This is a genomic window from Pseudomonas nitroreducens (genome assembly GCF_024170165.1).
Classification (GTDB): domain Bacteria; phylum Pseudomonadota; class Gammaproteobacteria; order Pseudomonadales; family Pseudomonadaceae; genus Pseudomonas; species Pseudomonas nitroreducens_C.
The window spans coordinates 168,516-397,184 of sequence record NZ_JALJXP010000004.1; the positions used below are offsets into that span (position 1 = coordinate 168,516).

Annotated in this window: 200 protein-coding genes, 2 tRNA genes, 1 pseudogene and 1 riboswitch (2 of these 204 running past the window's edge); of the genes and pseudogenes, 94 read left to right on the forward strand and 109 right to left on the reverse strand. The window is 66.0% G+C overall.

Annotation, left to right across the window (positions count from 1 at the left end; translation table 11 throughout):
• From J2T47_RS10165 to J2T47_RS10175, 3 genes are all read left to right on the forward strand, one after another.
• On the forward strand, positions 1-3,316 hold the 3' portion of the coding sequence (locus tag J2T47_RS10165) for an alpha/beta hydrolase (RefSeq protein WP_253445528.1). 575 nt of this gene lie to the left of the window's left edge; the window shows 3,316 of its 3,891 coding nt (coding positions 576-3,891); its start codon lies beyond the left edge, outside the window; it ends in the stop codon at positions 3,314-3,316.
• A 1,141-nt stretch (positions 3,317-4,457) separates the two neighbouring features.
• Complete coding sequence (locus J2T47_RS10170) at positions 4,458-4,928, forward strand: hypothetical protein (RefSeq protein ID WP_253445531.1); 471 nt, start codon at positions 4,458-4,460, stop codon at positions 4,926-4,928.
• 65 nt (positions 4,929-4,993) lie between these two features.
• Positions 4,994-6,448 carry an alpha/beta hydrolase gene (locus tag J2T47_RS10175; RefSeq protein ID WP_253445534.1) on the forward strand — a complete coding sequence of 485 codons (1,455 nt, stop codon included), beginning with the start codon at positions 4,994-4,996 and terminating at the stop codon, positions 6,446-6,448.
• 126 nt (positions 6,449-6,574) lie between these two features.
• Here J2T47_RS10175 and selB read toward each other — a convergent pair whose 3' ends face one another.
• From selB to J2T47_RS10210, 7 genes are all read right to left on the reverse strand, one after another.
• Entirely contained in the window at positions 6,575-8,497 is a 1,923-nt protein-coding gene (selB, locus tag J2T47_RS10180; RefSeq protein ID WP_253445537.1) for a selenocysteine-specific translation elongation factor, read from the reverse strand.
• Entirely contained in the window at positions 8,494-9,900 is a 1,407-nt protein-coding gene (gene selA, locus J2T47_RS10185) for an L-seryl-tRNA(Sec) selenium transferase (protein ID WP_253445541.1), read from the reverse strand. The genes selB and selA overlap by 4 nt, the downstream gene beginning before the upstream one ends.
• Before the next feature lie 218 nt (positions 9,901-10,118).
• Positions 10,119-11,051 (reverse strand): formate dehydrogenase accessory protein FdhE, encoded by a 933-nt coding sequence (gene fdhE / locus J2T47_RS10190; RefSeq protein ID WP_253445544.1) that lies wholly within the window; start codon positions 11,049-11,051, stop codon positions 10,119-10,121.
• 134 nt (positions 11,052-11,185) lie between these two features.
• Positions 11,186-11,812: a formate dehydrogenase subunit gamma gene (locus tag J2T47_RS10195; protein WP_253445548.1), complete on the reverse strand. Its 627-nt coding sequence runs from the start codon at positions 11,810-11,812 to the stop codon at positions 11,186-11,188.
• A 57-nt stretch (positions 11,813-11,869) separates the two neighbouring features.
• Positions 11,870-12,802, reverse strand: coding sequence for a formate dehydrogenase subunit beta (fdxH, locus tag J2T47_RS10200; RefSeq protein WP_253445551.1), 933 nt, complete (start codon positions 12,800-12,802; stop codon positions 11,870-11,872).
• Positions 12,803-12,810: 8 nt separating this feature from the next.
• The gene (gene fdnG / locus J2T47_RS10205) at positions 12,811-15,888 is read right to left on the reverse strand and encodes a formate dehydrogenase-N subunit alpha (RefSeq protein WP_253445555.1); all 3,078 of its coding nucleotides are present in this window, start codon (positions 15,886-15,888) and stop codon (positions 12,811-12,813) included.
• 153 nt (positions 15,889-16,041) lie between these two features.
• Positions 16,042-16,230, reverse strand: coding sequence for a hypothetical protein (locus tag J2T47_RS10210; protein WP_253445559.1), 189 nt, complete (start codon positions 16,228-16,230; stop codon positions 16,042-16,044).
• Between the two features lie 192 nt (positions 16,231-16,422).
• On the opposite strand from J2T47_RS10210, the gene J2T47_RS10215 reads away from it, so the two are divergent.
• The 3 genes from J2T47_RS10215 to J2T47_RS10225 all read left to right on the forward strand — a co-directional run bounded on the left by J2T47_RS10215 (position 16,423) and on the right by J2T47_RS10225 (position 19,205).
• Positions 16,423-18,447, forward strand: a complete 2,025-nt coding sequence (locus J2T47_RS10215) for an NADPH-dependent 2,4-dienoyl-CoA reductase (RefSeq protein ID WP_253445562.1) — start codon at positions 16,423-16,425, stop codon at positions 18,445-18,447.
• Between the two features lie 177 nt (positions 18,448-18,624).
• Positions 18,625-18,903: a type II toxin-antitoxin system RelE/ParE family toxin gene (locus J2T47_RS10220; protein WP_081515650.1), complete on the forward strand. Its 279-nt coding sequence runs from the start codon at positions 18,625-18,627 to the stop codon at positions 18,901-18,903.
• Between the two features lie 14 nt (positions 18,904-18,917).
• Complete coding sequence (locus tag J2T47_RS10225) at positions 18,918-19,205, forward strand: HigA family addiction module antitoxin (protein ID WP_253445565.1); 288 nt, start codon at positions 18,918-18,920, stop codon at positions 19,203-19,205.
• Between the two features lie 10 nt (positions 19,206-19,215).
• Here J2T47_RS10225 and J2T47_RS10230 read toward each other — a convergent pair whose 3' ends face one another.
• A complete protein-coding gene (locus J2T47_RS10230; protein WP_253445568.1) occupies positions 19,216-19,617 on the reverse strand; it encodes an SRPBCC family protein in 402 nt (133 codons plus the stop codon).
• Between the two features lie 126 nt (positions 19,618-19,743).
• Here J2T47_RS10230 and J2T47_RS10235 point away from each other — a divergent pair, with 126 nt between their 5' ends.
• From J2T47_RS10235 to J2T47_RS10265, 7 genes are all read left to right on the forward strand, one after another.
• Entirely contained in the window at positions 19,744-20,193 is a 450-nt protein-coding gene (locus J2T47_RS10235) for a DMT family transporter (RefSeq protein WP_253445571.1), read from the forward strand.
• Between the two features lie 46 nt (positions 20,194-20,239).
• On the forward strand, positions 20,240-20,779 hold the full coding sequence (gene idi / locus J2T47_RS10240) for an isopentenyl-diphosphate Delta-isomerase (RefSeq protein WP_253445574.1): 540 nt from the start codon (positions 20,240-20,242) through the stop codon (positions 20,777-20,779).
• A 104-nt stretch (positions 20,780-20,883) separates the two neighbouring features.
• Entirely contained in the window at positions 20,884-21,285 is a 402-nt protein-coding gene (locus J2T47_RS10245) for a YkgJ family cysteine cluster protein (protein ID WP_169936289.1), read from the forward strand.
• A 65-nt stretch (positions 21,286-21,350) separates the two neighbouring features.
• Positions 21,351-22,700, forward strand: coding sequence for an MATE family efflux transporter (locus J2T47_RS10250; protein ID WP_253445577.1), 1,350 nt, complete (start codon positions 21,351-21,353; stop codon positions 22,698-22,700).
• A gap of 17 nt (positions 22,701-22,717) precedes the next feature.
• A complete protein-coding gene (locus J2T47_RS10255) occupies positions 22,718-23,761 on the forward strand; it encodes a sensor domain-containing diguanylate cyclase (RefSeq protein ID WP_253445580.1) in 1,044 nt (347 codons plus the stop codon).
• A 47-nt stretch (positions 23,762-23,808) separates the two neighbouring features.
• A complete protein-coding gene (locus J2T47_RS10260; RefSeq protein WP_253445582.1) occupies positions 23,809-24,264 on the forward strand; it encodes a DUF2214 family protein in 456 nt (151 codons plus the stop codon).
• Positions 24,265-24,359: 95 nt separating this feature from the next.
• The gene (locus J2T47_RS10265) at positions 24,360-24,986 is read left to right on the forward strand and encodes a hypothetical protein (protein ID WP_253445586.1); all 627 of its coding nucleotides are present in this window, start codon (positions 24,360-24,362) and stop codon (positions 24,984-24,986) included.
• A gap of 2 nt (positions 24,987-24,988) precedes the next feature.
• Here the strand turns inward: J2T47_RS10265 and J2T47_RS10270 are convergent, their stop codons facing one another.
• Genes J2T47_RS10270 through J2T47_RS10280 form a run of 3 tightly spaced genes read right to left on the reverse strand, consistent with a single transcriptional unit; the run spans position 24,989 to position 27,076 of the window.
• Entirely contained in the window at positions 24,989-25,828 is an 840-nt protein-coding gene (locus J2T47_RS10270; RefSeq protein WP_253445589.1) for an arylamine N-acetyltransferase family protein, read from the reverse strand.
• A 22-nt stretch (positions 25,829-25,850) separates the two neighbouring features.
• Positions 25,851-26,339, reverse strand: coding sequence for a cupin domain-containing protein (locus J2T47_RS10275; RefSeq protein ID WP_253445592.1), 489 nt, complete (start codon positions 26,337-26,339; stop codon positions 25,851-25,853).
• Complete coding sequence (locus J2T47_RS10280) at positions 26,336-27,076, reverse strand: NAD-dependent epimerase/dehydratase family protein (RefSeq protein WP_253445595.1); 741 nt, start codon at positions 27,074-27,076, stop codon at positions 26,336-26,338. Before J2T47_RS10280 ends, J2T47_RS10275 begins: the two co-directional genes overlap by 4 nt.
• Before the next feature lie 183 nt (positions 27,077-27,259).
• Here J2T47_RS10280 and J2T47_RS10285 point away from each other — a divergent pair, with 183 nt between their 5' ends.
• Both J2T47_RS10285 and J2T47_RS10290 read left to right on the forward strand, forming a co-directional pair.
• A complete protein-coding gene (locus tag J2T47_RS10285; protein WP_253445598.1) occupies positions 27,260-27,820 on the forward strand; it encodes an NADPH-dependent FMN reductase in 561 nt (186 codons plus the stop codon).
• Positions 27,821-27,976: 156 nt separating this feature from the next.
• Entirely contained in the window at positions 27,977-28,732 is a 756-nt protein-coding gene (locus tag J2T47_RS10290; protein WP_253445601.1) for a hypothetical protein, read from the forward strand.
• A 1-nt stretch (position 28,733) separates the two neighbouring features.
• On the opposite strand, the gene J2T47_RS10295 is transcribed toward J2T47_RS10290, so the two are convergent.
• Complete coding sequence (locus tag J2T47_RS10295) at positions 28,734-29,036, reverse strand: chaperone modulator CbpM (protein WP_225594885.1); 303 nt, start codon at positions 29,034-29,036, stop codon at positions 28,734-28,736.
• Positions 29,033-30,001 carry a curved DNA-binding protein gene (gene cbpA / locus J2T47_RS10300; RefSeq protein ID WP_253445604.1) on the reverse strand — a complete coding sequence of 323 codons (969 nt, stop codon included), beginning with the start codon at positions 29,999-30,001 and terminating at the stop codon, positions 29,033-29,035. Before cbpA ends, J2T47_RS10295 begins: the two co-directional genes overlap by 4 nt.
• Before the next feature lie 263 nt (positions 30,002-30,264).
• On the opposite strand from cbpA, the gene J2T47_RS10305 reads away from it, so the two are divergent.
• The 4 genes from J2T47_RS10305 (at position 30,265) to J2T47_RS10320 (ending at position 34,753) form a co-directional block, all read left to right on the forward strand.
• Positions 30,265-31,695, forward strand: coding sequence for a PLP-dependent aminotransferase family protein (locus tag J2T47_RS10305; RefSeq protein WP_253445608.1), 1,431 nt, complete (start codon positions 30,265-30,267; stop codon positions 31,693-31,695).
• A gap of 157 nt (positions 31,696-31,852) precedes the next feature.
• Complete coding sequence (locus tag J2T47_RS10310) at positions 31,853-33,871, forward strand: ribonucleoside triphosphate reductase (RefSeq protein WP_253445613.1); 2,019 nt, start codon at positions 31,853-31,855, stop codon at positions 33,869-33,871.
• Entirely contained in the window at positions 33,819-34,058 is a 240-nt protein-coding gene (gene nrdD, locus J2T47_RS29445; protein ID WP_437180968.1) for an anaerobic ribonucleoside-triphosphate reductase, read from the forward strand. Before J2T47_RS10310 ends, nrdD begins: the two co-directional genes overlap by 53 nt.
• Complete coding sequence (locus J2T47_RS10320; RefSeq protein ID WP_253445620.1) at positions 34,055-34,753, forward strand: anaerobic ribonucleoside-triphosphate reductase activating protein; 699 nt, start codon at positions 34,055-34,057, stop codon at positions 34,751-34,753. Before nrdD ends, J2T47_RS10320 begins: the two co-directional genes overlap by 4 nt.
• 213 nt (positions 34,754-34,966) lie before the next feature.
• Here the strand turns inward: J2T47_RS10320 and speA are convergent, their stop codons facing one another.
• From speA to J2T47_RS10340, 4 genes are all read right to left on the reverse strand, one after another.
• A complete protein-coding gene (speA, locus tag J2T47_RS10325) occupies positions 34,967-36,880 on the reverse strand; it encodes an arginine decarboxylase (RefSeq protein WP_253445623.1) in 1,914 nt (637 codons plus the stop codon).
• A 289-nt stretch (positions 36,881-37,169) separates the two neighbouring features.
• Complete coding sequence (locus tag J2T47_RS10330; protein ID WP_253445626.1) at positions 37,170-37,541, reverse strand: translation initiation factor Sui1; 372 nt, start codon at positions 37,539-37,541, stop codon at positions 37,170-37,172.
• Between the two features lie 309 nt (positions 37,542-37,850).
• On the reverse strand, positions 37,851-38,390 hold the full coding sequence (locus J2T47_RS10335) for an NUDIX hydrolase (protein WP_253445629.1): 540 nt from the start codon (positions 38,388-38,390) through the stop codon (positions 37,851-37,853).
• A 3-nt stretch (positions 38,391-38,393) separates the two neighbouring features.
• Positions 38,394-39,458: a DUF2333 family protein gene (locus J2T47_RS10340; protein WP_253445632.1), complete on the reverse strand. Its 1,065-nt coding sequence runs from the start codon at positions 39,456-39,458 to the stop codon at positions 38,394-38,396.
• Positions 39,459-39,755: 297 nt separating this feature from the next.
• Between J2T47_RS10340 and J2T47_RS10345 the strand changes: the two genes are divergently transcribed.
• Together J2T47_RS10345 and J2T47_RS29450 are read left to right on the forward strand one after the other, a co-directional pair.
• Entirely contained in the window at positions 39,756-41,366 is a 1,611-nt protein-coding gene (locus tag J2T47_RS10345; protein WP_253445635.1) for a GGDEF domain-containing response regulator, read from the forward strand.
• Positions 41,367-42,880: 1,514 nt separating this feature from the next.
• Positions 42,881-43,468: a methyl-accepting chemotaxis protein gene (locus J2T47_RS29450; protein ID WP_437180973.1), complete on the forward strand. Its 588-nt coding sequence runs from the start codon at positions 42,881-42,883 to the stop codon at positions 43,466-43,468.
• Positions 43,469-43,554: 86 nt separating this feature from the next.
• Here the strand turns inward: J2T47_RS29450 and speB are convergent, their stop codons facing one another.
• Together speB and J2T47_RS10360 are read right to left on the reverse strand one after the other, a co-directional pair.
• A complete protein-coding gene (gene speB / locus J2T47_RS10355) occupies positions 43,555-44,517 on the reverse strand; it encodes an agmatinase (protein WP_253445641.1) in 963 nt (320 codons plus the stop codon).
• A gap of 102 nt (positions 44,518-44,619) precedes the next feature.
• The gene (locus tag J2T47_RS10360) at positions 44,620-45,711 is read right to left on the reverse strand and encodes a polyamine ABC transporter substrate-binding protein (protein WP_437180969.1); all 1,092 of its coding nucleotides are present in this window, start codon (positions 45,709-45,711) and stop codon (positions 44,620-44,622) included.
• 114 nt (positions 45,712-45,825) lie between these two features.
• Here J2T47_RS10360 and J2T47_RS10365 point away from each other — a divergent pair, with 114 nt between their 5' ends.
• From J2T47_RS10365 to J2T47_RS10500, 28 genes are all read left to right on the forward strand, one after another.
• Entirely contained in the window at positions 45,826-46,734 is a 909-nt protein-coding gene (locus J2T47_RS10365) for a LysR family transcriptional regulator (RefSeq protein WP_253445647.1), read from the forward strand.
• A gap of 145 nt (positions 46,735-46,879) precedes the next feature.
• Positions 46,880-48,730, forward strand: coding sequence for a protein-disulfide reductase DsbD (locus tag J2T47_RS10370; protein WP_253445650.1), 1,851 nt, complete (start codon positions 46,880-46,882; stop codon positions 48,728-48,730).
• Positions 48,731-48,879: 149 nt separating this feature from the next.
• Positions 48,880-49,323, forward strand: a complete 444-nt coding sequence (gene aroQ / locus J2T47_RS10375; RefSeq protein ID WP_138214110.1) for a type II 3-dehydroquinate dehydratase — start codon at positions 48,880-48,882, stop codon at positions 49,321-49,323.
• A gap of 24 nt (positions 49,324-49,347) precedes the next feature.
• Entirely contained in the window at positions 49,348-49,812 is a 465-nt protein-coding gene (gene accB, locus J2T47_RS10380; RefSeq protein ID WP_253445652.1) for an acetyl-CoA carboxylase biotin carboxyl carrier protein, read from the forward strand.
• 17 nt (positions 49,813-49,829) lie between these two features.
• Complete coding sequence (gene accC, locus J2T47_RS10385; protein WP_253445654.1) at positions 49,830-51,179, forward strand: acetyl-CoA carboxylase biotin carboxylase subunit; 1,350 nt, start codon at positions 49,830-49,832, stop codon at positions 51,177-51,179.
• 183 nt (positions 51,180-51,362) lie between these two features.
• Positions 51,363-52,241, forward strand: coding sequence for a 50S ribosomal protein L11 methyltransferase (gene prmA / locus J2T47_RS10390; protein ID WP_253445656.1), 879 nt, complete (start codon positions 51,363-51,365; stop codon positions 52,239-52,241).
• A 59-nt stretch (positions 52,242-52,300) separates the two neighbouring features.
• Positions 52,301-53,911: a DUF3426 domain-containing protein gene (locus tag J2T47_RS10395; RefSeq protein WP_253445658.1), complete on the forward strand. Its 1,611-nt coding sequence runs from the start codon at positions 52,301-52,303 to the stop codon at positions 53,909-53,911.
• Between the two features lie 221 nt (positions 53,912-54,132).
• The gene (gene dusB / locus J2T47_RS10400; RefSeq protein ID WP_253445660.1) at positions 54,133-55,140 is read left to right on the forward strand and encodes a tRNA dihydrouridine synthase DusB; all 1,008 of its coding nucleotides are present in this window, start codon (positions 54,133-54,135) and stop codon (positions 55,138-55,140) included.
• Positions 55,137-55,457, forward strand: a complete 321-nt coding sequence (gene fis / locus J2T47_RS10405) for a DNA-binding transcriptional regulator Fis (protein WP_024766365.1) — start codon at positions 55,137-55,139, stop codon at positions 55,455-55,457. The genes dusB and fis overlap by 4 nt, the downstream gene beginning before the upstream one ends.
• Positions 55,458-55,544: 87 nt before the next feature.
• The gene (gene purH, locus J2T47_RS10410) at positions 55,545-57,152 is read left to right on the forward strand and encodes a bifunctional phosphoribosylaminoimidazolecarboxamide formyltransferase/IMP cyclohydrolase (RefSeq protein WP_253445662.1); all 1,608 of its coding nucleotides are present in this window, start codon (positions 55,545-55,547) and stop codon (positions 57,150-57,152) included.
• Between the two features lie 253 nt (positions 57,153-57,405).
• The gene (purD, locus tag J2T47_RS10415) at positions 57,406-58,695 is read left to right on the forward strand and encodes a phosphoribosylamine--glycine ligase (protein ID WP_253445665.1); all 1,290 of its coding nucleotides are present in this window, start codon (positions 57,406-57,408) and stop codon (positions 58,693-58,695) included.
• Between the two features lie 164 nt (positions 58,696-58,859).
• Positions 58,860-61,616, forward strand: coding sequence for a hybrid sensor histidine kinase/response regulator (locus J2T47_RS10420; protein ID WP_301295464.1), 2,757 nt, complete (start codon positions 58,860-58,862; stop codon positions 61,614-61,616).
• Positions 61,617-61,820: 204 nt separating this feature from the next.
• Entirely contained in the window at positions 61,821-62,414 is a 594-nt protein-coding gene (locus J2T47_RS10425) for a MarC family protein (protein WP_253445669.1), read from the forward strand.
• Positions 62,415-62,650: 236 nt separating this feature from the next.
• Complete coding sequence (gene urtA, locus J2T47_RS10430) at positions 62,651-63,919, forward strand: urea ABC transporter substrate-binding protein (RefSeq protein WP_253445671.1); 1,269 nt, start codon at positions 62,651-62,653, stop codon at positions 63,917-63,919.
• A 242-nt stretch (positions 63,920-64,161) separates the two neighbouring features.
• On the forward strand, positions 64,162-65,748 hold the full coding sequence (gene urtB / locus J2T47_RS10435; protein ID WP_253445673.1) for an urea ABC transporter permease subunit UrtB: 1,587 nt from the start codon (positions 64,162-64,164) through the stop codon (positions 65,746-65,748).
• Positions 65,745-66,824 (forward strand): urea ABC transporter permease subunit UrtC, encoded by a 1,080-nt coding sequence (urtC, locus tag J2T47_RS10440; protein WP_253445676.1) that lies wholly within the window; start codon positions 65,745-65,747, stop codon positions 66,822-66,824. The genes urtB and urtC overlap by 4 nt, the downstream gene beginning before the upstream one ends.
• Complete coding sequence (gene urtD / locus J2T47_RS10445) at positions 66,821-67,675, forward strand: urea ABC transporter ATP-binding protein UrtD (RefSeq protein ID WP_253445678.1); 855 nt, start codon at positions 66,821-66,823, stop codon at positions 67,673-67,675. Before urtC ends, urtD begins: the two co-directional genes overlap by 4 nt.
• A gap of 108 nt (positions 67,676-67,783) precedes the next feature.
• Complete coding sequence (urtE, locus tag J2T47_RS10450) at positions 67,784-68,482, forward strand: urea ABC transporter ATP-binding subunit UrtE (protein ID WP_253445681.1); 699 nt, start codon at positions 67,784-67,786, stop codon at positions 68,480-68,482.
• A gap of 76 nt (positions 68,483-68,558) precedes the next feature.
• Entirely contained in the window at positions 68,559-69,011 is a 453-nt protein-coding gene (locus J2T47_RS10455; protein WP_253445683.1) for a GNAT family N-acetyltransferase, read from the forward strand.
• A gap of 211 nt (positions 69,012-69,222) precedes the next feature.
• Positions 69,223-70,056: an urease accessory protein UreD gene (locus J2T47_RS10460; RefSeq protein WP_253445685.1), complete on the forward strand. Its 834-nt coding sequence runs from the start codon at positions 69,223-69,225 to the stop codon at positions 70,054-70,056.
• A 1-nt stretch (position 70,057) separates the two neighbouring features.
• Positions 70,058-70,360, forward strand: coding sequence for an urease subunit gamma (locus J2T47_RS10465; RefSeq protein WP_253445687.1), 303 nt, complete (start codon positions 70,058-70,060; stop codon positions 70,358-70,360).
• A gap of 83 nt (positions 70,361-70,443) precedes the next feature.
• Entirely contained in the window at positions 70,444-70,950 is a 507-nt protein-coding gene (locus J2T47_RS10470) for a GNAT family N-acetyltransferase (RefSeq protein WP_253445689.1), read from the forward strand.
• Positions 70,947-71,252: an urease subunit beta gene (locus J2T47_RS10475; RefSeq protein WP_253445691.1), complete on the forward strand. Its 306-nt coding sequence runs from the start codon at positions 70,947-70,949 to the stop codon at positions 71,250-71,252. Before J2T47_RS10470 ends, J2T47_RS10475 begins: the two co-directional genes overlap by 4 nt.
• Before the next feature lie 32 nt (positions 71,253-71,284).
• Positions 71,285-72,985, forward strand: a complete 1,701-nt coding sequence (gene ureC / locus J2T47_RS10480; RefSeq protein ID WP_253445693.1) for an urease subunit alpha — start codon at positions 71,285-71,287, stop codon at positions 72,983-72,985.
• 157 nt (positions 72,986-73,142) lie between these two features.
• Positions 73,143-73,469 (forward strand): hypothetical protein, encoded by a 327-nt coding sequence (locus J2T47_RS10485; protein WP_253445695.1) that lies wholly within the window; start codon positions 73,143-73,145, stop codon positions 73,467-73,469.
• Positions 73,470-73,817: 348 nt separating this feature from the next.
• Positions 73,818-76,568, forward strand: coding sequence for an autotransporter outer membrane beta-barrel domain-containing protein (locus tag J2T47_RS10490; protein WP_253445697.1), 2,751 nt, complete (start codon positions 73,818-73,820; stop codon positions 76,566-76,568).
• A 1,029-nt stretch (positions 76,569-77,597) separates the two neighbouring features.
• Positions 77,598-78,200, forward strand: a complete 603-nt coding sequence (locus J2T47_RS10495; protein WP_253445699.1) for a biliverdin-producing heme oxygenase — start codon at positions 77,598-77,600, stop codon at positions 78,198-78,200.
• Positions 78,197-80,356: a GAF domain-containing protein gene (locus tag J2T47_RS10500; protein WP_253445701.1), complete on the forward strand. Its 2,160-nt coding sequence runs from the start codon at positions 78,197-78,199 to the stop codon at positions 80,354-80,356. Before J2T47_RS10495 ends, J2T47_RS10500 begins: the two co-directional genes overlap by 4 nt.
• A 153-nt stretch (positions 80,357-80,509) precedes the next feature.
• On the opposite strand, the gene J2T47_RS10505 is transcribed toward J2T47_RS10500, so the two are convergent.
• Positions 80,510-80,776, reverse strand: coding sequence for a DksA/TraR family C4-type zinc finger protein (locus tag J2T47_RS10505; protein ID WP_253445703.1), 267 nt, complete (start codon positions 80,774-80,776; stop codon positions 80,510-80,512).
• A gap of 178 nt (positions 80,777-80,954) precedes the next feature.
• Between J2T47_RS10505 and J2T47_RS10510 the strand changes: the two genes are divergently transcribed.
• Entirely contained in the window at positions 80,955-81,599 is a 645-nt protein-coding gene (locus J2T47_RS10510) for a hypothetical protein (protein ID WP_253445705.1), read from the forward strand.
• A gap of 25 nt (positions 81,600-81,624) precedes the next feature.
• Here J2T47_RS10510 and J2T47_RS10515 read toward each other — a convergent pair whose 3' ends face one another.
• On the reverse strand, positions 81,625-82,488 hold the full coding sequence (locus tag J2T47_RS10515; RefSeq protein WP_017518216.1) for an isocitrate lyase/PEP mutase family protein: 864 nt from the start codon (positions 82,486-82,488) through the stop codon (positions 81,625-81,627).
• A gap of 209 nt (positions 82,489-82,697) precedes the next feature.
• Here J2T47_RS10515 and J2T47_RS10520 point away from each other — a divergent pair, with 209 nt between their 5' ends.
• From J2T47_RS10520 to J2T47_RS10535, 4 genes are all read left to right on the forward strand, one after another.
• Complete coding sequence (locus J2T47_RS10520; RefSeq protein ID WP_253445709.1) at positions 82,698-83,963, forward strand: Hsp70 family protein; 1,266 nt, start codon at positions 82,698-82,700, stop codon at positions 83,961-83,963.
• Between the two features lie 71 nt (positions 83,964-84,034).
• Complete coding sequence (locus tag J2T47_RS10525) at positions 84,035-84,253, forward strand: hypothetical protein (RefSeq protein ID WP_253445712.1); 219 nt, start codon at positions 84,035-84,037, stop codon at positions 84,251-84,253.
• A gap of 87 nt (positions 84,254-84,340) precedes the next feature.
• On the forward strand, positions 84,341-84,685 hold the full coding sequence (gene osmE, locus J2T47_RS10530) for an osmotically-inducible lipoprotein OsmE (protein WP_253445715.1): 345 nt from the start codon (positions 84,341-84,343) through the stop codon (positions 84,683-84,685).
• A 144-nt stretch (positions 84,686-84,829) separates the two neighbouring features.
• Complete coding sequence (locus J2T47_RS10535; protein WP_301295466.1) at positions 84,830-85,285, forward strand: GyrI-like domain-containing protein; 456 nt, start codon at positions 84,830-84,832, stop codon at positions 85,283-85,285.
• A 160-nt stretch (positions 85,286-85,445) separates the two neighbouring features.
• Here J2T47_RS10535 and J2T47_RS10540 read toward each other — a convergent pair whose 3' ends face one another.
• Positions 85,446-87,524 (reverse strand): AsmA family protein, encoded by a 2,079-nt coding sequence (locus J2T47_RS10540; RefSeq protein ID WP_253445718.1) that lies wholly within the window; start codon positions 87,522-87,524, stop codon positions 85,446-85,448.
• 296 nt (positions 87,525-87,820) lie between these two features.
• Between J2T47_RS10540 and J2T47_RS10545 the strand changes: the two genes are divergently transcribed.
• The 3 genes from J2T47_RS10545 to J2T47_RS10555 all read left to right on the forward strand — a co-directional run bounded on the left by J2T47_RS10545 (position 87,821) and on the right by J2T47_RS10555 (position 90,351).
• A complete protein-coding gene (locus J2T47_RS10545) occupies positions 87,821-88,354 on the forward strand; it encodes a ferritin-like domain-containing protein (protein WP_253445721.1) in 534 nt (177 codons plus the stop codon).
• Positions 88,355-88,808: 454 nt separating this feature from the next.
• Entirely contained in the window at positions 88,809-89,576 is a 768-nt protein-coding gene (locus J2T47_RS10550; RefSeq protein WP_253445724.1) for a hypothetical protein, read from the forward strand.
• A gap of 331 nt (positions 89,577-89,907) precedes the next feature.
• On the forward strand, positions 89,908-90,351 hold the full coding sequence (locus tag J2T47_RS10555; protein ID WP_253445727.1) for a phage infection protein: 444 nt from the start codon (positions 89,908-89,910) through the stop codon (positions 90,349-90,351).
• Between the two features lie 82 nt (positions 90,352-90,433).
• Here the strand turns inward: J2T47_RS10555 and J2T47_RS10560 are convergent, their stop codons facing one another.
• Entirely contained in the window at positions 90,434-91,744 is a 1,311-nt protein-coding gene (locus tag J2T47_RS10560; protein ID WP_253445730.1) for an MFS transporter, read from the reverse strand.
• 218 nt (positions 91,745-91,962) lie between these two features.
• On the opposite strand from J2T47_RS10560, the gene J2T47_RS10565 reads away from it, so the two are divergent.
• Both J2T47_RS10565 and J2T47_RS10570 read left to right on the forward strand, forming a co-directional pair.
• Positions 91,963-92,220, forward strand: a complete 258-nt coding sequence (locus J2T47_RS10565; RefSeq protein ID WP_253445733.1) for a DUF6868 family protein — start codon at positions 91,963-91,965, stop codon at positions 92,218-92,220.
• Between the two features lie 349 nt (positions 92,221-92,569).
• Positions 92,570-92,785 (forward strand): hypothetical protein, encoded by a 216-nt coding sequence (locus J2T47_RS10570; RefSeq protein WP_253445736.1) that lies wholly within the window; start codon positions 92,570-92,572, stop codon positions 92,783-92,785.
• A gap of 6 nt (positions 92,786-92,791) precedes the next feature.
• Here the strand turns inward: J2T47_RS10570 and J2T47_RS10575 are convergent, their stop codons facing one another.
• Positions 92,792-93,877, reverse strand: a complete 1,086-nt coding sequence (locus tag J2T47_RS10575; RefSeq protein WP_253445740.1) for a fatty acid desaturase family protein — start codon at positions 93,875-93,877, stop codon at positions 92,792-92,794.
• Positions 93,878-93,894: 17 nt separating this feature from the next.
• Positions 93,895-94,995, reverse strand: a complete 1,101-nt coding sequence (locus J2T47_RS10580; protein WP_253445744.1) for a ferredoxin reductase — start codon at positions 94,993-94,995, stop codon at positions 93,895-93,897.
• A 154-nt stretch (positions 94,996-95,149) separates the two neighbouring features.
• Here J2T47_RS10580 and J2T47_RS10585 point away from each other — a divergent pair, with 154 nt between their 5' ends.
• From J2T47_RS10585 to J2T47_RS10605, 5 genes are all read left to right on the forward strand, one after another.
• Complete coding sequence (locus J2T47_RS10585) at positions 95,150-95,785, forward strand: TetR family transcriptional regulator (RefSeq protein ID WP_253445748.1); 636 nt, start codon at positions 95,150-95,152, stop codon at positions 95,783-95,785.
• Positions 95,786-96,068: 283 nt separating this feature from the next.
• On the forward strand, positions 96,069-96,569 hold the full coding sequence (ureE, locus tag J2T47_RS10590) for an urease accessory protein UreE (RefSeq protein ID WP_253445750.1): 501 nt from the start codon (positions 96,069-96,071) through the stop codon (positions 96,567-96,569).
• Positions 96,566-97,234: an urease accessory protein UreF gene (locus J2T47_RS10595; protein ID WP_253445753.1), complete on the forward strand. Its 669-nt coding sequence runs from the start codon at positions 96,566-96,568 to the stop codon at positions 97,232-97,234. The genes ureE and J2T47_RS10595 overlap by 4 nt, the downstream gene beginning before the upstream one ends.
• Positions 97,235-97,244: 10 nt before the next feature.
• On the forward strand, positions 97,245-97,859 hold the full coding sequence (gene ureG / locus J2T47_RS10600) for an urease accessory protein UreG (protein ID WP_037012004.1): 615 nt from the start codon (positions 97,245-97,247) through the stop codon (positions 97,857-97,859).
• 58 nt (positions 97,860-97,917) lie between these two features.
• Positions 97,918-98,490, forward strand: a complete 573-nt coding sequence (locus J2T47_RS10605) for a HupE/UreJ family protein (protein ID WP_253445756.1) — start codon at positions 97,918-97,920, stop codon at positions 98,488-98,490.
• A 178-nt stretch (positions 98,491-98,668) separates the two neighbouring features.
• Here J2T47_RS10605 and J2T47_RS10610 read toward each other — a convergent pair whose 3' ends face one another.
• The 9 genes from J2T47_RS10610 to amaB form a co-directional block, all read right to left on the reverse strand.
• On the reverse strand, positions 98,669-99,433 hold the full coding sequence (locus tag J2T47_RS10610; RefSeq protein ID WP_253445759.1) for an SDR family oxidoreductase: 765 nt from the start codon (positions 99,431-99,433) through the stop codon (positions 98,669-98,671).
• Between the two features lie 514 nt (positions 99,434-99,947).
• On the reverse strand, positions 99,948-100,871 hold the full coding sequence (locus J2T47_RS10615; RefSeq protein WP_253445762.1) for an ornithine cyclodeaminase family protein: 924 nt from the start codon (positions 100,869-100,871) through the stop codon (positions 99,948-99,950).
• 219 nt (positions 100,872-101,090) lie between these two features.
• Entirely contained in the window at positions 101,091-101,807 is a 717-nt protein-coding gene (locus J2T47_RS10620) for an ABC transporter ATP-binding protein (protein WP_253445766.1), read from the reverse strand.
• Positions 101,804-102,679, reverse strand: a complete 876-nt coding sequence (locus J2T47_RS10625) for an ABC transporter ATP-binding protein (RefSeq protein ID WP_253445769.1) — start codon at positions 102,677-102,679, stop codon at positions 101,804-101,806. Before J2T47_RS10625 ends, J2T47_RS10620 begins: the two co-directional genes overlap by 4 nt.
• Positions 102,676-103,977, reverse strand: coding sequence for a high-affinity branched-chain amino acid ABC transporter permease LivM (livM, locus tag J2T47_RS10630; protein ID WP_253446167.1), 1,302 nt, complete (start codon positions 103,975-103,977; stop codon positions 102,676-102,678). Before livM ends, J2T47_RS10625 begins: the two co-directional genes overlap by 4 nt.
• 5 nt (positions 103,978-103,982) lie before the next feature.
• Positions 103,983-104,897 (reverse strand): ABC transporter permease subunit, encoded by a 915-nt coding sequence (locus tag J2T47_RS10635; RefSeq protein ID WP_192434177.1) that lies wholly within the window; start codon positions 104,895-104,897, stop codon positions 103,983-103,985.
• A gap of 134 nt (positions 104,898-105,031) precedes the next feature.
• A complete protein-coding gene (locus J2T47_RS10640) occupies positions 105,032-106,168 on the reverse strand; it encodes a branched-chain amino acid ABC transporter substrate-binding protein (protein WP_192434176.1) in 1,137 nt (378 codons plus the stop codon).
• Between the two features lie 412 nt (positions 106,169-106,580).
• On the reverse strand, positions 106,581-107,864 hold the full coding sequence (gene amaA / locus J2T47_RS10645; RefSeq protein WP_253445772.1) for an L-pipecolate oxidase: 1,284 nt from the start codon (positions 107,862-107,864) through the stop codon (positions 106,581-106,583).
• Between the two features lie 274 nt (positions 107,865-108,138).
• The gene (gene amaB / locus J2T47_RS10650) at positions 108,139-109,629 is read right to left on the reverse strand and encodes an L-piperidine-6-carboxylate dehydrogenase (protein WP_301295467.1); all 1,491 of its coding nucleotides are present in this window, start codon (positions 109,627-109,629) and stop codon (positions 108,139-108,141) included.
• A 120-nt stretch (positions 109,630-109,749) separates the two neighbouring features.
• Here amaB and J2T47_RS10655 point away from each other — a divergent pair, with 120 nt between their 5' ends.
• Positions 109,750-110,643, forward strand: a complete 894-nt coding sequence (locus tag J2T47_RS10655; RefSeq protein ID WP_253445779.1) for a LysR family transcriptional regulator — start codon at positions 109,750-109,752, stop codon at positions 110,641-110,643.
• Between the two features lie 193 nt (positions 110,644-110,836).
• Here J2T47_RS10655 and J2T47_RS10660 read toward each other — a convergent pair whose 3' ends face one another.
• On the reverse strand, positions 110,837-111,529 hold the full coding sequence (locus J2T47_RS10660; RefSeq protein WP_253445782.1) for an NrtR DNA-binding winged helix domain-containing protein: 693 nt from the start codon (positions 111,527-111,529) through the stop codon (positions 110,837-110,839).
• Between the two features lie 168 nt (positions 111,530-111,697).
• On the opposite strand from J2T47_RS10660, the gene J2T47_RS10665 reads away from it, so the two are divergent.
• The 3 genes from J2T47_RS10665 to nadE are packed head-to-tail and all read left to right on the forward strand — an operon-like array spanning position 111,698 to position 114,406.
• Complete coding sequence (locus J2T47_RS10665) at positions 111,698-112,345, forward strand: nicotinamidase (protein ID WP_253445785.1); 648 nt, start codon at positions 111,698-111,700, stop codon at positions 112,343-112,345.
• A gap of 2 nt (positions 112,346-112,347) precedes the next feature.
• Positions 112,348-113,547, forward strand: a complete 1,200-nt coding sequence (gene pncB / locus J2T47_RS10670) for a nicotinate phosphoribosyltransferase (protein WP_253445789.1) — start codon at positions 112,348-112,350, stop codon at positions 113,545-113,547.
• Positions 113,548-113,578: 31 nt separating this feature from the next.
• The gene (nadE, locus tag J2T47_RS10675; RefSeq protein WP_192383745.1) at positions 113,579-114,406 is read left to right on the forward strand and encodes an ammonia-dependent NAD(+) synthetase; all 828 of its coding nucleotides are present in this window, start codon (positions 113,579-113,581) and stop codon (positions 114,404-114,406) included.
• A 53-nt stretch (positions 114,407-114,459) separates the two neighbouring features.
• Here nadE and trhA read toward each other — a convergent pair whose 3' ends face one another.
• Both trhA and azu read right to left on the reverse strand, forming a co-directional pair.
• The gene (gene trhA, locus J2T47_RS10680; RefSeq protein ID WP_253445792.1) at positions 114,460-115,086 is read right to left on the reverse strand and encodes a PAQR family membrane homeostasis protein TrhA; all 627 of its coding nucleotides are present in this window, start codon (positions 115,084-115,086) and stop codon (positions 114,460-114,462) included.
• A gap of 113 nt (positions 115,087-115,199) precedes the next feature.
• Positions 115,200-115,646, reverse strand: a complete 447-nt coding sequence (gene azu / locus J2T47_RS10685; protein ID WP_253445796.1) for an azurin — start codon at positions 115,644-115,646, stop codon at positions 115,200-115,202.
• 367 nt (positions 115,647-116,013) lie between these two features.
• Here azu and J2T47_RS10690 point away from each other — a divergent pair, with 367 nt between their 5' ends.
• Positions 116,014-116,601, forward strand: coding sequence for a TIGR00730 family Rossman fold protein (locus J2T47_RS10690; protein WP_253445801.1), 588 nt, complete (start codon positions 116,014-116,016; stop codon positions 116,599-116,601).
• Positions 116,602-116,608: 7 nt separating this feature from the next.
• Here J2T47_RS10690 and J2T47_RS10695 read toward each other — a convergent pair whose 3' ends face one another.
• From J2T47_RS10695 to J2T47_RS10730, 8 genes are all read right to left on the reverse strand, one after another.
• Positions 116,609-117,001: a type IV pilin protein gene (locus J2T47_RS10695; protein WP_253445804.1), complete on the reverse strand. Its 393-nt coding sequence runs from the start codon at positions 116,999-117,001 to the stop codon at positions 116,609-116,611.
• A 10-nt stretch (positions 117,002-117,011) separates the two neighbouring features.
• Positions 117,012-120,212 carry a pilus assembly protein gene (locus tag J2T47_RS10700; RefSeq protein ID WP_253445807.1) on the reverse strand — a complete coding sequence of 1,067 codons (3,201 nt, stop codon included), beginning with the start codon at positions 120,210-120,212 and terminating at the stop codon, positions 117,012-117,014.
• 47 nt (positions 120,213-120,259) lie between these two features.
• On the reverse strand, positions 120,260-120,715 hold the full coding sequence (locus J2T47_RS10705; protein ID WP_253445810.1) for a pilus assembly PilX family protein: 456 nt from the start codon (positions 120,713-120,715) through the stop codon (positions 120,260-120,262).
• Positions 120,716-120,729: 14 nt separating this feature from the next.
• On the reverse strand, positions 120,730-121,668 hold the full coding sequence (locus J2T47_RS10710; protein ID WP_253445813.1) for a PilW family protein: 939 nt from the start codon (positions 121,666-121,668) through the stop codon (positions 120,730-120,732).
• Between the two features lies 1 nt (position 121,669).
• A complete protein-coding gene (gene pilV / locus J2T47_RS10715; RefSeq protein ID WP_253445815.1) occupies positions 121,670-122,143 on the reverse strand; it encodes a type IV pilus modification protein PilV in 474 nt (157 codons plus the stop codon).
• Positions 122,144-122,409: 266 nt separating this feature from the next.
• Positions 122,410-123,261, reverse strand: a complete 852-nt coding sequence (locus tag J2T47_RS10720; RefSeq protein ID WP_253445818.1) for a mechanosensitive ion channel family protein — start codon at positions 123,259-123,261, stop codon at positions 122,410-122,412.
• Between the two features lie 110 nt (positions 123,262-123,371).
• Positions 123,372-124,496 (reverse strand): SO2930 family diheme c-type cytochrome, encoded by a 1,125-nt coding sequence (locus J2T47_RS10725; protein WP_437180970.1) that lies wholly within the window; start codon positions 124,494-124,496, stop codon positions 123,372-123,374.
• On the reverse strand, positions 124,493-125,737 hold the full coding sequence (locus J2T47_RS10730; RefSeq protein ID WP_253445821.1) for a parallel beta-helix domain-containing protein: 1,245 nt from the start codon (positions 125,735-125,737) through the stop codon (positions 124,493-124,495). Before J2T47_RS10730 ends, J2T47_RS10725 begins: the two co-directional genes overlap by 4 nt.
• 177 nt (positions 125,738-125,914) lie before the next feature.
• Here J2T47_RS10730 and J2T47_RS10735 point away from each other — a divergent pair, with 177 nt between their 5' ends.
• Positions 125,915-126,325, forward strand: coding sequence for a bacteriohemerythrin (locus J2T47_RS10735; RefSeq protein ID WP_253445824.1), 411 nt, complete (start codon positions 125,915-125,917; stop codon positions 126,323-126,325).
• Between the two features lie 36 nt (positions 126,326-126,361).
• On the opposite strand, the gene J2T47_RS10740 is transcribed toward J2T47_RS10735, so the two are convergent.
• Positions 126,362-128,611, reverse strand: a complete 2,250-nt coding sequence (locus J2T47_RS10740) for a YgiQ family radical SAM protein (RefSeq protein WP_253445827.1) — start codon at positions 128,609-128,611, stop codon at positions 126,362-126,364.
• Positions 128,612-128,807: 196 nt separating this feature from the next.
• Between J2T47_RS10740 and J2T47_RS10745 the strand changes: the two genes are divergently transcribed.
• A complete protein-coding gene (locus J2T47_RS10745) occupies positions 128,808-130,700 on the forward strand; it encodes a diguanylate cyclase domain-containing protein (RefSeq protein ID WP_253445830.1) in 1,893 nt (630 codons plus the stop codon).
• Here J2T47_RS10745 and alr read toward each other — a convergent pair whose 3' ends face one another.
• The 8 genes from alr to rnr all read right to left on the reverse strand — a co-directional run bounded on the left by alr (position 130,701) and on the right by rnr (position 139,111).
• Positions 130,701-131,777 (reverse strand): alanine racemase, encoded by a 1,077-nt coding sequence (gene alr / locus J2T47_RS10750; protein ID WP_253445833.1) that lies wholly within the window; start codon positions 131,775-131,777, stop codon positions 130,701-130,703.
• Between the two features lie 68 nt (positions 131,778-131,845).
• Positions 131,846-133,240 carry a replicative DNA helicase gene (gene dnaB / locus J2T47_RS10755; RefSeq protein WP_045216252.1) on the reverse strand — a complete coding sequence of 465 codons (1,395 nt, stop codon included), beginning with the start codon at positions 133,238-133,240 and terminating at the stop codon, positions 131,846-131,848.
• Between the two features lie 140 nt (positions 133,241-133,380).
• Positions 133,381-133,827 carry a 50S ribosomal protein L9 gene (gene rplI / locus J2T47_RS10760; RefSeq protein WP_015479134.1) on the reverse strand — a complete coding sequence of 149 codons (447 nt, stop codon included), beginning with the start codon at positions 133,825-133,827 and terminating at the stop codon, positions 133,381-133,383.
• Between the two features lie 21 nt (positions 133,828-133,848).
• Positions 133,849-134,718 (reverse strand): hypothetical protein, encoded by an 870-nt coding sequence (locus J2T47_RS10765; RefSeq protein ID WP_253445836.1) that lies wholly within the window; start codon positions 134,716-134,718, stop codon positions 133,849-133,851.
• Between the two features lie 34 nt (positions 134,719-134,752).
• Complete coding sequence (rpsR, locus tag J2T47_RS10770; protein ID WP_003095634.1) at positions 134,753-134,983, reverse strand: 30S ribosomal protein S18; 231 nt, start codon at positions 134,981-134,983, stop codon at positions 134,753-134,755.
• 29 nt (positions 134,984-135,012) lie between these two features.
• Entirely contained in the window at positions 135,013-135,429 is a 417-nt protein-coding gene (gene rpsF, locus J2T47_RS10775; RefSeq protein ID WP_015479136.1) for a 30S ribosomal protein S6, read from the reverse strand.
• A gap of 203 nt (positions 135,430-135,632) precedes the next feature.
• Positions 135,633-136,385, reverse strand: coding sequence for a 23S rRNA (guanosine(2251)-2'-O)-methyltransferase RlmB (gene rlmB, locus J2T47_RS10780; protein WP_253445839.1), 753 nt, complete (start codon positions 136,383-136,385; stop codon positions 135,633-135,635).
• Entirely contained in the window at positions 136,382-139,111 is a 2,730-nt protein-coding gene (gene rnr, locus J2T47_RS10785) for a ribonuclease R (RefSeq protein ID WP_253445842.1), read from the reverse strand. Before rnr ends, rlmB begins: the two co-directional genes overlap by 4 nt.
• 205 nt (positions 139,112-139,316) lie before the next feature.
• Between rnr and J2T47_RS10790 the strand changes: the two genes are divergently transcribed.
• Positions 139,317-139,403 (forward strand) — tRNA-Leu (locus J2T47_RS10790).
• 146 nt (positions 139,404-139,549) lie between these two features.
• A tRNA-Leu gene (locus J2T47_RS10795) sits at positions 139,550-139,636 on the forward strand.
• 98 nt (positions 139,637-139,734) lie between these two features.
• Here the strand turns inward: J2T47_RS10795 and J2T47_RS29455 are convergent.
• From J2T47_RS29455 to J2T47_RS10860, 14 genes and pseudogenes are all read right to left on the reverse strand, one after another.
• Positions 139,735-140,619 (reverse strand): methyl-accepting chemotaxis protein, encoded by an 885-nt coding sequence (locus tag J2T47_RS29455; RefSeq protein ID WP_437180974.1) that lies wholly within the window; start codon positions 140,617-140,619, stop codon positions 139,735-139,737.
• Positions 140,593-141,669, reverse strand: a pseudogene (locus J2T47_RS29460) (HAMP domain-containing protein); the annotation flags it as partial. The gene J2T47_RS29455 and the pseudogene J2T47_RS29460, both read right to left, overlap by 27 nt.
• 144 nt (positions 141,670-141,813) lie before the next feature.
• Positions 141,814-143,109 (reverse strand): adenylosuccinate synthase, encoded by a 1,296-nt coding sequence (locus tag J2T47_RS10805; protein ID WP_253445848.1) that lies wholly within the window; start codon positions 143,107-143,109, stop codon positions 141,814-141,816.
• A 66-nt stretch (positions 143,110-143,175) separates the two neighbouring features.
• Complete coding sequence (locus tag J2T47_RS10810) at positions 143,176-144,354, reverse strand: ATP phosphoribosyltransferase regulatory subunit (protein WP_138214041.1); 1,179 nt, start codon at positions 144,352-144,354, stop codon at positions 143,176-143,178.
• 34 nt (positions 144,355-144,388) lie between these two features.
• Complete coding sequence (locus J2T47_RS10815) at positions 144,389-144,574, reverse strand: DUF2065 domain-containing protein (RefSeq protein WP_037012084.1); 186 nt, start codon at positions 144,572-144,574, stop codon at positions 144,389-144,391.
• 341 nt (positions 144,575-144,915) lie between these two features.
• Entirely contained in the window at positions 144,916-145,785 is an 870-nt protein-coding gene (hflC, locus tag J2T47_RS10820; RefSeq protein ID WP_253445851.1) for a protease modulator HflC, read from the reverse strand.
• Entirely contained in the window at positions 145,785-146,957 is a 1,173-nt protein-coding gene (hflK, locus tag J2T47_RS10825) for an FtsH protease activity modulator HflK (RefSeq protein ID WP_253445854.1), read from the reverse strand. The genes hflC and hflK overlap by 1 nt, the downstream gene beginning before the upstream one ends.
• Positions 146,958-147,052: 95 nt before the next feature.
• Positions 147,053-148,354 (reverse strand): ribosome rescue GTPase HflX, encoded by a 1,302-nt coding sequence (gene hflX, locus J2T47_RS10830; protein WP_253445857.1) that lies wholly within the window; start codon positions 148,352-148,354, stop codon positions 147,053-147,055.
• A 12-nt stretch (positions 148,355-148,366) separates the two neighbouring features.
• Positions 148,367-148,615, reverse strand: a complete 249-nt coding sequence (gene hfq / locus J2T47_RS10835) for an RNA chaperone Hfq (RefSeq protein ID WP_017520393.1) — start codon at positions 148,613-148,615, stop codon at positions 148,367-148,369.
• 106 nt (positions 148,616-148,721) lie between these two features.
• Positions 148,722-149,684 (reverse strand): tRNA (adenosine(37)-N6)-dimethylallyltransferase MiaA, encoded by a 963-nt coding sequence (gene miaA / locus J2T47_RS10840; RefSeq protein WP_253445860.1) that lies wholly within the window; start codon positions 149,682-149,684, stop codon positions 148,722-148,724.
• A gap of 78 nt (positions 149,685-149,762) precedes the next feature.
• Positions 149,763-151,670 (reverse strand): DNA mismatch repair endonuclease MutL, encoded by a 1,908-nt coding sequence (gene mutL, locus J2T47_RS10845; RefSeq protein WP_253445863.1) that lies wholly within the window; start codon positions 151,668-151,670, stop codon positions 149,763-149,765.
• A complete protein-coding gene (gene amiB / locus J2T47_RS10850) occupies positions 151,667-153,097 on the reverse strand; it encodes an N-acetylmuramoyl-L-alanine amidase AmiB (protein WP_081515529.1) in 1,431 nt (476 codons plus the stop codon). Before amiB ends, mutL begins: the two co-directional genes overlap by 4 nt.
• 7 nt (positions 153,098-153,104) lie before the next feature.
• Positions 153,105-153,572, reverse strand: coding sequence for a tRNA (adenosine(37)-N6)-threonylcarbamoyltransferase complex ATPase subunit type 1 TsaE (gene tsaE / locus J2T47_RS10855; protein ID WP_253445866.1), 468 nt, complete (start codon positions 153,570-153,572; stop codon positions 153,105-153,107).
• On the reverse strand, positions 153,560-155,056 hold the full coding sequence (locus J2T47_RS10860) for an NAD(P)H-hydrate dehydratase (RefSeq protein WP_253445870.1): 1,497 nt from the start codon (positions 155,054-155,056) through the stop codon (positions 153,560-153,562). Before J2T47_RS10860 ends, tsaE begins: the two co-directional genes overlap by 13 nt.
• A 104-nt stretch (positions 155,057-155,160) precedes the next feature.
• Here J2T47_RS10860 and queG point away from each other — a divergent pair, with 104 nt between their 5' ends.
• On the forward strand, positions 155,161-156,228 hold the full coding sequence (gene queG, locus J2T47_RS10865) for a tRNA epoxyqueuosine(34) reductase QueG (protein ID WP_253445873.1): 1,068 nt from the start codon (positions 155,161-155,163) through the stop codon (positions 156,226-156,228).
• A 93-nt stretch (positions 156,229-156,321) separates the two neighbouring features.
• Here queG and orn read toward each other — a convergent pair whose 3' ends face one another.
• On the reverse strand, positions 156,322-156,864 hold the full coding sequence (gene orn, locus J2T47_RS10870) for an oligoribonuclease (RefSeq protein ID WP_024764319.1): 543 nt from the start codon (positions 156,862-156,864) through the stop codon (positions 156,322-156,324).
• Positions 156,865-156,953: 89 nt separating this feature from the next.
• Here orn and rsgA point away from each other — a divergent pair, with 89 nt between their 5' ends.
• Complete coding sequence (gene rsgA / locus J2T47_RS10875; RefSeq protein ID WP_253445876.1) at positions 156,954-157,985, forward strand: small ribosomal subunit biogenesis GTPase RsgA; 1,032 nt, start codon at positions 156,954-156,956, stop codon at positions 157,983-157,985.
• Positions 157,986-158,191: 206 nt separating this feature from the next.
• On the opposite strand, the gene motB is transcribed toward rsgA, so the two are convergent.
• Together motB and motA are read right to left on the reverse strand one after the other, a co-directional pair.
• The gene (gene motB, locus J2T47_RS10880) at positions 158,192-159,259 is read right to left on the reverse strand and encodes a flagellar motor protein MotB (RefSeq protein ID WP_253445879.1); all 1,068 of its coding nucleotides are present in this window, start codon (positions 159,257-159,259) and stop codon (positions 158,192-158,194) included.
• A 15-nt stretch (positions 159,260-159,274) separates the two neighbouring features.
• Positions 159,275-160,126, reverse strand: coding sequence for a flagellar motor stator protein MotA (gene motA, locus J2T47_RS10885; protein WP_253445882.1), 852 nt, complete (start codon positions 160,124-160,126; stop codon positions 159,275-159,277).
• 121 nt (positions 160,127-160,247) lie between these two features.
• Between motA and J2T47_RS10890 the strand changes: the two genes are divergently transcribed.
• From J2T47_RS10890 to J2T47_RS10915, 6 genes are all read left to right on the forward strand, one after another.
• On the forward strand, positions 160,248-161,771 hold the full coding sequence (locus J2T47_RS10890; RefSeq protein WP_253445885.1) for an HDOD domain-containing protein: 1,524 nt from the start codon (positions 160,248-160,250) through the stop codon (positions 161,769-161,771).
• Between the two features lie 115 nt (positions 161,772-161,886).
• On the forward strand, positions 161,887-162,702 hold the full coding sequence (gene rhdA / locus J2T47_RS10895; protein WP_253445888.1) for a thiosulfate sulfurtransferase: 816 nt from the start codon (positions 161,887-161,889) through the stop codon (positions 162,700-162,702).
• Positions 162,703-162,705: 3 nt separating this feature from the next.
• The gene (gene asd / locus J2T47_RS10900; protein WP_253445891.1) at positions 162,706-163,575 is read left to right on the forward strand and encodes an archaetidylserine decarboxylase; all 870 of its coding nucleotides are present in this window, start codon (positions 162,706-162,708) and stop codon (positions 163,573-163,575) included.
• Positions 163,576-163,650: 75 nt separating this feature from the next.
• Positions 163,651-164,628, forward strand: a complete 978-nt coding sequence (locus tag J2T47_RS10905; protein WP_253445894.1) for an HPP family protein — start codon at positions 163,651-163,653, stop codon at positions 164,626-164,628.
• A gap of 128 nt (positions 164,629-164,756) precedes the next feature.
• On the forward strand, positions 164,757-166,565 hold the full coding sequence (locus J2T47_RS10910) for a molecular chaperone (RefSeq protein ID WP_253445897.1): 1,809 nt from the start codon (positions 164,757-164,759) through the stop codon (positions 166,563-166,565).
• Positions 166,566-166,630: 65 nt separating this feature from the next.
• Positions 166,631-168,715 (forward strand): EAL domain-containing response regulator, encoded by a 2,085-nt coding sequence (locus J2T47_RS10915; protein WP_253445901.1) that lies wholly within the window; start codon positions 166,631-166,633, stop codon positions 168,713-168,715.
• A gap of 178 nt (positions 168,716-168,893) precedes the next feature.
• Here J2T47_RS10915 and serB read toward each other — a convergent pair whose 3' ends face one another.
• The gene (gene serB / locus J2T47_RS10920) at positions 168,894-170,105 is read right to left on the reverse strand and encodes a phosphoserine phosphatase SerB (RefSeq protein ID WP_138524114.1); all 1,212 of its coding nucleotides are present in this window, start codon (positions 170,103-170,105) and stop codon (positions 168,894-168,896) included.
• A 234-nt stretch (positions 170,106-170,339) separates the two neighbouring features.
• On the opposite strand from serB, the gene J2T47_RS10925 reads away from it, so the two are divergent.
• The gene (locus J2T47_RS10925) at positions 170,340-171,908 is read left to right on the forward strand and encodes an AhpA/YtjB family protein (protein ID WP_253445904.1); all 1,569 of its coding nucleotides are present in this window, start codon (positions 170,340-170,342) and stop codon (positions 171,906-171,908) included.
• 49 nt (positions 171,909-171,957) lie between these two features.
• Positions 171,958-172,494: a metal-dependent hydrolase gene (locus tag J2T47_RS10930; RefSeq protein ID WP_253445907.1), complete on the forward strand. Its 537-nt coding sequence runs from the start codon at positions 171,958-171,960 to the stop codon at positions 172,492-172,494.
• A 1-nt stretch (position 172,495) separates the two neighbouring features.
• Here J2T47_RS10930 and J2T47_RS10935 read toward each other — a convergent pair whose 3' ends face one another.
• From J2T47_RS10935 to J2T47_RS10985, 11 genes are all read right to left on the reverse strand, one after another.
• Entirely contained in the window at positions 172,496-173,734 is a 1,239-nt protein-coding gene (locus J2T47_RS10935; protein ID WP_253446173.1) for a calcineurin, read from the reverse strand.
• On the reverse strand, positions 173,734-175,290 hold the full coding sequence (locus J2T47_RS10940) for an ArnT family glycosyltransferase (protein ID WP_253446176.1): 1,557 nt from the start codon (positions 175,288-175,290) through the stop codon (positions 173,734-173,736). The genes J2T47_RS10935 and J2T47_RS10940 overlap by 1 nt, the downstream gene beginning before the upstream one ends.
• A gap of 245 nt (positions 175,291-175,535) precedes the next feature.
• Complete coding sequence (locus J2T47_RS10945; RefSeq protein ID WP_253445910.1) at positions 175,536-176,258, reverse strand: PqiC family protein; 723 nt, start codon at positions 176,256-176,258, stop codon at positions 175,536-175,538.
• A gap of 151 nt (positions 176,259-176,409) precedes the next feature.
• Positions 176,410-178,674, reverse strand: coding sequence for a DNA topoisomerase IV subunit A (gene parC / locus J2T47_RS10950; protein WP_253445913.1), 2,265 nt, complete (start codon positions 178,672-178,674; stop codon positions 176,410-176,412).
• A 7-nt stretch (positions 178,675-178,681) separates the two neighbouring features.
• Entirely contained in the window at positions 178,682-179,206 is a 525-nt protein-coding gene (locus J2T47_RS10955; protein ID WP_253445916.1) for a retropepsin-like aspartic protease family protein, read from the reverse strand.
• Positions 179,203-180,255 carry an esterase-like activity of phytase family protein gene (locus J2T47_RS10960; RefSeq protein ID WP_253445919.1) on the reverse strand — a complete coding sequence of 351 codons (1,053 nt, stop codon included), beginning with the start codon at positions 180,253-180,255 and terminating at the stop codon, positions 179,203-179,205. The genes J2T47_RS10955 and J2T47_RS10960 overlap by 4 nt, the downstream gene beginning before the upstream one ends.
• On the reverse strand, positions 180,255-182,150 hold the full coding sequence (gene parE, locus J2T47_RS10965) for a DNA topoisomerase IV subunit B (protein ID WP_253445921.1): 1,896 nt from the start codon (positions 182,148-182,150) through the stop codon (positions 180,255-180,257). The genes J2T47_RS10960 and parE overlap by 1 nt, the downstream gene beginning before the upstream one ends.
• A gap of 11 nt (positions 182,151-182,161) precedes the next feature.
• Positions 182,162-182,791: a YqiA/YcfP family alpha/beta fold hydrolase gene (locus tag J2T47_RS10970; protein ID WP_253445924.1), complete on the reverse strand. Its 630-nt coding sequence runs from the start codon at positions 182,789-182,791 to the stop codon at positions 182,162-182,164.
• A gap of 75 nt (positions 182,792-182,866) precedes the next feature.
• Positions 182,867-183,676 (reverse strand): 3',5'-cyclic-AMP phosphodiesterase, encoded by an 810-nt coding sequence (gene cpdA / locus J2T47_RS10975; protein WP_253445927.1) that lies wholly within the window; start codon positions 183,674-183,676, stop codon positions 182,867-182,869.
• 172 nt (positions 183,677-183,848) lie between these two features.
• Positions 183,849-184,307 carry a DUF1249 domain-containing protein gene (locus J2T47_RS10980; protein ID WP_017520422.1) on the reverse strand — a complete coding sequence of 153 codons (459 nt, stop codon included), beginning with the start codon at positions 184,305-184,307 and terminating at the stop codon, positions 183,849-183,851.
• A complete protein-coding gene (locus J2T47_RS10985; RefSeq protein WP_253445930.1) occupies positions 184,298-184,915 on the reverse strand; it encodes an NUDIX domain-containing protein in 618 nt (205 codons plus the stop codon). The genes J2T47_RS10980 and J2T47_RS10985 overlap by 10 nt, the downstream gene beginning before the upstream one ends.
• A 227-nt stretch (positions 184,916-185,142) precedes the next feature.
• Here J2T47_RS10985 and J2T47_RS10990 point away from each other — a divergent pair, with 227 nt between their 5' ends.
• Entirely contained in the window at positions 185,143-185,895 is a 753-nt protein-coding gene (locus J2T47_RS10990) for an RsiV family protein (protein ID WP_253445933.1), read from the forward strand.
• Positions 185,896-186,050: 155 nt separating this feature from the next.
• On the opposite strand, the gene cytX is transcribed toward J2T47_RS10990, so the two are convergent.
• The gene (gene cytX / locus J2T47_RS10995; protein ID WP_253445936.1) at positions 186,051-187,337 is read right to left on the reverse strand and encodes a putative hydroxymethylpyrimidine transporter CytX; all 1,287 of its coding nucleotides are present in this window, start codon (positions 187,335-187,337) and stop codon (positions 186,051-186,053) included.
• Between the two features lie 119 nt (positions 187,338-187,456).
• A complete protein-coding gene (gene thiC, locus J2T47_RS11000; RefSeq protein WP_253445939.1) occupies positions 187,457-189,337 on the reverse strand; it encodes a phosphomethylpyrimidine synthase ThiC in 1,881 nt (626 codons plus the stop codon).
• Between the two features lie 112 nt (positions 189,338-189,449).
• A riboswitch (TPP riboswitch) is annotated at positions 189,450-189,557 on the reverse strand.
• Between the two features lie 172 nt (positions 189,558-189,729).
• Here thiC and J2T47_RS11005 point away from each other — a divergent pair.
• A complete protein-coding gene (locus J2T47_RS11005) occupies positions 189,730-191,184 on the forward strand; it encodes a TolC family outer membrane protein (protein ID WP_253445941.1) in 1,455 nt (484 codons plus the stop codon).
• Positions 191,185-191,838: 654 nt separating this feature from the next.
• Here J2T47_RS11005 and J2T47_RS11010 read toward each other — a convergent pair.
• Both J2T47_RS11010 and J2T47_RS11015 read right to left on the reverse strand, forming a co-directional pair.
• A complete protein-coding gene (locus tag J2T47_RS11010) occupies positions 191,839-192,633 on the reverse strand; it encodes a class II aldolase/adducin family protein (protein ID WP_253445944.1) in 795 nt (264 codons plus the stop codon).
• A 65-nt stretch (positions 192,634-192,698) separates the two neighbouring features.
• Positions 192,699-193,772 carry an ABC transporter substrate-binding protein gene (locus J2T47_RS11015; RefSeq protein WP_253445947.1) on the reverse strand — a complete coding sequence of 358 codons (1,074 nt, stop codon included), beginning with the start codon at positions 193,770-193,772 and terminating at the stop codon, positions 192,699-192,701.
• Positions 193,773-194,106: 334 nt separating this feature from the next.
• On the opposite strand from J2T47_RS11015, the gene J2T47_RS29330 reads away from it, so the two are divergent.
• From J2T47_RS29330 to J2T47_RS11030, 3 genes are all read left to right on the forward strand, one after another.
• On the forward strand, positions 194,107-194,457 hold the full coding sequence (locus J2T47_RS29330) for an AraC family ligand binding domain-containing protein (RefSeq protein ID WP_253445950.1): 351 nt from the start codon (positions 194,107-194,109) through the stop codon (positions 194,455-194,457).
• A gap of 83 nt (positions 194,458-194,540) precedes the next feature.
• Positions 194,541-196,490, forward strand: coding sequence for an FAD-dependent oxidoreductase (locus J2T47_RS11025; protein WP_253445953.1), 1,950 nt, complete (start codon positions 194,541-194,543; stop codon positions 196,488-196,490).
• Positions 196,491-196,722: 232 nt separating this feature from the next.
• The gene (locus J2T47_RS11030; RefSeq protein ID WP_253445956.1) at positions 196,723-197,316 is read left to right on the forward strand and encodes a helix-turn-helix domain-containing protein; all 594 of its coding nucleotides are present in this window, start codon (positions 196,723-196,725) and stop codon (positions 197,314-197,316) included.
• A gap of 247 nt (positions 197,317-197,563) precedes the next feature.
• Here J2T47_RS11030 and waaA read toward each other — a convergent pair whose 3' ends face one another.
• Positions 197,564-198,835: a lipid IV(A) 3-deoxy-D-manno-octulosonic acid transferase gene (gene waaA / locus J2T47_RS11035; RefSeq protein ID WP_253445959.1), complete on the reverse strand. Its 1,272-nt coding sequence runs from the start codon at positions 198,833-198,835 to the stop codon at positions 197,564-197,566.
• 163 nt (positions 198,836-198,998) lie between these two features.
• Complete coding sequence (locus tag J2T47_RS11040) at positions 198,999-199,883, reverse strand: LysR family transcriptional regulator (RefSeq protein WP_081515494.1); 885 nt, start codon at positions 199,881-199,883, stop codon at positions 198,999-199,001.
• Between the two features lie 135 nt (positions 199,884-200,018).
• On the opposite strand from J2T47_RS11040, the gene J2T47_RS11045 reads away from it, so the two are divergent.
• The 4 genes from J2T47_RS11045 (at position 200,019) to J2T47_RS11060 (ending at position 203,758) form a co-directional block, all read left to right on the forward strand.
• Entirely contained in the window at positions 200,019-200,351 is a 333-nt protein-coding gene (locus J2T47_RS11045; RefSeq protein ID WP_081515493.1) for a DMT family transporter, read from the forward strand.
• Between the two features lie 185 nt (positions 200,352-200,536).
• The gene (locus J2T47_RS11050; protein WP_253445962.1) at positions 200,537-201,712 is read left to right on the forward strand and encodes an NAD(P)/FAD-dependent oxidoreductase; all 1,176 of its coding nucleotides are present in this window, start codon (positions 200,537-200,539) and stop codon (positions 201,710-201,712) included.
• Positions 201,709-202,512: an aldo/keto reductase gene (locus tag J2T47_RS11055; RefSeq protein WP_253445965.1), complete on the forward strand. Its 804-nt coding sequence runs from the start codon at positions 201,709-201,711 to the stop codon at positions 202,510-202,512. Before J2T47_RS11050 ends, J2T47_RS11055 begins: the two co-directional genes overlap by 4 nt.
• A gap of 334 nt (positions 202,513-202,846) precedes the next feature.
• The gene (locus tag J2T47_RS11060) at positions 202,847-203,758 is read left to right on the forward strand and encodes a metal ABC transporter ATPase (RefSeq protein ID WP_253445968.1); all 912 of its coding nucleotides are present in this window, start codon (positions 202,847-202,849) and stop codon (positions 203,756-203,758) included.
• A 116-nt stretch (positions 203,759-203,874) separates the two neighbouring features.
• Here J2T47_RS11060 and J2T47_RS11065 read toward each other — a convergent pair whose 3' ends face one another.
• From J2T47_RS11065 to msbA, 6 genes are all read right to left on the reverse strand, one after another.
• Entirely contained in the window at positions 203,875-205,092 is a 1,218-nt protein-coding gene (locus tag J2T47_RS11065; protein WP_253445971.1) for an acyl-CoA dehydrogenase family protein, read from the reverse strand.
• A 10-nt stretch (positions 205,093-205,102) separates the two neighbouring features.
• On the reverse strand, positions 205,103-206,386 hold the full coding sequence (locus tag J2T47_RS11070) for an acyl-CoA dehydrogenase family protein (RefSeq protein ID WP_253445975.1): 1,284 nt from the start codon (positions 206,384-206,386) through the stop codon (positions 205,103-205,105).
• A gap of 198 nt (positions 206,387-206,584) precedes the next feature.
• Positions 206,585-208,009 (reverse strand): bifunctional D-glycero-beta-D-manno-heptose-7-phosphate kinase/D-glycero-beta-D-manno-heptose 1-phosphate adenylyltransferase HldE, encoded by a 1,425-nt coding sequence (gene hldE, locus J2T47_RS11075; protein WP_253445978.1) that lies wholly within the window; start codon positions 208,007-208,009, stop codon positions 206,585-206,587.
• Between the two features lie 87 nt (positions 208,010-208,096).
• A complete protein-coding gene (locus J2T47_RS11080; protein WP_253445981.1) occupies positions 208,097-209,509 on the reverse strand; it encodes a PIG-L deacetylase family protein in 1,413 nt (470 codons plus the stop codon).
• Between the two features lie 86 nt (positions 209,510-209,595).
• Positions 209,596-210,492 (reverse strand): GNAT family N-acetyltransferase, encoded by an 897-nt coding sequence (locus tag J2T47_RS11085; RefSeq protein WP_253445984.1) that lies wholly within the window; start codon positions 210,490-210,492, stop codon positions 209,596-209,598.
• 22 nt (positions 210,493-210,514) lie between these two features.
• Positions 210,515-212,353: a lipid A export permease/ATP-binding protein MsbA gene (gene msbA, locus J2T47_RS11090; protein ID WP_253445987.1), complete on the reverse strand. Its 1,839-nt coding sequence runs from the start codon at positions 212,351-212,353 to the stop codon at positions 210,515-210,517.
• 90 nt (positions 212,354-212,443) lie between these two features.
• Here msbA and J2T47_RS11095 point away from each other — a divergent pair, with 90 nt between their 5' ends.
• Positions 212,444-213,103: a phosphotransferase gene (locus tag J2T47_RS11095; RefSeq protein WP_253445989.1), complete on the forward strand. Its 660-nt coding sequence runs from the start codon at positions 212,444-212,446 to the stop codon at positions 213,101-213,103.
• 46 nt (positions 213,104-213,149) lie between these two features.
• Positions 213,150-214,013, forward strand: coding sequence for a glycosyltransferase (locus J2T47_RS11100; RefSeq protein ID WP_253445991.1), 864 nt, complete (start codon positions 213,150-213,152; stop codon positions 214,011-214,013).
• A 41-nt stretch (positions 214,014-214,054) separates the two neighbouring features.
• Here the strand turns inward: J2T47_RS11100 and J2T47_RS11105 are convergent, their stop codons facing one another.
• The 14 genes from J2T47_RS11105 to glnE all read right to left on the reverse strand — a co-directional run.
• A complete protein-coding gene (locus tag J2T47_RS11105) occupies positions 214,055-215,263 on the reverse strand; it encodes an O-antigen ligase family protein (RefSeq protein ID WP_253445994.1) in 1,209 nt (402 codons plus the stop codon).
• A gap of 53 nt (positions 215,264-215,316) precedes the next feature.
• Entirely contained in the window at positions 215,317-215,931 is a 615-nt protein-coding gene (locus J2T47_RS11110; RefSeq protein ID WP_253445996.1) for a hypothetical protein, read from the reverse strand.
• Between the two features lie 6 nt (positions 215,932-215,937).
• Positions 215,938-216,807 (reverse strand): hypothetical protein, encoded by an 870-nt coding sequence (locus tag J2T47_RS11115; protein ID WP_253445999.1) that lies wholly within the window; start codon positions 216,805-216,807, stop codon positions 215,938-215,940.
• Entirely contained in the window at positions 216,807-218,150 is a 1,344-nt protein-coding gene (locus J2T47_RS11120) for a UDP-glucose dehydrogenase family protein (protein WP_253446002.1), read from the reverse strand. The genes J2T47_RS11115 and J2T47_RS11120 overlap by 1 nt, the downstream gene beginning before the upstream one ends.
• 37 nt (positions 218,151-218,187) lie before the next feature.
• Positions 218,188-219,156, reverse strand: a complete 969-nt coding sequence (locus J2T47_RS11125; protein ID WP_253446005.1) for a glycosyltransferase — start codon at positions 219,154-219,156, stop codon at positions 218,188-218,190.
• 16 nt (positions 219,157-219,172) lie between these two features.
• Positions 219,173-220,912 (reverse strand): carbamoyltransferase family protein, encoded by a 1,740-nt coding sequence (locus tag J2T47_RS11130; protein ID WP_253446008.1) that lies wholly within the window; start codon positions 220,910-220,912, stop codon positions 219,173-219,175.
• A gap of 15 nt (positions 220,913-220,927) precedes the next feature.
• Complete coding sequence (locus J2T47_RS11135; RefSeq protein ID WP_253446011.1) at positions 220,928-222,406, reverse strand: lipopolysaccharide kinase InaA family protein; 1,479 nt, start codon at positions 222,404-222,406, stop codon at positions 220,928-220,930.
• The gene (locus J2T47_RS11140; RefSeq protein ID WP_253446014.1) at positions 222,403-223,158 is read right to left on the reverse strand and encodes a lipopolysaccharide kinase InaA family protein; all 756 of its coding nucleotides are present in this window, start codon (positions 223,156-223,158) and stop codon (positions 222,403-222,405) included. The genes J2T47_RS11135 and J2T47_RS11140 overlap by 4 nt, the downstream gene beginning before the upstream one ends.
• Positions 223,155-223,889: a lipopolysaccharide kinase InaA family protein gene (locus J2T47_RS11145; RefSeq protein WP_253446017.1), complete on the reverse strand. Its 735-nt coding sequence runs from the start codon at positions 223,887-223,889 to the stop codon at positions 223,155-223,157. The genes J2T47_RS11140 and J2T47_RS11145 overlap by 4 nt, the downstream gene beginning before the upstream one ends.
• Positions 223,889-224,695: a lipopolysaccharide core heptose(I) kinase RfaP gene (rfaP, locus tag J2T47_RS11150; RefSeq protein WP_138213981.1), complete on the reverse strand. Its 807-nt coding sequence runs from the start codon at positions 224,693-224,695 to the stop codon at positions 223,889-223,891. Before rfaP ends, J2T47_RS11145 begins: the two co-directional genes overlap by 1 nt.
• Complete coding sequence (locus J2T47_RS11155) at positions 224,692-225,813, reverse strand: glycosyltransferase family 4 protein (RefSeq protein ID WP_253446020.1); 1,122 nt, start codon at positions 225,811-225,813, stop codon at positions 224,692-224,694. Before J2T47_RS11155 ends, rfaP begins: the two co-directional genes overlap by 4 nt.
• On the reverse strand, positions 225,810-226,883 hold the full coding sequence (gene waaC / locus J2T47_RS11160; RefSeq protein ID WP_253446023.1) for a lipopolysaccharide heptosyltransferase I: 1,074 nt from the start codon (positions 226,881-226,883) through the stop codon (positions 225,810-225,812). Before waaC ends, J2T47_RS11155 begins: the two co-directional genes overlap by 4 nt.
• Positions 226,880-227,923 (reverse strand): lipopolysaccharide heptosyltransferase II, encoded by a 1,044-nt coding sequence (gene waaF / locus J2T47_RS11165; RefSeq protein ID WP_253446026.1) that lies wholly within the window; start codon positions 227,921-227,923, stop codon positions 226,880-226,882. The genes waaC and waaF overlap by 4 nt, the downstream gene beginning before the upstream one ends.
• A gap of 275 nt (positions 227,924-228,198) precedes the next feature.
• Positions 228,199-228,669, reverse strand: the end of a protein-coding gene (gene glnE, locus J2T47_RS11170; RefSeq protein ID WP_253446029.1) for a bifunctional [glutamate--ammonia ligase]-adenylyl-L-tyrosine phosphorylase/[glutamate--ammonia-ligase] adenylyltransferase. Its footprint extends 2,475 nt past the window's final position; only the last 471 of its 2,946 coding nucleotides appear in the window; its start codon lies off the right edge, out of view; its stop codon occupies positions 228,199-228,201.

Here is a 228,669-nt window from a genome sequence, read left to right on the forward strand (position 1 = left end):
GAATACCGACCATATCAGCATCGTCAAGCCAAGCTCACCAGATGACATCTCATATTTAGTTTTCAAGAGATTTGCATTAAAAAAAAAGTCCGTCCTGAAATATAAAAATGCAGCATCAAGGACCTTGGATGAATGGCAAAAAATTGAGAGGCCTCACTCATATAAATTTGTTGCAGACCCAAAGAGAACCTTACAACTTGAAAGTCTAATCGACGCGATTTCACAAAAGAAAATGATTATTCGCCTTACAGGCGCCTCCGGGCTAGGCAAAAGTCGACTAATCATAGAGGCAATATCTAGAACAGGGATTAGTAGTGATGAAATTCTTATTTACGACGCACCTGAGTATGAAAAAGAGATAAAAGCCAGCCTAAGGATGTCTATATCAGATCTAGCAGGAGGAATTGCTATAGTCGATAACTGCAGCGCAGAACTGCACGAGGCTCTACAACGAGAAAAGAAAAACAGCGACTCACCGCTATCCATCATAACAGTCGGATATAGCCAAGAAATATTAGAAGACACAATACAAATAAACTTAGACCCACTGAGTGATGGGCCAATAATAGAACTACTAACACCCATCCTAACAAACATGGACACTCAAAACATCGAGCGAGTAGCCAAATTCTCCCAAGGCTATCCACTATTAGCAGTGCTTCTCGCCGAGCAATATAAAAGCGAAGGCAGACTTTCCACTGCAGTTACAACTTCGAGCATCAGTAGAAAGCTAATTGATGGTGACCAAGGCGCGACAGACGACGAGAAAAACATACTATCCGCTTGCGCCTTATTTGATATATTCGGCGTTGAAGGGCAAAACGCGCGAGAAGAAGCAAACTACATTGCAACAAAGATCGCAAACTCGAATCTGACGTCCTTCGACAGAACAATTAGCAGATTCACTCAAAGACAAATCATTCACAGAGCAGGAAGATATGCGCGCCTCATCCCTAAGCCATTAGCTTTAACGCTTGCAGAGAAATGGTGGAATGAAACAACTTTCGACACTCAACGCGAATTAATTGAAAGCCTCCCGGAATCATTAAACGCCAGCTTCTGCCAGCAAGTTTCATACTTAGACTCCATTCCAAACGTCCAAAGCTTCATAGAGAAAATGTGCGGTCCAGAAGGCCCTTTTGGACAAGCGGAACTGTTGCTTACAGAGAAGGGTTCGAGACTATTCCGCGAATTAGTTGAAGTGAACCCATCCCCTTTAAATAATGCACTTTACAGAACACTTTCATCCCTACCCAATGAGAAAATATTAGACATCAAAGGCGACATTAGAAGAAATATCGTTTGGGGTTTGGAGAAAGTCACATTCCATGATGCCCTGTTCCAAAAGGCCGCCACGTCTTTATTGCTTTTAGCATCGGCGGAAAATGAGACATGGAGCAACAACGCAACTGGAGTATTTTCTCAGCTTTTCCAATTACACTTATCTGGCACCTCTGCGCCGCCCTCAACTAGGTTCAGCTTAATTCGAGAAGCGCTACACTCAGAAAATGAGAGTTTTTACCCTCCCATTCTCGCCGCACTGGAGAAATCCGTTAACACTTATGGAGGGTCCAGAGTCGTAGGGGCAGAATTCCAAGGAACCAAGGCACCCCTAAAAGAATGGACTCCGAATACCGTAGAAGACATAATAAATTTCTGGGACTCATCTTACAATATTATACTTGAAATAGCGTTAAACAAAGATCAGCACCGCCAAGCTGCCATCGACATTATTGGCCATTCAATCAGAGGCATGATAAGAAGCGGCTACATTTGCCCTTTAGATGAAATCATCAAAAAAATTATAACCCTCCAAGGCCGTTACTGGCCATCCGCACTGAGCGGAATAAAAGACGCAATAGAATACGACAAGGAAGCTTTATCTGAAGATCAATATTCTAAGCTAGAAGAATGGTTAACCTTATTATCTCCGGACGAATCGAATCTCCCAGAAAAACTCAAAATCCTTGTAATAAACCCCCCATGGGAACATAGAAAAGACAACGACAGCCACTACGTAGACGTGGCAGCAATTAAGGCTGAAGAGTTGGGGAAATCCTTAGCTCAAGAACCAGATGAACTATGCCTTTATCTCCCTCAATTATTAGAAGGAGAGCAAAAGCAAACTTATTCCTTTGCACGCGCCCTTGCACTTAACACCCCCCATATAGACGACATATTATCGCTAGCAGTCAAGGCGCTACCAGAGAACAACCCAAACATTTCCTTCATCTTGGGAGTATTTAGAGCAGAGAATGAGAAATCAGAAGCTCACTGGGAACACCTGCTAGAACGATATATGCATCATCCAAAGCTTCAAAATAACTATATACGACTAGTATCAACCGGCACACTTAGAAGCCACCACCTCTTGAGTTTACTTAAGCTTATCAAAAGTGGCTCAGCGACCGTTGATAGCGCAGATTCACTTAGCTATGGAAGCATCACCGACAATATCGCCTCAAAAGAATTAGCAAAGTTCTGCATCGAAATATCGAACTTAAGCCAAGAAGGGGCTTGGGTCGCTCTTAACATTCTGTTTATGCATCAATTCTCAAACAAAGAGAGACTCAGCGAAATCCGAGACGAAGCAGCACAAATTGCAACAAGCGTAAAACTAGGGAAAGATGAAACGATTAGAAATAGCGACCTGTATCACTGGAAGTCATTGCTCGAAGCTCTAAACGTATACTCAGACCCTAAACTAGCAGACATAGTTACTCGTCAAGTGTTATCGGGAGTACCACACGGATTCAATCATGGATATATTTGGCACGACATCAAGCCAGTACTGAGAAAAATTGCAGAAGCACTCCCTGAAATTATATGGCCACCATTCAGCGAAGCGATACTTTCCTCGCGAGGACTAGAGAGATATTGGCTGCAACAACTGCTAGATCGCGAAACAGGATTAGCCTCAAGTCAACCCAGTGTATTTAGTGCATTACCTGTAGAACTGACAATCGGCTGGTGTAGCAATCATCCAGATTTAGCCCCTGCATTCACAGGATCATGCATAGAAATATTTATTAACTCCGATGAAAAAATAGCCATAAGCAAACTTGCCATCGAACTCATCAAGAACTTCGGCGACATTCCTGAAGTAACTAGAGCAATTTCAGCAAATATGTTTTCGCGCGGTTGGTCTGGTTCCCTCGTACCTTATTTAAAGGAAGAAAAGAGGGCATTTGAAGAATTAATTGAACACCCAAACGCCAAGGTCAGAGCATGGGCAAAAGAGTGTATCAGCAACATAGAACAAAGAATCTCTCAAGAATCCACAAGAGATAGCGAGTGGGAGATCGGAAAGTTCTAAAAACCGGGATGATCCAGCCTGAGCCGGGCTATATCATCCCGAAATATCAAGTCTGGACCTGTCGAAAAAGTGTCCAAATCAACGGAGCGAAAAGGCACGAATCCTCTCTGGAAGCAGCCGGATAATCACAGTTTCGTACACAATGAAATTATCTGGAACGCTGGCTTCAAGGGTTCGATTCCCTATGCTTGGAAGCACCCAGCCCGCTGCTGCCCGTGCGAAAGGCGCGCACCAGCCAGACACTGCTATCCACCGAAGGCGAGTGTCTTCCAAATGCGCTCAAGAGAACTGACTAAGCGCGCATAGGCTCCTAAAAGCGCTGCCCCTTCCTAGGCTTAGCGATGATTTGCCAATCATCTTCATAGACCACGGCGCCCGGGTCCGCTGTCCGAAGTACTTCGACGTAAAAACCATGGGGTTCCAGAATGCCCTTTAGCTGCCACATATGCTGAATAGCTTCACTGGCAGCCGGCTTGAACCATGAGATGGCGCGACGATGTTCTTCCGCCTTAAGGACACCCGGTACAAACAAGTGCTCGTTGAACCAAGCCAAGCAGTTTCGTAGCTCGGAGTGTTCGCCACTAGTGAGGTCGCCGTTATCGCGAAGCTCATGGGCACAAACCAGGATTCCGGTTGTTTGGCCCGAGTCAGGGTCCATTGCCAGCGTGGTAAACCGGACGAGCATACCTACTTGATCCTCGCTGAAACGGCTGCAATTGGCCGCTAGCAGACATCAGACACCTGTCGAAAATGTGTCGAAATCAATGGCACGAAAAGCTACGGAATGGGACATCAAACCGGCAAAAACAGTGGCATTGGAACGTATAGCAACGCATCAAAGCACGGTTTTAGAGGGTTTGAAGCCCGGCCACTCCACCGGGCGTGATTGCCTTCCCTGGTCAGAAGCCGGCTGCACGAAGGCAGCGGCGAAAGCGGGAGCCCGGATGTTGCCATCATTGCCATGACCGATGCCAGCGCAGCGATACCGCAGCGGGCACCGCGTCGCTCGACAAGCCCCGCGCAGCCCGGCCATGACATTCTGGCCAAATAACATCAAAACGCTATTTATTAGCCAGAAAAAGGCAGCGAACTAGCTGCCCCTGCTCTACCCTCGCTAGCACTACCCAGGGAGCTCCACGGCATGAAGCCCACTCTACCCATCCTCGATATTTCCCCACACTTGGGCATCGGTCCGGTCTGTCTCGGCGATACGCGGGCCATGGCGCGGGACGCGCTGGCCGCCGTGGGTTTCCCGCTGGAGTCGTCCAACGGGCCGACGGATTACTTCTGTCAGGCGGCGATCCAGACCGAGTGCGACGAGCAGGGACACATCTGGTTCATCGGCCTGTCGCAGAGCGAGCAGTACCTCGCGCGCTACCAGGGCGTGGATGTGTTTGCGCTGGCGGCCGGTGAGCTGTTCTCGCTGATCGCCTCGGCGGACGACTCCGGCGCGCACGAATTCAACGACGGCGAGTACCTGTTTCCGGGGCAGATCATCACGCTGTGGGACGCGGACGAGCAGTACGACCGCCAGGGCAACGAGACGCGCCCGGTCTGGGCTCAGGTGGGCATCGGCAATACTGCGTACGTCGAGGCGGTCTCGGCCCTTTGACCCGTGAGCGGACTTTGCAGCGCCTCGGGCTCTATGCTTGTCCTGCACGCTGACAAGGGAACTCCATGCTGAACGCGAAACTCACCAGGGCGCTGCTCTGGCTGGTCATCCTCATCCTCGCCATCGCCGTGCTGGCGCTGGGGCTGCGGGTCGCCGCGCTGCGCAACATCCCGCCGCTGGAGCCCTGGCACACCTGGGTGCCGGAGGACCTGCACAGCGACGCCATTGACCGCACCGACTGGGCCGGCTACCTGGCCGCCGAGGACAAGCTGATGCAGGCCATGCGCAAGGAAATGGCGGCCAGCCTGCAACCCTTCGAGCGCGTGGCTTACAACCGCTACTTCGACCAGAGCCAGGTCTACCCCGGCCACTTCGCCACCGACTGGAATCGCTCCTACGAGATGCGCCCCGCCGGTGAAGTGCGCGGCGCGGCGGTGCTGCTGCACGGGCTGACCGATTCGCCCTACAGCCTGCGCCACCTGGGCGAGCACCTGCGGCAGCAGGGTTTCGTGGTGATCGCGATCCGCATGCCGGGCCACGGCACCGTGCCGGCCGGGCTCACCGATGCGGACTGGGAGGACTGGATGGCTGCCACCCGGCTGGCTGTGCGCGAGGCCTCTGCGCAAATGCCCAAGGGTGCGCCGCTGCTGATGGTGGGCTTTTCCAACGGCGGCGCGCTGGCGATGAAGTACAGCCTGGATGCGCTGGGCGACCCGAGCCTGACGATGCCGAAACAGGTGGTGCTGATCTCGCCGATGATCGGCGTGACCCGCTATGCGCAGTTCGCCGGATTGGCGGGCTTGCCGGCGTTGCTGCCGGCCTTCGCCAAGGCGGCGTGGTTGAGCGTGCTGCCGGAGTTCAACCCGTTCAAGTACAACTCCTTCCCCATCGCGGCGGCACGCCAGACGGTGGAGCTGACCGATGCCGTGCAGGGCAGCCTGGAGAGCGCCAGCCGCATCGGCAACCTCGCGCGCCTGCCGCCGATCCTCACCTTCCAGTCGCTTGCCGACAGCACCGTCAGCACCCCGGCGGTGATCAGCAACCTCTACGACCGCTTGCCGGACAACGGCAGCGAACTGGTGCTGTTCGACCTCAATCGCTCGCTGAACTACGGCCCGCTGCTGCGCCCGGAAATGGCCACGCTCGGCGACCGCCTGCTGCCCGAGCGCCAGCGCAACTATGACCTGACGGTGATTTCCAACAGCCCGCAGAGCAGCCAGACCAGCGCCCTGCACACCCCGGCCCACAGCCAGCAGCAGGAGAGCCAGCCGCTGGCGGCCAGCTACCCACCGGACCTGTTCTCCCTCTCCCACGTGGCACTGCCCTTCCCGCCCGACGACACGCTCTACGGCCAGCATCCACAGGCCGGCGAAGACTTCGGCATCCACCTGGGCACCCTCACGCCGCGCGGTGAACGCGGCGTACTGATCGTCGGGCTGGACCTGTTCCAGCGGGTGACCTCAAACCCGTTCTATGACTACCTCGTGCAACGGGTCGATCGGGTGTTGCCGTCGCGCTAGCGCTTGCCCACGTCCAGCACGACGGCAATCAGGGTGACGGCGATGAACAGCAGAATCAGCCAGGAACTCATTGGACCCACTCCCCGGTAGTGAACAGGGCTATCGAGGGGCGTGGGGAGGGGGAGTTCAGAAAGTTTCTTCAGCGGTCGACTGCGCCAGCGCCGAATCCTCCCTGACCCTCCGCTCATTACCGATGCGGCGGGTGAAGCCGATGCGGTCGAAGTACTCCAGCAGCTGGATGCAGCGCTTGCGGCCGATGCCGATGCGGTCGCGGAAGGCGGCGGCGCGGATGATGCCGGCTTCGTCACGCAGGTGCAGGGCGTGACCGGCGAGTTGGCGCACGGCCTGGTCTGGGTAGAACAGGTCCTTCACCACCTGGTGCAGTTGGCCCAGGCGCGCGAGCTTGCGCAGCAACAGGCGCACGTCGCCCTCCTCCGCCTTCAGTTCGCGGGCGAGGTCGCGCACCCAGGGCGGATCGAAGACGCCGGCCAGCAGCAACGGCCATAGACGCTCACGCAGCTTTTCGTCGGCTTCGCCCAGCTGCACGCGATGGTCCGGCAGGTGCAGCCAGGGCCCGCTGCTGTCGATGCGACGGTCTGCCAGCAGGCTTTCCAGCAGGGCGATGAAGATCGGCCGCTCCAATTGCGGCAAGGCGTAGCGGCGCAGGCGGTCGCGGTCGGGGCCGAGTTCGTCGGGAGCGTCTTCGTGGAAGGCCTGCAGCTCGGCCAGCAACTGTTCCTGCAACGTCGTCCAGCGCTCTGTCGCGAACAGCCGAGGCCCGAGGCGCGTGCCAATTTCGGCCAGTTCGGCAGGCAGACTCCAGCCCTCGCGGGGACGGTTGAACTGGCGCGCCAGCAGGGCCGGATCAAGACCGTTGCTGGCATGTGCGAGCAGGGTCGGCAGGGCACTTTCCAGGCTGTCGCCTTGCAGAGCACGCAACTGCTCCAGGCGCTCCGGGCTGCGGCGATTGCGGGCGGGAGCGAAAGGGTCGAGCACGCGCCCGCCACCGAGAGTGCGTTGCGCGGACTGGTCGCGCAACACCAGGTGGTCGCCATGCACGGCGTGGCTGGGCACATTCAGCACCAGCTGCGCGAAGGCTCGCTCACCGGGCTGCAGGCGCTCGCCTTCGAGCAGCGCAACGCGGCCGGTGACGTCCTGCGCGCCGAGGTGCACATGCACCGGCGTCCAGTGGGCGAAGGCGCGGGTTTCGCTGGGCAGCAGGTACAGGTCGATATCGACGCGCGTGGTCGGCGCATGGAGTTCAGGGGCGATCAGCCAGTCGCCCCGGCGAATCTGTTCGAGGTTCAGGCGCTCGCCAGCGATGTTCACCGCTACGCGCTGGCCGGCATGGGCCTGCTGCGCTTCGCGGTTCTGTGCGTGCAGGCCGCGCACGCGAACTCGGCGGCCAGCGTTGCCGAGCAGCAATTCATCACCGACGTTCACGCTGCCAGCGAAGGCCGTTCCGGTGACGACGACACCCGCACCGCTGACGCTGAAGGCGCGGTCCACGGCCAGGCGGAAGCCACCATTGGCAGCTCGTTCGCGGATTTCGCCAGCTGCGACGGTGAGCGCTTCACGCAACGCCTCGACTCCCGCGCCGCTGACGCTGGACAGCGGGAAGATCGGAGCATCGGCGAACGGTCCGTCGGCCAGCAGTTCACGCACTTCAGCGCTGGCCTGCTCCAACCGCTCGCTCGATACGCGATCGGCCTTGGTCAGCGCGACCATGGCGCGACGGATGCCGAGCAACTGCACGATGGCGAGGTGTTCGCGGGTCTGCGGCATCACACCATCATCGGCGGCCACCACCAGCACTACCAGGTCGATGCCGCTCGCGCCGGCGAGCATGTTGTGGACGAAGCGCTCGTGGCCCGGCACGTCGATGAAGCCAGTGAGTGAGCCATCACCAAGGTCGGCATAGACGTAACCGAGATCGATGGTGATGCCGCGCTCGCGCTCTGCCGGGCGGCGGTCGCCCTCTATGCCGGTGAGCGCGCGCAGCAGTGAGGTCTTGCCGTGGTCGATGTGGCCGGCGGTTCCGACTATCACGCCTCGTCCTCGGCCAGCAGCGGCAGTTGCGCGACGAAGCCGGGCTCGTCGTCGAGCTGGCGCAGGTCGAGCCACAGCGCGTCGTCGTCGATGCGCCCGAGCACCGGGATCGGCAGGCAGCGCAGGCGCTCTTCCAGGTCCAGCAGCGCGCGGCCGCGCTGGCGCTTGGGCTGGTTCGGGCGCAGGCACAGCGCAGCGCTGGGCAGGCGCGCGACCGGCTGGGCGCCGCTGCCGATCATGCCCAGGGCGTCCACGGCGCTGACATTCCAGCCTTCGCCCAGCAGCGTTGCGAGGGCGGGAGCGAGGCGCTGGGCCTGGAGGCGAATATCGGCCTGCGGGCGGCTGAGCAGGCGCAGGCTGGTGAGGCGTTCGGCGAGGCGGTCGGGGTCGCGGTAGAGGTTGAGCACTGCCTCCAGCGCGGCGAGGGTGAGCTTGTCCACGCGCAGGGCGCGCTTGAGCGGGTTCTTCTTGATCCGCCCGATCAGCTCCCTGCTGCCGAGGATCAGCCCGGCCTGCGGGCCACCGAGCAGCTTGTCGCCGCTGAAGGTGACGATGTCGGCGCCGTCGCGCAGGGCTTCCTGCACCGTCGGTTCCTTGGGCAGGCCCCAGCGGGTGAGGTCGACCAGGGTGCCACTGCCCAGGTCTTCCAGCAGCGGCAGGCCGTGGGCGTGGGCGATCTGCGCCAGCTGCGGGGTGGCGACGCTGGCGGTGAAGCCCTGCACGCTGTAGTTGCTGGTGTGTACGCGCATCAGCAGGCCGGAGCGCGGGCCGATCACGGCTTCGTAGTCCTTGGCGTGGGTACGGTTGGTGGTGCCGACCTCGACCAGCTTCACGCCGGCACGGGACATGATGTCGGGGATGCGGAAGGCGCCGCCGATCTCGATCAGCTCGCCGCGGGAGATGATGCCTTCCTTGCGCGCGCCCAGGCTATTGAGCGCCAGCAGTACGGCGGCGGCGTTGTTGTTGACCACGGTGACGGCTTCGGCGCCGGTCAGCTCGCGGATCAGCCCGGTGATCAGGTCGTCGCGATCGCCGCGCTTGCCGGTGGCCAAGTCGAATTCCAGGTTGAGCGGGTAGCGCGCGGCCAGCGTGATCGCTTCGATGGCTTCCTCGGGCAGCAAGGCGCGGCCGAGGTTGGTGTGCAGCACGGTGCCGGTGAGGTTGAACACCCGGCGTACGCGGCTGGCGTGGTGCGCGGCGAGACGCTCGCCAGCGCGGCCGGCGAGCACGGACTCTTCCAGCTCGATGGCGGCCAGCTGGCCGTGGCGTGCGGGATCACGCAGTTCATCGAGCAGGTCGCGCAGGGTCTTGAGCAGGGCCTCACGGCCATAGCGGTGCTGTAGCGGCTGGCAGGCCGGGCTGCGCAGCAGGCGGTCGATGGAGGGCAGACGTACCGAGGACATGGACGAACCTTCTGCTGGGAGCGATGGCTGGAATCAGTGTAGGGCGTATAACCGCTGGCGGTCATACGCCGGCTGCATCGGCGCGAAGCCAATGGCGGATAACGCGTGCCGCGTTATCCGCCCTACGACGCGATGCCTTTGTCGGATGCGGTGGAGCGCAGCGATAGCCATCAAGCCCCGTGCTGCGACAGCATGGGTATCGCTGCGCCCCACCCATCCTACGAAGAGCCGCCGGGTGCCAGCAGCAGGTTTGGCGCGGTACGCAGGTAGCCGTCTTCGGCGAGGCGGATGTCCAGCGCGAGGCTGGCCAGGTCGTCCGCCTGGGCCTCGGCGTGCTTGTCGTGCTGCAGGTAGAACTGCTTGAGGTAGGACTGGCAGCCGGGGCAGGTTTCTGCCTTGAGCGGCGCCTGGTCGCTGGCCACACCTTCGCGCTGCAGCGAGTAGTAGGCCAGGCCCTTGCTCTCGGCGCAGTGGCTGCACTTCACCCGCACGTAGTGCCATTCGCAGGAACACAGCGAGCAGGACAGGTAACGCAGCCCGGCGTGCTTGCCCTGGCTGCGGATCATCCCTGCCACCGGCGGCGCGCCGCAGGCCGGGCAGAGGGTCTGGCTGCCGGTTTCGGCCAGGGTGTCGTCGGGCAATTGCAGCAACCACTGACTGAAAGCGACCTGAAGGACGGCGCCGAGGAAGGGCACCAGCGCCGGCGGCAGCAGGTCGAACTGGCCGTTGAGCAGGCCGAGCGCCCAGGCCTTGCGCTGGCCAGAGTCGGCGTTGCGCAGGACTTTCAGCGCCTCGACCACCGCCGGATTGGCGGTGAGTTCGTAGGCGTCGAGGAAGGCGTCCAGCAGCGGCAGCCAGGCGCCCTCGCGCACCAGCATTTCGTAGGCCAGCGGCGGCATGCGGTGCTCGCGGCTGCGGGCCAGCGCGGCGGCGTCCGGCGATTGCAGGAACAGCTTGCGGTCGAGCAGCGCCTGCTGAGTTTCGCAGACGCCAGCGATCAGTTCGAGGTAGCCCTGCAGGGGATTGCCCGGTGCCAGCTCACGCAGGCGCGCGGCGCGGCGGGAGAACAGATCGGGAGACGGCAGGTTGAACAACGGGGGGATGTTGGCGGCAGCTTCGATCTGCCCGGGTTCGAGAATTCGGCCTGACACGCAGGACTCCTTGTTGATGGGGGTTCGGGGCCTTGAGAGCCCCTCACCCTAGCCCTCTCCCAGAGGGAGAGGGGACTGTCCGTGCCGGCTGGCAATCCAGTGTCAGCCGGCATTCATTTCAGCAGCGTTGCAGGTCAGTGCCCCTTGCCCTTGTCCACGTCCTTCAGCCAGGCGGCGTGGTGCTTGCGCGCCCAGCCGCGGCTGACCCAGCCGTAGAGCATGGCGCCCATCGAGCCCTTCACCCAGATACCGGCGTAGATGTGCACCAGGATGCTGCAGATGAGCACGAAGGCGGCAAAGGCATGCAGCAGCGAGGCGATGCGGATGAGGTCGATGCCGAAGAAGTGGCTGAAGTAGGCACGCCACATCACGAAACCGGTCACCAGCAGCACCAGCATGCACAGCAGCAGGGTCCAGAACAGCAGCTTCTGCCCGGCGTTGTAGCGGCCGACTTCCGGGAGGTTTTCCTCGCGGTTGGTGACCACGTCGCGCCATTGCTTCAACCACTGCACGTCGCGCTTCTCCACCAGGTTGTGGTGGGCGAAACGGATCACCAGGCCGAGGAAGAACAGGAACATCGCCACCCCGAGGAAGGGGTGCAGGACTCGCGTCCACGGCCCGCCGCCGAACAGGTTGGTCAGCCAGAACATGGCCGGGTGGAACAGCGCCAGCCCCGAGAGGCCGGCGAGGAAGAACAGGATGGCCACCATCCAGTGGTTGCTCCGTTCGTTGGCGTTGTAACGCTGGATATCTTTTTTCATGTCGTCGGGCTCCTTGCTGCCCTTTTCCGCCCTCCCCATGGGGAGGGCGGAAGTCAGTCAGCGGGGATCACGCGGATCGTAGCCATGCACCGAAGGGTCGACCTTGTGCACCGGCGCCTGCGGGTCGGGTCCGTCTTCCTCGTCCTCCTCGACCCGGTTGGGGCCGATGCGGGTGTAGTGGAAGAACCCGGCCAGCACCACGCCCGCCATGGCCAGCAGGCCCAGCGGTTTGGTGAGGCCTTTCCACAGGCTGACCATCGGGCTGATGGCCGGTTTGTCGGGCAGGCCGGCATACAGCGAGGGCTGGTCGTTGTGGTGCAGCACATACATGACGTGGGTGCCGCCCACGCCTTGCGGGTCGTACAGGCCGGCGTTCTCGAAGCCACGGGACTTCAGGTCCTGGATGCGCTCGGCGGCGTGTTCCTTCATGTCCTCCTTGGTACCGAAGACGATGGCGCCGGTCGGACAGGTCTTCACGCAGGCCGGTTCCATGCCCACCGCCACGCGGTCGGAACACAGGGTGCACTTGTACGCCTTGTGGTCCTTCTGCGAGATGCGCGGAATGTTGAACGGGCAGCCGGTGATGCAGTAGCCGCAGCCGATGCAGTGGTCCTGGTTGAAGTCGACGATGCCGTTGGCGTACTTCACGATGGCGCCAGGGCTCGGGCAGGCCTTCAGGCAACCCGGTTCCTCGCAGTGCATGCAGCCGTCCTTGCGGATCAGCCACTCCAGGTTGCCGGCCGGGTTCTCATGCTCGGTGAAGCGCATGACCGTCCAGGACTGGTCCGTGAGGTCGATGGGGTTGTCGTAGGTGCCGTGGTTGTGGCCCACCTCGTCGCGCAACTCGTTCCACTCCGAGCAGGCGACCTGGCAGGCCTTGCAGCCGATGCACTTGGACACATCGATCAGCTTGGCCACTTCCTCCTCGTGCCGCACCGAGGGTGACGGCAGGGTCGTGGCGGAGCGGGCGTAGATGTCTTGACTACTCATGCTTCACCTCACGCCTTTTCCACGTTGACGAGGAAGGACTTGAACTCCGGCGTCTGCGTGTTCCCGTCGCCCACGAAGGGGGTCAGGGTGTTGGTCAGGTAGCCGTTGCGCGCGACCCCGGAGAAGCCCCAGTGCAGGGGGATGCCCACGTGGTGCACGGTCTTGCCGTTGACCTGCAGCGGACGGATGCGCTTGGTCACCACCGCCACCGCCTTGATGAAGCCGCGGTTGGAGGAGACCTTCACGCGGTCGCCGGCCTTGATGCCGAGTTCCTTGGCCAGCGCCTCGCCGATCTCGACGAACTGTTCCGGCTGGACGATGGCATTCAGACGGCAATGCTTGGTCCAGAAGTGGAAGTGCTCGGTGAGCCGGTAGGTGGTCGCGGCGTAGGGGAACTCGTCGGCCTTGCCGAACAGCTCCATGTCGTTCTTGAACACCCGCGCCGCCGGGCTGCTGATCGCCTGCGGGTTCTTGTGCAGCGGGTTGACGCCGATCGGCGTCTCGAACGGCTCGTAGTGCTCGGGGAACGGCCCCTCGGCCATCTTGTCGACGGCGAAGAAACGCGCCACGCCTTCGGGGTTCATGATGAACGGGTTCATCCCCGCTTCCGGCGGTACGTCGGCCTTGTAGTCGGGCACGTCGGTGCCGCCCCAGGCCTTGCCGTTCCACCACACCAGACGCTTCTTCACCGGGTCCCACGGCTTGCCGCTGACGTCCGCCGAGGCGCGGTTGTAGAGGATGCGCCGGTTGGCCGGCCAGGCCCAGGCCCAGCCCAGGGTCTGGCCCATGGCGTAGGGGTCGCTGTTATCGCGGCGGGCCATCTGGTTGCCCAGTTGCGTCCAGGAGCCAGCGAAGATCCAGCAGCCGCTGGCGGTGCTGCCGTCGTCGCGCAGCAGCGCGAAGGCCGGGAGCTGCTCGCCGGCTTTCGCCAGGACCATGCCATTGTTCGGGTCGACGATGTCGGCCAGGGCCTTGCCGTTGTACTCCTTGGCCACCTCTTCCGGGCTCGGCTCATCCGGCCGCAGGTACGGCCAGTCCAGGCCCAGGATCGGGTCGGGGAAGGCGCCGCCATCCTTGCGGTAGGCCGCCTGCAGGCGATGCAGCAGGCCGCTCATGATGGCGATGTCGGTACGCGCCTCACCCGGCGGTTCGGCACCCTTCCAGTGCCACTGCAGCCAGCGACCGGAGTTGACGATGGAGCCGTCTTCCTCGGCGAAGCAGCTGGTCGGCAGGCGGAACACCGTGGTCTGGATGGCCTTGCTGTCCACCTCGTTGAACTCGCCGGCGTTGCGCCAGAACTCCGAGGTCTCGGTGGCCAGCGGGTCCATCACCACCATCCACTTCAGCTTGGCCAGCGCGGCGCTGACCTTGGCCTTGTTGGGGAAGGAGGCGATGGGGTTGAAGCCCTGGCAGAAGTAACCGTTGACCTTGCCCTGGTACATCATGTCGAAGTAGCGCAGCACGTCGTAGCCGGCGCCGGGCATGTCCAGCTTGGGCAGCCAGTCGTAGCACCAGTTGTTGTCCTTGGTGGCGGCCTTGCCGAACCAGGACTTCATCAGGCTGACGTGGAACTTGGGATAGTTCTGCCAGTAGGACAACTGCCCCGGGCGCAACGGTTTGCTGGTGCGCTTGGTGATGTAGGCGTTGTAGTCCTGCTCCGCATCCATGCCCAGGGTCAGGTAGCCGGGCAGCGAGTTGGACAGCAGACCCAGGTCGGTCAGGCCCTGGATGTTGGAGTGGCCGCGCAGGGCGTTCATGCCGCCGCCGGGCATGCCGATGTTGCCCAGCAGCAGCTGGACCATCGCGCCGGTGCGGATCATCTGTGCGCCCACCGAGTGCTGGGTCCAGCCCAGGGCGTACATGATGGTCATGACCTTGGTCGGCGCCGCGGTGGTGGAAATCACTTCCCACACCTTGAGCATCATGTCCTTGGGCGTGCCGCAGATGTTGCTCACCACGTCCGGCGTATAGCGGCTGTAGTGCTGCTTCATCAGGTTGAACACGCAGCGCGGGTGCGTCAGGGTCGGGTCGACCTTGGCGAAGCCGTCCTCGCCCAGCTCGTATTGCCAGGAGGACTTGTCCGGGTAGGTGCGCTTCTCCGCGTCGTAGCCGTTGAACAGCCCGTCGTCGAAGCCGAAGCCTTCCTTCACGATGAAGGAGACGTCGGTGTAGTTGTGCACGTATTCCTTCTGGTACTTGTCGTTTTCCAGCAGGTAGTTGATCAGACCGCCAAGGAAGGCGATGTCGGTGCCGGTACGGATGGGCGCGTAGTAGTCGGCCACCGAAGCGGAACGGGTGAATCTGGGGTCGACCACCAGCAGGCGCGCCTTGTTGTGCGCCTTGGCCTCGGTCACCCACTTGAAGCCGCACGGGTGCGCTTCAGCGGCGTTTCCGCCCATGATCAGAATCAGATCGGCATTCTTGATGTCGGTCCAATGGTTGGTCATGGCTCCACGGCCAAACGTCGGGGCAAGACTTGCCACCGTCGGGCCGTGTCAGACACGCGCTTGGTTGTCGAACGCCAGTACGCCTAAGGAACGCACCACCTTGTGGGTGATGTAGCCCGCTTCGTTGGAAGACGCCGACGCGGCCAGGAAGCCGGTGGTCAGCCAGCGGTTCACCGTCTGGCCCTGGGCGTTCTTCTCGATGAAGTTGGCGTCGCGGTCTTCCTTCACCAGCTTGGCGATGCGGTCGAGCGCCTCGTCCCAGCCGACGCGCTTCCACTCCGAGGAGCCGGCTTCGCGAACCTGCGGGTACTTCAGGCGGTTCGGGCTGTGGACGAAGTCCAGCAGGCCGGCGCCCTTGGGGCAGAGCGTGCCGCGGTTGACCGGGTGATCGGAGTCACCCTCGATGTGGATGATGTTCTGCGCCACGTTCTTCGCCGCGTCACCCTGGCTGTACAGCAGGATGCCGCAGCCTACCGAGCAGTACGGGCAGGTGTTGCGGGTCTCGACGGTGCGCGCAAGCTTGAAGTGGCGGATCTGGTCGGCGAATGCATCCGGGGGTGCCATCCCGAGTGCCGCCAGGCTCGATCCTCCAAGGCCCACAGCGCAGACCTTGAAAAATTGCCGACGGTTCATATCCATCGTGCGTCTCCTGATCAGGCAGCGTACGTCCGGTGCATGGCCGGACCCTTGCTGCTTAAAAGATAGCCAAGCGGGCGCGATGCGCCAGCTTTGAGCGGGGCAGACCATGCATGGCCGGGATCAGCGGCGCATTGACGCGCGTCAGTGCGTCACTCAGAACGCACTGCCGAGTACCCCCAAATGGGCAACGGGCGGGTAGGCGCAGGAGATACTTGCGCCGTCGGGGCGACAGGCGGATTGCGCGCGATCCGGCTGGAGGGTTTCGTGCAGCCCGAGCAGGGCCACGCCGATGAGGGCAGCGAGCAGGTAATGGCGCGCGTGTCTTGTTCTTATCGCTTTCATGACGACCTCCGTCACTTCAGCCTGCAATCGGGGCCTTGCAGCCCTGCCATGGGGTTGAGTCTGGAACCTGTGGCGCTCCTGTCAACCTCAAGCGCTTGACCGAAATGCCCGAACGGCACGGCAGCCGGGCCGTTAACCGGCACATGTCCGGCCCAGTAGGGTGGCAGGATCCGATTACCCAAGAGCGCTTCCATGTCGTCCGCCGCCTCGCCCTACCCTCACCTGCTCGCCCCACTCGACCTGGGCCCGATTCAACTGCGCAACCGTGTGGTGATGGGCTCGATGCACACCGGCCTGGAAGACCGCCTGTGGGACTTCGGCAAACTCGCCGCCTACTACCGCGAGCGGGCGCGCGGCGGCGTCGGGCTGATCATCACCGGCGGCTTTGCGCCCAACCGCGAAGGCTGGCTGCTGCCGCTGGGCAGCAGCCTGACCAGCGGTCTGCAGGTGCCCGCGCACCGCCGTCTGACCCAGGCGGTGCACCGCGAGGGCGGGCGCATCCTGCTGCAGATCCTCCACGCCGGGCGCTACGGCTATCACCCGCTGGTGGTCTCGGCCTCGCCAGTGAAATCACCGATCAGCTGGTTCGCCCCGCGCGAGCTGTCCGAGCGCGGCATCCTGCGCACCCTCGCCGCCTTCGTGCGCTGCGCGAAGCTCGCCCACGCCGCCGGCTACGACGGCGTGGAGATCATGGGCAGCGAAGGCTACCTGCTGAACCAGTTCCTCTGCCCGCGCACCAATCAGCGCGCTGACCGCTGGGGCGGCGACCTGGGCAACCGCATGCGCCTGCCGCTGGAGATCGTCCGCCGCACGCGTCGCGCGCTGGGGGAACGCTTCGTCATCAGCTACCGCCTGTCGCTGCTCGACCTGGTGGAAGGCGGCAACAGCTGGGACGAGGTGCGTACCGTTGCCCGAGCCCTCGAAGGCGCCGGCATCGACCTGCTCAACACCGGCGTCGGCTGGCACGAATCCAGGGTGCCGACCATCGTTACCTCGGTGCCGCGTGCGGCCTTCGCCGAAGTCACCGCGCGCCTGCGTCGCGAACTGCGCGTGCCGGTGATCGCCAGCAACCGCATCAACACGCCGGAAGTCGCCGAGCAGTTGCTCGCCGAAGGCCACGCCGATCTGGTGTCCATGGCCCGGCCCCTGCTGGCCGACCCACAGTTCGTGGAGAAGGCCGCCGCCGGCCGCGCCGCCTCGATCAACACCTGCATCGCCTGCAACCAGGCCTGCCTGGACCACGCCTTCGCCAATCGCCGCGCCAGCTGCCTGGTCAACCCGCGTGCGGCGTTCGAGACCGAACTGCGCTACCGCAAGGCACGCGTGCACAAGCGCATCGCCGTGATCGGCGCGGGGCCGGCCGGGCTTTCTGCCGCCTGTGTCGCCGCCGAGCGCGGCCACCGGGTGACGCTGTTCGAGGCCGCCGCGGAGATCGGCGGGCAGTTCAACCTGGCCCGGCGTGTGCCGGGCAAGGAAGAGTTCAGCGAGACGCTGCGCTACTTCGCCGTGCGTCTGGGCGAACTGGGCGTCGAAGTTCAGCTGGGACGGCGCATCCGCCGCGGTGAACTGAGCGGCGAGTACGACGAGGTGATAGTCGCCACCGGCATCCAGCCGCGCACGCCGTCGATTCCGGGCATCGGCCACGCCAGGGTGCTCAGCTACCTCGATGTGCTGCGTGGCGCAGCGGTGGGCGAGCAGGTCGCGCTGATCGGCGCCGGCGGCATCGGCTTCGACGTCGCCAGCTTTCTGCTGGCCGAGCGCGAAGGCCCGCAACCGCTGGGCGAGTGGCTCGGCCAGTGGGGCATCGACCTGGACAACGCCACGGGAGGCGGACTGATCCCGCCAGTCGCCGCCGCCCCACGCCGGCAACTCTGGCTGCTGCAGCGCAAGGCCGGCCAACCCGGCGCCGGGCTGGGCAAGACCAGCGGCTGGGTGCACCGCGCGCACCTCAAGCATCACGGCGTGCGCATGCTGGGCGGCGTGGAGTACCTGCGCATCGACGATGACGGGCTGCATGTGCGCATCGACGGCCAGGAGCAATGCCTGGCGGTGGACAACGTGGTGATCTGCGCCGGTCAGGAACCGCTGCTGGAACTGCAACCGACGCTCGCCGCGCAGAACCTGCGCTACCACGTCATCGGCGGGGCCAGCGTGGCGCGGGAGCTGGACGCCAAGCGGGCGATCCGCGAAGGCGCGGAGCTGGCCGCACGCCTTTGACGGTTTCTGTAGGGACGAGGGGGACGCCTAGTTCTTGCTCGCGAACCGCCCAGCGCCGCAACTGCCTGGAAACTGTTCGCGAGCCAGCTCGCTCCTACAAGCTGAACACTGTGCGGAGAACCTTCTGACAAGCGTCTCGGCTAGGGCGACTGTAATCTGTTAGATTACAGTCCGGCGATGATCAGAAGCTTCCGTCACAAGGGGCTGCGCGCCCTTTACCAGCAAGGTGATCCTCGTGGAGTGAGGGCCGATCACGTGCCCCGGCTCAAACGCATCCTTGCCGCGCTGGAAAGCGCCAACGGCCCGCGAGACATGGACCTGCCCGGTTACCGCCTGCACGGCCTGAAAGGTTCGCTGTCCGGCTGCTGGGCCGTCAGCGTCTCGGGCAACTGGCGCGTTACCTTCCGTTTCGTCGACAGCGACGTGGAGCTGCTGGACTATCTCGACTACCACTGACTGGAGCACCCAGCATGGCGATGCACAACCCGCCCCACCCCGGCGAAATCCTCCTTGAGGATGTACTACCGGAGCTTCGCCTTTCCGTGACTGCTCTGGCGACCCATCTCGGCGTAAGCCGCCCGCACCTGTCCAAAGTGTTCCACGGCCGAGCGCCCATCAGCGCGGACCTAGCCTGGCGCCTGGAGCAGGCCGGCCTGGGCACGGCCCGCCACTGGTTGGCGATGCAGGCGGCTTACGATCTGTGGCAGGTCAGTCAGCAGGCGCACCCGCCCATTGCCCGGCTGCAAGCGGTGGCATAAGTCCCACGAATCACCCCTCCAGCAACACCTTGATCGCCTGCAGGTCACGCTCCACCCACTGGGCGTCGCGCTCGAAGGTGGCGTCGTCCATCTGCGGCTGGCGCAGCAGGGTGAGTTGCAGCTCGCAGCCATCGGCATTGGCGATCAGCCGCAGCGGGATGTGCACGGCCGGCGCCTGCTCGGGCAGTACCTCGTGGTCGAGCACGCCATACACATTGCGCGGCGAGAAGCGCACGCGCAGGGGGCCCTGGGGCGTCTGCGCCAGCCAGAGTTCACCGTCCAGCGGTTCGATGGAGCTGCACAAGCCTGAAGCCCAGTAGGGAAAGTTCGTCGGGGCGGCGAGGAACTCGTAGGCAGTGTCGCGCGGCCGCTCGATGCGGACGCTCAGTACGCGGGAAGCGCGGGTGGCCATGGTCGGGACCTCCATCGGGGCGGGAGCGACGCTCCAGTCTGGTGCATACTACGCGGCTGACTATTCTCGATCGACCGCAGGCCAGCCTTTCGCTGTCCTGCTTTGCGACCCTTTCCGGAGTTTCCCATGCCTACGCCACCCTGGTGGTTGTTCGTCCTTCCGCTGATCGCCGGCGCCTGCCTGCCACTCCAGGCCGGCATCAACGGCCAGCTGGCCAAGCAAGTGTCCAGCGTGCTGGCCGCCGCGCTGATTTCCTTCTTCGTCGGCATGCTCGGCCTGCTCGCACTGACCCTGGCCAATCGCGAGTTCCCCAGCATCGCGGCGATGCGCGGGATGCCCTGGTGGCAGTGGTGCGGCGGCTTCCTGGGGATGTTCTTCATCTTCATCGCCGCCTTTGCCGCGCCGCGCGTCGGTGCGCTGATGTTCATGGTGCTGGTGCTCGCCGGCCAGCTGGGCATGGCGCTGGCGCTCGACCACTTCGGCTGGGCCGGCTTCAAGGAAGCACCGGTGAGCACCCTGAAGATCGCCGGCATGGCCGCCATCGCGGTGGGTATCTGGATGATCCGCAAGGGCTGAACACCGCGGTTTACATTAAAGCAGTGGCGAACGGCAGGAGACGTCCATGACCGATATCCAGGTGATCCTGGTCGATGAACATGACAACCCGACCGGCACGATGGAAAAACACCAGGCCCATCATCTCGGGCTGCGCCACCGCGCCATCTCGGTCTATGTCTTCAATCGCGCCGGCGAACTGCTGCTGCAGCGCCGGGCGGCGGGCAAGTACCATTGCGGCGGGCTGTGGAGCAACACCTGCTGCGGCCACCCCTATCCCGACGAATCCGCGAAGCACGCCGCCGAACGCCGGCTGCGCGAGGAGATGGGCATCCAGGTCGGGTTGCGCAAACTGTTCGAGTTCAGCTACTGCCTGGAGCTGGCCAACGGCATGACCGAGCACGAGTACGGCCACCTGTTCGGTGCGGTCGACGATCAACCGCCGCGCCCTGATCCGCAGGAGGCCGACGACTTCCGCTACGTCGCCCTGCCCGAGCTGGAAACCGAGATGGCTGCGCACCCGGAGCGTTTCACGCCCTGGTTCCTCATCTGTTTCCCGACCTTCAGGGACTATCTGCGCGATAACGGCGGAATCGCCGCTCTGTAGAACGCCGCTCTATCGATGGCCGCTCTGTTCGTCGAAAGGCCAAGCAAATCTGCGCGCCGCTCACTATGATGCGCGCCTTCGCGCCACCGCACCGACTTGCCGCCATGAGAAAACCACCACTGATCGCCAACGCCGAACTGGACCGCCTGGAAACCTGGGCGAAGTACACCTCGGGCCTGTGCAAGGACTGCAACGCCACCTGCTGCACCATGCCGGCGGAAGTGAACGTCAACGACCTGATCCGTATCGGCGTCGTCGACGAATTCGAGCGCGACGAACCGGCGAAGAACATCGCCAAGCGCCTGCTCAAGGAAGGCGTCGTCGAGCGCTTCAACCAGAAGAGCGGCATCTTCACCCTGACCCGCACCAGCAACGGCGACTGCTACTTCCTCGACCGCAAGACGCGGCTGTGCAGCGTCTACGCCAAGCGCCCGGACACCTGCCGCAACCACCCGCAGGTCGGCCCACGCCCCGGCTACTGCGCCTACCGCAAGAAGACCGGCTGATCACGGCCGGCTGAAAGCACGGGGCTCCCGGCTCGCTATACTGCGCGCCAGCTCAGGAGCCCCTCATGAATTCCCTGCTCGAAGCCTGGCGGCATTCGCCAACCCACCGTCGTGTCTGGGCGCTTGCCGCGCCGATGATCCTCTCCAACGTCTCCGTACCGCTGGTCACCCTGGTGGACAGCGCGGTGATCGGCCACCTGCCGCACGCCCACCAGCTGGGCGCCGTGGCGGTCGGAGGCGGGCTCTACACCCTGCTGGTCGGCGTGCTGGGCTTCCTGCGCATGGGTACCACCGGGTTCGCCGCCCAGGCGGCCGGGCGTGAGGATGGCGGAGCGCTGCGGCGGATTCTCGGCCAGGGCCTGCTGCTGGCGCTGGGCCTGGCGCTGCTGCTCAGCCTGCTGGCGGTGCCGCTGACCGGGCCTGCGCTGGCACTGATGCGCCCGTCCCCCGAGCTGGACGTGCTGGCCCGCGAGTTCTTCCACATCCGCCTGTTCGGCCTGCCGGCAGCGCTGGCCACCTATGCACTGGTCGGCTGGTTCCTCGGCACGCAGAACGCCCGCGCGCCGCTGGCGATCCTGCTGACCACCAACCTCATCAACATCGTGCTCAGCCTGTGGTTCGTGCTGGGTCTGGGCTGGGGCGTGGCCGGTGCAGCGAAGGCCGCGGTGACCGCCGAATGGGGCGGCGCGCTGCTGGGCCTGGCACTGACCCGTGGTGCGCTGTTGCGTTTCCCCGGCCTGCCGGACTGGTCGCGCCTGCGCGCCTGGGCCAGCTGGCGACCGTTGCTGATGGTCAACCGCGACATCTTCATCCGCAGCCTGGCGCTGCAGGGCGTGTTCTTCCTGCTCACGGTTCAGGGCACGCGCCTGGGCGACGCGACGGTGGCGGCCAACGCACTGCTGCTCAACGGCCTGATGGTCACCGCCTACGCCCTCGACGGCCTGGCCCACGCCGTCGAGGCGCTGTGCGGCCACGCCATCGGCGGGCGTGACCGCACCGCGCTGCGCCGCTCCCTGGTAGTCGCCTGCGGCTGGTCGCTGATCGCCAGCCTGCTGTTCGTCGCCTTCTTCGCCTGCTTCGGGCACCTGTTCATCGCCCTGCAGAGCGACATCCCGGAAGTGCGCGCCACCGCGGACCAGTACCTGCCCTACCTCGCCTGCCTGCCGCTGATCGGCATGTGGAGCTACCTGCTCGACGGCCTGTTCATCGGCGCCACCCGCGCCCGCGAGATGCGCAACGCCATGCTGCTGGCCTGCGCCGCCAGCCTGCCGCTGGGTTTCGCACTGCAGGGCTGGGGAAATCACGGATTGTGGCTAACCTTCCTATGCTTCATGTTGCTGCGCGCGCTGGTCCTCGCCGGCTACGCCTGGCAGCTGACACGCCAAGATGCCTGGCAGGCGCCTGCCAGCCCCTGACCTGTTGAGGAGACGCCATGCCGGCTTGTCCCATTCCCGTTGACGAATCCCTGCGTCAGCAGACCCTGGATGAGATGAACCTGCTCGACACCCCGGCCGAGCATTACCTGGACACCCTGGTCCAGCTGACCCAGGACCTGGTGAAGGTCGATACCGTGCTGATCAGCCTGATCGACCAGGAGCGCCAGTGGTTCAAGGCCCGCGTCGGCCTGGATGCCAGCGAGACCACCCGCGACGTGTCCTTCTGCGGCTACGCGATCCTCGGCGAGGACACCCTGCTGGTGCCCGATGCCACCCTCGACGAGCGCTTCGCCGACAACCCGCTGGTGCTCGGCCCGCCCTACATTCGTTTCTACGCCGGGCGCCCGCTGCGCGCGGGCAATGGCCAGGCCATCGGCACCCTGTGCATGGTCGACCCGCGACCGCGCAACATGACCGAGGCGCAGCAGACCAACTTCCGCGACCTCGCCACCCTCGCCGAGGGCTACCTGCAATTGCGCAGCCTGATCCAGAGCAACCGCGACCTGCGCGTGGAGATGGACCGCGAGCAGCGCAAGGCCCTGCTCGACCCGTTGACCCAGCTGTGGAACCGTGGCGGCCTGCACACTTTCCAGGAGCGCGAATGTCGCCTGGCGCGGGAGAGCCACGTGCAGCTGGGCGTGCTCTACGCCGACCTCGACCACTTCAAGGCGATCAACGACCAGCACGGCCACGCCGCTGGCGACCTGGTGCTCTGCGAGTGCGCCCGGCGCCTGCGCGCCGCGCTGCGGCCGGACGACCTGCTGGTGCGCCAGGGCGGCGAGGAATTCGTCGCCCTGCTCAAGGTGAAGGACGGTGAAGAACTGCAACGCGTCGCCGAACGCGTGCGCGAGCTGATCGGCCACGAGCCGGTGCAGCTGCCCTGCGGACCGTTGCCGGTCAGCCTGAGCATCGGCTGCACCCTGCTGGGCACCTCGGAACTTGTCGACCAGGCGCTGGAACGCGCCGATGGCGCGCTCTACAGTGCCAAGCAGGCCGGGCGCAACCGGGTGAGTTTCAGTGCGCCGCCGGCCTCAGCCTGACCGCCGCCCGAACAAAAAAAGTAAGGCCCCAGCAGAGGACCCCACCCATGGCCCAAGCCATTGCCGCGTACCTGCACTACCTGTCGATCTTCATCCTGTTCGCCCTGCTGGTGCTGGAGCACCAGTTGTTCCGCCTGCCGCTGGACCTGGCGCGGGCGCGCAGCCTGGTGATAGTCGACCTGGCCTATGGCGCCTGCGCCGGCGTGGTGCTGCTGACCGGCGCGGCGCGCGTGGTCTGGTTCGCCAAGGGCACGGATTACTACCTGCACAACAGCCTGTTCCACGCCAAGATCGGCCTCTTCGTGCTGGTGGCGCTGCTGTCGATCCTGCCGACCATGACCTTCCTCAACTGGCGCAACGAGCTCAAGGCCGGCCGCGTGCCGGTGCCCAGCGAGCGCCAGGCCCGGCTGGTGATCATGACCATCCGCGTGGAGCTGCTGGCGCTGATGATCCTGCCGCTGCTGGCGACCCTGATGGCGCGTGGCTTCGGAATGATTGGCTGAGCGCATTCCTACAGACAGATAAGCGCCCTCCGATTCAGCCGCTGCGGTAATCGACGGATGCTCCTGCGCAGCCCCGACTGCCGCAGGACCTCACCATGTTTCGCCGCTCCCCCGACCGCCTCCCCTGGCCGTTGCTCTCCATCATGGCGGCCCTCGTCCTGAGCGGCTGCGCGAGCAACGAGTTCACTTTCGAAGCCGACCTGCCTGGCGACTTTCAGCTCACCGGCGATGCGCAGTACAGCGGTGCCACCTGCGAGCAGCCGGTGACCCACCGCATCTTCGAGACTCCGGGCCACAGCGAGCGGCCGCAGCGGGTCAGTTTCCAGGTGCCATTGAGCACCCGCGAGGGCGGCTGCACGCGGGACCTGAGTCGTATCGAGATCCAACTCGACGGCGATTCCGCCGATCTCGCCGGCACCCCCACAGCGCCGGACCAGGCCTTCGCCATTCTCCGATTCCAGGACCGTCTCGCCGATGCCGCCCTGCGCATGCCGCGCAAGGGCGTACGCATCTTCGACGGCCAGTGCCGTTGGCTGCAGCCGGCGCCGGGCGAGTTGCCGATGCAGCAGCGCACCCTGCAATGCCAGGCCTCCGACTTCATGGGCAACTGGCTGGAAGGCGCCCCCGGCGGCTCGCTGCAGCGCAATGAGTTGCCCGGGCGCATCGTGCGACTGGCCATCGGCATGGCGCCGGATCTACCCGCCACCGCCACCGGCCAGTAGCGCTAAGCCTGCAGCAGCTGCCCGAGCCGGCGATGCAGGGCATCGCTATCCGCCGCATCCGGCTGCAGATGGAAGCGCTCGCGCAGCACAGCCTGCAAGTCATCGGCACTCTCGATGCTGCGCTGCTCGACTTCGCCGTCCGCACCACGCCGGGTGAATTGCCCGTTGAACAGTGACAGCCGCGCGCCCTCCTCGCTGAGCGCCACGCGCAGGGAGTTGCGGAACACGCTCTGCGGGTAGGTCGAGGTGTACCAGTTGCGCATGCCGTAATCGGCCCAGTGCTGCGCTGCCAGGGTGAAGCGGTACAGCGTCTGCCAGCCGGACGCCGAGCGTGTCGCCATCTCCAGTTCTCCTTCGGCCGAACCGCTGATGCGCCAACCGCCGGGCAGCTCTTCGTTCACCCGCAGCGACAGGGCGTTCGGCGAGGCCGGGCCGCCGAAACCGATATCCACCAGGTGCGGTCCTTCGGGCAGATCGATACGCAGCAGCAGGTGCGTCTGCGGCGTCAGCGGTGCCTCCGCCGGCAGGCCCCAGCGCACCCGCGCCACCAGCAGGGTCACGCGGTAATCCAGGCTGGCCAGCAGGCGGGCGAACAGGCTGTTCAGTTCGAAGCAGTAACCACCGCGCCGGCGTTCGACGACCTTGGCGAACACCGCCTCCGGATCGATCAGGATGGGCTTGTCCAGCAGCACGTCGAGGTTCTCGAAAGGCAGGTGATGCAGCGCCGCGACGATCAGCCGGTCGAGGTTTTCCAGCGTCGGCGCGGGGCGCTCCGGTGGCAGACCGAGGCGCGCCAGGGTCGCGTCGAGCTGGGGGGCGCTGAAGGGGGTGAGCGGGGTCATGCGAGTCTCCTTTCGCGAAGCATCAATGGCGGTGGTCGGCGCTCGGTTCGGGGATCACCAGCGGGCCGCAGTTCTCATCACTGACGATGACTGCCAGCAGGCGCGCGGGCTCGCTGGCGCTGGGGTTCTCGGCGAACAGGTGCAGCTCGCGGCTGGGCTCGAACCAGGTCTGGCCCGCGCTGTAAGTCTGCGCTGGCAGGCCCTGCATCTGCGAGCGCACCTGACCACTGAGCACGATGGCGGTCACCGCGCCGGGGTGGCGGTGCGCCGGGGTATAGCCGTTGGGCGGGAAGTCCACCTGCAGTGTGGTCACGACCTTGCCGGGCAGGTCGGCCAGCGGCTCGCAGGAAAGGCGCTCCACCTGGGTGCTCGGCCGCGCTCCGGCCGAAGGCCCGGCATGACTTTGCGCCAGGCTGACCAGCGGCCAGGGTTGCCAGAGCAACGCGCCAGCGCTGACGGCAAAGGCCAGCAGCAGACCGACCCGGGCCTCATGCCCCAACGCGAGGCTCACGCGGGCACTCCTGCCAGGCGGAAGCCCGGCTGCCAGCCCAGGCGATGGCGCGCCCTGGCCGAGCTGACCTCGATGTCCTGTTCAGCGATGTTGTAGGCGCCGTGCGCGCCCCACTCCAGCGCCAGCAACGCGGCGCGGGCGGCATCATCCACATGCACCGCCAGCCTCGGGTCCGCCGCATCGGCTCCCGTGCCGGGCCCGTAGAGCCGGCCGTAACGCAACACGATGCCCTCCATCGGCAGGGCGCCGAGCACCGCCTCTTCCAGCGCGGCGACACCGCCGACACTGATGGCGCGCGGACCTTCGGCGCCCAGGTCCAGCGGTTGTTCCTCGTGCAGCGGCAGCTCCCCCGACGCGTAGGCCCAGGCGATGCTCTGCGCCACCATGCGCTGGACACCCGCGGCCCGGGCCGCCGCCACCAGGTTGGCAGTGCCTTCGCGGCGAACGCGCGCGTTACGCGGTTGGGCTGCGGGCATCAGGGCAGGATCGAGGCCGGCCGGCAGGTCGGTGAGCTGATGGATCACCCAGCGCGGCTGGAACTCCAGCATGGCGGCACCCAGGGCTTGCGCATCATAGACATCCAGCACCATCGCCTGCGCCCCGGCGGCCTCCAGCGCGGCGGCCCGCTGCTCGGAGCGGCTGATCGCCAGCACCTGGTAACCACGCTCCAGCAGCATCGGCAGCAGGCGCTGGCCAATGGCGCCAGTGGCACCAGCGAAGAAAACTTTCATGCACATGGGGAACCTCGAATCGGGCGGCGGGGACATGTCGCCACTCTAGTAACGCAATGCCCCACCCCACAGAGCCAAGATCACGCCCAACGACTGGGACATGATGGCCGGACCTTGATCCCTGTCCGCGCAATGTCACGCTCATCGTCTATAACAAACGGCTCAATACCCCGATCCCGAGGAGTCGCCATGAGCCAAGTCTTCGATGTTGCCGTTGTCGTCGGCAGCCTGCGCAAGGAATCCCTGAACCGCAAGATCGCCAAGGCATTCGCCGCATTGGCGCCGGCCAACCTGAAGCTGGAAATCGTGGAGATCGGCGAACTGCCGCTGTACAACGAAGAGCTCGACGCGGGCACCCCGCCCGCCAGCTACAGCGCTTTCCGCGAGCGCATCGCCCGCGCCGACGCGGTGCTCTTCGTCACCCCCGAATACAACCGCTCGGTGCCCGGCGTGCTGAAGAACGCCATCGACGTCGGCTCGCGCCCCTACGGCAAGAGCGCCTGGAACGCCAAGCCCTGCGCCGTGGTCAGCGCCTCTCCGGGCGCCATCGGCGGCTTCGGCGCCAACCACCATCTGCGCCAGTCGCTGGTGTTCCTCAACATGCCGGTGCTGCAACAGCCCGAGGCCTATCTCGGTGGCGCCGGCGGTTTCTTCGACGAAGCCGGCAAGCTGTCGGAGAAGACCGAGCCCTTCCTGAAGAGCATCATCGACGCCTTCTCCGGCTGGATCGTGCAGAACCAGCCACGCTGATCTGCCCGGGCGCCGGCACCCGCCGGCGCTTTCCCCCGCCATTCTGAGCAGCCCGTCGCAGGCCGCTGCACTACCCGGCATTGGTCATCGTTGCGGCTGGCTCCACGCCCCTGTCCAGGCCAAGGTTCAGGCCCGTTTCCCGCGCCCGTACCGTCGATGCTGCGCCACCTCCTGTTTTGCTTCCTTGCCTATGCCCTGCTCGCCGGTTGCACTTCGCCGCCGGTGAAGAAGGACGTCGACGGGATGGACTTCAGCTCCGGGCAGATACTGCAGAACGACGCCAACCGCGCCGCCAACCTGGCCATGCGCGACAACCTCGACAGCCTGGCGCTGCTGCTCGACAAGCTCTACAAGCGCAATCCCCGGGAATGGAAGAAAACCGGCGCCGCCTCACGCGAAGCAGCCCACCGGCAGGTGATGGACGCCATCCGCAAGCAACAGCCGCTGCCCGGCCTGGGCGGCAGGACATCGGTGGCCGCCCTGCCCCTGGCCTTCGACGCGGACTTCCAGGGCGACCGCGCCGGCACGCTGATCTACGGGCTCGGCAGCATGCTCTACGAACTGTATGGCGGCACCGACACCCAGCACCTGCTCAGCGGGCTGAACGCGCAGATGACCGCCAACGCAGCCTGGAACATCGAGGTGGCGGCCTGGTTGCTGGCCAGCCGCACCGACGAGCAGGGGCAGCCGCTGCTGCTGTCCAACGAGCTCAGCGCCAACGGACGCAACCTGTCCTTCGAGCGCGAGTTCGGCCGCATGATCGGCCGGCTGGAGTTGCTGGCGCAGATGACCCACGAGAGCCTGCGGCGCAGCGGGATCAACTACGTGCAGGGCCTGCTTGCCGCGCCGCTGCTCGGGCTGTTCCAGTTCGTCCCTCTGGATGCCACCAGCGCGGCCGCCACTGCCCAGTAAGTCAGTCCTCCAGCAGGCGCGCCAGGCGCTGGCGCAGATAGCGGTTCTCCGCGCGCAGCTCGTCCACTTCGTCCAGCAGGCGCAACGCCAGGGCGATGCCCGGCCAGTCCAGCTCGAACTCGCGGCGCAGGCGCACGGCGCGGCGCACCACGCTGACCGCCTGGTAATCGAAGACCCAATGCCCGGCGCGCTGTTCGCGGGGCTCCACGATACCCACCTCGACGATCTCGACGAGCACGTCGCGGGGGAGGTTCACCGACTGGCAGAGCTCGTCGAGGTCCACCACCATCACAGTCGTCGTCATGCGCTTTTACCCCAATCGGCACGGGGGTCGAAGGCCGCCTTGGCAGCCAGTTCTTCCCAGAGTTTGCGGGTCGCTTCGTCCGCCGTCTTCGGCATCACCACCTTGAGCACCGCATAAAGATCGCCGGCGGCGGCCCCGCCCTTGTTCGGCAGGCCCTTGCCCTTGATGCGCAGGCGCTGGCCGGCCTGGCTGCTGGCCGGGATGCCGAGGTTGATCCGCCCGCCCAGGGTGGGCACTTCCACCTTGGCGCCAAGCGCCGCTTCCCACGGCGCCACCGGCACGGTGACGATGAGGTCGCGGCCGTCGACGTCGAACACCGGGTGCGGCACCAGGCGGATCGCCAGGTACAGGTCGCCTGCCGGCCCGCCGTTGATTCCCGGGGCGCCCTGCCCCTTGAGGCGGATGCGTTCGCCATCGGCGGTACCCACCGGGATCTTCACGTTCAGCGTCTTGTTCTGCGGCGGCAGCTTGCGGCCGTACTCATCAAAGCTGGGCAGGCTGAAGCTGATCGGTCGGCTGTCGCCGGAAAGGGTTTCCTCGAGGAACAGCGGGACTTCCATCTCCACGTCCTGGCCACGGTGGGCCTGCGGCTGGCGCGCACCGCCGAAGCCGCCGTGGGAGCCGCCGGTGCGTGCGCCGAAGATCTGTTCGAAGAAGTCGCTGAAGTCCTGCTCGTGCCCCGGCGATGGGCCGTCGAAACCACCGCGCGGCTGCCAGCCGGGTGGCGCCTCGAACTGCGGCCCCTGCGCGCCGTACTTGCGCAGCTCATCGTACTCGGCGCGCTTCTCCGGGCTCTTCAGCACTTCGTAGGCCTCGGAGACTTCCTTGAAGTGCGTCTCGGCGTCCGGTTCCTTGCTGACGTCCGGGTGGTACTTGCGCGCGAGCTTGCGGTAGGCGGTCTTGATCGCCTTCTCGTCGGCCTCGGGTTCGACCCCGAGCGCGGCGTAATAATCCTTGAATTCCATCGGTAGCGGTCACTCCTCACATGCGTTGGACCTGTCGGTGCCTGGGACACGGGGGATTTACGCGGGCAGCCGGAGCCGCTGCGCGCACGGCGAGGCGAACAGGTGGAAAAACGGGCTTCTGCGACAACAGATGGAGCCGCGGCGCCGGCTTTTCAACACTGCCTGCAAGCCTAGACGCTGATCCTGCATCGCGGTCGCCGGGACGCCTTGATACCGGTCATGGCATAGTCGACTTCCGGATCATTCACCGCCCCGGATAGGCCATGACCGTGCCCTTCGATTCGCTCCGCCAACCGCTGGATCCGAGCCATGAGCTGCCGATCTACCGCCAGCTCTACGAGCGCATCCGCGATGCCATCACCCGCGGTGCGCTGCGCCCCGGCGAGCGCGTGCCGCCGGTGCGCGGCCTGGCCGGCGAACTGGGCGTGGCGCGCGGCACGGTGGAGCTGGCCTACCAGTTGCTGACCAGCGAGGGCTACCTGTTGGCGCGCGGGCCGGCGGGCACCGTGGTCTCACCGCAACTGGCCGGACGCACCCGCCCCGCACCGGCGGTGCGGGTCGACCCGGCGACGGTGGAGCGCGCCTTGCCCGGCCTGATCGCCCACGGACCGACCCTGCGGCCATTCCAGCTCGGCGTGCCGGCGCTGGACGCCTTCCCCCGCGCACTCTGGGCGCGCCTGTGCGCGCGTCGGCTGCGCCAGCAGAGCGCATCCATGCTGGCCTACCCGGAGCCCTGCGGCTACGGGCCGCTGCGCGAGGCCGTCGCCGGCTACCTGGGGGTTTCCCGCGGCATCGTCTGTGCCCCGGAGCAGGTGTTCATCTGCGCGGGTTACCAGGGCGCACTGGACCTGATCAGCCGCACCCTGCTCGAACCCGGCCAGCGCTTCTGGCATGAAGACCCCGGCTACCCGCGCGGCCGCGAACTGCTGCGTCGGGCCGGCGGTGTGCCGGTGCCGGTCGCGGTGGACACCGATGGCCTGCGCGTGGAGGACGGCATCGCCCGCGCGCCGGACGCGCGCTTCGCGCTGGTCACGCCGTCGCAGCAAAGCCCCACCGGCGTCGCCCTCAGCCTGCCGCGCCGCCTGGCCCTGCTGGACTGGGCGGCCAGCAGCGGCGCCTGGATAGTCGAGGACGATTATGACAGCGAGTACCGCTACGCCGGCTTCCCGCTGCCGGCGCTGAAAAGCCTCGACCGCGCTGGCCACGTGCTCTACACCGGCACCTTCAGCAAGGTGCTCTACCCTGCCCTGCGCCTGGGCTATCTGGTCGTGCCGGCGCAGTGGGTGGAGGACTTCGTGCGCGCCCAGCAGGTGTTCTCCTCCGGCTGCGCGGAATTGCTGCAGGCCACCCTGTGCGACTTCATGCAGGAGGGCCACTTCGCCCGCCACCTCAAACGTACCCGCACGCTCTATGCCCAGCGCCGCCAGTGGCTGCGCTGCGCGCTGGAAGAGCGCCTCGGCGAGCGCCTGCGTTTTGCCGACACGCCCGGCGGCCTGCACCTGATCGGCGCGCTGGACCGGGACGACCTTGCCGTCGCCCGCCGCGCCCATGCCGAGGGCCTCGGCCTGCAGGCGCTGAATGCCTGGTGCGTGGCGGCCCGACGCGAGCCGGCGCTGATCATGAGCTTCACCAACGTCACCGACCAGCAGCTCGCCGGGCGCCTGGCAGAGCGGCTGGAGCCCCTGCTCGGCTGATTCCGGGGCGTGTGCCGGTCAATACCTCCGATGGCAAAAATTGACTGACGCTCGACGTTGACCGAGGTCAATTTTCCTACGGGCAATGCCGTTAGATTCCCACAACATCTTGTTGTCTTGAATAAATCGAGACACAGCATGTTGTGGAATCCAGCCAATGCCCCTGACACGGACCGCCCCCCTGCCCGCCAGCCTGCGCAAGCGCAATGGCACCGCCGCTCCCTTCGACCCGAGCAAGATCGAACGTGCCATCGCCGCCGCCGGCGAGGCCAGCGGCGAGTTCACCGCTCCCCATGCGCAGGAGCTGACCCGTCGCGTGCTGGCGCGCCTGCCGGCGCAGAACGACCTCGACGTGGAGCAGGTGCAGGACGTGGTCGAGCGTGCCCTGATGGAGGCCGGCCACTACCCCACCGCACGCGCCTACATCGTCTACCGCGAACGCCACGGCCGCCTGCGCCGCGAGCGCAAGACCCTGGTGGACGTTGCCGCCTCGATGAACGAATACCTGTCGCGGGAAGACTGGCGGGTGCGCGCCAACGCCAACCAGGGCTACTCCCTGGGCGGGCTGATCCTCAACGTGTCCGGCAAGGTCACCGCCAACTACTGGCTGGACGAGGTGTACAGCGAAGGCATCGCCGTCGCCCACCGCGCGGCCGACCTGCACATCCACGACCTCGACATGCTCGCCGGCTACTGCGCCGGCTGGTCGCTGCGCACCCTGCTCAGCGAAGGGCTGAACGGCGTGCCGGGGCGGGTCGAGGCCGGGCCGCCCAAGCACCTCTCCAGCGCGCTGGGGCAGATGGTCAACTTCCTCGGCACCCTGCAGAACGAGTGGGCCGGCGCCCAGGCCTTCAGCTCCTTCGACACCTACCTCGCACCTTACGTGCGCAACGACGGGCTGAGTTATCAACAGGTGCGCCAGGCGCTGCAGGAGTTCATCTACAACCTCAACGTGCCCTCGCGCTGGGGCACCCAGACGCCCTTCACCAACCTGACCTTCGACTGGGTCTGCCCGGAAGACCTGCGCGAGCAGATTCCCTACGTCGGCGGCGTGGAGATGCCCTTCGCCTATGGCGAGCTGCAGGCCGAGATGGACCTGATCAACCGTGCCTACATCGAGGTGATGCAGGCCGGCGACGCCCACGGCCGGGTATTCACCTTCCCGATCCCGACCTACAACATCACCCATGATTTTCCCTGGGACAGCGACAACGCCACGCGCCTCTTCGAGATGACCGCGCGCTACGGACTGCCGTACTTCCAGAACTTCCTCAACTCGGACATGCAGCCCAACCAGGTGCGCTCCATGTGCTGCCGCCTGCAACTGGACGTGCGCGAATTGCTCAAGCGCGGCAACGGCCTGTTCGGCTCGGCGGAGCAGACCGGTTCGCTGGGCGTGGTGACGATCAACTGCGCGCGCCTGGGCTACCGCCATCGCGGCGACGCCGCCGCCCTCTACGCCCAGCTCGACTACCTGCTGGAGCTGGCCTTCGACAGCCTGGAGGTCAAGCGCAAGGTCATCCAGCAGCACATGGACGCCGGGCTCTACCCCTACACCAAGCGCTATCTGGGCACCCTGCGCAACCACTTCTCCACCATCGGCGTGAACGGCCTGCACGAGATGCTGCGCAACTTCACCGACGACCGCGAAGGCCTGCACACCGAGGTCGGCCGGCAGATGGCGCTGGAGCTGCTCGACCACGTGCGGGCACGGCTGGTGCGCTTCCAGGAAGACAGCGGGCACCTCTACAACCTCGAAGCCACGCCGGCCGAAGGCACCACCTACCGCTTCGCCCGCGAGGACCGGAAGCGCCACCCGGACATTCTCCAGGCCGGTACCGCGGACGCGCCGTACTACACCAACTCCTCGCAACTGCCGGTGGGCCTTACCGACGATCCGTTCGAGGCGCTGGAACTGCAGGACGCCCTGCAGTGCAAATACACCGGCGGCACCGTGCTGCACCTGTACATGGCCGAGCGCATCTCCAGCGCCGAAGCCTGCAAGACCCTGGTGCGCACTGCCCTCGGGCGCTTCCGCCTGCCCTACCTGACAGTGACGCCGACCTTCTCCATCTGCCCGGTGCACGGCTACCTCGCCGGCGAACACGAGTTCTGCCCGAAGTGTGACGAAGCCGCGCTGCAGAAAGCAGCAACCAGCAGCTGCTGCGGCAACTGAGCGCATTCACTTTCATCCCCGCAAAAAAAGGAGCACCACGATGACCGCCAACCAACTGCCCGAAAACCAGCGCCAGCGCTGCGAGGTATGGACCCGCGTGATGGGCTATCACCGCCCGGTGACGGCGTTCAACGCCGGCAAGCAATCCGAGCACCGCGAGCGCCGCCACTTCCGCGAGACGCGATGAGCCGTACGCTCAGGGTCGGGGGCCTGGTGCCCCTGACCACCCTCGACTATCCCGGGCTGCTCGCCTGCGTGCTGTTCTGCCAGGGCTGCGCGTGGCGCTGCCGCTACTGCCACAATCCGGAGCTGATTTCGGCGCGTGGCGAAGCGGAGATCCACTGGGACGACATTCTCGGTTTCCTCCGACGCCGCCAGGGTCTGCTGCAGGCCGTGGTGTTCAGCGGCGGCGAGGCAACGCTGCAGAACGCCTTGCCCGAGGCCATGGCCTGCGTGCGCGAGATGGGATTCCGCGCCGGACTGCACAGCGCCGGCATCCGCCCGGAGGCCTTCGCCCGCGCGCTGGCCCAGGCCGACTGGGTCGGCTTCGACGTCAAGGGACTGGCCGAGGACATGGACGCCATCACCGGCCGGAAGCGCAGCGGCCTGGCCAACTGGCGCAGCCTGGAGCTGTTGCTGGAAAGCGCCGTGGACCACGAGTGCCGCACCACCGTGCACTGGCAGTTGTTCGACCTGGAACGCCTGCGTCGATTGGCCTTGCGCCTGCGCGCAATGGGTGTGGACAACTTCGTCGTGCAGCTGGCACGCAGCGGGCGGCAGCTCGACCCTGAGCTGATTGCCACACCCGCGCCCCATGGCGCGCCCGATCTGTGGCAGGAGCTGCACACGCTGTTCCCGTCCTTCGAACTACGCGACGTCTGAGCTCCCGTGTTCCCCTGCGGGAGCGGGCCATGCCCGCGATCGCGCGCATGGCGCGCTCCTGCAATTCAACTCCGCCTCAAGCGCTTTTGTAGGAGCGAGCTTGCTCGCGAACCAGACTCCGCTGCGGAAGCTGTTCGCGAGCAAGCTCGCTCCTACGAAGAGCAAAAAGCCCCGCCGAAGCGGGGCTTTTCAGTTGCGCGAGCTACCAGCCAATCAGGACGACAGGTACGCCGAACGGGTCAGCCCCAGGCGCAGCGCGTCGAGGAACTGGGTACGCTCGCGCGCGGTGAGCTTGGCCCCGGCGACCTTGTCGCGGTAGTGGGTCATCAGCTCCTCGGGCGACAGGTGCACGTAGCGCAGCATGTCCTCGATGGTGTCGTGGGTCTCGATGCCGGCGTGGTAGTAGCTGCCGTCGGCGTTCTGGTAGACGTTCACCGAGTCGGTGTCGCCGAACAGGTTGTGCATGTCACCGAGGATTTCCTGGTAGGCGCCGACCAGGAAGGTGCCGATCAGGTAGTCCTCGCCTTCCTTCACGTCATGCACCGGCATGCTGGTCTCGATGCTCTGCTCGTCGACGTACTGGGTGATCTTGCCGTCGGAGTCGCAGGTCAGGTCCTGCAGCACCGCGCGGCGGGTCGGTTCCTCGCCCAGGCGGTGAATCGGCAGGATCGGCAGCACCTGGCCGATGGCCCAGGTGTCGGGCAGGCTCTGGAACACCGAGAAGTTGCAGATGTACTTGTCGGCCAGCTTGTCGTTCAACTCGTCGAGCACCTGGCGGTGCGAACGCTGGTGCGCCTTGAGCTGGTTGTGCAGGCGACGGCAGATAGCGAAGTAGCACTGCTCGGCCAGGGCCTTCTGCGCCAGGCTGATCTTGCCCTCGGCGTACTGCGCGGCGGCGTCGCTCATGTAGTGAGTGGCGCGCCAGTAGGTCTCGGTGACCATTTCGGCATCGGTCGGGCCGAGCAGGTCGGCCAGCCACTGGACGATCTCCGGCTGTTCGGCCAGGTCGGTGATCTTCGGCACTTCGTCGTTGTGGCGCTCGACGTCGGTGACCTGGGTGATCAGCACCGCGTGGTGCGCGGTCAGCGCGCGGCCGCTCTCGGAGAAGATGTGCGGATGCGGCAGGCCCTGCGCGTCGCAGAACTCCTTGAGCATGCCGACCACCACACCGGCGTAGTCGTCGATGTCGTAGTTGATCGAGCTGGCGTTGCGCGAGTGGGTACCGTCGTAGTCCACGCCCAGGCCGCCGCCGACGTCCACGTGGTCCACCGGCAGGCCGAGGGCGCGCAGTTCGCCGTAGTAGCGGATGGCTTCCTTGAAGCCGTGCTGGTAGTCGGCAAGGTTCGCGATCTGCGAGCCCATGTGGAAGTGCAGCAGGCGCACGCCCTGGTCCAGGCCGGCGTCGCGGAAGCGCTCGACCACCGACAGCAGCTGCGCGGCGGACAGGCCGAACTTGGCCTTCTCGCCACCGGTGTCCGCCCACTTGGAGGACGCCAGCGAGGACAGGCGCACGCGCAGGCCGACCTGGGGCAGCACGCCGACGTTGGCGGCCTCCTCGATCACCAGCTGCACCTCGGATTCCTTCTCGATCACGATGAACACGTTGTGCCCGAGCTTCTGCCCCATCAGCGCCAGCTTGATGAACTCGCGGTCCTTGTAGCCGTTGCAGACGATGGTGCCGCCCTTGGGCGCCAGCGCCAGTACGGCCATCAGCTCGGGCTTGGAGCCGGCTTCCAGGCCGATGGAGACGTTCTGGGTGGCGATGATGCTTTCCACCACCGCTTCCTGCTGGTTCACCTTGATCGGGTACAGCGCGGTGTAGCGGCTGGTGTACTCCAGTCGCGCAATGTTCGCGTCGAAGGCGCCGGTGAGCTTGCGTACGCGGTCCTGCAGGATGTCCGGGAAGCGCACCAGCAGCGGCAGCGACAGGCCCGCCTCGCGCAGCTGCTCGACCAGCGCATGCAGATCGATCGGCTGGGCATCGGCGCCCTGCGGGCGAACTTCCACGTTACCGGCGTCGTTGATGGCGTAGTAGCCAGCACCCCAGTGGCGAATTCCGTAGATGCTGCGGCTGTCTGCCACGGTCCAGTTGCTGCCGTCGTCTTTGCGGGTCCGTCTAGCGGCCATGCGGGGTGGTCTCCTCAGATTGCGCGAATGTGTGCAGGCGCCCGCCCGGCGTGCGGGTGAGTCGTCAGGGCCTGGTGCAGTAAACCTAGCCGGGCCGCGTGACGTTGCCGTGTTGACCGCCGGGCTTGGCGGTAAGTTTAGGAAAATCCGACGACACGCCCAGGGCGCGCCGATAAATCTCCCATCTAGGGAAAGGGCTTGCCGGCCATGCACGGGGCGCGCATGGCCTGGAACCCGTTCTCGACAGGGGAGAGTCGCCTGTCCGTTGAGACAGACGGCAGAAGACGGCTCAGCCGCCGGATTTCTTCGCCTTGAGGCCGCGTTTGGTCAGCTCTTCGAGCAGCAGGTCGACGTGGTCGCCCTGGATCTCGATGATGCCGTCCTTCAACGCGCCACCCGTGCCGCAGCGCTTCTTCAGCGCGGTGGCCAGGTCCTTCAGCGCTTCAGCCGCCAGCGGCACACCGGTCACCGTGGTCACGGTCTTGCCACCGCGGCCCTTGGTTTCCCGACGCACGCGAGCGATGCCATCGCCGGCCGGAATCTCGGCCTGCTTGCAGATGCACGCGCCAATGGGCTGATTGCAGTCCGGGCAATGCCGGCCGGAATCAGTGGAATAGACGAGCCCGCCGAGGGCGGACAGGGAGGATGCTTTCTTGACCACCGGGCGTTTCCCCAGGATTGGCCTCTTCGGGCCAGGTCAACGAATGGCCGGCTGGCGCCGACCGCGACGCCCCACTCAGGCAGGGGCTGCGCAATTCCCGGCGGAGGACCCTGCCGGAAAGGTCGCGCAATTTAGCAGCATTGAAGGCAAATGCTAAGAGCGAAAATGCGTCATTGATCGGCGGTTTGGCGACATGCCAGCGCAGCAGGGTTGTTGTAGGAGCGAGCTTGCTCGCGAACCAGCCCCGCTGCGAAGCCTTTCGCGAGCAAGCTCGCCCCTACGAAGAGCAACCCGCAGCGGGCTGGAGCGTCAGAAGCTGACCAGGTACTTGCGCAGCGCCGCCAGCGAGTCCGGGCAGTAAGGCGTGCCTGCCCTGGCCTCGGCCAGCGCCTGGTGCGGATCGATGAACTTCGCTTCCAGCACCTCTTCGGGCTGCAAGGTCAGCGGCGCATCGGACACGGCAGAGAACACCGCGCACCACAGCCGGTTGTCCGGCTGGTCGAAGAAGAAGGTGCCATGGGCGCGCAGTTCGACGCCGGCGATGCCCAGTTCTTCTTCCAGCTCGCGGGCGGCGGACTCGGCGTAGCTCTCGTCGGCCTGCACCATGCCGCCGGCGGCCGGGTCCCAGTAGCCGGGATAGACCGCCTTGCTCAAGGTGCGGCGGTGCACGCACAACTCACCGGCGGAGTTGAACAGCAGGATGAAGGTGCCGCGGCCGATCAGCCCGCGCGCGCGCAGTTCGGCGCGCGGCAGGCTGCCCAGCAACTGGTCGTCTTCGTCGACCCAGGCGATCTTCTCGGCGTCCGAAGCCGCCCGGTGGGCGGCTTCCTTGTCGCTGATGCCAGCCATGGATCAGCCCTGGGCCAGCAGCTGGCGCAGGTCGATGATCGCGGCGTTGGCGCGGGAAATGTAGTTGGCCATCACCAGCGAGTGGTTGGCCAGCACGCCGAAGCCGCTGCCGTTGAGGACCATCGGGCTCCACAGCGGCGCCTCGGCGGCTTCCAGCTCGCGGATGATCTGGCGCACGCTGACGGTGGCGTTCTTCTTCGCCAGCACGTCGGCGAAGTCCACCTCGATGGCGCGCAGGATGTGCGACAGCGCCCAGGCCTGGCCGCGGGCTTCGTAGAACACGTTGTCGATCTGCATCCAGGGGGTTTCCTGGATCACTTCCTCGACTTCCGGCGCCTGGCCGGGGGTGACCGGCTGCATCGGCGTGATGTTAGTGTTCAGCTTGACCCGGCCGACGCTGGCCGAGAGGCGCTGGGACAGCGAGCCCAGGCGGGTGGAGACGTCACCCAGCCAGTTGTTCAGGCTGTCGGCGCGGGCATAGAACTGCGCGCCGGCCGGATCGGCGGAGAGGCGGCCCAGGTAGCGGTCCAGGGACTTGATGCCCTCGGCGTACTCCGATTCGGAGGACGGCAGCGCCCAGCTCTTGTTGTCGAAGTTGAAGCGCGGCTCGGCGCGTGCCAGGTCAGCGTCCTCGGTGGACTGCGACTGGGAGCGGGCGAAGTCCTTGCGCAGCGCGCGGGACAGGTCGCGCACCTGGACCAGGGCGCCGTATTCCCAGCTGGGCATGTTGTCCAGCCAGACGCCCGGCGGGAAGATGTCGTTGGACAGGTAGCCGCCGGGCTTGTCGAGCAGCGTGGCGACCACTTCCTTGAGGGTTTCCACCGTGGTGTAGCCCACCACCATCTGCCGGCCGGCGCGCTCGGCGGCGGCCTGGGCGTTCTGCTGTACGGGGAAGAGGTCCGGCTCCTGGCTCCAGTACCAGCCGATCGCGCCGCAGATCACCAGATAGACGCCCAGCAGACCACCGAGCACGCGGCCCAGCCAGGGGCCGCCGAAGTAGGCGCGCGCGTCGTCCACCGAGTCGTTCACGCGATCTCGTACGGAGCCGCGTTTCTTCCAGTTCCACATGGCAAGTTCCTTGATGTCCCGAATTCGAAGAGTGCTTGGACCCGCAACCGGCCCCAGGGTGCCGGAATTTTAGGCCCATCGGTGCAAGCATGCCGCACGGCGGCAGGGCAGCGCAGCCTACCCTGCGCATGGTGCGCGGTAATGCGGTGAATTACAAAGCGACACAAACACAGGATGTTTGACCGAAGGCACTGTTATTGCCATCAAGGATTGGTAGCATAGGGCCATCAGTGTGTATCACGGCGGAAACATGTTCGCCCCGCTGGCCGACGGTACGGCCCTATGAAGAAGCGCGCGATGACCGAGCTCGACGATCCATCCCTCGACCGCCTCAAGCACCACTTCGCCCAGCGGGTGATCCACCAGGCCCGTCACCTGCTGGAAGTCTGGCAGCGCCTGTCACGCTCGGAGTGGAACAGCGCCGGCACGGCCGAGCTGGCCGAGGCCTGCCTGCGCCTGCAACGTTATGCCGAGCGCTTCGAACAGGCCGAACACGCCGACCTGGCCAAGGCCATCGACCAGTGCCTGCGCGCCGTGCAGGACAATCGCGGGCGCCTCTCCAGCGAGCTGATCACCGAGCTGAACCGCCTGATGCAGCGCCTGTCGCGTACCGGCCTGCGCCACGGCGACCAGTTCGAGCAGACCAACCTGCCGCCGCTGCGCAAGCCGGTCTACCTGGCCCTGCAGGACCAGGAACGCGCCGAGCGCCTGGCCCAGCAGCTGGAATTCTTCGGCATGGCCGCGCAGCCCTGCGAGCATGCCAACGCCTTCCGCGCCGCCATGGCCGACCGCCACCCGGCGGCCATCGTGATGGAAATCGACTTCGCCAACGGCCAGGGCCTGGCGCTGGCCGATGAAGCCCAGGCCGGCCTCAAGCAGAAGCTGCCGGTGCTGTTCTTCAGCCATGAAGAGACCGACACCCCGACCCGCCTGGCCGCTGCCCGCGCCGGTGGCCAGGACTTCTTCAGCGGCGCGCTGGACGCCTCCGGCCTGCTGGAGAAGATCGAGACGCTGACCCGCGTGGCGCATTACGAGCCGTTCCGCGTACTGATCGTCGACGACTCCCGCGCCCAGGCCGCGCACACCGAGATGGTCCTCAACAGCGCCGGCATCGTCACCCGCGCGCTCACCGCGCCGCTGTCGGTGATGGCCGAGCTGGCCGAGTTCCAGCCGGACCTGATCATCCTCGACATGTACATGCCCGAGTGCCTGGGCACCGAGCTGGCCAAGGTGATCCGCCAGCATGAGCGCTACGTCAGCGTGCCGATCATCTACCTGTCCGCCGAGGACGACCTGGACAAGCAGCTCGACGCGATGAGCGAAGGCGGCGACGACTTCCTCACCAAGCCGATCAAGCCGCGCCATCTGATCGCCACCGTACGCAACCGCGCCGCCCGCGCGCGCAGCCTGAAGGCGCGAATGGTGCGCGACAGCCTCACCGGCCTGTACAACCACACCCACACCCTGCAACTGCTCGACGACGCCCGCTTCCGCGCGCGCCGCGAGGAGCGCCCGCTGACCTTCGCGATGCTCGACATCGACCACTTCAAGCGGGTCAATGACACCTACGGGCACCCCATGGGCGACCGGGTGATCAAGAGCCTGGCGCTGTTTCTCAAGCAGCGCCTGCGCAAGACCGATCACATCGGCCGTTACGGTGGCGAGGAGTTCGCCGTGGTGCTGCCGGACACCGATGCCGCCTCGGCGCACAAGGTGCTGGAGGAAATCCGCCAGCGCTTCGCCGAAATTCATTACCCGGCGCAGCCCCATGACCTGTCCTGCACCTTCAGCTGCGGCATCGCCGAGCTGGGCGAGGAGATGGACATCAAGACCCTCGCCAAACAGGCCGACGAGGCGCTGTACACCGCCAAGCACGGCGGCCGCAACCGCGTCGAGGTCTACAAGTAACACCCGCCACTGGTCTGGCGCGGCGCTCTGCCGCGCCATTTTCCGACACAATGCTGGCACCGTGTCATCAGCCAGTAACGAAACTGCAATAGGTTCAGGGCTCGCCGTTTTTTCGCTGTCGGTCGAGACCTGCCATGCGCCTCAAGCTGCTCACCAACCTCAACACCTTCCTGCTCCTGCTCGTCTGCCTCGCGCTGGGCGCCACCCTGTGGTGGTCGCAACGCGCCCTGGAGCGCCCGTTCACGCTGATGGACCGTTACCTGGAACTCTCCCAGGGCTTCGAGCGCAAGGTCGCGCAGAACATCCAGGCGTACCTCGCCAGTGGCGACGCACTCAAGCAGAAGGCCGCCCAGCAGGGCCTGGACGAACTCGCCCAGGAGCTGCCGCAACTGCCGGACAGCCTCAGCCAGCTGCTCGGCCAGAGCCTCGACGAACTGCGCCAGTTCAGCGGCAACCAGCTGCTCGCCGCCGGCAAGCTGGCCGGCGACCCGCAGGGACTGCTGCTGCAGGCCGAGCGTGACCTGCTGGCCGCGCTGGACCAGCTCGGCACCTACGCCGATGCCAGCCAGAACTCCGCCGCCGCCGAATACCGCACGCCGCTGCTGCAGGCCGGCCTGCACCTGACGCGCCTGGCCCACGCCCGCGCCAAGCTGGTGGAGAGCGGCAACCCGGCGCTGGCCGAGGACATCCAGCGCGAACTGGAAACCCTGCGCCAGCTGGCCGAGCGCATCGACGCCCTGCCGCTGCTCGGCGTGCTGGAGCAACAGGCCTCCGCCTCCGACGACTTCGCCGCCATGATGGGCCTGGACTCCCAGCCGGCCGCCGAGGCGCAGAGCGAGGACCGTGGCGTGACGCTCAAGCGCGACCTCGCCAGCGTGCTGCGCCGTTACCCGGACGAACTCAACCGCACCCGCCAGTTGATCACCCAGCGCCAGGAACTGGCCAACGCCACCGCCCAGCGCCTCGGCGCCGTGCAGCAGGCCCTGGCGACCCTGGAGCCGCAGGTGCGCGAGGAGCGCTCGAAGATCCAGACCCAGGTGCGCGTCATCCAGGGCGCGCTGATCGCCCTGATTCTCGCCACCGCGCTGCTCATCGATACGCTGCAACGCCGGCTGGCGCGCGTGCTCGGCCAACTGGTCCCGGCGCTGTCCACCTGGGCCCGTGGCGATTTCAACAAACCCATTGCCCTGGCCACCCGCACCCGCGATCTGGTGGAACTGCAGGAATCACTGAACCGCCTGCGCGACTTCCTCGGCACCCTGGTCGGCACCATTCACCAGCGCGCCGAGGAAGTGGCCGGCAGCAGCCGCGCCCTGGCCGAACTCAGCGGCGGCCTGCACGCCGGCGCCGAACGCCAGGCCAGCGACACCGGGGAAATCCGCGATGCGCTGGGCGACATGGAAGCGGCGATCCAGCAGGTGGCCGGCGACGCCAGCCAGGCTGCCTCGGCCAGCCACGCGGCCGGCATGGCCGTCGAGCAGGGCCAGCAGGTGATCGGCAACAGCCTGAACGGCATGCGCGCGCTGGTCGACGAAGTGCAGAGCAACGCCCAGGCCATCGAGAACCTCGCCGAGGAGTCGGCCACCATCGGCAACGTGCTGGGGGTGATCCGCTCCATCGCTGACCAGACCAACCTGCTGGCGCTCAACGCCGCCATCGAGGCCGCACGGGCCGGCGAGCAGGGCCGCGGGTTTGCCGTGGTCGCCGAGGAAGTCCGCTCGCTGGCCCTGCGCACCACCGGCGCCACCGAGGAAATCCAGCAGCTCACCGCGCGCCTGCAGCAGGCTGCACGGCAGTCGGTGGAAGCAATGCGCAGCCAGGTCGAGCATGCGGAAGTCACCGCCAACCAGGCCGGCGCCGCCGAGGGCGCGCTGGACGAGGTAGTCGGCGCCATCCGCACCATCGCCAGCATGGCCGAGCGCATCGCCGAGAGCTCCGCCCAGCAGAGCGGCGCGGTCAGCGAGATCCGCTCGCACAGTGAGCGCATCCACGAGCTGGGCGGCGAGAACCTGCGCCTGATCGGCCAGGGTCGCAGCCAGGGCGAGCAACTGCAGGAACTGGGCGGTGCGTTGCACACTGCCGTCAGAGCCTTCCGCGTATAACGGAGCAAACCTGTAGGAGCGCGCCATGCGCGCGATCGCGGGCATGGCCCACTCCTACAGGGTAACGTCGGCTTTAAACCCCAGGCTCAGCGCTCGCCCAGCTTGTGCCGCGCGGCGTACAGGCAAACCATCTCCATCGCCAAAGTCGCACCGGCCAGGGCGGTGATCTCGGCGCTGTCATAAGGCGGCGCGACTTCCACCACGTCCATCCCCACCAGGTTGATGCCGCGCAGGGCACGGAGGATTTCCAGCGCCTGATGCGAACTCAGCCCGCCGCAGACCGGCGTACCGGTGCCCGGTGCGAAAGCCGGGTCGAGGCAGTCGATGTCGAAGGTCAGGTACACCGGGTTGTCGCCCACCCGTGCGCGGATGCGTTCGGCAATCGCCTGCGGTGTATGGCGGTGCACCTCGCGGGCATCCAGTACCTGGAAGCCCATCACGTCATCGTTGGTGGTACGCAGGCCGACCTGCACCGAGCGCGCCGGGTCGACCAGCCCCTCGCGGGCAGCGTGGTAGAACATGGTGCCGTGGTCGATACGCTGGCAGTCTTCGTCCGGCCAGGTGTCGCTGTGGGCGTCGAAGTGGATCAGCGACAGCGGGCCATGCTTCTTCGCATGGGCCTTGAGCAGCGGGTAGCTGATGAAGTGGTCACCGCCCAGGGTCAGCAACGCGCAGCCGGCATCGAGGATACGAGCGGCGTGGGCTTCGATGACTTCCGGGGTTTCCTGCGGCACGCCGTGGTCGAAGGAGCAGTCGCCGTAGTCGATCACCGCCAGGTGGTCGAAGGGGTCGAATTCCCAGGGGAAGTGCCGGGCCCAGGCCATCTGCACCGAGGCGGCGCGGATCGCCCGCGGTCCGAAGCGGCTGCCCGGGCGGTTGGTGGTGGCGGTGTCGAAGGGCACACCGCTGACCACCAGGTCGACGCCGCGCAGGTCGCGGCTGTAGCGGCGGCGCATGAAGCTGGTGATGCCGGCGTAGGTGGATTCGGCAGCGGTACCGTAAAGGCTGTCGCGGGTGATGGCCTGGTCGTTGTCTTGGGCGAGATCCATGGCTTCCTCGTTGTCGTTATCGGTAGATCACGGTGATGGACTGCAGGAGCGCCCCATGCGCGCGATCGCCGGCATGGCCCGCTCCTGCAGGGAGTTTCGGGCTCAGCTTCGGGTACGGAACGCTGACCACAGCCGAGTGCGCTCGCGCTGCTGCTTGAGCGTCAGCAACTGCTCGCCAAACAGCTTCTGGCGCATGGCCGGGGCCGGGTAGATGTCCGGATCGCTGGCCACGTCGGCATGCAGCAGCGGTGCCGCCTTGAGGTTGGCGTTGGCGAAGTACAGGGTGTTGGTCAGCTCGGCGATGGCGTCCGGGCGCAGCATGAAGTCGATGAAGGCTCGCGCTTCCTGCGGGTGCGGGGCATCCACCGGGATGGCCATGGTGTCGAACCAGATCAGCGTGCCTTCCTTCGGAATCCGGTAGATCACCTCGAACGGCTTGTTCGCCTGCTTGGCCTGGGCGGCGCCCATCAGCGCATCCCCGGTGTAGGTCAGGGCGAGGCACAGCGTGCCGTTGGCCAGGTCGTTGATGTGCTTGCCGGTGGCGACGTAGCGCACGTTGGGCTGCAGCGTCTTCAGCAGATCGCGGACCTGGGCGAGATCGGCCGCCTCGGTGCTGTAAGGCGACTTGCCCAGGTAGTTGAGCGCGACGCTGATGACCTCCTGGGGCGAGTCGATCAGCGAGATGCCGCAGTCGGCCAGGCGACTGGCGTACTCGGGTTTGAACAGCAGGTCGAGGCTGTCCAGCGGGGCGTCGGGGATACGCTTGAGCACCTCGCTCCTGTTGATCGCCAGGCCCACGGTGCCCCAGGTGTAGGGCACGCCGAAGCGGTTGCCGGGGTCGATGGCGGCCAGCTTGGCCAGCAGCTCCGGGTCGAGGTTGGCGAAGTTCTTCAATTGCGTGTCGTCCACCGGTTGCACGGCCTTGGCCTGGATGGCGCGGGCCAGCCCGCTGCTGGCGGGGAAGACGACGTCGTAGCCGCTGCGGCCGGTCAACAGCTTGCTGTCGAGCACCTCGGCGCTGTCGAAGGTGTCGTATTTGACGCGGATGCCGGTTTCCTTCTGGAAGCGTTGCAGGGCATCGGCGCCGACGTAATCCGCCCAGTTGTAGAGGTTGAGCACCCGCTCCTGCGCCTGCAGGGGCATGGCCAGGGCCACGGCCAGCACCGTGAGAGAAGCCCGGAAGAACGCACGCATGATCATCGCCTCAGGTTGTTGTGGTTATGGGGCGAGCATGGCGCGGGCTTTACTTTGTAAAAATACAAAGTTAATTACTTTGGCATTTCGCCATGACAATGTTTGGAGACGGCCATGCTCAGCCAATTGCGCGACCTCGACCTGCAACTGCTGCGGCTGTTCGTCACCGTGGTGGAGTGCGGCGGTTTCAGCGCCGCGCAGGGCGAGCTGGGGCTGAGCCAGCCGAGCATCAGCATCCAGATGGCCAAACTGGAGACGCGCCTGGGCTACCGCCTGTGCGAACGCGGCAAGGGCGGCTTCCGCCTGACGCCCAAGGGCGAACACCTGCTGCAGTCGACGCGACGGCTGTTCGTCGCCATCGAGGGTTTCCGCGACGAGGCGCGCGGTGTCGCCGACAAGCTGCTGGGCGAAGTGCGCATCGGGCTTTCCGAGGGGCTAGATGTGGAGGTGCTGGCGCAACTGTCCGGAGCGATCCGCCGCTTCCGCCAGCGCAACGAGGCGGTCTATCTGGAATTGATCACCGCCACACCCGCCGAGCTCGAGCGCTTGCTGCTCCAGGACCGCCTGCACCTGGCGGTCGGCTACTTCGCCGGCACCCAGGCGGCGCTGGAGCATCACACCCTCTTCGTCGAACCCCAGGGTCTCTACTGCGGCGCCGGGCACCCGGTCTTCAGCGAAAAGAAACCGACCCGCGACTCCCTGGCCGACGCCGACCAGGTGCTGCATCCCTACCGCTTCATCGCCGCCGACGAGCCGTTGCAGACCAGCCGCAGCAGCGCGCGCTGCGAGCAGGTGGACGGCAGCCTGGCATTCATCCTTTCCGGTGCGCACATCGGTTACTTGCCCAAACATGTCGCCCAGCCGTGGATCGAGCGCGGCCAGTTGCGCGAACTGTTGCCCGGAGAGCTGGGCTTCGACGTCGCCTTCAGCCTGACCCGCCACCGCGGGCGCCATCCCGGCGATGCCGAGCAGGCCTTTGTGAGCGACCTGCTGGCGGCCTTCGGCCAGCACGCGACCGATTGACGCAGCGGCGCAGCGGGAACCAGGACTCGTAGGCACAGTCCCACAGCGACTATCACTTCTTGTGACAGCTGATCCGGCAACGCCTCGGGCCGCGCCGGAAGCTTTCCGCTATGATGCCCGCCACCCTGTAGTCCGCGAGATGTCCATGCGCCGCCTGCTCACCCTGCTCCTGCTCCTGGTCGCCCTGCCCGCCTCCGCCGGCCTGTTCGACAAACCCGCCGACAAGGGCGGCTTCGCCGTCGGGCAACCGGCCAAGGGCGATTTCCTGCCGGTGGCCGAGGCCTTCCGCGTCAGCGTCGAGGACAGCGACAGCCAGCAGGTGAAGCTGCGCTTCATCAATGCCGATGGCTACTACCTCTACCAGCACCGTTTCAGCTTCAAGGTCGAACCCGCCGACAGCGGCGTGAGCGTCGGCGAAGTGAAGCTGCCGCCAGGCAAACAGCATCACGACGACTACTTCGGCGACACGGTGGTCTACTACGCCATCACCGACATCGACGTACCGCTGGTGAACCCGCAGCACAAGCCCTTCACCCTGGTCGTCAGCTACCAGGGCTGCGCCGACAAGGGCCTGTGCTACGCGCCGGAAACCACCCGCCTGCAGATCGCCGACGGCCAGGCCGCCAGCGTGGTGACCGGCCCCGTGCCCTCCGCCGCCGCCAAGTCCGCCGCCTCGAGCAACTCGCTGGCCAGCCTGCTGGGCGATCACGAGCCGGGCAAGATCAAGAAACTCGGCCGCGCACTGGTGATCTTCTTCCTGCTGGGCCTGGCGCTGACCTTCACCCCCTGCGTGCTGCCGATGCTGCCGATCCTCTCCGGGGTCGTGCTGCGCGGTCGTCCGGGCGGCATGCGCGGCCTGGCGCTGTCGCTGGCCTACGTGCTGCCGATGGCCGCCTGCTACGCGGTGCTCGGCACCCTGATGGGCCTGTTCGGCGCCAGGCTCAACCTGCAGGCGATGCTGCAGTCACCCTGGGTACTGATCCCCTTCGCGGCCTTCTTCGTGATCTTCGCCATCGCCATGTTCGGCGCCTTCGAACTGCGTCTGCCGCGCTTCGTGCGCGAGCGCCTGGACAAGATGGCGAACAACACCCGTGGCGGCTCCATCGCCGGCGCGGCGACCCTGGGCGTGCTCTCCAGCCTGCTGGTGTCGCCCTGCGTCACCGCCCCGCTGGCCGGCCTGCTGCTCTACATCAGCAGCACCGGCGACGCAGTGGGCGGCGGCCTGCTGCTGTTCTCCCTGGGCCTGGGCATGGGCACGCCGCTGGTGATCTTCGCCGTCGGCGGCGGCGCGCTGCTGCCCAAGAGCGGCGCCTGGATGAACGGCGTGCGCAACGTCTTCGGCGTGATGCTGCTGGCCGTGGCCATCTGGATGCTCGATCGCATCGTCTCCGGCCCGGTCTCGCTGACCCTCTGGGGCACCCTGGCCGGCGGCGTCGCGCTGGCCATCGGCACCCTCGAACTGGGACCGAAGAAACCCCTGCAGCGACTCGGCCAATTGCTCGGCCTGATGCTGCTGGTGTACGCGGTGGCCGCCTGGACCGGCGCCCTGCGCGGCGAGTCCGACCCGCTGCACCCGCTGGGCCGCAACACCCCCGGCCTGCATGCCGGCCCGCCGACCTCCACCCCCGGCGACTGGCAGAACATCACCAGCCCGGCGCAACTCGCCGCCGCCCTGGCCAGCGCCCAGGCCGCCGGGCGGCCGGTGCTGCTGGACTGGTACGCCGACTGGTGCATCAGCTGCAAGATCATCGAGCGTCAGGTGCTGCCGGCGCCGGAAGTGCAGTCGCAACTGCCGGGCTTCGTCCTGCTGCGTTTCGACATGACCGCCAGCACCGAGGAGCAGCGCGCCCTGCTCGACCGCTACAACCTGTTCGGCCCGCCCGCACTGCTGTTCTTCTCGGCAAAAGGCGACGAATGGAGCGACCTGCGCATCATCGGCGAGACCGACGCTGCCACCCTCGCCGACCGCCTGAAACAGGCTGGAACGCGCTCCTGAGCACAGTTTGATTGCAATGGTTTTGCCGTAATCGGCTGGCAACATGCTGACATCTACGGCAAAACCGGCATGACTGGACAGTCACGCCAGCTTTCCGGCATAGTCCCGCCCTATCTTTTCCCGCCAAGAACAAGGACTACAGCATCCAGATGGCGACCTTACTGGTACTGCACGGGCCCAACCTCAACCTGCTGGGCACCCGCGAGCCCGACAAGTACGGCTCCGTCACCCTCGAGCAGATCAACCAGGACCTGGAGCGCCGCGCCCGCGAAGCCGGCCACCACCTGATGCACCTGCAGAGCAACGCCGAGTACGAACTGATCGACCGGATCCACGCCGCGCGCCACGAAGGCGTCGACTTCATCCTGATCAATCCGGCCGCTTTCACGCATACAAGTGTCGCTCTACGTGACGCATTGCTCGCAGTGAGCATCCCATTCATCGAAGTGCACCTCTCCAACGTGCACAAACGTGAACCTTTCCGGCATCACTCCTACTTCTCCGACGTGGCGGTAGGGGTGATCTGCGGTCTGGGCGCCACAGGCTATCGCCTGGCCCTGGAATCCGCCCTCGAACAACTTGAACGCCCGTGACCTCACCTGGGAGAGCGAACACTGATGGACATCCGTAAAGTCAAGAAACTGATCGAACTGCTCGAAGAATCCGGTATCGACGAACTGGAGATCAAAGAGGGCGAAGAGTCCGTACGCATCAGCCGTCACAGCAAATCCGCCGCCCAGCCGATCTACGCTGCCGCCCCGGCCTACGCTCCGGCTCCGGCCCCCGCCGCCGCTCCGGTCGCTGCCGCCGCCCCTGCCGCTGAAGCCGCCCCGGCTGCCCAGAACCTCGCCGGCGCCGTGCGCTCGCCGATGGTCGGCACCTTCTACCGCGCTGCCTCGCCAACCTCGGCCAACTTCGTCGAAGTCGGCCAGAGCGTGAAGAAAGGCGACATCCTCTGCATCGTCGAAGCGATGAAGATGATGAACCACATCGAGGCCGAGACCAGCGGTGTGATCGGTCAGATCCTCGTGGAGAACGGCCAGCCGGTCGAATTCGACCAGCCCCTGTTCACCATCGTTTAAACCGCGGGGAACCTGCGATGTTGGAAAAAGTACTGATCGCCAACCGCGGCGAAATTGCACTGCGCATCCTGCGCGCGTGCAAGGAACTGGGCATCAAGACGGTGGCCGTGCACTCGACCGCCGACCGTGAGCTGATGCACCTGTCGCTGGCCGACGAAGCGGTCTGCATTGGTCCGGCACCCGCTGCGAAGTCCTACCTGCACATTCCGGCGATCATCGCCGCCGCCGAGGTCACCGGCGCCGTGGGTATCCACCCCGGCTACGGCTTCCTCGCCGAGAACGCCGACTTCGCCGAGCAGGTCGAGCGCTCGGGCTTCACCTTCATCGGCCCGAGTGCCGACGTCATCCGCCTGATGGGTGACAAGGTGTCCGCCAAGGACGCCATGAAGAAGTCCGGCGTACCGACCGTACCGGGCTCCGACGGCCCGCTGCCCGAAGACGAAGAAACCGCGCTGGCGATTGCCCGCGAGGTGGGCTACCCGGTGATCATCAAGGCCGCCGGTGGCGGTGGTGGTCGCGGCATGCGCGTCGTGCACCACGAGGAAGACCTGATCAAGTCCGCCAAGCTGACGCGCACCGAAGCGGGCGCGGCCTTCGGCAACTCGATGGTCTACCTGGAGAAGTTCCTGACCAACCCGCGTCACGTGGAGGTCCAGGTGCTCTCCGACGGTCAGGGCAACGCCATCCACCTGGGCGACCGCGACTGCTCCCTGCAGCGTCGTCACCAGAAGGTGCTGGAAGAAGCCCCAGCCCCGGGCATCGACGAGAAGGCCCGCGCCGAAGTGCTGGCCCGCTGCGTCCAGGCCTGCGTGGAAATCGGCTACCGTGGCGCCGGCACCTTCGAGTTCCTCTACGAGAACGGCCGCTTCTACTTCATCGAGATGAACACCCGCGTCCAGGTGGAGCATCCGGTGTCGGAGATGGTCACCGGTATCGATATCGTCAAGGAGATGCTCAGCATCGCCGCGGGCAACAAGCTGTCGATCAAGCAGGAAGACGTGGTCATCCGTGGCCATGCGCTGGAATGCCGGATCAACGCCGAAGACCCGAAGACCTTCATGCCCAGCCCCGGCAAGGTGAAGCACTTCCACGCACCGGGCGGCAACGGCGTGCGCGTGGATTCGCACCTGTACAGCGGCTACGCCGTACCGCCGAACTACGACTCGCTGGTGGGCAAGATCATCACCTACGGCAAGGACCGCGATGAAGCCATGGCGCGCATGCGTAATGCGCTGGACGAGCTGATCGTCGATGGCATCAAGACCAACACCGAGCTGCACAAGGAGCTGGTCCGCGATAAAGAGTTCTGCAAGGGTGGCGTGAACATCCACTACCTGGAGAAGAAGCTGGGCATGGACAAGCACTAAGCTTGCCGCGCTGCGCCTCGCTCCACCACAAGGGCTGCCTCCGGGCGGCCCTTGTGCTTTGCGGCCCCTGCACGCTGGCATGGCAAGGTGCCGTGCAGTAAGCTTGCCGCCTTTATCGACGGGCCGCCCAGGCGGTCCGTTGTCTTTTCCAGCACCATCCCGGCACGATCGAGGTACCGCCCCATGCCCTGGCTTCAAGTCCGACTCGCCATCACCCCGGATCAGGCGGAAACCTATGAAGATGCGCTGCTGGAAGTCGGCGCCGTCTCCGTGACCTTCATGGACGCCGAAGACCAGCCGATCTTCGAGCCGGACCTGGGCACCACCCCGCTGTGGAGCCACACCCACCTGCTCGCGCTGTTCGAAGCGGACACCGACGAAGCCTCGCTGCTCGCCCACCTGACCCTACTCACCGGCGGCGAGCTGCCGGAGCACCAGATCGAGCGCATCGAGGACCAGGACTGGGAACGCAGCTGGATGGACAACTTCAAGCCGATGCGTTTCGGCCGCCGCCTGTGGATCGTCCCCAGCTGGCACGACGCCCCGGAGCCGGAAGCGGTGAACCTGCTGCTCGACCCGGGCCTGGCCTTCGGCACCGGCACCCATCCGACCACCGCGCTGTGCCTGGAATGGCTCGACGGCCAGGAACTGGCCGGCCAGAACGTGCTGGATTTCGGCTGCGGCTCGGGCATCCTCGCCATCGCCGCGCTGCTGCTGGGCGCCGAACAGGCAGTCGGCACCGACATCGACCCGCAGGCGCTGGAAGCCTCGCGCGACAACGCCTCGCGCAACGGCATCGACCCGGCAAAATTCCCCGTCTACCTGCCCACTGATCTGCCCAAGGCGCAGGCGGACGTCCTGGTGGCGAACATTCTGGCCGGCCCGCTGGTCACATTGGCAGAGCAGCTCACCGGGCTGGTGAAATCCGGTGGCCTGCTGGCTCTCTCGGGCATCCTCGCCGAACAGGCCGAGGAAGTCCGCGCTGCCTACGCCGACGCCTTCGACCTCGACCCGACCGCCGAGCGTGATGGCTGGATCCGCATCAGCGGCCGCCGTCGCTGAGTGCCGCCGTACAGGGCTTGAGTTAGACTAACCGCCAGATTTTTCCGCCGGACCGCCGCATGAGCGAAAGCTTCATCACCCAGTGCCCCCATTGCCAGACCCGTTTCCGCGTCAACTCAGCGCAACTGGGCGCGGCCAGCGGTGCTGTGCGCTGCGGTACCTGCCTGAAGGTCTTCAGTGCGCCGCAGAACATGGTCGGCGAGCCGACCCAGGCTCCGGTCCCGGTTGTCACGGCGGCGCCGCCCGTCGAAACCGCGAAACCCGTTCCGGCTCCGGAGCCGGTAGCGCCCTCCGCGCCGCCGCCCCCGCCGGAGCCCATCGCCGCAGCGCCAGCTGCCGCGCCTGCCTTCAACACCTTCGCCCCTGAAAAGCCCGCCGCCCCGGGCGCCACCGGCACCGCCACCCTCGGCTGGCCGCTGGCCCCCCATGCCGCGAGGCACTCCAGCGATGTCGCGGAAAAGCCCGCCGTCGCCGAGCCGAAGGCGGCAGCGAAACCGGCAGCGGTTGCCGAACCCGCTCCGGCCGTCGCCGCGACCGCAGTGATCGCCCCGGCGGCGACCGTGACCAGCGAGCCGCCCAAACCCGCGCCTGCGCCGGCTGCCGGAAAAAAAGACGAAACGCTGTGGATCCACGACGATCTCGATCTGGACAGCCTCAACCTCGACGAGGAACTGGCCAAGCTCGACGAGTTCGAACTGTCCCAGGAGTTTCTCAGCATCGACCGCGCGCCGCGCCCCAGCGAGGCCTTGCAGACCCGCCAGGAAGACAAGCGCGACCCGCATGACGAGCGCTGGGCCGAAGCCCTGATCGAAGAGGAACAGAACGGCGCAAGCCGCACTTCCCGCCAGGAGCCCAGCTTCGGCCGGCTGCCCGTCGAGGAACCGGAAGAGCCGCCCGCCCAAGCACGCCTGGTGGCCGACAAGGAACCCGAGCCGGATGAACCCGAGGAAGAGCCGGAGCACGAACCGCGCATCGACCCGGCCCCCCTTCGCGTCGAGAGCGACGACGAGAAACTTCCAGCCTTCAGCGCCCGCCGTGATGACGACGAGCCCGACGATGAAGACGAGGAGCCGCCGCTGGCCGACCAGCGCGGCGACAATCGGCGCGCCGATCCGGGCCTTGGCAATGACGGCCTGAACGACCTCAGCGACGAACCCCTGCAGCTCGACTGGCAGAAGCCGAAGAGCCGCTGGGGCCGCCGCCTGCTCTGGCTGCTGCTGGTACTGCTGGCCCTGGCCGGTCTCGCCGGCCAGTACATCGCCTATCACTTCGACGAACTGGCCCGCCAGGACCAGTACCGCCCCTGGTTCGCCCAGGCCTGCCCGGAGCTGGGTTGCACCCTGCCCTCCAAGGTCGACGTGGAGCAGATCCGCAGCAGCAACCTGGTGGTGCGCAGCCACCCGGACTTCAGCGGCGCGCTGGTGGTGGACGCGATCATCTACAACCGCGCCAACTTCTCGCAGCCCTTCCCGCTGCTGGAGATGCGCTTCGCCGACCTCAACGGCCAGCTGATCGCCAGCCGCCGCTTCAAGCCCAGCGAGTACCTCTCGGGCGAACTGGCCGGGCAGAGCGAGATGCCGCCGCAGACGCCGATCCACATCTCCCTGGACATTCTCGATCCGGGCCCCAAAGCGGTGAACTACAGCCTGAGCTTCCACTCGCCGGAATGACCCTGCGACTAGCTCAAAGCGCCTGAACGCGCCAGTTCCGCTCGTCTTCCTACCTGGGGTACTAAGCCCGGGATTGCTCAGAATTTATCCAAAATCGCCTTTATCCGGTCATCGAGAGCGGGTATCATGCCCTCCCTTTTTTGCTAGCACCGGTGGCAGGCCCCGAAAGCACCCGCGAGTCTCGTAACGCGCGGCGCCTCGGTGTTCCCGCCCCATTGACCATGGAAATCCAGTCGGTGGTACGCATCGGCTCCTACACACTGCCCAACAGACTGATCCTGGCCCCGATGGCCGGCGTCACCGATCGTCCGTTCCGCCAGCTTTGTCGCCGCCTTGGCGCCGGCATGGTGGTATCGGAGATGGTCACCAGTGACGTCCGCCTGTGGAACAGCCGCAAGTCGCGCCTGCGCCTGCAGCACGACCACGAGGATCAACCGCGTTCGGTGCAGATCGCCGGCGGCGACCCGCAGATGCTCGCGGAAGCCGCCCGCTGCAACGTGGAGCTGGGTGCCCAGATCATCGACATCAACATGGGTTGTCCGGCAAAGAAGGTTTGCAACAAGGCCGCGGGTTCCGCGCTGATGAAGGATGAACGGCTGGTGGCCGACATCCTCGAGGCGGTGGTCGCGGCGGTAGAGGTTCCCGTCACCCTGAAGATTCGCACCGGTTGGGACCGGTCGAACAAGAACGGCGTGACGGTGGCGCGGATCGCCGAGCAGTCGGGCATCCAGGCGCTGGCGGTACACGGCAGGACCCGTGCCGACCTCTACACCGGCGAGGCGGAGTACGAAACCATCGCGGCGATCAAGCAGGCGGTTTCGATTCCGGTCTTCGCCAACGGTGATATCGATTCACCGCGCAAGGCACGGCAGGTTTTCGAGCAGACGGGCGTGGATGCCCTGCTGATCGGCCGCGCCGCCCAGGGCAACCCCTGGATCTTCCGCGAGATCGATCATTACCTGAGCACCGGTGAACTTCTGCCGGCGCCGAGTCTGCAGGAGGTGCAGAGCATCCTGCTCGAACACCTGGCTGCATTGCATGCGTTTTATGGGGAGGAAATGGGTGTGCGAATTGCCCGCAAGCATGTGGGCTGGTACCTCGCAACCCTACCGGGAGCGGCGGAGTTCCGTTCCCAGTTCAATCGTTTGCAGGACACGGATGCACAGAGCGCCAGCGTCAGGCAGTTCTTCGCCGAGCGCCACAATAACGGAGAAGGGGTGGCCGCATGACAACGATGACCGAGACATTAGTGAGTGGAATGACACCCGTGAGCGACAACGCCAACCTTAAACAGCACCTGACCACTCCGACGCAGGAGGGCCAGACCCTCCGCGACAGCGTGGAAAAGGCACTGCATAACTATTTCGCCCATCTCGAAGGGCAGCCGGTCACGGACGTGTACAACATGGTGCTTTGCGAAGTCGAAGCGCCGCTGCTGGAAACCGTCATGAACCACGTGAAGGGTAACCAGACCAAAGCCTCCGAACTGCTGGGGCTGAACCGCGGGACCCTGCGCAAGAAACTCAAGCAGTACGATCTTCTCTGACAGGTGGCAGGCGCGGGCCCGCGACCACAAGGTCAGCCGGGCCCACGCCTGACACGCGAAAAGCCCGAAGCCTTTGTGGAAGCCGTTATGACCGACCAAACCACCCGCCTGCCCGTCCGCCGTGCGCTGATCAGCGTTTCCGACAAGACCGGCGTCGTCGATTTCGCCCGTGAGCTGGCTGCCCTCGGCGTGGAGATTCTCTCCACCGGCGGCACCTACAAGCTGCTCAAGGACAACGCCATCGCCGCCGTGGAAGTGGCCGACTACACCGGCTTCCCGGAGATGATGGATGGCCGCGTGAAGACCCTGCACCCGAAGATCCACGGAGGCATCCTCGGCCGTCGTGACCTCGACGGCGCGGTGATGGAAGAGCACGGCATCAAGCCGATCGACCTGGTGGCGGTCAACCTGTACCCGTTCGAAGCGACCGTGGCCAAGGCCGACTGCGACCTGCCGACCGCCATCGAGAACATCGACATCGGCGGCCCGACCATGGTCCGCAGCGCGGCGAAGAACCACAAGGACGTTGCCATCGTGGTCAACGCCGGTGACTACGCCAGCATCGTCGGCGCCCTGAAAGCCGGCGGTCTGACCTATGCCCAGCGCTTCGACCTGGCCCTGAAGGCCTTCGAGCACACCTCGGCCTACGACGGCATGATCGCCAACTACCTGGGCACCATCGACCAGGCGCGCGACACCCTGTCCACCGAAGACCGCGGCGCCTTCCCGCGCACCTTCAACAGCCAGTTCATCAAGGCGCAGGAAATGCGCTACGGCGAGAACCCGCACCAGAGCGCGGCGTTCTACGTCGAGGCGAAGAAGGGCGAGGCCAGCGTCTCCACCGCCATCCAGCTGCAGGGCAAGGAGCTGTCGTTCAACAACGTGGCCGACACCGACGCCGCGCTGGAGTGCGTGAAGAGCTTCGTCAAGCCGGCCTGCGTCATCGTCAAGCACGCCAACCCGTGCGGCGTGGCGGTGGTTCCGGAAAACGAAGGCGGCATCCGCAAGGCCTACGACCTGGCCTACGCCACCGATACCGAGTCGGCGTTCGGCGGCATCATCGCCTTCAACCGCGAACTGGACGGCGAGACCGCCCAGGCCATCGTCGAGCGCCAGTTCGTCGAAGTCATCATCGCCCCGAAAATCTCCGCAGCCGCCCGTGCCGTGGTCGCTGCCAAGGCCAACGTGCGCCTGCTGGAGTGCGGCGAGTGGCCGGCCGAGCGTGCGCCGGGCTGGGACTTCAAGCGCGTCAACGGCGGCCTGCTGGTACAGAGCCGCGACATCGGCATGATCACCGCCGATGACCTGAAGATCGTCACCCAGCGCGCCCCGAGCGAGCAGGAAATCCACGACCTGATCTTCGCCTGGAAAGTCGCCAAGTTCGTAAAATCCAACGCCATCGTCTACGCCAAGGCGCGCCAGACCGTCGGCGTCGGCGCCGGCCAGATGAGCCGCGTGAACTCCGCCCGCATCGCCGCCATCAAGGCCGAACATGCAGGCCTGGAAGTGAAGGGTGCGGTCATGGCATCCGACGCCTTCTTCCCGTTCCGCGACGGCATCGACAACGCTGCCAAGGCCGGTATCACCGCGGTGATCCAGCCGGGTGGTTCGATGCGCGACAACGAAGTGATCGCCGCCGCCGACGAAGCCGGCATTGCAATGGTGTTCACCGGTATGCGCCACTTCCGCCACTAAGGTGGATCGGACGCGCTGAAGCAGGCATCTGCTGCGTTGCCCGAACGTTCCCCAATGCTCATTGCCAGAAGGCAACTCCGCTTGGTGAACGCTCGGGCGCCTTGCATCTACCCGCTCCATCGCGCCCCTTGAGATCGATTGATCAAGAGCGCGATTCGGTCGTAAAGCATTTGTAGGTTGGGCCGGGCGGCGCTCCGCGAGCGAAGCGATACCCAACAATCCGGCAAAGCCGGAACTGTTCAGGAGAACTCCAATGAACGTACTCATCATCGGCAGCGGCGGTCGCGAGCACGCGCTGGCCTGGAAGGTCGCGCAGGATTCGCGCGTGCAGAAGGTCTTCGTCGCGCCGGGCAACGCCGGCACCGCCACCGAAGCCAAGTGCGAAAACGTCGCCATCGACGTGCTGGCCCTGGAAGAGCTGGCCGACTTCGCCGCGAAGAACGTGCAGCTGACCATCGTCGGCCCCGAGGCGCCGCTGGTCAAAGGCGTGGTCGACCTGTTCCGCGCCCGTGGCCTGGACATCTTCGGCCCCACCGCCGGCGCCGCCCAGCTGGAAGGTTCCAAGGCCTTCACCAAGGACTTCCTCGCGCGCCAGCAGATCCCCACCGCCGACTACCAGAACTTCACCGAAGTCGAGCCGGCGCTGGCCTATCTGAAAGAGAAAGGCGCGCCCATCGTGATCAAGGCCGACGGCCTGGCCGCGGGCAAGGGCGTGATCGTCGCCATGACCCTGGCCGAAGCCGAGGAAGCCGTGCGCGACATGCTCGCCGGCAACGCCTTCGGTGACGCCGGTTCGCGCGTGGTGATCGAAGAGTTCCTCGACGGCGAGGAAGCCAGCTTCATCGTCATGGTCGACGGCCAGAACGTGCTGCCCATGGCCACCAGCCAGGACCACAAGCGCGTCGGCGATGCCGATACCGGCCCGAACACCGGCGGCATGGGTGCCTACTCCCCCGCCCCGGTGGTGACTGCTGACGTGCATAAGCGCGTGATGGACGAAGTGATCTACCCGACCGTGCGCGGCATGGCCGAGGAAGGCAACGTCTACACCGGCTTCCTCTACGCCGGCCTGATGATCGACAAGAGTGGCAAGCCCAAGGTCATCGAGTTCAACTGCCGCTTCGGCGACCCGGAAACCCAGCCGATCATGGTGCGCCTGGAATCCTCCCTGGTCCTGCTGGTCGAGGCCGCCCTGGCCAAGGCGCTGGACAAGGTCGAAGCCACCTGGGACCCGCGTCCCACCGTGGGCGTGGTGATCGCCGCTGGCGGCTACCCGGGCGACTACGCCAAGGGTGACGCCATCGAAGGTCTCGACGAGGCCGCCCAGCTCGACGGCAAGGTGTTCCACGCCGGTACCGCGCTCAAGGATGGCCAGGTCGTCACCGCCGGCGGCCGCGTGCTGTGCGCCACCGCCATCGGCCCGAGCGTCTCCTCGGCCCAGGAGCAGGCTTACCGCCTGGCCGAGAAGATTCGCTGGAACGGCAGCTTCTACCGCACCGACATCGGCTATCGCGCCATCGCCCGCGAGCGCGGCGAAGGCTGATCCGACGGGCGGAGGCGTCCCCCGTCGGACGCCTCCTTCCCGCTGGTCCCGGCGTGCACGGGTGGATTACGGCCTTCAGCACACTTGGCTATAATCCGCCCACTCACTACCGAAGGGACTTCGCCGTGCGTCGGCTCTGGACTGCCACAGGACTCCTCGTCAGCTTGCTGCTGGCCGCTCTGGTCTGTCTTCCGACCTATGCGGCAAGCCAGGATCCCGGCTGGTCCCAGCTCCACGACAGTGACGCCCGCCTGCAACTGCAGGACGTGATCTCCCCGCGCTACCGCACTCTCTTCAGCCCCCTCGACATCAACGATCTGCACGCCCCCGCCGGCCCCGGCGCGACCTGGCTGCACTTCCGCCTGCCCGCCAACGACGAGCCCCAGCAACTGCGCCTGTTCGCGCCGAGCCTGGACAGCTTCGAGATGTTCATCCTCGACGGGCAGAAAGTCCTCGAACAGAAGAGCGCCGGCAACCTCTCCCCGGTGCAGCGCCCGCTGCTCAACAGCGACCTGGTGATCCCGCTGCGCAGCGCCGCCGAGCCGCTGGACCTGTACCTGCGCCTCGCCTCGACCCTGCCGCTGCGCCCGAACATCAGCATCGAGGCCGCCGGCCAGCCGAGCAACGACCAGCGCCCGCTGCACTTCGGCGTGCTGATCGGCTGCCTGGCCATGCTGCTGCTCTATAACCTCGTGCGCTTCGCCTACACCCGCGTCGCCAGCGGCCTGTGGCTGGCCGGCGTGCATGCGAGTCTGCTGCTGGCCTGCCTCAACCTGTTCGGCCTGCTCAGCCCCTGGTACGGCAACAGCCAGTCGCTGCAGCCGATGATTGCGCTGGGCTGCCTGGTGGTAACGCTGATCTGCGGCCTTGGCTATACCGCCAGCTTCTTCCGTGACCTCACCCCGCGCCTGCCGCTCAAGCGCCTGCTGCTGGGCGGCACCGCCGCGCTGGCGGTGCTGTGCATCGCGCTCAACCTGCTGTTCGGCCTGTCCATCAGCAGCCTGGTCTACGGGCTGATCACCCTGGTGACCCTGGGCATTCTCGGCGTGGCGGTCTACTACTGGATTCACGCCTACCGGCCGGCACGCCTGTTCGCCATCGGCATGGGGCTGTTCGTGGTGGTCTGGTGCCTGAGCCTGCCTTCGCTGCTGGGCTACGTGGCGACCCGCGCGGAATGGCTCGGCAGCGGCCTGCTCGGCCTCTCGGCGGTGGTCGGCTTCCTGCTCAGCCTGGCACTCGCCGAGCGCCAGCGGAAAATCCAGAACGACCATTTCGCCGCGAGCCGCCAGCGCGCCGCCAACGTTGCCGAGCTGAAAGCCAAGGGCGATTTCCTGGCGAAGATCAGCCACGAGATCCGCACCCCCATGAACGGTGTGCTGGGCATGACCGAGCTGCTGCTCGGCACCCCGCTCTCGGCCAAGCAGCGCGACTATGTGCAGACCATTCACAGCGCGGGCAACGAGCTGCTCTCGCTGATCAACGAGATTCTCGACATCTCCAAGCTGGAGTCCGGGCAGATCGAGCTGGACGAGGTGCAGTTCGACCTCGGCGCACTGATCGAGGACTGCCTGGCGATCTTCCGCGCCAAGGCCGAGCAGCAGAAGGTCGAGCTGATCAGTTTCACCCAGCCGCAGGTGCCGCGCATCGTCAGTGGCGACCCGACGCGCCTGCGCCAGGCGGTGCTGAGCCTGCTGGACAACGCCTTCAAGCAGACCGATGAAGGCGAGATCCTGCTGGTGGTCGCCCTCGACGGCCCGCCGACCCAACCGCGCCTGCGTATCGCCGTGCAGGACAGCGGCCGCCCGCTGGACAGCGCCGACCGCCAGGCCCTGCTCACCGCCGAGCTGCACAGCCGCGACTTCCTCTCCGCTACCCGTATGAGCAGCCGTCTCGGCCTGATCATCGCACGCCAGCTGATCCGCCTGATGTCCGGCGATTTCGGAATAGAGAGCGGTGACAGTGGTGGCGATTCGGGCAACCTGCTGTGGCTGAGCCTGCCGCTGGACCCGCAGCAGATCGACCAGGTCGGCGCCGATCTCGACGGCCCGCTGCAGGGCGCACGCCTGCTGGTGGTGGACGACAACCAGACCTGCCGCAAGGTGGTGGTGCAGCAATGCAGCGCCTGGGGCATGAACGTCAGCGCGGTGTCCTCGGGCAAGGAAGCGCTGGCGCAGCTGCGCACCAAGGCGCACCTACGCGAGTACTTCGACGTGGTCCTGCTGGACCAGGACATGCCCGGCATGACCGGCATGCAGCTGGCGACCAAGATCCAGGAAGACCCGAACCTCAACCACGACATCCTGCTGATCATGCTCACCGGCATCAGCAACGCACCGAGCAAGATCATCGCGCGCAACGCGGGGATCAAGCGCATCCTGGCCAAGCCGGTGGCCGGCTACACGCTCAAGGCCACCCTCGCCGAAGAGCTGTCGCAGCGTGGCCCGAGCGGTGTGAGCAACTACCTCGCGCCGGCCAGCGAACCGACTTCGAACGTGCCGCCCAGTGACTTCCGCATCCTCGTCGCCGAGGACAACAGCATCTCCACCAAGGTCATCCGCGGCATGCTGAGCAAGCTCAACCTGCAGCCCGACACCGCCAGCAACGGCGAGGAAGCCCTGGCCGCGATGAAGGCCACCCAGTACGACCTGGTGCTGATGGACTGCGAGATGCCGGTGCTCGACGGCTTCTCCGCCACTGAACGCCTGCGTGCCTGGGAAGCCAGCGAACACCGCCCGCACACCCCGGTGGTGGCGCTCACCGCGCACATCCTCAGCGAGCACAAGGAGCGCGCGCGACTGGTCGGCATGGACGGCCACATGGCCAAGCCGGTGGAACTGTCGCAACTGCGCGAGCTGGTGGCCTACTGGGTCGGCGAGCGTGACCGCCGCCTGCGCCAGCAGAGCGACGCGCTCCCCTCCTGATTCTCCCCAGCCCCTGTTCTCCCTGTAGGAGCGGGCCATGCCCGCGATCGCGCCCATGGGGCGCTCCCACAGGGAGCGCCAGCGCCAACCAGTGCAACCGGCCAGCAAGAATCAACGCGCGCCTGCCCCGCCGCAATGCCACCCGCCGCCCCAGCCGCTATGCTTTGCCCTGCCGCGCCCACTCAATCCGGACGAGTCGTTCCCATGCAAGCGATGTTCAGCGTGTACCTGAAGATGCTGGTGCTCTACAGCCCCTTCTTCGTCCTCTCCTGCTTCATCAGCCTCAACCGCGGCTTCGCCCCCCGCGACCGCAAGCGCATGGCCTGGCGCGTGGCCCTGGCGGCGCTGATCGCCAGCGTGCTGCTGTACCTGTTCGGCCGCTACATCTTCACCCTGTTCGGCATCACCGCCGACGCCTTCCGCATCGGCGCCGGCTCGGTGCTGTTCATCTCCGCCCTGGGCATGGCCCAGGGGCGCTCGGCGGTGCAGGCCGACAACGTGCAGCAGGACGTCACCATAGTCCCGCTGACCATCCCCATCACCGTCGGCCCCGGCACCATCGGTGCGCTGCTGGTGATGGGCGTGAACCAGGACTGGGAGCACAAGCTCCTCGCCCTGGCGGCAATCTTCCTCGCCTGCCTGACGGTGGGCATCACGCTCTACCTCTCGGACAAGATCGAGAAGGTTCTCGGCGAGCAGGGCCTGATGATCGTCAGCCGCCTGATGGGGCTGTTCGTCTGCGCCCTCGCCGCGCAGATCATCATGACCGGCGTGCGCGGCTACTTCATCCCGCAGTGACGCGCCCCTTTGGGGAGCACCGCGCACCAAAGGGCGTTCGGCGCACCAAAGCCGCGCACTGAAAAACCTCACCTATACGACAGAAAATCGCGTGCAGCCCATCTGCGCCAAGGCTTTTGCCTGTTTGGCACGGATGCTGCGATGGCAGCTTCGACCCGAGCGTGGGTCGCCCCAATTCCGGGGAAGCTGCCGCACCGGCAACTCCCCGCCCCTGGATAGCCAAGGAGGCTGCCGCGATGAAACGTCGTCCGCTGTTGCAAAGTACGCTGGCCATGAGCGCCCTGCTGCTCACCGGTCTGTTCCCGTTCAGCTCCCAGGCCGCCGAGACCATCAAGGTCGGCATCCTGCATTCGCTGTCCGGCACCATGGCGATCTCCGAGACCTCGCTCAAGGACATGGCGCTGATGACCATCGACGAGATCAACGCCAAGGGCGGGGTGAACGGCAAGCAACTCGAAGCGGTGGTGGTCGACCCGGCGTCCAACTGGCCGCTGTTCGCCGAGAAGGCACGCCAGCTGCTGACCCAGGACAAGGTCGCGGTGGTCTTCGGCTGCTGGACCAGCGTGTCGCGCAAATCCGTGCTGCCGGTGTTCGAGGAGCTCAACGGCCTGCTGTTCTACCCGGTGCAGTACGAGGGTGAGGAAATGTCGCCCAACGTCTTCTACACCGGTGCCGCGCCGAACCAGCAGGCCATCCCGGCGGTGGAGTACCTGATGAGCGAGGACGGCGGCGCCGCCAAGCGCTTCTTCCTGCTGGGCACCGACTACGTCTACCCGCGCACCACCAACAAGATCCTGCGCGCCTTCCTGCACAGCAAGGGCGTGGCCGACAAGGACATCCAGGAGGTCTACACGCCGTTCGGCCACAGCGATTACCAGACCATAGTCGCCGATATCAAGAAGTTCTCCGCCGGCGGCAAGACCGCGGTGATCTCCACCGTCAACGGCGACTCCAACGTGCCCTTCTACAAGGAGCTGGCCAACCAGGGCCTGGAAGCCACCGAGGTTCCGGTGGTGGCCTTCTCCGTGGGCGAGGAGGAGCTGCGTGGCATCGACACCAAGCCGCTGGTGGGCAACCTCGCCGCGTGGAACTACTTCGAGTCGGTGAAGAACCCGGAAAACACCAGGTTCGTCGCCGACTGGAAGGCCTACGCCAAGGCGAAGAACCTGCCCAACTACAGCACCGCGGTGACCAACGACCCGATGGAGGCCACCTACGTCGGCATCCACATGTGGGCACAGGCCGTGCAGAAGGCCGGCAGCACCGACGTCGACAAGGTCCGCGAGGCCATGGGCGGGCAGACCTTCAAGGCGCCGTCTGGCTTCACCCTGACCATGGACAAGACCAACCACCACCTGCACAAGCCGGTAATGATCGGCGAGATCGAGGACAACGGTCAGTTCAACGTGGTCTGGAAGACCCCCGAGCCGATCCGCGCCCAGCCGTGGAGCCCGTTCATTCCGGGCAACGACAAGAAGCCGGATTACGCGGTGCGCAGCAACTGATCCGGAGCGGGCCCAGAGCCCCTCTCCCTAACCCTCTCCCTGAAGGGAGAGGGGACCGTACGGCGCAAGATCAAACCCAGGCGTCAGCCGGCTCGGACAGTTATCTCCCTGACGGGAGAAAAGCAGTCAGACGCAGGATGAGGCCAGAAGTATCTGGCGGCACGGACAGCTCCCTCTCCCTTCAGGGAGAGGGCTGGGGAGAGGGGGCACCAGCCCACACCCGCCTCTCAGGGAAAACCGCCATGCCCACTGCCTTGCTCCCCCTGCTCCGCCTCTGCGCCCTCGCGCTGGCCATGCTGCTGCCGCAGCTCGCCTTCGCCGGCCCCGCGCAGGATTTCGCCAGCGCCGACAACGACGCCCGCGCCAAACTGCTCGAACAATGGGCCGCGGCACCCGACGCCGACCGCCTGCCATTACTGGAAGCCATCCAGTCCGGGCGCCTCGCCGTCGATGCGCAGAACCGCGCTTTCCTCCTCGCTGACGACGGCCAGTACCACCCTGCCGACGGCGGCGCTGCAGCGGTGGGCGAGCCCGACAAGCTGCGCCTGAACAACCGCCTGCGCGGCCTGGTGAACACCGCCATGGCCAGCCACCAACTGGTCGCCGACAGCGCCGAGGTGCGCCTGGAGGCCGCCCGTCAGTTGCAGAAGAGCGCCCGCCCGGCGCAACGCACGCTGCTCGAATACCGTCTCAACGAAGAATCAGACGACGACGTCAAAGCCGCCCTGCAACTGGCCCTGGCCAACCTGCAGCTGGCCGACCCGGCTCCTGCCGTACGCCTCTCCGCCGTGCGCCTGCTGGGCGAATCCGGTGACCCGCAAGCGCGCACCCGCCTGGAAAACCTCCTCGACCCCGCCGTCGAACCCGACGACTCGGTGCGCACCGCCGCCGCCACCAGCCTCGGCCAGGTGAAGCGCCGGCTGCTGGTCGGCGACCTGTTCGGCCAGGCCTTCAGCGGCCTGTCGCTGGGCTCGATCCTGCTGCTCGCCGCCCTCGGCCTGGCGATCACCTACGGCCTGCTCGGGGTGATCAACATGGCCCACGGCGAGATGCTGATGCTCGGCGCCTACTCCACCTATGTGGTGCAGCTGCTCTGCCAACGTTATGCGCCCGGCGTGCTGGAGCTGTACCCGCTGCTCGCCCTGCCGGTGGCATTCCTGGTCACCGCGTGCATCGGCATGGCGCTGGAGCGCACGGTGATCCGCCACCTCTACGGCCGCCCGCTGGAAACCCTGCTCGCCACCTGGGGCATCAGCCTGGTGCTGATCCAACTGGTGCGCGTGCTGTTCGGCGCACAGAACGTCGAGGTGGCCAACCCGGCCTGGCTGTCCGGCGGCATCCAGGTGCTGCCCAACCTCGTGCTGCCGTGGAACCGCATCGTCATCATCGGCTTCGCGCTATTCGTGCTGGCGCTCACCTGGCTGCTGCTCAACCGCACGCGGCTGGGCCTGAACGTCCGCGCCGTCACCCAGAACCGCAACATGGCCGCCTGCTGCGGCGTGCCCACCGGCCGCGTGGACATGCTCGCCTTCGGCCTCGGCTCGGGCATCGCCGGCCTGGGTGGCGTGGCGCTGTCGCAGGTCGGCAACGTCGGTCCGGACCTGGGCCAGAGCTACATCATCGACTCCTTCCTGGTGGTGGTGCTCGGCGGCGTCGGCCAGCTCGCCGGCAGCGTGTTCGCCGCCTTCGGCCTGGGCGTGGCGAACAAGATCCTCGAACCGCAGATCGGCGCGGTGCTGGGCAAGATCCTGATCCTCGCGCTGATCATCCTGTTCATCCAGAAACGTCCGCAGGGGCTCTTCGCTCTGAAAGGGAGGGTCATCGATTGAACCAGCCACTCACCGTGACGGCCGCGCAGAAGGCCGGCCCCAAATTCACCGCCGGCCTCGTCGGCGCCACGCTCATTGCGCTGCTGGTCCTGCCACTGCTGCACCTGTTGCCGGAGACCCACGCGCTGCACCTCTCCGCCTACGGCCTGACGCTCACCGGCAAGATCCTCTGCTACGCCATCGTCGCGTTGGCGCTGGACCTGGTGTGGGGCTACGCCGGCCTGCTGTCGCTGGGCCACGGGCTGTTCTTCGCCCTGGGCGGCTACGCCATGGGCATGTACCTGATGCGCGAGGCAGCCGGCGACCAGCTGCCAGCCTTCATGACCTTCCTCTCCTGGACCGAGCTGCCCTGGTACTGGGCCGGCACCCAGCACTTCCTCTGGGCGCTGTGCCTGGTGGTGCTGGCGCCCGGCCTGCTGGCGCTGGTGTTCGGCTTCTTCGCCTTCCGCTCGCGGATCAAGGGCGTGTACTTCTCGATCATGACCCAGGCGCTGACCTTCGCCGGCATGCTGCTGTTCTTCCGCAACGAGACGGGCTTCGGCGGCAACAACGGCTTCACCAACTTCCGCAGCATCCTCGGCTTTTCGATCACCGCGCCGGGTACCCGTGCGGCGCTGTTCATCGCCATCGTCCTGCTGCTCGCGGCGAGCCTGGCGATCGGCTTCGCCCTGGCGCGCAGCAAGTTCGGCCGGGTGCTCACCGCCCTGCGCGACGCCGAGAACCGCCTGATGTTCTGCGGCTACGACCCGCGCGGCTACAAGCTCTTCGTCTGGACCCTGAGCGCCGTGCTCTGCGGCCTGGCGGGCGCTCTGTTCGTGCCGCTGGTGGGCATCATCAACCCCAGCGAGATGTCACCGACCAACTCCATCGAGGCTGCCGTCTGGGTTGCCCTCGGCGGGCGCGGCACGCTGATCGGCCCGCTGCTCGGCGCAGGCGTGGTGAACGGCGCGAAGAGCTGGTTCACCGTGGCCTTCCCCGAGTACTGGCTGTTCTTCCTCGGCGCACTGTTCATCGTCGTCACCCTGTACCTGCCGCGCGGCATCCTCGGCCTGATCAAGCGGGAGAAAGAACAATGAGAGCGGTCCCCCACCTGATGCTGGAACCGGCCTACGATCCCAACCGCGACCCGGGCGCCAGCCGCGATGCCATCGGCATCGGTGCGAGCGCCAGCGGCCAGCTGGACGTGCGCCACGGCACCCTCCTCACCCTGGAAGACATCAACGTCAGCTTCGACGGCTTCCGTGCCCTGCGCGACCTCACGCTGTACATCGGCGTCGGCGAACTGCGCTGCATCATCGGCCCCAACGGCGCCGGCAAGACCACGCTGATGGACGTGATCACCGGCAAGACCCGCCCGGACAACGGCAAGGCCTTCTTCGGCGAAACCCTCGACCTCACCCGCATGAGCGAGGTGGAGATCGCCCAGGCCGGCATCGGCCGCAAGTTCCAGAAGCCCACGGTGTTCGAGGCGCTCTCGGTATTCGAGAACCTGGAGCTGGCGCAGAAGACCGACAAGTCGGTGTGGGCCAGCCTGCGGGCGAAGCTCTCCGGCGAGCAGAAGGACCGCATCGAGGAGGTGCTCACCACCATCCGCCTGCGCGAGTCGCGCAACCGTCCCGCCGGGCTGCTGTCCCACGGGCAGAAGCAGTTCCTCGAAATCGGCATGCTGCTGGTGCAGGAACCGCAACTGTTGCTGCTGGACGAACCGGTGGCAGGCATGACCGACGCCGAGACCGAGTTCACCGCCGAGCTGTTCAAGTCCCTCGCCGGCCAGCACTCGCTGATGGTGGTGGAGCACGACATGGGCTTCGTCGGCAGCATCGCCGACCACGTCAGCGTGCTGCACCAGGGGCACGTGCTGGCCGAAGGTTCGCTGGAGGACGTACAGGCGAACGAGCAGGTGATCGAGGTTTACCTGGGTCGTTAGAACGATGGCGGATGAAGCGTCCCGCTTCATTCGCCCTACCCCAGAACCAACCGTAGGGCGCATAACGCGCAGCGTTATCCGCCGCAGCCCATTTCCAAGGAACACGCCATGCTGCAAGTCGACAAACTGCACCAGTACTACGGCGGCAGCCACATCCTGCGCGGCCTGTCCTTCGACGCGAAAATCGGCGAGGTCACCTGCCTGCTCGGGCGCAACGGCGTGGGCAAGACCACCCTGCTGCGCTGCCTGATGGGCCTGGTGCCTGCCAAGGACGGCAAGGTCAGCTGGGAGGGCAAGCCGATCACCGGTTTCAAGCCGCACCAGCGCGTGCATGCCGGGATCGCCTACGTGCCCCAGGGGCGGGAAATCTTTCCGCGCCTGACGGTGGAGGAAAACCTGCTGATGGGCCTGTCGCGGTTCAGCACCGGCGAAGCCAAGGCCGTGCCGGAGTTCATCTACGAGCTGTTCCCGGTGCTGCGGGAGATGAAGCAGCGTCGCGGCGGCGACCTCTCCGGCGGCCAGCAGCAACAGCTCGCCATCGGCCGCGCGCTGGCAAGCCGGCCACGCCTGCTGATCCTCGACGAGCCCACCGAAGGCATCCAGCCCTCGGTGATCAAGGAGATCGGCGCGGTGATCCGCAAGCTCGCCGAGCGTGGCGACATGGCCATTCTGCTGGTGGAACAGTTCTACGATTTCGCCGCCGAACTGGCCGACCGGTACCTGGTGATGTCCCGTGGCGAGATCGTCCAGCAGGGCCGTGGCGCGGACATGGAGAGCGACGGCGTGCGCGGGCTGGTGGCGATCTGAGACGACCTGTCACTGGCGGATGACGGCGGCGGGTGGCAAGCTGCCAGGCCCCGTACTCGTTTTTCTGGAGCCTGCCATGCCGATCACCCTGCGCCCCGCCGTCAACGACGACGCCGGATTCGCCGCGGTCTGCGTGGCGGCGGCCTACGCCCAGTGGATTCCCAAGCTCGGCCGCAAGCCGGGGCCGATGCTGGACGACTACCACGCGGTGATCGCCGAGGACCGCGTGCTGATCGCCGAACAGGACGGTGTACCGGTGGGCCTGCTGGTGATGCGCGAGACTGACGAGGGCTTCCTGCTCGACAACATCGCTGTGCTGCCCGAATGCGCTGGCCAGGGCGTCGGCCGCGTGCTGCTGGTGCAGGCCGAGGAAGCTGCCGTGCAGCTGGGCTACCAATCGCTGTACCTCTATACCAACGAGCGCATGGTGGAAAACATCGAGCTGTACGCGAAGAACGGCTACCAGGAATACGCGCGCCGGCTGGAGAACGGTTTCCGCCGCGTGTACATGCGCAAGCAGCTGGGCTGAGGCCCGGCTCCTGCGCACCATTCAAGTGCGCACGCACCGCCAACGCACCGCAATTGCGCCCATACCTGACCGATCAGACAATCCCCCTCCCCTCCGCTGAACCCGCACCAATGCTGTCTTGCAGCGCTACCGGCGGGCACCACGCACTATCCTGGCGCATCCCGGCACGCTGCTTGCTCTGTCCTGAGCATCCCTGGTTTCGCAGCTGCCCATGAACGCACCGGCCACCCTCTTCCATCCCGCCTGGCACGCCGAGCTGGAGCTGGCCTACGCCCTGGTCGGCGACAGCACGCGGCCGGTCACCCGCCGCCACCTCGGGCCGTTGCGCGTGCAGAAACACCTGTACGCGGAAGGGCCGCAGGTCTGCCAGCACATCATCGTGCACCCGCCCGGCGGCATCGCCGGTGGCGATACGCTGACCCTCGATATCCACGCCGGCCACGGCAGCTGGGCGCAGCTGACCAGCCCCGGTGCCGCCAAGTGGTACCGCGCCGGCTGCCCGGCAAGGCAGCAGCTGGACATCCGCGTAGGCCCCGGCGCCACGCTGGAATGGCTGCCGCAGGAAACCATCGTCTACTCCGGCGCCCGGACCGAGCTGGCCACCTGTATCGACCTCGAAGCGGACGCCCGGCTGTTCTACTGGGACATCGTCGCCCTCGGCCGCCCGGCCAGCGGCGAGCGCTTCGACGACGGCCACTTCGCCGCCGCCCTGGACATCCGCCGCGACGGCCAGCGCCTGTGGCACGAGCGCCAGCGTGTGGTCGGCAACGACCGCCTGCTCGACTCGCCCATAGGCCTCGCCGGCCACCCGGTGATGGCGACGCTGATCGCCAGCGGGCAGATCGACGCGGCGCTGATCGAAGCCTGCCGCGCCATCCCCTGCCAGGGACGCGGCAATCTCACTCAACTGCCCGGCCTTGTCGTCGCCCGCTGCCTCGCCCATGAGGCGCTGCACGCCCGCGCCTGGCTCATCGAACTCTGGCGCCGGCTGCGGCCGGCGCTGCTCGGCCGCGCGGCCGTTCCCCCCCGAATCTGGAGCACCTGAGATGGACCTGACCCCTCGCGAGAAGGACAAGCTGCTGATCTTCACCGCCGGCCTGGTCGCCGAGCGCCGCCTCGCCCGGGGTGTAAGACTCAACTACCCGGAGGCCGTGGCGCTGATCTCCGCCGCCCTGCTCGAAGGCGCGCGGGATGGCCAGACGGTCGCCGACCTGATGCACTACGGCACGACGCTGCTGACCCGTGATCAGGTGATGGATGGCGTGCCGGAAATGATCCCGGAGATCCAGGTGGAAGCCACCTTCCCGGACGGCACCAAGCTGGTCACCGTGCACCAGCCCATCGCCTGACCGCGCACGCCCAACCTGCGGCGCAAAGACAATGGCGGATGAAGCGTTCCGCTTCATCCGCCCTACGAAACTGAGGAACCGCCATGCTCATCCGCAACGCCAGCCAAGCCGACCTCGGCAGTCTGCGCGACATCTACAACGACGCCGTCGCCCATACCACTGCCATCTGGAACACCGATATCGTCGATCTGGAGAACCGCCGCTCCTGGCTCGACCAGCGCACCGGGCAGGGCTTTCCGGTGCTGGTGGCGGAGGATGACGGCGAGGTGCTGGGCTACGCCAGCTACGGCCCGTGGAGGGCCTTCGCCGGCTATCGCGAGACCGTGGAGCATTCGGTCTACGTGCGCGCCGACCAGCGCGGCAAGGGCCTCGGCCCGCTGCTGATGCAGGCGCTGATCGAGCGCGCGCGCAGCCAGGGCCTGCACGTGATGGTTGCGGCCATCGAGAGCGGCAACGCGGCGTCGATCCGCCTGCACGAGCGCCTGGGCTTCGCCATCACCGGGCAGATGCCACAGGTGGGCCAGAAATTCGGCCGCTGGCTCGACCTGACCTTCATGCAACTGATCCTCGACCCAAGGAGCTCCCCATGATCCCTGGCGAATACGACATCCAGCCCGGCGAGATCGAACTCAATGCCGGCCGCCGCACGCTCGCGCTGAGGGTGGCCAACAGTGGCGACCGGCCGATCCAGGTCGGTTCGCACTACCACTTCTTCGAAACCAACGACGCGCTGCTGTTCGATCGCGACGCGACGCGCGGCATGCGCCTGAATATCCCTGCCGGAACGGCAGTGCGCTTCGAACCTGGGCAGAGCCGCGAGGTGGAGCTGGTGGAGCTGGCGGGAGAGCGGAAGGTATACGGGTTTGCCGGACGGGTGATGGGCAGCCTCTGAGCGCCCGCAGGAAAACAGCCAAGGAGCGCTGGATGAAGATCAGCAGACAAGCCTACGCCGACATGTTCGGCCCCACCGTCGGCGACCGCGTGCGTCTGGCCGATACCGATCTGTGGATCGAGGTGGAGCAGGATTTCACCGTCTACGGCGAGGAAGTGAAGTTCGGCGGCGGCAAGGTCATCCGCGACGGCATGGGCCAGAGCCAGCTGTGCGCCGCGCAGGTCGTCGACACAGTGATCACCAACGCGCTGATCCTCGACCACTGGGGCATCGTCAAGGCCGACGTGGGCCTCAAGCACGGACGCATCGCCGCCATCGGCAAGGCCGGCAACCCGGACATCCAGCCCGGCGTGACCATCGCCCTGGGCGCCAGCACCGAAGTGATCGCCGGCGAGGGCATGATCCTCACCGCCGGCGGCATCGACACGCACATCCACTTCATCTGCCCGCAGCAGATCGAAGAGGCGCTGATGAGCGGAGTCACCACCATGATCGGTGGCGGCACCGGGCCGGCCACCGGCACCAATGCCACCACCTGTACCTCCGGCCCCTGGCACATGGCGCGCATGCTCCAGGCCGCCGATGCCTTCCCGATGAACATCGGCTTCACCGGCAAGGGCAACGCCAGCCTGCCGCTACCGCTGGAAGAACAGGTACGCGCCGGTGCCATCGGCCTGAAGCTGCACGAGGACTGGGGAACCACGCCGGCAGCCATCGACAATTGCCTGACCGTGGCCGACCGCCTCGACGTGCAGGTAGCGATTCATACCGACACCCTCAACGAGTCCGGCTTCGTCGAAACCACCCTGGCCGCGTTCAAGGGTCGCACCATCCACACCTACCATACCGAGGGTGCCGGCGGCGGCCACGCGCCGGACATCATCAAGGCCTGCGGCTTCGCCAACGTGCTGCCCAGCTCGACCAACCCGACCCGGCCCTTCACCCGCAACACCATCGACGAGCACCTGGACATGCTCATGGTCTGCCATCACCTGGACCCGAGCATCGCCGAGGACGTGGCCTTCGCCGAATCGCGCATCCGCCGCGAGACCATTGCCGCCGAGGACATCCTCCACGACCTCGGCGCCTTCAGCATGATCAGCTCCGACAGCCAGGCCATGGGCCGCGTCGGCGAGGTGATCACGCGCACCTGGCAGACCGCCGACAAGATGAAGAAGCAGCGCGGGGCACTGGACGGCGACGGCGCGCGCAACGACAACTTCCGCGCGAAACGCTATATCGCCAAGTACACCATCAACCCGGCGATCACCCATGGCGTGGCCCATGAAGTGGGCAGCATCGAAGCGGGCAAGCTGGCCGACCTGGTGCTCTGGCGCCCGGCCTTCTTCGGCGTGAAACCGAGCCTGATCCTCAAGGGCGGGGCCATCGCCGCGAGCCTGATGGGCGACGCCAACGCGTCGATCCCGACGCCGCAGCCGGTGCACTACCGGCCGATGTTCGCCAGCTTTGGCGGCAGCCGCCATGCCACCTGCCTGACCTTCCTCAGCCAGGCTGCGTTCGATCTGGGCGTGCACCACGAACTGGGGCTGCACAAGGCCATCGGCGTGGTGAAGGGCTGCCGCAGCGTGCAGAAGACCGACCTGATCCACAACGCCTACCTGCCGCACATCGAGGTGGATGCGCAGAACTACCAGGTGCGCGCGGACGGCCAGTTGCTGTGGTGCGAACCAGCCGACGTGCTGCCGATGGCGCAGCGCTACTTCCTGTTCTGAGCACGGTCTTCGCTGGCCAGCGAGCGACCAGGGCCAGCCGGAAAGCTGTCGGTTTTGTTACAGGTACCGCCTTTGCCCCTTTTGTCATGGCCCATTGATGGCTACCCTGCGCTCCCCCTGGGAAAGAGTCCCGGGGGTTGCATCTCAGGAGAGTCACGTGAAGTTTTCCCGTATCGCCGCCACCCTGCTGGCCACCGCCATCCTCGCCGGCTGCACCGGCACCCCGATGAAGACCCAGACCTACAGCCCCGAGCAGTACACCGTGATCGGTCACGGCGAAGGCAAGGCCACCGGCCTGATGCTGCTGGGCTTCATCCCGATCCAGCAGAACGACCGCTTCGTCCGTGCGCAGAATGCCGCGGTCAAATCCAAGGGCGGCGACGCGCTGATCAACACCCAGGTGCAGGAAAAGTGGTTCTGGGCCTGGGTCCTGAACGGCTACACCACCACCGTTTCCGGTGACGTGGTCAAGCTGAACAAGTAAGGCCCGCCCTGCTTCGCCGGACCGGTGCGCAATGCCCGGCCCGGCTTCCACCCCTTGCGTTGGATCAAGCTTTTTCCGATCCCCCTCCCCGCCGCCCGCCGATTGAGATTCGTCTTATTCGGCTACCTGAACGCGCGCTGAACAATGTCCCCACTGACCCGCCGCAGCCCTTATCGGCCGCGGGTCTGGCGTGGCACACCGGCTCGCGGCCACGCCTCCCCCAAGCAACTTCCAGCGAAAGCAGGAGAGCGATCCGGAACGCTCCGGTCTCCCGCCAGGACAGGCTCACACAGGCGCTGGAAACCCGCCCCGCATCGCCACACGGCGAGCGGTGCAAGGAGGTTTGCAATGCGCTTCACCAAGACCCTACTGGCCTCGCACATCGCCCTGGCCAGCACCCTGCTGCTGCATGGCAGCGGAGTTCAGGCCGGCAGTTGCACGGCCGATGGCAATGTCCTGAAATGCGATACCTCGCTGTACTGGTACTTCGGCGACACCTCGACCTTCGACCGCGTGGAAATCAAGACCACCGAGGCCCAGTCCTTCACGCCGACCGGCTTCGGCATCTACGGCAACAGCTCGACCTATACCCTCAAGGACCTGTACATCAGCACCACCACCTCGAAGTCGGACGCGATCCAGGCCAACGGCGGAACCAACACCCTCACCATCGACAAGCTGCAGATCAAGACCACCGGCAGCTCCGCCGACGGCATCAACGTCACCGAGAATTCGCGCAATTCCAGCGTGGTGGTCGGCAATGACGCGATCATCGAAACCGCGGGCATGGGGGTGCGCGCCAACACCTCGATCCACGGCGGCAAGAACACCATCACCCTGGGTACCGGCGCGAAGATCAGCACCACCGGCATGGGCGCGAACGCGTCCGACGGCAACGGTTACGCGGTCTATGCCGGCAACCGCAGCACCAACAGCGACAAGTTCAACGGCGATGCCGAAGTCACCCTCGGCGATGGCAGCGAGATCAGCACCAAGGGGCTGTTCGCCCACGCCGTGTTCGCCAACCGCGGCGGGGTGATCAACCTGGGCAGCACCCACATCACCGCCGGTTCCACCAATGCCAGCACCTACGGCATTCACGCCAGCACACTGGCCGACCAGACCGGGGATCGCGGCGGCACCGTGAACCTCAACGGCGACACCAGCGTGCGTGTCAACGATGGCAACGCAGCCATTTATGCCCTGGGCAAGGACTCGGTGATCCGCAGCAGCGATGCCCATGTCTTCGACCTGAACAGCAGCCTCGCCGATGGCTCCCAGGGCAAGAAGGGCGTCCGCCTGCTGGCCGAGAACGAAGGCCGTATCGACCTGAAGATGGCCGCCGGCTCCTACTTCGTCGGCACCACCCAGTCGGTGACCGCCGACAGCAAGAAGACCGACGGGCAGATCGACCTGGCGCTGGACGGCAGCAGCCGCTGGGTGATGACCGGCAACTCCAGCCTGAGCGACCTCGCCCTGACCGACGGCGCGCAACTGCTCTATGACCGGCATGACGAGCACGGCGACTACAGCTACAAGACGCTGACCGTGACTGGCGACTTCACCGGTGGCGGGCATCTGCTGATGAACACCTACCTCGAAGGCGACGAGTCGGAAACCGACAGACTCGCCATTGCCGGCAATACCTCGGGCGAAACCCGCGTGACCGTCGACAACACCGGCGGACCCGGCGCCGAAACCCTGGAAGGCATCCAGATGATCACCGTCGGCGGCACCTCGGCCGGGGAGTTCAAGTCCGACCGCGTCACCGAGGGCGGCTACGAATACGTACTGCGCCGCGGCGGCAGCTTCGTCGGATCCAACGGCGCGGCCAGCGACTGGTACCTGACCTCCTACAAGCCGACCGAGCCGGAGCCGGAAGATCCCGGTCCGGAAGACCCGGGTCCCGTCGATCCCGGCCCCGTCGATCCGGGCCCGGAAGATCCCGGTCCTGTCGATCCCGGCCCTGAAGACCCGGGCCCCGTCGATCCGGGTCCGGAAGATCCCGGTCCCGTCGATCCCGGCCCCGAAGATCCGGGCCCTGTCGATCCGGGTCCTGAAGAGCCCGGTCCGATCGATCCGGGCCCGACCGACCCGACACCGGAGCAACCCGCTCCCGGCGACAAGGACCGCGTGCGCCAGCCCGAAGGCGGCAGCTACACCGCCAACCTTGCGGCAGCCAACACGATGTTCCTGCACCGCCTGCATGACCGCACCGGCAACCTGACCTATGTCGACCCGGACACCGGCAAGCAGGTCACCTCGATGCTCTGGATGCGCAACGTCGACGGCTCCAGCCGCTGGGAGGACAGCACCGGGCAGCTGAAGACCGAGTCCAACCGCTACGTGCTGCAACTGGGCAGCGACCTGTACCGCCAGCAGACCGACAACGGCGACTGGGTTCTCGGCGTGATGGCCGGCTACGCCAACGGCAACTCCACGACCCGGTCGCGCATCACCGGCTACCGCTCGCGCGGCGAGATCGACGGCTACAGCCTCGGTGTCTATGGCACCTGGTACGAGAACAAGGACGACGAGAATGGCGCCTATGTCGACAGCTGGATCCTGTGGAACGAGTTCGACGCCCAAGTGCGCGGCGAGCAACTGGCCAAGGAAAAATACGACGCCAAGGGCGTGACCGCCTCCATCGAGGCCGGCAAGACCTTCACCGTGGCGAAGACCGAAAGCGCCAGTTACTACGTACAGCCACAGGCACAGGTGGTCTACATGGGCGTGAAGGCCGACACCCACCGCGAGGCCAATGGCACCAAGGTCACCGGCCAGGGCGACGGCAACATCATGACCCGACTTGGTGCCCGCGCCGCCGTGCGCAGCAACAAGGCAGGCGGCTTCGCCAACACCTACGGCGTGGAGCCCTACGTGGAAACCAACTGGATCCACAACACCGACGACTTCGGCGCGAAGATGGGCAGCACCAGGTTCGAAATGGACGGCGCCAGCGACATCTTCGAAGTCAAACTCGGCGCCACCAGCAAGGTGAACAGCCGGGTCAACGTCTGGGGTGAAGTGGGCAAGCAGTTCGGCGACAACGGCTACCGCGACCAGGCGGTGACGCTGGGGCTGAAGGTCAACTTCTGACCCCTCCGCGAACCGGGCCGCCGCACACTCGTGCGGCGGCTTTTTCCTGCGGATGATTTGTAGGAGCGGACTTTGTCCGCGATGCTTTTGCTTGGGGTTCTATGTTTAAGCGCCGCGCCGGTGTACGCGCGAGCTTTGTGTTTCGCCCCCTCGGGCGACCTCCTTTGGCAAACGTCCCAAAGGAGGCAAAGGTCTCGCCCCTACATCCGGCTTTTCGCTTCGCGAAAAGTACCCTCGGTTCCTCGAAGTTTCAGGGGGCCGCCGCGAAGGGCCATCCATGGCCAGTCGCGGCTTGCGCGGCATCCATGCCGCTCTCCCCCTGAAACTCCGATCACCTTCGGCCTCCTGAAAGGGGCACTCCGGCGCGTGCGGGTATTTCTCTGGAAATCTTCAAAAGAAAGTGCAGGAGCCAAGAGCTGTTCGCGAGCAAGGACTAGGCGTCCCCCTCGGTCCTACGAAGAGCCTCATATTCCACCCTCACCTTTGGCTTTGGCTTTGGCTTTGGCTTTGGCTTTGGCTTTTAAAGGCTTCCAGAGAAACATCCGCACGCGCCGACAGCCCCGTTCAGGAGGCCTCGTTGAAGCGGAGTTTCAGGGGTTGAGCGACATGGATGTCGCGAGAGCTGCGATGGGCCAGGGATGGCCCTTCGCAGCGTGCCCCTGAAACTTCGATTCAACGAGGGAATTTTTCGCCTAAGCGAAAAACCGGATGTCCGGGGCAAGCCTTCTTGGTTACTTCTTCGGCGTTTGGAAGAAGTGACTCGCCCGAGGGGGCGAAACACAGAGTCCGCGCGCACGCCGAAGCGACGCAGAAATACCCAAGCCAACGCAGCAATACAGAACCAACATCGGAGCGAAGAACGGCGCCGGCCCTCCCGGCGAATCGCGGGCATGGCCCGCTCCTACAGGGAAACTCCTGCCCCTCCAAAACCCTGACATTTCGATCAACTTTCCCCCATCGCCCCGGTCGGGCGGGCCAAGCTGCTATGCTCTGCAGCTCAAAGAAAAAGGGGCACCCGCGATGACGGCGATGACTTCGCAACCGAACGAACGCCCGGGCATCTCGCCCGCGCTGGCCGCGTTGCGCGCCTCCACCCATGAGCTGCATGCCGACCTCGACAGTCGCTCCCCGCTCACTGCCGCACTGACCCAAGCCGACTACCTCGACCACGCCGCCCGCGTGCTGGGCTGGATGCGCCCGCTGGAACAAGCCCTCTGGCCGCTCTGGCCGGACCGCGAAGATGCACAGCTGCGCCGCGACAAGAGCCAATGGCTGGAAGCCGACCTGCTGGCCGGCCAGGGCCCCGATACCCTCCCCGACTGCCCTTTCGCTCCCGCGCCGAATTGCCTCGCCGAAGCCTTCGGCATCGCCTACGTCGCCGAGGGCGCGACCCTGGGCGGGCGAGTGCTCTACAAGCGCCTCAAGGCCTCCCTCGATCCGCTGCCGCTGCGCTGGCTGCAAGGCTACGGAGAACACACGGGCGAGCGCTGGAGCAGCTTCCAGCGCCTGCTGGCCGAGCATGTCACCTCGGACGAGGACATCGCCCGCGCCCAGGAAGCCGCCGTGCAGGCCTTCGCCTCGTTCCGCGACTGGGTGCTCGACGACGCCCCGAGCCGGGCGGTCCCGGCATGAGTGAGCAGACGGTCACCCTCGCCAACTGCGAGGACGAACCCATCCATGTGCCGGGCGCGATCCAGCCCCACGGCGCGCTGATCGCCCTCGACGAACAGGGCCGCGTGCTCGGCTTCAGCGAAAACCTGAGCGCCCTGCTGGGCATCGCCCCGACGCTGGGCGAGCCGCTGGCGGAGATCGACGTCGGCCCCGGCGTACTGGCGATGCTCGCCGAAGGGCTGGGTGAGGACGGCCCCTGGGTCAACAGCGTCGAAACGCGGATCAACCGGCGCTTCTTCGACGTGATCGGCCACAGCCATGACGGCGTGCGCTACCTGGAGTTCGAGCGGCGCGCCGCCGGCACCGCCTCCTTCACCACCTTCGCCCTCAACGCCCAGCGCCTGGTCAGCCAGCTGCAGCTGCGCAATGACGTCGAAAGCCTGCTGGTCAGCGTCACCGAGGAAGTGCGGCGGATGACCGGCTACGACCGCGTCATGGCCTACCGCTTCAACGAGGACGACTCCGGCGAGGTGGTCGCCGAGTCCCGCCGCGAGGACCTGGAAAGCTACCTCGGCCAGCGTTACCCGGCCTCGGACATTCCCGCCCAGGCGCGGCGTCTGTACCTGCAGAATCCGGTGCGCCTGATCGGCGATGCGGCCTACCAGCCGGTGGCCGTGCGCCCCACGCTGAACCCGGGCAGCGGCAAGCCGTTCGACCTGAGTTTCAGCACCCTGCGCAGCGTCTCGCCGATCCACTGCGAATACCTCGCCAACATGGGCGTGCGTGCATCGATGAGCATTTCCATCGTGGTCGGCGGGCGCCTGTGGGGATTGTTCTCCTGCCACCACATGAGCCCCAAGGTGGTGCCTTACCCGATCCGCATGTCCTTCCAGGTGTTTTCCCAGGTGTGCAGCGCCATGGTCGAACGCCTGGAGCAGAGCCGCGTCAGCGAACTCCTGCGCCAGGCCTCGGAACGCCAGCAGGCGCTGCTGCGCCGCACCCGCGACTCCGACGACCTGCTCAGTGCGCTGTCGCGCCCCGATACGAACGTTGCCGACCTGCTGCCGTGCGACGGCGCGGTGGTGATGCTCGGCGGGCGAGCCAGCAGCATCGGCGGCGACTTCGAGGATCTGGCGGTGGCCATCGTCGCCCAGTTGCAGCAGGACGAGGATCTGGACCTGTTCCACAGCGACCACCGCCTGGAGCTGCCCGACGGCCAGCACGATCCGCGCTACTGCGGCGTCATGGCGATCCGTTTCCATCGCCAGGAGTCGGGCTGGATCGTCTGGCTGCGCCTGGAGCAGGTGCACCGTATCCGCTGGGGTGGCAAGCCGGAGAAGATCGTCAAGACCGGCCCCTCCGGAGCGCGCCTGACCCCACGTGGCTCCTTCGAAGCCTGGGAGGAAGTGGTGCGCGGGCGCTCCATGCCCTGGACCGGCATCGACCTCTCCATCGCCGAGAAGCTGCGTACCGAACTGGTGGAGCTGTGCCTGAACCGCGCCGGCGAGATCGACCGCATGCGCCAGCGCCTGATCGCCGTGCTCGGCCACGACCTGCGCAACCCGCTGCAATCGATCTCCATGGCGGCGGCGATGCTCTCCTCCAGCGATGTGCGCAACGCCGAACTGCGCCAGCACATCACCTACTCCAGCAGCCGCATGGAACGCCTGATCAGCCAGATCCTGGAGATGAGCCGGCTGCAGAGCGGTGCGGGGATGACGGTGAAGCCGGTGGCCGCCGACCTGTCGCGACTGGTGCGCGACATCGTCCAGGAAACCGACGTGGCCTATCCGGGCCTTGCCATCGAGACCGCCGTCGAGGAAGGCGTGCAGGCCCAGGTCGACCCGGACCGTTACCTGCAGGTGATCGCCAACCTGCTCAGCAACGCCCGCCACCATGGCCGCCCCGGACGCCCGGTGCTGGTGGAGTTGCGCCGCCACGGCGAGCTCGCGCGGCTGAGCATCCTCAATGAAGCCGAAGCGCTGGACGAGGCGCGCCTCGCCAACCTGTTCGAGCCGTTCAAGCAGGACGCCCCCGGCCACGGCCGCAACAAGAGCGGGCTGGGCATAGGCCTGTACATCTCCCAGGCGATCGTCAGCGCCCATGGCGGCCGCATCGAGGTGGAGCAGGCCGACGGCATCATCACCTTCAGCGTGCTGGTGCCGCTCACCTCCTGACTGCTTTTAGTAGGAGCGAGGGGGACGCCCAGTCATTGCTCGCGAACCCGACCCAACTCAGTAGCTCAGGGCGGTTCGCGAGCAAGCTCGCTCCTACAACAGCACAATGCAAAACGGCGCCCCTGGGCGCCGTTTTCAATGTCACAGCCGATATCAGCGCAGCTGACTGTCCTTGCTGCCACGACGGTTGTAGCCGGCATGGTTCGCCTGCTCCTTGTCGTGTTCGGCCTGGCAGTTCACGCACAGGCGCACGCCGGGAATGGCCTTGCGCCGCGCCTCGGGAATCGGCGCATCGCATTCCTCGCAATGGGTCAGGCTCTCGCCCCTGGGCAGCTGGTTGCGCGCCCGAGCGATGGCGTCCTCGATGGTGCTGTCGATCTGCTCCTGAACCGCTCCGTCGTTTGCCCAGCCGCTGGCCATGGCGACCTCCCGTGGAAAATTCGCGTGTCCTGAAGATATGCAGCGTGCGGGCGGCGATTGCAAGGGCGATGGCGCGCGAAGCGACGAGTGCGTCGCCGGCAAAGCAGATACGTCTGATGGTTCGCGTCAGCAGCGCCGGGGAGAATCAGAGGGTCCCTGAGTCCGTGCGGAATTTCCCATGCGCCAAGCCTGCACCCTGATCGCCAGCCTGCTGCTTGCCGGCCTGCTGCCACGCGCCGCCAATGCCGACCTCATCGATGCCAGTCTGCAGGACATGGAGCGCTACCTGCTGCTGTACAGCGCCACCGGCGATGCGCGTTTCCTCGTGCGGCTGGACAGCCTCGGCCAGGGTTTCGAGCAACAACTGGCGCAACAGAAGAACGCAGCCAATCTGCAGGACCTCTGGCAGCTCTATCGGCAGACGCTGGAGCAAGTACGCGCGGCGTACTCGCAGAAGGATGTGAGCCTGCAGCACGCGGTGGCGCAGACGCAGGAAGTGGCCGGGCTGTTCGACAGCTTCATCCTGACACGGGAGCCGGCGTCACAGGGAGTGGCGGATGAATTGCGCGAGCTGGCGCTGCTGGAGGCGCGGCGGGCCAACGGGCGTTTGCTGGGGAAGGACAGCGGGGGCGATGCGACACGCATCGGGGAACTGCAGGAGCTGATCGGCGAACGCCTGGCGGCGCTACCCGCCGGTGCCAGCCGGGACTCCCTGCTCTCGCGCTGGAGCTACCTGCGCAAGGCGGAGAAACCCGAAGGCACTCTGCTCTATCCCTTCAACGCCCAGGTCGAGTACCTGCTGGCGCATCTGCCGCGTCACTGAGCGGCACAGGACGGAACAGGCGGTCCTACTCTTTGACTTCCATGTATTCGCGCGCCCAGATCTGGTACTCCTCGGGCAGCGTGTACTTCTTCGCCAGCTCCGAAGCGGTCAGGTCGGAGGCATGCACGCCGCGCTGTTCGCGCAGGCAGTCGTAAGTGGCCTTGATCGCGGCGAAGTAGGCAGCGTGGCCGTCGACCACGATGCGCACGCCCAGCTCGGCCAGTCGCGCGTCGTCGCGCAGCTCGGGGTTGCCGTAGGACACCAGCATCAGCGGCACGGACAGGTGGCGGGAGATGGCTTCCAGGTGATCGAAGTCGCGAATGCCGACCATGCAGATGCCGTCGGCGCCAGCGGCCTGGTAGGCCAGGGTGCGGCGGATCACGTCGTCCACTTCGAGCACTTCAGCGTTGGTGCGGGCGATGATCGCCATTTCCGAGTCGATGCGCGCTTCCAGCGCCGCGCGAATCTTGCCGACGCCTTCCTCGACCGGGATCAGGTCGGTGGACTTGCGGCCGAACTGCGCGGGCAGCAGGGTGTCCTCGATGGTCAGCGCAGCCACGCCGGCACGCTCCAGCTCCACGATGGTACGCATGGTGTTCAGCGCGTTGCCGTAGCCGTGGTCGGCGTCGGCGATCACCGGCAGGCGGGCGACACGACCGATGCGGGTAGCCTGCTCGGTGAATTCGCTCAGGGTGATCAGCGCAAAGTCCGGCGCCGCCAGAACTTGTAGTGAAGCTACAGAACCGCCCAGGATCCCCACTTCGAAACCCAGATCGCCGGCGATGCGCGCGGACATGGGGTCGAACACCGAAGCGGTGTGATAGCAGGCTGAAGAATTCAGTAAGGCGCGGAAATCCTTGCGCAATTCGTGGAAGGAGGCTCTGTGCATGGTGGGATCCAACTGCTGGTACGGGGTGGGAGAACGGAAATCAGATAGTGGAAAACTCTTGTAGGAAAACTACAGGAACACAATGTAGCAAAACTACAAGCTACTCCCCAAGCCCTCTTTGCCACCATCGCTTCCCGACGGATACCCTGAATTTCGCCGAGTACTCGCGTACACTGCGCGGCCGTTTTTTCTCCGGACACCTCCGCATCATGTTCCCGACCACTGCGGCCCGCGCCCTGGGCATCGACTTCGGCACCTCCAACTCCACCGTCGGCTGGTGGCGTCCGGACAGCGAACCGCTGATCGCCCTGGAAGACGACAAGATCACCCTGCCCTCGGTGATCTTCTTCAACGTCGAGGAACGCCGTCCGGTCTATGGCCGCCTGGCCCTGCACGAGTACCTGGAAGGCTATGAAGGCCGCCTGATGCGCTCGCTGAAAAGCCTGCTGGGCTCCTCGCTGCTGAAAAGCGAGACCACCGTGCTGGGCAGCGCCATGCCGTTTAAGGACCTGCTGGGGCTGTTCATCGGCGAGCTGAAGAAGCGCGCCGAGGCAGTCGCCGACCGCGAGTTCGATGCCGTGGTGCTGGGCCGTCCGGTGTTCTTCGTCGACGACGACCCCAAGGCCGACCAGGAAGCCCAGGACACCCTGGTGGCCGTGGCGCAGAAGCTCGGTTTCAAGGACGTCTCCTTCCAGTACGAACCCCTCGCCGCAGCCTTCGACTACGAGCGCAGCATCGAGCGTGAAGAACTGGTGCTGATCGTCGATATCGGCGGCGGTACCTCGGACTTCTCGCTGGTGCGCCTGTCGCCGGAGCGCCGCGAAGTGGCAGACCGCCAGAGCGATATCCTCGCCACCGGCGGCGTGCACATCGGCGGTACCGACTTCGACAAGCAGCTCAGCATCCAGGGCGTGATGCCGCTGTTCGGCTACGGCAGCAAGATGAAGAGCGACGCCTTCATGCCGACCAGCTACCACCTCAACCTCGCCACCTGGCACACCATCAATGCGGTGTACGCGCAGAAGTCCCAGCTGGCGCTGAAGAACATGCGCTACGACATCGTCGATGCCACCGGCATCGACCGCCTGTTCAAGCTCATCGAGCAGCGCGCCGGCCACTGGCTGGCGATGCAGGTGGAAGCGAGCAAGATCGAGCTGTCCGACACCGAGCGCCGCGACATCGACCTGGCGCGCGTCGAAGCCGGCCTGGTGGCCGAACTGAGCCGCGAGCTGTTCGAAGACGCCATCGGCCCGCTGCTGGAGCGCGTGCGTGGCAGCATCACCGACCTGCTGCATTCCGCCGACGTGGACCCGGCACGGGTCGACACCGTGTTCTTCACCGGCGGCTCCTCCGGTGTGCCGGCCCTGCGCCAGAGCGTGGCGGCGATGCTGCCCAACGCCCGCCACGTCGACGGCGACCGTTTCGGCGGGATCGGCAACGGCCTGGCCATCGAGGCGATGAAGCGCTACGGCTGAGCAGCCGCTCACTGACGGGCATGCTGCCATGCACTAAGGTGGCGGTCATGCCCCCCGTCCCGGAGCCCGCCATGCGCGCCATGCAAATGACCAGCCTCCTGCTCCTGCCCGCCGTGCTTTGCGCCTGCGGCCTGGGCGAAACCGCCGCTACCACGGCCACCAGCGCCAAGCTGCAAGCCCAGCAGGCGCAACAGGCCCAGCAGCAGATGCAGCAGCTCAAGCAGCAGATCGATGCGGCGAACGTGCAGAACCAGCAGCGCCTGGACGACGCCCTGAAGGACGCCCAGTAAACCCCGTGCCGTGCAGATTTCTTGAACGCCGGATCATGGCCTAGGCTCCAAGTTGAGCGAGTGAGTTGCTCAACCAAGGAGAACACCATGTACAAGCGATCACTGCTGGCGCTGTTGGTACTGGCCTCGGTGGCGGGCTGCGCTTCCACCAAGGTGCAGAACCCGGTCAACTACATCACCTTCCGCGACCAGCCGCTGGTGCGCAACGTCGAGAAGGGGATGAGCCAGGAAGAAGTCCTGAAGATTGGCGGTACCCCGTCGGCAACGCAGAAGCGGCTGATGAAGCCGGGCAGCTGCAACAGCTACATCCTCAGCAAGGACGGGCAGCAACAACCCTTCTACGTAAGCTTCGACGGCAGCGGCAAGGTGGATGGCTCGGGTTTCATGACCTGTTCCGAGCTGGACCGCCACGAGCGCGACTACCAGCCGTGACGCAGGCCTGACCCGTGACGACAAGGCCCTCGCCCAACGGCGGGGGCCTTTTCATTCGGACCGTCGCCACAGCCGTGGACGCCGGGGATGTTCCCGCCACACGGGGGCCGTCTATCATCCCAGCAGCCATCTCAGGAGCCGCCCATGAAATACCGCATCATCGAACTGCCCGCCTTCGACGTGGTGGGCATGGACTGCCGCGGCAGCGCGCCGGGCGACAGCATCGGCCAGCTGTGGCAGCGCTTCCTGCCGCGCGAGCAGGAAGTCGCAGCCAGCGCGGCGGACAAGACCGCCTATGGCGTCTGCACCCAGCTGCCGGGCGGGGAGTTCCACTACATCGCCGGCCTGCCGGTGGACGCCGGCGCGGCCGTGCCCGAGGGCATGATCCGCTTCGCGGTGCCTGCGCAGAAGTACGCAGTGTTCACCCACATAGGCCCGGTCAGCGCCATTGCCGACAGCTTCCAGGCCATCTATTCCAGCCTGCTGACCCGCCACGGCCTGGAGCCGAAGAAAGGTGTGGGCCTGGAGCGCTACACCGAACGCTTCCTCGGCCCGCAGAACGCTGCCTCGGAAACCGATCTCTACGTGCCCATCTATTAAGTGGGCGCCACCTGCAGGAGCGCGCCATGCGCGCGATCGCGGGCATGCCCCGCTCCTGCAGTGAGCACGGTATTTCCCGGTGATGCAGGAGCGGTCTCCGTCCACGATTGGCCCATCGTCGCGCCAAGTCCATCGCGGATAAATCCGCTCCTACCCCGGATTACTGACGCTTGGCCTTCGCCGGCTGCTTCATCTGCTCCAGCAGCGCGGTGCACTGGTTGTCGTCCTGCTTGCTCGGGGCGACGAGCGCCAGCAGCGCCGCCGCCGGGGCAACGGCCACGCCCAGGGCAACCATCCCCGCGCCACGCGCCGCCAGCGGCAGGACATGCACTCCCGCCTTCGGGTTCTTGAAGGTGCCCTGCACATAGAGCGGCGACCGCAGGGAGAAGATCCGCACGCCCTTGCTCTGCGGAGTGATGTCCAGGTCCAGCTGCTCGGAGGCGAAGTTGGCCGTGCCGTCCACCGTGATGATCGCGTTCTCGGTATCGAAGGCGAACACCCGCGGCTTGGCCAGGCCATTGGTGATGCCCACGTCGGCAGCGGCGCAGTTGATCTTCACTTCGTCATCGCCGAACAGCTTGTTCACCACGTAGTTGCCCACGTTGAGCCCGGCGATCTCCATCAGGCTGCGGCTGATGCGGCCGTCGTTGATCAGCAGTTTCATCTCGCCGTTGGCGCCGGCGAGGATGGTCGCCACCGAATTGCCGGTGCCGCTGATGGCCGCATCGCCATTCAGCTCGCCGAAGCTCGACTGCATCGGCGCGAAGCTGGGGAACAGCTCCTTGAGCTTGAAGCTGCGCGCCTGCAACTGGACCTTGCTCTGCAACGGCGTCTTGCCGCCGTCCAGGCGGATGTGCGAATCCAGCGTGCCGCCGGCCACGCCGAAGCGCAGCGGCTCCAGGGTCAGCAGGCCGTCGTTGAGCACCAGGTGGGTGTAGAGGTCGCTGATCGGCAGCTTGTCACTGTGGACGATACGCTTGCCGGTGAACTCCACGTCGGCATCCATGGCGCGCCAGCGGTCGGTGCGGAACTCTTCCACCGGCAGCACCTTGTCCGCCGGCTGTCGGGTACTCTGCCCGCGCGCCTGCTTGTCCTTGTTGGAGTCGGCGCCGATCAGCGGGCCGAGATCGGCCATGCGCAGCTGATCCGAACGCAGCTTGCCGGAGAGCTTGGGCCGCGGCTGGCGATTGACGAACACCAGGTCGCCATGCAGATCGCTGTCGCCGACCTTGCCGTTGAAGTTCTCGTAATGGAACTGCGCGCCGGCCGAATCGTGCAGCTCGGCCTTCAGGCGCCCATCGGTCTCGTAGGCCGGCGTATCAGGCAGGGTCACGCCGGTGAGCGGGAACAGGTTGGCCATGCTGGTGCCCGCCAGCTTCAGGCGCAGGTCCAGCGCGCCGAGGTTCAGCGGGTCGACCAGCGTGCCGACGATGCTCGCGCGGGTGCTGCCGGCGGAAACATCGGCCTGCACCGGGAAGGGCTTGGTCGCATCCTGCAGGGCGAGCATGCCGCCGACCTTGCCCGTGCCGTTGAGCGGCAGGCCCTTGTACTGGCCCTTGAGCTTCCAGCCGAACACGTAGTCCTGGGTCTCGGCCTTGTCGCCGCCGGCCAGCGCCTTGCCCGCCAGTTCGCCGAACGGTACCGGCTTGCCGAGCGGATCCACCAGCAGCTCCAGGCGGGTCTTCAGCCGCTGGTCATCGAGGGTGACGCTGCCCTTGTCGAAGCCGATCTCGCCGATGTCCAGCTTCCACGACGACTGCTCAGGCGGGGCGTTGGGGTCCTCCTCCTTCTTCGGCAGCTCGAAGGTCCAGGTCGCCCGCCCATCCGCGAGCCGCAGCAGATCGGCGCTGGGGCGGGTGAGGACGATCTGCGGGATGTTCACGGTCTGCCACAACAGCGGCAGCGGCGCCAGGCGGAACTCGACTTTCTCCAGGCTGGCAAAGTTGGCCGAGCGGGTCTTGCCGGCCGCCCACTCGGGGTTGCCCAGGGTAATGTCGGCGGCGCTGAAGTGCGGCCACGGCACATAGGCGCGCCAGCCGCCCTCCGCCGGCTCGGTGCGCCAGAACACCTGCAGGTCGCCGTTGATGGCGAAGGGGCGGCCCAGCTCGGCCGAGACCTTTTCGTTGATGGTCGGCTTCACCCGGTTCCAGTCGAAGGTGGCGATGAACACCACCAGCGCGGCGATTACCGCGATGAAACCCGCGAAGCTCCAGAGGCAGATTCGTTTCCCGCGCGTCATACCTGAACTCCCTGCTTGCCGCGTCGGTGGAAGCAGCGACGTCCCCACGCCGCTGCCATTCATCATCGGCCGCCTGAGCATGCCGGGCGGGCATTCTCCCTTGGCCTGTCGTCTTGGACCAGCATAGCGAGGTGATGGCTCCCGCAATCTGCGCGGCAAATTCGGACAGCGGGCCTGCCGGGCAAAAAAACCAAACTTTCCCCGCCACCCGCGACTCACACCCTTGTGACCCGAACCGCGCCGTGCGCCACCGCAGCGCCGGCCTGTCACATGGCCCGCCGTTAAGGAGAGAGTTGATGAACCAGGCACAATTGACCGACGTCCAGACCCTGCGCCAACGGGCGCGCCGCAACATCGAAGAAGGCGCGGTGACCGAGGGCTACCATGCCGACCGCAAGACCGTACTGCGTCTGCTCAACGAGTCGCTGGCCACCGAGCTGGTCTGCTACCTGCGCTACAAGCGCCACTACTTCATGGCCACCGGCCTGAAGGCCAGCGTGGCCGCCGCCGAGTTCCTCGAACACGCCACCCAGGAGTTGCAGCACGCCGACCTGCTGGCCGAGCGCATCATGCAGCTGGGCGGTGAGCCGGACTTCAGCCCCGATGGACTGACCGAGCGTTCCCACGCCGAATACGTGGCCGGCTCCAACCTGCGCGAGATGATCACCGAGAACCTGGTGGCCGAGCGCATCGCCGTCGACAGCTACCGCGAGATCGTGGTCTACCTGGGCGACGACGACCCGACCACGCGCCGCCTGTTCGAGGAGATCCTCGCCCAGGAGGAAGAGCATGCCGACGACATGGCCGACCTGCTGCAGGACCTGAAGTAACCCGCTCCATCGCTCGCCTCGATGCCCGGCTCCGGCCGGGCATCCTGCTGCCTGCGCCAAAGGCACCCCGCAGGAGCGGATTTATCCGCGATGTTTCGAGCCCGCTGTGAGCTATCGCGGACGGAGTCCGCTCCTACGAAGCCATGGGGTGCCTGTGTGAATCAATCAGGCGCCAGGTCCATGGCGCCCGCCAAACCCTCATTCCAGAGGCGCTCCCGGCAATTCGGCCTGAAACACATCAATTAATCAGATATTACCAATCACGCCGATAGCGCCCATCGAAGGCGTTGATAGAAGTCAATTTTCAAAACTAACTATATGATTTTAAATATACTTTCTGACCATCATCGGCATCGATAGCGACTATCTTCCGGGTTCGTTTTCCAATCGATAATCCAGAACAGATACTGAGTCCGTGTCCAACGAACTCCCCCACTCTTTCTGGAGCCGCATCATGAAACGCACCCTCGTACTTGGCTTTGCCCTCTCCGTACTTGCTGCCAATGCCGCTTTCGCCGGCTCCCAGCAGGAATCCCCGGTCATCAACGCCAGCCAGACCCAGATCCTGGTTCAGGACGGCGCCGAACGCAGCCTGGGTCAGCAGCAGAAACAACTCGACGCGGCCAAGGCCCGTATCGCCGAAAACGGTTCCAGCCAGTCGGTCGATCGTCTGATCCAGAAAATGAACGTCGCCGAGAATGGCTCCAGCCAGACCGTCGACCGCCTGCACAAGCAACTGGGCGTCGCTGAAAACGGTTCGAGCCAAACCGTCGACCGCCTGCACAGCGAGATGAGCGTTGCCGAGAACGGTTCGAGCCAGTCGGTTGACCGCCTGCACCAGCAGATGAACGTCGCCGAGAACGGCTCCAGCCAGACCGTCGATCGCCTGCACAAGCAACTGGGCGTCGCTGAAAACGGTTCGAGCAAGACCATCGACCGCCTGCACAGCGAGATGAGCGTTGCCGAGAACGGCTCCAGCAAATCGGTTGATCGCCTGCACCAGGAAATGAACGTCGCCGAGAATGGCTCCAGCCAGACCGTCGACCGCCTGCACAAGCAATTGGGTGTCGCTGAAAACGGTTCGAGCAAGACCATCGACCGCCTGCACAGCGAGATGAGCGTTGCCGAAAACGGTTCCGAGCACACCGTCGACCAACTGCACAGCAACATGGTCGCCGAGTCCGGTGGCGATACCGTGTTCGATGCCCACCTGAAGGCATAACGCTCGCAGCAGTACACCGCAAGGTGAGAGAAAAGCCCGGCCCCGCCGGGCTTTCTTATCGCTCGAAGCCCGCGAAAGCCCGCCATCGATAACAGGCCAGCCGAAGCTTGTAACGGCGTCTTCCCTGAAACCTTCTGCAACGCGCCTGAAAACACCGCCCTTGAGCGGTTTTCGTCGTTCCATCATTGGCGGCGATAGTAGAAATTAGCCGGCTAAATAATCGACAACACTGATGCTCTGTATTACGCGGCATCGTTTTTAAATCGATTTATCCGAAGGGAAAATAGACCCGTAGCCAAGACAAACCGCCCCCCTTTCGGAGCCACACAACATGAAACGCCAGATCGCCCTCAGCCTTGCACTCACTTCCCTGATATCCGCCAGCGCCGTCTTCGCCGCTCCGGCCATCCTCAACAACGGCCCGCGCTCCATCCCGCAACAAGAACACCAGCTGCAGCAGAAGAGTGCTGAAGCCCGCGTTGCCGAGAATGGCTCCGACCGCACCATCGACCGCCTGCACAAGCAAATGGACGATGCCCGCGTTGCCGACAACGGCTCCGAGCGCACCATCGACCGCCTGCACAAGCAGATGGACGATGCCCGCGTTGCCGACAACGGCTCCGAGCGCACCATCGACCGCCTGCACAAGCAGATGGATGACGTCCGCGTAGCCGAGAACGGCTCCGAGCACACCATCGACAAGCTGCACAGCAACATGGTCGCCGAGTCCGGTGGTGACACCGTGTTCGATGCCCACCTCAAGCGTGTTTCCTGATCCAGACGAAATACGCCTGACAGGCGAAAGAAAAGCCCGGCATCTGCCGGGCTTTCTCATTTCTGCGCTGCGCTGAAGGCGATCAGCTCTTCGTTTCGCTGCCGTCGGGCTCGCCATCGGAGCGGCCAATGCTAGCGGGCGCTTCCACCACCAGCTCTTCCGGCACTTCCTCGACGCGCGGGTCCAGTGCCGCGGCCATCGGGCTGACGGTGTCGGGCATGGCCACGTGGTGCAGCGGAGCCTCGTCGACACGGTGTACGCCGGTAACGCGCTTGGGCTGCACCCAGAAGATCAGGATCAGCGCATAGGCCGAGACCAGCATGTAGAACATGCCCGGGCCGAAGTGGCGCATCATCGCGCCGGCGAACAGCGGGCCGATACAGGCGCCGACGCCGTAGGTGGTCAGCAGCATCGCCGACAGCGCCACCCGCCGCGACTGCTCGACGTGGTCGTTGCCCAGGGCCACGGCCAGCGGATAGAGGGTGAACAGCAGCATGCCGGTGAGGAAACCGTTGGCCAGCAGCAGCGTGTAGGGCAATTCGATCAGCCCCCACATCGGCACCGCGGCCAGGCACAGCAGCAAGGCATTGGCGCGGATCAGCCAGCTGCGGTTGACCCGGTCGGACAGCCAGCCCAGCGGCCACTGCGCGCAGAAGCCGGCGACGATGCACATGCCGACGAAGAAGCTCGACTGCGCCGTGTCCAGGCCGTTGCGCGCGGCGTACACCGGTGCCAGGCCGTAGAAGGCGCCGACCATCAGGCCGGCGACGAAGATGGTGCCCAGCGACTGCGGCACGCGCTTCCAGAAGAAACCGATCTCCAGCGGCGCCGCCACCAGCTTGGCCGGGTGGACGCGACGGGTCAGCGCCAGCGGGATCAGGCAGGACGAGAAGCACATGGCGACCAGCAGCAGCGGCTTGTAGTCCAGCGCCGGGCTCAGCGCCAGCAGGCCCTGGCCGACCACCAGGCCGGCGTCCACTGCCACCATGTAGCCGGCGAACACCTTGCCGCGCTGGTGCCCTTCGGCCTGCTCGTTGAGCCAGCTCTCGATCACCATGTACTGGTTCATCATCACCGCGCCCATGATGAAGCGCAGGAAGATCCACACCTCCAGCTGCGAGACCAGCGCGTGGATCAGCACGATCACCGTGGCCATGCCGGCGCAGGCGACGTAGGAACGGATGTGGCCGAAGCCGGCGATCAGCTTGTGGCCGAACTTGCCGCCACAGACCAGACCGAAGTAATAAGCCGCCATCAGGCCGCCGACCCAGAGATCGCTGACGCCCTCCTGGGTCAGGCGCAGGCCCATGTAGGTGGTGAACAGGCCGGAGCCGGCGAGCATCAGCAGCGTGGCGGTATAGAGCGCGGGGAACGTGACGAGCGGGCTGAACATGGCGAGTCCGGCAGGCAGAAGAAGAATGTGGGGTGTAACGGCAAGGGTAGCCGTCCGGACATCGGACAGCGGTCGCGCGGCAAAGATCACATGGTTTGCGGCAGGCGCACATTATGGCCGGCGGCCAGCGCGCCGGCTATCGGACCGAAGCCCGTTGCACTGCCTGAAACCATCCCTGCGGGCCCGCGTCCAACGCAGTACGTACCCGGAGAATCGCCATGCTGCTCCAGGACCTGAAACCCTTCCTGCTCTACTGCACCCTGATCAACTACGCCATCCTGCTGATCTGGTTCGCCGCCTTCACCCTCGCCCACGACTTCGTCTACCGCCTGCACCGCCGCTGGTTCGACCTGCCGGTGGAGCAATTCGATGCGATTCATTACGGCGGCATGGCGATCTACAAGATCGGCGTGCTGCTGCTCAACCTCGCGCCGCTGCTGGCGTTGTGCATGCTTTCCCCGGCGGCTGGCCATTAGTGCGACATCATGTCCGTCGATCGGAAAGCAACTTGTTGAAATTTATTGGAAATATTCAGGTCGTAGGGTTTGCCGGCGTTTCGACGCGGAACGCGTTGCTGCGCCAAACGAGGCCAGGCTAGACGCGTGACGCAGGCAATGGTGGTCCCTTGGCAAGTCACGCAACGACGCATGGCCTCGTTTGCCGCGCAACCCGAAGGGACGGAGCACGTTTCGTGCGGTACCACGCCAGAAACACCCAGTAAATGCAATTTCAACTTCGCGCCCGATAGCGCGAAATGGGGTCTGTCGCGTCCGTGACGAAGCGCCGGCAAACCCTAAGGCTCGCAGTTTTCAGGAGATCACCCCCGTGCACCACGCAACCCGCAGCCTGCGCAAGACCCTCGACGCCGTCGCCGCCAACAACGAAGCCACGGCGCTGGAAGTCATGCGGGCAGTCGAACAGGTCCAGGACGACCTGCTCCGGCAGAAACTGCTCAAGTCGATCCATCACCTCAACCTGGATGCCGCCGACCTGCGCGCCCTGCGGGAAGAGATCGTCTCGCCGCAGACCCGCCGCGCCTGATTCGCCTCAGGCGCTAGCCGGGAGCTCCGGCACTGTCGGCCGACGGTGTACCCAGATGCGCTTGAGCACCGTGGCGAATTGCGCCGACAGACGGCCGCTGTTGTAGGTCTGGCCGTAGCGCGCGGCGATCGCCTGCACCTCCTTCGACAACTGCGCGTAGCGGCGCGCCGGCAGGTCCGGATAGAGGTGGTGTTCGATCTGGTGGCTGAGGTTGCCAGTGAGGATGTGGAATAGCGCACCGCCCTCCAGGTTGCTCGACCCGCGCAGCTGGCGCAGGTACCAGTGGCCGCGCGTCTCGTCCTGCACCACCTCGGGCGGGAACACCGCCGCCTTCTCGGTGAAATGGCCGCAGAAGATCACGGTGAAGGTCCACAGGTTGCGCATCAGGTTGGCGATGACGTTGCCCAGCAGCACCGCGCCGAACGCGCCGGTGAACAGGCCCAGCAGCGGGAACACCAGGTAATCCTTCACCCACTGGCGACCGACCTTGGCGTTGAACTGGCGCAACAGCGGGCGCAATTCTTCCTTGCTCATCCGCCCCTTCACGTACTTGTCCAGGCGCAGGTGCTGCACCGCCACGGCGTACTGGAACAGCAGCGCCTGCAGCGTCACCCAGATCGGTTGCCAGCGGTAGAACGGCTTCCACTTCTGCTCGGGGAACAGCCGCACCACCCCATAGCCCACGTCGTCGTCCATGCCCAGCACGTTGGTGTAGGTGTGGTGCACGTGGTTGTGCGTGTGCCGCCAGAAATCCGAGGGGCCGACGATGTCCCACTCGTAGCTGCGCCCGGAGAATTCCGGGTCGTTCATCCAGTCGTACTGGCCATGCATGACGTTATGGCCCAGCTCCATGTTCTCCAGGATCTTGCCCAGCCCGAGCAGGAAGGTGCCCAGCAGCCAGGTCGGCGGGAACCAGCCGGCCATCAGCAGCACGCGGCCGCTCCAGCAGCAGAAGCGCACCGCCTCGCGGATGCGGCGGATATAGCGGGCGTCTTTCTCGCCCAGGTCATGCAGGGTGCGCTGGCGCAGGGCGTCCAGCTCGGCACCGAAGGCCGCCAGTTCGGCGGCGCTGAGGTCGCGATCTTCGCGCATGGAGATTCTCCTGAGGATCAGAGATCGACGGTCAGGTCGCCCTGGGGCGCGCTGACGCAGATGCGGATGGGCTGGCCCGGTTCGCTGAACAGCTCGCCGCTGCGCAGGTCGCGCACGCAGCCGCTGACCAGTGTGCAGGTACAACTCGTGCAGACGCCCTGGCGGCAACCGTGCACTGGGCGCAGGCCATGGCCTTCGGCCTGCTCCAGCAGGCTGCGGCGGCTGTCGCCGGTCACCTGCAGTGCACTGCGCGAGAAGCGAAGGTTCACCGCTTGTGCCGGCTCGCTATCGCCCCAGGCCGGCGGGCTGAAGCTTTCCAGCTGCAGGCTGCAGCTGCTCGCGCCCAGCGCCTGGCGCACGGTTTCGACGAAGCCGCCGGGGCCGCAGGCCAGTACATGGCGACCCTCCAGGCCGGCCACGTGATCGCGCTGGAAGCGCCCGGACAACTCACTGCCCAGCGCGACATCGCCGCTCAGCGCCCAGCGCAGTTCGAGATTCGGGTATTGCTGCGCCAGCGCTTCCAGGCCGGCGACGAAGGCCTTCTGGCCGCGCTCGCGGACGTAATGCAGCAGCGTCACCGGACCGCTGTAACCGCGTGCCAGTGCCTCGCGCAGCAAGCCGAGCAAGGGCGTCAGGCCGCTGCCGGCAGCCAGCAGCAGCACGCCCTGATCATCGGCCGGCCAGCTCAGGTCGCCGTCGGGCTGGCCCAGCTCCAGCACTTCACCCACACACAACTGCTGCAGCAGGAAGGAAGAAATCCGCCCGCCGGGTTGCAGCTTCACGGCGAATTCCAGACAGCCGTCCTCGCCGACACGGGTCAGGCTGTAGCTGCGGCTGTGGCGTACGCCGTCACGCTCGACGAACAGCTGAAGGTGCTGGCCGGGGCGCGCGCCGCGCCAGTGCGCATTGGGGCGCAGGCGCAGTTCGAGCATGTCGTCTGCCACCCATTGCCGTGCCTCGACTCGCGCGTACACCCGGCGCAGCGCCCAGCCAGGGTTGCAGGCACGCAGCACGGCATCGACATCCGACTCGCGAAACCACTGGCCGCGCACCAGGGCGCGAAGCGGAAACAGCAGCGGCGAGATGTAGCGCAGGCCGGTAAGGGGAAGCAGGGACATGAACGAACACCGAACAGTAAACACGTGTTCACTTAAAATCTCACGAGCAGGAGTTTTCAGTCAACACTCGTTCACTATCTGCCGCAGGAACTTCCCCCGCGCCGACTGGCATTTGCTAGAGTGCCTGCGCCCTCGCCCTGGATAGCACTGCCGTATGGCCACTCCCCGCGCCGAACAGAAACAACAGACCCGCCTGGCCCTGATGGATGCTGCACGCAGCCTGATGGACAGCGGCCGCGGCTTCGGCAGCCTGAGCCTGCGGGAAGTGGCGAAGACGGCGGGCATTGTGCCGGCGGGCTTCTACCGGCACTTCACCGACATGGACCAGCTCGGCCTCGCTCTGGTCGCCGCCGTAGACGAGACCTTCCGCGAGACCCTGCGCGTGGTACGCCGCAACGAGTTCGAACTGGGCGGTGTGATCGAAGCTTCGGTGCGCATCTTCCTCGATGCCGTCACCGCCAACCGCACCCAGTTCCTCTTCCTCGCCCGCGAGCAGTACGGCGGCTCGCACCCGATCCGCCAGGCCGTGGGCGAGCTGCGCCAGCGCATCACCGACGACCTCGCTGCCGACCTTGCGCTGCTCAACAAGCTGCCGCACCTCACCGCCCAGGACATCGACGTGATCGCCGACCTGGTGGTGAAGACCGTGTTCGCCACCCTGCCCGAGCTGATCGACCCGCCGGCCGACAGCCTGCCGACGCACCTCTCGCCCCAGGCCAAGATCACCCAGCAGCTGCGCTTCATCATGATCGGCGCCAAGCACTGGACCGGGATCGGTTCGCGGCCCTGAGCCGCCCGCACGCGCACGACCAATACCTGTAGGAGCGAGCTTGCTCGCGAACCAGCTCCGCAGCGGACTCTGTCCGCGAGCAATAACGATGGCGTCCCCTCGCTCCTACAAAAAGCGCTACTGCCCCGCCTTGGTGCGCACCGTTTTCGTGCGCACCATCCTTGCGCGCACGCACCATTACTGACCGAACGGACAACCGCTCCAGCCCGCGCCAGCTCTGACGCGGGCCGGTACTGGCAAGCCCCTTGCTGTAGCACCGCCATTGCTACTGCCGGACGCTGCCATGCTGGTCATCCACCAAAGAACCGAACCCCGCGAACACTGGGACGCCGAGCTGTGCCTGAATTACGAGGCGCGCAGCAAGAGCCGCCTGCGCTGCTTCACCCGCAGCGGTGAAGACGTCGGCCTGTTCCTCGAACGCGGCCAGCCGCCGCTGGTCGATGGCGAGTGCCTGCTGGCCAACGACGGCCGCGTGGTGCGCGTCTGCGCGGCGCCGGAAAAACTCCTCCATGTCACCTGCGCCAACGCCCGCGAACTGAACCGCGCGGCCTATCACCTGGGCAATCGCCACGTCGCCCTGCAGGTCGGCGATGGCTGGCTGCGCCTGCTCGACGACTACGTGCTCAAGGCCATGCTCGACCAGCTCGGCGCCACGGTGGAAGCCATCGAAGCGCCCTTCCAGCCGGAGCATGGCGCCTACGGCGGCGGTCATCACCACTCGCACCATGGCGAAGAGGAATTCAACTACGCGCCGAAGCTGCACCAGTTCGGAGTGCGCCGGTGAGCGCCATCTGGTCGCTGCTACGCCTCGCCAGCCCACAACTGCCCATCGGCGGCTACAGCTATTCCCAGGGCCTGGAAAGCGCCATCGACCAGGGCCAGGTAAAGGACGCCGACAGCGCCCGCATCTGGCTTGTCGATCACTTGCACCTGAACCTCGCGCGCTTCGAAGGCCCATTGCTCGCCGAGCTGCTTCGCGCCGCACAAAGTGCTGACTGGAACGCCCTGCGCGACGCCGCCGAGCGCCATCGCGCCAGCCGCGAAACCCGCGAGCTGGGCCTGGAGAATCGGCAGATGGGCTTCTCCCTCGGCCAGTTGCTCGAAGCGCTGCCCGAGCTGGACGAACCCGCGCGCCAGTGGCTCGCCGGGCAGGCCGAGCCCTCCTTCGCCGCCGCCTGGGCGCTGGCCGCCCGCGCCTGGGGGCTCTCCCCGGAGCAGGCTCTCGGCGCCTGGCTATGGAGCTGGCTGGAGAACCAGTTGGCGGTGCTGATGAAGACCCTGCCGTTGGGCCAGCTGGCCGCGCAGAAGCTCACCTCGCAACTGCTCCCCGACCTCGACGCCACCTGCCGGGCCGCGCTGGAAAACGATCCCCACGGCGGCGCGCCCTTCGGTCTCGCGCTGGCCTGCATGACCCACGAAACCCAATACAGCCGTCTGTTCCGCTCCTAGGAGAACTGCCATGAACTCTCAACCTCTTCGCGTCGGCATCGGCGGCCCGGTGGGCTCCGGCAAGACCGCCCTGACCCTGGCGCTGTGCCGCGCCCTGCGCCAGCGCTACAACATCGCCGTGGTCACCAACGACATCTACACCCAGGAGGACGCGCAGTTCCTGGTGCGCAACGAAGCACTGGAGCCGGAGCGGATCATCGGCGTGGAAACCGGCGGCTGCCCGCACACGGCGATCCGCGAGGACGCCTCGATCAACCTCGAGGCCGTGGACCAGCTCAACCGCCGCTTCCCCGGCCTCGACCTGATCCTGGTGGAGTCCGGCGGCGACAACCTCTCGGCCACCTTCAGCCCGGAGCTGTCGGACCTGACCCTCTACGTGATCGACGTGTCCGCCGGCGACAAGATCCCGCGCAAGGGCGGGCCGGGTATCTGTAAGTCCGACCTGCTGGTGATCAACAAGATCGACCTCGCCCCGCTGGTGGGCGCCTCGCTGGAAGTGATGGACCAGGACGCCTCGCGCATGCGCGGCGACAAGCCCTTCGTCTTCAGCAACCAGAAGACCGGCCAGGGCCTGGCCGAGATCATCACCTTCATCGAACGCCAGGGCCTGCTGACTGCGGCCTGATGCCTTCTTCGCGGCCGCGGATGGCGGCCGTCTCATAAAGAGAACCCGGGAGTTTTCCATGCAGCTGCGCAAAGCCCTCTACAGCCTGGCGCTGTTCCTCACTCCGGCGGTGGCCTTCGCCCATCCGGGCCATGGCGACCACGGCCTGATCGCCGGCATCGCCCACCCCGTGACCGGCCTCGACCACCTGCTGGCGATGCTCGCCGTCGGCCTCTGGGCCGCACAGCAGAAAGGCGCGGCACGACTGGCGCTGCCGTGCACCTTCGTGGTGACCATGCTGATCGGCGGGCTGCTGGGCTTCGAGGGACTGGAGGTGCCGTTCATGGAGACCGGTATCGCCGCCTCCGTACTGGCGCTGGGCCTGTGCGTCGCGCTGGCGGTGCGTCCGCCGCTGTTCCTGGCGATGGGCGCGACCGCGCTGTTCGCCTTCGCCCATGGCGTGGCCCACGGGCTGGAACTGCCGGACCTGAGCAGCCCGTGGCTGTATACGGCCGGCTTCGTCGGCGCGACCGCTGCGCTGCACGCGGCGGGTTACGGGATCGTTCGCCTGCTGCCGCAGACCGCCGCGCCGCTGGTGCGTTTTGCCGGCCTGGCTTCAGCCGGTGCCGGCGCCTGGCTGCTCGCCGGCTGAGCACAGGAGCGGACTCCGTCCGCGATGGCATCCGCGCGCTGCGGAGCTATCGCGGACGGAGTCCGCTCCTACGCTACATCACACAAAATCCGAACCCTGCAGAAGCGCCCATGCCCGCGACAAACCCCGCCGCGGGGCAGGTCGCGGGCATGGCCCGTTCCTACAACAACAAGAACCGTCAGGCCTTGCGATGCACCGCGAACCCGGCCCACGCCTGGCTCACCGGCATGATCTCCAGGGTATTGATGTTGATGTGCGGCGGCTGGTTCATGATCCAGTGGATGGTCTCGGCAATGTCCGTGGACTGGATCGGCTCGGCGCCGGCATAGGTCTTGTCGTATTTCGCCTGGTCACCGCCGAAGCGCACCAGGGAGAATTCGCTCTCGCACATGCCCGGTTCGAGGTTGGTGACGCGCACGCCGGTGCCCTGCAGGTCGCAACGCAGGTTCAGCGAGAACTGCTCGACGAAGGCCTTGGTCGCGCCATACACGTGACCGCCCGGATAGGGCCAGTGGCCGGCCACCGAACCCAGGTTGAGGATGCTCGCCCCCGGACCATGGGCAATCAGGCGCGGCAGCAGCAGGCGGGTGGCATACATCAGGCCCTTGATGTTGGTGTCGACCATGGTGTCCCAGTCATCCAGCTCGCAGTTCTGTGCCGGGTCCGTGCCCAGGGCGAGTCCGGCGTTGTTGATCAGGCCGCGCAGCTTGGCGAACTTCTCCGGCAGGCTGTCCACGGCAGTGGTCATCGCCGCGCGGTCGCGCACGTCGAGCACCAGCGGCAGTACCTCAGTCTCGGCGGAAAGCTCCTGGGCCAGGGCGTTCAGGCGCTCCTCGCGGCGGCCGGTGATCACCAGCGACCAGCCGTCACGGGCGAAGCGCCGCGCGCAGGCTTCGCCGAAGCCGGAGGTGGCGCCGGTAATGAACAGGGTGGGAGTGGTCATCACTGAAATCCTCATACTGGGCACTGCCGTCGCCGATACATGCCGGGGAATCGTACGGTGCGCGTTCTTGTCGGTCGGTCGAGCATAACAGCCCGAACCCGCCGCGTTGCGTTACAGCCATGCTGGATAAAACCCGAACAGCCGCCGGAAACGCCCATGGCAGCTGGCCCGCCGCAAGTTGCGCCCACCTTGTCCACAGGCTGTTCCACGGATTCTGTGGGCAAGCGCAACCGGAATTTCCCCTGGACGATTTTCGAGCGCCCCGCCGCAGGCCGCGCCACCGCTGCGCTGGAGAAGTTCTTCCCAAGCTTATCCACAGGTCTTTCAACGGCTGGCGGGGACAACTATCGGAAGTGCGGAACTATTCCGCGAAGTCGTAACTGTCCATCCATACAGGGGTTGCAGGGCAATCGAACAGAATTCGACCGCCCGTGACGGCGCCTGTGGCCACGAGGCCTGGAAGCGTTCTCCCAGATGTTATCCACAGCGCCGCCCACAGAATTTCGGGACAACTTCACTGCACGAGGAGGCGCGCCGCGATCAGGTCTTCCAGTGCATATCCGACGGACTTGAACAGGGTGATCTCGCTATCGTTCCTGCGTGCACCGCGTCCGCGCAGGAGGTCGGCTAACTCGCCGTCGATAGCACTCTCGTCGATGACGCCTTCGCCCAGGGGAATCAGCAGGTCGCCCGCCTCGGCCAGCGCGCCTTCGCGGGTGTCGACGACGATCCGTGCGCGGCGGACAGCCTCGTTGTCAGTCTCGCGCATGCTGGGCAGAAAGGCGCCGACCAGATCGAGGTGGCAGCCCGAGCGCAGCCAGGCACCGTGGACGATGGGTTCGCGGGAAGTGGTGACGCAGCTGATGCAGTCCGCCGCCGCCACGCCACCGCGCAGGTCGGCGCAGGCGTGGACGGGATAGCCCTCGTCCTGCAGCTGCTTCACCAGCGCATTCACCTTGTCTTCCTGGCGCCCCCAGAGGGCGATGTCCTCGTACTCGCGCACCGAGCAGTGCGCGCGGACCATGTGCGGTGCCAGGGTGCCGCTGCCGACCACCAGCAGCCGGCGCGCATCGCGGCGCACCAGGTAATCGGCGACCAGCGCGGAGGTGCAGGCGGTACGCCGGGCGGTCATTTCCGAGGCTTCGAGCATGGCCAGCGGGCGGCCGGTTGCGCCGTCGAACAGGCAGAACAGCGCGGCCACCGCCGGCAGGTTCTTCGCGCCGTTGTCGGGGAACACGGTGACCAGCTTCACGCCGATGTCCTGCCCCGGCCGCCATACCGGCATGGTCAGCAGCGAGGCATTGCCGGGCAGCTCATGGCAGGCGCGCACCGGGGCTTCGCAGTCACCGGCGAGGCCGATGCGCAGGGCTTCGATCAGTGGGGGATAACTCAGGCGTGCGGCGACGTCGGCGTTGGTGAGGAACTTAAGGTCGTGCATGGGGGCCTCGTACGCAGATTGAGGGCCCCTCTCCCCCCGCCCTCTCCCTGAAGGGAGAGGGCGCTATCCGTGCCGGCTGACATCACGGTTTCAGCCTACACCGAACGGTCCCCTCTCCCTTCGGAGCGGGGCGCGCAGCCAGGGTTAGGGAGAGGGCGGAAAGCGAGCAGCGCTCCCTTGTCGATCAGGAGCGAACCCGACGCCATTCTCGGTGGGACATCAGTGCCCCCCCAGATAGGCGTTGCGAACCTCCTGGTTGCCCAGCAGCTCGGCGCCGGTGCCGCTCAGGCGGATCTCGCCGTTGACCATCACGTAGCCGCGGTCGGACAGCTTCAGCGCGTGGTTGGCGTTCTGCTCCACGAGAAACAGCGTCATCCCGCCCTGCGCCAGCTCGCGCAGGGTCTGGAAGATCTGCTTGACCACAATGGGCGCCAGGCCCAGCGAGGGTTCGTCGAGCAGCAGCAGCTTGGGCCGGCTCATCAGCGCACGGGCGATGGCGAGCATCTGCTGCTCGCCACCGGACATGGTCATGGCGCGCTGGTTGCGCCGTTCCTTCAGGCGCGGGAACAGGTCGAACATGCGCTGCATGTCTTCCTGGGCGTGCTCCATGCCGACGGGAATGGTGCCCATCAGCAGGTTCTCCTCCACCGTCATGTCGGGGAACACCCGGCGCCCTTCCGGCGACTGCGCGATGCCGTTGGAGGCCACGTAGTGCGCGGACTTGTGGCGGATGTCCTGGCCCTTGTAGAGGATCGCGCCGCTGGCCGCGCGGGGCTGGCCGAAGATCGACATCAGCAGCGTCGACTTGCCCGCGCCGTTGGCGCCGATCAGCGCCACGGTTTCCCCTTCGTTGACCGTCAGCGAGACTTTCTTCAGCGCCTGGATCGGCCCGTAGAACACATCGACCTCACGGAATTCCAACATCGGCGCCGTCATGCCAGCTCCTCTTCGTCTGCGCCGAGATAGGCGGCGATCACTTTCTCGTTGTGGCGGATTTCGTCCGGCGCGCCACGGGCGATGACCACGCCATGGTCGAGCACGATGATGTGGTCGGAGATGTTCATCACCATGCCCATGTCGTGTTCGATCAGCAGCACGGTGATGCCGTGATGGTCGCGCAGGTAGCGGACGATGCGCGCCAGCGCCTGGGTCTCGGCCGGGTTCAGGCCGGCGGCGGGTTCGTCGAGGCAGATCAGCTCGGGCCGGGTACACATGGCGCGGGCGATCTCCAGGCGGCGCTGCTGCCCGTAGGACATCTCGCCGGCGAGGCGGTTGGCGCAGTCCACCAGGTCCACCACTTCCAGCCAGTAGAAGGCGTGATCCAGTGCCTCGCTTTCCGCGCGGCGGTAGCCGGGGGTGTTGAGCACGCCGGCGATGAGGTTGCGGTTGACGAACATGTGCTGGGCCACCAGCAGGTTCTCCACCACCGACATCTCGCGGAACAGCCGGATGTTCTGGAAGGTGCGCGCGAGCCCCGCGCGGTTCACCAGGTGGGTGCCGCCGAACATCTTGTAGTACAGGCGGTTGCCGAACTGTGCCGGGTTGACGAAGTCGCCGCCCTGGAACGGCTGGCCGAGCACCTTGATGACGTCGGTGGTGCCGCCCTGGGTGTTGAGCAGGATATTGCCGCCGGTGGCCTTGTAGAAGCCGGTGAGGCAGTTGAACACCGTGGTCTTGCCGGCGCCGTTGGGGCCGATCAGCGCGGTGATGGAGCCGCGCTCCACGTCGAGGTTGACGTCGTTGAGCGCCTTGATGCCGCCAAAATGCATCATCAGGTGCTCGACGCTGAGGATCTTGTCCGCGCTCATGGCGCCACCCCCTTGCGTACGGCGAAGCCCGAGCGGCTGATGCGGATCAGCCCGCGCGGACGCCAGATCATCATCAGCACCATGAGGATGCCGAACAGCAGCACGCGGTAGTCGGCGAAGCTGCGCAGCAATTCCGGCGCCACGGTGAGGACGAAGGCAGCGATCACCACGCCCACCGTCGAGCCCATGCCGCCCAGCACCACGATGGCGAGGATCAGCGCCGACTCGAAGAAGGTGAAGGACGACGGGTTGACGAAGCCCTGGTAGCTGGCGAAGAACACCCCGGCCAGACCCGCGGTGGAGGCGCCGAGCATGAACGCCGAGAGCTTCACCAGCACGTGGTTCAGGCCCATGGCGCGGCAGGCGATCTCGTCCTCGCGCAGCGCTTCCCAGGCGCGGCCGACCGGCATGCGGGTCAGCCGGTGCTTGATGTAGAGCACCAGCATGACCACCAGGAACAGCACGATGTAGATGAACAGGAACTTGAAGTTCTGGTTGTAATCGATGCCGAGGAACTCGTGGATCGGCGTGCCACCGTCCTTCGCCCGGCGGCCGAATTCGAGGCCGAAGAAGGTCGGCGACGGCACCGGCATGCCGTTCGGGCCGCCGGTGAAGGACAGCCAGTTGTTGAGGATCAGGCGGATGATCTCGCCGAAGCCCAGGGTCACGATGGCCAGGTAGTCACCGTGCATCCGCAGCACCGGGAAGCCCAATAAAGCCCCCGCCAGCGCGGCGACGATGGCCGCCAGCGGCAGCACCGTCCAGAAGCCCAGGCCGAGGTACTGGTAGCCCAGCGCAAGGCCGTAGGCGCCGATGGCGTAGAAGGCCACGTAGCCCAGGTCGAGCAGGCCGGCGAGGCCCACCACGATGTTCAGGCCCAGGCCCAGCAGCACGTAGATCAACCCGAGGATGATCACGGTGAGCAGGTACTTGCTGGCGAAGAATGGGAAGATCACCGCGGCGACGATCACCAGCGGCACGATCCAGCGCAGGCGCGTCTTGTAGCCCGGCGGCAGCACGCTGATGCCCGAGTCGGAGCTCTCGAAACGGTCCATCACACGGGAGCCGGCGGGGGTCTGCAGGAACAGGCTGAGCAGCAGCCGGCCGAGCATCACCGCGCCGATCATCCACGCGAGGCGGACCGGCTCGACCTTGAAGCTGTAGCCATCGAGCACGATGCCGACGATGGGGCCGAACACGATCAGGGCGATCAGCCCGGCGAGCACGGTGTCGACGAGGCTCTTCCTGATATCGATGCGCGCCGCTTTCGGCGCGGCTGAAGTCTGGGTTACGGACATCATGCTTACACCTTCGATACCTGGGGACGCCCCAGGAGCCCTTGCGGCCGGAAGATCAGGATGGTCACCAGCAGGCCGAAGGCGAACACGTCCTTGAAGTCGGTGTTCACCATGCCCGAGAACTGCGCCTCGGCCACGCCCAGGATGAGCCCGCCGAGCATGGCGCCGGGCAGCGAGCCGATACCGCCGAGCACCGCGGCGGTGAACGCCTTGATGCCGATGATGAAGCCCGCGTAGAAGTCGAAGGTGCCGTAGTTCATGGTGATCAGCACGCCGGCCAGCGCGGCCATGGCGGCGCCGATGATGAACACGTAGGAGATCACCCGGTCGGTGTTGATCCCCAGGATCGAGGCCATCTTGCGGTCCTGCTGGGTGGCGCGGCACATGCGCCCGAGCTTGGTGTACTGGATCACGTAGGTCAGCACCGCCATGCCGACGAAGGCGGCGATGAGGATGAACACCTTGGTGTAGGTCAGCTGCACGAAGCCTTCGCCGATGTGGAACTTGAAGGCGCCGTCGAGCAGGGTCGGCACGCCTTGCTGGCGCGGGCCCTGGGCCAGCTGCACGTAGTTCTGCAGGATCAGCGACATGCCGATGGCGGAGATCAGCGGGGCCAGGCGCGTGGAGTTGCGCAGCGGCTTGTAGGCGATGCGTTCGATCACCCAGCCATAGATGCCGGTGACGAAGATGGTGAAGACCAGCGTGCCGAGGATCAGCAGCGGGAACGACTGCAGGCCGAAGAAGGCGAGCAGCGCAAGGCCCACGGCGGAGAGGTAGGCGGAGATCATGTACACCTCGCCATGGGCGAAGTTGATCATGCCGATGATGCCGTAGACCATCGTGTAGCCGATGGCGATCAGGCCGTAGACCGACCCCAGGGTCAGCCCGTTGATCATTTGCTGGAGGAAGATACCGTCCACGATTGAGTACTCGCGCAAGCTGGGCAGGAAAGGCGGACGGCTCGCGCAATCACCGGCTCGTGACCAGCTGCGCGCGTTTCGTCGACCTGCGGGGAAGCCGGCGCCGCGGGTAGCGGCGCCGGCCGGTCAGGCGGTTACTTCTTGAACGCGTCGAGCTGGTGGTACTTGCCCTTGTCGTCCCACTCGTAGACCACGTAGTCGGAGACTTTCAGGTCGCCCTTCTTGTCCCACTCCTTCTTGCCCATCACGGTCTGCACCGGATTGGCCTTCAGCCAGGCGCTGGCCTTGGCCGGGTCGGTCTTGCCCGCGCCGTTGAAGGCGGCGGCCAGGGCCTGTACCGAGGAGTAGGCGTAGAGGGTGTAACCCTCGGGCTCGAAACCGTTGGCGCGGAATTTCTCCACCACGGCCTTGCCGTCCGGGATCAGGCGCGGGTCGGCGCCGAAGGTCATCAGCACGCCCTTGACGTACTGCGGGCCGCCAGCGGTGGTGACCAGCTCGTCGGTGACGATGCCGTCGTCGGACATGAACTTGGCGGTCAGGCCCTGCTCGCGCATCTGCCGTACCAGCGGGCCGGCTTCCGGGTGCAGGCCGCCGAAGTAGACGACTTCTGCGCCCGAGGCGCGGATCTTGGTGACCAGGGCGTTGAAGTCCTTCTCGCCACGGGTCAGGCCTTCGTACAGCACTTCCTTCACGCCACGCTTGTTCAGCTGCGCGCGGGTGGCGTCGGCCAGGCCCTGGCCGTAGGTGTCCTTGTCGTGGATCACCGCGACCTTCTTCGCCTTCAGCACGTCGACGATGTAGTCGCCGGCGACCACGCCCTGCTGGTCGTCACGGCCGCACATGCGGAACATGCCGGAAAGGCCGCGCTCGGTAACCTGCGGGTTGGTGGAACCGGGGGTGATGGCGATGATGCCGGCCTCGTCGTAGACCTCCGAGGCGGGGATGGTGGAGGAGGAGCAGAAGTGGCCGACCACGGCGACCGCCTTGTCCTGGTCCACCAGGCGGTTGGCCACGGCCACGGCCTGTTTCGGTTCGCAGGCGTCGTCCGCCTTCACCAGTTTGATCTTCTCGCCATTGATGCCACCGGCGGCGTTGATGTCTTCCGCGGCCTGGCTTGCCCCACGCCAGTACTGCTCACCGAACGAGGCGTTGGCCCCGGTATGCGGACCTGCGACCCCGATAACAACATCGGCCTGTACAACGGAAGACATGCCCAGTGCGGTGGTTACCGCCAGAGCCAGAAAGCCTTTTCTGAAAATCTTCTGCGACATGGAGTTTTGCTCCTGAGGGTTTTTGTAATGGCGCGTTGTATTTCTTGTTGGCGATTTCTCGTTTAAGCGATTCAGCGAATTATCGACAGCAAGCGGCGTGCCATTCGTTTTTGTTATTAACCAAGTCCTACAGCGAAAACAGCCCGAGCTGGCAGACATCAAGTGCTAGACACGTGCAACCCACTGAAAGAATAAGGTGCAACCAGGAAGACATCAGGGTGCAACCCTCCTTCCCGTGGGCTGACTTTTTCCAGCCACCACAGGCGCAACCCCAACCGTAACCATCGCTGTCACCGAACTGCACATCCGCGGTGCAGACCCGTCGGGGTAACGCACCATAAGAGGCTAGACCAAAGTGCAGCGAGCGTTGGCGGGTCAAACCGGGGCGGCGCGCGCCCCAGTCTGAACGACCTCAGATCACCACCCGCAGGCATTGCCCGGCGTGGTAGAGGGAGAAGCCGGCTTCGTACAGACAGCTGCGCAGGCCCACGGCGGAGATTTCCTCCATAGGCCTGAGCGGCATCGGCAAGGCGCTGGCATCACCGTCCAGCAGGAAGTCGGCGAAGGCCTTGCCCACCACCGTACCGGTGGTGACGCCACGGCCGTTGTAGCCGCTCATGGCGACCAGCCCCGGCGCCGGCTCGAACAGGCGCATGAGGTGGTCGGGAGTGAAGTCGATGCAGCCGGTCCAGGTGAACTCCCAGTCCACCTTGCCCAGCCTGGGGAAGTAGTGCTGCTGGATGCGGTCCGCCCAGCTCTTGAGGAACCACGCCGGCTTGCCGGTGCCCTTGCCGAGGCTGCCGAGCAGCAGGCGGCCGTCGGCGTCGCGGCGGATGCTGCTGAGCACCTGGCGGGTATCCCAGGAGCCCTGCCCGCCCGGCAGGATGCGCGCGGCTTCCGCCCCCTCCAGCGGGCGCGAGGCGACCTGGTAGTAAAAACCGGGGAAGAAGGTGCGGCGCAGCTGCGTCCACTCCCCTTCGGTGTAGGCGCTGGAGGCGATCACCACCTTGTCGGCGGTCACCACGCCACCGGCGGTGATCACGTTCCACGCACTGCCCACGCGCACCAGGCCGACCACCGGGGAATGGTGGTACAGCTCGCCACCCAGACCGAGCACCGCGCGGGCCAGGCCGCTGACGTAGCCCATGGGGTTGAGCGTGCCGGCGCGGCGGTCGAGCAGCGCACCAGCAATCTTGTCGGTGCCGCAGGCCTGCTCGCAATCAGTACCGGTGAGCAGTTCCACCGGCGCGCCACGGCGGCCCCATTGCTCGCAGCGGCTACGCAGGTCTGCCAGGCCACGGGCGTTGTGCGCCATGTGCAGGGTGCCTTCGCGGCGCGCCTGGCAATCGATGGCGTACTTGTCGATCAGGGAGAACACCAGCGAGGGCGCGTTGCCGAGCATGCGGTTGACCCGCTGGCCGATCTCGGCGCCCATGCCCGCTTCGATCTCGTCCGGGGGAATCCACAGGCCGGCGTTGACCAGCCCGACGTTGCGCCCCGAGCCACCATGCCCGGTGGTGTGGGCTTCCAGCACGCAGACCTGTTGGCCGCGCTCCAGCAGATGCAGTGCGGCGGACAGGCCGGTGAAACCCGCGCCGATGACACACACGTCGACCTTGCGATCCCCGCGCAGCTCCGGGGCTTCCGGGCGGTCGGGAGTCAGGTGTTCCCACAGACACTCTTGGCGAAGCGACATCCAGCGATCCTTCTACGCGAACCTTTGTGAATGACTCTGTACAGCTGCCTGGTGAACTCGTTCGTACCGTGAATACTTGGCACCAGGCCTGGCCCTCTCCCCCCGCCCTGGCTGCGCGCCCCGCTCCGAAGGGAGAGGGAGCTAGCTGTCCGTGCCGGCTGACGTCGAAGTATCAACCTGCACCGTACGGTCCCCTCTCCCTTCAGGGAGAGGGTCAGGGAGAGGGAGACCGGGCACCAAGCCCCCGGAAGAAGAGCCCCCACGGCAACAGCTCTCAGTCGAAGACTATGCCCTGCGCCAGCGGCAGTTCCCGCGAATAGTTCACGGTGTTGGTCTGCCGGCGCATGTAGCCCTTCCAGGCATCGGAGCCGGATTCGCGGCCGCCGCCGGTTTCCTTCTCGCCACCGAAGGCGCCGCCGATCTCCGCACCGCTGGGGCCGATGTTGACGTTGGCGATGCCGCAGTCGCTGCCCACCGCCGAGATGAAGGCTTCCGCCTCGCGCAGGTCGGTGGTGAAGATGCACGACGACAGCCCCTGGGGCACGCCGTTGTTCAGCGCCACCGCGTCGTTGAAGTCCTTGTAGGGCACCACATAGAGGATCGGCGCGAAGGTCTCGCTGCGCACCACGTCGCTCTGCTCGGGCATCTCGACGATGGCCGGCGACACGTAGTAGGCCTCGGGGAATTGGTCGGCCAGCTGGCGCTCGCCGCCGAACACCACGCCGCCCTCGCCGCGCGCCTGTTCCAAGGCACCCTGCATGGCCAAGAAGCTGCGCTCGTCGATCAGCGGGCCGACCAGGTTGCCCTCCAGCGGATGACCGATGCGCACCTTGGCGTAGGCAGTCTTCAGGCGACTGACGAACTCGTCCTTCACCGACTCGTGGGCGATCAGTCGACGCAGCGTGGTGCAGCGCTGCCCGGCGGTGCCGACGGCGCTGAACAGCACGGCGCGCACGGCCATGTCGAGATCGGCGCTAGGCGCCAGGACCATCGCGTTGTTGCCGCCCAGTTCGAGGATGCTGCGGCCGAAACGGGCCGCCACGCGCGGGCCGACCTCGCGCCCCATGCGGGTGCTGCCGGTGGCGCTGACCAGGGCGACGCGCGCGTCGTCCACCAGCGCTTCACCGGCGCTGCGATCACCGATCACCACCTGGCTGAGATGCGCCGGGGCGTCACCGAACTTGCTCAGTGCGCGCTCGAACAGCGCCTGGCAGGCCAGCGCGGTGAGCGGGGTCTTCTCCGACGGCTTCCACACCACCGAGTTGCCGCAGACCAGCGCCAGCGCGGTGTTCCACGACCACACGGCGACCGGGAAGTTGAAGGCGCTGATCACCCCGACCACACCCAGCGGGTGCCAGGTCTCGCGCATGTGGTGGCCGGGGCGCTCGGAGGCGATGGTCAGGCCGTAGAGCTGACGCGACAGGCCGACGGCGAAATCGCAGATGTCGATCATCTCCTGCACTTCGCCCTGGCCTTCCTGGGTGATCTTGCCGGCCTCCCAGGACACCAGTTCGCCCAGTGCCGCCTTGCTCGCCCGCAACTCCTCGCCGAACAGGCGCACCAGTTCGCCACGGCGCGGCGCCGGCACCTTGCGCCAGGCGTCGAAGGCGTGGGCGGCGCGGCCGATCTTCTGCTCCACCTCGGCGGCGCTTTCCAGGCGCACCGCGCCCAGGCGGCTGCCGTCGATGGGAGAGTGGATGACCTGATCGCCACCGGTGACCAGGCGGGCGTCGACGCCGAGGGATTCGAGCAGTGCGGAAATCATGCGGACTCCAGTTCTTTTCAGATGACCTGACGGAATGCCAGCAGTAATAAACGGCTTGCCGAGGCACAACAAACGACGTTTCCTATGCACATCATTCCGTAAATTCATGAACTGCCCGCCATGCTGAGCAAACGCCACCTGCCGTCCATGACCGCCCTGCAATGCTTCGAAGCGGTGGCACGGCACCTGAGTTTTACCCGCGCCTCCGAAGAGCTGAACCTGACCCAGAGCGCGGTCAGCAAGCAGGTGGCGCAGCTGGAGGAAATGCTCCAGCACCTGCTGTTCCGCCGCGTGCGCCGCCGCCTGCAACTGACCCCGGCGGGCGACCTGTACCTGGTGGAGGTGCGCAAGATCCTCACCCAGGTGGAGATGTCCACCCACTACCTGCTGTCCTACGGCGGCGAGACCGAAGTGCTGCGTGTGGCGACGCCACCGACCTTCGGCGCACGCTGGCTGATCCCGCGTCTGAACGGCTGGCGCCACCGCCACCCGAACATCCACCTGGACCTGCGCCAGGAACTGGAGCCCGGCGACCTGCTGCAATCGCGCTGCGACATCGCGTTCTTCTTCGGCGCCGGCACCCTGCCCGGCGCGGAATGCGTGGCGCTGTTCGGCGAGGAGATGGTGCCGGTGTGCTCACCGGCGATCCTGCCGGCACAGCCGCTGAGCGAGCCGACCCAGCTGGCGGACCTGGTCCTGCTGCAGAACGCCACGCGCCAGGAGGCGTGGCACGAGTGGTTCCTCAGCCTCGGCCGACACAGCGAGCACAGCTACCACGGGCCGCGCTTCGACACCTTCTACATGTGCATCCGCGCGGCCCAGGCCGGCTGCGGCGTAGCACTGCTGCCGCGGTTCCTGGTGGAAGAGGAGCTGAGCGAGGGCAAGCTGGTGATCGCCTGGGAGCACGGCCTGCAAAGCCGCAGCGGCTACTACCTGGCGTACCCCGAGCATGCGGCGGCGGTGCCCAAGGTGCGGGCGTTCGTGGAGTGGATCGGGGAGCGGATGGAGGGGTGAATTTCGTGTGGCCGGCGACACCCTCTCCCAGAAGGGAGAGGGGACTGACTCGGCGTGAAGCGTCGGACTGCGATCAGCCTGAATCCGATGTTTCAGAAGGGCGCAGAGGCTCCAGCCTGCTCGGATACTCCCTCTCCCTTCAGGGAGAGGGCTGGGGAGAGGGCCCGCCCGGCTCCAAACTCTCCGTAAACACCTAAACCAGCAAACTCCGATCAAACACGAACGCCCCATCCCCCTGCGGCGTAAAGCGCAACACATGCTGCGGCCGTCCCATCGGCGGCTGGTGGCGCTCGCCGGTGTCTTCCACCCAGCCCGCCGTCTTCATCCGCTCCAGCCGCCCGCGCAGGCTGGAATGCTGGATTTCCTCGCCGATGGACCATTCGAAGGCCTTCAGCGCCTCGGCCACGGTGAAGCGCTCGGGCAGCAGATGCAGCGGCAACGCGCTGTACACCGACTTGCCCGCCAGCCGCTCGCAGGCCTGCTGTACCAGTTGGGTGTGATCGAACGGCAAGGCGAAGCGCTCACCACGCACAGACTCCAGCGGCACGAAGTCCAGGTCGTCGGCGGCCAGTTCGGTGTCCGGCGCCACCAGCACCAGATAGAACACGCTCAACGACCAGCCACGCGGGTCGCGTACTGCGTTGCCCACGGTCGCCACCTGCTCCATGTACGCCGGCGTCACCCGCGCCTTCTCGCGCAATGCGCGCAAGGCGGCATCGTCCAGACCATGGTCGGCGCAGCGGCCGTTGATCAGCACGCCGGGCAGCGCCCACTGGCCTTCGAACGGCGCTTGGGCGCGGCGGATCAGCAGCAGCTCCAGCCCCAGCTCGGGGTTCAGGCGCAGCGCCACGATATCCACGGTGGCCAGCACTTCAGCGGTACTCATCGATGCTCCTCGGATGCTTCCTCACTGGAAGAAGTCTGTGACTTATTTCACCATGTACAGAAAGCATCTTCCACCTCCCATGAATTTCCATCTTTCTGCTTGACGACTTATTTCACGTCATGAATTATGTAGTCACGACAGGCCACCCACGGTCAAGCGGAGGTTTCCATGAACCTGATCGCCAGCTTCGATGTAGACGCCCAGAAAAGCTTCACCCCGCTCTGCCCCAACGAACTGCCGGTGCCCGGTGGTGATGCCATCGGCGGTGCGCTCAACCTGATGGCCGAGCGCGCCAGCCTGCGCCTGGGCAGCAAGGACGCCCACACGCCACAAGCACCCTGGGTGGTGAGCGAACCGGCACAGATGCTGCAACCGCTCAGCCTGCCCAATGCCGACCTCACCTGGGTCAGCCACTGCGTGCCGGGCACCCCGGGCTTCGAGTTGCTGGATGAGCTGCCTAGGCCGATGGACTACGACTTCTTCATCTGGAAGGGCGTCGAGCCGGACCTGCACCCCTACGGCGCCTGCTACCACGACCTGGCAGAACGGCGCAGCACCGGGGTGATCGAATACCTGCGGCAGAACGTGGTCAGCCACGTGCTGGTGGGCGGCCTGGCGCTGGACTACTGCGTGAAGACCACCGCGCTGCAACTGCGCCGCGCCGGCTTCCAGGTGCTGCTGTACCTGCCGGCCTGCCGAGCCATCGCGGTGGAAACCGCAGAAGCCGCCTGCAACGAAATGCGCAACGCCGGGGTGATCCTCTGCGCCGACGAGAACGAACTGGACGAGGCCCTCATGGGCATCAGGGAGAATTGACCATGGCCGAGAGCGTGTTTGCCGACAGCATCGTGCAGAACCTGCTGGACACCGACTTCTACAAGCTGACGATGATGCAGGCGGTGCTGCACAACTACCCCAACGCCGAAGTGGAGTGGGAGTTCCGCTGCCGCAACGCCGAGGACCTGCGCCCCTACCTGGCGGAAATCCGCTACCAGATCGAGCGCCTGGCCGAACTGGAAGCCACGCCGGACCAGTTGGCCTTCCTCGAGCGTATCCCGTTCATCAAGCCGGACTTCATCCGCTTCCTCAGCCTGTTCCGCTTCAACCTGCGCTACGTGCACACCAGCATCGAGGACGGCCAGCTGGCCATCCGCCTGCGCGGGCCGTGGCTGCACGTGATCCTCTTCGAGGTGCCGCTGCTGGCCATCGTCAGCGAAGTGCGCAACCGTTACCGCTACCGCGAGGTGGTGCTGGAGCAGGTCGGCGAGCAGCTCTATCGCAAGCTCGATTGGCTCGCCGGCAACGCCAGCGCGGAGGAGCTGAAGGAATTCCAGGTGGCCGACTTCGGCACCCGCCGGCGCTTCTCCTACCGCACCCAGGAAGAAGTCGTGCACATCCTCAAGCACGACTTCCCCGGCCGCTTCGTCGGCACCAGCAACGTGCACCTGGCCCGCGAGTTCGACGTGAAGCCGATCGGCACCATGGCCCACGAATGGCTGATGGCGCACCAGCAGCTCGGCCCGCGGCTGATCGACAGCCAGATCGCCGCGCTGGACTGCTGGGTGCGCGAATACCGCGGTCAACTAGGCATCGCTCTGACCGACTGCATCACCATGGACGCCTTCCTCAGCGACTTCGACCTGTACTTCGCCAAGCTCTTCGATGGCCTGCGCCACGACTCGGGCGACCCGCTGGTCTGGGCCGAGAAGGCCATCGCCCATTACCGCCGCCTGGGCATCGACCCGATGACCAAGACCCTGGTGTTCTCCGACGGCCTCGACATGCCCAAGGCGTTGCAGCTCTTCCGCGCATTGCGTGGCAAGATCAACGTCAGTTTCGGCATCGGTACCAACCTGACCTGCGACATTCCCGGGGTGGAACCGATGAACATCGTGATCAAGATGACGGCCTGCAACGGCCACCCGGTGGCGAAGATTTCCGACACCCCGGGCAAGACCCAATGCCGCGACGAGAATTTCGTCGCCTACCTGCGCCACGTGTTCAAGGTGCCGGTGTAACCCTTTTCCGCTTTCCACAGGAGCCCTCCAGATGAAAGACACACAGGCCGCCATCGCCAGAGAACTCAACGTGCAGCCGCCCTTCCAGTCCGACGCCGAGCTGCAGGCCGAGATCCAGCGGCGCGTGCGCTTCATCCAGGACTGCCTGCAGGGTTCGGGGATGAAGACCCTGGTGCTGGGCATCAGCGGCGGCGTCGACTCGCTCACCGCCGGCATGCTCTGCCAGCGCGCCGTGGAAGGCCTGCGCGCCGAGACCGGCAACCAGGACTACCGCTTCCTCGCCGTGCGCCTGCCGTACAACGTGCAGGGCGACGAGCAGGACGCCCAGGACTCGGTGGACGTCATCGCCCCCGACGAACGCCACACCGTGAACATCGGCCCCTCGGTGCAGGCGCTGGCCGCCGAGACCCAGGCGCTGGAAGGGCTCGCGCCGGCCACCCGCGACTTCGCCCTGGGCAACACCAAGGCGCGCATCCGCATGGTCGCCCAGTACACCATCGCCAATGCCCGCGCCGGCCTGGTGGTCGGCACCGACCACGCCGCCGAAGCGGTGATGGGCTTCTTCACCAAGTTCGGCGACGGCGCCTGCGACCTCGCCCCGCTCACCGGCCTGGTGAAGAACCAGGTGCGCAGCATCGCCCGCAGCCTTGGCGCGCCGGAACACCTGGTGGAGAAAGTGCCGACCGCCGACCTCGAGGACCTCGCCCCCGGCAAGCCGGACGAGCACGCCCACGGCGTGACCTACAAGGAAATCGATGCCTTCCTGCACGGTCAGGACGTCGGCCAGGAAGCCTTCGACATCATCGTCCGGACCTTCGAGAAGACCCGCCACAAGCGCGCCCTGCCCACCGCGCCATAAGCGAACGGCAGCCGTTGGCGCGGGAGAAGTCCCGCGTCAACGAGCTCAAGGGTTCAGTGCTGGGGAATGACGTAGCGCCAGATGGCGATGAAGTGCAGCAGGCTGCCGGCGATCACGAACAGGTGCCAGATGCCGTGCCAGTGGCGGAAGCGGCTGTCGTAGGCGAAGAAGATGATGCCGATGGTGTAGAAGGCCCCGCCGCCCACCAGCCAGGCAAAGCCCGCGCCGCCCAGCGCTCGGTAAAGCGGCCCGACCGCGATCAGCACGATCCAGCCCATCACTGCGTAGATGATGATCGACAGCACCCGTGCCTCGGAGCGCGGCTTGATCTCCTGCAGCATGCCGATCACCGCCATGGACCAGACGATGCCGAACAGCGTCCAGCCCCAGGGCCCCTTCAGCGTCACCAGGCAGAACGGCGTATAGCTCCCGGCGATCAGCAGGTAGATCGACAGGTGGTCGAGCTTGCGCAGGATGACCTTCGCCCGCCCCTGCACGCTGTGGTAGAGCGTGGAGATGCTGTAGAGCAGCAGTAGCGTCGTGCCATAGATTGCCACGCTGACGATGCGCAGCGGCTCGCCGAGCAGGCTGGTGGCCACCAGCAGCCAGATGCCGCCCACCAGCGCCAGCACGGCGCCGATCAGGTGGGTCCAGGCGTTGAAGCGTTCACCGTGGTACATGAGTCCCCCGTTGCAATTTCAACCACGCCCACACCCTACCCTCCTTGCATGAAATAAAAAGCCCGACCATGGGTCGGGCTTTTCGGATCACACACTTTCGAGCGAAAGCCGGATCACTTCACCGCGAGGGTGCCCTTCATCATGGCCGAGTGGCCCGGGAAGGAGCAGAAGAAGGCGTATTCATCGCCGGCCTTCAGCTTGGATACGTCGAAGGTCACCGAGTCCTTCTCGCCGGAGCCGATGATCTTGGTGTGGGCGATCACACGGGTGTCGCCATCCTTGATGTAGTTCTTGTCCAGACCGGCGGCCATGCCATCGGTCACCACGCCCTGCATGTCGGCGGCAGTGGTCAGGACCCAGTTATGGCCCATCACGTTCTTCGGCAGGCTGCCCGGGTGGGACAGGTTCACGGTGAAGGTCTTGCAGCTCTTGTCGACGCTGATGGCGTTGGTGCTGAACTGCATCTGGTCGTTGCCCTGGATGTCCACGGAGCATTCGGCGGCCAGCAGCGGGGCACTGAACAGGCCAAGCAGGGATACAGCGGCGAGTTTACGGAACATGACATGCCTCCTAGGCAGGTTGGGCGGAGAATCCTGAAAGGGAAGACTGCCCGAACGCGTTCGGGGTTCCCCTGATCTGCATCAATGGCCATCGGCCACGAGCCAAGCGTCGAACTGTCTATCAGGCCGATCAGCAGGATCAACGAGGCAGATCAGCGCACCCCGCCTAGCATAGCCCTCATCACCCGGCCCAACAGGAGTTCGCGCCATGCACCGTCTTGCGCTGTTACAAAGCCCGCTGCTGCAGAACCTGCTCGCCTGCTACGCACTTGGCGCCTCGGCCGGCGGCTGCCAGCACGAGTGAAATCGGCTTGGTCGCTGTCCCTGCAGCCGGTAACCTGACGGCCTGCAATAAGAGGACAGCTCCATGACCTTGCGTTCCATCTGCGTATTCTGCGGCGCCAGCCCCGGCGCCACCCCGATCTACCAGGAAGCCGCCGAAGCCCTCGGCCGCCACCTCGCCGAGAACGGCATCCAGCTGGTCTACGGCGGCGGCGCCGTGGGCCTGATGGGCATGGTCGCCAACGCCGCGATGGCCGCGGGGGGCGAGGTCATCGGCATCATCCCGCAGAGCCTCAAGGACGCCGAAGTCGGCCACAGCGGGCTGACGCGCCTGGAGGTGGTGGACGGCATGCACGCGCGCAAGGCGCGCATGGCTGAGCTGAGCGACGCCTTCATCGCCCTGCCGGGCGGCCTCGGCACCCTGGAAGAACTCTTCGAGGTCTGGACCTGGGGCCAGCTCGGCTACCATGCCAAGCCGCTGGGCCTGCTGGAAGTGAACGGCTTCTTCGACCCGCTGCTGACCTTCCTCGACCACCTGGTGCAGGAGCGCTTCGTGCGCCAGCCACACCGCGACATGCTGCAACGCGCCGCCTCACCGGCCGAGCTGGTCAGTGCCCTGGCGGCCTGGAAGCCCTTGGCCGCGCCCAAGTGGGTAGACCGCACGCCGACCTGACGCACGCCTACCAGCAGCGCTCCGTGGCCGCGCCACGGAGCCCGCTGCTGGCCAGCGTCAACACCCCGCAGGCATCTCCTGCCATCGCCCCGACCGGCTCGGCCTGCAGGACATAGCCCGACTCGTCCGGGCCACTGGCGAATCCGAGGCGGTAGAAGGTATTCCCTGGGCCAAGCAGCGACGGGTCGAACGCCAGCGTTGCACCGACGTAGGTGCCACGGCTGGTGTAGAAGCGCTCCAGCGACTGAGCCCATTCCACCAGAGACTTCTGCGCGTCCACCCGGCGCACCCGCTGGATGTGCTCCTGGTACGCCGGCAGGGCAATACCCAGCAGGATGCCGATCAGGCTCAGGCAGACCAGCAGTTCCACCAGCGTGAAACCGCCCGCGCGTTCGTTCATCGAATGCATTTCAACGAGACTCCCACCAGGCCTTGCGCCCGGAGTCGCGAGGCAGATCGACCGCCTGCCCCTGCGGGCGGCCAGCAGGATCCACACCCAGCACACGCAGAGCACCGGCCGGGTCGGATTGCAGCAGCGCGCCGCTGGACTGCTGGAGGACATCGCCGCCCGCCCTGTCAGTGTTGGGCAGGCCGCCCGCCAGCCGCTCACCGCTGCCGATATCCAGCACGACCAAAGCGTGAGCGAGCGGATCGCCGCAGGGGTCGTCTCCCGGGGCGATCAGGTTGAACGCCACCAGCTTCCCGTCGCGAACCTGCGGCTGCTCCACCACACGCGAACCATCCGCCGGCAGATCGAGATACCAGCCTCGGACGCCATCCTTGCCGGGAACCGGCAGAAGCCCTGACCGCCCGGCCAGGGCCCGCCCATCGTCAAGTACGCCGTAAAGGCTTTCAGTCGCCGCCGAGGGCTCGTCGTCCCCCACGCGGTAGTAGCGCCCGGTTCCGAACAGCACTCGCACTTGTCCGCTGCGGTCCAGGACTGCCGCCACCGACGCGCTGATTGCCTGCGGCTGCCCATCCGGCGCCAGCGCGCGGAACAGCGGCTTGCCGGCCAGCGACGGTGGGATCGCCGAGTCGCCGCCCGCGTCGCCCGACAGGTCCACACGCCAGAGATTCCCGAGGCTATCGCCCACATAGAGGCGGTCGGCAGTCACGTCGCCCCTGCTGCTGATCGCCGTCACCGGGCCCAGATCGCCGGCCTCGGGCAGGTGGATGCGTTTGAGCACCCGACCATCTGCCGCATCGAGCAGCCAGATGTCTCCGCCCTGGCTTTGCGGATCCCTGGCGCCGGAGGAAACCGCTACCACGAACCTTCCCGAACCGAGGGCCATGAGGCCTGGCCGCCCCAGCGTATAGCCGAGATCGGGATGGCTGAACTCCCAGAGCACGCTGCCGGACTCGACGCGTTCGGGGTCGGTCACGTCCAGCGCATACAGGCTGTTGCCGCCCGCTCCGGTGCTGCCCACCAACAGGCTTCGCCACTCTTCGCCGATCCAGGCGTTCCCCACCGTGGGCGTCCCGTCGACGTAATAGCGATGGGCATAGCCGGGGGCGGCCAGCTCGTGAAGGTGCCCCAGCACTGCCGCCGGCACATAGGCGAACAACTCGCGCCCGTCGCGCGCATCGAAGCCATGCAGCATGCCGTCGTTGGCGCCCACCGCCACCAGCGGCGCACGCTGCTGGTAGCGGGCGCTGGCCAGGAACTCCCGGTAGCCGGTGCCCAGTGGCTTGAGCAGCTCGCCATAGGGCTGCGGGTCGTGCCAGGAGTAGACCGGGCGCGAACCAGCGATGTCGCCCAGCCGGCTGGTGCGCAGGCGGAACGGCAACGCACTGCCGGGCTCGCGCCGCTCCTGAAGGCGCGAACCACGCAGGTAGTCGACCAGCAACTCGCCCTGCTCGCCTCCCAGCCTGCGGCGCTGTGCGTCATCCAGGGCACTCCAGGCGAAGGGCGTGCCGGCGCGCGCGACCACCGTGCCATCCGCATCAGCCGTAGCCGGCCGCACGGTGAGGATGTTCCGCCCGGCCAGTTGCGTTTCGCTCAGCTCATCCAGCCGCCGCGCCGCCGACCATTGTGGCTGCTGTTCGTCTTCGCGCCATAGCTGCAGGTCGCCGCTCCAGCGCCGCCCCGCCAGCAGGGTACTGAACCATTCGCCAGGGTTCGGGCCGGCGCTGAAATTGCCGATGCTCCTCGGCTCATCGCCGGCTACATGAACGAACGCCTGCTTCAGCTCATCGCGCAGTTGATCAGGGTCGGTGAGTCTCAACAGGTTGAGCGGCCAGCCATCGGCGCCCTGCCACGCGCTTTCCGGCAGCGCTGCTGTGTGCACCAAGGAGTAGCCGCGCGGGATGGCAAAACCACCGTACTGGGTCGCCAGCCACAGGGCGCTGCCCGGCCCGGCTACTTCATGGGAAGACGCCAGCCAGTAGGTGGCGGCGCTCTGCCGGCCGGGCAGGTCCGGGCGCAAATCGCCTGCATGGGCGTCATAGGCCACGCCTGCCAGTGCGAGCGACGCGGCGGAGCCTGCTCCGCCTTGCATGGCCGCCACTTGCTGCGTCGCCTGGACCACTTGCCGGTCACCAAGGCGCAGCAGACTCGCGCCAGCTTCGCCTTCGCCTGCGCCGCCAATCCCGAGCAGGGCGTTGCGCTGGCAGGCATAGGTGAGCGGGTCCGCATGGGCTCCCTGATGGCGCAGGTAGCCTGTGGCGGCATGGAGCAGCTCGCCAAGGTCATCCACTGGCGGTGACGGGGTCTCGTCGAAGCGATTGAACTGGACGATCACTCCAGCCTGCCTGTCGATGAAGATTCCGGTCTGCGCCGACCATTCTTTCAGCGGGTTATCCCGCCCATCGTCCAGCCATGGACCGACGAACTTCTGCGGCGCGCGCAGCACCACTCCCGTTTCGCGATCAGACCGGCCGAAGAGGCTGAAGCGCAGGCGCCCAGAGTATTGCTGCAGCAATCCCTCTGGCTTGTAGTAATCGCCATAGCGCTGGCAGTTGCGCTCCAGCTGGCCGGCAATGCAGACCTGCACGCGCACCTCGATCCGGTAGGTCGTTTCAGGCAATAGCGGCGCTGCGGGCGGGAGCTCCTGCGGCTCGCCGGGAAAGTCCGGGCTGCGACCCAGCAGAAGGCTGCGCCCCTCTCCCGCGACACGCAGGTACAGCGTTGCGCCGGAGAATGGCGTGGCCCCCGCGACGGTGTCGACAGGCAGCAGACGATCCGGGAAGGCAGCATCGCGCACCAGATTCCGTCCCTTCTGCAGCACCGTCAGTGCGGCGCTGTCGATGAAGCGGTCGCCCCCGGTCAGCACGGCGCGATACACATCGATGGCCTGTGCCGTCGCCCAGTTGAGGAAGTTGCCACTCCAGGCCTGCCGGCAGACATGGGCCAGCGCCGGGCCGACGGACTGGAAATAGCGCTCCGTCCCGGCTTCGCCAGCACGGTAGGCGTAGCACTTGTCCGGGTCGAAATAGCCGAAGTACCGCTCGCCGGTGGCGTAGACCGAGCCCGGATTGGCTGCTGCCGCCATCGCCCCGTGCGCCGAGGATGGCAGCAGCAGGATGTTGCCCGGGGCACCGCTGGCGACCTGCAGCGGCACCTGGCTGACCGGCGCAGCCTGCAGCACGCCCGCCAGCGTGGTGCCCAGCATCAGGGAACAAAGTCTTCCGCGCCTCACTACCACCTCCTTGCTGCCGACTAACGGATGAAAAAGATGCTGCTCAGCCGCACGCTGGAAACCGGCTCCCCCGAAGGCTGGCGACGCGCGCCGAAGCCCACGGCGCGCACCTCGATGGCGACACCATTGGCCAGGCCGCCCTTGCCGACTTCCAGCCCTTCGCTGGCCAGCCAGCGCAGGAAGCTCAACCGGTAAACCGGTGGTGCCGCGCTCTCGGAGAAGCCTCCCGCCCTTCCTTCGGCAGCCTCGACAGAAGCCATGGGGCCGCCGTTCCGATAGCGCTCCAGTGCAGCCGTTTCCCCGGCGCGCAGCGCCGCTTCTGCTGCCTGGAACGCCATCTGCCGGTCACGCAGGTTGCCGGCCATGCGCTCTTCCAACTGCACCATGCGCATGCCCGCGAGACCAATGAGGGTGAGCAGCAACAGCATGACCAGCGAGACCAGCAGCACCGCTCCGCACTCGGCTTCATGGCGCATCGCGCGACCTCCCTTCATGGCGAAAGATTGCGCAGCGCGATGGTGCTGCTCATCACCAGCCGCAGTCGTCGCTCCGCATTCGGTGGAACGGTGCGGCCGTCGAACTGCAGCGCCTTGGGCGCCTCGTCGACCTCGCGGGTCTGGCTCTGCAGCAGCAGGCTGATGCGCACCGTGCGTACCCGGCGCCAGTCTCCGGTGCTCATTTCCCGAGCCGCCTTGTAGGCCGCCACCACCTCGCTGCCCGCCCCTGCCACGCCATAGCGCAGGCTCATGCCGGCGACGCCGTTCACCAGTTCTTCGGTATTGGGCTTGAATGAGGTCTGGCTGTTTTCCGTCACGAACAGCCCCGGCGTGCCGTCGACGCCACGACCGATCCAGTAGATCGCGTAGCGATAGGGGTAAACCCGCGCCGCGGCAGCCAGGAAGTGCTCCAGCGAGCGTTCGGTCAGCAGGCTCGCCGCGTTCCCGGCATTGCGCAGCAGCAGGCAGGACTGCTGATCGCTGAGCAGATAGAAGGCCCCGGCGACCGCACTCGATGAGGTAAGGAGCACCCGGTTTGCGCTGATCGAACGCACTTCGAGAACAGGCTCGGACGCATGGCGCAGCAGCACGGCGTCAGTATTCGACAGGCGCCCGGAAGGCACCCAGGCGGACGCCGACATGCCCGAGCCGTACCCTTCGAGGGGCGACCGCTCCACGGCGTACTGCGCGTCTTCGATGCCACTGGCATTGACCAGCCCGCCGGCACAGGCACCTGTGAACCCGGCATTGCGCAGATCCTGCGCAATGACCTCCAGCGCGAAGCGGCCGGTCTCCTGCAGTTCAGCCAGCGCGACACCACTCTGATAGCTGCGTTTGCTGCCGAGGACGACCTCGATGACGCCCGCCAGCAGCAACAGGCCGAGCGCCATGGCCACCAGCAGCTCGACCAGCGAAAGCCCGCGCTGGCGCATGTCAGAGGCCTGCCCGGTAGGTGAGGGTTTCCCAGGCATTGCCTGCCTCACCCAGGCGCTCGCGAGCGCGCCGGTCGCTCCAGCGCACAGCGATCACCGCACGGTACTGATCACCACTGCGGATTACCCGCACCGAGCCGCTGCCCGCTCCGCCGAGCGTCTCGCAGACGTCGGCCTGCCACTGGCCGAGATCGAGTTGCGCCCGCGTCGAGCCACCACCCATCGCGCAGCCACCAGCCACATCGAGGAAGTTCGAGTCGTAGGCACCCGCACGGGCAGCGCCGGGATTCGCGCGCAGCAGATCGGCCATCTCGCTGGCCAGCCAGGAGGCCTGGGAACGTTGCAGCGCGCTGTAGCCGGCAGTGACAGCGACGTTCTGCAGCCCCGCCAGTCCCAGCAGGCCGATGCCGAGGACGAGTACCGAGACCAGCACTTCCACCAGGGTGAATCCTTCACTGCGCTTGCCGCCAGCCATGTTGATCGCCTTGCCGCTGAAGAATGAGCCTCAAGGGTGCAAGGCTCAGCATGGGGCGGTCAGCCAGACATTTGCTGGGAGATCGAAGGGAAAAGTCCGTCAGCCGGACGGGATCAGGCGCGCAACTAGGACGGCGTCCGATGCACCGCGCCACTCATCCATGCCGGGGCGCCATTGGTCCCGGCAAAGCCATGCGCGCGCGGAAAAGAAAAGGCCACCGTGAGGTGGCCTTTGCAGGAGCAGGAGCCGTGCAGGAGCAGGAGCCGTCAGTGGTTCGCTGGCTGCTGGACGATCACCGTCTGCGCCGGCATCGGTGCCGGGAAGTCGGTGCCCAGGGCTTCCTTGATGGTGCGGTTGGTGTCGAAGTAGACCTGCCAGTAGTTGTCGTTGTGGCAGTACGGGCGCACTGCCAGCACCGGGCCGACCAGGTTGAACTCGAGGATCTCCACGTCCACTGGCGGGTCGGTCAGCACGTTGGGGATGGCCGCGATGCGCTGCTTGAGCACCGCGACGGCAGCCGCGTAGTCAGCGGCACCGGACAGCTGAGCCTTGAGTTCCACACGGCGGAAGGTGTTGTGGCTGAAGTTCTGGATGGTGTCGCTGAAGATCTTGTTGTTGCCTACCAGGGTCAGGACGTTGTCCGGGGTATTGATGGCGGTGGCGAACAGGCCGATCTCCTTCACGGTGCCGGTCACGCCGCCGGCGGAGACGAAGTCGCCGACCTTGAACGGCCGCAGCACGATGATGAAGCCACCGGCGGCGAGGTTCGCCAGCAGACCCGACCAGGCCATGCCGATGGCCAGGCCGATGGCGGCGATCAGTGCGGCGAGACTGGTGGTCTGCACACCGAAGTAGCCGAGGATGCCGACGACCAGCAGGATGTTCAGGGTGACGGTGATGAAGGAGCCGACGTAGCGCAGCACCGTCGGGTCGACACTCTGTCGCGCCAGCGCCTTCTCCACCAACCCGACGGCGAAGCCGATCAGCCAGCGGCCGAGTACCCAGAAGAGGATGGCGACGATGATCTTCACACCGAATGCGAGCGCGTACTGCGAAACCGTCGCCCACAGTGCGTTGATCTTCTCCGTACCCACATTGATGATGTTCGTATCTTCCATGGAAGCGCACCTGCGAGAGAAAGGGACCTGATGAACGCTAGCACGGCCCCAGCCGTTTGCTCGTCGCAGCGCGCAGCCCAGAGCCCTGGCGGGCTCCAGGCACTATTCCACTAGCAGTCGCCGGGCAGCGAGGTGATCCAGCGGTTGAGCATTTCCAGCCCTTCGCGGTGCACCAGGGTGCGCCCCAGCTCGGGCATCATGTCGCCCGGCTTGTCGCTGCCGACGCGGTAGCTGAGTACGGACTTTTCCGGGCTGCCGGGATGGATGTCTTCCAGCCTTCCACCAGTGCCGCCGCCCGCCGCCACCGGCGGTTTGCAGATGCCGTAGGCGATGGAGACCGGCGTGTGCGGGTCGAGGTAGAGGCCGGAAGTGCGCGCCGCACCCTTGGGGTTGTGGCAGTGCGAGCAGTTGGCGTCGAGGTAGCTGCGCGCCTGTTTTTCCAGGTCCTCGCCGGGGCGCGGATGGCCCCAGAGGGCGTTCTGCGGCACCTGCGCCAGCGCCGGCAGGCCCTTGAGGAAGCCGCGGGCCTGCCAGTGCTGCAGCTGGTTCTCGCTGCCACCCTGGTAGGCGAAGTCCTTGTTCAGGTGCCGCGCCTTGGGCCCCAGCGGGGCGATGCCGCCGCCTTTCTGCTCGGCGTGGCACTCGGAGCACTGGTTGGCGTCCGGCACCATGTAGGTGAAGGCGGTCTTCTTGCCGTCCGCGGCGGTGAGCTCCAGTGCCGGGCTGTCGCCGGCGAGCTCCAGGGTCGCCTCGCTCTGATCGGCATTCCACACATAGGGCAGCGCCGCCCAGCCATCCTTCTGCCGGACCAGTACGCGGGTTTCCACCAGGTGCACCCTGGACATGTCGAGCCCGGCTTTCGGATCACGGTCGTCCTGGCTGTTCTGCAGCAGGTTGCCCTGGGCGTCCTTCGGGTAATAGAAGGTCTTGGTCAGCACGGTGCCGACGGGATAGTCGAAGCGGTCCTCGGCGTACTGCGCCGACTGCCCTTCGGGCATCCACACGGTGCGCAGCTTGTGCGCGTAGTCGGTGAACAGCGGGGTATTGAGGTCATAGGGCAGCACCTCGGCGGCCGGCGCCAGGTGGCCGTCCGCCAGGTGCAGCATGCCCCAGCCGCTGAGCTTTTCCGGGTAGTCGTCGCCTTCGGGTTGATAACGCGGCTTGCTCTCCTGCCCGCACCCGGCCACAAGGGCAGCCAGGGCGAGCGACAACAGGAACGAAGCGGGTTTCATCATGCCTTGTTGCCCTTCTCGCCGAGGCCGGCCTGTTCGATCTTCGGCAGCGGCTTGAGCTTGCACTGGTGCGAGCTGATGTCGGTACTGATGTTCTTGTAGCCGTTCGGGCCGTCGACGTTGACGATGCCGGCGCTACCGTTGTCGATGCAGATGGCCAGGGCTTCGGGCAGCTTGCCGTCGACCAGTTTCTTCTCGTTGAAGTAGCCGTCCCAGAGGATGTCCGGCAGGCGCCCGGTGAGGCCGAACTTGGCGACCTTGAGCGCTTTCAGCTCCAGGTGGTCGGGGCTGTCGCCACCGGGGCCGAAGGTGTTGCCGTGGATGAAGATGCCTTCGGGATAGGGGTCGAAGTTGGGCTGGGTGGCCTTGTCCGAGTAGTTGGTGCTGAAGTAGCTGCTGATGATGACGTTGGCGGTCTTGTGGTTGCCGATCTTGTTGTTGAAGATCTCCACGTCGTCATTGGAGTTGACCACCACACCGGAGCCTGCCGGCACGCTGGCCACCGGGGTGCCCTTGTGGCCGAAGTTGTCGTGGTTGTTGCCCTGCACGTCGTTGTCGAAGACGCGGGTGCCGCGCCCCGGCTGCTGCAGGTTGGGCATGTTGAAGACGAGGATGCCGCCGGTGTTGTCGGTGGCGACGTTGTTGTAGACGTCGGCACCGATGGTGTTCTCGATCTCGATGCCGGCGACATTGCGCTCGGCGCGGTTGTTGCGCACCACCACGTTGCGCGACTGGCCGACGTAGATACCCGAGTCGGACGCGCCGATGGCGACGTTGCCTTCGAGCAGGGTGTTCTCGGTCTGTACCGGGTAGATGCCGTAGCCGCCATTCTCGGTGGAGGCGCCGTTGGTCCACTCGGTGCGGATGTTGCGGATGACGATGTTCTTGCCGCCGATGACCTTCAGGCCGTCGCCCTTGGTGTCCTCGATGGCCAGGTTCTCCAGGGTGAAGTCGGAGGCGTCGACGAACAGCCCCTCGGCGCCGGCCTTCTGGTTCTTGAAGCTGAGGATGGTCTTGTCCATGCCGGCGCCGCGGATGGTCACGCCATCCACCTTCAGGCTGAGGCTGCGGTCCAGGTGATAGGTGCCGGCGGGAATGTCGATGACATCGCCGGCCTTGGCCTTGATCAGGCGGGACTGCAGGTCCTTCTGGAAGTCGGCACTGACGGCGGCGGGCTTGTCGCCTTCGCCGCAGGCGGCCAGGGCAACGGAGAATGCGAGAAGGGAGAGAGTGGCGAGACGCATGGCGGGCTCCGGTCTTGTTCTTATGATATGGAACTATCGTACCAACTTATGCCGAGAATACTCCTACATCCCGCGCCACGCCAGCCCTTCAGACACATCGCACTTTGATTGATGGATATCACTGCCGGGCGATGTCAGATAGCGATCATCTGCGCTCCAATCCCAAGGAGTACACGGATGAGCTTCATGCCCTGGAACGACGAGTTCGTGATCGGAATCGAGCGGATCGATGAACAGCACCGCTGGCTGGTCGACCTCACCAACGCGCTGTACGACAGCCTCAAAGGCCCGGATGGCGAAGGCCAGCCCATCGGCGAGCTGCTGGAACAACTGGTGGAGTACACGATGAATCACTTCATCGTCGAGGAGGTGCTGTTCCAGCGCCTGGGCTACCCGGAGGAGGAGGCGCACCGGGCCGAGCACGACCGCTTCAACCGGCAGATCATCGACCTGCTGTACCGCCACGAGGATGGCGAGGTGGTCTCGGTCGAGGCGCTGGAGCTGCTCAAGGCCTGGCTGATCCACCACATTCTCAAGGTGGACAAGGCCTACGTGAGCTTCTTCCAGCAAAAAGGCGTGACCGCTTAGCGGGCACGCCTTTTTTCACGGCACGGAGCAGACGGATCAGCGCGGGATGTTCGGCTGCCGCTTGGTGGTGCGCTTCTTGCCCTTGGCGTAGCCGGTGGCCTTGCCTTCCTCGGCCTTGTTCCACGGTTTGGAGCCGTTGCTGGCGCGCGGTGGCAGGCCGGTGTGCTGGGTCAGCAGCGGCTTGCCGGTCTTCTTGCTGCCGGCCGGGGTCGAGTTCTTGCGGCGCGCGCTCTGGTACTCGTCGGTCTGCGGCTGGTAGGTCGGGATCAGGTGGTGCTTGCCGTTGCCGATCAGGTCCGCGCGGCCCATGCGCTCCAGCGCTTCGCGCAGCATCGGCCAGCCCTTCGGGTCGTGGTAGCGCAGGAAGGCCTTGTGCAGGCGGCGTTGCTGGTCGCTCTTGACGATGGTCACGCCGTCGCTCTTGTAGGTGACCTTGCGCAGCGGATTCTTGCCCGAGTGGTACATGGCGGTGGCGCTGGCCATCGGCGAGGGATAGAACGCCTGCACCTGGTCCGCGCGGAAGCCGTTGCGCTTGAGCCACAGGGCGAGGTTCATCATGTCCTCGTCGGTGGTGCCCGGGTGCGCCGCGATGAAGTACGGGATCAGGTACTGCTCCTTGCCCGCCTCCTTGGAAAACTTCTCGAACATGCGCTTGAAGGTGTCGTAGCTGCCGATGCCCGGCTTCATCATCTTCGACAGCGGGCCTTCCTCGGTGTGCTCCGGGGCGATCTTCAGGTAGCCGCCGACGTGATGCGTCACCAGCTCCTTGACGTACTCCGGCGACTCCACGGCGAGGTCGTAACGCAGGCCGGAGGCGATCAGGATCTTCTTCACGCCCGGCAGGGCGCGGGCCTTGCGGTACAGCTCGATGAGCGAGGAGTGGTCGGTGTTGAGGTTCTCGCAGATGCCCGGCCACACGCAGGACGGCTTGCGGCAGTGACGCTCGATCTCCGGGTCCTTGCAGGCGATGCGGTACATGTTGGCGGTCGGGCCACCGAGGTCGGAGACGACACCGGTGAAGCCCGGCACCTTACGCATCTCCTCGATCTCGGCGAGGATCGACTCGTGGGAACGGTTCTGGATGATCCGCCCCTCGTGCTCGGTGATCGAGCAGAAGGTGCAGCCACCGAAGCAGCCGCGCATGATGTTCACCGAGAAACGGATCATCTCGTAGGCCGGGATCTTCTCCTTGCCATACAGCGGGTGCGGCACGCGCGCATAGGGCATGCCGAACACGTAGTCCATTTCCTCGGTGCTCATCGGGATGGGCGGCGGGTTGAACCACACGTCCACTTCGCCATGCTTCTGCACCAGGGCGCGGGCGTTGCCGGGATTGGTCTCCAGGTGCAGCACGCGGTTGGCGTGGGCATACAGCACAGCGTCGCTGCGTACCTTCTCGAACGATGGCAGACGGATCACCGTGCGCTCGCGCTCCAGGCGCGGGTGGGCCAGCAGCTGCACGACCTTGGCTTCGTTCGGGTCTTCCTGCTCGCCCTTTTCCTGCTCGATGGCGCAGGCGGCGGTGTCCTGGGTGTTCACGTACGGGTTGATGATCTTGTCGACCTTGCCCGGACGATCGATGCGGGTGGAATCGACCTCGAACCAGCCTTCGGGAGTATCGCGACGGATAAAGGCGGTGCCGCGCACGTCGGTGATCTGCTCGACCGTCTCGCCGGCGGACAGGCGCTGGGCGATCTCCACCACGGCACGCTCGGCGTTGCCGTACAGCAGGATGTCGGCGGTCGCGTCCATCAGGATGGAGCGGCGCACCTTGTCCTGCCAGTAGTCGTAGTGGGCGATGCGGCGCAGCGAAGCCTCGATGCCGCCAAGGACCACCGGCGTCTCGCTGTAGGCTTCCTTGCAGCGCTGGCTGTAGACCAGGCTGGCGCGGTCCGGGCGCTTGCCGGCCAGGCCGCCCGGCGTGTAGGCGTCATCGCTGCGGATCTTCTTGTCCGCGGTGTAGCGGTTGATCATCGAGTCCATGTTGCCCGCCGCCACGCCGAAGAACAGGTTCGGCTGGCCGAGCTTCATGAAGTCGTCTTTCGAGCGCCAGTCCGGCTGGGCAATGATGCCCACGCGGAAGCCCTGAGCCTCCAGCAGACGGCCGATGATGGCCATGCCGAACGACGGATGGTCAACGTAGGCATCCCCGGTGACGATGATGATGTCGCAGGAATCCCAACCCAGCTGATCCATCTCTTCCTTGCTCATGGGCAGGAACGGCGCCGGGCCGAAACACTCGGCCCAGAACTTGGGATAGTCGAACAGCGGTTTGGCGGCTTGCATCACGGGCACCGGGTATCTCTAGTAGGAATCGCGGAAAAACGCGGGCGCGGAATATAGCACAAAAAGTGTACAAATCCGACCGATGAACTCAGATTTAACCTACTCGCGGTAGATTGCCAATGCCATCATCTGGCTATACTTCAGCCACTATCCGCAGTACGCCTGGCCATCCCGGCCAGGCCAGGGAGTGCCTGTCGTGCGTCGTGCCTTCGTGCTGTTGCTTACCCTGCTGTTCTGCCACACGGCACTAGCCTTCGAACTGGACGACAAGGCCAGCGGCGCGTGGCTCAACGATCACCTCGACCTGCTGCAGGAGCGAGACGGCCCGTTGTCGCTGGAAGCGGCACAGGCCAGCCACGACTTCGTGCCCGCCAACGGCCGTACCAGCGTCGGCCAGAGCCCCGACGGCTGGTGGCTGCGCCTGGACCTCGACCGCCGCGCCACCCCGCCCGGCGGCTGGTGGCTGGAGGTGGACGCGGTCAATCTGAAGGACCTGCGCCTCTACGTACCCGACGAACAGGGCGTCTACCGGGAAACGCTGTCCGGCGAGGCCGTGCCCTTCGCCCAGGGCCGCGACCGCGACTATCGCAAGCCGGTCTTCCACCTGCCCGAAGGCACCGGCCCGGTGCGCATCTATGCCCGCGTCTACGATCCGGCCGGCAACTCCTTCCCGCTGCGCATCTGGTCGCTGGACGACCTGCAGGACCACCGCGCCGACACCGGCCTGTTCCTCGGTTTCATCTACGGGCTGATCGCCGCGCTGCTGCTGTACAACCTGTTCATCCTGCTGACCCTGCGCGACCCGGCGTACTTCTGGTACGTGCTGACCACCGCCAGCGCGCTGCTCTTCAGCCTGGGAATGAGCGGCCACGGCTTCGAATACTTCTGGCCTGATCATCCGGTGCCCTGGTGGCTGGATCGCATCACCCTGCCCTCGCTCTGGGGCCTGTGCGTGCACCGCTTCACCATCACCCTGCTGCAGACCCGCCGCCACGTGCGCTGGTCGCACTGGCTGCTGAACCTGAACTGTGCACTCTACGTGCTGACCATCGCGCTCGGCGCCCTGGAGCTGCGCGGCCTGGCCGGCTGGATGCTGGTGGCGATCACCCTGATCGGCGTGCCCGCGGCCCTCGGCGGCGCCCTGGTGCGCTGGCGCCAGGGTTCGTTCCCGGCGTTCCTCTACCTGCTCGGTTTCGGCCTGGTGCTGACCAGCGTGAGCATTTCGGTGCTGCGCGCCACCGGTCTGGTGCAGCCGTCGCCGCTGACCTCGTACATCTTCCCCATCGCCGTGGCCATGGAGTCGGTGCTGTTCTCCTTTGCCCTCACATCGCGCATTCAGGGACTCAAGCGCGAGCGCGCCCAGGCGCTGGAACAGGCAGACCGGGAGAAGAGCGCACGACTGACGCTGATGCAGAGCGCCCAGCAGGACCTGGCCACCGCCGTAGCCGAGCGTACTGCCGAGCTGACCCAGAGCAACCAGCTGCTGCGCGAGCGCGAAGTGCAACTGCAGCACGCCGCGCACTACGACACCCTGACCGGCCTGCCGAACCGCCGCTATCTGGTGGAACACGCCGAGCACGCGCTGGCCAATGCCCAACAGAACGGCGAAACGCTGGCCCTGATGCTGATCGACCTCGACCACTTCAAGCCGATCAACGACAGCCACGGACATGACGCCGGCGACTTCATGCTGCAGAACGTCGGCAACCGCCTGCGCCAGTGCGTACGCGGCAGCGACTGTGTGGCGCGCCTGGGTGGCGATGAATTCGCCGCGCTGATTTCCGGCCCGGACGCCGAAGGGCACGCCAAGGAAATCGCCTGCCGCATTCTCAACGAGCTGTCGCGACCGGTGAGGTTCGAAACACTGGAACTGCGCGTCACGCCGAGCATCGGCGTGGCCATCTATCCCAGCCACGCCATGCAGTTCAGCAAGCTCTACAAGGCCGCCGACCAGGCGCTCTACGAAGTGAAGGGCAACGGCCGGGCGGCCTATGCCATGGCCAGCGAGGCCGCCGGCGAGACCAGCGAGCTCTGGCCGGAAAACGAATGGCTGGAAAACGAATGGGCGGAAAGCGAAGACCGCGCCTGATCAGTTGCGATAGCGACGCGGCACGCGGGCGGTGACCTTGGTCAGCAGCTCGTAGCCGATGGTTCCGGCGTGGGCCGCCACCTCGTCCACCGGCAGGTTGGCGCCCCACAGCTCGACGCGGTCGCCCACGGCGGCGCTGGGCAGGTCGGTCAGGTCCACCGCCAGCATGTCCATCGACACACGCCCGGCCAGCACCGTGCGCCGGCCATCCACCAGCACCGGCGTGCCGCTCGGGGCGTGGCGCGGATAACCATCGGCATACCCGCAGCTCACGGTGCCGATGCGCGACGGCCGCTCGGCCACCCAGGTCGCGCCATAACCAACACTCTCCCCGACCGCCACTTCGCGCACGGCGATCAGCTGTGCCTCCAGGCTCATGGCCGGACGCAGGCCCAGCTCGGCGGCGCTAATGTCGGCGAAGGGCGTGGCGCCGTAGAGCATGATGCCGGGACGAATCCAGTCCATGTGCGCGGCGGGAATGGTCAGCACTGCGGCGGAGTTGGCCAGTGAGCGCAGGTCGAAATCCAGGTCCAGCACGCTGAGGAAACAGGCCACCTGGTCTTCGGTCAGCTCATCGCCGCGCAGGTCGGCGTTGGCGAAGTGGCTCATCAGGTTCAGCTCGGCCACCTGCGGCGCCTGGCGCAGGCGCGGGTGCCAGTCGCGCAGCGCTTCGGGCGAGAAGCCCAGGCGGTGCATGCCGGTATCCAGCTTCATCCACACATTGAGTGCGCTGGGCAGTTGCGCGGCGAGCAGCGCCCGGGCCTGCTCCGGGCCCTGGACCGCCACGTCCAGGCGCAGCTGGGCGGCGATCAGGTATTCCGCCGGCTCGAAGCAGCCTTCCAGCAGCAGGATGCGCGCGCCGGCATGCAGGGCGCGCACCTCGGCGGCTTCCTCCAGGCAGGCCACCGCAAAACCGTCGGCCTCGTCGTGCAGGCAGCTCACCACTTCCCGCGCGCCATGCCCGTAGGCGTTCGCCTTGACCACCGCAAAGGCTTCACGCCCGGGCGCGCAGCGCTTGGCGACGGCGTAGTTGTGGCGAATGGCGGCTAGATCGACGTGGGCGACGAGCGGGCGCATGGCGGCCTCTGCAATGAAAACGGGCGCCTATCTTAAGGCGCCCGTCGGTCACGCGGAATGCGTCAACGTTACTCGTCTTCGAAGTTGTACATGCCGGGGGCGAGGTTCTCGAAGCGGCTGTAGCGGCCGAGGAAGGCCACCCGCACCGTGCCGATGGGGCCATTACGCTGCTTGCCGAGGATGATTTCGGCGACGCCCTTGAACTCGGTCTCCGGGTGATACACCTCGTCGCGGTAGACGAACATGATCACGTCGGCGTCCTGCTCGATCGCTCCGGATTCCCGCAGGTCGGAGTTCACCGGGCGCTTGTTGGGGCGCTGTTCCAGCGAGCGGTTGAGCTGCGAGAGCGCCACCACCGGGCAGTTGAATTCCTTCGCCAGCGCCTTGAGCGAGCGGGAAATCTCGGAAATCTCGTTGGTCCGGTTGTCGCCAGCGGATCCGGGAATCTGCATCAGCTGCAGGTAGTCGACCATGATCATGCCGATCTCACCGTGCTCGCGGGACAGGCGGCGGGTACGCGCACGCATTTCCGAGGGCGAGATGCCGGCGGTGTCGTCGATGAACAGCTTGCGGTCGCTGAGCAGGTTCACCGCCGAGGTCAGGCGCGGCCAATCCTCGTCGTCCAGCTTGCCGGTACGCACCTTGGTCTGGTCGATGCGGCCGAGCGAGGCGAGCATACGCATCACGATGGAGTCGGAGGGCATCTCCAGGGAGTACACCAGGATCGCCTTGTCGCTGCGCATCAGGGCGTTCTCCACCAGGTTCATGGCGAAGGTGGTCTTGCCCATCGACGGACGGCCGGCCACGATGATCAGGTCGGACGGCTGCAGGCCGCTGGTCTTCTCGTCGAGGTCGGTGAAGCCGGTGGTGATACCGGTCAGCGCGTCCGAGGTGTTGAACAGGTGGTCGATGCGGTCGATGGTCTTCACCAGGATGTCGCCGATGCCCACCGGACCGCCGGTCTTGGGACGCGCCTCGGCGATCTCGAAGATCCGCCGCTCGGCCTCGTCGAGCACTTCGTTGGCGCTGCGCCCTTCGGGGTTGAAGGCGCTGTCGGCGATGTCGCTGCTGATGCCGATCAGCTGCCGCAGCGTGGCGCGCTCGCGGATGATGTTCGCGTAGGCCTTGATGTTCGCCACCGAGGGCGTGTTCTTCGCCAGCTCGGCGAGGTACGCGAGGCCGCCCACCTGGGACAGCTGCCCTTCGCGCTCGAGCATCTCGGACAGGGTCACCACGTCGATCGGCTGGTTGGCTTCGGCGAGCTTGTAGACGGCGCGGAAGATCAGGCGATGGTCATGGCGGTAGAAGTCACCGTCGGACACGGCGTCGGAGACGCGCTCCCATGCGTTGTTGTCGAGCATCAGGCCGCCCAGCACTGCCTGTTCGGCTTCGATCGAGTGCGGCGGCACCTTGAGGGAAGCGGTCTGCAGGTCGTATTGCTCGGGGACGGTGATGTCGTTCATGGGCTGTTCGTGCGGGCTCTTCGTAGAAATTCAAAGGCGGAAAAAACAAAGGGCACGGTACTGAAGCTCAGTACCGTGCCCGATGTTAGCGGACTGAATCGCCCATGCAAGATGTGCGAAACGTCCTAGCGACGGATCGCTTACTCGGCGACTACAACCACGTGCAGGGTTGCATCAACATCCATGTGCAGTTGCACTTCGATGTTGTATTCGCCTACAGCGCGCAGGGCGCCGTCGGGCAGGCGAACTTCGCTCTTTTCCAGCGGGTAGCCGGCAGCCGAAACGGCGTCGGCAATGTCGCGGGTGCCGATCGAACCGAACAGCTTGCCTTCGTCGCCAGCGTGGGCGCCGATGGTCACGATCAGTTCGGCCAGTTGGGCAGCACGAGCTTCAGCAGCGGCTTTTTTCTCAGCAGCGGCTTTTTCCAGCTCTGCACGGCGCTCTTCGAAAGCAGCGACGTTGGCAGCGGTGGCAGCGGTGGCTTTGCCCTGCGGCAGCAGGTAGTTACGAGCGTAACCGCCCTTTACGTTCAGCTTGTCGCCCAGGTTGCCCAGTTTGGCGATCTTTTCCAGCAGGATGACTTCCATTTGAGTCTTACCTCTTAACTTTTAACCTTCACCGTTCGCAGCTTTCTGGCGCTTGGCCAGGCGACCGCGAAAATCAAACAGACTGTCGACTACGGCGACAAGACAGATCACATTGCCCAGTACGAATACCAGCAGGTACAGCGGTGCCAGCCAGAAGCCCGGAAGCTTCTTCAGCGCGGCCAGGCCGTGCCCCAGTGCGATCCCGGCGAACAGCAGCGGGATCATGCACAACGGCGCCAGCATGGTGGCCGCGGGCCCTGCGAAGGGCAGCGCCACAACGCCGACCAGCAGCGCTACAGCTGTGCCCGGCGACAGGCGCAGTGCACGGAACTCGCGGCCAAACCCTTCCGGGTTGAACAGTACTGCTTGCCAATAACGCGCCAGCATCAGGCACAACAGGCTGATCGTCTGCAGCGAGGCTGCCATCAGGCCGGTGATGGTCGGAACCATCTCCGCCTGCAGGGCGGCCATCTGTTCCGGCGAAAGCTTGGCTTCGGCCAGAACCTGCGGCAGAGCCTTGCCGAATGCATCGGCCAGACCTGCGACCAACCCGGCCGACACCGTGCTGAGCAGCAGCACGAACACCGCACCGAGCAAAACGCTCGCCAGCATCACCTGGTTCCAGGACACCTTGCTGCGCAGAACCTGCGCCAGCACGGCACTACCCACCAGAACCAGACTCACGCTGGGGTCACCCAGGTACCACCAGGCCAGTGCCGGAAGCAGCGCCCAGGCCAGGATGCCAAAGGCATCACGCGGACCACGGCGCAACAGCACCAGACTGCCTGCTGCGGCACCGAGCCAGAACAACGGCTGCAGTACCGCGGCTGCGACGACCACCAGGGTCGCCTGCATGCGGCCTCGCATGACAAATTCAGCCAATGCGCGCATGCGATCTATCCATCAATTCCAGTCGACTGCCCGATCAACGGCCGTGGCTGTCGGTGTAGGGAAGCAGGGCCAGGTAGCGGGCGCGCTTGATAGCGGTCGCCAGCTGACGCTGGTATTTGGCCTTGGTGCCGGTGATACGGCTCGGAACGATCTTGCCGGTTTCGGAAACGTAGGCCTTCAGGGTGTTGAGATCCTTGTAATCGATCTCTTTCACGCCTTCAGCGGTGAAACGGCAGAACTTACGACGACGGAAGAAACGTGCCATGTGTGTGGCTCCTCAATACTGGTCCGGGATTACTCGTCAGCGCTGTCGCGGCTATCTTCGCCGTCAGCGGACTCGCCCTCGTTCGATTCGGGACGCTCACGGCGCTCACGGCGCTCGTTGCGGCTCTCTTCGGCCTTCAGCATTTCGGACTGGCCGGTAACGGCTTCGTCGCGACGGATGACCATGTTACGGATCACGGCGTCGTTGTAACGGAAGTTGTCTTCCATTTCTGCCAGGGCCTTGGCGGTGCACTCGACGTTCATCAGAACGTAGTGAGCCTTGTGCACGTTGTTGATGGCGTAAGCCAGCTGACGACGGCCCCAGTCTTCCAGACGGTGGACTTTGCCGCCGTCTTCTTCGATGGCCTTGGTGTAACGCTCGACCATGCCACCGACTTGTTCGCTCTGGTCCGGGTGAACCAGGAACACGATTTCGTAATGACGCATAAATGCTCCTTACGGATTGCAGCCTGCCGACAAAGCGGTCAGACAAGGAGTGAATGATTTTTTCCTTGTCGCTCGGAAGCACGCGCGAACGCCTGCCCGGACGACAAGGGCCGACATTCTAGAGAAGCACGCCGGGGGGCGCAAGGAAAACTGGTGAAACTTTGAGCAGCGCGAGGCGGCAGGGGCCGCCTCGCGTGGGGACGTCAGGCGCCGGCCTTGAGCTGGCGCTGGCGGACGATCTCGAACAGGCAGACGCCGGTGGCCACCGAGACGTTCAGGCTGCTGACGCTGCCCTGCATCGGCAGCTTGGCCAGGTAGTCGCAATGATCGCGGGTCAGGCGACGCATACCCTTGCCCTCGGCACCCATGACCAGCACGGTCGGCCCGGTGAGGTCGAGTTCGTAGAGCATCTGGGTCGCCTCGCCGGCCGTACCGACGATCCACAGGCCGCGCTGCTGGAGTTTCTCCAGGGTGCGCGAGAGGTTGGTCACCGCGACCAGCGGGATCACCTCGGCGGCGCCGCAGGCCACTTTACGCACGGTGGCGTTGAGGGTGGCGGATTTGTCCTTCGGCACAATCACCGCCAGCGCGCCCGCCGCATCGGCAGTGCGCAGGCAGGCGCCAAGGTTGTGCGGGTCGGTCACGCCGTCCAGCACCAGCAGCAGTGCCGGGCCGGTGGAGCGCTCCAGCAGCTCCTCCAGCATGTTCTCGCCCCACACCTGGCTCGGGCTGACCTCGGCGACCACGCCCTGGTGCACGCCCTCGGCCCACTCGTCCAGCTCCTTGCGGTCGCGCGTGCCTACCGGCACGCGCGTCTGGCCAGCCAGTTCGACCAGCGTCTGGACGCGCGGATCCTGACGACCTTCGGCCAGCCACAGCTGCTTGACTCGCTTGGGGTGATGGCGCAGCAGCGCTTCTACGGCATGAACCCCGTAGACCTTTTCCCACTGACTCATTTCTTCGCCTTACGCTTGCTGGCCGGCGCACCGCCAGTGGCACCCGCCTTGGGCGCAGCAGCTCCCTTGCGGTGCTTGGACGGCTTGGCGGACCGGGCTTTCTGTTTCGACGGATTGCGCGGCTTGCCCGCGGCGGGCGCGGCCTTGCCTTTACCGGCTGCCGGCTTGTTGCCGCCGACCTTGGCTTCCTCGAGCAGCGCCTTCTTCACTTCGCGGCTCTTGCGCACATCGGTATTGCCGAGCATTTCCTCGGCCTTGGCGAGCATTTCCGGGGCCACCGACGGCAGCGCCTGGACCACCCCAACCTTGCGCTTGCGCGGCTGCACAGCGACATCGGGGGCGAGATACGGATCATCCGCCACCGCACGCGGAGCGCGGGTCGGCTTGTCTTTTGCCGCCACGGTTTTGGGCGCCTTGCCCTTGGCCGCTTTGCCCTTGGCAACCGGTTCGGCCTTCTCGCCGCGCTTCTTGCGGCCGATGGGCGCGCTGAGCACGTTGTCGGAGAGCTCGAAGTCGATCTTCCGCTCATCCAGGTCGACACGCGCCACGACCACTTCCACGGTATCGCCGAGACGGAAGCTGCGACCAGTGCGCTCGCCACTCAGGCGATGATGCACCGCATCGAAGTGGTAATAATCGCCAGGCAGTGCAGTGACATGCACCAGGCCTTCCACATAGATGTCGCTCAGCTCGACGAAGATGCCGAAGCCAGTCACCGCGGTGATCACGCCGGGGAAGGTCTCGCCCACGCGCTCGCGCATGAACTCGCACTTCAGCCAGTTGGTGACATCCCGGGTCGCTTCGTCGGCGCGGCGCTCGGTCAATGAGCACTGCTCGCCCAGCTGAGCCAGACGGGCTTCGTCGTACGGATAGATACGCGCCTTGGGCATGCTGGCAGCACCTGCGCGCTGCACGTGCTCGGATGCCGCCTTGGAGCGGATCAGGCCACGGATGGCGCGGTGGGTCAGCAGATCCGGGTAGCGGCGGATCGGCGAGGTGAAGTGGGTGTAGGCCTCGTAGTTCAGGCCGAAGTGGCCGGCGTTCTCGGGGCTGTACACCGCCTGGCTCAGGGAGCGCAGCATCACGGTCTGGATCAGCTGCAGGTCCGGGCGACCCTGGATGGACTCCAGCAGCTTCTGGTAATCCGCCGGGGTCGGGTCACCCTTGCCGCGATAAAGCGTCAGGCCCAGCTCACCGAGGAACTGGCGCAGGTTGTTCAGCTTCTCCTGCGGCGGGCCATCGTGGACGCGGTACAGCGCGGGGATGGCGTGCTTCTCGAGGAACTTGGCGGTGGCGACGTTGGCCGCTAGCATGCATTCCTCGATCAGCTTGTGCGCATCGTTGCGCTGGGTCGGGCGGATTTCCGAGATCTTGCGGTCCGCACCGAAGACGATGCGGGTTTCCTGGGTCTCGAAATCGATGGCCCCGCGCACGTGGCGCGCGCCGACCAGGACCTTGTACAGGTCATAAAGGGTATTGAGGTGCGGCACCACCGCCGGCAGCTGTTCCTTCAGGCGCTGGCCTTCGGGGCTGTCCGGGGTTTCCAGGTACTGGCTGACCTTGGTGTAGGTCAGGCGCGCATGGGAATGGATGACCGCCTCGTAGAACTGGTAATCGGTCATCTTGCCGGCCTTGGAGAGATTCATCTCGCAGACCATGGCCAGGCGATCGACCAGCGGATTCAGGGAGCACAGGCCGTTGGAGAGAATCTCCGGCAGCATCGGAATCACGCGCTCGGGGAAGTACACCGAGTTACCGCGCTTGGCCGCCTCTTCATCCAGGGCCGAGCCGACCTTCACATAATGAGAGACGTCGGCAATGGCGACGAACAGCTTCCAGCCACCACCCTTGCGCTTCTCGGCATAGACCGCGTCGTCGAAGTCGCGAGCGTCTTCACCGTCGATGGTGACGAAAGGCAGGGCGCGCAGGTCGATGCGCTTTTCCTTGTCCTTCTCCAGCACTTCGGGCTTGAGCTTCGCCGCTTCCTTCTCCACGGCCTCGGGCCAGGTGTGAGGAATGTCGTAGCTGCGCAGGGCCACCTCGATTTCCATGCCCGGCGCCATGTAGTCGCCCAGCACTTCCACCACTTCACCCTGGGCCTGGCGATGCACGCTCGGCCAGACGTCGATGCGGACCTGGACGAACTGGTTGTGCTTGGCCTTGCCGGCCTTGCCTGGCGGGATCAGTACTTCCTGCTGGATCTTCGGGTTGTCGGCGACGACCGTGCCGATGCCGCTCTCGTCGAAGTAGCGACCGACGATGGTCTCGTGGGCGCGTTCGACCACTTCTACTATTGCGCCTTCACGGCGGCCGCGGCGATCGAAGCCGGACACACGCGCCAGGGCGCGGTCGCCGTCGAACACCAGGCGCATCTGCGTCGGGCTGAGGAACAGGTCGTCGCTGCCGTCATCGGGGATCAGGAAGCCGAAGCCGTCGCGGTGGCCGGCGATGCGGCCGAGGATCAGGTCGAGCTTGTCCACCGGCGCGTAGGCGCCACGGCGGGTATAGATAAGCTGGCCGTCGCGCTCCATGGCGCGCAGTCGGCGGCGCAGTGCTTCTTCCTGCTCTTCGCCGGAGAGGCCGAGTTCGTCCATCAACTGGGACCGCGTCGCGGGTGCGCCGCGCTCGGCAAGGTGCGCCAGGATGAGTTCACGGCTGGGGATGGGGTTGTCGTATTTTTCCGCCTCGCGGGCGGCCTCGGGATCGAGGTTTTGCCAATCGGCCATTAAAGTGCGGTCACCTTATATATAGGGGTATGGATCGCCATGTGCTTATTGAAGCGCGAAACCCGCCTGTCGGTCAGCTTCGGGCAAGAATAAATTTTTTATCGCATCAGGGGTTTACAAGCGAAAACGCTCTCCGTATAGTTCGCGCCCACAGCGTCAGACAGATGTTGTAACACGGAAACGATGAGTAATCATCGACTCCAGTGCCCAGGTGGCGGAATTGGTAGACGCACTAGGTTCAGGTCCTAGCGGTGGCAACACCGTGGAAGTTCGAGTCTTCTCCTGGGCACCACTTATTCAAGGATAAAGTCAGTCTCTGACAGGCTTTATCAGGCGGGTTCGGAACCCTGATAACCGAACGATAGACCGTCAGATGCAACCAAGGGTTGCATCACCGCAAGACGATGAGCGATCATCGCACCCCATGCTGAAAAGCATGCCCAGGTGGCGGAATTGGTAGACGCACTAGGTTCAGGTCCTAGCGGTGGCAACACCGTGGAAGTTCGAGTCTTCTCCTGGGCACCATCTTCAAACGAAAAAGCCGAGCATAGCTCGGCTTTTTTGTTTTCGGCTTTCCGCCTTTTACCCTGCCGGACGCGAGCGCCCGGCAAGGCCCGCCAGCCTCAAGCCTTGAACTGCCCCAAGCTGGCGCGCAGCTGACCGGCCAATCCATCGAGCACTCGCCCACTGCTGGCGGTCGCACTCACCGCTTCCGCCGCAAGACTCGCCTCGGCATGGATCACCTCGACCCGCCCGCGCACCGCCGCAGCGCCGGCCGCCTGCTGTTGTGCCGAATGCGTCGCCGCCTCGATGGCGCCGTGCACTTCTTCCACTGCGCTTTGCACTTCTCGCTGTAGCCGCTCGCTATCTTGCAGAGCCGCCAATCCCTGCACCGCCTGCTCGCGAGCCTGCCCGATGGCCGACACCGCTTCGCGCGCACCCGCCTGCAGGGCGCCAATGTGAGACTGGATATCTCCGGTGGATTGCTGGGTCTTGCTCGCCAGGGCACGTACTTCATCTGCCACCACGGCGAACCCACGGCCACTTTCGCCCGCACGCGCCGCCTCGATGGCCGCATTCAGCGCCAGCAGGTTGGTCTGCTCGGCGATACCATGAATCACCGAGAGCACCACTTCGATCTGCTCGCTCTGCCGCGCCAGACGCTCGATGACGCCGGCACCATTCTGCACGCGGGATTCCAGGGTTTCGATCAACCCCCCGACCTTGCGCGCAATCGCCGCATTGGCCTGCGCTGCCTGGCGAATCTCGCCCACCCGCGCCAGTGCGGCCTGCATGGAACGGCTTTCCATTTCTGCCTCCGCCGCCATCCCGGAGAGCGCCTCCAGGCTGCCGGCCACTTCATTGCGCTGCCGGTCCGCCGCCGCTTCGGCGCTGGCACTGCGACTGGCCAGCGCGGCGATTTCACTGCCGGTCTGCTGCGCCACCTGCCCAGCCTCGCGCACGATGGGCTGGAGCTTGTCGACGAAGCGATTCACCGCAGTCGCCATTTCACCCAGCTCATCGCGACTGTCCAACCGCACGCGACGAGTCAGGTCACCCTCCCCGGCCGCCAGATCGTTCAGCGCATCGATCAGCAAGCGCAGGCGATTCACCACGCGACGGCCGAGCACGATCGCCAGGCAGAGCAGCACGCCAAGACCCACCAAAAAAAGCCCCATGCCGATGCGCCAGCGCAGCGTTCCCGCCGCCTCTTCGATGGAAGTCTTCGCCCCCTGGCTCATGCCGTCCGCCGCTTGCTTCGCCGACTGCAGGCGAGCGGTGAGGGCCTTGGTACTGTCCGCTGCCGCGCCGGCAAGACTCTCGCCCACCAGCTGATCGCCACTGGCGACCAGGGAGGAGAAGCGCTGGTCCAGTGCGGCGATCTGCTTCTCGATGGCATCGGTGGAAACACCCAGGCGCACCGTCCCGATGACCACACCATTGGGGCTGATTGGCGCCTCGACGAGAAACACCGAGCTGTCATGGCTCGCCGCTTCCAGCACCTTATCCAGGGCGCGCTCGCCCTTGCCTTTCTCCAGCAGCGCCTGGACTCGAGCATCTTCGCGATTGAGGTAGCGAGTCAGGTGCTGGCCCTGCGGATCGTCGTAGACCACGAAGAGCACATTGGGATTGGCCTGGGCGCGCCGGGCGTAGTCCGAGAGCACCGGCACGTCATTGTCCCACATCGCCTTGGGCGCCACGGCAGCGAGCAACTGCGCCAATTCCGTGGCGGACTGGCGCAGGTTCTGCTCCAGCCCCTCGCGCAATTGGCCCTGCTCTTCCTTTAAACGCGCCGAAAGCGCCGAGCCCAGACGCTCGCGGGTGCGGCTGGAGAGATCGTTCAGACCCGAGGTGACTTCCCGCCCCGCCTGCTCCAGTTCACCAGCCAGGCGTTGCGATTCGTTACCCAGGTGCGCACCCAGGTCGTTGACCAGACCATCAACGGTGCTGCGGGTCAGCCACAAGGCAATCACCAGCTGCACCAGCAGCGCGATTCCCAGGGCGATGAAAGCGGGGCGCAGCAGGCGGCTGCGCAACAGAGACAGGACGGCGGACACGGCGGGCTTCCTCCGGACGTAACGGATGTCTGGCGCGAAAGACGCCAATCCGTTTCACCAGCAAAGCGCGTGCCGATGCGCCAATGGAGCTCTGGAAACGACAACGGGCCGCATGAGCGGCCCGTTGCAGTGTGCAGCTGAGGATCAGCCGAACGGATGGCGCAGGACGATGGTCTCGGCGCGGTCCGGACCGGTGGAGATGATGTCGATGGGTGCACCGACCAGCTCCTCGATGCGCTTGATGTAAGCACGCGCATTGGCCGGCAGGCCTTCCAGGGTCTGAACACCCACGGTGGATTCGCTCCAGCCCGGCAGGTCTTCGTAGATCGGCTGCAGGCCGATGTAGCTGTCGGCGTCGGTCGGCGCGTCGGTCAGCAGTTCGCCGGCGGCGTTCTTGTAGCCGGTGCAGATGCGCACGGTTTCCAGGCCGTCGAGGACGTCCAGCTTGGTCAGGCACAGGCCGGACAGGCTGTTGATCTCGATGGCGCGACGCAGGATGACGGCATCGAACCAGCCGCAACGACGGGCACGGCCAGTGGTGGCGCCGAACTCGTGACCGACCTTGGCCAGGCGCGCACCGATGTCATCGAACAGTTCGGTCGGGAACGGGCCGGAGCCAACGCGGGTGGTGTAGGCCTTGGTGATACCCAGGATGTAGTCCAGATACAGCGGACCAAAGCCCGAACCGGTAGCGGTGCCGCCAGCGGTGGTGTTGGAGCTGGTGACGAACGGGTAGGTGCCGTGGTCGATGTCCAGCAGCGAACCCTGGGCGCCTTCGAACATGATGTTCTCGTTGGCGCGGCGCAGGTCGTGCAGGGTCGAGGTCACGTCGGCCATCAGCGGCTTCAGCTCTTCGGCGTAGGCCATGCACTCGTCCAGAGTCTTCTGGAAGTCGACGGCCGGCTCCTTGTAATAGTGCTGCAGGACGAAGTTGTGGTAGTCCAGAACCTCACCCAGCTTGGCAGCGAAGCGCTCGCGGTGGAACAGGTCACCCACGCGCAGGCCGCGACGGGCCACCTTGTCTTCGTAAGCCGGGCCGATGCCGCGACCGGTGGTGCCGATCTTCGAGTCGCCACGGGCCTTCTCGCGAGCCTGGTCCAGGGCCACGTGGAAGGACAGGATCAGCGGGCAGGACGGGCTGATGCGCAGGCGCTCGCGCACCGGTACGCCCTTCTCTTCCAGCTTGGCGATCTCGCGCATCAGCGCGTCGGGCGCCAGTACCACGCCATTGCCGATCAGGCACTGCACGCCTTCGCGCAGGATGCCCGACGGGATCAGGTGCAGTACGGTCTTCTCGCCAGCGACCACCAGGGTATGACCGGCGTTGTGGCCGCCCTGGTAACGCACCACGGCAGCAGCCTGGTCGGTCAGCAGGTCGACGATCTTGCCTTTGCCCTCATCACCCCACTGGGTGCCCAGGACTACGACATTCTTACCCATAACTCTTGTCCCCATCGTGGATGTTCGGTGCCGGCCGCGGCCGGCAGAAACTCGAAGTGACGCGCCTCAGAGCGCAGCCACCTGCCAATTGCCATCGCGAACCAGCAACTGCTGGTCGCAGCCCGCTTCGGAAGCCGAAGCCGCATCCTGCCCGGGCAGCGCCTGTACCACGCGCACACCCTGACGGCGCAACTGCTGCACCGCCTGCCACAAGCCAGCCCCATCGGCCGGCGCCCAGACTCCGGTGCGCGGCTCGTCGAGCTGGGCGCGGCCGAGAGTGACCAGGGTCTTTAGGTCGGTAGAGAAACCGGTGGCCGGACGCGCGCGACCGAAATCGGCGCCGATATCGTCGTAACGGCCGCCCTGGGCGATGGACTCGCCAACCCCAGGCACGAACGCGGCAAACACCACGCCCGTGTGATAGTGATAGCCACGCAGCTCGCCGAGGTCGAAGTACAACGGCAGTTGCGGGAAGCGCGCGGCCAGCGAGTCGGCGATGGCGGTCAGGTCGGCCAGCGCCGCCTGGACGTTGGCCGGAGCACCGGCGAGCACTTCGCGCGCCTGCTCCAGCACCTCGCGACTGCCGCACAGCTCGGCGAGTGCACGGAGCATGCCGGCGAGCTCGCTCGGCAGACCTTCGGTCAGCGCTGCGACTTCGTCCACCGCCTTGCGCTGCAAGGCGTCGAACAGCAGCTGCTCGACTTCGCCGGACAGGCCGGCAGCCTGAGCCAGGCCACGGTAGATGCCGACATGACCAAGGTCCATGTGCACATCCGGCACCTGGGCCATTTCGAGCATGTCGAGCAACAGGCTGATGACTTCGACGTCGCCGGCCGAGCCTGTGTTGCCGTATAGCTCGGCGCCCAGCTGGATCGGGCTGCGCGAAGTGGCCAGCGCACGCGGGCGGGCATGCAGCACGCTGCCGGCGTAGCACAGGCGGTTCGGGCCTTCACGACGCAGGCTGTGGGCGTCCATGCGGGCGACTTGCGGCGTGATGTCCGCACGGAAGCCCATCAGACGGCCGGACGCCGGATCGGTGACCTTGAAGGTACGCAGGTCCAGATCCTGGCCGGCACCGGTCAGCAGGGATTCCAGGTATTCGATATGCGGGGTGACGACGAACTCGTAACCCCAGCGCTGGAACAGGTCCAGCACCTGACGGCGGGCTGCTTCAACGCGCGCCGCCTCCGGTGGCAGCACTTCTTCGATTCCATCTGGCAGCAGCCAGCGGTCTACCGTTGCCATGTCGCCTCTCTCCTTTTTTAGGCCGGGCGGCACTTCAATGAATGCAGTAAAGAAGGACGGTGCCGAGCAGCATGCTGCCCAGCCCGATGAGTCTCAGACTGCGGTCGCCCAAGCGCCCGAGCCCGCTCACGGCGTCGCGCCAACCACGCGGGTACAGGAATGGAAGGATGCCTTCCAGCACCAGCAACAGACAGAACGCCTTGCCGAATTCCTGCCACATGGCTCTCGTACATCATTCTCGCGGACGCAAAAAAGCCGGGATTTCCCGGCTGACCCATGATAACACGATTTCTCCGGCGGGCGCTGCCGCCCGCCGGAGACTTACGAGGGTTCGTTGATGTTTCGGCGTGAATCGCGTTGCCGCGGCAAATCACGCCAGGCTAGACGCGGGACGACGGCAATGGCCGGCCCTTGCCTAGTCCCGCAACGACGCATGGCGTGATTTGACGCGCAACCCGAAGGGACGAACCCCGTGTTACGCGGCGCCTGAGCCACAACCTGGCATCAGGACATCTCGCAACACGGGGTTCGGCGCGGTCACGACGAAGCGTCGACGGACCCTCAGGGTTTAGCTTTTTCGAGGTAGCGGAAGAACTCGTTGCTCGGATCGAGCACCAGCACGTCCTTCTTGTCGGCAAAGCTTTCGCGGTAAGCCCTGAGGCTGCGGGTGAAGGCGTAGAACTCCGGATCGGCGGTGTAGGCCTTGGCGTAGATCGCCGCCGCCTTGGCATCGCCGTCACCGCGGGTCTCTTCCGACTCGCGATAGGCCTCGGCCAGCAGGACACGGCGCTGACGATCGGCATCCGCACGGATACCTTCGGCCAGTTCGCGACCCTTGGCGCGGTGCTCACGGGCTTCCCGCTCACGCTCGGTGCTCATGCGCTCGAACACGCTGCGGTTCACTTCCTTGGGCAGGTCGATAGCCTTGACGCGAACGTCGACCACCTCGATACCCAACTCCTTCTGCGCCATGCGGTTCAGCGAAGCGGTGATATCGCCCATCAGCGCATCACGCTCACCCGACACCACTTCGTGCAGGGTGCGCTTGCCGAACTGGTCACGCAGACCGGCTTCCAGACGACGGGACAGACGCTCGTCGGCAATCTGCTTCATACCCGAAGTCGCGGTGTAGAAGCGCTCGGCATCGGAGACGCGCCACTTGGCGTAGGCGTCGACCATCACCGCTTTCTTCTCCAGCGTCAGGAAGCGCTGGGTCGGCGAATCCAGGGTCAGCAGGCGGCCGTCGAACTTGCGCACCGTGTTGACGTACGGAATCTTGAAGTGCAGGCCGGGCTTCACGTCCGGCTCGACCACGCGACCGAAGCGCAGCAGTACGGCGCGTTCGGTCTGCTGCACCACGTAGACGCTGCTCCAGACGGCAACAGCAACCACCACACCCGCGATGAGGGCGATCAGGGACTTGTTACTCATCAGCGGCTCTCCCGGGTACGCGTGTCACGCTGCTGCAGGTCGTTGGCGACGCGCGAACCGATATCCGGCGTGCTGCTGCTCGCACTCGGCGTGCTGCTCGGGGTTGCCGAACCGCGGCCATCCATCATCTTGTCCAGCGGCAGGTAGATCAGGTTGTTCTGACCCTGCTGCCCGGTCACCAGCACCTTGCTGGTCTGGCTCAGGACGTCCTGCATGGTGTCCAGGTACAGACGCTGACGGGTCACGTCCGGCGCCTTGTGGTATTCGCCGGCCAGCTTGGTGAAGCGATCCGCCTCACCCTGGGCGCGGGAGACCACCTCATCGCGGTAGCCGTTGGCTTCCTCGATGATGCGCTGGGCCTGACCACGGGCTTCAGGCACCACGCCGTTGGCGTAGGCTTCGGCCTGGTTCTTCTCGCGCTGCTCGTCCTCGCGGGCACGGATCACGTCGTCGAACGCTTCCTGTACCTCACGCGGCGCGGCGGCGCTCTGAATGTTCACCTGGGTCACCGTGATACCGGTCTTGTAGGTATCGAGGAACCGCTGCAGACGATCACGCACCTCGGTGGCCATCTGTTCGCGGCCCTCGGTGAGGATCTTGTCCATGGTGGTGGAGCCGGCCACGTGACGCAGGGCGCTTTCGGTGGCGTGCTGCAGGCTCACTTCCGGCTGGTCGACGTTGAGCACGAAGTCCTTCAGGTTGCTGACCTTGTACTGCACGGTCAGCGGAACCTCGACGATGTTCTCGTCCTCGGTGAGCATCTGACCCTGCTTGCTGTAGGCACGCTCGCGGGTGACGTTCTCCTGGAACTTCTTGTCGATCGGCGGGAAGTAGATATTCAGGCCGGGGCCTACGGTCTCGTGGTACTGACCGAAGCGCAGGATCACTGCCTGCTCCTGCTCGTCCACGACGTAGATGGCGTTGTACAGCCACAGCACGGCAAGGATCGCCAGGCCGATACCGAACAGACCGAGGCTACCGCCCCGACCACTGCCGCCACCGCCCGACCCACTGCCGCGCTTGGGTTTGCCGAAAATTCCGTTCAGGCTGTCTTGCAGCTTGCGGAACGCTTCATCCAGATCAGGAGGACCCTGGCGACCGCCACCACGGCGTCCACCCCAGGGGTCCTGGTCGTTCTTGTTCGAGTTGTCACCCGGCTCATTCCAAGCCATAGCGCTCTCCATCTGATAACGCGAAAACGCGCCTACGGCGCGCCCACCTATGCTACCGAATGCCCCTTACCCTGCCAAAAACAGTGTGCCGGGCTTTATTGCAAAGTGTGTTGCGCAATGAACTCCGCCGGCTGCCAGCCTTCGCGGCTCACCATGCGGTTCAACTCGACACGCGGCAGGCGGACCTGCAAAACGGCGCGTCCCTGTTCGTCGTGATCCTCCGACTGTACCGCACCCAGCTCGAAGAACTGAGCACGAAGTCGCCCAAGGCGCTGTGGCAGGCAGAGTGTTCCAACGAACATGTCCTCCCCCAGCAACTCGGAAATCGCCTGCTCCAGCAACTCCAGGCCGCGCGACTCGCGGGCCGACAGCCAGACGCGGACCGGCTTGCCCAGCTCGTCGCGCTGGATCATCGGCTGCAAGTCCGGCAGCAGGTCGATCTTGTTGTACACCTCGAGCATCGGCAACTCGTTCGCGCCGATCTCCTTCAGCACCGCCAGCACCTGCTCGATCTGCGCATCGCGATCCGGCTCGTGGGAGTCGATCACATGCAGCAGCAGATCGGAGTTGCTGGATTCTTCCAAGGTAGCCCGAAACGCCTCCACCAGCTTGTGCGGCAGGTGACGAATGAAGCCCACGGTGTCAGCCAGCACGATCGGCCCGACGTCATCCAGCTCCAGGCGGCGCAGGGTCGGGTCGAGGGTGGCGAACAGCTGGTCGGCCGCATAGACCTCGGAGGTAGTCAGCGCATTGAACAGCGTGGACTTGCCGGCGTTGGTGTAGCCCACCAGGGAAACCGCCGGAATCTCCGCACGGCGACGGCCGCGACGAGCCTGCTCGCGCTGGCTGCGCACCTTTTCCAGGCGGGACTTGATCTGGCGGATGCGCCCACGCAGCAGACGACGGTCGGTTTCCAGCTGGGTTTCACCCGGGCCACGCAGGCCGATACCGCCTTTCTGGCGTTCAAGGTGAGTCCAGCCGCGCACCAGACGCGTGCTCATGTGTTCCAGCTGGGCGAGCTCTACCTGCAGCTTGCCCTCATGGGTACGGGCACGCTGGGCGAAGATGTCGAGGATCAGACCCGTACGATCGAGCACGCGGCATTCGAGCGCTCGCTCGAGGTTGCGCTCCTGGCTCGGCGTGAGGGTGTGATTGAAGATGATCAGCTCGACCTTCTCGGCGTGGACGAGGTCGTGCAACTCTTCGACCTTGCCGCTGCCGATCAGGTACTTGGCTGAGGGCTGATGGCGCGAAATGCTGACGAAAGCAACCGCTTCCGCGCCTGCCGAACGGGCCAGCTCCTGGAATTCCTGCGGGTCTTCGCGCGCCTCGGGGTCCTGACCTTCCAGATGGACCAGAATGGCCCGTTCCCCACCACCCGGGCGCTCAAAGAACAAGGCGGACTCCCGTCAAACGTTGCCCGGCTCGGCCGGTTGATCACCGGTGGGCAGGCGCACGGGGCGGCTGGGTACCACGGTGGAGATAGCGTGCTTGTAGACCATCTGGCTGACAGTGTTCTTCAGCAGGATGACGAACTGGTCGAAGGATTCGATCTGACCCTGCAGCTTGATGCCGTTGACCAGGTAGATGGAAACCGGAACGCGTTCTTTGCGCAGGGTATTGAGGTAAGGGTCTTGTAGCGAATGCCCTTTTGACATATGCCGCACTCCTTGTAAGGGTAAAAAACTGATTTAGTAGTAGTCGAATTTGGCTTAACGCCGTCCTGAACCCCAAGGATAGACGGCCGGAATTAAGGTCTCGAGCCTATATGGAGACCGCCTCAAAGTATTTCAAGGCACGCGGCAAATTGTCGCTTGCCTGACTGTCCAACCAGTGTAGATCGCTCCAGCTGCGGAGCCAGGTGAACTGGCGCTTGGCCAGCTGCCGCGTGGCGATGACGCCGCGCTCCACCATCTCAGCGTAGGACAGTTTGCCATCGAGGTAATCCCATACCTGTCGGTAACCCACCGCTCTTATGGACGGCAGCCCCACGTGCAAGTCACTCCTTGCGCGAAGGCGTTCGACCTCGGCGATGAAGCCCTGTTCCAGCATCTGGTCAAAACGTTGCGCGATACGCTCGTGCAACACCTGGCGCTGCAGAGGCGCGATAGCCAGATGAGCCACAGTATACGGTAATTGTCCACCGCCTTGCGCGCCGAGACCCGCATTTTCACTCGCCTGGCGAAGGCGGTGTGCAGTCATCGACATACCGCTTACGCGGTATACCTCCAGGGCCCGGACCAGTCGCTGAGGATCATTGGGGTGGATCCGCGCAGCCGACTCCGGATCGACGCGGGCCAGCTCTTCATGCAGGGCGCCCCAGCCTTCGGCGGCAGCCCAGGCTTCCAGTTCAGCACGCACGACGGGGTCGGCGCCGGGCATGTCGGCCAGGCCTTCCAGCAACGCCTTGAAATACAACATGGTACCGCCGACCAGCAGCGGAATCTTTCCGGCCGCTGTGATCTCCGCCATGGCTGCCAGGGCGTCGGCGCGGAATTCCGCCGCCGAATAAGCTTCGCTGGGGTCGCGGATGTCGATCAGGCGATGCGGGAATTCCTCCAGCACCTCGCGAGGCGGCTTGGCGGTGCCAATGTCCATGCCACGGTAGATCAGCGCCGAATCCACGCTGATCAGTTCCACCGGCAGCAGGCGCGCCAGCTCCAGCGCCAGGTCGGTCTTGCCGGCGGCGGTGGGGCCCATGAGGAATATCGCGGGAGGCAGGGACATCGGGAGCTCGTTACTGCGGACTGCTGAATCGATTGGCGTGCAGTTTACTGCACTTTCCTGAACGCAAGCTTACGAAAATCAACGCCCGCGCAGGAACAGCTTGTCCAGTTCGTCGAGCCCCAGCTGGGTCCAGGTCGGACGACCATGGTTGCACTGACCGCTGCGCTCGGTCACTTCCATGTCGCGCAGCAGGCCGTTCATCTCCGGCAGGGTCAGGCGGCGGTTGGCGCGCACGGCGCCATGGCAGGCCATGGTGCCGAGCAGCTCGTTGAGGTGCGCCTGAATACGGTCGCTGGTGCCGTATTCCAGCAGGTCGGCGAGCACGTCGCGCACCAGCTGGGTGGCCTCCGCTTGCTTGAGCAGCGCGGGAATCTGACGGATCGCCAGGCTTTCCGGGCCGAGCCGCTGCAGTTCGAAGCCCAGTTTCGAGAACCAGCTGCCGTGCTCCTCGGCGCAGTCCGCCTCGCGCTCGCTGACGGCGATGGACTCGGGCACCAGCAGCGGCTGGCCACGCAGGCCTTCGCTGGCCATCGCGGTTTTCAGACGTTCGTACATGATCCGTTCGTGGGCGGCGTGCATATCCACCAGCACCAGACCGTGGGCGTTCTCCGAGAGGATGTAGATGCCCTTGAGCTGCGCCAGGGCATAGCCCAGCGGCGGCACGTCCTGGCTGCTTTCCGGCAGCGCCTGCGGCGCCTGGTCGGGCAGCGGGGCGAAGTAGGCCTTGTAGGCGCCCTGGGCCTCCTGGACCGGCGGCATTTCCGGACGGTTCGGCTGGTAGCTGTAGCCACCACCACCGCCACCGGAGCTGCCGGAAGCCGGGCTCGGCTGCCAGGCGCGGGCGGCGGCCGGGGCCTCCAGCACGGTCTCGGACAGGCGCATTTCACCCTGCGGGCCGAACTCGCCGGCTTCCGCGCCGGTAGGACGCGGCACGGTCAGGGTGGTCGCTCCCGGCGGCGCCAGCTGGTCGTCCGGGCGCACTTCCGCCAGCGCCCGGTGCAGGGTGCCATAGAGGAAGTCGTGGACCATGCGGCTGTCGCGGAAGCGCACCTCATGCTTGGTCGGGTGGACGTTGACGTCCACCACCGACGGATCGACCTCGAAGAACAGCACGAAGGTCGGATGCCGGCCGTTGTACAGCACGTCGCGATAAGCCTGGCGCACCGCGTGGGCGACCAGCTTGTCGCGCACCATGCGGCCGTTCACGTAGAAGTACTGCAGGTCCGGCTGGCTGCGCGAGAAGGTCGGCAGGCCGACCCAGCCCCACAGGTGCAGGCCGTTGCGCTCCACTTCGATGGGCATGGCCTGCTCGAGGAAGCCGGAGCTGCACACGGCGCCCACGCGGCGGGCGCGCGAAGCTTCGTCCTTGGCTTCATGCAGCGAGAGGATGGTCTTGCCGTTGTGGCGCAGGTGGAAAGCCACGTCGAAGCGCGCCAGCGCCAGACGCTTGATGACTTCCTGCAGATGATCGAATTCGGTCTTCTCGGCACGCAGGAACTTGCGCCGCGCCGGGGTGTTGAAGAACAGGTCGCGCACTTCGATGCTGGTGCCCACCGGATGGGCCGCCGGCTTCACGGTGGACTCCATGTCACGGCCCTCGACCTCCACCTGCCAGGCCTGCTCGGCGTCGGCGGTGCGGGAAGTCAGGGTCAGACGCGAGACGGAGCTGATCGACGCCAGCGCTTCGCCCCGGAACCCGAGGCTCATCACCCGTTCCAGGTCTTCCAGTTCGCGGATCTTGCTGGTGGCATGGCGCGCCAGGGCCAGCGGCAGGTCGTCCGCCGGGATGCCACTGCCATCGTCACGCACGCGCAGCAGCTTGACGCCGCCCTGCTCGACTTCGATGTCGATGCGTTTGGCACCGGCGTCCAGGCAGTTTTCCAGCAGTTCCTTGATGACCGACGCGGGGCGCTCGACCACTTCGCCGGCAGCGATCTGGTTCGCCAGCCGCGGGGTGAGCAGCTGGATACGGCGAGCGTCAGTCATTGCTGCGACGCCAGGGAGGTGCCCGGAATCTTCAGCACCTGGCCGATCTTCAGCTCATCGCTCTTGAGCGAGTTGGCGCTGCGGATCGAGGCCGTGCTGACGTCAAAGCGGCTGGCAACCATCGCCAGACTGTCACCACTGCGCACCACGTATTCACGCGGGCCGGAAGCCAGCTGGCCGCCGTCACGCAGCGAGGCGATGTAGGTGCCCGGCGGCGGGGTCTGCACGAAATACTGGCGCACGCCGGCGGCGATGGAACGCGCCAGCGCCTGCTGGTGCGAACCGCTGGCCAGCTTGGCGGATTCGTTCGGGTTGGAGATGAAGCCGGTTTCCACCAGGATCGACGGAATATCCGGGGACTTCAGCACCATGAAGCCGGCCTGCTCGACGCGGCGCTTGTGCAGCGGGGTGACGCGGCCGACGCTGGTCAGCACCTTGTGGCCGACGTCCAGGCTGGAGGACATGGTGGCGGTCATCGACAGGTCGAGCAGCACGCCGGCAAGCATCTTGTCCTTGTCGTCGAGGTTCACGCCGCCGTCGCCGCCGATGAGGTCGGAACGGTTTTCCGTGTCCGCCAGCCAGCGCGCGGTCTCGGAGGTGGCGCCACGGTCGGACAGGGCGAACACCGAGGCACCGAAGGCACTGCGGCTGGGCGCAGCGTCGGCGTGGATCGAGACGAACAAATCCGCGCCCTTCTTGCGGGCGATCACGGTGCGGTTGCGCAGCGGGATGAAGTAGTCGCCGGTGCGCGTCAGTTCGGCGCGGAAGCCCTTCATCTGGTTGATCTGCCGCTGCAGTTCGCGGGCGATCGACAGGGTGATGTTCTTCTCATGCAGGCCGTTCGGGCCGAGGGCGCCGGGGTCTTCGCCGCCGTGGCCGGCGTCGATGGCGATCACCACGTCGCGCTTGCCGCCGCTGCTGGGCGCGGGAATCTTCGCCACCGACTGCGCAGGGCTGACCGGCGTGGCGGGCACGCTGGGCGTCGGGGTCGCGGGGACATCCGGGGCTATATCGGCGCCCTGGTCATACAGGTCGACGACCAGGCGATTGCCGTACTGCTGGTTCGGCGGCAGCACGAAGCTCTTGGGCGTGACCGCATTCTTCAGGTCCAGCACCAGGCGCAGGTCGGTGGGCGAACGCTGGGCAGAGCGCATCGCGGTAATCGGCGTGTTGTTCAGCTTGAGCTTGTCGAGGGCGGCGGACATCTGCGCGCCGTTGATGTCGACGACGATGCGGTTGGGCGCACTCAGGGTGAACAGACTGTGCTGCACGGGACCGGACAGATCGAACACCAGGCGTGTGTTGTCCGGCGCGCGCCAGATGCGCACGCTCTTGATTTGCGTGGCAGCAGAAACCTCGCCGGCAAAGAATGCCAGCAGAACGGACACCCCGATAAACAACGCCCGAAGGCGCAACCCCCAACCCATCTTTTTTCTATGCTCCCGTGGCCAGGGCGGCACACCAGGCTTCGCCCCGTGTTCCGTGCGGGTCGAGGCGCAGCATGCGTCCGCCCGCATGCGGAACAATGGTAATGTCCATGTCGGCCTTTGGCAAAATGCCTTTGCCGCGCTCCGCCCATTCGATCAGGCACAAGGCATCGCCTTCGAAGTAGTCGCGGATGCCGAGGAACTCCAGTTCCTCCGGGTCGGCGAGGCGGTAGAGGTCGAAGTGGAAGGCGCGCAGATCGCCGATTTCGTAGGGCTCGACCAGGGTGAAGGTCGGACTTTTTACCGATCCGCCATGGCCCAATCCCCGCAGAATGCCGCGCGACAGCGTGGTCTTGCCCGCGCCCAGGTCGCCATGCAGGTAGATCACCCCGTTTCCGACGGTCGCTTCGGCAATCCGCCGACCGAGATCGACCATGGCCTCTTCGCCGTCGGCGAACAGATTCAGTTCAGGCATGGGGACAGCTCCTCGAGCAACTGACGAACGGCAGGAATCAGATCAGCGGCAGCCAGGCCGCGCCCTTGCGCGCCGAGCGATTCGCCGGCGCGCGCATGCAGCCAGACCGCCAGGCAGGCGGCATCACGAGTGGACATGCCCTGCGCCAACAGTGCGCCGAGAATGCCGCTGAGCACATCGCCCAGGCCAGCGCCTGCCATGGCCGGATGTCCGTGGCTGCACAGCGCGAGCTGACCATCCGGGGAGGCGACCAGACTACCCACACCCTTGAGCACCACCACGGCCTGATAGCGCTGCGCCAAAGCATGTGCGGCTTTCGGCCGATCGGCCTGGACTTCGGCAGTGGAAATGCCCAGCAGACGCGCCGCTTCTGCCGGATGGGGCGTGATCACCCAGTCGCCGGACGGCCGCGCGACCAGACCTTCAGCCAGAAGATTGAGCGCATCGGCGTCCCACACCTGCCGGCGCTCCAGACTCGCGGCGGCGCTGACCAGCACACGCCCCCAGGCTTCGCGGCCGACACCAGGGCCGACCACCAGCACATCGGCGCGCTCGGCGAGGCGCAGCAGTTCAGCGGAAGAAGAGACACCGCGCGCCATCAGCTCGGGCCGACGCGCCAGTGCAGCGGGTACGTGGCCGACACGGGTAGCCAGGGACACCAGCCCGGCGCCGCAGCGCAGCGCACTCTCGGCGGCCAGCAGCACGGCGCCGCCCATGCCGGTATCGCCACCGATCACCAGCGCATGGCCGAACTGGCCCTTGTGCGCAGCCTTCGGGCGCGCGGCCAGGCGAGCCAGCGATGCCGGAGCGAGACGGCGCGCCGCGCCATCGGCAGCAATCAGCGCGGGATCGGCATCGAGTCCGTCGAACACCAGTTCGCCGCAGTGATCGGGGCCATTGCCGGTGAACAGTCCGAGCTTGAGGCCGATGAAGGTCACGGTCAGCTCGGCATTCACCGCACAGCCCAGCACTTGCCCGGTATCGGCGCTGAGGCCGGAAGGAATGTCCACGGCCAGCACAGGCAGGCCGCTGGCGTTGATCGCAGCGATGGCCGAGGCGTAAGGCTCGCGCACCTCGCCACCCAGGCCGGTGCCCAGCAGTGCGTCCACCAGCACACCGCGCAGCTCGGCGCGATCACTCCAGGCCTCGATATCCACGCCGACCGAACGCGCTTCGCCATGGGCCGAGGCGGCGTCACCGGACAGACGGGAAGCATCGCCCACCGCCAGCACGCGCACGCGCCAGCCGGCGCGCAGGGCCAGGGCGGCGATCAGGTAGCCGTCGCCGGCGTTGTTGCCGTGGCCGGCCAGCACGGTGACCTCACCGGCATCCGGCCATTGCCGACGCAGGGCGCGCCAAGCGGCGTGGGCAGCGCGGCGCATCAGCTCAAAGCCGGGCGTGCCGGCGGCGATCAGGCGTGCGTCGAGGTCGCGCACCTGCTGGGCGCTGTAGAGGTTCAGGGGCAGATTGTCTTGGGCAGTCATCGCGGTTCCGGGCGGCAGAACGTGTCGCCTTGGCGTACGGACGGGCCGACGCCGGCAAGGTCTGGCAGAATTATACGCACCCGGACTTCCCTTTCTCGCCTTCCATGCACGATTCGACACTCGACTATGCCGACCTCGCCCTCTCCATCAAGGACTGGGGGCGCGAACTCGGCTTCCAGCAGGCCGGCATCAGCGGGCTCGACCTCGAGGCCCACGGCGAGCACCTGCAACGCTGGCTGGAGGCGGGCTACCACGGCGAGATGGACTACATGGGCGCCCACGGCAGCAAGCGCTGGCGGCCGGACGAACTGGTGCCCGGCACCCTGCGGGTGGTGTCGCTGCGCATGGATTACCTGCCCGGCGACACGCGCATGGCGCAGGTCCTGGGCGACCCGGAGAAGGCCTATGTGTCGCGCTATGCCCTGGGCCGCGACTACCACAAGCTGATCCGCAAGCGCCTGCAGCAACTGGCCGAACGCATCCAGCAGCGGATCGGACCGTTCGGCTTCCGCGCCTTCGTCGACAGCGCGCCGGTGCTGGAGAAGGCCATCGCCGAGCAATCGGGCCTGGGCTGGATCGGCAAGAACACCCTGGTGCTGAACCGCAAGGCGGGCAGCTACTTCTTCCTCGGGGAGCTGTTCACCGACCTGCCGCTGCCGGTGGACGAGCCGCACGGCACGGAGCACTGCGGGCGCTGCTCGGCCTGCATGGACATCTGCCCCACCGCAGCCTTCGTGGCGCCCTACGTGCTGGACGCGCGGCGCTGCATTTCCTACCTGACCATCGAATTGAAGGGCCCGATCCCCGAAGACCTGCGCCCGCTGATCGGCAACCGCGTGTTCGGCTGCGACGACTGCCAGATGGTCTGCCCGTGGAACCGCTTCGCCCGCGCCACCGACCAGGGTGACTTCCAGCCGCGCCACAGCCTGGACAACGCTGCCCTGGCGGAGCTGTTTCTGTGGACGGAAGAGGAATTCCTCAGCCGCACCGAGGGTTCGCCGTTAAGGCGCGCCGGTTACGAGCGCTGGCTGCGCAACCTGGCCGTAGGGCTGGGCAATGCGCCGTCGACCATCCCGGTGATCGAAGCGCTGCGCGCGCGGCGGGAGTTCCCGTCGGAACTGGTGCGCGAGCACGTGGAATGGGCGCTGGCACGCCACCACGTCGAAATCTGAAGCTTTTCGTAGGAGCGAGCTTGCTCGCGAACAGCCCCGCAACAGGGTTTGTTCGCGAGCAAGCTCGCTCCTGCAAGAGCAGAATTGCGCCGCTTATACCTTGATGAAATGCTCGCGGTAGTAGCGCAACTCGGCGATGGACTCGCGGATGTCGTCCAGGGCCAGGTGGGTGTTGCCCTTCTTGAAGCCGTCACGCACCGACGGCGCCCAGCGCGCGGCCAGTTCCTTGAGGGTGGAGACGTCCAGGTTGCGGTAGTGGAAGTAGCCTTCCAGCTTCGGCATGTGGCGATAGAGGAAGCGGCGGTCCTGGCAGATGCTGTTGCCGCAGATCGGCGAACTGCGCTTGGGCACCCACTTTTCCAGGAAGGCGATGGTCATCGCTTCGGCTTCGGCTGCCGAGATGGTGCTTTCGCGCACGCGCTGGGTCAGGCCGGACTGGCCGTGCTGACGGGTGTTCCACTCATCCATGCCGGCGAGCAGCTCCTCGCTCTGGTGCACGGCGATCACCGGGCCTTCCTCGAGGATGTTCAGGTCGCTGTCGGTGACGATGGTCGCCATCTCGATGATGACGTCCTTGTCCGGGTCCAGCCCGGTCATTTCCAGGTCGATCCAGATCAGGTTCTGTGGGTTCTGCATGATGGGGCTCCTCAGCTCAGCCCTCTAGTTTAGCGGGAAGCGGGCGCGCGCATGCTAAACTGCGGCGCGATTTTCCCTGTGGATACCCTATGGCCAAGCGTCACCTCACCCGCCGGCAGAGCTGGCGGATCGAAAAAGTCCAGGAAGAACGCGCTGCCCGCGCGGCGAAGCGCGAGTCGCGCGCCCTGGAAGAACTGGAAGGCGGCGACCTCGGCCCGGAACAGACCGGCCAGGTGATCGCCCACTTCGGTGTGCAGGTGGAAGTCGAGGCCCAGGACGGCGACGCCGCCGGCCAGGTATTCCGCTGCCACCTGCGCGCCAACCTGCCGCCGCTGGTGACGGGCGACCAGGTGGTGTGGCGCCCGGGCAACCAGGGCATCGGCGTGATCGTCGCGCAGCTGCCGCGCACCTCCGAGCTGCGCCGCCCGGACATGCGCGGCGTGCTCAAGCCGGTGGCGGCCAACGTCGACCGCATCGTCATCGTCTTCGCCCCGCGCCCCGAGCCCCACGCCAACCTGATCGACCGCTACCTGGTGGCCGCCGAGCATGCCGGCATCAAGCCATTGCTGCTGCTGAACAAGGCCGACCTGATCGACGAGGAGAACGCCCCCTTCCTCGACTCGCTGCTGGGTACCTACCGCGAGCTGGGCTACCCGCTGCTGGAGGTTTCGGCCGCCAACGGCCTGGCGCTGGACGCCCTGCGCGCCGCGCTGAATGAGCACGTCAGTGTGTTCGTCGGCCAGTCGGGCGTGGGCAAGTCGTCGCTGGTCAACGCCTTGCTGCCGGGCGTCGACACCCGCGTCGGCGACCTCTCGGAAGTCACCGGCAAGGGCACCCACACCACCACCACCGCGCGGCTGTTCCACTTCCCCGCCGGCGGCGACCTGATCGACTCCCCCGGCATCCGCGAATTCGGCCTCGGCCATGTCAGCCGCGATGACGTGGAAGCGGGCTTCATCGAATTCCACGACCTGCTTGGCCACTGCCGCTTCCGCGACTGCAAGCACGACCGCGAGCCGGGCTGCGCGCTGCTCAAGGCACTGGAAGACGGGCGCGTCTCGCCGCAGCGCATGGCCAGCTACCGGCACATCCTCGCGAGCCTGCCGGAAGACGAGTATTGATTGACGGATGACGCCTTGGCGTTATCCGCTGCGCGCCCTTGCTCAACCTGTAGGAGCGAGCTTGCTCGCGAACCCGCTTGATACCGCATCGCTCCGGCGAACAGCGTTCGCGAGCAAGCTCGCTCCCACGAAGAGCCAGCTCGCCCACCCAGGGCGCGTCAGCCTCAAAGAAAAGGCCAGCTATTCAGCTGGCCTTTTTGCGTTTGTCACTGCTGCCTGTTCAGCTCATCGAGCTTCAGCGTACCGCCGTCGTCGAACAGGTTGAGCTTCTGCTTGAGCTGGTCCGGCGGTAGCGGGTCGCCCTGCCCGGCTGCCGGCTTGGCCGGCGCGCCATTGGGCACAGCCGGTGCGGCGGCGCCCGGAGCTGGCGCAGCGGCGCCGTCGGCAGGCTTCTCGGCGCCGCCGTCCTGCCCTTCGATGGCGCGCTGGGCCTTCTTGGTCAGGACGATGATGTCGATGCGGCGGTTCACCGGGTTCAGCGGCTTGTCGCGATCGAACAGCGCCGAGGAGGCATAGCCGACCACGCGGGCGATCTGCTCTTCCGGGTAGCCGCCGGCTTCCAGCGCACGACGCGCAGCATTGGCGCGATTGGCCGAGAGTTCCCAGTTGCCGAATTCGCCATTGCCCGCGTAGGGCTTGGCGTCGGTGTGGCCACTGATGCTGATCTTGTTCGGCACCTGCTGGATGGTCTCGGCCAGCGCCAGCAGGATGTCCTCGAAGTACGGCTGCAGACGCGCGCTGCCCAGGTCGAACATCGGCCGGTTGTCCGAGTCGACGATCTGGATGCGCAGGCCGTCCTGGGTGATCTCGAAGAGAATCTGGTCCTTGAAGCGTTTCAGGGTCGGGTTCTCGTCGACCTTGTTCTGCAGTTCCTGCAGCAGCAGTTCGAGGCGTTCCTTCTCGACCTTCTCGGCGATGTTCTCGGCCTGTTGCTCGTTGACCTTGGCGTTCTCGTCCGGGTTGATCCGCGTCTCGTCGGCGTCCGGCTGGGCCTGGATCTGCGGGTTCAGGGTCTTGTCCGGCGCCGGCGTCGGCGTACCGCCCAGGTCGATGACGTAGGGGCTGGCACTCTCGGTGAAGCCGATGGGGTCCTGGAAGTAGCCGGAGATGGCCTTCTTCTGCTCTGGCGTGGCCGAAGACAGCAGCCAGAGCACGAGGAAGAACGCCATCATGGCGGTGGCGAAGTCGGCGAAGGCGATCTTCCAGCCACCGCCATGGTGGCCGGCAGCGTAGCGCTTGACGCGCTTGACGATGATCGGCTGGTTGTTATCCATGCGTCAGACGACCTATCAGCGACCGCGAACGGCCTGCTCCAGCTCGCTGAAGCTCGGGCGGTGCGCCGGCAACAGCACCTTGCGGCCGAACTCCACCGCCAGCGACGGCGGCATGCCGGAGGCGGAAGCCACCAGGCAGGCCTTGATCGACTCGTAGAGGTTCAGCTCTTCCTTGGCGTCATGCTCCAGGGCATTGGCCAGCGGGCCGACGAAGCCGTAGGCGGCGAGAATACCGAGGAAGGTACCCACCAGCGCCGCGGCGACATGGTGGCCGATCTCGGCCTGGCTGCCCTGGCCAAGCAGGGACATGGTGATCACGATACCCAGTACCGCGGCGACGATACCGAAACCCGGCAGGCCGTCGGCAACGCGGGTCACGGCGTGGGACGGGTGTTCGAGTTCTTCCTTCAGGCTGCCCAGTTCCATGTCGAACAGGCCTTCCAGCTCGTGGGGCGCCATGTTGCCGGAGGACATGATGCGCAGGTAGTCGCAGACGTACGCGGTCATGCGTTCGTCCTTGAGCACCGCGGGGTACTTGCTGAAGATCGGGCTGGCGGCCGGGTCTTCGACGTCGGCCTCGATGGCCATCATGCCTTCGCGGCGGCTCTTGTTGAGCACCTCGTAGAGCATGCCCAGCACTTCCAGGTAGAAGGTGTGGGTGAAGCGGTTGCCGAACATCTTCGGCGCCTTCTTCAGCACGGTCATGAAAGTGCTGCCAGGGTTGGCCTGGAGGAAGGCGCCCAATGCCGCGCCGCCGATGATCAGCACTTCGAACGGCTGAATGATGGCCGCGACCTTGCCGCCGGAGAGCATGTAGCCGCCGAGCACGCTACCCAGAATGACGATGATGCCGATGATTTTTGCCATGGGGACCGGACTGAAACTGTGAACAGAATGAGAGGCACGATTCCCGCCTCTCTGTTGTTATCGGAGATTTCGGGCAAGACTATAGGCCGAAAACACTAAAAACCAGTTCGGCGCCTCTCGCATGTCCAAGCAAATGCTTCAACCAGAGCGTCTCAAGGCCTGGCTTACCCAGCTGGAAGACCTGCCTTTGCCGGTTCCGCTGGAGCAGCGCGACGACATTCGCCGGGTGCTGAACGATAGCCGGCGCTCGATCCGCGACATCGCCGACCTGCTGCAGGACGCGCCAACACTGGCTTTCGCCATCCTGCGCGAAGCCAACCGCGCGCCGAGCGCGAAGGACAATCCGGCGGAAAGCCTGGAAGTCGCCCTCAACCGCCTGGGCCTGAGTCGTGCCAGCCAGTTGCTCGAACGCCTGCCGGCGGTGCCCGAGGCGCAGATGCCACGCGCCCTGAACCAGTTGCTGCTGATCAGCCGTCACGCCATGCAGCAGGCCAGCGGCCTGTTCGCCAACCGCCTGGCGCGGCTCTGGCAGGAAATCCACTGGGGCAGCCTGTTCACCCTGGCGCCGCTGTGGGCGCTGGCCACCGCCCGCCCCGAACTGATGGAAAACTGGCAGCGCCAGGTCTACGGCCTGGGCCGCTGCAGCAGCGAAGTCGAAGAGGAGCTGCTCGGCACCCGCCTGCTGCCGCTGTGCCGCGCGCTGGCCGAGAGCTGGCGACTGCCGGACTGGGTCGGCCAGGGCTACGCCCTGCTCAGCGAGGACAAGCGCCTGCTGGTGCGCGCCCTGCACGTTGCCCATACCGAACACGAACCGCTCGGCCAGCAGCAACGCCTGGACGCCGACCCGGAGCTGCAACGCTGGCTGACCCGCCCGGCCAACACCATTCTGCTGGCCAACAGCATCGCCATGGCCGCGCACCAGTCCTGGGGCGGCGTGCACATGCTGCGCTGGCAGCGCCTGACCAGTCTGTATCTTCAGATGCCGCTGGAGGAGCTGCAGCAGACCGTCCACAGCCTCGCCGCGCAGAGCGCCCGCCGTCACGCCCGCCCGCTGCTCTGGCATCCGGCCGAGGCACTGCTCTGGCCCTGGGAAGCACGCCGCTGGCTGAACGGGCCGAAAGCCGAGGAGCCGGCCAAGGCGCCGGACACCCTGGCCGACTGGCGCCAGCACTGCACTCGCCTGATGCAGACGCCCAGCCCGTTCGGCAACGCCGTGCAGTTGCTCGACTGCGCCAGCGACGCGCTGCAGGCCTGCGGACTGCAACGCGGCCTGATCCTGCTGGCCGACAAGGCCGGCGGCTGGCTGCAGGCGCGCCGGCACTTCGGCCTGGACGGCGAGATCGGCGACTTCAAGCTGGAAGTCGCCGCCAGCCCGGTACTGCGCAAACTCCTGCAACAACCCGGTCAGTTGCGCCTGGGTCCGGCCAACATGGCCGAGTTCTCGGCGCTGATTCCCGGCTCGCTGAAAGCGCTGCTCCCCAGCGAGCACCTGCTGCTGCGCTCGCTGGGCAACGGCGCGCGGGTGGTCATGCTGGTCGTCTGCGACCGCCACGGCCAGCCGCTGGCAGACCTGCACGCGCAGGCCTTCGGCCGCACCGTGCAGTGCATCGAGCACGCGGTGAAGCAGATGGCGCGGGGTTCCTGATCCGCGAAAGGTTTGCGCCCCGCCGCGTCCCCTTTAAACTAACCGCCCTCACGGGGTAGCCCAGGGCGCCTGCTCACGTTGCCTCCCCCCACCGTTCCCGCCGGGAGACTCCGACATGTCTGCCTTCTCCGCCCTGCCCCTGGTGATCGAACCGGCTGACCTCGCCAGCCGCCTCGACGCCGCCGAACTGATCCTGGTCGACCTGACCAGCGCCGCGCGCTATGCCCAGGGCCACATCCCCGGCGCCCGTTTCGTCGCCCCTGCGCGCACCCAGCTGGGCGGCACGCCGGCACCAGGCCTGCTGCCGGCCAAGGCCGACCTGGAGGCGCTGTTCGGTGAACTGGGCCACAACCCCGACGCCGTCTACGTGGTCTACGACGACGAAGGCGGCGGCTGGGCCGGCCGCTTCATCTGGCTGCTGGACGTGATCGGCCACGACAAGTACCACTACGTCGACGGCGGCCTGCACGCCTGGCTCGCCGATGGCCTGCCGCTCTCCGAAGACGTCCCGGCGCCGGCCGGTGGCCCGCTGCCGCTGACCCTGCACGACGAGCCCACCGCCACCCGCGAATACCTGCAGAGCCGCCTGGGCGCCGCCGACCTGGCCGTCTGGGACGCCCGCAATCCCAGCGAGTACAGCGGCCAGAAAGTCCTCGCCGCCAAGGCCGGCCACGTGCCCGGCGCTGTCAATTTCGAATGGACCGCCGGCATGGACCCGGCCCGCGCCCTGCGCATCCGTACCGATATGCCGCAGATCCTTCAGGACCTGGGCATCACCAAGGACAAGGAAGTGATCACTCACTGCCAGACCCACCATCGTTCCGGCTTCACCTACCTGGTGGCCAAGGCCCTCGGCTATCCGCGGGTCAAGGGTTATGCCGGTTCCTGGTCGGAATGGGGCAACCATCCCGACACCCCCGTAGAGGTTTAAGGAATGTCGTTCAAAGATCGTCTGTTCATCCTCGCCCAGTACCTGCTGCCGCATCACCTGCTGTCGCGCCTGATCGGCTGCGCCGCGGAATGCCGCGCGCCCTGGTTCAAGGACCGCCTGATTCCCTGGTTCGCCCGCCGCTACAAGGTCGACATGCGCGAGGCCCAGGTCGAGGACCTGAGTGCCTACGAGCACTTCAACGCGTTCTTCACGCGCGCCCTGAAAGACGGCGCCCGGCCGCTGGATGAAACCGCCGGCGCGGTGCTCTGCCCCGCCGACGGCGCCATCAGCCAGCTCGGCCCGATCGAGCACGGCCGCGTGTTCCAGGCCAAGGGCCACAGCTACAGCCTGATGGAGCTGCTGGGCGGCGACGCCGAGCGCGCCGCGCCCTTCATGGGTGGCGAGTTCGCCACCGTCTACCTGTCGCCCAAGGACTACCACCGCGTGCATATGCCGCTGGCCGGTACCCTGCGCGAGATGGTCTACGTGCCGGGCCGCCTGTTCTCGGTGAACCAGCTGACCGCCGAGCAGGTGCCGGAGCTGTTCGCCCGCAACGAGCGCGTGGTGTGCCTCTTCGACACCGAGCGCGGCCCGATGGCGGTGGTTCTGGTCGGCGCGATGATCGTCGCCTCCATCGAAACCGTCTGGGCCGGCCTGGTCACTCCGCCCAAGCGCGAGCTGAAGTCCTTCTCCTACGACGAAGCGTCCCGCGCGCCGATCCATCTGGAGAAAGGCGCCGAACTGGGCCGCTTCAAACTGGGCTCCACCGCCATCGTGCTGTTCGGACCGGAGCAGGTCAGCTGGGCGGAAAACCTCGCCGCCACCAGCGCCGTGCGCATGGGCGAGCGCCTGGGTGGCGCGCGCCAGGGCTGACGCCCACTCTGATAAGGCGGGCGGCCAACGAGCCGCCCGCCAACGCTTTTTGCCTCATCGTGCTAATTCGCTGCCATGAATCGCTTCCTCCACCTGTTCGGCTGGCGGGCAAATGCCACCAGTCATCTGGAAAAATGGCTCTCCGCAATCGGAGCGCTGTGCGGCATCGCCGCCATCTATGCCGTCACTCACTGGGTACTGCCCGGCGAAGCGGCCATCTGGGTCGTCGCCTCCATGGGTGCCAGCGCCGTGCTGTTGTTCGCCGTACCCCATGGCGCGCTGTCGCAGCCCTGGGCGGTGCTTGGCGGCCAGGTGCTCTCGGCCGTCGTCGGGGTGATCTGCCAGAAACTCTTCCCGGACCAGCCCTTCACCCCGGCCCTTGCGGTGGCCGCGGCGATCCTGGTCATGCACTACGCGCGCTGCATTCACCCACCAGGCGGCGCCACCGCCCTGGCCGCAGTGTCAGGCGGCCCGGCGATCACCGCGCTGGGCTTTCACTACGTGCTCAGCCCGGTGCTGCTCAACGTATTGCTGATCCTCGCCGTCGCCGTGCTGTTCAACGGGATGTTCGCCTGGCGCCGCTACCCCGCGCCGCTGGCGCGCCTTCCGGCCACGCCGAAACTGCCCGCCGGCCCCTCGCCGGAAGACCTCTACCACGCACTGCGCAAGATGGATTCCTTCATCGACGTGCAGTTCGACGACCTGCTGAAGATCCTCCAGCTGGCCCAGGAGCACGCCCAGGCGCAGCGCCTGACGCCGGAAGATGTCCTGCTCGGCGCCAGCTACAGCAATGCCCTGAGCGGCGACGCCTGGGCCGTGCGCCAGGTGATCGACGACCATCCGGACAAGCGCGGCCGCCAGGACCAGGTGGTCTACAAGGTGGTGGCCGGCGCCGGCAAGGGCAACACCGGCGTATGCCGCCGCCAGGACCTGCTCGACTGGGCCGCCCATCCGGTGATCGCCCAGGGCGACGGCTGGGTGCGCAGCACAGCGCAGGACTCGGCGAAAGACGCCCTGCAACGGCAGATCAAAGGCGAAACAACGCTGGCGTGACCTGTCCGCGCACCATCCGGGCGATGGGCTGCGGCGGGCGACGGATGCTGCTAGAGTTCGGAAAAAGCCGACAGTTATGACCAACCGGTTCGTACAACGAGCCGGATTGTGGAGAAACCATTCCCACCATGGACAACAGTCCCCAGCAGTTTCTACGTGTCCCCACCCCGACGCACGAGAGCCTGAGCTTCTGCAACGCCAATACGCGCGAGCTGAAAAACTGGCTGGATCACCTGCCCAAGGCCAACCTCGGGGAAACGGCCCGCCAGCTCTACCAGGGGCTGATCGAACTCAACCAGCTCAAGCTGCCGGTCGAGACGCGCCTGCAATTGCTGGAACTGTTCCGCCCGGAAGTGCACTTCGTCTGCCATAACCTGGAGCGCCACTTCCTCAACCAGTCCATCGTCCTCGACGAACGCCCGCGCAAGGTCGCCAACCTCTGCCAGGCACTGCAGAACCACCTGGCCATCGGCTACAAGCTGATCGTCGTGCGCGAAGCCTCGCGCTTCACCCGCGAGCGCGCGCAGGTCATGACCGCCGCCATCCAGCGCGCCATCCGCAGCCTCTGCGGTCCGCTGGTGCGCGCCTCGCAACTTTACTGCCCGGTGCCGGAAAACCTCTGGCTGGAACTCCACCAGCTCTACCAGCTGGCCCGCCAGCACGGCCTGCAAAACACCCCGGTGCGCGACGCGCTCGCCCGCCAGGCCCAGGGGCTGTCCATCGAACACGCCTACCTGGTGGCGCTGATGCTCGGCTCCGCGCGCTGCAACCAGATGCGCCAGAACAATATCGCCCGTGTCGCCGAAGCCCTCGAGGGTTGGGCAGCACAGGTGAAGGTCCAGGCAGCCGACGCCCCCTCCACGCTGTTCGTGGTGGTGCCGCAGGTCGATGGCCCGCCGCGCTACCGCACCCTGTTCAAGGAAAGCGACCTCGCCGGCGCCTTGGGCATCGACCCGCAGCCGCTGGTGGACGTGATCCGCGAGTACCTCCTGCTGCCGCCGGAAAACCGCGCGCAGGCCCGCCTGAAAGTGCCCGATGGCGTCAGCGTCGACCTGCTGCAGCACCTCGCCGCGGCCTGGGGCGACATCGCCGAACGCACCTTCCACCGCACCCCCGGGCAAGGCCAGTTGACCCTGTGCATCGGCATGAGCGCCCTGCACTACTTCCTCGCCGGGCGGAAAAGCTTCGCCGACCTGCTCAAGCTGCAGATCGACATCCAGGCGCCAAGCTTCAAGGTCGAGGAAAAGGACGCCTGGTCCGGCGCCTTCGACGCCCAGAAGGTCAACGACTGGCAACCCGGCATGCCGATGGAGGAAATCGAGTACAGCGCACCGCGCAACAGCGAAGACGCCGGTGTCGGCGTGGCCGCGGAGGCCCCGCGCGACGACTACCCGATGTATACCCTGAGCATCGTCAACCACAGCCCCGGCGGCTACTGCCTGACCTGGCCGAAGGACATCCCCAGCCAGCTGCAGGCCGGCGAGATCCTGGGCATTCAGGACACCCCGGAACACAGCTGGAGCGTCGCCGTGGTGCGCTGGATCCGTCAGGTCCGTGGCGGCGGCACGCAGATGGGGATCGAACTGATCGCCCCGCTCGCCCAGCCCTGCGGCCTGCAACTGCTGCGCAAGACCGAGCAGGGCAGTCAGTACCTGCGCGCCCTGCTGCTGCCAGAGATCGCGGCGATCTCCCGCCCGGCCACCGTCATCACCCCGCGCCTGCCCTTCCAGGAAGGCAACCGCGTACAACTCAACGTGCAGGGGGACGAACGCCGCGCCACGCTGACCCGCAGGGTCACCGCCACCGCCAGCTTCACCCAGTTCGAATACCGGGCACAGGATGCTGCCGGCGCACCGAGCGATAAGCCCATCACAGCCCCGAATACTCGCGGCGCTGGCGGGGAGGAAGACTTTGACTCGCTGTGGAAGTCTCTGTAGATTCCGGAGACTTCCCTTTCGTCGCCTTTTTGCTGCCGTCTAGCGCGGTATAAGCAGCCTTCCCCATGGCCAATGAAAAGAAAACCATCCGCCTGCTGATCCTGGAAGACTCGCAGAACGAAGCCGAGCGCCTGGTCAGCCTGTTCCGCAACGCCGGTCGCGCGACCCGCGTCCACCGCATCACTTCCAGTGAAGACCTGACGGACATCCTGCCCCAGGGCTGGGACCTGCTGATCGCAGCCCCGGAAGCCGAGGCGCTGGACCCGGGTGAAGCGCTGGGCGCCATTCGCCGCCAGGCCAAGGACATTCCCTTCATCCAGCTGGTCAGTGGCAATGATTCCGATGCCGTGACCGAGGCCCTCGCCCTTGGCGCGCAGGATGCCCTGCCGCAGGGCGAGGACGAGCGCCTGATCCTGGTGGCCAACCGCGAGTTGGCCAACCTCGAGGAACGCCGCGCCCGGCGCTCCGCCGAAGTCGCCCTGCGCGAAGCGGAGAAGCGCTGCCAACTGCTGCTGGACAGCTCGGTGGACGCCATCACCTATGTCCACGATGGCATGCACATCTACGCCAACCGGGCCTATGTCGGCCTGTTCGGCTACGAGGATGCCGAGGAACTGGAGGGCATGCCGATGATCGACCTGATCGCCGGCTGCGACCAGGCCAGCTTCAAGGACTTCCTCAAGGGCTACCACCTCTCCAAGGAAAACACCGAGGACAACGCCGACCTCGCCTGCAGCGGCATCCGCAGCGACGGCCAGGCCTTCGCCGCGCGCATGACCTTCTCGCCCGCCACCTATGACGGCGAGCCGTGCATCCAGGTGGTGATCCGCGCCGAGTCCGACAACGCCCAGCTCGAGGAAAAACTCCGCGAGGTCAGCAGCCAGGACCTGGTGACCGGCCTGTACAACCGCGCCCATTTCCTCGACCTGATGGACAGCGCCGTCGAGCGTGCGGTGACCGCCGGCCAGCCGGCCACCCTCGCCTACATGCAGCTCGACCGCGCCCAGGCGTTGCAACTGGACCTGGGCGTCGCCAGCATCGACCTGCTGCTGGCGGACCTGGGCAACCTGCTGCGCGGGCAGTTCCCCGAGCCGGCCCAGCTGGCGCGCCTGAGCGACGACGTATTCGCCGTGCTGCTGCCGGGCGAAGCCCCGGAACACTCCGCGCCACGCTTCAACTCGCTGCTGAAGAAAATCGAAGGCCACCTGTTCGACATCCATGGCCGCAGCGCACAGGTCACCCTGTCCATCGGCACGGCCGGGCTGGACGAGAAGACCACCCGTGCCCAGGAAGTCATCGAACGCGCCCACCGCGGCGCCGACGAGGTGGCGCAGAAGAACGGCAACGGCCTGAAGGTCTTCAACCCGGCCGACGAACTGGCCGCCGCCGCCTACCGCGGCGATATCAGCGCGATCATCCGCCAGGCGCTCGAGCAGAACAGCTTCCGCCTGCTGTTCCAGCCGATCATCAGCCTGCGCGGCGATACCCACGAACACTATGAAGTACTGCTGCGCCTGCTCAACCCGCAGGGCGAGGAAGTGCCGCCGGCTGATTTCCTCAACGCCGCCAAGGCCAGCGGTCTGGCCGAGAAGATCGACCGCTGGGTACTGCTCAACTCCATCAAGCTGCTCTCCGAGCACCGCGCCAAGGGACACGAGACCAAACTCTTCGTGCACCTTTCCAGCTCCAGCCTGCAGGACCCGGAACTGCTCCCCTGGCTGAGCGTGGCCCTCAAGGCTTCGCGCCTGCCGGCCGACGCCCTGATCATCCAGATCAGCGAACCGGACGCCATCGCCTTCCTGCGTCAGGCCAAGGTACTGAGCCAGGGCCTGGCCGAGCTGCACTGCCAGATCGCGCTCTGCCAGTTCGGCTGCGCGCTCAACCCGTTCAACACGCTCAAGCACATGAACGTCGACTTCGTGAAGGTCGACGGCTCCTACGTGCAGGATCTGAACGTGGCGGAGAACCAGGAGAACCTGAAGACCCTGATGGCCAGCCTGCATGCACAGGCCAAGCTGACCATCGTGCCCATGGTGGAAAGCGCCACTGCCCTGGCCACCCTGTGGCAGGCCGGCGCCAACTACATCCAGGGCCGCTACCTGCAGGGCCCGAGCCAGGCGATGGACTACGACTTCGCCTCCGACGAGTAGTCACAGTGCAGTTCCGGCATCGGGGATAAGCGATCGCGGACAAAGTCCGCTCCTACGCACAACCTGAACGTAGGAGCGGACTCTGTCCGCGATTGGGTTCGCTTCACTACGAGCCCAGGCAAAAACAAAAAAGCCGCCCAATGGGCGGCTTTTCTTTGCGCAGATGAATCAGCGCGCGTCAGGCACCTTCCCGATCGCGGAAACCAAGCAGGTATAGGATGCCATCCAGCCCGAGGGTGGAAATCGCCTGCTTGGCCGACTGCTTGACCAGCGGCTTGGCGCGGAACGCCACGCCCAGGCCGGCCAGGCCAAGCATCGGCAGGTCGTTGGCACCATCGCCCACGGCAATCGTCTGCTCCAGTTGCAGGCCTTCCTTCGCCGCCAGTTCGCGCAGCAGGTCGGCCTTGCGCTGAGCGTCGACGATGGGCTCGATGGCCACGCCGGTCAGCTTGCCGTCGACGATCTGCAGTTCGTTGGCGAACACGTAGTCAATGCCCAGCTTCGCCTGCAGTTGCTTGGCGAAGTAGCTGAAGCCACCGGAGAGGATGGCCGTCTTGTACCCCAGGCGCTTGAGCTCGGCGAACAGGGTTTCGGCGCCTTCGGTCAGGCGCAGCGAGGCGCCGATCTCTTCCAGCACGTCCTCGGAGAGACCCTGCAGCAGCGCCAGACGCTCCTTGAAGCTGGCGCGGAAGTCCAGCTCACCGCGCATGGCGCGCTCGGTGATCTCGGAGACCTGCTCGCCGACGCCGGCGGCCTTGGCCAGTTCGTCGATCACTTCGGCCTCGATCAGCGTCGAGTCCATGTCGAATACCGCCAGGCGACGGTTGCGGCGGAACACCGAGTCCTGCTGGAAGGCGATGTCGACGTTCAGTTCCTGGGCCACGCTGAGGAACTCGGCGCGCAGGGCCGCCGGGTCGGCGGGCTCGCCACGCACGGAGAACTCGATGCAGCCCTTGCCCTCGTCGGCCGGCATATCCAGCGGCATGCGTCCGGACAGGCGATCGATCTGGTCGATGTTCAGGCCGTACTTGGCGGTGATCGAGCTGACCCGCTGCAGCTGCTCGGCGGTCACCCGGCGCGTCAGCAGGGTAACGATGTGACGGGGCTTGCCCTGGCCGCCAACCCACTGGCGGTAGTCGTCTTCCGAGACCGGCGTGAAGCGCACCTGCTGGTCGAGCTTGTAGGCCGTGAACAGCACGTCCTTGAGCACCGACGAGGCCCGCTCGTTATCCGGGATTTCCACCAGGATGCCGAAGGACAGGGTGTCGTGGATCACCGCCTGGCCGATATCGAGGATGTTCACGCCACCCTGTGCCAGCACGCCGGTAATGGCCGCGGTGAGGCCGGGGCGGTCTTCCCCGGTGATGTTGATCAGGACGATCTCGCGCAAGGCGCTGTCTCCGCCATGGAAAAAAGGCGGTCATTCTACCTGCTTTCACCGCCTGCGGATGCTCCGCTCGCCCGCCTGCCGACTGATCAAGTGACGGCACCGCCGATCGGAATGCGGCGCAGATCGACGCGCCGCGCGGACTTTCCCCGCCTTGACAGCGCCTGCGGCGCTTTGCCCCCCGGTAGGGCATCGTTATACTGCCCCGCATCTGCCCTGAAGAAGACCGAGCCCGCTGTGACCCGGCCCACCTCCGTCAAGCCCGACAATTTCTTCCTGCTGCTCTTCCACGCCCTGCGCCAGCGCCGCGTGCCGATTGCCCTGCGCATCGCCGTTCACAGCCTGCTGCTGGTGGCCACGGCCCTGGTGATCTACGCCTGCGTGATGGGCCTGCAGTTCAAGCAGGCCATGCAGCAGCAGGCCGACGCCCTTGGCCAGAGCCTGACCACGCAGACCGCGCAGTCGGCCACCGAGCTGCTGGTGTCCAACGACATCCTCAGCCTCAACGTGCTGCTCAACAACCTGACCAAGAACCCGCTGGTGGCCCATGCGGCCATCTACAGCGTGGACAACCGCATCCTTGCCGAATCCGGCACGCGCCCCAAGCAGGGCCTGCTGGGCGACGCCGAAGGCCTGTATTCCACGCCCATCACCTTCCAGGAAGTGATCGCCGGCCACCTGCGCATCAGCCTCGACATGCACCAGTTCGAGCAGCCGATGACCGTCAGCCTCCAGAGCATGGGGCTGATCAGCCTGATCCTGCTGCTGCTCACGCTGACCTTCGGCCTGCGTCTGGGTCGGCAGATTTCCACACCGCTGTTACAGCTTCGTGTCTGGCTGCGCGATCCGGACGACAGCGCGCCGGGCGCCGGCCTGCAGAACGAGATCGGCGACCTCGCCCGCCAGTTGCAGACGCGCCTAGCGCCGGAGAAGCCGCCGGCACCCGAGCCGGTGGTCAACGCCCCCGCGCCGCGCCCGAAAACGCCGGCCAAGGCTGGCAAGCCCGCCGCCAGGGAGCCGTCCCTGGAAGTCGCCGGCACCGCTGACGAACACGAATTCGACGAGAACATCTTCTCCGACGACGAACTGCTCGCCCCCACCGCGCGCCGCAAGGCCGACGCCGACGAGGACTTCCCCGAGGAAGAGTTCGGGGCGGTGGCCGAAGAGGAAGCCGAAGACGAGATCGGCGTCGAGGAAGAAGAGACCGAAGCCGAGCCGGAGCCGGTTTCCGCCGGCACCAGCGCCGTGCTGGCCGTGCAACTGGGCGCCCAGGAACAGCTGCGCCGCCTGCCGCGCGCCCGTCTGGTCGACCTGCTGCAGCGCTACCGCGACTGCCTGGAGCAGGCCGCGCGCCTGTACAAGGGCACGCTGTACACCCTCAGCGACGGCGGCAGCCTGATCCTCTTCCACAGCCGCGACCAGGACGAGGAATTCCTCACCAACGCCCTGTGCTGCGGCGAGCTGATGCGCGCCCTGGGTCATGCCCTGCAGATCGAGGTGGCCGACAGTGGTATCACCCTGCAACTGCAGTTGGGACTGGTCCTGGGAGAGGACGTCGCCGACCTGGAACAGGCCGATCTGCTGCAGGACGCTTCCGCCCAGAGCGCCCTGGCCCTCAGCCAGCACAGCCGCAACCTGCTGCTGGTGGAGAAGTCCATCGGCGACGACGAAAAGGTCCGCGAGCGAGCGCGCATTCGCCCCATCGCCAGCCCGGAAAACGCCTGCTGCGTCGAATGGCTGAAGGAGCCCTACCCGTCCATGCTCGAGCGTCAGCTCTCGCGCATGCGCGCCCTGCGCACCACCTGACCCGAATAGAAAGAGAGGGGGTCGCCAGGCCCCTCGTGGAAAGGATTCCATGACCACCCTGATCACCCATCCTCTGCCCGCGCTCGCCGTGGGCCTTGCGCTCGGCTCGCGCTTCATCCCGCCGCGCCTGCTGCTGGCCGGCATGCTCGCCGCCTGCCTGCCCGACCTCGATGTGCTCGCTTTCAAGCTGGGCATTGCCTACAACGACGCCTTCGGCCATCGCGGCTTCAGCCATTCCCTGCTGTTCGCAGCGTGCATCGGCGCGCTTGGGGCGCTGTGCTGCCGCCCGCTGGGCAGCGGCCCACTGAAAGCCGGCCTGTGGGTCGGCCTGGCCACCGCCTCCCACAGCGTGCTGGATGCGCTGACTGACGGTGGCCTGGGAGTCGCCTGGTTCTGGCCCTGGAGCGATCAGCGTTACTTCCTGCCGCTGCATCCCATCGAGGTATCGCCCATCGGGCTGTCGCGCTTCCTCAGCCCGCGCGGGCTGCAGGTGCTGCTCTCCGAGGCGCACTGGGTCTGGCTGCCCTGCCTGGGTGTGGCGCTGGCCGGTATCGGCCTGCGTCGTGTACTACAGCGAAAGGACTGACTCAGCGCTTGTCCAACTGAGCCTGAAGCTGCTCCAGCAACGAGGCTTGCGAGCTCTGCAACGGCAGCTGAGCGCTGTAGCCCTGGAAGCTGCTGAAGCGCGCCTGGTAATCCAGTTCGAACTGGAAGCGGTTGTCCCAGCCGGGCGAATCCTCCGGCATCAGCTGATCGCAGTCACGCAGTGCCTGGGCCGTCGCGCAGGGCTTGTAGGCCTGCGGGTAGACCTGGCGCTTCCACAGCACCCAGGGCGACAGCGCCAAACCGGAGAGACTGTTGCGCCGCAGGTCCAGTTCCAGGAGTTGCAGCAGGCCGTTACCACCCAGGTACTGGTGCTGGTAATCGACCATCACCATGTCCACGCTGTGCCCCAGGTCGTTGAGCATCCGCGTGTGCACCGCGCCATCGGCATGGGCGTTCAGGGTGAGGAAGACCTGGTCGTTACGGCGAATCAGCCTGTCCCACAACAGCGCGCCGCTGGCGTTGTCTTCACGGGACAGCTCCGCCACGCCGCCAGCACTGCGCCGCAGGATGCTGTGCGAAGCGAGGATCACCGGCACATGGGGATGCTCGTCGATGACGCTCTGCGCCCACTCCAGGGTGGCCTCGGAGGGGCTCCAGTCCAGCGCCAGCAGCAGGAACGACTGGCCGTAACGCTGGAACAGGTGCACCTGGCTCAGGCCCTTGGGGTCGCTGCCGACGTAGGTGCTCTGCCAGGCAGCGCGCTCGGGGCCGAAGTGATCCGCGAAGCGGTCGAGGAAGGAGCGCCGGTCATCCGTGCTGGCCTCTTCGTGCACGTCACGCTCGCCCGTGGCGATGCTATAGGGCACGCCGCGCTCCTCCAGCGTACGCATGGCGCCGCTGGCGGTCTGCCACTGGCTGGCAACGCCGGCGTTTTCCACCACGTCGCCCAGGTGCACCACCAGCGGTACCTGCAGCGCCTCGGCGTACTTGGCCAGCCAGAAGGTCTGCGCGAAGAACGCCAGCGCCGGCTGGTACGGCAGGTCGGGGAAGCGCTGCTCGCTGCGGAACAGGTGGCGCTCGCGGTGGTTGTTCTCCGCGTAGAACTGGGTGTCGGGCAACAACGGCAGCACAAAGCTGCCGCCGCCGGAAGCGATTGCCAGCGCTGGCAACGGGTGCTGGCGAAAGAACGCCTGGTCCCGTTCGACCACATCCTGGGTATCGGAATCGCCACAGCCACCCAGCAGCAGGCAGCAGGCAAGCAGGCAGGCCAGCGCTTTCATCACGGTTTGGTGGCCACTCCGGGAAGGCGCAGCAGGCGGAAGGCTTCCTTGTCGAAACGGCCTTCGAACACCAGCTCAGAGGCTCCCGGCAAGGCGGCGGCAATGCGCTCGGCATCGCGCGTCTGGATCATCAGGTAGAACGGGCCGCGCTGCGCCGCCAACTGCTCGGGGCGATCGAGGAACAGCGGCTTCAGGTCGCGATCGAGGTTGACCATCAGCTTGATCGCCTGCGCGTCCGGCGCCATGCCATAGAGCGCCAGAGGCGCGGGCTGCGCGTCGAGCTGGCGCAGCACTTCGCGGGAAAACACCTGACTGTCGTACAGACGATGCTCCACCGGCTCGAAGACCAGGATGTAGCCTGCCCAGAGCGCGAGCGCGGCGCCCAGCGCCAGTGCTGGCGGACGTCGCCAGCGCAGGGCGCCGAATGCCAGCAGCGCGGCGAGCACCACGATGCAGGCTGGCAGGCGCCATCCCAGCGCGGCAAGTTCCTGCGGATAGCGCTTCCAGGCCAGCCACAAACCCGCCAGCAGCAGGGCCGGCAAGGCCAGCCACAGCACTCGCAGCAAGCCGCGCAACACCTGCGCCAGGCGACTGCCTGCGACCATGAACGGATAGCTGGCAATGATGGCGGCCAGCGGTGCCAGAGCGATGATGTAGCGGGCCTTCTTGGCCTGCGGCACCGACAGCCCGGCCATGACCACCAGCGCCGCCAGGGCGCAGCCGGCCACCAGGCGGAACGCCGGCTCGCGGCGGCGCTGCCAGAGCAGCGCCAGCGCCGGCAGCGCCAGCGGGAAGGCCAGCGCGTAGTTGCCCAGGGAACTGCGGAAGTAATACAGCGCATCGCTGGAGCCGGCCGTGCCATCCAGGCGACCGATCACCTGCATCTGCAGGACGTCCTGGACGAAGGTTTCGCCACCCGCCGAGCGCGCCAGGGCGATCAGCGCAAAGACGCAGAGGATCAGCAGCGCCAGCGCGCTCGCCGAGAAGGCGAACAGCGACTTCCAGCGCCGATCCAGCAACAACTGGCTGCACACCATGCCCGCCGGCACCACCAGCCCCAGCGGGCCGCGCAGCGCGAAACCGGCCAGCAGCAACGGCAGCAGGCGCAACAACAAGCCCGGCACGCCATGGCGCTCGGCATGGAAGGCGACGTAGAAGGCCAGCAGGCCGACGGCAGCCACCATCAGGTCAAGGGACACAGCCCGCGTTTCGCTGAGGAAGGTAGCGGTCAGCAGCAGCATCGCCACGCTGATCAGCGCCCAGGAGCGCGAGAACGGAGCCACCAGGCGATACACGACGCCGGTGCAGATCGCACCGGCCAGCGCGGTGGGCAGCCAGGCGGTGAGCTCGGTGACCCGCCCCAGTGGCAGCGAGAGCAGGTAGGTCAGGAAGGTCGAGGTCGCCGGATAGTCCGGATAGGGCGCGCCGTAGGTGGTCGGGAACCAGCCCGGCCCATGGCGCAGCATTTCGCGCGCGAACAGCACGAAGCGCGAGTCGAAGCCGACGAAGGCATCGCCCTGCACACCGAGCAGGAACAGCACCAGCGCCGCCAGCATCACGCAAAGCGTCTGACGACTCAGGGCGGATTCCGCCTGAACACCGGGAATTTGAGAAAGTGAAGACACGCGCGAGTCTCTCGCAGGCTCCGCGCGGAAAACGTCCGGGCGCCATTAACCTGCACAAGCGCCCGTAGATACCACAGGGGCCGTCAAGAAGATGTCAAAACCGGCCACGACAGAAGCAAAACGGCCCGCAAAGCTATGCTCTGCGGGCCGCGAAAGCTGCGATCACGAGGATCGGCTCAGAAGCGGTAGACCTCGACATCGGTGCGGATCGGCACCACCAGCGGGATCTTCGGCCCTTCTTCCTTGGGCTTGGCCGCCTGCTCGGTATTGGCCACTGCCGGCTTGCGCGGCGGCGCAGCCTGCTGCTCGGCAACGGCTGCGGCAACCGGACGCACGTCACGGGCCAGTTGCACGGACAGCTTGCGCAGCAGGTCGCCCTGCGCGCGCACCTGGTCCTGCACGCTGCCCGAATGCGCCTCTTCCTCGCGGAAAACGCGGCTGTCGCGCAGCTCACCCTTCTGGTCGAGCAGGCGCCAGCGCGCCTCCAGCACCGCCGGCTCCTTGGGGCCGGAGTCCAGGCGGCTGATGGTCAGCATGACCTGAACCTGCGGGGTGAAGCCGGGCTTCTCCGGGAACAGCGCCAGGCGGGTGCTGTCCAGCTCGCCCGAGAGCAGGCGCATCAACTGCTGGCTGACGTTGGTCTCGAGACTGCCGGCCCAGCGGGCTTCGGTAGACAGGTTGAGGATACCGTCGGCCTGACGCTGGACCATGGTCTCGCGCTTCAGGTAATCGGCCAGGGAGACCGGACCGAGGAGCACAGCGACACCGTTGTCCCGTTCCGGAACCGGAACGGCACCCGCATCCAGCTGGTACAGCTGGGTCGGTCGATTCACCGTACAACCCGCCAGCCCGAGGAGGCTGACGAGGGAAAGATAGGCCAAGGCGCGCAAAGCGCTCATCTGGATCACCGTCATTCGCCGAGTTTCGGCGCTACTTCCAACAAAACCAATATGACTTCAGGCAACGCGCCGCGGCGCCGGTTACCCAAAGGGACGTATCATCCCTTAACCGGCGCCTCAGCTCCAGAGGCAGAATGTATCGAGCCGCGTTTCAATCCTGAGACAGCGATTCTACCAGCAAGGCGTCCACTCGCTGGAAACCGCGCGGCAGTTTGTTGCCCCGACGGCCCCTTTCGCCCTTGTAGTGTTCCAGGTCGTCACCCTTGAGCGAGAGCGTTCGCTTGCCGGCCTGCAGCACCAGGGTCGCGCCCGTCGGAAGAACGGCGAGGTCGGTAAGGTACTCCTCGCGGCTCGCGACACGGTCGCCCGGCACGCTGATGATCTTGTTGCCCTTGCCCTTGGCCAGTTGCGGCAGGTCGGACACCTTGAACAGCAGCAGCCTGCCTTCGGTGGTGACGGCGGCGATCCAGTCCTGTTCAAGGTCCGCGACCGGACGCGGCGCCATGACCTGCGCGCCGTTGGGCAGGCTGAGCAGCGCCTTGCCGGCCTTGTTCTTGGCCTGCATGTCTTCGCCCTTGGCGACGAAGCCGTAACCGGCATCCGATGCCAGCACATACAGCGCGTTGTCCTCGGGCAGCAGCACACGGTCGAAGCTGGCGCCCGGCGGCGGCGTCAGACGACCGGTCAGCGGCTCGCCCTGGCCACGGGCGGACGGCAGACTGTGGGCCGCCAGCGAATAGCTGCGCCCGGTGGAGTCGATGAAGACCGCGTACTGGTTCGAGCGACCCGGCGCGGCCACCTTGAAGCCGTCGCCGGCCTTGTACGACAGGCCGGTAGCGTCGATGTCGTGGCCCTTGGCGCAACGCACCCAGCCTTTCTCGGACAGCACCACGGTCACCGGCTCGGTCGGCATCAGCTCGGTTTCCGACAGGGCGCGGGCTTCGGCGCGGGCGACGATGGGCGAACGGCGGTTGTCACCGTAGGTCTCGGCGTCGGCAACCAGCTCATCACGCACCAGTTTGCGCAGCTTGGCGTTGGACCCCAGGATCGCCAGCAGCTTGGCGCGTTCCTTGGCCAGCTCGTCCTGCTCGCCGCGGATCTTCATCTCTTCCAGGCGCGCCAGTTGACGCAGGCGGGTGTCGAGGATGTAGTCGGCCTGCAGCTCGGAGAGCTCGAAGCGCTGCATCAGGACCGGCTTGGGCTGGTCCTCGGTGCGGATGATGTGAATGACTTCGTCGAGGTTGAGGAAGGCGACCAGCAAGCCTTCCAACAGGTGCAGGCGCTTCTCGACCTTGTCCAGGCGGAACTGCAGGCGGCGGCGCACGGTGTCGGTGCGGTAGGTCAGCCATTCGCTGAGCACCTGGCGCAGGTCCTTGACCTGGGGTTTGCCGTCCAGGCCGATGACGTTCATGTTCACCCGGTACGAGCTTTCCAGGTCGGTGGTGGCGAACAGGTGGGTCATCAGCTCTTCGGCATCCACGCGGTTGGAGCGCGGGATGATGACGATGCGGGTCGGGTTCTCGTGGTCCGACTCGTCGCGCAGGTCGGCCACCATCGGCAGCTTCTTGGCCTGCATTTGCCCGGCGATCTGCTCCAGCACCTTGGCCCCGGAGACCTGGTGCGGCAGCGCGGTGACCACGATATCGCCGTCCTCGACGCGGTACACGGCGCGCATGCGCACCGAGCCACGGCCGGTTTCGTAGATCTTCTGCAGGTCCGCGCGCGGGGTGATGATTTCCGCCTCGGTGGGGAAGTCCGGGCCCTGCACGTGTTCCATCAGGTCGACGATGGTCGCTTGCGGCTCATCCAGCAGGCGGATACAGGCAGCCGCCACTTCGCGCAGGTTGTGCGGCGGAATGTCGGTGGCCATGCCCACGGCGATACCGGTGGTGCCGTTCAACAAGAGGTTGGGCAGGCGCGCCGGCAGCACGGCCGGCTCGTCCAGGGTGCCGTCGAAGTTCGGCACCCAGTCCGCGGTGCCCTGACCCAGCTCGGACAGCAGGGTCTCGGCATAGCGCGACAGACGGGCCTCGGTGTAACGCATGGCGGCGAAGGACTTGGGATCGTCCGGCGCACCCCAGTTGCCCTGGCCATCCACCAGCGGGTAGCGGTAGGAGAACGGCTGCGCCATCAGCACCATGGCTTCGTAGCACGCCGAGTCGCCGTGGGGGTGGTATTTACCCAGCACATCACCGACGGTACGCGCCGACTTCTTGTGCTTGGAGTCGGCGTCCAGGCCCAGCTCGCTCATGGCGTAGACGATGCGCCGCTGTACGGGCTTGAGGCCGTCGCCGATGTGCGGCAGGGCGCGGTCCATGATCACGTACATGGAGTAGTTCAGGTAAGCCTGTTCGGTGAAGTCGGCCAGTGACCGGCGCTCCACGCCCTCCAGACTCAGATCGAGGGTTTCGCTCATGCGTGCCTCACGGTGTAGATCGCTGGCGCAGCACCAGGGTGCCGTCCTGCTGGGTGAAATCCAGTTGTCTGAGTGCGCTCATGCCGAGCAGCACCTCGTCGCCTTCCATGCCCGGCGCGATCAACGCCGGCACATCGGTCAGGCGGATGTCGCCAAGCTGCAGACTGGGCAGGCGCGTGCGCCAGCCCTGGCTGCGGCCGTTGGCGGTGTCCAGGGTCACCGGCAAGCCACGCGGCAGGCCGAGACGGTCGGCCAGGCGCTGCGGCAGAGCCACCTGGGTGGCGCCGGTGTCGAGCATGAAGGTCACCGTCTCGCTGCCGATCCTGCCGTCCACCACGTAGTGGCCGGCGCGATTGCCGATCAGCCGCACTTCCACGTAGCCGTCGCCGCGGGTCGACTGCGGCTGCGGGTTGGGGTTGTGCTGGCGGGTTTCCCAGGCGCCGAAATAGCGGGTGGCCAGCAGGATGCCCGCGCCCCAGGCGAGGAACATCATGATCTTGCCGATCCGCTTGCCCGGCACCGTGTCGCTCATTTGCCACCGAGCCAGCCACCGGCCGGCGCCGCGAAGCGCAGCACATAGGGCCGCACGTCACCATCGGCGCGGGCGTGGTCGCCGTTGTCCAGGCCGATCCAGGCGCCGGCATCGTCGAGGATCAGCGCTTCGGCCACGCCGTAAGGCAGGTCGTAGCGCCGTTCCGGGGCCAGTGCGCCGGCGGCGAAAGACCAGCACAGCTCCTGCGCACCGGTCTTTGCATCACGGCGGCAGATCTGGTGCGCCAGGCGTTCGAGGGTGAACAGCTTGTCCTTGTACAGCGCCAGGTCGGAGAAATCGATCGGCAGCGCGCGCTCGGCGCCCAGCTCCGGTGGCGGCAGTGCAGTGCCGCCTTCGCTGAGCATCACGCAGTTGCCATCGCACTTCCAGGTGCCGTTCTCGTTGTGCACCTTGAGCAGACCGCGACGCTGGCGCTCGGCGGCCAACCACAGCTGCTTGCCGTCAGCGCTGATGGCGATGCCTTCGTAGAGCGCATTGAACTCCATCAGCAGGCCGCTGGCACGGGCCTGGCGCAGCAGGTTCTGCGGCAACGGCAACCAGCTCGGCTCACCGACAGCGGGCAACAGCAGGACGGCGGCATAACCCTCGCTGACCACATAGCGGTTGCCCGCCTGGTCGCAGCTGATGCCTTCGAAGTCCATGGCGCCGCCACGCAGCAGTCCGCCAACGCTGACGCGTGCCTTCGCCCCCCAGGACAGCCCGCTTTCCGGTGTGCCCGGCACCACGAAGGGTTCGGCAGTGGCCTGCCAGGCCTTGCCCGGCGTCTCGTCGATCAGCAGCCGGTAGATGCGGTCGTCGTCGCGGTCGGACACCGTCCACATCTCGCTGCCACACAGCGCCAGGCCGGAGAGGTTGCCGCTGGGCATCCCTTCCACCGGATGCTCGGCGACGAACTGCAACGATGCCGGCGCCACCGCTGCAGCGGCCGGGACAGCAGGCTTCGCGGCCGGGACGGGCGTCTCGGCCGGTGCCTGGGCGGCGACGGCAAGGCCGGCGCACAGCCCAAGGGAGACCAGCAGCCAGCGCATCAGGCGATGTCCGCCAGGTTGCCCTTGGTTTCCAGCCAGGACTTGCGGTCGCCGGCGCGTTTCTTGGCCAGCAGCATGTCCATCATCTCCACGGTGCCCTCGCTGTCTTCCAGGGTCAGCTGGACCAGCCGGCGGGTGTTCGGGTCCATGGTGGTTTCGCGCAGCTGCGGCGGGTTCATCTCGCCCAGGCCCTTGAATCGGGTGACCTGCGGCTTGCCACGGCGCTTCTCGGCAGTCAGACGGTCGAGGATGCCGTCACGCTCGGCTTCGTCCAGGGCGTAGAAGACTTCCTTGCCCAGGTCGATACGGAACAGCGGCGGCATGGCGACATAGACGTGGCCGGCTTCCACCAGCGGGCGGAAGTGGCGGACGAACAGCGCGCACAGCAGGGTGGCGATGTGCAGACCGTCGGAGTCGGCGTCGGCGAGGATGCAGATCTTGCCGTAGCGCAGCTGGCTCAGGTCGGCCGCGCCCGGATCGACGCCGATGGCCACGGCAATGTCGTGGACTTCCTGGCTGGCGAGCACTTCGCCACCGTCCACTTCCCAGGTGTTCAGGATCTTTCCGCGTAGCGGCATGATCGCCTGGAATTCCTTGTCCCGCGCCTGCTTGGCCGAACCGCCGGCGGAGTCACCCTCCACCAGGAACAGCTCGGAACGCATCGGGTCCTGCCCCGCGCAATCGGCCAGCTTGCCGGGCAGCGCCGGGCCCTGGGTGATCTTCTTGCGCTCGACCTTCTTGCCCGCCTTGAGGCGGCGGCCGGCGTTGCTGATGGCCAGCTCGGCCAGCTGCAGGCCCAGCTCGGGGTGGGCGTTGAGCCACAGGCTGAAGGCGTCCTTGACCACGCCGGAGACGAACGCGGCGGCCTCGCGGGAAGACAGGCGCTCCTTGGTCTGGCCGGAGAACTGCGGCTCCTGCATCTTCATCGAGAGGACGAAGGCGATGCGCTCCCAGACGTCTTCCGGGGCCAGCTTCACGCCACGCGGCAGCAGGTTGCGGAATTCGCAGAACTCGCGCATCGCGTCCAGCAGGCCCTGGCGCAGGCCGTTGACGTGGGTGCCGCCCTGGGCGGTGGGAATCAGGTTGACGTAGCTTTCCTGCAGCGATTCGCCACCTTCGGGCAGCCACAGCAGGGCCCAGTCCACCGCTTCCTTGTTGCCGGCCAGCGAGCCGCAGAACGGCTCGTCGGGCAGGCGCAGGTTCTCGGAGACCGAGTCGACCAGGTAGGAACGCAGGCCATCCTCGTAGTGCCACTCGATGCGCTCGCCGCTGGACTTGTCCTCGAAGCTGACCAGCAGGCCCGGGCACAGGACGGCCTTGGCCTTGAGCACGTGCTTGAGGCGGCTGACGGAGAACTTGTGCGAGTCGAAGTACTTGGCATCCGGCCAGAAGTGCACGCTGGTGCCGGTGTTGCGCTTGCCGACAGTGCCGACGACCTCGAGGTCGCTGGACTTGAAGCCGTCGGCGAAAGTCATGCGGTATTCGTTGCCGTCACGCTTGACCCGCACCTCGACCAGGGTCGACAGCGCGTTCACCACCGAGATACCCACGCCGTGCAGGCCGCCGGAGAACTGGTAGTTCTTGTTGGAGAACTTGCCGCCGGCGTGCAGTTTGGTGAGGATCAGCTCGACGCCGGGCACGCCCTCTTCAGGGTGGATATCCACCGGCATGCCGCGGCCGTCGTCGATCACTTCCAGCGAGTTGTCCTCGTGGAGGATCACCTGCACGCTCTTGGCGTGGCCGGCGAGGGCTTCGTCGACGCTGTTGTCGATGACTTCCTGGGCCAGATGGTTGGGCCGCGAGGTGTCGGTGTACATACCCGGGCGCTTGCGCACCGGGTCGAGGCCGGAGAGAACCTCGATGGCGTCTGCGTTATAGGCGTTCTGCTGGGCCATGGGGTTCCTGCTTAATCAGTCGAAGAGGTGATGGCTTCAAATTCGGCGAAATCCACGTCGCGCCACTGGCTGGACGGCACGCCGGCAAAGGCCAGGAGCGCCGGCAGATGGCTGACGAAGCGCTGGAAGCCGTGGTCGCCGCCGGATTCGATGCGCAATGCAGCGGCCCGGTAGTAACGCTCGGCGGCACGGTAGTCGAGGGTTTCGTCAGCGGTCTGCAGCCACACCTGGTAGCGCGTGCCGTCGGTGGGCGCGGGGACTTCCAGTTCCGCCAGTGCAGCGACGTGGTCCAGGGTCAGCTCCCAGGTCTCGCCGCTGTAATAGTTGGTCTGCGGGCCGAGCTGGCCGTCGAACAGCCGGTGCGGCGCCACGGCCGGATTGATCAGCACGGCCTTCAGGCCATGGCGCTCGGCCAGGTACGTCGAGTAGTAGCCGCCCAGGGAGCTGCCGATCAGCAGCGGCTGGCCCAGTTCGGCGACGGCGGCGTCCAGCTGCGCCATGGCCTTGCGCGGATGGTGATGCAGCGCGGGCACACGCAGGCGATCAGCCAGGCCCAGGCGCTCCATGGCAGCCGTGAACTGGCGTGCCTTCTGCGAGCCGGGCGAACTGTTGAAGCCGTGGATATAGAGGAATGCGGTCATGGGCCGGGAGGCTACAAGCTGCAAGTGGCATGCCGCAAGAGGGTCAGCGTCGCAAGGTGTTCGAAGCGTGACCGATCAATAGCCCTTGATGCTGTAGTCGACTTCGAACTCGATGTCGGTCACCCGCGAAACGCCGGTCTGCACTTCACCATCTGCCATCAGCCGCAGCCAGCGATAGCCCGGCGCCGGACTGTCGACGCAGAAGTCCTCGCTGCCCGGGGTGAACTGCACGCAAGTCGAGGGCGACGCCAGCAGGCGCACGTCGCCGCGCAGGCGGTCGATCTCCTGGTGCACGTGGCCCCAGAGCAGGCAGCGCACGTTCGGGTAGCGGTCGATGACGGCGAACAACCGTTCCGGGTTGTAGATGCCGATGCGGTCCATCCACTGGCTGCCGATGGGCACCGGGTGGTGATGGAAGCTGATCAGCAGGTGCTTGTCCGGCGCGGCCTGGATGGCACGCTCCAGCAACTGGATCTGCTCGACGGTCATCTGCCCCGGCACCGCGCCGGGAATGGTGGAGTCCAGCAGGATCACCCGCCAGGCGCCCAGGTCGATCACCGGGTCGAGCAGGTCGGTGCCGGCGGCGGCTTCGCGCATCGGTTCCATTTCGTCGTGATTGCCGGGGAACCAGCGGGTCGCTGCGTCGATCGGCGCGGTGATGGCGCGGAATCGCTGGTAGGACTCGACCGAGCCATCCTGGGAGAGATCCCCCGTGGCCAGCACCAGGTCGATCGCCGGTTGCTCCTCGCCCACCAGACGGACGACCTGAGTCAGGCTGTCGGCGGTATCCATGCCCAGCAGCCGGCCATTCTCCTGCGCGAACAGGTGGCTGTCGGAAAGCTGGACGACCAGGACGGAATCGGAAGCGGTGGGCTGGGTGGGCAAAACGCCTTCTCCTGTGAGGCGGGCGTGCGGGAATTCGTGACGAAGTATGGTGACAGGCGCCCCCCTGAGCAAACCGGGAAAGCGTCACAGATCACAGTTAGGGACACGAGTGGGCGATGGGCGGGCAGAATAACATGGCACGGTCATGCCATATCGCCATCATCGTGTTTTTTCAGCGCTGCAGCACCGGCTCCAGCTCGTGGCCGCAGGACAGGCAGTGGCTCAGCCATTCACCGAGGAACTGGTTGAGCTGGTTCTTCTCGTCCGGCTGGTGCATCGCCTGATTCGGGTAGGGGTAGATCGCCAGCAGGCGGCGCGCCTGCTCGGCGCCGACCACTTCGGCCATGCGCGCATCGTGGTACACCCGCACTTCCAGCCTGGGCGCCGGCAGCCAGGGCAGGCCCAGCTCCTGGCGCACCTGCAGCACGGTGGTGTAGGGACAGGCTTCGATCACGTCCAGCGCCAGCACGCCGAGCAGCCGCTCGCCTTCGCTGAGCGCGACGCGGCGCGAGACCTGGGCCTCGCGCATTTCCGGCAACAGGCGCATCAGGCGCAAGTAGTTCGCCTCGCAGGTCGCCTGCAGACCCGCCAGGTCGACGCGATAGCGCTCGCGCAGCAGATTCACACCCATAACCCCCTTACCTCGGCGCGATTGAGCGCCAGCCATTGCAGGGCGAGCATGCTCGCCGCGTTGTTGATACGGCCGTCACGTACGGCCTGCAGTGCTTCTTCGAACGGCATGACGTGGACGCGGATGTCCTCGCCCTCCTCTTCCAGCCCGTGGATGCCCGAGGCGTTGCTGCTGTCGCAGCGGCCGACGAACAGGTGCACCAGCTCGTTGCTGCCGCCGGGCGACGGCAGGTACTGGGCGATCGGCCAGAGTGCGCCGAGGGTCAGGCCGGCTTCTTCCACCGCTTCGCGGCGGGCGACTTCCTCGGGCTCCTCGTCCTTGTCGATCAGCCCGGCGACCAGCTCCATCAGCCAGGGATTGACCCCGGCGTCCATGGCGCCGATGCGGAACTGTTCGATCAGCACCACTTCATCGCGCTGCGGATCGTAGGGCAGCACGCACACGGCATCGTGGCGCACGAACAACTCGCGCTTGAGCACCGGGCCCATGCCGCCGGCGAACTGGCGGTGCCGCAGGTGCAGGCGGTCGACCTTGTAGAAGCCCTTGAAGCACTGTTCGCGCTTCTGGATCTCGATGTCCTGGGGGCCTGGCTTGAACGTTTCCGACATCCCGTTCCTACTCCCGTTCCTACTGACAGTACGTTGAACTTCGCGCCATCCTATCGCGCCGCCGGGGCAGGCGCAGCCTCTTTCGGGGCCCGCCGGGCGGCCGGATGGCTGTGACCGCCGCCCGCAGCCGGGGTTCGCAAAGTGGTTCATAATCAACCGCCGAACCGGCAGCGCCGATGGCGGTCGAACCACTCCATTGCCGGCGAACGTCCACGACAAGGAATCCCATGCGACTTCTGAAACTAGCAGCCCTGTGCGGCATCAGCCTGTTACTGGGGGCGTGCCAGGGACTGTTCAAGCCCTCGCTCGACGAGCCGCTGAGCGCGACCCACACCGCATTCGAACACCCCAAACCCGGTTGCCAGGGCGAACAGTGTCCGCTGTTCAACCTCGACACCCTCAGCTTCGACGACGAGCCGGCGCTCAACGAAGCGATCAACGCGCAACTGCTGCAACTGGCCCGTGAAGGCGACGGCGCGGCGCCCGCCAGCCTGGACGTCTACGAGAAGCGTTTCCTCGATTCGGCCCAGCCCGGCTGGAGCTCCTACCTGCAAGCGAAGATCCGCGAACAGCATGACGGTCTGGTGATCATCGAGCTGTCCAGCTATCGCTTCACCGGCGGCGAGTACGGCCAGCCCGGCCGCGCGTTCATCAATTATGATCGACGCATCCACAAGGTGCTCACCCTGCAGGACATTCTTCTGCCCGGCCAGCAGGATAACTTCTGGAAGGTGGCGCGCATGGCGCACCAGGCGTGGATCCTGCAGAACAAGCTGGACGAGCAGGACCCGAACTTCTCCAAGGACTGGCCGTTCCAGCCGACCGAGCACTTCGCCCTGACCTTCGGCGCCATGACGCTGAAGTACGACATCGACCGCATCGCCCCGCATTCGGTCGGGCACCCGGAGCTGAAGATTCCGTACCCGCGCCTGAATGGGATCGTGAAGACCTACTACTTCCCGGGGCGCGGGGCGCAGTAAGTCTCGATCTGACAAGCCAGAGAGCCATCGCGGATTCGCCCGCGATTCACCGGCTGCTCAGGAGCGTTCCCGGTCGCGGGCATGGCCCGCTCCTACAGTTGGCCGTGGAGTAATGGCTCAGCTTTTGTAGGAGCGGGCCATGCCCGCGAACAGCATCACGCCGCAGCCGGTACCTTCGTGCCAACCCGCCCCAGCAGCAGCTGCAGCACACCCGCCACCACCAGCGCCGGCAGGGTCGCGCCCAGGTCAGGCTGGTAATTCGCCAGCAGGTGATACACCACCACGCCACCGCCCCAGGCCAGCAGCGAGCCCCAGCGCAGACCATGGGGAATTGCGGCCGGCGCGCGGCGGCGGAGGACGAAGTGGTCGATCAGCACCACGCCGAACAGCGGGGCGAACACCGAGCCGATCAGCAGCAGGAAGTTCTGGTACTGCGCAAGCGGCGCGAACCAGGCGATCAGGGTGCAGATCACGCCGATAGCCAGGGCCAGCAGCTCGACCTTGAGCGGCAGCAGGATGCCGCTGGACACCGCCGCCGAGTGGATGTCGGCGAAGGCCTTCTCCGACTCGTCCAGCAGGATCAGCAGCAGCGGGATGCCCATACCGGCGCCGGCCAGCGCCAGCAGCAGCGCATTGGCATCGCTGCCCTGGGCGAACGCCAGGGTATAGGCCACGCCCAGCCCCATCAGCCAGAAGCAGCCGATGAAGAAGCCCAGCGCCGCGCCGGTGAAGGTCTGCCCGGCGCGCTTGCCGAAGCGCGAGTAGTCGGCGATCAGCGGCAGCCATGACAGCGGCATGGCGATGGCGATGTCGAAGCCCACGGCGAAGGACAGCGAACCGTCACCGGCCTTGGCCCAGAGCGCGGCCAGATCGGCGCGCTTGAACAGGTCGAAGGTCAGCCAGATGCACGCGGCGAGCAGCAGCCAGATGCCCCAGCGGCGCAGCACCTTGCGCACGAAGGCAAGCGGGCCGGCAACCGCCAGCAGGGTCGCCAGCGCACCGAACACCAGGGTCCAGAGGGCCGGGTTGGTCCACAGGCTGCCTTCGCCGAAGGCGCGGGTCGCCAGCAGGCTGGCGGCGTCGCGCATGACGATGATCTCGAAGGCGCCCCAGCCGATCAGCTGCAGCAGGTTCAGCAGCGCCGGCAGTGCGGCGCCGTGGCTGCCCAGGCTGAGCTTGAGCGAGGCCATGGCGGACAGGCCGGTGTCGGTGCCGATCACCCCGGCGCTGGCCAGCAGCAGCACGCCGACCAGGGTGCCGAGCAGGATCGCGCCCAGCGCGCCGGCCAGGCCCAGGCCCGGCGCCAGCAGGGCGCCAGTCTGCAGCACCATGAGGCCGATGCCCAGGGAGAACCAGAGGGAGAACAGGTCGCGCAGACCGAGCACGCGCTGGGCGCTGCCCACGGCGGAAGTCGGTGAATAGTCGATGGCGGTAGTGGTCACGATGCGTGCAGGGCTCGAAGGTTGGATTTTGTTGTTTTTCGTAGGAGCGAGCTTGCTCGCGAATGAACCCCGTCGCGAGGCTGTTCGCGAGCAAGCTCGCTCCTACAGGGTGTCGCCGGTCACACCTGTTTGTAGATCACCGAGCCTTCGTCCTTGAAGCGCGCGGCCTGTTCCTGGAAGCCGGCCTCGATGGCCTTCTGCTCGTCGGTCAGGCCATTCACCTTGGCGTAGTCGCGGACTTCCTGGGTGATCTTCATGGAGCAGAACTTCGGCCCGCACATGGAGCAGAAGTGCGCCACCTTGGCCGAGTCCTTGGGCAGGGTCTCGTCGTGGAAGGCGCGGGCGGTGTCCGGGTCCAGGCCGAGGTTGAACTGGTCTTCCCAGCGGAACTCGAAGCGCGCCTTGGACAGCGCGTTGTCGCGGATCTGCGCGCCGGGATGGCCCTTGGCGAGGTCGGCGGCGTGCGCGGCGATCTTGTAGGTGATGATGCCGGTCTTCACATCATCCTTGTTCGGCAGGCCCAGGTGCTCCTTGGGCGTGACGTAGCAGAGCATGGCGCAACCGAACCAGCCGATCATCGCCGCGCCGATGCCCGAGGTGATGTGGTCGTAGCCCGGCGCGATGTCGGTGGTCAGCGGGCCGAGGGTGTAGAACGGCGCCTCGTCGCAGCACTCCAGCTGCTTGTCCATGTTCTCCTTGATCAGGTGCATCGGCACGTGGCCGGGGCCTTCGATCAGCACCTGGACGTCGTGCTTCCAGGCGATGCGGGTCAGCTCGCCGAGGGTCTCCAGCTCGCCGAACTGTGCGGCGTCGTTGGCATCGGCCACCGAGCCCGGACGCAGGCCGTCACCCAGCGAGAAGCTGACGTCATAGGCCTTCATGATCTGGCAGATTTCCTCGAAGTGGGTGTAGAGGAAATTCTCCTGGTGGTGGGCCAGGCACCACTTGGCCATGATCGAGCCGCCACGGGAGACGATGCCAGTGACGCGCTTGGCGGTCAGCGGCACGTAGCGCAGCAGCACGCCGGCGTGGATGGTGAAGTAGTCCACGCCCTGCTCGGCCTGTTCGATCAGGGTGTCGCGGAAGATTTCCCAGGTCAGGTCTTCGGCGACGCCGTTGACCTTCTCCAGCGCCTGGTAGATCGGCACGGTGCCGATGGGCACCGGGCTGTTGCGCAGGATCCACTCGCGGGTCTCGTGGATGTGCTTGCCGGTGGACAGGTCCATCACCGTGTCGGCGCCCCAGCGGATGCCCCAGGTGAGCTTCTCCACTTCTTCCTCGATGGAGGAACCCAGCGCGCTGTTGCCGATGTTGCCGTTGACCTTCACCAGGAAGTTGCGGCCGATGATCATCGGTTCCAGTTCGATGTGGTTGATGTTCGCCGGGATGATCGCGCGGCCGCGGGCCACTTCCTCGCGGACGAACTCGGGGGTGATTTCCTTGGGAATGCTGGCGCCGAAGCTCTGGCCCGGATGCTGGGCGTCCAGCAGGCCGGCGGCGCGGGCTTCCTGCAGTTTCATGTTCTCGCGGATGGCGATGTATTCCATCTCCGGGGTGATGATGCCCTGGCGCGCGTAGTGCATCTGCGTGACGTTGCCGCCGGCCTTGGCGCGGCGCGGGGTACGCACGTGGGCGAAGCGCAGGGCGTCGAGGCTGGCGTCGGCCAGGCGCGACTGGCCGAACTCGGAGGTCAGGCCGGGAAGGATTTCCGTGTCGCCGCGTTCGTCGATCCAGCGCGAGCGCACATCCGGCAGGCCCTTGCGCAGGTCGATGCGCACGTCCGGATCGGTGTAGGGGCCGGAGGTGTCGTAGACCATCACCGGGGCGTTCTGCTCGCCACCGAAGGCGGTCGGGGTATCGGCGAGGGAGATTTCCCGCACGGGGACACGGATGTCCGGGCGCGAGCCGGTCAGGTAGACCTTTTTCGAATTCGGAAAGGGCTGGGTCGACTGACGGTCCAGCTGTTCAAGGCGGGTGACGTTGTTTTTCTGGGTGCTCATCCTGGCTCTCCTGGGGTTGATTGCCGGGGAGAACCTGGGACGAGAGGAGCTGCTTGCTGCAGCGAAGGGACGCATCCCGGGAAGGGCTGGGGCCGGGGCGGAATGCGCCGCGGGATGCGTACTTCTTGTTCCCTACGCGGGTGCTAACCCGATCAGGTTCAACGGGATCCGGAACTATCCGATCTCAGCCCCTCGCAATGGGGCACCCCGACAAGAACGCCCGCAGTCTAATCAAGTGCGCGTGGATAAGCCAACGCCGCCTGGCCGAAAACGCGCATTTGCCTACACACGGCTACACTCCTGCCTCGGAAGGCTCGTACGAACGTGCCTTGACCGCCATCGGCCGCGACCGTAGCCTTGCCCCACCTCGCATCACTTTCCAGGACGAACGAATGCTGCGCAGACTCTCTCTGGCTGTCGCTGTAGCCGCAACGACAGGCTTTGCCTGGGCTGCACAGCCCGCTCCGGCCGCTCCCTCGCTGCCCACCAAGACGGACCTGATCAACGTTTACAAGGATGCCGTCGACAACAACGCCGACCTCGCCGCCGCCCAGGCCGATTACCTGGCGCGCAAGGAAGCCGTGCCCCAGGCGCGCTCCGGCCTGCTGCCGCAGATCAACGCCGGCGCCAGCACGGGCAACACCCGCACCGCACTGGATACGCCCAGTGCCACGCTGAACCGCAATAGCCAGCTGGTGCAGGCGAGCCTGAGCCAGCCGCTGTTCCGCGCGGACCGCTGGTTCCAGCTCAAGGCCGCGGAAAACACCACCGAACAGGCCCAGCTGGAATTCTCCGCGACGCAGCAGCAGTTGATCCTGCAGACTGCCCAGACCTACTTCGGCGTGCTCCGCGCCCAGGACAACCTGGCCGCCAGCAAGGCCGAGGAAGCGGCATTCAAGCGCCAGCTCGACCAGTCCAACGAACGCTTCGACGTCGGCCTTTCCGACAAGACCGACGTGCTCGAGTCCCAGGCCAGCTACGACACCTCGCGGGCCAACCGCCTGGTGGCCGAGCAGCAGGTGGATGACGCCTTCCAGGCCCTGGTGACCCTGACCAACCGCGAGTACAGCTCCATCGAGGGTATCCTCCACTCGCTGCCGGTAGTGGCCCCGATGCCCAACGACGCCAAGGCCTGGGTGGACACCTCGGTCCAGCAGAACCTGCGCCTGCAGGCCAGCAACTACGCGGTCGACGCCGCCGAAGAGACTCTGCGCCAGCGCAAGGCCGGCCACCTGCCGACCCTCGACGCCGTGGCTCAGTACCAGAAGGGCGACAACGACGCCCTGGGCTTCACCAACACCGGCGCGCCGGGCGACCCGCACTATGGCAAGTACGTCGACCAGACCAGCATCGGCCTGCAACTCAACGTGCCGATCTACAGCGGCGGCCTCACCAGTTCCCAGGTGCGCGAGGCCTACCAGCGCCTGAACCAGAGCGAACAGCTGCGCGAAAGCCAGCGCCGCCAGGTGGTCCAGGACGCCCGCAACCAGCACCGCGCGGTGAATACCGACGTGGAGCAGGTGAAGGCGCGGCGCCAGGCGATCATCTCCAACCAGAGCTCGCTGGAAGCCACCGAGATCGGTTACCAGGTCGGTACCCGCAACATCGTCGACGTACTGGATGCCCAGCGTTCTCTGTACAACTCGGTGCGCGACTACAACAACACCCGCTACGACTACATCCTCGACAACCTGAGCCTCAAGCAGACCGCCGGCACCCTCGCGCCGAGCGACCTGGAGGCCCTGGGCACCTACCTGAAGCCGGACTACAACCCGGACAAGGACTTCCTCCCGCCGGACCTGGCCAAGGCCGCCGAGGCGCAGCTCAAGGCCGGCGCGAAGTACTGAGCCAGCCCCACGAAAAAGCCCCGCGATGCGGGGCTTTTTCTTTGGTGCCGATTACAGACGGCACATCGCTCTGACCTCTGCCCTGCGCTAGTTCTGGCTCTTCAGAGACTTCCAGCGAAACACCCGCACACTCCGAACGGCCCCTTTCAGGAGGCCTCGTTGAAGCGGAGTTTCAGGGGTTGAGCGACATGGATGTCGCGAGAGCCACGATGGGCCAGGGATGGCCCTTCGCGGCGTGCCCCTGAAACTTCGTTTCAACGAGGGAATTTTTCGCCTAGGCGAAAAACCGGATGGAGGGGCAAGACCTTTGCCTACTTTGGGTCTTTCCAAAGTGGGTCGCCCGAGGGGGCGAAACAGAAAGTCCGGGCGCGCATCGAAGCGACGCTGAACGCCCGACAGGAAGGCAAGGTAGCACCCCGACCTCAAACCATCGGCGTACAACCGCATACGGTTGTACGCCCTACGCTTCCTACCAGCCTAGAAGTTCGCGCTCCGCCGAGGCCTGCGGATTACGCCGCGCGGGATTTCGCGGACAAGGTCCGCTCCTACGCAAGGCACGGCGACGGAACCGGCCTGTAGGAGCGCGCCCTGCGCGCGATCGCGGACATGGCCCGCTCCTACAGGGAGCGTCGGAGCGCGGGCCGAAAGCGCCCGTCAGTCCCGATACCCCGGCGACACCCGGTCGAGCATGCGCAGCAGCGCCGACCAGGCCAGGTCGTAACCATCCGGATCGCTCAACTCCCCTTCCGCCAGCGGCCGCGCCGGGGCGTTGAACTGTTGCTCGGTGTGACGGCACACCTCCTCCGGTGGAATCACCAGTTCGCCGCCCGCCTGGGCTGCCAGCTGGATGTCGCAGGCCTTCTCCAGGTAGTACATGCGCAGGAACGCCTGCTGCACCGTCTGCCCCACGGTCAGCAGGCCATGGTTGCGCAGCATCAGGCCGTAGTGGTCGCCCAGGTCGCGCACCAGGCGCTCCTGCTCGTCCATCGACAGGGCGATGCCTTCATAGTCGTGGTAGCCGAGGCGTCCGTAGAACTCCAGGGAGATCTGGTTCAGCGGCAGCAATCCACAGGCCTGCGCCGCCACCGCGCAACCGGCGCGAGTGTGGGTGTGCAGCACGCACTGCGCGTCCTCCCGGGCGCCATGGATGGCGCTGTGGATGACGAAGCCGGCCGGGTTGACCTTGTATGGCGACGGCTCCACCGCATGGCCGGACAGGTCGATCTTCACCAGGCTCGACGCGGTGATCTCGTCGAACATCAGGCCGTAGGGGTTGATCAGGAAATGGTGTTCGGGACCGGGGATGCGCACCGAGATGTGGGTGAAGATCAGGTCGGTCATGCGGTAGTGCGCGATCAGGCGGTAACAGGCCGCCAGCTCCTCGCGCAGTTTCCATTCTTCGGGCGAACAGGTGGCGCGGCTCGGGGCCGGCGCCTGCAGCGACGTCATGGTGCTCTCCTCCTCAAGGCAAAAGGCGCCGGGGCATCTGCCCCGGCGCCACGGTCACATCCCGGTCATTGTGCAGCCCAGGCGTTGAAGCGCTCTTCCAGCTCCTCGCCGTGGTCAACCCAGAACTCGTCATCCATCGCCAGGCCCACGGGCAGGTTCTGCTTCGAGGTCGGCACCCAGCCAGCGAGGTCGGCTGGCAGGCGTTCGGCGGCCTGCGTGTTGGTCGGACCATACGCAATGTGCTTCACGTAGTCGACCTGCGCATCGGCGCCATTGGCGAAGGCGATGAAGCGCTTCGCCGCATCGACGTGCGTGGAGCCCTTGATGATCGCCCAGTAGTCCATGCCGTACAGGCTGCCCGGCCAGACCAGCTGCAGGTTGCGCCCGGCCTTGAAGGCATCGGCGATGCGTCCGGTGTAGGTGGTGGTCATCACCACGTCACCCGCGGCCAGCCACTGCGGCGGTTGCGCGCCGGCCTCCCACCACTGCACGTAGGGCTTGATCTGGTCGAGCTTGGCGAAGGCGCGGTCGACCCCGGCCTTGGTGCCCAGCTCCTTGTAGACGTCCGCGGGCTTCACGCCGTCGGCCATCAGGGCGAACTCCAGGTTGTAGATCGCGCGCTTGCGCAGGCCGCGCTTGCCGGGGAATTTCTTCACGTCCCAGAAATCCGCCCAGGACTGCGGCGCCGGCTTGAGCTTGTCGGCGTCGTAGGCGATGGCCACGCCCCAGACCAGCGCGGCCGAGCCGCAGTCCTTGGCGGCGTTGGGGATCAGCTGGTCCTTGTTGCCGATCTGCTGCCAGTCCAGCGGCACGAACAGGCCTTCGTCGCAGCCACGGGCCAGATCCGGCCCCTCGATCTGCACCACGTCCCAGTCGGCATGGCCGGTGTCGGCCATTACCTTGATGCGGGCCATTTCGCCGTTGTATTCGGTCTGGGTCACCCCGACCCCGGACTGCTTGCTGAAAGGCTGGAAGAAGGCCGCATCCTGGGCCTTCTGGCCGGTGCCGCCGTAGCCGACCACCACCATGTTCTCGGCAGCCTGGGCGGCAGCGCAGCTCAGCCCGAGGGCGAGCAGCAGCGGCGAGACGGCGGTCTTCAGGAAGGAGCGCTTGTGGCAGGTGTTGCGGTGGAAAGTCATCGAGCATACCCCCAGTCGTAGTTGGCCATGGGCGCAGCCGGGATGGCCACGCACACGCTGGACGGGCGCGCCGAAACAACGTTGCAAGGAAGGCAGGGCAGAGCGAAATCGATTGCCAGCGGGTGGACCCGCCAGGCGAGGGGGGACCGTACGGGACGGTTCATGCGCCTCTCCTCTTGTAGTTGTTGTGGAGCACGTCGCGGTTGCCCCGGAGTACTCCGGGTGCGCTATCGAAACTACCCAGTCACTTTTAAAAAAACAAGTTGATTTTTTACTAGCGGTAAATTTCCATAGGAAGAACTTAAACAACATTTTCCAGCCAGGAGAAGCCGCCGTGTCCCAGGTCCGTCACTTCCAGCAATCCGCCCTGCAGTTCCAGCCCTACGCTGGCCAAGACCCCGAGCGCGCCGCCATCTGCCGGCTGATCGGCCCGGCGGACAGCGAGACCATGGGCGCCGGCCTGGCCCGTTTCGACGGCGTATCCATCGAATGGACCGTGCTCTACGACGAGCTGATCGTGGTGCTGGAAGGCAACTTCCGCCTGCGCCTGGCCGATCAGGTGATCGACGCCAGGCCGGGCGACGTGATCTGGGTCCCCGAACGCACCCCGCTGGCCTACGAAGGCGAGAAAGCCTGCGTGTTCTATGCGCTCTACCCGGTGGACTGGCAGGCGCGCAACGCCTGAGACCACTCGCCGGCTGCCCGACACGGCCGGCGCGTCGACACCGCACTACCCGCTGCACCACAACAAGAATCCGGAGTTGCCCGATGAGCCAGTTTCCCCACCTGTTCAGCCCGCTGCGCATCCGCGGCAAGGCGCTGAAGAACCGCATCATGTCCACCGGGCACGACACCTCGATGCCCACCGACAACCTGGTCAACGACCAGCTGGTGGCCTACCACACCGCCCGCGCCAAGGGCGGCGTCGGCCTGATCGTGCTGCAGGTCGCGGGCGTCCACGACAGCGCCCGCTACACCTCCCACGTGCTGATGGCCACCGATGACGAATGCATCCCCGGTTACCGGCGCATCGCCGAGGCGTGCCACGCCGAAGGCACCGTGGTGCTGTCCCAGGTATTCCACCCCGGCCGGGAGATCATGGAATCCAGCGACGGCCTGCTGGCTGTCGCCTACGCGCCGTCCGCCTCGCCCAACGAACGCTTCCGGGTGATGCCCCGCGAGCTGAGCCAGGCAATGATCGACGAGATCGTCCAGGGCTACGCCGACGCTGCACGGCGCCTGCATGCCGCCGGCATCGATGGTGTGGAAGTGGTCGCCAGCCACGGTTACCTGCCGGCGCAGTTCCTCAACCCACGGGTGAACCGCCGCAGCGACGGCTACAACGGCGACCTCGACGCGCGCCTGCGCTTCACCCGCGAAGTGATCGCCGCCGTGCGCGCCGCCACCGACGAAAACTTCATCATCGGCCTGCGCATCTCCGCCGATGAGCGCGACCCGGAAGGCCTCACCGAAGACGAATCGCTGCAGGGCGTCAAAGGCCTGCAGAACTCGCTGGACTACGTGCACATCGTCGCCGGCACCTCGGCATCGCTGGGCGGCGCCATCCACATCGTCCCGCCGATGGCCGTCGAAGCGGCCTACCTGGCCAACGAGGCCGGCACCTTCAAGCGCAACCTGGAGATTCCGCTGTTCGTCACCGGGCGCATCAACCAGCCGCAGGAAGCCGAGCTGATCCTCGCCCGCGGCCAGGCCGACGTGTGCGGCATGACCCGCGCGCTGATCTGCGACCCGCAGATGCCGGGCAAGACCGAAAGCGGCCGCGTCGAGGACGTGCGCGCCTGCATCGCCTGCAACCAGGCGTGCATCGGCCACTTCCACCGCGGCTACCCGATCTCCTGTATCCAGCACCCGGAAACCGGCCGCGAGCTGATCTACGCCGAACGCAAGATGGCCACCCAGCGCAAGCGCGTGCTGGTGGTTGGCGGCGGGCCGGCGGGCATGAAGGCGGCTGCCGTCGCAGCGCAGCGCGGCCACGAAGTCACCCTTTGCGAAGCCAGCGCCCAGCTGGGTGGGCAGGTCAACCTCGCCCAGCTGCTGCCGCGCCGCGCGGAGTTCGGCGGCGCCTCCACCAACCTGCAACGCGAGATGCAGCTGGCCGGCGTCGAAGTGCGGCGCAACACCCGCGTCGACCGAGCGCTGGTCGAGCAGGAACGCCCCGACGTAGTGATAGTCGCCACCGGCGCCAAACCCTATCGCCCGCCCTACGAAGAAGCCGGCGAACTGCAGGTGGTGGACGCCTGGCAGGTGCTGCGCGGCGAAGTGAAGCTGGGTCGCTCGGTGCTGGTCACCGACTGGCGCGCCGACTGGATAGCCCCCGGCATCGCCGAGCGCCTGGTACGCGACGGCCACCAGGTCCACCTGGCGGTGAACGGCACCCACGCCGGCGAGAGCCTGCCGCTTTACGTACGCGACCACATGGCCGGCGAGCTGCACCGCCTGGGCATCACCATCACCCCTTACGCCCGCCTGTACGGCGTCGACGACAGCACCGTCTACCTGCAGCACACCGCCAGCGGCGAGCCGATGCTGGTGGAAAACATCGACACCCTGGTGCTCTGCCAGGGCCACCAGCCGGTGGACGAGCTGGCCGACGAAATCGCCGACCTCGCCGAGGTGCGCCGCATCGGCGACTGCCTGGCGCCGCGTACAGCCGAAGAAGCAATCTACGAAGGGCTCAAGGCCGGTTGGGCAATCTGACGTGCGGTTGTACGACGCCGCTCGAATTTTCCCGTCTTGCGCCTGAGTAGGATGGCGTGGAGCGCAGCGATACCCATCAATGCCCGAGCAGCGGCAGCATGGGTATCGCTGCGCTCCACCCATCCTACGACGAGCAGAGCCTGGGATGCCCCAGGGTTCCCAATGAAGAAACAAAGGACCCGGCGCATTGTTTAGAATGCCTCACGACGCCAATCGCCAGGACCCTCGCCGCATGAGCCGCAAAGCCCCGCAGGAAGCCCCCGCCAACGCCGAAGCGCAGTTCCTCGGCACCCGCATCCGCGGCCTGCGCAAGCGGCGCGGCATGACCCTGGCGGAGCTGGCCGAGCAGAGCGGGCTGACCGCCGGCTACATCAGCCAGCTGGAACGCAACCTGGCCTACCCGTCGATCCCGGCACTGTTCAACATCGCCCGCAGCCTGGGCGTGACCATCCAGTGGTTCTTCGCCAGCGAAGTGCAGGTCGACCCGGCCGACGCCGGCTACGTGGTGCGGCGCAACGCCCGCACCAGCGTGCATTACGAAGACGGCATCGTCGACGAACTGCTCAGCCCGCAGCCGAGCCGCCAACTGGAAATCCTCCACTCGAAGTTTCCGCCCGGCACCTACAGCCAGCAGAGCTACAGCCATGACGGCGAGGAAGCCGGCTACCTGCTCAGCGGCACCTTCGAGCTCTGGGTGGGCGAGCGGCATTTCCTGCTCACCGAAGGCGACAGCTTCAGCTACTCCAGCCAGGAGCCGCACCGCTACGGGAATCCCGGCGAGGTGGACGCGGTGGTGCTCTGGGTGATTACGCCGCCGACGTTCTGAGGGGCTTCCGCTCTTGTAGGACCGAGGGGGACGCCCAGTCCTTGCTCGCGAACCTGCCAGCGCCAAGCACCGCACAACGTCCCCTCTCCCCAGCCCACTCCCTGAAGGGAGAGGGAGCCGTTCGGCGTTGTAGGAGGACGCCGAGTCAGCCGACTGGCTCAGAATTGTCATGTCGCGCCGAATCAGTCCCCTCTCCCTTCAGGGAGAGGGTTAGGGAGAGGGTAAATCCCCCAGCTCCGAAGCCCGATCAGCCCTTGATCAACCGCCCCAGCCCGTCGAGCAACCGCTCCAGCGCGCCCTGATTGGCCTTCATCACGCCCAATCCTGCCTCGGCCATCCGCGCAGCCGCAGCCGGCTCGTCCCAAAGGGCCGCCACGGCCACCGCCAGCGAAGGCGCATCGGCCACTTCGCGCAGTGCACCAACCTCGCGCAGTTGCGCGGCGATCTCCAGGAAATTGAAGTCGTGTGGACCGGACAGCACCGGCTTGCCCAGCGCCGCCGGCTCCAGCAGGTTGTGCCCGCCGTTGGGCACCAGGCTGCCGCCGACGAAGGCAACATCTGCCAGCGCATAGAGGAACAGCAACTCGCCCATGGTGTCGCCCAGCAGCACCTGGGTATCTGCCGTCACTCGTTCGCCAGTCGAACGCCGCTGGGTGCGGAAGCCTTCGCGGCTGCACAGCTCGAACATCGGGTTGAAGCGTTCCGGGTGGCGGGGCACCAGGATCAGCAGCGCCTCCGGGTGCTTCTCCAGCAACTGGCGATGGGCGGCCAGGACGATCTCGTCTTCGCCGGCATGGGTGCTCGCGGCGATCCAGACCGGCCGCTGCTGCGCCTGCCATTGGCCGCGAAGGTCATCGGCGCGCCGCAGCAGTTCGGGATCGATGGTCAGGTCGAACTTGATCGAACCGGTCACGCTCACGCAGTCCGGGCGCGCGCCGAGCTGGCGGAAGCGCTCGGCTTCGGCCGCGGTCTGCACGGCGATCCAGCTCATCGCTTCGAGCATCGGCCGGGTCAGCCCGGCGAAGCGCGCATAGCCTCGCGCCGAGCGTTCGGACAGTCGCGCATTGGCCAGCGCCACCGGAATGCCGCGCTTGGCGCACTGGTGGATATGGTTCGGCCACAGCTCGGTTTCCATGATCACGCCCAGCACCGGCCGCGCGCGGTCGAGGAAGCGCGCCGCAGCCCAGGGCAGGTCGTAGGGCAGGTAGCAGTGTTGCACCTGGTCGCCGAACAGCGCGCGGATGCGCTCGGAGCCGGTGGGCGTCATGCAGGTGACGGTGATCGGCAGGCCGGGATGGCGCTGCATCAGCGCGCGGATCATCGGCGCGGCGGCGATGCTCTCGCCCACCGAAACCGCATGCACCCAGATACCACCGGGTTTGAGCGCCGGCAGGCCGAGGGCGAAGCGTTCGCCGACGCGCTGGGCGTAGGCGGGCGCCTTGCGTGAACGCAGGAACAGGCGCAGCGCGACCAGCGGCAGGCCGAGGTGGAACAGCAGGGTATAGAGAGTCCGGTTCATGGCGGCGGAGAGTAGCAAATTAGCGGGCGGAATCCTGCAGGAGTCGCAGGGACCTGTAGGAGCGAGCTTGCTCGCGAACATTTCTACCCGCCGCTCCGGAGCGGAATGGTTCGCGAGCAAGCTCGCTCCTACGAAGAGCAAATCAGCGCGGGATCAGGCGATGTCACACCGGCGAGGCGAGGTGCTCGGCAAAGCACTCGCCCAACCACTGCGCCGCCGGCCCCAACGGCTCGTCGCGGCGCCAGACCAGCTCCACCACCAGCGGCGGCGGCGTCCAGTCGCTGGCCAGTTCCACCAGCAACGGCTGGTAGGCCGGGTACTGCGCCACATGGGTCGGCAGCCAGGCCCAACCGAGGTCGCGCATCAGCAGTTCGGCCATGGCGTAGAAGCTGTCGGCGCGCCAGACCAGCGGGCTGATCTGCTCGCCGCCGGGGTAGTGGCTGTCCTGCGGGGCCATCAGCAACTGGCGATGCCGCGCCAGCTCGCGGCGGTCGGCGTAATCCAGCCTGGCCAGTTCATGCCCGGCGCCGCACACCGTAACCATCTCGATGGTGCCCAGTCGCTGCCGCTCCAGCTGCTCGGGCATGCCTTCGTGGTGGAACAGCAGGCCAAGGTCGGCGCGGCGCTCCAGCAGCTTGCGCGCCACGTCGCCCTGGGCGCCGCTGGCCAGTTGCACCTCCAGGGTTGGGAATTCCTGCGCCAGCGCCTGCAGGCCGGAGAGCACCGGCTGGTAGGGCATGGCCTCGTCCTGCGCGAGGCGCAGCAAGGGTTCGGTACCGCGCACCAGCGCCAGTGCCCGGCTCTCCAGGCGCTCGCACTGGCGCAGCACCTCGCGGGCCTCGTCCAGCAGCGCCCTGCCCTCGCCGGTCAGCACCGGCTGGCGGCCGCTGCTGCGCTCGAACAGTGTCACGCCCAGGTCGCTCTCCAGCAGCGCGATGGAGGAACTCACCGCCGACTGCACGCGCTGCAGTTGCCGCGCCGCCGCCGAGAAGGACGACTGATCGGCGACGCTGACGAACAGTCGCAGCTGGTCCAGGTTCCACTGCATGGCCACCACCTATCTCCAGTTCAGATAGGTAATGACTTTATCCCATCATCCAGGAGACTAGAATGCCCGGCAGATTCGAACGTCAGCTGCGTGTCGCTCATACCGAGCGGCGTGTCGTTCCGGGGAGCACCCACCATGCCCGGTTATCTCTACCTCGCCATCGCCATCGTCGCCGAAGTCATCGCCACTGCCTCGCTGAAATCAGTGAAGGGCTTTTCCACGCCCCTGCCGCTGGTGCTGGTGATCGTCGGCTACGCCATTTCCTTCTGGATGCTCACCCTGGTGGTACGCAGCATTCCGGTCGGCATCGCCTACGCCATCTGGGCGGGCCTGGGCATCGTGCTGGTCAGCATCGCGGCGCTGGTGCTCTACCAGCAGAAGCTCGATACCGCCGCCCTGTTCGGCATGGGCCTGATCGTCAGTGGGGTCGTGGTGATCCAGTTGTTCTCCGGCAACGCCGGCCATTGAGGCCCTTGAAGAGCCCCTCTCCCCAGCCCTCTCCCTGAAGGGAGAGGGAGCCTACCGCGCCCCCTGCCACATTCAACTGCGACTCTATCGCCTCAGTCGGCTCCCGCTTGCAGCTTGTAGCCTGCCGCTTGCCGCCGCTCTCAAGCGTTATACTGCGCCCTTCGTTTTTCCCTCGAGGCGCTTTCATGTCCGAATCCCTGAGCACCGACATCCTCATCGTCGGCGGCGGCATCGCCGGTCTCTGGCTCAATGCCCGCCTGCGGCGCGCCGGCTTTTCCACCGTGCTGGTGGAGAACACCGCGCTGGGCGGCGTGCAGAGCATGCGCTCGCAGGGGATCATCCATGGCGGCACCAAGTACGCGCTGCATGGCGCGCTGACCGGCGCCTCGGAAGCCATCGCCGACATGCCGGCGCTGTGGCGCGACTGCCTGGCCGGCACCGGCGAAGTGGACCTGCGTGGCGTGCGCCTGCTCTCCGACGCCCATTACCTGTGGTCACCCGGCGGCCTGGCGGGCAACCTCACCAGCTTCTTCGCCAGCAAGGCGGTGCGCAGCCGGGTCGCCCAGGTGAAGGGCGCCGACCTGCCGCCAGCCCTGCAGGACAAAGCTTTCAAGGGCAAAGCCTACCGCCTCACCGAGCTTGTACTGGATGTACCCAGCCTGGTCGCCCGCCTGGCCGAACTGGCCGGCGACAGCCTGCTGGCCGGCGAACGTTTCGAAGCCCTGCGCGAAGGCGACAAGCTGGTCGGCCTGCGCGTCGATGGCCGCGACATCCGTGCCCAGCGCGTGGTGCTCAGCGCCGGAGCCGGCAACGAGGCCCTGCTGCGCGAACTGGGCCTGGAGCGCCCGGAGATGCAGCGTCGCCCGCTGCACATGGTGCTGCTCACCGCGCCGACCCTGAAACCGCTGTACGCCCACTGCCTGGGCGGCGGACCGAAGCCCCGCGTCACCGTCACCACCCACCCGCTGAGCAACGGCGACTGGGTCTGGTACCTGGGCGGCGACATCGCCGAAGCCGGCGGCGTGGCGCGCAACGAGGCCGAGCAGATCGCCGAGGCGCAGCGCGAGCTGCACAAGCTGGTGCCGTGGATCGATCTCTCCGCCGCCCGCTGGGCGACCCTGCGCGTGGACCGCGCCGAACCCTCGCAGAACAACCTGCTGCGCCCGGACAGCGCCTTCCTCGCCGAGGACGGCGCGCTGCTGGTCGGCTGGCCGACCAAGCTGGCCCTGGCGCCGAACTTCGCCGACCGCGTGCTGGAGTCCCTGCAGAAGAGCGGCATCCGCCCGCAGGCAAACGCTGACCTGCCGGTCCTGCCGCGTCCGGCCATGGCCCGCCCAGTGTGGGAGGAACTGTTCGGATGAAGACCCTGCATCATCTGCACCGTCCGCTGGGCAGCACCGGCCTGAACGTCTCGCCGCTGGGCCTGGGCACCGTGAAGCTCGGCCGCGACCAGGGCGTGAAGTACCCCGCAGGCTTCCGCATCCCCGATGACCGCGAGGCCGCCGACCTGATCGCGCTGGCCCGCGAGCTGGGTATCAACCTGATCGACACCGCGCCGGCCTATGGCCGCAGCGAGGAGCGCCTCGGCCCGCTGCTGCGTGGCCAGCGCGATGCCTGGGTGATCGTCAGCAAGACCGGCGAGGAATTCGTTGGCGGCCAGTCGCAGTTCGACTTCAGCGCCGCCCACACACGCCGCTCGGTGGAACGCAGCCTGCAGCGCCTGGAAACCGACTACATCGACCTGGTGCTGGTGCATTCCGACGGCAACGACCTGGACATCCTGCGCGGCACCGAGGTCTACGCGACCCTGGAGCGCCTGAAGGACGAAGGGCTGATCCGCGGTTTCGGTTTCTCCGGCAAGACCGCCGACGGCGGCTTGCTGGCCCTGGAGCGCGGCGACTGCGCGATGGTCACCTACAACCTCAACGAGCAGGCAGAAAAGCCGGTGATCGACCATGCCCGGGCCCATGGCCGCGGCATTCTGATCAAGAAGGCCCTGGCCAGCGGCCATGCCACCCTCGCCCCCGGCGTCGACCCGGTACGTGCCAGTTTCGAGCTGGTGCTGGGCCATCCCGGCGTCGCCAGCGCCATCGTCGGCACCATCAATCCACTGCATCTTGCGCACAATGTAAACATCGCCGCCGAGGTCCTCGACCGCTGATCGGCGGTCATGTGACTTACGCATTCCTGTGCCATGCTCCAACTCCCCCGAGGAAAACCCTGGGGCACAGAAACTGTCGCCAGCCGGCGATTCCCACGCAAAAGCCTCGGAATCGCCAAGCCTTTCAGGGAAAAATCCGGAAATCCTTTCGATTTTCGATGACACCAGGAGCGGTGTCAGGCTGTCTAGGTTGTAGCGACCCCGTAATTGAACGATCGGCCGGACCGTCCCTCCAGACGGTCAGCGTTCGCGTCGGCGTCGCTTGCCACGGTAAGGACGCGCCAGCGCAACCCGGCGCCCTGTACGACCAGGCCCTGCAAGAAAGGAAGACCCTATGCCCCGTACGCTCGCCCGCAAGGACCCGACCGCCTTCAAGACCCTGCCGCTGCTGGTGGAAGCCAGCCCGGAAGGTCTCATTTACCAGACCCTCGGCAAGCCCCTGAACTTCGCCCAGGTCCTGGAAAAGCGCCGCCCCATCGAGATCAAAGAGACCGAACGCTTCGTCACCGAACTGGCCAACCTTGGCGTTTCGGTGCGTCTGACCCTGAACTACCAGGGCCGCGACCACTGGATCCTGGTGCGCCAGCGCCGAGAAGACCGTGGCGACACGGTGCTCAAGCTGATTTCCGGCTACGTGCCGGCCCACGAGCTGAACCTGCCGCTGCTCACCGCGATCCAGGAAGTGGCCGAGGAATGCCTGGTGGAAACCGCCCACGGCTGGCTCGGCGGGCGCTTCGGCGACACCTGGCTGCCGACGCCCTACGAGGGCATCCTGCGCTACCGCGAGACCAGCCACTTCTCCCTCACCCCGCTGTCCGGTGCCTCGCGCCCGGTGCAGGCTGGCGCGCTGCGCCTGCTTGAGCGCCCGCAGGCCTACGTGCACCTGCCGACAGCCTCGCTGCAGCTGGTGTATGACCTGCGCCTGGAGCTGCCCAGGGATGCCCGCGAGGTCAGCCTGTTCCATGTCGACGAGAAACTCGAAAGCGGCCCGCTGGTGGCGCGGCTGGACCGCCGTCGTCCGGACATCTACCTGCTGCCGCTGGAGCACGGCGAGCCGACCGGCGAGCTGTTCACCCTGAGCAAGGGCGAGCTGTGCAAGGCCAGCACTCGCGGACTCTGGCTGTCCGAAAGCTTCGCCGAGCAGGATGGCTGGCTCGTGCGCGAGGAACGTATCCGCTTCCGCGAGTGGATGGAGCAGTGGCCGCCCGCCGCCGGCAATGCCGGCAGCGGGCGGCGCACGGCCTGAGGCCACCAACGTAAACCGGCCAGCCTGATGGTTGGCTGGGAAAAAGCGCCGCACCTTGAAGTTCTGCGCGGGGTTCTGCCCTCTCCCCGGACAACGCAAATCGCAGGGTGCTCTCGTCACTTGAGCTGACTGGAACTCTTGCCCAGCAGCCGCCGCGCCACGATCAGCAACTGGATCTGCTGGGTGCCTTCGAAGATGTCGAGGATCTTCGAATCCCGCGCCCACTTCTCCAGCAGTTCCTCTTCCCCATAACCCAGTGCGCCGGCCAGCTCGACGCATTTCAGCGTCACCTCGTTGGCCACTCGCCCGGCCTTGGCCTTGGCGATGGAAGCCTCCCTGGAGTTGGGCAGACGGTTGTCCGCCATCCAGGCGGCCTTGAGCGTCAGCAGGCGTGCAGCCTCCCATTCGGCCTCCAGGCGATACAGCGTCGCTTCGGCATGGCTGGCACTGAGCAACGGCTGGCGATAGTCGAAGCGGCAGCCGGCCTTCTTCAACAACTCGCGGGTACGGTCCAGCGATGCCTTGGCCACGCCGATGGCCATGGCGGCCACCAGTGGGCGGGTGTTGTCGAAGGTTTCCATCACCCCGGCAAAGCCTTTCTGCACGTCGATCTCAGCATTGCCCAGCAGGTTGGCGGCCGGCACGCGGCAGTCGCTGAAGCTGATGGACGCGGTGTCCGAGGCCTTGATCCCGAGCTTCTTCTCCAGGCGGGTGACGGTCATGCCCGGTGTGCCCTTCTCCACCACGAAGGACTTGATCGCCGCGCGGCCGAGGCTCTTGTCCAGGGTCGCCCAGACCACCACCGCATCGGCGCGGGCGCCTGAGGTGACGAAGATCTTCTCGCCATTGAGCAGGTAGTGATCGCCATCGCGGGTGGCCGTGGTGCGGATCGCCGCCGAGTCCGAGCCGCAGCCCGGCTCGGTAATGGCCATGGCCGCCCAGGTGCCGGAGAAGCGCTTGAGCTGCTCCTCATTGGCCACCGCAGCGATGGCGGCGTTGCCCAGGCCCTGGCGCGGCATGGCCAGCAGCAGGCCGGTGTCGCCCCAGCACATTTCCATCACGCCCAGGCAGGCGGAGAGGTTGCCGCCGTTCTTTACGCCCTGCTCTGCACCCTTCTCTGCACCAGCCTTGCGCTTGCTGGCGGAGGTGGCGCCGACGGCGTCCGGCGAGCCGGCATTCATGCCGTCCAGCAGCGCGGCCAGCAGGTCCAGCTCCTTGGGGTAGGCGTGCTCGGCCTTGTCGTACTTGCGTGAAATCGGGCGCAGGTAGTTCTCCGCCACCTGGCGGGCCTGGTTCTGCAAGGTGCGGAATTTCTTCGGCGTCTCGAGGTACATGCAAAGCTCCTTACAGGTGCAGGCCGCCAGCCATCAGGCTGACGGCGCGCAGGTCGCGGTACCAGCGCTCGGCCGGGTGTTCCTGGGTGAAACCGTGGCCACCGAGCAGTTGCACCGCGTCGGTGCCGATCTTCATCGCCTTCTCGGCGCAGAGCAGCTTCGCCAGGTAAGCCTCGCGGTGGAATGCCTGGCCACGCTCGGCCAGCGCGCAGGCGCGCCACACCATCAGGCGCATGGCGTCCAGCTCGACGGCGATGTCCGCAACCATGAAGGCCACGCCCTGACGATGGCTGATCGGCTCGCCGAAGGCCTCGCGCTCGTTGCAGTAGGTGATCACGTAGTCCAGCGCGGCCTGCCCGGTGCCCACGGCCAGGGCGCACCAGGCCAGCGCGGTGTGATCGAGGAAGGCCTGGTAGTCGAAGCGCTCCGCCGCCAGGCGCTGTCCGGCCGGGACCTTCACGCCCTTCAGGCGCACCCGTGCGGTGCCGGTAGCCTTCAGGCCCATGGCCGGCTCGGCGCGCACTTCGACGCCCTTGGCGCGGGTGTCGATGAGGAACAGCGCCGGGCCATCGCCGGCATCTGCCGCGACGATCAGCTTCTGCGCATCCACGCCGCGCACGACCAAGCACTTCTCCCCGGTCAGTGTGTAGCTGGAACCACGCTTGCGCGCCTTGGTCGACAGGCGCAGCGGGTCGGCCAGCAACTGCGGCTCGTTCACCGCGATGGCGATCAGCGGCGCTGCCTCTTCACCGACGAACGCCGGCAGCCAGCGCCCCTGTTGTTCAGCCGAGGCCCAGCGACGAATGCAGTTGGCTGCCGACAGCGGCACCAGCAGAGCCGCAGCCAGGCTCAGGTCGCCACGGGCAAGGGATTCGGCAATCAGCGCGTTGGTCACCACCGTGCGCTCGCCGGCCATGCCGCCATGCACTTCGCTGACGCCGTAGTGGGTCAGGCCCAGCTCCTGCGCCTGGGCCAGCAGCTCCAGGCTCAGGTTGGCCCTGGCGTCGGCTTCGTGGGCGGCCGGGCGCAGCACCTCGGCGGCGAAGCCTTCGAGCATCTCCGCGAGCATCTGCTGCTCGTCGGACAGGGACAGGTCGAAGAGCCCGTCCGGGTCGGCCTTGCGCGGGGTCTTGGGCTGCTTGGCGGCGCGCTCGCTGGCCAGCCGGAAGCCGGTGCGGCTGCCGCTGTAGAGCAGTCTTTCGAAGGGTTTGCGCAGCTTGAGTCGGTCCGGCCAGTCGGCCTGGGCGACACGGTTCAGCACGGCCAGGGCGCGGCCCTGCACGTCGGTGGTCATGGCATCTCGCTCCGCGGAGGGTGGATGCCCCGATCATGCGCTGCAAATTGCCGCAGGGACCATGACCGCTTTGCCGTCGGTGACTGGCAGAGCGGTCAAAGAAAAACCGGCCTGACGGCCGGTTGGTGCACACCTGCAGGAGCGGGCCATGCCCGCGAACGCCGGCAAGGCCGGCGCTCCACGCAATCGTGAGCGAGATCAGCCCTGGTGGCGAATCTTCTCGACAATGGCGGTGGTGGAGCTGTTTTCCACCAGGCCCAGCACGCGGACTTCTCCGCCATAAGCCTTGACGATATCGGCACCGACCACCTGTTCGACGCCGTAGTCGCCGCCCTTCACCAGCACGTCCGGGCGGACTTCGCTGAGCAGACGTTCAGGGGTGTCCTCGGCGAAGCTGACGACCCAGTCCACGGCACCGAGGCCGGCCAGCACGGCCATGCGCCGGTCGACGCTGTTGATCGGGCGACCGGGGCCTTTCAGGCGGGTCACCGAGGCGTCGTCGTTGGTGGCGACGATCAGGCGGTCGCCCTGGGCGCGGGCCTGCTCCAGGTAGGTCACGTGGCCGGCGTGGAGGATGTCGAAGCAGCCGTTGGTGAAGACGATCTTCTCGCCATGGGCGCGCGCATCCTCGATGGCCAGCAGCAGTTGTTCCAGGCTCAGCACGCCACGCTCGGAGCCTTGCTCGCGCTGCACGGCGCGACGCAGTTCCGGGGCGCTGATGGCGGCGGTACCGAGCTTGCCGACGACGATGCCGGCCGCGAGGTTGGCCAGGGCCACGGCCTGCGGCAGGTCCTCACCAGCGGCGATGGCGCCGGCCAGGGTGGAAATCACCGTGTCGCCGGCGCCGGTGACGTCGAACACCTCGCGGGCGCGGGCCGGCAGGTGCAGGGCGCTGTGGCCGGGGCGCAGCAGGGTCATGCCGTGCTCGCCACGGGTGACCAGCAGCGCGCCGAGCTCCAGCTCGGTCATCAGTTGCTGGCCCTTGGCGACCAGGTCGGCCTCGTCCGTGCAGCGACCGACGATGGCTTCGAATTCGGAGAGGTTCGGGGTGATCAGGCTGGCGCCGCGGTAGATGGCGAAGTCCTTGCCCTTGGGATCAGCCAGCACCGGGATGCCGCGTTTGCGGGCAGCCTGGATCAGCTGCTGGTGGTTCTTCAGCGCGCCCTTGCCGTAGTCGGAGAGCACCAGCACGCGGACCTGGCTCAGCAGCGCCTCGACGTCGGTGGACAGGGCCACGGCGTCGGTGCGGAAGGCTTCCTCGAAATCCACGCGCAGCAGTTGCTGGTGGCGGCTCATGACCCGCAGCTTGACGATGGTCGGCTGGCCGGCGATGCGCTGGAAGCGGGTGGTCACACCCACTGCCTGCAGGCTGTCGCTCAGGCTGTCGGCGGCTTCATCGATACCGGTTACACCAACCAGGAAGGCCGGTGCGCCAAGGGCGGCGAGGTTCAGCGCAACGTTGGCGGCGCCACCGGGGCGGTCCTCATGCTGCTCGACCCGGACCACGGGCACCGGCGCCTCGGGCGAGATGCGCGAGGTCGCGCCGTGCCAGTAGCGGTCGAGCATCACGTCGCCTACCACCAGCACGGGGGCCTGATCGAATCGGGGCATGGTCAATTTCATGGGAACTCCGCAGGTCGAAATCGCCGCGGATAATACCATAGCCGCCCGGTGCGACTTGCGCCGAGCACCGGGCGGTCACGGCAATCTCTACGGGGCTTTGCGCACCCAGAAGAGCTCGTGGCGACGCACCGCCTTGCGGAAGAACTCATCGTCGCCGGTGAGCGGCCACCGACGCCCGGCGAGCGCGCGCTGGATCAACCGGCGCAGGCGCTTCTTGCCGCTGAGCGGAGTCTGCAGGTCGTGCTGCAGGGCCAGGGCCTGGGCCTTGTCGATACGGGTCGCGGCGTCCAGCACCGGGCTCCACAGCGGGTCCGCCGGCAATGCCTCGATACAAGGTGGCAGGGCAATGCCACCGTCGGCCGGGCCCATGGGCCAGCGGTCGTTGTCGGCCAGGTGGTTGGCGTAGAGCAGCAGGGTCTGCGGTTTCCAGCTGCTGCGCTCGATGGCCTCCAGCGTCGCGCGGGTGGCCTGGACGTGGTCGGCGTGAGGGTCCAGCTCCGGGTGCGCGGTGAGGATCACCTCCGGGCGGATGCGTTCGATCAGCGCGGTGAGGTCGGCCACCAGGTTGAGCCAGGTCGGCGCGCCGTCGCTGTCGCCCGGCAACGCGAACGGATTGAAGCCGCGCACGCTGCGGATGTCGATCTCGCCGGACTCCTTCGAGCCGAACGCCTGGCTCGGCTCGGCAGCCATGGCCGGCAGTTGCAGGCAGTAGTAGCCCAGCTGTACGCAGCGCTCGGCCGGCACGCCGCCCCAGAGCGGCGCGGCGATGCTGTCCCAGGTGCGCAGGCGGCCCTTGAGCCGGGCGGCTTCGGCCTTGCCCAGACCAAGGCGCTCATAGTGCTCGGCCTCGATCTCGCCCTGGGTCAGGGTGACGATCCAGGCTTCCGGGCAGCGGCTGTATTGGCCGAAGGCGGCCAGTTCGGCGTCGTCGGCGTGGGGCGCGATGATCAGCAGGCGCTGCTGGGCGTAGTCCTGATTGTGGAAGGCGTGCAGCACGCCCTGCTGCGCCAGCCGGCAGTGGCGGCTGCGGATGCGCAACTGGCCGGAGCGCAGCGCTTCGCCCTGGCCGGAGAGGTTGATGTAGCGTTTGCCGCTGACGCCGCGCTCGAAGTCCTGGCGGTCCGGCTCGGCCCCCTCGATCAGCACCTGCGGGTCAAGCCAGCGGCCGAGCAGCGAGGCCTTGACCTCGATCTCCAGCACCAGCGTCTCCTCGTTCTCCGGCAGCGCGCCGGTGGCAACGTGCAGGCCGTGCGGGCCGAGGGACACCGGCAGGGCGATGGAGCCTGCGGGGAAGTCGTAGCGGTAGTCGTCGCGCGGCGAATAGAACAGGTGATCGGCGAACCACGCTTCATGGGCGACCCAGCCGAGCAGCACGGCCAGCGGCACGCTCCACCAGGGCGCGAAGATACCCAGCAGGATCAGCGCCAGCAGGGCGACGAGCAGGACCGCGCGCTTCTTGCGGCGGTGCTGTTTGAGCAGGTGCTGTTTACGCCCGGACATGGTGGTTCTCCTTCAAGGCCAATCGCGGACGGAGTCCGCTCCTACGCACCCGTGAAGCCGCCGTGCGATCCCATGGAAAGCCGACGTCAGACCTGGAACACCGGCACGCGGTGGCACCAGCGGTCCTTGTACTCGCGGTCGGCGCGGCCGAACGAATAGCGCAGCGGCTTGCCCAGCGCCTCAGCCTCGGCCCAGGCTTCCTGGGTATTGACGAAGCTGAGCACGCTGCCGGGGCTGAACTCGCGGTTCTCCGGAGCCACGCCGCCGTTGATGTATTCGACACTGACCCACTTCGGCGCTTCGACCCGATAAAGAATCTGGATCGCCACCGGCTCGCCGTCCAGGCGCACCAGCGAACCGCGCATGAAGTCGCGCATCAGGCTGAACACTTCGGCCAGCCGTGCCTTGCCCGGCACTTCGAATTCCCAGCGGCGCTGGAACAGGTCGGCGTAGATCCTCGCCTGCTCCTCGGGGCTCAGCTCGCTCATGGGCTGCAGCACACCGCCCGCCTCTTCCAGCAGGCGCTGTTCGCGGCGCTGGTTGTAGCGGAATTTCTTCGAGAAGTCGGCCGGGGCGCGATTCATCGCCAATTGCTCGGGCTGCTCGCGGGCGTCGCTGACCTGCTCGCGGTTGAGCTCGGAGAGGTAGCGCACCTGATGGCGCAGTTCGATGCGCGCGCCTTCGGCGATCGGCAGGATGATCTCGGCGTTGCCCAGGTCAAACAGCGCCTTCTTGCCTTCGCGCTTGAGCACGTCCTTGGACAGCGCCAGGTTGCGCCCCCAGGTCGGCACGGCGGCGCGCAGTTCGTCGCCGTCGAACCAGCCCAGGTAACGCACCGGAATGCCGGCCAGATGGGCGAGACGCTCAACCACGTCCGGGTGGGTAGCGACGCTGCCGCCGAAGCGGTGCCAGGCGGCGGCATAGTCAGCCGCCGCAATGGACGTCCAGCCGCGCTCGCGGAAGACTCGCAGACGGTTCAGCATGCCGGAGAGATCCGCACCCGCGTCATACCGGTTGCTCGACCGGTGCTTCTTCGGTCCCGTCGACCGGGTCGTCGGCGAACTGGCGGGCGTGCAGACGAGCGTAGTAGCCATTCTGCGCGATCAGTTCGTCGTGGGAGCCGCGCTCGACGATATGGCCCTGGTCCATCACCAGGATCAGGTCGGCCGCCTCGATGGTGCTCAGGCGGTGGGCGATGACCAGGGTGGTACGGCCTTCCATGACCTTCTCCAGAGCCGCCTGGATGTGCCGCTCGGACTCGGTGTCCAGCGCCGAGGTGGCTTCGTCGAGGATCAGCACCGGGGCGTCCTTGAGCAGTGCGCGGGCAATCGCCAGGCGCTGACGCTGGCCGCCGGACAGCATCACGCCGTTTTCGCCGACTTCGGTGTCGAAGCCTTCGGGCAGGCGATCGATGAATTCACGGGCGAAGGCGTCATCGGCGGCCCGCTCCACCGCTTCGCGCGGCTTGCTGGATAGGTCGCCGTAGGCGATGTTGTTCAGCACGCTGTCGTTGAACAGGTTGACCTGCTGGGTCACCAGGGCAATGTGCTTGCGCAGATTGCGCAACTTGTAGTCCTCGACATCCAGGCCGTCGAGCAGGATCTGTCCGTCGTTGTGGGCGTAGAAGCGCGGAATCAGGTTGGCCAGGGTCGACTTGCCGCTGCCCGAGCGCCCCACCAGCGCGACCATCTGGCCAGGCTCGACGGTGAAGTTGAGGTCATTGAGGACCTGCTTCTCGGTACCCGGGTAGGTGAAGCTGAGGTTTTTCACCTCCAGGCGACCACTGACACGGTCACGTTCGGCGGTGCCGTTGTCGACTTCCTGCGGCTGGTCGAGCTGGTCGAAGATGCTTTCCGCGCCCGCCACACCCTTCTGGATGGTCGAACTGACTTCCGAGAGCTGGCGGATCGGCTTGGGCAACAGACCGGCCATGGAGATGTAGGCCACCAGCTCACCGGCGGTGGCATCGCCACGCAGCAGCAAGACCAGGTACAGCAGCACGGCCATGGCGCTGTAGATCACCAGCTGCAGCATCGGCGTGTACACCGCCGAGGTCTTGTTCATGCGCAGGTTCTTCTTGGTGTTGTCGTTGCTCACCTTGAGGAAGCGTTTGCTCTCATAGGGCTCGCCGCCAAAACTGCGGACCACCCGGTAGCCATGGATGGTCTCCGAGGCGACGTGGGTCACGTCGCCCATGGCTACCTGAATCTTCTTGCTCTGCTTGCGGAACTTGCGGCTCGCACTGGTTACCATGACGGCGATGACCGGCAGGATCGCCAGCATCACCAGGGTCAGCTTCCAGTTCATGTACAACAGCGAGGCGAACAGGAAGACCACGGTCATGCCTTCACGGATCACCACCTTGATGGCGTCCGTGGCGGCGCCGGTGACCATGGTCACGTTGAAGGTGATGCGCGAGATCAGGTGTCCGGAGTTGTGTCGGTCGAAATAGCGGTTGGGCAGGGTCAGCAGGTTATTGAACAGTTCCACGCGCAGGTCGTGGACCAGTCCGAGAGAGACCTTGGCCAGGAAGTAGTTGCCGAGGAACGAACCGACGCCTTGCCAGACAGCAATCAGCACCACGAGCAGGGGCACGGCGTAGAGCAGCTCCAGGTCGCGCAGCCAATGCCAGGGTGCGTCAGGAAACAGGGCGGCATCCGGATTGGTCAGGCCGTCGACGAAATACTTGAGAATGCCGGCAAGCATTGGCTGGGTGGCAGCGAAGATCAGGAAGCCGACGATGCTCAGTGCGAACAGACCCGCGTAGGGGCGCACATAGGAGAGCAGGCGGAAGTAGATCTTGATGCTGGACACCGGCTGGGCGCTCCGGGGAGAATCACTCATGAAGTACAAGCTGCCTTGTCGTAAGAAGACTGCGGATAATACCACCGCTGTCCCACTCAATGTTGCCCCCAGGTCTGACAGTCTGTCCCGATGAATGCCCTCGACGATTCCTCCTACCTTTCACTCGTCGACGGCGCCCAGGTCATCGAACGCGATCCCTACGGCGACAAGGTCCTGCACCTGCGCGACGGCACTTTTCTCAAGCTGTTCCGGCGCAAGCGGCTGATTTCCACTGCCCTGCTCTCGCCACCGGAAAAGCGTTTCCAGGCCAACTGCCAGACACTGGCCAGCAAGGGCGTCCCCTGCCCGCGCACGCTGCGCACCTACGCCTTCCCGGACATCGAGCGCACCGCGGTGCGCTACGAGCCGCTGCCCGGAGAAACCCTGCGCAGCTACATTCCTCTGCAGCCCCCCGAGCGCCAGCTTGAGCTGCTTGGAGAACTCGCAGCGTTCATCGCCCACCTGCACGACCTGGGCATCTACTTCCGCTCGCTGCACCTGGGCAACGTGATCCTGACGCCTTCCGGCGAGTACGGGCTGATCGACCTGTCCGACCTGCGAGCCCGCCCGACAGCCTTGTCCCGTGCCCTGAGAAAACGTAATTTCAAGCACTTGCTGCGCTACCAGACTGACCTCGAACTGATCCATAAACTGGGTCTGGTCACCTTCTTCGACCTCTATAACAAGAACGCCAAGACGCCCCTGGACAGCCGCGACCTCATCGCCGAATACGAACCGTCCAGGGCGTAACCAGACAACGGGAGCCAGACTCCACCCAGATCAGGGAATGTCCGAAATGAGCGAAACGATGAAGATCTTCGTCGGATGTGATCCGAACGACTGCGATCTCGAACAGATGATGGTGCTGGAGTACAGCCTGCGGAAGCATGCCAGTCAGCCGCTCGATATCCACTGGATGCAACTGTCCCGCGACCCGCAGAGCTTCTGGTTCTCCAGGCCCGAGCAGGCCCAGGGCTGGCGCAGCGACGACTGGACCACCCCCTTCTCGGGCTTCCGCTGGGCCATTCCGGCATTCTGCAATTACGCCGGCCGGGCGATCTACATGGACGCCGACGTGGTGATCCTCAGCGACATCGCCGAGCTGTGGAACACCCCCTTCGAGCCGGGCAGGATCGTCATGGCCAAGGGCGGCGAAGAGTCCTGGCGCTTCTGCGTGTCGATGTGGGACTGCGCAGCGGCCAAGGACCACCTGCCGCCGCTGGAAGAAATCCGCAGCGACCGCAAGGCCCACCACAAGCTGCGTGATTACTTCCGTGAACACACCCAGCTGATCCAGGCCTTCGACACCCAGTTCAACAACATCGATGGCGAAGGTCACCCGATCGACGCGATCAAGATCCTGCATTACTCGGATATCGGCACCCAACTGTCGCACAAGCACTCGTTCAAGCGCCTGGAAAGCCAGGGCGAGAAGCACTGGTTCGACGGCGCGGTGTTCGACCACCCGCGCAAGGACCTGATCGAGCTGTTCGACCGTTACCTTGCCGAAGCCCAGGCCGCCGGTTTTTCGCTGGACACCTACAAGGTGAAGCAGCGCTTCGGCACCATCACCAAGGCTTCGCAGAAGAACTACAAGGGCAATGACGTGACCCGCGGCAAGAAGAGCGGCGGGTTGCTCAGCCGACTGTTCGGCCGCTGAACCCGACAGCCGTCACGCCGCCCGGCATGACGGCTGCCTCTTCAGGGCTGCGGCCGCTCGAGCCGGCGCTGGGTCGCGACCGCCAGGCAGCCAGCCATTGGCAGCCAGAACCACATCCACACCAGGTTCGGTGCCGCGACAAAGAAGTGCAACTCGACCGACATCACCACGGCCGCCGACACCATCACCGAGAACCACAGCCTGGCGAACTCGCTCTGCGCTTTCCAGGCGCCCCAGATGCACGCCCCCATGGCCAGCAGCATGGTGAACAGGCCCACCAGACCGAACTGGTAGAGCACTTCCATATAGAGGCTGTGCGGATTACGCACCACCTGCCCAGTGGACAGGGTGACCTTGCCCAGCTCGGTGTGCGAACCGTGGCCGAACCACCAGGCCTCACCAATGCGCTCGAAGACCACGCGCCAGATCTCGTCGCGATAGGTCAGCCCGCGAGAGCCGAATTCGTACATGACCTGCTCGAAACCGAACACCAGTACCGCCACACCAGCCAGTATCGCAAGGCCTACGGCGGCAATCCGCTGGCGCCCCTCGGTCATGCACAGCACCAGCACACCGCCCCCCATCAGGCCAGCGACCCAGGCGGAACGGGCGAAGGTGAAGTACAGGTAGGTGAACAGCACCAGGCTGCAGACCATCCAGACAGTCCGCATCGCCCAGTTGCGCGCGCGCATCAGCAGCCAGACGGCAACGATGAAGCAGAAGGCGTAGTGCATGCCTGCTTCGATGGTGATGCCGAAGTCCGCAATGCCGAGGACGCCGGAATCCTTGATGTTCATCATCCGGTAACCGAGCTCGAACTGGCCCTGCAGTGCCTTGTTGGCCAGCGAGAACCCGGCGAAACCGGCACCAGCCAAAGCGTCCAGCCCGAGCACGAAAAGCCACGGGCGGCTCTCGCGACCGCCCATGACCATCACCACCCAGGTGAAGAACAGGATCACCAGCAGTTGCTTCACCGAACTGGGCGAATCGGTCAGGATCGAGTTGAGCAGCAGCCCGACCCAGAACACCAGATACAGCAGGAAGGGCACCGTAGCCAGCCGCGCACGCTCGCGAAACAGCTCCAGCGACAGGAATATTACCGCCAGGAAGGCCCCCAGACGGATGCTCTTGAGCCAGTCACCGTTCTCCGTCGGCCACCAGAAGCGCCCCACTACCAGCATGCTCAGCGTGATGACCGCAAAGGCCAGCCCCACCAGTTTCAACCAATCCGAGCGTCTTTCGAGTTGCATAACACCACGCAGGCAGATTCATGGGTACAGGGCTGATCCGGCCCCGACGAAGGTTAGAGTTTGATCACAGTAACGTCAGAGGCACGCGTCCACTCGCGCTCGAAATCCCAGGCGTGGCCGTCCCAGAACGATCCACCCTCGTCCGAGAAGCCAACCAGCACGATCTCGTAGTCGGCCTGCTTGAGGCGCTTCACGTAGTCGAAGAAGGCCACCGCGTAGAAACCGGTGGAGGGTCCGCCGCGCGTCGGAAGTCGCTCATAGGGATACGCCTCGAGCGCCGGGAACGGCTGCCGCAACGGCAGGAACGAGGCACTGCGGTGCGAGCTGGGCAGCGTCTCCACCTCCCCACCCAGCAGGACGCTGTGGAAGCGCGAATTGAACCAGGGGAACAGGCGCAGCCATCCCTTGTAGGGGAAGCCGAAGTAGCCGCTCTTGCGATAGTTGTGGCGATGGATGAACACGTTGTGCAACTGGCGACGCAGTAGCGCCCGATTACGGCACTTGTTGAAGCTCACCACCAGGTCGCCGGAGCACAATGCCAGCGCATCGATATGCTCGCGGGTGATCGCCGGGTTGTTCGCCAGCAGGATCACCCGGCGCGACGCAACGATGCGCGCGAGCAGTTCCGGCGAGAGTCGCTCCAGGGAGTGTTGTGCCGCAGCCAGCATCGAGAGTCAGTCCTTCAACATCGTGGCGATATCGTCCGCCGTATAGAGCCTTGCAATCACCTGGTCGTTTCCGCCCTGCTTGAGGTTCGAGCTGTACAACGCGATATCCTGGGTTCCGGGCACACTGAGGAAATGCTCGTCGCTGTCGGATATCTGCCGAACCCGCACGCCCGAACGTAGCGCATGCCAGTGCAGCCAGATATCGTCGGCCTTCGGCGTCACCTGAACGAAGGCCTCGCCCTCGCCCCTGAGCACTTCCTGCAGCACAGCCGGATAAAGCACCCCGGAAACGCCGATGGCGAAGTTGCGCACGCTGGGCGTCTTGTCCAGCTGGGTGGACCAGCCGTGATAGGGCTGGATCACGCCATCCTCGATCCCCACCTTCCTGGCCTTGTAGCACACCACCTGATTGGGGGTCTGATCATGGGCAGCCTGCAGACCCGCGAGCCAAGTGTCGGGATAGAGCACATCATCGTCCGCGGTCACCAGCGGCGCACCGATTTTCTCACCTTGAACGTACGGAAAGTATTTCTTGTGAGGTCCGTAATTATTGCAGCGCTTTACCTCCAGACCGCGGGCCTGCAATCGTCGCAAGGGGGCAGGCAGGTCAGCCAGGGCCTTTTCTTCGTCAACCCAGAGAATCAGCCGCGAGGGCAGCAGCCTGCCGGCAGCGATGGACTCCAGGGTGATGTGCACCTTGCGAAGTCGCGTCGAATAGCTGGTCAGCGAGACGACCGGACCGCCCTCGGCCACCACCTTTCGCGAGCCGAACCGGTTGGCCAGGGCATAGCGCAGCAACAGGCACCTGCGCCACAGGCGGATGCGGTACTTGCGGACCTTGCGGGCGAGCCTGGATCCCTGGGCGCCGCGCCCCATCAGTGCTCGCGCTCCAGCGAGTCACCGCGACCGACCGCATAGTAGAGCAGCCCGGCAGCACGAACCTCGTCCGGGTTGTACAGGTTGCGGCCGTCGATGATCACCGGGCGGCGCAGAGCCGAGGCCAGCCAGGCGAAGTCCACTGCGCGGAACTCCTTCCACTCGGTGCAGATCACCAGCACGTCTGCGCCTTCGAGCACCGCCTCACGGCTGCCGACCAACTCCAGGTCGGCGCGCTCGCCGTAGACACGAGCGATCTCATGGGAAGCCACCGGGTCGTAGGCGCGCACACGGGCACCGCGCTCCCAGAGCGCTTCCATCAGCACGCGGCTGGGCGCTTCACGGATATCGTCGGTGTTGGGCTTGAAGGCCAGCCCCCAGATGCCCACGGTGAGCCCGGAAAGCTCGCCGTCGAAGGCCTGCAGCAACTTGCGCAGCAGCACATGCTTCTGCCGGTCGTTGACCCGCTCCACGGCGCGCAGCAGTTCGGCGTCGTAACCGATTTCACCGGCCGTGCGCTCCAGCGCCTGCACGTCCTTGGGGAAGCAGGAGCCGCCGTAGCCGCAACCGGGGTAGATGAAGTGGTAGCCGATGCGCGGGTCGGAACCGATCCCCAGGCGCACCTGCTCGATGTCGGCGCCTACGCGCTCGGCGATGTTGGCGATCTCGTTCATGAAACTGATCTTGGTCGCGAGCATGGCGTTGGCCGCGTACTTGGTCAGCTCCGAGGCTCGGACACCCATGAAGAACAGCTTGTCATGGTTGCGGTTGTACGGCGCATAGCATTCGCGCATCAGGGTGCGGACGTCTTCCGAGTCGGTGCCGACGACAATGCGCGGGCCACGGGTGAAGTCCTCGATCGCCGCTCCTTCCTTGAGGAATTCGGGGTTCGAGCAGACATCGAAGCGGAACTCGCTGCCACGCTTGCGCTGCTCGTCGAGCACGGCGGCCCGTACCTTGTCGGCGGTGCCGACCGGCACGGTGGACTTGTTCACCACCACCTTGTAGCCGTCGATGTGCTGACCGATGGTACGCGCCACGTTGAGTACGTAGGTCAGGTCAGCCGAGCCATTCTCATCCGGCGGCGTGCCCACGGCGATGAACAGCAATGTACCGAAGGCGATGGCCTCGGCGGCATCCTCGGTGAAACTGATGCGCCCGGCAGCCAGGTTGTTGCGCACCATGACGTCCAGGCCCGGCTCGTAGATCGGGATCTGCCCCTGGCACAGCATCTGCGTGCGCTCGCTGTTGGTATCAACGCAGATCACCTGGTGGCCGGCGTCGGCCAGGCAGGCACCGGTCACCAGACCGACGTAACCGCTTCCGAAGATCGTGATTTTCATGCTCAGACCCTGCTATTGCGGGGCCGCAACTCCCGCATCAGGCGCGGGAGAACAGCGACCCGAGCCGACGGAGGAGACCCGGCCGGCTGATTCCTTGGGGATTCGGATGGGGCAGCGCGAGGACCCGGGAGAACTCCTCGGCGCGCTGGCTCAGGCGATGCCGTTCGAACACCAGGTCATGCCCGGCGCGGGCAATGTCCTGGGCCTGCTGCGGATCGGCCAGCAGTTGCCGGTACTTCTCCATCAACTCCTCGAGCGTGTCGTAGTGCACTACGTTGTGCATGTCGACCAGCCCGAGCAGGGCATCCTCGGTGGGCTGGCGCTTGGCGACCAGCACACAGCCGCAAGCCATGGCCTCGAAGTTCTTCGCCATGTACTCATTGAAGCCGATGTCTGCACTGAGGAAGAACCGGATGCGGTTGAGCACCGTGAGGTACTCATCGGGGCTCTCGGTGCGAAGCAGCTCCAGCGGCGTCTGCTCGGCGACACGGTCGAGCAGCTCCTTGCGGCGGCCGTAGACCTTGCTCTTCACCCGGCCGACGAAGGCCAGGTCGATGTCGCGCGGCAACCCGAGGTCCTTGAGCTGCCGGTCGTCGAAAGCCTTGGCGACGAAGTGCGCGTTGACGCCCTGCTTGGCGAAGTAGGCGCGCACGGACTCACTGGTGTAGATCACCGGCGCGCCCTTGAGCGAATGGAAGAAGCGCAGGAACTTGCCGTAGAACTTGCTCTCGCCCATGAACTCCTGGTACGCGTCCTCTTCGTAGTACACCAGCCCCGGCAGGGCTCGCACACTGTCGAAAGCGTGCGCGGCACGGCGCAGCGGGATGTCGAAGAGCACCCGCTCGTAACCGCTGGTGTCCAGGTTGGCGAGGGTGCGCGGCAGGTCGCGGATCTCCTCCTTGCTCAGCTTGATCATCCGCGAACCGGGGTTCAGCGCGATCAGCCCTTCATAGAGGGTATCCAGCGAGCGAGCGCGCTCCTGCCGGTTGACGATCAGAACACGCATGCAGGCGCTCCGCCGGTCACTGCACGCCGTCCTTGACCACCAGGATGTCCTGCATGATCAGGTACTGCAGGTCCGAGCCGTAGAACATGTTCAGCGCATCGGTCGGCGAGCACACCATGGGTTCGCCACGGCGGTTCAGCGAAGTGTTCAGCGCCACGCCATTGCCGGTGAGCTTCTCCAGTTCCTTCATCATGTCGTAGTAGCGCGGGTTGAATTCGCGCTTGAGCACCTGGGCGCGCGAGGTGCCGTCTTCATGGACGACTTCCGGCACACGGGCCTTCCACTCTTCATTGACTTCGAAGGTGAAGGTCATGAAGGGCGCCGGGTGGTCGATCTTGAACATCTGCGGGCCGACGGTATCGAGCATCGACGGGCAGAAGGGGCGCCAGCGCTCGCGGAACTTGATCTGCGCGTTGATGCGGTCGGCAACCCCGGCGATGCTCGGGCAGCCGATGATGGAGCGGCCGCCCAATGCGCGCGGACCGAACTCCAGGCGACCCTGGAACCAGGCCACGGGATTACCCTCGACCAGCACCTTGGCGATGTGCTCGGGCACGTTGTCGATCTTGCGCCACTGCGGCTTGGCCTCGTGACGGGCACAGGCGGCGATGACGTCTTCGTTGCTGTACTCCGGGCCGAGGTAGACGTGTTCCATCTTCTCGACCGGCACGCCACGCTCCCAGGACACGTAGGCCGCCGCGCCAACCGCGGTGCCGGCATCGCTGGCCGCGGGCTGCACGTACAGCTCCTTGACCTCGGGACGGGCGATGATCTTCTGGTTGAGCTTGACGTTCAGCGCGCAGCCGCCGGCGAAGGCGATCTTGCCGGTCTCGCGGATGATGTCGCCCAGGTAGTAATCCATCATCTCCAGCGACAGCTTCTCGAACAGGGCCTGGATGCTGGCGGCGTAGTGGATATACGGATCGTCGGCGATGTCGCCTTCACGTTTCGGGCCGAGCCACTCGATCAGCTTGGGCGAGAAGTAGTAACCCTTGCCCTTTTCCTTGTAGCGACGGAAGCCGATGACGTTGGCGTACTCGGTGTTGATGATCAGCTCGCCGTTCTCGAACTTGGCCAGACGGGAGAAATCGTACTTGCTGGCATCGCCGTAGGGCGCCATGCCCATGACCTTGAACTCGCCGTCGAGCATGTCGAAGCCGAGGTATTCGGTCAGCGCGCCATACAGGCCGCCCAGGGAGTCCGGATCGTAGAACTCCTTGATCTTGTGGATCTTGCCGTTTTCGCCATAGCCGAAGAAGGTGGTGGCGTACTCGCCCTTGCCGTCGATCCCGAGGATCGCCGTCTTCTCCTTGAAGCCCGAGCAGTGGTAGGCGCTGGAGGCGTGGGCCAGGTGGTGCTCGACCGGCTGGATCTTGGTTTTCTTCAGGTCGAAGCCCAGCTGCTGCAGGCACCACTCGATGCGCTTGTAGTAGCGCTTGTAGCGGCGGTTGCCGAGCAGGATGGCGTCCAGCGCGCGGTCCGGCGCGTAGGCGTAGCGCTTGGCGTAGTGCCAGCGGGCCTTGTCGAAGATGCTGATGGGGGCGAAGGGAATGGCCACCACGTCAACGTCCGACGGCTTGATCCCGGCCTGCTCCAGGCAGAACTTGGCCGACTCGTAGGGCATGCGGTTCTTCGCGTGCTTGTCGCGGACGAAACGCTCTTCTTCGACGGCCGCGACCAGCTTGCCGTCGATGTACAGGGCGGCGGAAGGGTCATGGCTTACGGCGCCGGACAGGCCGAGGATGGTCAATGCCACAGGGTCTAGCCTCTTTCATCTGGGCGGGTGCGCAGGCACCCGCGGTAAACGTTCGTCGAGCAGCTGGTGCAGTGCGCTGCCCTCTGGCCAGTTGCGCAGGAAGCGCGCACGGTCACGGGCATAGGCGCGGGCGAAGCTCGCTTCTCGCGAGTGGCGCTGCATGGCATCCAGGTCGATCAACGACCACTGCCCGCCTTCGCCCTGCTCCTGCCAGAACAGGTTGTGCCCCTTCAGGTCGCCGTGGCTGATGCGTTCGCGCACCAGCGCCGCGAACAGTCTGTCCAGGGCTGCAAGGTCTGTTTCCGGCGGCAGGCCGCCCCCCTCCGGATGGTCCAGGTAGGGTTTGAAACGGGCGATTATATCCTGACCCGCCAGGTAATCGGTAATCAGGAAGGCCGGGCCACGCAGCCACAGCCAGCGGCGCTCGATCACCGCCAGGGGCTTGGGTGTGGCGATGCCGAGGAAGTCCAGGCGATTGCCCTCGCGCCAGGAGGCCCAGGCACGGCTGGGACGCCAGAAACGCTTGAACCAGTGCAGCAGGTTCTTGATGTTGTAGCGCTTGACCACCAGTGGCCGGCCATTCAGCTCCACGCGGGCGACCGTGGCAGCGCCGCCGGTCTTGTAGATGTGTCCGCGATTTATGTAGGAATCCGGATCAGCCAATAGCGGTTGCAGGCCCTCCTCTTCCTCGCGGCGCGCCGCGCGCAGACCAAACGGCCCCCGGAAGACGCTGAACAGACTGCAGTCACGGGCGATCTTTTTCATCAGGTCGCCGACCCGCCAGCGCCGAACCCTGGCGATTTCCTTTTGTAGGGCTTCCAGTGGCAAGGCGTGCTCACCGTTGGCCAGCAGGTAGTGGATCAGCAATTCTTCCAGATACGGATCAAGGCTGGCCGGCAGCTGGGCGAAGAATACCCCGAGGTTTTCCAGCACGTGCTTGCGCGACAGCGGCTGGCCGGGGGTTTCCGCACGGATGCCGGCACCGTCGATCAGGTACAGCTTGCCGGCCTGGTGCAGCAGGTTGTCCAGGTGCAGATCTTCCTGCCACAGGCCCCTGGCGTGCAGCTGGGCGATGGCCCTCAGGGCCTCGGCGATGACCGCAGTCTGGCCGTCGGACAGCAGCGGCTCACCCTCCACGGCGCGCCAGGCGTCCCAGAGGCTCTCGGCGTTGTCGAGGAACTCGAAGAGCAGCCAGCCGCCTTCGCCGTCCTTCAGGCCGTCCGCCAGCAATTGCGGGGTGGTCAGGCCCTGCTCGGCGAGCAGGCGCACGCCATCGCGCTCACGCTGGAACTGCTTCGCCGCACGGCCACCGACCAGCAGCTTGGCCAGCACCGGGCGGCCACGCCAATTGGCCGCAGCGACGTAGCGCTGGCCGGGCAGGACGCGCAGCAGGCTGTCCAGGCGCAACTCAGCCGGCCCGGCGCCGTCTTCCAGCTCGATGCGCAAGGGCAGCGCCGGAGCGCGACCAGCATCGCGCAGGGCAGACAGCCTCATGCGCGGTTTTCCTTCTTCTTGCGACGCGCGCCCAGGCGCCGGTACCAGTCGTCGACTTCCCGGCCGCCGGAAGCGGTGCCCAGGTAGGCCGCCAGCAGGTTGCGCACGTCGGTCTCGTTCCAGTCCGGCGCGCGGCGCAGCAGCGGCTCGAGGTCGCGCACACGGTCGCGCTGGCCGAACCACAGCGGTCGGGTCTTCTCCAGGTCGATCAGAGTCGCCTCGAAGGCGTCGTCGGTCTCCCGCAGGAAAATGTGCTTGGGATAGAAGCAGCCGTGCATCTGTCCGGCCTCGTGCAGACGGCGGGCGAGCATGCCGCAGGCACGCAGGATGGCCTGGCGGCGCTCGGCGGGCAGGTTCGACCAGCCCTGCAGCAGGCTGTCCAGGTCACGCCAGCCGTCCAGGGCGCGGGTCATCAGGATTGCCCGGCGCTCACCGCCGACCTGCCGCGCACCGAAGAAGGCCGCCTGCATCGACGGAATCCCGAGCTGGTGGTAGCGCTGGATGTTGCGGAACTCGCGGCTGAAGGTCGGCTCGCCCAGCGGGCGCTTCAGGCTGCGGGTCAGGTGGTTGCTCTGGCGCTTGAGATAGAAGGCCGTGCCGTCCAGTTCCAGGCGGTAGACGCTGCTCCAGCCACCGCGCTCGGTGTTGGGCTCGTCGACGGCCACCAGCTCCAGGGCCCACAGGGCGTCGAAGTCGGCCAGAGCCTTGCTTTCCAGCAGGGCCTGATCGCCCTCGGCAATGAAATCCTTCACTCGCGTCCCTCGAAGAAATGAACGATATGGCGAACGCGCTTCTTGTCCGATGCATTAAGGCGCTCGCGCCGGCGATACAGCAGATAGAACTGCAGGCGTTGCGTGGCCGACAGCTGACGCTTGGCCACCTTGTCGAGGGTGGCCAGGTCCTTGGTGATGCGATAGCGCAGCATGAAGCCGATCCAGAAGTCGCCGATCGGACAGTCGATGAAATACACCGTGCCCTCGCGATCGACCAGGATGTTGCGCCACTTCAGGTCGTTATGGGTGAAGTGGTGGTCGTGCATGGTCCGCGTGTAGATGGCCAGCTGGCGCATGACGTGCTCGACCCAGGCGCGATCCTTCAATCGCGGGTCCTTTCGCTTGGCCAGCGCCTGCAGATCATCGGTACCGACCAGCTCGCGGGTGATGATCGCACCACGGGAGAACCCACCGTGCTCCCGCTCCAGGCCATAGGCCACCACTTTCGCAGTGGGGATGCCCCATTTGGCGAACTGCTTGAGGTTCTGCCACTCGGCCTTCACTCGCGGGCGCGGCAGGAAGCGGCGAAAACCCTTGCCCGGCTTGCGGTAGCGCTTGACGTAATAACGCACGCCGTCGCGCTCGATGCGCACGACGTCGGACATCGCATCCTTGGTGATGCGCTCGCCTTCGAGGGCGAACACCGCATCCAGGCTGCCGAAATCGGCGGCGAGATGCTGGTAGTCGGCTTCAAGTACCCAGCCGGCCATCAGAGCAGGTCTCCGTAACGTTGTTTGCGGTCGTAGAGCTTGGCTGCCTTGCGCTCCATCCAAGCCAGCAGCGCGGCTTCCTCGCGGAGGATGTCACGCAGCGGGCGCAGGAAGTAACCGCGCAGGAAGCGCAATTTGTCACGGCGCGTGAGGCCGATGTCCAGCGCAGAGAAGTACAGCGCCGCCAGGTCCTTGTCGCGCCAGCGGCGCGGGGTGGCGGCGCGGGTCTGGGCGCGGTGCAGGTCGATCACCGACAGGCGCAGGTCATCGGCGCTGATCGGGCGGTCGGTATGCAGCAGGAAATGGCATATGTAGCAGTCGCGGTGGTTGACCCCGGCACGGTGCATGGTGCCGACCATCTTCGCCACTTCGGCGATCAGCGCGCGCTTGAGGCGCGGCTCGGGCGGCGTCTGCAGCCAGTCCAGCGAGAGGACTTCCAGGTCGGTGGTCGGCGCCAGCTCTTCGGTGACGATGAAGGAGTGCTGCGCGGCCGGATTGCCGCCGCGCTCGCCATAGGCCACCGCAGTCATGGTCGCCACGCCAGCCTGGTGCAGGCGCTCCAGGGCGCGCTGTTCCTGGCCGGCACCGAGCACGGGAAGCTTGGCGCTGAACAGGTTCTTGACGATCTCGCCCCAGCCGATGCCACGGTGGATCTTGACGAAATAGCCACGGCCCTCGACTTCGGTGCGCAGCGTGCGGCGGCCTTCCAGCTCACGGTAGACCTTGCCCTGCAGGCGCTCGACCTCGGCGAACGGGTCCTTGCCGGCCCACAGGCGCTTGAACGGCTCGTGCAGTTCGAGCTTCATGCGCGCTCCTGCAGGATCAGGTCGGCGGCGTGCTGCGGCATGCTGTAGAGGTCGGCGCTGTCGGCAAAGGCCAGGCCGTTGCGCCCCCACTGCGCGCGCGCAGTGTCATCTTCCAGCATCTGCTGGAGCAGGCTGTTCAGGCGCTCCTGTTCGAAGGGCGTCGGCACCACGCGACCGGCTTTCGCCTCGTCGATGTAGTGCGCGTAACCGCAGACGTCGGTGACCAGCACCGGCAGGCCCGCGACCAGCGCTTCCAGCAGCACGGTGCCGGTGTTCTCGTTGTAGGCCGGGTGGATCAGCAGGTCGGCGCCGAGCAGGAAGCGCGGGATGTCGCTGCGCCCCTTGAGAATCTGCACGTTGTCCGACAGGCCCAGCGCCTTCACCTGCAGCAGGAACGGCTTGGGGTCGTCCTGGCCGATGGCGATCAGCCGGGTGCGCTTGCGCAAGGAGCGCGGCAGCGCGGCCAGCGCCTTGAGGCTGCGGTCCAGACCCTTGGTCTTGAAGCCGGAGCCGATCTGCACCAGCAGCAGGTCGTCGTCACCCAGCTTGAACTCGCGGCGGAACTCGGCGCGGATTTCGCTGGCGTTGGCCGGTGCGCGACGGTCCTGGGCGATGCCCGGCGGCAGCAGGTGGAAACGCGCTTCCGGCGTGCGGTAATGCTTGATGAACAGCGGCTGCTGCACCTCGGAGATCATCAGGATCTCGGTCCTGGACTCCGGCGCGAACACCGCGCGCTCATAGTCGGCGAAGTGCTTGTAGCGGCCCCAGCGACGGTAGAAGGAGTTGCGCAGGGTCTGCGCCTTGTCCTCGAAGCAACCGTCGGCGGCGTAATACACATCCAGGCCGGGCATCTTGTTGAAGCCGATCACCCGGTCCACCGGCGAGCGCGCCAGATCGGCCTGCAGCCAGGCGCTGAACTTCTCGTTGCGACGATGATTGAACAGCGACTTCACCGGCGCCACGCGCACGTCGAAGCCGGGCGGCACTTCACCTTCCCAGATCGGCGTGTAGACGCGGATGGAGTGGCCACGCTGCTGGCATTCCAGGGCGATGCGCATGAAGTCGCGCTGCAGCCCGCCGAACGGGAAGTATTTGTAGAGGACGAAAGCCAGGGTCATCGAAGCGTCTCCGGGGCCAGCAGCAGTGCCTCCAGCTGGGTCGCCACGCGCTGGGGGTTCAGGCGCGTGAAGCACAGAGGCTGTTCATGCCGCAGGTCGAACTGGCGCTTGTCTTCGGCCGTCGGCTGGTAGGTGCAGGTCTTCTGCAGGCAGGGCGCACACGCGGGCCAGTCGCTGCCCAGGTGCACCTGCGAGCGCCCGTAGGCGCCGGTCAGACCGGGGTTGGTCGGGCCGAACAGCGACAGCGTCGGCACGTCCAGGGCGGCGGCCAGGTGTCCGAGCCCGGTGTCGACCGCCACGCAGGCGGAAGCGCCGGCCAGTACCTTGGCCATGCCTGCGAGGCTTAATCTGGGGAGCACCGAGGCGTTTTCCAAGCCTTCGGCGAGCCGTTCGGCGCGCTGCCGCTCGGCGTCGCTGCCCCACGGCAGGCGCACCTGCCAGCCGCGCTCGCCCATGCGCTGGGCCAGCTCGCGCCAGTAGACCTCGGGCCAGTGCTTGGTCACCCAGGTGGTGCCGTGCAGGAACACCAGGTAGGGCTCGGTGTCCACGGCGTCCAGCAGGCGATTGCGGTCCAGGCCGTAGTCGCCGGTGCCGGCGGGCAGCGGGTAGTCCAGCGCCTGGGCGAACAGCTGGCGCACGCGCTCGACGGCGTGCTGGCCCCAGGCGACCGGATAGGTACGGTTATAGAAGCGGCTGGCGGCCGGCTCGCGGGCCGATTCCTTGTCCAGCCCGGCGATCGGCGTGCGACGGCGCACGTAGCGGGTCAGCCAGGCGCTCTTGAGCAGCCCCTGGGCATCGATCACCAGGTCGTAGTCGACTTCCTTCAGGCGGCGCTTGAAGCGACTCCACTCGCCACTCCTGAGCGTCTGCCAGAGGTTCTTGCGCCAGCGGCGGATCGCCACCGGAATCACCTGGGCCACGGCCGGATGCCAGGCGGGAATCTCGGCGAAGCCCTCCTCCACCACCCAGTCGAACTGGATGCCGGGAATGGCGCGGGCAGCGTCGGTCAACGCCGGCAGGGTGTGGATGACATCGCCCAGGGACGAGGTCTTGATCAGCAGGACCCTCATTCAGCGCTTTCCACGTCCACCGGGTCGGCGACCAGTCGGTCCAGCGCTTCGATCACCGGGCGCGGCTTCAGCTCGCGCAGGCAGTTGTAGTGGCCGAAACGGCACACGCGGTCGAAGCAGGGGCTGCATTCCAGGCCGAGACGGACGATCTCCACGGCATCGGCCAGCGGCGGGGTGAACTGCGGCGACGTGGAGCCGTAGACCGCCACCAGCGGGCGGTTCAGCGCGGCGGCCACGTGCATCAGGCCGGAATCGTTGGTGACCACGGCGCCGGCGCAGGACATCAGGTCGATGGCCTCGGCCAGGGCGGTCTCGCCGGCCAGGTTCACCGACTCTTCGCGCAGGCCGGGAATCAGGCGCATGCGGATGTCTTCGCCGCCGGGATGGTCATTCTTCGAACCGAAGATCCACACCTGCCAGCCAGCGCGGATCTTCACCTCGGCGACCTTGGCGTAGTACTCGGCCGGCCAGCGCTTGGCCTCGCCGAACTCGGCGCCGGGGCACAGCGCCAGCACCGGGCGATCCAGGCTCAGGCCGAACTTGGCCAGCGCGGCCTCGCGACTCTGCGGGTCGATGGCCAGGCGCGGCTGCGGATAAGGTTGCGGCAGCTCGGCGCCCGGCTCATAGGCCAGGGCCATGAAGCGCTCGATCATCAGCGGGTAGCGCTGTTTATCCAGCGCGCGGATGTCGTTGAGCAGGCCGTAGCGCATCTCGCCTTTCCAGCCGGTGCGCTTGGGGATACCGGCGAAATACGGCACCAGTGCCGATTTCAGCGAGTTGGGCAGGAGGATCGCCTGGTCGTATTGGCCCTTGAGGGTCTTGCCGATGCGCCGGCGCGAGGCGATATCCAGCACGCCGTGACCGAGCGGAAAGCTAAGGGCCTGGCGGACTTCGGGCATGCGCTCGAGGATCGGCCGACTCCAGTCGGGCGCCAGCACGTCGATCACGCAGTCCGGATGCTGCCGCTTCAGACACTGGAAGAGCGTCTGCGCCATCACCATGTCGCCCACCCAGGAGGGGCCTACGATCAGAATTCTCATGCCTTTTCCGAAAACAAGCGGGGAGGCTCTCGCCTCCCCGTACTCCATTCATCCAGCCGCAGGGCGCGGGCCTCTGCGGTCGGGTGCCGAGCATCGAATGCCGGCAGTCTAGCCCAGCCATTCTTTCAGCCGGACGGTTTTCGTCACTCCCTGTGACCTGGCGCAATGGCAATGAGCGCCTCGTTCCTGACACCCACACAGCACTGACAGCGCGGGCCGCTCCGGCGAGCATCAGCGCGCCGGATGCTGACTGGTTCGTGGGAAATCGCAGCGAATCAGGTCAGCTCGAAAGCCTTCCACATCTGCATCACCATGCGTCGCTCCGCATGGAAGCGGTCGCCGCTCACCACGCCCGGCTGCTTCTGCAGGGACAATCGGTGTGCCGCCGCCCGGTAGGCCTTGTAGGCGTCCTGCAGCTTCAGGACATCCTCGCCGGACATCAACCCGACCCGCTCCAGGGCTTCCAGGATGCGGATATTGTCGGTGAACTCCACCAGCTCCGGGTGTTGCCACGACCACGCCAGGGCCGCGTATTGCACCATAAATTCGATATCGACGATACCACCGGCATCCTGCTTGAGATCGAACGGGGCCGCGGCCTCGAAGGCATTCGGCGCAGTGCCGGCGGCGGTGACGGAGGTACCGAGGTTGTCGCGCATCTTCGCGCGCATCTCGCTGACCTCCTTGCGCAGCTCGGCCAGATCGCGCTGCTGGCCCAGCACTTTCGCGCGGATCGCCTCGAAGGC

What these genes read in the sequence shown, in the direction of transcription:
- J2T47_RS10270 (WP_253445589.1), bottom strand. Translation starts at nt 25,828, where the DNA reads ATGACCCCGCTCACCCCCTTCAGCGCCCCCCAGCTCGACGCGACCCTG.
- J2T47_RS10660 (WP_253445782.1), bottom strand. Translation starts at nt 111,529, where the DNA reads ATGAGTACCGCTGAAGTGCTGGCCACCGTGGATATCGTGGCGCTGCGC.
- J2T47_RS10215 (WP_253445562.1), top strand. Translation starts at nt 16,423, where the DNA reads ATGTCGTCCGCCGCCTCGCCCTACCCTCACCTGCTCGCCCCACTCGAC.
- ureG (WP_037012004.1), top strand. Translation starts at nt 97,245, where the DNA reads ATGAACTCTCAACCTCTTCGCGTCGGCATCGGCGGCCCGGTGGGCTCC.
- waaF (WP_253446026.1), bottom strand. Translation starts at nt 227,923, where the DNA reads ATGAGAATTCTGATCGTAGGCCCCTCCTGGGTGGGCGACATGGTGATG.
- parC (WP_253445913.1), bottom strand. Translation starts at nt 178,674, where the DNA reads ATGAGCGAAACCCTCGATCTGAGTCTGGAGGGCGTGGAGCGCCGGTCA.
- J2T47_RS11155 (WP_253446020.1), bottom strand. Translation starts at nt 225,813, where the DNA reads ATGACCCTGGCTTTCGTCCTCTACAAATACTTCCCGTTCGGCGGGCTG.
- J2T47_RS10725 (WP_437180970.1), bottom strand. Translation starts at nt 124,496, where the DNA reads ATGATGAAACCCGCTTCGTTCCTGTTGTCGCTCGCCCTGGCTGCCCTT.
- amaA (WP_253445772.1), bottom strand. Translation starts at nt 107,864, where the DNA reads ATGTCGCTTCGCCAAGAGTGTCTGTGGGAACACCTGACTCCCGACCGC.
- J2T47_RS10255 (WP_253445580.1), top strand. Translation starts at nt 22,718, where the DNA reads ATGCCGGCTTGTCCCATTCCCGTTGACGAATCCCTGCGTCAGCAGACC.
- purH (WP_253445662.1), top strand. Translation starts at nt 55,545, where the DNA reads ATGACCGACCAAACCACCCGCCTGCCCGTCCGCCGTGCGCTGATCAGC.
- J2T47_RS10175 (WP_253445534.1), top strand. Translation starts at nt 4,994, where the DNA reads ATGCTGAACGCGAAACTCACCAGGGCGCTGCTCTGGCTGGTCATCCTC.
- J2T47_RS10700 (WP_253445807.1), bottom strand. Translation starts at nt 120,212, where the DNA reads ATGCTGGGCACCACGCTGGCGGGCGTGCTGCAGGCTGCGCCGGTCAGC.
- motB (WP_253445879.1), bottom strand. Translation starts at nt 159,259, where the DNA reads ATGGATAACAACCAGCCGATCATCGTCAAGCGCGTCAAGCGCTACGCT.
- rplI (WP_015479134.1), bottom strand. Translation starts at nt 133,827, where the DNA reads ATGGAAGTCATCCTGCTGGAAAAGATCGCCAAACTGGGCAACCTGGGC.
- J2T47_RS10910 (WP_253445897.1), top strand. Translation starts at nt 164,757, where the DNA reads ATGGACAACAGTCCCCAGCAGTTTCTACGTGTCCCCACCCCGACGCAC.
- speB (WP_253445641.1), bottom strand. Translation starts at nt 44,517, where the DNA reads ATGGATCTCGCCCAAGACAACGACCAGGCCATCACCCGCGACAGCCTT.
- azu (WP_253445796.1), bottom strand. Translation starts at nt 115,646, where the DNA reads ATGTTCCGTAAACTCGCCGCTGTATCCCTGCTTGGCCTGTTCAGTGCC.
- J2T47_RS10905 (WP_253445894.1), top strand. Translation starts at nt 163,651, where the DNA reads ATGAATCGCTTCCTCCACCTGTTCGGCTGGCGGGCAAATGCCACCAGT.
- J2T47_RS10525 (WP_253445712.1), top strand. Translation starts at nt 84,035, where the DNA reads ATGCGCGCCATGCAAATGACCAGCCTCCTGCTCCTGCCCGCCGTGCTT.
- J2T47_RS10555 (WP_253445727.1), top strand. Translation starts at nt 89,908, where the DNA reads ATGAAACGCCAGATCGCCCTCAGCCTTGCACTCACTTCCCTGATATCC.
- J2T47_RS11085 (WP_253445984.1), bottom strand. Translation starts at nt 210,492, where the DNA reads ATGCTGAACCGTCTGCGAGTCTTCCGCGAGCGCGGCTGGACGTCCATT.
- J2T47_RS11070 (WP_253445975.1), bottom strand. Translation starts at nt 206,386, where the DNA reads ATGACCACCGACGTGCAGGGCCGCGCCCTGGCCGTGCTGAACCGTGTC.
- J2T47_RS10640 (WP_192434176.1), bottom strand. Translation starts at nt 106,168, where the DNA reads ATGTCGCAGAAGATTTTCAGAAAAGGCTTTCTGGCTCTGGCGGTAACC.
- J2T47_RS10665 (WP_253445785.1), top strand. Translation starts at nt 111,698, where the DNA reads ATGAACCTGATCGCCAGCTTCGATGTAGACGCCCAGAAAAGCTTCACC.
- prmA (WP_253445656.1), top strand. Translation starts at nt 51,363, where the DNA reads ATGCCCTGGCTTCAAGTCCGACTCGCCATCACCCCGGATCAGGCGGAA.
- mutL (WP_253445863.1), bottom strand. Translation starts at nt 151,670, where the DNA reads ATGACTGACGCTCGCCGTATCCAGCTGCTCACCCCGCGGCTGGCGAAC.
- alr (WP_253445833.1), bottom strand. Translation starts at nt 131,777, where the DNA reads ATGCGCCCGCTCGTCGCCCACGTCGATCTAGCCGCCATTCGCCACAAC.
- J2T47_RS11100 (WP_253445991.1), top strand. Translation starts at nt 213,150, where the DNA reads ATGAGCGAAACGATGAAGATCTTCGTCGGATGTGATCCGAACGACTGC.
- J2T47_RS10535 (WP_301295466.1), top strand. Translation starts at nt 84,830, where the DNA reads ATGAAATACCGCATCATCGAACTGCCCGCCTTCGACGTGGTGGGCATG.
- J2T47_RS10990 (WP_253445933.1), top strand. Translation starts at nt 185,143, where the DNA reads ATGCGACTTCTGAAACTAGCAGCCCTGTGCGGCATCAGCCTGTTACTG.
- J2T47_RS11010 (WP_253445944.1), bottom strand. Translation starts at nt 192,633, where the DNA reads ATGACGTCGCTGCAGGCGCCGGCCCCGAGCCGCGCCACCTGTTCGCCC.
- hldE (WP_253445978.1), bottom strand. Translation starts at nt 208,009, where the DNA reads ATGAAATTGACCATGCCCCGATTCGATCAGGCCCCCGTGCTGGTGGTA.
- J2T47_RS10970 (WP_253445924.1), bottom strand. Translation starts at nt 182,791, where the DNA reads ATGACCGCATTCCTCTATATCCACGGCTTCAACAGTTCGCCCGGCTCG.
- thiC (WP_253445939.1), bottom strand. Translation starts at nt 189,337, where the DNA reads ATGAGCACCCAGAAAAACAACGTCACCCGCCTTGAACAGCTGGACCGT.
- J2T47_RS11015 (WP_253445947.1), bottom strand. Translation starts at nt 193,772, where the DNA reads ATGACTTTCCACCGCAACACCTGCCACAAGCGCTCCTTCCTGAAGACC.
- J2T47_RS10765 (WP_253445836.1), bottom strand. Translation starts at nt 134,718, where the DNA reads ATGCGCGCATTGGCTGAATTTGTCATGCGAGGCCGCATGCAGGCGACC.
- rpsR (WP_003095634.1), bottom strand. Translation starts at nt 134,983, where the DNA reads ATGGCACGTTTCTTCCGTCGTCGTAAGTTCTGCCGTTTCACCGCTGAA.
- J2T47_RS10225 (WP_253445565.1), top strand. Translation starts at nt 18,918, where the DNA reads ATGGCGATGCACAACCCGCCCCACCCCGGCGAAATCCTCCTTGAGGAT.
- cbpA (WP_253445604.1), bottom strand. Translation starts at nt 30,001, where the DNA reads ATGGAATTCAAGGATTATTACGCCGCGCTCGGGGTCGAACCCGAGGCC.
- J2T47_RS10370 (WP_253445650.1), top strand. Translation starts at nt 46,880, where the DNA reads ATGCGCCGCCTGCTCACCCTGCTCCTGCTCCTGGTCGCCCTGCCCGCC.
- waaC (WP_253446023.1), bottom strand. Translation starts at nt 226,883, where the DNA reads ATGAGGGTCCTGCTGATCAAGACCTCGTCCCTGGGCGATGTCATCCAC.
- J2T47_RS10565 (WP_253445733.1), top strand. Translation starts at nt 91,963, where the DNA reads ATGCTGCTCCAGGACCTGAAACCCTTCCTGCTCTACTGCACCCTGATC.
- hflK (WP_253445854.1), bottom strand. Translation starts at nt 146,957, where the DNA reads ATGGCTTGGAATGAGCCGGGTGACAACTCGAACAAGAACGACCAGGAC.
- rfaP (WP_138213981.1), bottom strand. Translation starts at nt 224,695, where the DNA reads ATGAAGCTCGAACTGCACGAGCCGTTCAAGCGCCTGTGGGCCGGCAAG.
- J2T47_RS10705 (WP_253445810.1), bottom strand. Translation starts at nt 120,715, where the DNA reads ATGCGCCATGAAGCCGAGTGCGGAGCGGTGCTGCTGGTCTCGCTGGTC.
- J2T47_RS10585 (WP_253445748.1), top strand. Translation starts at nt 95,150, where the DNA reads ATGGCCACTCCCCGCGCCGAACAGAAACAACAGACCCGCCTGGCCCTG.
- waaA (WP_253445959.1), bottom strand. Translation starts at nt 198,835, where the DNA reads ATGAACCGGACTCTCTATACCCTGCTGTTCCACCTCGGCCTGCCGCTG.
- fis (WP_024766365.1), top strand. Translation starts at nt 55,137, where the DNA reads ATGACAACGATGACCGAGACATTAGTGAGTGGAATGACACCCGTGAGC.
- urtA (WP_253445671.1), top strand. Translation starts at nt 62,651, where the DNA reads ATGAAACGTCGTCCGCTGTTGCAAAGTACGCTGGCCATGAGCGCCCTG.
- J2T47_RS11120 (WP_253446002.1), bottom strand. Translation starts at nt 218,150, where the DNA reads ATGAAAATCACGATCTTCGGAAGCGGTTACGTCGGTCTGGTGACCGGT.
- J2T47_RS10730 (WP_253445821.1), bottom strand. Translation starts at nt 125,737, where the DNA reads ATGCGTCTCGCCACTCTCTCCCTTCTCGCATTCTCCGTTGCCCTGGCC.
- J2T47_RS10170 (WP_253445531.1), top strand. Translation starts at nt 4,458, where the DNA reads ATGAAGCCCACTCTACCCATCCTCGATATTTCCCCACACTTGGGCATC.
- J2T47_RS11110 (WP_253445996.1), bottom strand. Translation starts at nt 215,931, where the DNA reads ATGCTGGCTGCGGCACAACACTCCCTGGAGCGACTCTCGCCGGAACTG.
- J2T47_RS11145 (WP_253446017.1), bottom strand. Translation starts at nt 223,889, where the DNA reads ATGGCCGGCTGGGTACTTGAAGCCGACTACCAGCATCTCGCCGCCGAT.
- rlmB (WP_253445839.1), bottom strand. Translation starts at nt 136,385, where the DNA reads ATGAGTCAGTGGGAAAAGGTCTACGGGGTTCATGCCGTAGAAGCGCTG.
- J2T47_RS29455 (WP_437180974.1), bottom strand. Translation starts at nt 140,619, where the DNA reads ATGGCGACTGCGGTGAATCGCTTCGTCGACAAGCTCCAGCCCATCGTG.
- J2T47_RS10235 (WP_253445571.1), top strand. Translation starts at nt 19,744, where the DNA reads ATGCCTACGCCACCCTGGTGGTTGTTCGTCCTTCCGCTGATCGCCGGC.
- J2T47_RS11045 (WP_081515493.1), top strand. Translation starts at nt 200,019, where the DNA reads ATGCCCGGTTATCTCTACCTCGCCATCGCCATCGTCGCCGAAGTCATC.
- J2T47_RS10490 (WP_253445697.1), top strand. Translation starts at nt 73,818, where the DNA reads ATGCGCTTCACCAAGACCCTACTGGCCTCGCACATCGCCCTGGCCAGC.
- J2T47_RS11080 (WP_253445981.1), bottom strand. Translation starts at nt 209,509, where the DNA reads ATGTCCGGGCGTAAACAGCACCTGCTCAAACAGCACCGCCGCAAGAAG.
- urtB (WP_253445673.1), top strand. Translation starts at nt 64,162, where the DNA reads ATGCCCACTGCCTTGCTCCCCCTGCTCCGCCTCTGCGCCCTCGCGCTG.
- amiB (WP_081515529.1), bottom strand. Translation starts at nt 153,097, where the DNA reads ATGGGTTGGGGGTTGCGCCTTCGGGCGTTGTTTATCGGGGTGTCCGTT.
- J2T47_RS11005 (WP_253445941.1), top strand. Translation starts at nt 189,730, where the DNA reads ATGCTGCGCAGACTCTCTCTGGCTGTCGCTGTAGCCGCAACGACAGGC.
- J2T47_RS10460 (WP_253445685.1), top strand. Translation starts at nt 69,223, where the DNA reads ATGAACGCACCGGCCACCCTCTTCCATCCCGCCTGGCACGCCGAGCTG.
- J2T47_RS11025 (WP_253445953.1), top strand. Translation starts at nt 194,541, where the DNA reads ATGAGCCAGTTTCCCCACCTGTTCAGCCCGCTGCGCATCCGCGGCAAG.
- J2T47_RS10915 (WP_253445901.1), top strand. Translation starts at nt 166,631, where the DNA reads ATGGCCAATGAAAAGAAAACCATCCGCCTGCTGATCCTGGAAGACTCG.
- J2T47_RS11050 (WP_253445962.1), top strand. Translation starts at nt 200,537, where the DNA reads ATGTCCGAATCCCTGAGCACCGACATCCTCATCGTCGGCGGCGGCATC.
- motA (WP_253445882.1), bottom strand. Translation starts at nt 160,126, where the DNA reads ATGGCAAAAATCATCGGCATCATCGTCATTCTGGGTAGCGTGCTCGGC.
- urtD (WP_253445678.1), top strand. Translation starts at nt 66,821, where the DNA reads ATGAGAGCGGTCCCCCACCTGATGCTGGAACCGGCCTACGATCCCAAC.
- msbA (WP_253445987.1), bottom strand. Translation starts at nt 212,353, where the DNA reads ATGAGTGATTCTCCCCGGAGCGCCCAGCCGGTGTCCAGCATCAAGATC.
- accC (WP_253445654.1), top strand. Translation starts at nt 49,830, where the DNA reads ATGTTGGAAAAAGTACTGATCGCCAACCGCGGCGAAATTGCACTGCGC.
- J2T47_RS10260 (WP_253445582.1), top strand. Translation starts at nt 23,809, where the DNA reads ATGGCCCAAGCCATTGCCGCGTACCTGCACTACCTGTCGATCTTCATC.
- J2T47_RS10815 (WP_037012084.1), bottom strand. Translation starts at nt 144,574, where the DNA reads ATGTGGCAGGAATTCGGCAAGGCGTTCTGTCTGTTGCTGGTGCTGGAA.
- J2T47_RS10890 (WP_253445885.1), top strand. Translation starts at nt 160,248, where the DNA reads ATGTCCAAGCAAATGCTTCAACCAGAGCGTCTCAAGGCCTGGCTTACC.
- J2T47_RS10575 (WP_253445740.1), bottom strand. Translation starts at nt 93,877, where the DNA reads ATGCGCGAAGATCGCGACCTCAGCGCCGCCGAACTGGCGGCCTTCGGT.
- miaA (WP_253445860.1), bottom strand. Translation starts at nt 149,684, where the DNA reads ATGTCCCTGCCTCCCGCGATATTCCTCATGGGCCCCACCGCCGCCGGC.
- asd (WP_253445891.1), top strand. Translation starts at nt 162,706, where the DNA reads ATGTCGTTCAAAGATCGTCTGTTCATCCTCGCCCAGTACCTGCTGCCG.
- J2T47_RS10615 (WP_253445762.1), bottom strand. Translation starts at nt 100,871, where the DNA reads ATGCACGACCTTAAGTTCCTCACCAACGCCGACGTCGCCGCACGCCTG.
- urtE (WP_253445681.1), top strand. Translation starts at nt 67,784, where the DNA reads ATGCTGCAAGTCGACAAACTGCACCAGTACTACGGCGGCAGCCACATC.
- ureE (WP_253445750.1), top strand. Translation starts at nt 96,069, where the DNA reads ATGCTGGTCATCCACCAAAGAACCGAACCCCGCGAACACTGGGACGCC.
- J2T47_RS10945 (WP_253445910.1), bottom strand. Translation starts at nt 176,258, where the DNA reads ATGAGCGCTTTGCGCGCCTTGGCCTATCTTTCCCTCGTCAGCCTCCTC.
- J2T47_RS10520 (WP_253445709.1), top strand. Translation starts at nt 82,698, where the DNA reads ATGTTCCCGACCACTGCGGCCCGCGCCCTGGGCATCGACTTCGGCACC.
- J2T47_RS10720 (WP_253445818.1), bottom strand. Translation starts at nt 123,261, where the DNA reads ATGGAAGATACGAACATCATCAATGTGGGTACGGAGAAGATCAACGCA.
- fdxH (WP_253445551.1), bottom strand. Translation starts at nt 12,802, where the DNA reads ATGAGTAGTCAAGACATCTACGCCCGCTCCGCCACGACCCTGCCGTCA.
- J2T47_RS10500 (WP_253445701.1), top strand. Translation starts at nt 78,197, where the DNA reads ATGAGTGAGCAGACGGTCACCCTCGCCAACTGCGAGGACGAACCCATC.
- J2T47_RS11040 (WP_081515494.1), bottom strand. Translation starts at nt 199,883, where the DNA reads ATGCAGTGGAACCTGGACCAGCTGCGACTGTTCGTCAGCGTCGCCGAT.
- J2T47_RS29450 (WP_437180973.1), top strand. Translation starts at nt 42,881, where the DNA reads ATGCGCGCGCTGGTCGACGAAGTGCAGAGCAACGCCCAGGCCATCGAG.
- J2T47_RS10550 (WP_253445724.1), top strand. Translation starts at nt 88,809, where the DNA reads ATGAAACGCACCCTCGTACTTGGCTTTGCCCTCTCCGTACTTGCTGCC.
- J2T47_RS10495 (WP_253445699.1), top strand. Translation starts at nt 77,598, where the DNA reads ATGACTTCGCAACCGAACGAACGCCCGGGCATCTCGCCCGCGCTGGCC.
- J2T47_RS11055 (WP_253445965.1), top strand. Translation starts at nt 201,709, where the DNA reads ATGAAGACCCTGCATCATCTGCACCGTCCGCTGGGCAGCACCGGCCTG.
- J2T47_RS10930 (WP_253445907.1), top strand. Translation starts at nt 171,958, where the DNA reads ATGACCACCCTGATCACCCATCCTCTGCCCGCGCTCGCCGTGGGCCTT.
- J2T47_RS10940 (WP_253446176.1), bottom strand. Translation starts at nt 175,290, where the DNA reads ATGCTGGCGGCGCTGGTGCTGTTCCTGCTCGGTGTGCAGGGCGATGCC.
- J2T47_RS10605 (WP_253445756.1), top strand. Translation starts at nt 97,918, where the DNA reads ATGCAGCTGCGCAAAGCCCTCTACAGCCTGGCGCTGTTCCTCACTCCG.
- J2T47_RS10210 (WP_253445559.1), bottom strand. Translation starts at nt 16,230, where the DNA reads ATGAAAGCGATAAGAACAAGACACGCGCGCCATTACCTGCTCGCTGCC.
- J2T47_RS11125 (WP_253446005.1), bottom strand. Translation starts at nt 219,156, where the DNA reads ATGCGTGTTCTGATCGTCAACCGGCAGGAGCGCGCTCGCTCGCTGGAT.
- J2T47_RS10320 (WP_253445620.1), top strand. Translation starts at nt 34,055, where the DNA reads ATGAGCCGTACGCTCAGGGTCGGGGGCCTGGTGCCCCTGACCACCCTC.
- accB (WP_253445652.1), top strand. Translation starts at nt 49,348, where the DNA reads ATGGACATCCGTAAAGTCAAGAAACTGATCGAACTGCTCGAAGAATCC.
- J2T47_RS11030 (WP_253445956.1), top strand. Translation starts at nt 196,723, where the DNA reads ATGAGCCGCAAAGCCCCGCAGGAAGCCCCCGCCAACGCCGAAGCGCAG.
- J2T47_RS10620 (WP_253445766.1), bottom strand. Translation starts at nt 101,807, where the DNA reads ATGACGGCGCCGATGTTGGAATTCCGTGAGGTCGATGTGTTCTACGGG.
- J2T47_RS10265 (WP_253445586.1), top strand. Translation starts at nt 24,360, where the DNA reads ATGTTTCGCCGCTCCCCCGACCGCCTCCCCTGGCCGTTGCTCTCCATC.
- J2T47_RS10610 (WP_253445759.1), bottom strand. Translation starts at nt 99,433, where the DNA reads ATGACCACTCCCACCCTGTTCATTACCGGCGCCACCTCCGGCTTCGGC.
- purD (WP_253445665.1), top strand. Translation starts at nt 57,406, where the DNA reads ATGAACGTACTCATCATCGGCAGCGGCGGTCGCGAGCACGCGCTGGCC.
- pncB (WP_253445789.1), top strand. Translation starts at nt 112,348, where the DNA reads ATGGCCGAGAGCGTGTTTGCCGACAGCATCGTGCAGAACCTGCTGGAC.
- J2T47_RS10980 (WP_017520422.1), bottom strand. Translation starts at nt 184,307, where the DNA reads ATGGGTGTGAATCTGCTGCGCGAGCGCTATCGCGTCGACCTGGCGGGT.
- J2T47_RS11115 (WP_253445999.1), bottom strand. Translation starts at nt 216,807, where the DNA reads ATGGGGCGCGGCGCCCAGGGATCCAGGCTCGCCCGCAAGGTCCGCAAG.
- aroQ (WP_138214110.1), top strand. Translation starts at nt 48,880, where the DNA reads ATGGCGACCTTACTGGTACTGCACGGGCCCAACCTCAACCTGCTGGGC.
- J2T47_RS10395 (WP_253445658.1), top strand. Translation starts at nt 52,301, where the DNA reads ATGAGCGAAAGCTTCATCACCCAGTGCCCCCATTGCCAGACCCGTTTC.
- J2T47_RS10540 (WP_253445718.1), bottom strand. Translation starts at nt 87,524, where the DNA reads ATGACGCGCGGGAAACGAATCTGCCTCTGGAGCTTCGCGGGTTTCATC.
- J2T47_RS10365 (WP_253445647.1), top strand. Translation starts at nt 45,826, where the DNA reads ATGCTCAGCCAATTGCGCGACCTCGACCTGCAACTGCTGCGGCTGTTC.
- J2T47_RS10345 (WP_253445635.1), top strand. Translation starts at nt 39,756, where the DNA reads ATGACCGAGCTCGACGATCCATCCCTCGACCGCCTCAAGCACCACTTC.
- dusB (WP_253445660.1), top strand. Translation starts at nt 54,133, where the DNA reads ATGGAAATCCAGTCGGTGGTACGCATCGGCTCCTACACACTGCCCAAC.
- J2T47_RS10740 (WP_253445827.1), bottom strand. Translation starts at nt 128,611, where the DNA reads ATGCAAGCCGCCAAACCGCTGTTCGACTATCCCAAGTTCTGGGCCGAG.
- J2T47_RS10230 (WP_253445568.1), bottom strand. Translation starts at nt 19,617, where the DNA reads ATGGCCACCCGCGCTTCCCGCGTACTGAGCGTCCGCATCGAGCGGCCG.
- rhdA (WP_253445888.1), top strand. Translation starts at nt 161,887, where the DNA reads ATGTCTGCCTTCTCCGCCCTGCCCCTGGTGATCGAACCGGCTGACCTC.
- livM (WP_253446167.1), bottom strand. Translation starts at nt 103,977, where the DNA reads ATGTCCGTAACCCAGACTTCAGCCGCGCCGAAAGCGGCGCGCATCGAT.
- idi (WP_253445574.1), top strand. Translation starts at nt 20,240, where the DNA reads ATGACCGATATCCAGGTGATCCTGGTCGATGAACATGACAACCCGACC.
- J2T47_RS10280 (WP_253445595.1), bottom strand. Translation starts at nt 27,076, where the DNA reads ATGTGCATGAAAGTTTTCTTCGCTGGTGCCACTGGCGCCATTGGCCAG.
- rnr (WP_253445842.1), bottom strand. Translation starts at nt 139,111, where the DNA reads ATGGCCGATTGGCAAAACCTCGATCCCGAGGCCGCCCGCGAGGCGGAA.
- J2T47_RS10505 (WP_253445703.1), bottom strand. Translation starts at nt 80,776, where the DNA reads ATGGCCAGCGGCTGGGCAAACGACGGAGCGGTTCAGGAGCAGATCGAC.
- J2T47_RS10955 (WP_253445916.1), bottom strand. Translation starts at nt 179,206, where the DNA reads ATGAGCGACACGGTGCCGGGCAAGCGGATCGGCAAGATCATGATGTTC.
- J2T47_RS10285 (WP_253445598.1), top strand. Translation starts at nt 27,260, where the DNA reads ATGAGCCAAGTCTTCGATGTTGCCGTTGTCGTCGGCAGCCTGCGCAAG.
- J2T47_RS10655 (WP_253445779.1), top strand. Translation starts at nt 109,750, where the DNA reads ATGCTGAGCAAACGCCACCTGCCGTCCATGACCGCCCTGCAATGCTTC.
- rpsF (WP_015479136.1), bottom strand. Translation starts at nt 135,429, where the DNA reads ATGCGTCATTACGAAATCGTGTTCCTGGTTCACCCGGACCAGAGCGAA.
- J2T47_RS10695 (WP_253445804.1), bottom strand. Translation starts at nt 117,001, where the DNA reads ATGAACGAACGCGCGGGCGGTTTCACGCTGGTGGAACTGCTGGTCTGC.
- orn (WP_024764319.1), bottom strand. Translation starts at nt 156,864, where the DNA reads ATGCAGAACCCACAGAACCTGATCTGGATCGACCTGGAAATGACCGGG.
- pilV (WP_253445815.1), bottom strand. Translation starts at nt 122,143, where the DNA reads ATGGCTGGCGGCAAGCGCAGTGAAGGATTCACCCTGGTGGAAGTGCTG.
- J2T47_RS11060 (WP_253445968.1), top strand. Translation starts at nt 202,847, where the DNA reads ATGCCCCGTACGCTCGCCCGCAAGGACCCGACCGCCTTCAAGACCCTG.
- J2T47_RS10360 (WP_437180969.1), bottom strand. Translation starts at nt 45,711, where the DNA reads ATGCGTGCGTTCTTCCGGGCTTCTCTCACGGTGCTGGCCGTGGCCCTG.
- J2T47_RS10560 (WP_253445730.1), bottom strand. Translation starts at nt 91,744, where the DNA reads ATGTTCAGCCCGCTCGTCACGTTCCCCGCGCTCTATACCGCCACGCTG.
- J2T47_RS10465 (WP_253445687.1), top strand. Translation starts at nt 70,058, where the DNA reads ATGGACCTGACCCCTCGCGAGAAGGACAAGCTGCTGATCTTCACCGCC.
- J2T47_RS10515 (WP_017518216.1), bottom strand. Translation starts at nt 82,488, where the DNA reads ATGCACAGAGCCTCCTTCCACGAATTGCGCAAGGATTTCCGCGCCTTA.
- amaB (WP_301295467.1), bottom strand. Translation starts at nt 109,629, where the DNA reads ATGATTTCCGCACTGCTCGAATCCCTCGGCGTCGACGCCCGCCTGGTC.
- J2T47_RS10935 (WP_253446173.1), bottom strand. Translation starts at nt 173,734, where the DNA reads ATGAAAGCGCTGGCCTGCCTGCTTGCCTGCTGCCTGCTGCTGGGTGGC.
- ureC (WP_253445693.1), top strand. Translation starts at nt 71,285, where the DNA reads ATGAAGATCAGCAGACAAGCCTACGCCGACATGTTCGGCCCCACCGTC.
- dnaB (WP_045216252.1), bottom strand. Translation starts at nt 133,240, where the DNA reads ATGAACGACATCACCGTCCCCGAGCAATACGACCTGCAGACCGCTTCC.
- J2T47_RS10960 (WP_253445919.1), bottom strand. Translation starts at nt 180,255, where the DNA reads ATGCGCTGGCTGCTGGTCTCCCTTGGGCTGTGCGCCGGCCTTGCCGTC.
- J2T47_RS10810 (WP_138214041.1), bottom strand. Translation starts at nt 144,354, where the DNA reads ATGGCAACGGTAGACCGCTGGCTGCTGCCAGATGGAATCGAAGAAGTG.
- J2T47_RS10580 (WP_253445744.1), bottom strand. Translation starts at nt 94,995, where the DNA reads ATGTCCCTGCTTCCCCTTACCGGCCTGCGCTACATCTCGCCGCTGCTG.
- J2T47_RS10735 (WP_253445824.1), top strand. Translation starts at nt 125,915, where the DNA reads ATGAGCTTCATGCCCTGGAACGACGAGTTCGTGATCGGAATCGAGCGG.
- trhA (WP_253445792.1), bottom strand. Translation starts at nt 115,086, where the DNA reads ATGTACCACGGTGAACGCTTCAACGCCTGGACCCACCTGATCGGCGCC.
- J2T47_RS10335 (WP_253445629.1), bottom strand. Translation starts at nt 38,390, where the DNA reads ATGGCTGGCATCAGCGACAAGGAAGCCGCCCACCGGGCGGCTTCGGAC.
- J2T47_RS10985 (WP_253445930.1), bottom strand. Translation starts at nt 184,915, where the DNA reads ATGTCGGAAACGTTCAAGCCAGGCCCCCAGGACATCGAGATCCAGAAG.
- J2T47_RS10340 (WP_253445632.1), bottom strand. Translation starts at nt 39,458, where the DNA reads ATGTGGAACTGGAAGAAACGCGGCTCCGTACGAGATCGCGTGAACGAC.
- J2T47_RS10625 (WP_253445769.1), bottom strand. Translation starts at nt 102,679, where the DNA reads ATGAGCGCGGACAAGATCCTCAGCGTCGAGCACCTGATGATGCATTTT.
- J2T47_RS10545 (WP_253445721.1), top strand. Translation starts at nt 87,821, where the DNA reads ATGAACCAGGCACAATTGACCGACGTCCAGACCCTGCGCCAACGGGCG.
- J2T47_RS10310 (WP_253445613.1), top strand. Translation starts at nt 31,853, where the DNA reads ATGCCCCTGACACGGACCGCCCCCCTGCCCGCCAGCCTGCGCAAGCGC.
- J2T47_RS10250 (WP_253445577.1), top strand. Translation starts at nt 21,351, where the DNA reads ATGAATTCCCTGCTCGAAGCCTGGCGGCATTCGCCAACCCACCGTCGT.
- osmE (WP_253445715.1), top strand. Translation starts at nt 84,341, where the DNA reads ATGTACAAGCGATCACTGCTGGCGCTGTTGGTACTGGCCTCGGTGGCG.
- J2T47_RS10710 (WP_253445813.1), bottom strand. Translation starts at nt 121,668, where the DNA reads ATGCGCCAGCGCGGGCTTTCGCTGGTCGAGCTGCTGGTGGCCATGGCG.
- J2T47_RS10305 (WP_253445608.1), top strand. Translation starts at nt 30,265, where the DNA reads ATGACCGTGCCCTTCGATTCGCTCCGCCAACCGCTGGATCCGAGCCAT.
- J2T47_RS11135 (WP_253446011.1), bottom strand. Translation starts at nt 222,406, where the DNA reads ATGAGGCTGTCTGCCCTGCGCGATGCTGGTCGCGCTCCGGCGCTGCCC.
- J2T47_RS10195 (WP_253445548.1), bottom strand. Translation starts at nt 11,812, where the DNA reads ATGAAAAAAGATATCCAGCGTTACAACGCCAACGAACGGAGCAACCAC.
- J2T47_RS11095 (WP_253445989.1), top strand. Translation starts at nt 212,444, where the DNA reads ATGAATGCCCTCGACGATTCCTCCTACCTTTCACTCGTCGACGGCGCC.
- J2T47_RS10295 (WP_225594885.1), bottom strand. Translation starts at nt 29,036, where the DNA reads ATGACGACGACTGTGATGGTGGTGGACCTCGACGAGCTCTGCCAGTCG.
- J2T47_RS10860 (WP_253445870.1), bottom strand. Translation starts at nt 155,056, where the DNA reads ATGACTGCCCAAGACAATCTGCCCCTGAACCTCTACAGCGCCCAGCAG.
- J2T47_RS10425 (WP_253445669.1), top strand. Translation starts at nt 61,821, where the DNA reads ATGCAAGCGATGTTCAGCGTGTACCTGAAGATGCTGGTGCTCTACAGC.
- J2T47_RS10805 (WP_253445848.1), bottom strand. Translation starts at nt 143,109, where the DNA reads ATGGGTAAGAATGTCGTAGTCCTGGGCACCCAGTGGGGTGATGAGGGC.
- J2T47_RS11065 (WP_253445971.1), bottom strand. Translation starts at nt 205,092, where the DNA reads ATGTACCTCGAGACGCCGAAGAAATTCCGCACCTTGCAGAACCAGGCC.
- rsgA (WP_253445876.1), top strand. Translation starts at nt 156,954, where the DNA reads ATGGCCAAGCGTCACCTCACCCGCCGGCAGAGCTGGCGGATCGAAAAA.
- J2T47_RS10220 (WP_081515650.1), top strand. Translation starts at nt 18,625, where the DNA reads ATGATCAGAAGCTTCCGTCACAAGGGGCTGCGCGCCCTTTACCAGCAA.
- parE (WP_253445921.1), bottom strand. Translation starts at nt 182,150, where the DNA reads ATGGCCCAGCAGAACGCCTATAACGCAGACGCCATCGAGGTTCTCTCC.
- selA (WP_253445541.1), bottom strand. Translation starts at nt 9,900, where the DNA reads ATGTCCTCGGTACGTCTGCCCTCCATCGACCGCCTGCTGCGCAGCCCG.
- J2T47_RS10455 (WP_253445683.1), top strand. Translation starts at nt 68,559, where the DNA reads ATGCCGATCACCCTGCGCCCCGCCGTCAACGACGACGCCGGATTCGCC.
- J2T47_RS10290 (WP_253445601.1), top strand. Translation starts at nt 27,977, where the DNA reads ATGCTGCGCCACCTCCTGTTTTGCTTCCTTGCCTATGCCCTGCTCGCC.
- tsaE (WP_253445866.1), bottom strand. Translation starts at nt 153,572, where the DNA reads ATGCCTGAACTGAATCTGTTCGCCGACGGCGAAGAGGCCATGGTCGAT.
- J2T47_RS11105 (WP_253445994.1), bottom strand. Translation starts at nt 215,263, where the DNA reads ATGCAACTCGAAAGACGCTCGGATTGGTTGAAACTGGTGGGGCTGGCC.
- speA (WP_253445623.1), bottom strand. Translation starts at nt 36,880, where the DNA reads ATGGCCGCTAGACGGACCCGCAAAGACGACGGCAGCAACTGGACCGTG.
- hflC (WP_253445851.1), bottom strand. Translation starts at nt 145,785, where the DNA reads ATGAGTAACAAGTCCCTGATCGCCCTCATCGCGGGTGTGGTGGTTGCT.
- nadE (WP_192383745.1), top strand. Translation starts at nt 113,579, where the DNA reads ATGAAAGACACACAGGCCGCCATCGCCAGAGAACTCAACGTGCAGCCG.
- J2T47_RS10690 (WP_253445801.1), top strand. Translation starts at nt 116,014, where the DNA reads ATGACCTTGCGTTCCATCTGCGTATTCTGCGGCGCCAGCCCCGGCGCC.
- hfq (WP_017520393.1), bottom strand. Translation starts at nt 148,615, where the DNA reads ATGTCAAAAGGGCATTCGCTACAAGACCCTTACCTCAATACCCTGCGC.
- J2T47_RS10475 (WP_253445691.1), top strand. Translation starts at nt 70,947, where the DNA reads ATGATCCCTGGCGAATACGACATCCAGCCCGGCGAGATCGAACTCAAT.
- J2T47_RS10470 (WP_253445689.1), top strand. Translation starts at nt 70,444, where the DNA reads ATGCTCATCCGCAACGCCAGCCAAGCCGACCTCGGCAGTCTGCGCGAC.
- J2T47_RS10510 (WP_253445705.1), top strand. Translation starts at nt 80,955, where the DNA reads ATGCGCCAAGCCTGCACCCTGATCGCCAGCCTGCTGCTTGCCGGCCTG.
- queG (WP_253445873.1), top strand. Translation starts at nt 155,161, where the DNA reads ATGCACGATTCGACACTCGACTATGCCGACCTCGCCCTCTCCATCAAG.
- J2T47_RS10245 (WP_169936289.1), top strand. Translation starts at nt 20,884, where the DNA reads ATGAGAAAACCACCACTGATCGCCAACGCCGAACTGGACCGCCTGGAA.